Annotated in this window: 166 protein-coding genes, 4 tRNA genes, 3 pseudogenes and 1 riboswitch; of the genes and pseudogenes, 106 read left to right on the forward strand and 67 right to left on the reverse strand. The window is 68.0% G+C overall.

Annotated features, from left to right (window positions below; all coding sequences use genetic code 11):
- Positions 1–124: 124 nt before the first annotated feature.
- Positions 125–394 (reverse strand): annotated as a pseudogene (locus GTW51_RS23910) (transposase zinc-binding domain-containing protein); the annotation flags it as partial.
- A 51-nt stretch (positions 395–445) separates the two neighbouring features.
- Positions 446–802, reverse strand: a pseudogene (locus GTW51_RS23915) (recombinase family protein); the annotation flags it as partial.
- A gap of 154 nt (positions 803–956) precedes the next feature.
- Here GTW51_RS23915 and GTW51_RS11030 point away from each other — a divergent pair.
- Positions 957–2564 (forward strand): ISL3 family transposase, encoded by a 1608-nt coding sequence (locus GTW51_RS11030; RefSeq protein ID WP_203566027.1) that lies wholly within the window; start codon positions 957–959, stop codon positions 2562–2564.
- A gap of 196 nt (positions 2565–2760) precedes the next feature.
- On the opposite strand, the gene GTW51_RS11035 is transcribed toward GTW51_RS11030, so the two are convergent.
- Complete coding sequence (locus GTW51_RS11035) at positions 2761–3978, reverse strand: tyrosine-type recombinase/integrase (protein WP_163043986.1); 1218 nt, start codon at positions 3976–3978, stop codon at positions 2761–2763.
- A gap of 285 nt (positions 3979–4263) precedes the next feature.
- Positions 4264–4339: transfer RNA gene (locus GTW51_RS11040), tRNA-Phe, on the reverse strand.
- Between the two features lie 354 nt (positions 4340–4693).
- Between GTW51_RS11040 and GTW51_RS11045 the strand changes: the two genes are divergently transcribed.
- The 8 genes from GTW51_RS11045 (at position 4694) to GTW51_RS11080 (ending at position 11295) form a co-directional block, all read left to right on the forward strand.
- Positions 4694–4768, forward strand: a tRNA-Thr gene (locus GTW51_RS11045).
- Between the two features lie 315 nt (positions 4769–5083).
- A complete protein-coding gene (locus tag GTW51_RS11050; protein ID WP_163043987.1) occupies positions 5084–5266 on the forward strand; it encodes a hypothetical protein in 183 nt (60 codons plus the stop codon).
- Positions 5267–5374: 108 nt separating this feature from the next.
- Positions 5375–5575: a hypothetical protein gene (locus GTW51_RS11055; RefSeq protein WP_163043988.1), complete on the forward strand. Its 201-nt coding sequence runs from the start codon at positions 5375–5377 to the stop codon at positions 5573–5575.
- A 101-nt stretch (positions 5576–5676) separates the two neighbouring features.
- Positions 5677–6981: a nicotinate phosphoribosyltransferase gene (gene pncB, locus GTW51_RS11060; protein WP_163043989.1), complete on the forward strand. Its 1305-nt coding sequence runs from the start codon at positions 5677–5679 to the stop codon at positions 6979–6981.
- Between the two features lie 100 nt (positions 6982–7081).
- On the forward strand, positions 7082–7561 hold the full coding sequence (locus GTW51_RS11065) for a MarR family winged helix-turn-helix transcriptional regulator (protein ID WP_163043990.1): 480 nt from the start codon (positions 7082–7084) through the stop codon (positions 7559–7561).
- The gene (locus GTW51_RS11070) at positions 7558–8886 is read left to right on the forward strand and encodes an HlyD family secretion protein (RefSeq protein ID WP_163043991.1); all 1329 of its coding nucleotides are present in this window, start codon (positions 7558–7560) and stop codon (positions 8884–8886) included. The genes GTW51_RS11065 and GTW51_RS11070 overlap by 4 nt, the downstream gene beginning before the upstream one ends.
- Complete coding sequence (locus GTW51_RS11075; RefSeq protein WP_163043992.1) at positions 8883–10433, forward strand: DHA2 family efflux MFS transporter permease subunit; 1551 nt, start codon at positions 8883–8885, stop codon at positions 10431–10433. The genes GTW51_RS11070 and GTW51_RS11075 overlap by 4 nt, the downstream gene beginning before the upstream one ends.
- A gap of 187 nt (positions 10434–10620) precedes the next feature.
- Positions 10621–11295 carry a type 1 glutamine amidotransferase domain-containing protein gene (locus GTW51_RS11080; protein WP_163043993.1) on the forward strand — a complete coding sequence of 225 codons (675 nt, stop codon included), beginning with the start codon at positions 10621–10623 and terminating at the stop codon, positions 11293–11295.
- Positions 11296–11377: 82 nt separating this feature from the next.
- Here GTW51_RS11080 and ggt read toward each other — a convergent pair whose 3' ends face one another.
- Positions 11378–13144 (reverse strand): gamma-glutamyltransferase, encoded by a 1767-nt coding sequence (gene ggt / locus GTW51_RS11085; protein ID WP_163043994.1) that lies wholly within the window; start codon positions 13142–13144, stop codon positions 11378–11380.
- 268 nt (positions 13145–13412) lie between these two features.
- On the opposite strand from ggt, the gene GTW51_RS11090 reads away from it, so the two are divergent.
- From GTW51_RS11090 to GTW51_RS11100, 3 genes are all read left to right on the forward strand, one after another.
- Entirely contained in the window at positions 13413–13907 is a 495-nt protein-coding gene (locus GTW51_RS11090) for an SRPBCC family protein (RefSeq protein ID WP_163044137.1), read from the forward strand.
- Complete coding sequence (locus tag GTW51_RS11095; protein ID WP_343033996.1) at positions 13904–14884, forward strand: YVTN family beta-propeller repeat protein; 981 nt, start codon at positions 13904–13906, stop codon at positions 14882–14884. The genes GTW51_RS11090 and GTW51_RS11095 overlap by 4 nt, the downstream gene beginning before the upstream one ends.
- A gap of 149 nt (positions 14885–15033) precedes the next feature.
- On the forward strand, positions 15034–15336 hold the full coding sequence (locus GTW51_RS11100) for a hypothetical protein (protein WP_163044139.1): 303 nt from the start codon (positions 15034–15036) through the stop codon (positions 15334–15336).
- A 40-nt stretch (positions 15337–15376) separates the two neighbouring features.
- Here GTW51_RS11100 and GTW51_RS11105 read toward each other — a convergent pair whose 3' ends face one another.
- Positions 15377–16222, reverse strand: a complete 846-nt coding sequence (locus GTW51_RS11105) for a quinoprotein dehydrogenase-associated SoxYZ-like carrier (RefSeq protein ID WP_163043995.1) — start codon at positions 16220–16222, stop codon at positions 15377–15379.
- Between the two features lie 128 nt (positions 16223–16350).
- A complete protein-coding gene (locus tag GTW51_RS11110) occupies positions 16351–17286 on the reverse strand; it encodes a quinoprotein relay system zinc metallohydrolase 2 (protein WP_163043996.1) in 936 nt (311 codons plus the stop codon).
- A gap of 651 nt (positions 17287–17937) precedes the next feature.
- Here GTW51_RS11110 and GTW51_RS11115 point away from each other — a divergent pair.
- The 4 genes from GTW51_RS11115 to GTW51_RS11130 all read left to right on the forward strand — a co-directional run bounded on the left by GTW51_RS11115 (position 17938) and on the right by GTW51_RS11130 (position 22337).
- Positions 17938–19821 (forward strand): methanol/ethanol family PQQ-dependent dehydrogenase, encoded by a 1884-nt coding sequence (locus GTW51_RS11115; protein WP_163043997.1) that lies wholly within the window; start codon positions 17938–17940, stop codon positions 19819–19821.
- A gap of 188 nt (positions 19822–20009) precedes the next feature.
- On the forward strand, positions 20010–20801 hold the full coding sequence (locus GTW51_RS23920) for a c-type cytochrome (protein ID WP_246232981.1): 792 nt from the start codon (positions 20010–20012) through the stop codon (positions 20799–20801).
- A gap of 4 nt (positions 20802–20805) precedes the next feature.
- Positions 20806–21726, forward strand: coding sequence for a substrate-binding domain-containing protein (locus GTW51_RS11125; protein WP_163043998.1), 921 nt, complete (start codon positions 20806–20808; stop codon positions 21724–21726).
- A gap of 68 nt (positions 21727–21794) precedes the next feature.
- The gene (locus GTW51_RS11130) at positions 21795–22337 is read left to right on the forward strand and encodes a PQQ-dependent catabolism-associated CXXCW motif protein (protein WP_425483245.1); all 543 of its coding nucleotides are present in this window, start codon (positions 21795–21797) and stop codon (positions 22335–22337) included.
- Between the two features lie 24 nt (positions 22338–22361).
- Here GTW51_RS11130 and GTW51_RS11135 read toward each other — a convergent pair whose 3' ends face one another.
- The 9 genes from GTW51_RS11135 to GTW51_RS11175 form a co-directional block, all read right to left on the reverse strand.
- Positions 22362–22616, reverse strand: coding sequence for a DUF2171 domain-containing protein (locus tag GTW51_RS11135; protein WP_163044000.1), 255 nt, complete (start codon positions 22614–22616; stop codon positions 22362–22364).
- A gap of 73 nt (positions 22617–22689) precedes the next feature.
- Positions 22690–23532 carry a hypothetical protein gene (locus tag GTW51_RS11140; protein WP_163044001.1) on the reverse strand — a complete coding sequence of 281 codons (843 nt, stop codon included), beginning with the start codon at positions 23530–23532 and terminating at the stop codon, positions 22690–22692.
- 59 nt (positions 23533–23591) lie between these two features.
- Complete coding sequence (locus GTW51_RS11145; protein ID WP_425483242.1) at positions 23592–24446, reverse strand: ABC transporter permease; 855 nt, start codon at positions 24444–24446, stop codon at positions 23592–23594.
- A complete protein-coding gene (locus tag GTW51_RS11150) occupies positions 24443–25237 on the reverse strand; it encodes an ABC transporter ATP-binding protein (RefSeq protein WP_163044002.1) in 795 nt (264 codons plus the stop codon). The genes GTW51_RS11145 and GTW51_RS11150 overlap by 4 nt, the downstream gene beginning before the upstream one ends.
- 158 nt (positions 25238–25395) lie before the next feature.
- Positions 25396–26022 (reverse strand): hypothetical protein, encoded by a 627-nt coding sequence (locus GTW51_RS11155; RefSeq protein ID WP_246232984.1) that lies wholly within the window; start codon positions 26020–26022, stop codon positions 25396–25398.
- A gap of 68 nt (positions 26023–26090) precedes the next feature.
- Entirely contained in the window at positions 26091–27065 is a 975-nt protein-coding gene (locus tag GTW51_RS11160) for a YVTN family beta-propeller repeat protein (RefSeq protein WP_163044004.1), read from the reverse strand.
- 379 nt (positions 27066–27444) lie between these two features.
- Positions 27445–28083, reverse strand: coding sequence for a response regulator transcription factor (locus GTW51_RS11165; protein ID WP_163044005.1), 639 nt, complete (start codon positions 28081–28083; stop codon positions 27445–27447).
- Positions 28080–29444 (reverse strand): histidine kinase, encoded by a 1365-nt coding sequence (locus GTW51_RS11170; protein WP_163044006.1) that lies wholly within the window; start codon positions 29442–29444, stop codon positions 28080–28082. Before GTW51_RS11170 ends, GTW51_RS11165 begins: the two co-directional genes overlap by 4 nt.
- Positions 29445–29580: 136 nt before the next feature.
- Positions 29581–30783 carry an ABC transporter substrate-binding protein gene (locus tag GTW51_RS11175; protein ID WP_425483246.1) on the reverse strand — a complete coding sequence of 401 codons (1203 nt, stop codon included), beginning with the start codon at positions 30781–30783 and terminating at the stop codon, positions 29581–29583.
- 297 nt (positions 30784–31080) lie between these two features.
- Here GTW51_RS11175 and GTW51_RS11180 point away from each other — a divergent pair, with 297 nt between their 5' ends.
- The 8 genes from GTW51_RS11180 to GTW51_RS11215 all read left to right on the forward strand — a co-directional run bounded on the left by GTW51_RS11180 (position 31081) and on the right by GTW51_RS11215 (position 39394).
- Positions 31081–31509 (forward strand): DUF3280 domain-containing protein, encoded by a 429-nt coding sequence (locus GTW51_RS11180; RefSeq protein ID WP_343033997.1) that lies wholly within the window; start codon positions 31081–31083, stop codon positions 31507–31509.
- Entirely contained in the window at positions 31506–32579 is a 1074-nt protein-coding gene (locus tag GTW51_RS11185; RefSeq protein WP_163044009.1) for a (5-formylfuran-3-yl)methyl phosphate synthase, read from the forward strand. Before GTW51_RS11180 ends, GTW51_RS11185 begins: the two co-directional genes overlap by 4 nt.
- Before the next feature lie 146 nt (positions 32580–32725).
- Positions 32726–33367, forward strand: a complete 642-nt coding sequence (locus tag GTW51_RS11190) for an amino acid kinase family protein (RefSeq protein ID WP_163044010.1) — start codon at positions 32726–32728, stop codon at positions 33365–33367.
- A gap of 82 nt (positions 33368–33449) precedes the next feature.
- Entirely contained in the window at positions 33450–34868 is a 1419-nt protein-coding gene (locus GTW51_RS11195; RefSeq protein ID WP_246232986.1) for a DUF6513 domain-containing protein, read from the forward strand.
- 43 nt (positions 34869–34911) lie between these two features.
- Positions 34912–35487 (forward strand): DUF447 domain-containing protein, encoded by a 576-nt coding sequence (locus GTW51_RS11200; RefSeq protein ID WP_163044011.1) that lies wholly within the window; start codon positions 34912–34914, stop codon positions 35485–35487.
- 171 nt (positions 35488–35658) lie between these two features.
- Positions 35659–36180: a 2Fe-2S iron-sulfur cluster-binding protein gene (locus GTW51_RS11205; RefSeq protein WP_343033998.1), complete on the forward strand. Its 522-nt coding sequence runs from the start codon at positions 35659–35661 to the stop codon at positions 36178–36180.
- Positions 36177–37169: an FAD binding domain-containing protein gene (locus GTW51_RS11210; RefSeq protein WP_163044012.1), complete on the forward strand. Its 993-nt coding sequence runs from the start codon at positions 36177–36179 to the stop codon at positions 37167–37169. The genes GTW51_RS11205 and GTW51_RS11210 overlap by 4 nt, the downstream gene beginning before the upstream one ends.
- Positions 37166–39394 (forward strand): xanthine dehydrogenase family protein molybdopterin-binding subunit, encoded by a 2229-nt coding sequence (locus GTW51_RS11215; protein ID WP_163044013.1) that lies wholly within the window; start codon positions 37166–37168, stop codon positions 39392–39394. The genes GTW51_RS11210 and GTW51_RS11215 overlap by 4 nt, the downstream gene beginning before the upstream one ends.
- A 64-nt stretch (positions 39395–39458) precedes the next feature.
- Here the strand turns inward: GTW51_RS11215 and GTW51_RS11220 are convergent, their stop codons facing one another.
- From GTW51_RS11220 to GTW51_RS11230, 3 genes are all read right to left on the reverse strand, one after another.
- Positions 39459–40382, reverse strand: coding sequence for a diguanylate cyclase domain-containing protein (locus GTW51_RS11220; protein WP_246232988.1), 924 nt, complete (start codon positions 40380–40382; stop codon positions 39459–39461).
- Positions 40383–40721: 339 nt separating this feature from the next.
- A complete protein-coding gene (locus tag GTW51_RS11225) occupies positions 40722–41258 on the reverse strand; it encodes a DUF1993 domain-containing protein (RefSeq protein WP_163044015.1) in 537 nt (178 codons plus the stop codon).
- 56 nt (positions 41259–41314) lie between these two features.
- Complete coding sequence (locus GTW51_RS11230; RefSeq protein WP_203566029.1) at positions 41315–42343, reverse strand: hydantoinase/oxoprolinase family protein; 1029 nt, start codon at positions 42341–42343, stop codon at positions 41315–41317.
- Positions 42344–42414: 71 nt separating this feature from the next.
- On the opposite strand from GTW51_RS11230, the gene GTW51_RS11235 reads away from it, so the two are divergent.
- Positions 42415–43110, forward strand: a complete 696-nt coding sequence (locus tag GTW51_RS11235) for a HisA/HisF-related TIM barrel protein (RefSeq protein ID WP_163044016.1) — start codon at positions 42415–42417, stop codon at positions 43108–43110.
- A gap of 187 nt (positions 43111–43297) precedes the next feature.
- On the opposite strand, the gene fae is transcribed toward GTW51_RS11235, so the two are convergent.
- From fae to GTW51_RS11270, 7 genes are all read right to left on the reverse strand, one after another.
- Entirely contained in the window at positions 43298–43807 is a 510-nt protein-coding gene (fae, locus tag GTW51_RS11240; protein ID WP_163044017.1) for a formaldehyde-activating enzyme, read from the reverse strand.
- A 241-nt stretch (positions 43808–44048) separates the two neighbouring features.
- Positions 44049–44912 carry a triphosphoribosyl-dephospho-CoA synthase gene (locus GTW51_RS11245; protein ID WP_163044018.1) on the reverse strand — a complete coding sequence of 288 codons (864 nt, stop codon included), beginning with the start codon at positions 44910–44912 and terminating at the stop codon, positions 44049–44051.
- Complete coding sequence (locus tag GTW51_RS11250; protein ID WP_163044019.1) at positions 44909–45865, reverse strand: ATP-grasp domain-containing protein; 957 nt, start codon at positions 45863–45865, stop codon at positions 44909–44911. The genes GTW51_RS11245 and GTW51_RS11250 overlap by 4 nt, the downstream gene beginning before the upstream one ends.
- Positions 45866–45872: 7 nt before the next feature.
- Positions 45873–46844: a methenyltetrahydromethanopterin cyclohydrolase gene (gene mch, locus GTW51_RS11255; RefSeq protein ID WP_163044020.1), complete on the reverse strand. Its 972-nt coding sequence runs from the start codon at positions 46842–46844 to the stop codon at positions 45873–45875.
- Positions 46841–47956 carry an ATP-grasp domain-containing protein gene (locus tag GTW51_RS11260; protein ID WP_163044021.1) on the reverse strand — a complete coding sequence of 372 codons (1116 nt, stop codon included), beginning with the start codon at positions 47954–47956 and terminating at the stop codon, positions 46841–46843. The genes mch and GTW51_RS11260 overlap by 4 nt, the downstream gene beginning before the upstream one ends.
- Positions 47953–48849: an NAD(P)-dependent methylenetetrahydromethanopterin dehydrogenase gene (locus tag GTW51_RS11265; RefSeq protein ID WP_163044022.1), complete on the reverse strand. Its 897-nt coding sequence runs from the start codon at positions 48847–48849 to the stop codon at positions 47953–47955. The genes GTW51_RS11260 and GTW51_RS11265 overlap by 4 nt, the downstream gene beginning before the upstream one ends.
- Before the next feature lie 71 nt (positions 48850–48920).
- On the reverse strand, positions 48921–49904 hold the full coding sequence (locus tag GTW51_RS11270; protein ID WP_163044023.1) for a beta-ribofuranosylaminobenzene 5'-phosphate synthase family protein: 984 nt from the start codon (positions 49902–49904) through the stop codon (positions 48921–48923).
- 72 nt (positions 49905–49976) lie between these two features.
- Between GTW51_RS11270 and GTW51_RS11275 the strand changes: the two genes are divergently transcribed.
- The 14 genes from GTW51_RS11275 (at position 49977) to GTW51_RS11340 (ending at position 63460) form a co-directional block, all read left to right on the forward strand.
- A complete protein-coding gene (locus GTW51_RS11275; protein WP_203566030.1) occupies positions 49977–50348 on the forward strand; it encodes a 4a-hydroxytetrahydrobiopterin dehydratase in 372 nt (123 codons plus the stop codon).
- A gap of 74 nt (positions 50349–50422) precedes the next feature.
- Positions 50423–51538, forward strand: coding sequence for a molybdopterin-binding domain-containing protein (locus tag GTW51_RS11280; protein WP_163044025.1), 1116 nt, complete (start codon positions 50423–50425; stop codon positions 51536–51538).
- A gap of 25 nt (positions 51539–51563) precedes the next feature.
- A complete protein-coding gene (locus tag GTW51_RS11285; protein WP_163044026.1) occupies positions 51564–53204 on the forward strand; it encodes a formylmethanofuran dehydrogenase subunit A in 1641 nt (546 codons plus the stop codon).
- Entirely contained in the window at positions 53192–54112 is a 921-nt protein-coding gene (fhcD, locus tag GTW51_RS11290) for a formylmethanofuran--tetrahydromethanopterin N-formyltransferase (RefSeq protein WP_163044027.1), read from the forward strand. Before GTW51_RS11285 ends, fhcD begins: the two co-directional genes overlap by 13 nt.
- Positions 54109–54918, forward strand: coding sequence for a formylmethanofuran dehydrogenase subunit C (locus GTW51_RS11295; protein WP_163044028.1), 810 nt, complete (start codon positions 54109–54111; stop codon positions 54916–54918). Before fhcD ends, GTW51_RS11295 begins: the two co-directional genes overlap by 4 nt.
- Positions 54919–55110: 192 nt before the next feature.
- Positions 55111–55317 carry a hypothetical protein gene (locus GTW51_RS11300; RefSeq protein WP_163044029.1) on the forward strand — a complete coding sequence of 69 codons (207 nt, stop codon included), beginning with the start codon at positions 55111–55113 and terminating at the stop codon, positions 55315–55317.
- Between the two features lie 230 nt (positions 55318–55547).
- Positions 55548–56861 carry an urea ABC transporter substrate-binding protein gene (gene urtA / locus GTW51_RS11305; RefSeq protein ID WP_163044030.1) on the forward strand — a complete coding sequence of 438 codons (1314 nt, stop codon included), beginning with the start codon at positions 55548–55550 and terminating at the stop codon, positions 56859–56861.
- Positions 56862–56965: 104 nt separating this feature from the next.
- Entirely contained in the window at positions 56966–58594 is a 1629-nt protein-coding gene (gene urtB, locus GTW51_RS11310) for an urea ABC transporter permease subunit UrtB (protein WP_163044031.1), read from the forward strand.
- Positions 58591–59751 (forward strand): urea ABC transporter permease subunit UrtC, encoded by a 1161-nt coding sequence (urtC, locus tag GTW51_RS11315; RefSeq protein WP_163044032.1) that lies wholly within the window; start codon positions 58591–58593, stop codon positions 59749–59751. The genes urtB and urtC overlap by 4 nt, the downstream gene beginning before the upstream one ends.
- Positions 59752–59754: 3 nt before the next feature.
- Positions 59755–60603, forward strand: a complete 849-nt coding sequence (gene urtD / locus GTW51_RS11320) for an urea ABC transporter ATP-binding protein UrtD (protein WP_246232990.1) — start codon at positions 59755–59757, stop codon at positions 60601–60603.
- A gap of 375 nt (positions 60604–60978) precedes the next feature.
- Entirely contained in the window at positions 60979–61674 is a 696-nt protein-coding gene (gene urtE / locus GTW51_RS11325; RefSeq protein WP_163044033.1) for an urea ABC transporter ATP-binding subunit UrtE, read from the forward strand.
- Between the two features lie 117 nt (positions 61675–61791).
- Positions 61792–62238 (forward strand): YbjN domain-containing protein, encoded by a 447-nt coding sequence (locus GTW51_RS11330; protein WP_343034001.1) that lies wholly within the window; start codon positions 61792–61794, stop codon positions 62236–62238.
- Between the two features lie 109 nt (positions 62239–62347).
- Positions 62348–63136 (forward strand): urease accessory protein UreD, encoded by a 789-nt coding sequence (locus tag GTW51_RS11335; RefSeq protein ID WP_246232992.1) that lies wholly within the window; start codon positions 62348–62350, stop codon positions 63134–63136.
- Between the two features lie 21 nt (positions 63137–63157).
- Entirely contained in the window at positions 63158–63460 is a 303-nt protein-coding gene (locus GTW51_RS11340) for an urease subunit gamma (protein ID WP_163044036.1), read from the forward strand.
- A gap of 15 nt (positions 63461–63475) precedes the next feature.
- Here the strand turns inward: GTW51_RS11340 and GTW51_RS11345 are convergent, their stop codons facing one another.
- Positions 63476–63730, reverse strand: a complete 255-nt coding sequence (locus GTW51_RS11345) for a hypothetical protein (RefSeq protein WP_163044037.1) — start codon at positions 63728–63730, stop codon at positions 63476–63478.
- A gap of 334 nt (positions 63731–64064) precedes the next feature.
- On the opposite strand from GTW51_RS11345, the gene GTW51_RS11350 reads away from it, so the two are divergent.
- The 4 genes from GTW51_RS11350 to GTW51_RS11365 all read left to right on the forward strand — a co-directional run bounded on the left by GTW51_RS11350 (position 64065) and on the right by GTW51_RS11365 (position 66296).
- The gene (locus GTW51_RS11350) at positions 64065–64640 is read left to right on the forward strand and encodes a HupE/UreJ family protein (RefSeq protein ID WP_163044038.1); all 576 of its coding nucleotides are present in this window, start codon (positions 64065–64067) and stop codon (positions 64638–64640) included.
- A gap of 22 nt (positions 64641–64662) precedes the next feature.
- A complete protein-coding gene (locus tag GTW51_RS11355; protein WP_163044039.1) occupies positions 64663–64968 on the forward strand; it encodes an urease subunit beta in 306 nt (101 codons plus the stop codon).
- Between the two features lie 83 nt (positions 64969–65051).
- Positions 65052–65888: a cyclase family protein gene (locus GTW51_RS11360; protein ID WP_163044040.1), complete on the forward strand. Its 837-nt coding sequence runs from the start codon at positions 65052–65054 to the stop codon at positions 65886–65888.
- A 9-nt stretch (positions 65889–65897) separates the two neighbouring features.
- Positions 65898–66296, forward strand: a complete 399-nt coding sequence (locus GTW51_RS11365; protein ID WP_163044041.1) for a carboxymuconolactone decarboxylase family protein — start codon at positions 65898–65900, stop codon at positions 66294–66296.
- A 15-nt stretch (positions 66297–66311) separates the two neighbouring features.
- Here the strand turns inward: GTW51_RS11365 and GTW51_RS11370 are convergent, their stop codons facing one another.
- Together GTW51_RS11370 and GTW51_RS11375 are read right to left on the reverse strand one after the other, a co-directional pair.
- The gene (locus GTW51_RS11370; RefSeq protein WP_163044042.1) at positions 66312–66845 is read right to left on the reverse strand and encodes a hypothetical protein; all 534 of its coding nucleotides are present in this window, start codon (positions 66843–66845) and stop codon (positions 66312–66314) included.
- 121 nt (positions 66846–66966) lie between these two features.
- The gene (locus GTW51_RS11375) at positions 66967–67377 is read right to left on the reverse strand and encodes a hypothetical protein (protein WP_163044043.1); all 411 of its coding nucleotides are present in this window, start codon (positions 67375–67377) and stop codon (positions 66967–66969) included.
- 165 nt (positions 67378–67542) lie between these two features.
- On the opposite strand from GTW51_RS11375, the gene ureC reads away from it, so the two are divergent.
- From ureC to GTW51_RS11390, 3 genes are all read left to right on the forward strand, one after another.
- The gene (gene ureC, locus GTW51_RS11380; protein WP_163044044.1) at positions 67543–69255 is read left to right on the forward strand and encodes an urease subunit alpha; all 1713 of its coding nucleotides are present in this window, start codon (positions 67543–67545) and stop codon (positions 69253–69255) included.
- Positions 69256–69291: 36 nt separating this feature from the next.
- Positions 69292–69777, forward strand: a complete 486-nt coding sequence (locus tag GTW51_RS11385) for a DUF29 domain-containing protein (protein WP_163044045.1) — start codon at positions 69292–69294, stop codon at positions 69775–69777.
- Between the two features lie 72 nt (positions 69778–69849).
- Positions 69850–70227 (forward strand): MliC family protein, encoded by a 378-nt coding sequence (locus GTW51_RS11390; RefSeq protein WP_163044046.1) that lies wholly within the window; start codon positions 69850–69852, stop codon positions 70225–70227.
- A gap of 37 nt (positions 70228–70264) precedes the next feature.
- On the opposite strand, the gene GTW51_RS11395 is transcribed toward GTW51_RS11390, so the two are convergent.
- Positions 70265–70891 (reverse strand): hypothetical protein, encoded by a 627-nt coding sequence (locus tag GTW51_RS11395; protein ID WP_163044047.1) that lies wholly within the window; start codon positions 70889–70891, stop codon positions 70265–70267.
- A gap of 93 nt (positions 70892–70984) precedes the next feature.
- Between GTW51_RS11395 and GTW51_RS11400 the strand changes: the two genes are divergently transcribed.
- The 4 genes from GTW51_RS11400 to GTW51_RS11415 are packed head-to-tail and all read left to right on the forward strand — an operon-like array spanning position 70985 to position 74176.
- The gene (locus GTW51_RS11400) at positions 70985–71461 is read left to right on the forward strand and encodes an urease accessory protein UreE (protein WP_163044048.1); all 477 of its coding nucleotides are present in this window, start codon (positions 70985–70987) and stop codon (positions 71459–71461) included.
- Positions 71458–72213 (forward strand): urease accessory UreF family protein, encoded by a 756-nt coding sequence (locus GTW51_RS11405; protein ID WP_163044049.1) that lies wholly within the window; start codon positions 71458–71460, stop codon positions 72211–72213. The genes GTW51_RS11400 and GTW51_RS11405 overlap by 4 nt, the downstream gene beginning before the upstream one ends.
- Positions 72210–72842: an urease accessory protein UreG gene (ureG, locus tag GTW51_RS11410; RefSeq protein WP_163044050.1), complete on the forward strand. Its 633-nt coding sequence runs from the start codon at positions 72210–72212 to the stop codon at positions 72840–72842. Before GTW51_RS11405 ends, ureG begins: the two co-directional genes overlap by 4 nt.
- Positions 72839–74176 (forward strand): 8-oxoguanine deaminase, encoded by a 1338-nt coding sequence (locus GTW51_RS11415; RefSeq protein ID WP_163044051.1) that lies wholly within the window; start codon positions 72839–72841, stop codon positions 74174–74176. The genes ureG and GTW51_RS11415 overlap by 4 nt, the downstream gene beginning before the upstream one ends.
- 45 nt (positions 74177–74221) lie before the next feature.
- Here GTW51_RS11415 and GTW51_RS11420 read toward each other — a convergent pair whose 3' ends face one another.
- From GTW51_RS11420 to GTW51_RS11440, 5 genes are all read right to left on the reverse strand, one after another.
- The gene (locus GTW51_RS11420) at positions 74222–76900 is read right to left on the reverse strand and encodes an outer membrane protein assembly factor BamB family protein (protein ID WP_163044052.1); all 2679 of its coding nucleotides are present in this window, start codon (positions 76898–76900) and stop codon (positions 74222–74224) included.
- Between the two features lie 119 nt (positions 76901–77019).
- The gene (locus tag GTW51_RS11425) at positions 77020–77526 is read right to left on the reverse strand and encodes an ureidoglycolate lyase (RefSeq protein WP_163044053.1); all 507 of its coding nucleotides are present in this window, start codon (positions 77524–77526) and stop codon (positions 77020–77022) included.
- A complete protein-coding gene (gene alc, locus GTW51_RS11430) occupies positions 77523–78545 on the reverse strand; it encodes an allantoicase (protein ID WP_163044054.1) in 1023 nt (340 codons plus the stop codon). Before alc ends, GTW51_RS11425 begins: the two co-directional genes overlap by 4 nt.
- Positions 78542–79981 carry an allantoinase PuuE gene (gene puuE, locus GTW51_RS11435; RefSeq protein ID WP_163044055.1) on the reverse strand — a complete coding sequence of 480 codons (1440 nt, stop codon included), beginning with the start codon at positions 79979–79981 and terminating at the stop codon, positions 78542–78544. Before puuE ends, alc begins: the two co-directional genes overlap by 4 nt.
- A 343-nt stretch (positions 79982–80324) precedes the next feature.
- Complete coding sequence (locus GTW51_RS11440) at positions 80325–80999, reverse strand: HAD family hydrolase (RefSeq protein WP_163044056.1); 675 nt, start codon at positions 80997–80999, stop codon at positions 80325–80327.
- Positions 81000–81172: 173 nt separating this feature from the next.
- Here GTW51_RS11440 and uraH point away from each other — a divergent pair, with 173 nt between their 5' ends.
- The 15 genes from uraH to thiD all read left to right on the forward strand — a co-directional run bounded on the left by uraH (position 81173) and on the right by thiD (position 103529).
- On the forward strand, positions 81173–81541 hold the full coding sequence (uraH, locus tag GTW51_RS11445; protein WP_163044057.1) for a hydroxyisourate hydrolase: 369 nt from the start codon (positions 81173–81175) through the stop codon (positions 81539–81541).
- Positions 81541–83037 carry a xanthine dehydrogenase small subunit gene (gene xdhA / locus GTW51_RS11450; RefSeq protein ID WP_163044058.1) on the forward strand — a complete coding sequence of 499 codons (1497 nt, stop codon included), beginning with the start codon at positions 81541–81543 and terminating at the stop codon, positions 83035–83037. The genes uraH and xdhA overlap by 1 nt, the downstream gene beginning before the upstream one ends.
- Positions 83037–85433: a xanthine dehydrogenase molybdopterin binding subunit gene (gene xdhB, locus GTW51_RS11455; protein ID WP_163044146.1), complete on the forward strand. Its 2397-nt coding sequence runs from the start codon at positions 83037–83039 to the stop codon at positions 85431–85433. Before xdhA ends, xdhB begins: the two co-directional genes overlap by 1 nt.
- Positions 85430–86305: a xanthine dehydrogenase accessory protein XdhC gene (xdhC, locus tag GTW51_RS11460; RefSeq protein WP_163044059.1), complete on the forward strand. Its 876-nt coding sequence runs from the start codon at positions 85430–85432 to the stop codon at positions 86303–86305. Before xdhB ends, xdhC begins: the two co-directional genes overlap by 4 nt.
- On the forward strand, positions 86302–87858 hold the full coding sequence (locus tag GTW51_RS11465; protein ID WP_246232995.1) for an ABC transporter ATP-binding protein: 1557 nt from the start codon (positions 86302–86304) through the stop codon (positions 87856–87858). Before xdhC ends, GTW51_RS11465 begins: the two co-directional genes overlap by 4 nt.
- Entirely contained in the window at positions 87858–89000 is a 1143-nt protein-coding gene (locus GTW51_RS11470) for an ABC transporter permease (protein WP_163044060.1), read from the forward strand. The genes GTW51_RS11465 and GTW51_RS11470 overlap by 1 nt, the downstream gene beginning before the upstream one ends.
- Positions 88997–89923, forward strand: coding sequence for an ABC transporter permease (locus tag GTW51_RS11475; protein WP_163044061.1), 927 nt, complete (start codon positions 88997–88999; stop codon positions 89921–89923). Before GTW51_RS11470 ends, GTW51_RS11475 begins: the two co-directional genes overlap by 4 nt.
- A gap of 64 nt (positions 89924–89987) precedes the next feature.
- The gene (locus GTW51_RS11480) at positions 89988–91049 is read left to right on the forward strand and encodes a BMP family ABC transporter substrate-binding protein (RefSeq protein WP_425483247.1); all 1062 of its coding nucleotides are present in this window, start codon (positions 89988–89990) and stop codon (positions 91047–91049) included.
- A gap of 108 nt (positions 91050–91157) precedes the next feature.
- Positions 91158–92414, forward strand: a complete 1257-nt coding sequence (locus GTW51_RS11485; protein WP_163044063.1) for a urate hydroxylase PuuD — start codon at positions 91158–91160, stop codon at positions 92412–92414.
- Positions 92411–93802 carry a guanine deaminase gene (gene guaD / locus GTW51_RS11490; protein ID WP_163044064.1) on the forward strand — a complete coding sequence of 464 codons (1392 nt, stop codon included), beginning with the start codon at positions 92411–92413 and terminating at the stop codon, positions 93800–93802. The genes GTW51_RS11485 and guaD overlap by 4 nt, the downstream gene beginning before the upstream one ends.
- Before the next feature lie 161 nt (positions 93803–93963).
- On the forward strand, positions 93964–94812 hold the full coding sequence (locus tag GTW51_RS11495; RefSeq protein ID WP_163044065.1) for a fumarylacetoacetate hydrolase family protein: 849 nt from the start codon (positions 93964–93966) through the stop codon (positions 94810–94812).
- A gap of 172 nt (positions 94813–94984) precedes the next feature.
- Entirely contained in the window at positions 94985–97051 is a 2067-nt protein-coding gene (locus GTW51_RS11500; protein WP_163044066.1) for an alpha-1,4-glucan--maltose-1-phosphate maltosyltransferase, read from the forward strand.
- A gap of 28 nt (positions 97052–97079) precedes the next feature.
- Positions 97080–100403 carry a maltose alpha-D-glucosyltransferase gene (gene treS / locus GTW51_RS11505; protein WP_163044067.1) on the forward strand — a complete coding sequence of 1108 codons (3324 nt, stop codon included), beginning with the start codon at positions 97080–97082 and terminating at the stop codon, positions 100401–100403.
- Positions 100403–102631: a 1,4-alpha-glucan branching protein GlgB gene (gene glgB, locus GTW51_RS11510; RefSeq protein ID WP_163044068.1), complete on the forward strand. Its 2229-nt coding sequence runs from the start codon at positions 100403–100405 to the stop codon at positions 102629–102631. Before treS ends, glgB begins: the two co-directional genes overlap by 1 nt.
- A gap of 94 nt (positions 102632–102725) precedes the next feature.
- Entirely contained in the window at positions 102726–103529 is an 804-nt protein-coding gene (gene thiD / locus GTW51_RS11515; RefSeq protein ID WP_163044069.1) for a bifunctional hydroxymethylpyrimidine kinase/phosphomethylpyrimidine kinase, read from the forward strand.
- A gap of 38 nt (positions 103530–103567) precedes the next feature.
- Here the strand turns inward: thiD and GTW51_RS11520 are convergent, their stop codons facing one another.
- Both GTW51_RS11520 and GTW51_RS11525 read right to left on the reverse strand, forming a co-directional pair.
- Positions 103568–104449, reverse strand: coding sequence for a transglutaminase family protein (locus GTW51_RS11520; protein WP_163044070.1), 882 nt, complete (start codon positions 104447–104449; stop codon positions 103568–103570).
- A complete protein-coding gene (locus GTW51_RS11525) occupies positions 104446–106818 on the reverse strand; it encodes a circularly permuted type 2 ATP-grasp protein (RefSeq protein WP_343033999.1) in 2373 nt (790 codons plus the stop codon). Before GTW51_RS11525 ends, GTW51_RS11520 begins: the two co-directional genes overlap by 4 nt.
- Positions 106819–106906: 88 nt before the next feature.
- Here GTW51_RS11525 and GTW51_RS11530 point away from each other — a divergent pair, with 88 nt between their 5' ends.
- Positions 106907–107722 carry an ion transporter gene (locus GTW51_RS11530; RefSeq protein WP_163044071.1) on the forward strand — a complete coding sequence of 272 codons (816 nt, stop codon included), beginning with the start codon at positions 106907–106909 and terminating at the stop codon, positions 107720–107722.
- Between the two features lie 24 nt (positions 107723–107746).
- Here the strand turns inward: GTW51_RS11530 and GTW51_RS11535 are convergent, their stop codons facing one another.
- Positions 107747–111136: a transglutaminase family protein gene (locus GTW51_RS11535; protein WP_163044072.1), complete on the reverse strand. Its 3390-nt coding sequence runs from the start codon at positions 111134–111136 to the stop codon at positions 107747–107749.
- Positions 111137–111326: 190 nt separating this feature from the next.
- On the opposite strand from GTW51_RS11535, the gene GTW51_RS11540 reads away from it, so the two are divergent.
- The 7 genes from GTW51_RS11540 to GTW51_RS11570 all read left to right on the forward strand — a co-directional run bounded on the left by GTW51_RS11540 (position 111327) and on the right by GTW51_RS11570 (position 123287).
- A complete protein-coding gene (locus GTW51_RS11540; RefSeq protein ID WP_163044073.1) occupies positions 111327–112418 on the forward strand; it encodes a zinc-binding metallopeptidase family protein in 1092 nt (363 codons plus the stop codon).
- A gap of 233 nt (positions 112419–112651) precedes the next feature.
- A complete protein-coding gene (gene treZ / locus GTW51_RS11545) occupies positions 112652–114529 on the forward strand; it encodes a malto-oligosyltrehalose trehalohydrolase (protein WP_163044074.1) in 1878 nt (625 codons plus the stop codon).
- Positions 114526–116385, forward strand: a complete 1860-nt coding sequence (gene malQ / locus GTW51_RS11550; RefSeq protein WP_163044075.1) for a 4-alpha-glucanotransferase — start codon at positions 114526–114528, stop codon at positions 116383–116385. Before treZ ends, malQ begins: the two co-directional genes overlap by 4 nt.
- Entirely contained in the window at positions 116382–119087 is a 2706-nt protein-coding gene (gene treY / locus GTW51_RS11555) for a malto-oligosyltrehalose synthase (RefSeq protein ID WP_163044076.1), read from the forward strand. Before malQ ends, treY begins: the two co-directional genes overlap by 4 nt.
- A 66-nt stretch (positions 119088–119153) precedes the next feature.
- A complete protein-coding gene (locus GTW51_RS11560; RefSeq protein WP_163044077.1) occupies positions 119154–119936 on the forward strand; it encodes a ThuA domain-containing protein in 783 nt (260 codons plus the stop codon).
- Positions 119933–121006 (forward strand): Gfo/Idh/MocA family protein, encoded by a 1074-nt coding sequence (locus GTW51_RS11565; RefSeq protein ID WP_163044078.1) that lies wholly within the window; start codon positions 119933–119935, stop codon positions 121004–121006. Before GTW51_RS11560 ends, GTW51_RS11565 begins: the two co-directional genes overlap by 4 nt.
- A 136-nt stretch (positions 121007–121142) precedes the next feature.
- Positions 121143–123287 carry a DUF1217 domain-containing protein gene (locus GTW51_RS11570; protein ID WP_163044079.1) on the forward strand — a complete coding sequence of 715 codons (2145 nt, stop codon included), beginning with the start codon at positions 121143–121145 and terminating at the stop codon, positions 123285–123287.
- Between the two features lie 61 nt (positions 123288–123348).
- On the opposite strand, the gene GTW51_RS11575 is transcribed toward GTW51_RS11570, so the two are convergent.
- The 3 genes from GTW51_RS11575 to GTW51_RS11585 all read right to left on the reverse strand — a co-directional run bounded on the left by GTW51_RS11575 (position 123349) and on the right by GTW51_RS11585 (position 125907).
- Positions 123349–123699: a PepSY domain-containing protein gene (locus GTW51_RS11575; protein WP_246232999.1), complete on the reverse strand. Its 351-nt coding sequence runs from the start codon at positions 123697–123699 to the stop codon at positions 123349–123351.
- A 208-nt stretch (positions 123700–123907) separates the two neighbouring features.
- Positions 123908–124633: an acetoacetyl-CoA reductase gene (gene phbB, locus GTW51_RS11580; protein ID WP_163044080.1), complete on the reverse strand. Its 726-nt coding sequence runs from the start codon at positions 124631–124633 to the stop codon at positions 123908–123910.
- Positions 124634–124722: 89 nt separating this feature from the next.
- A complete protein-coding gene (locus GTW51_RS11585) occupies positions 124723–125907 on the reverse strand; it encodes an acetyl-CoA C-acetyltransferase (RefSeq protein WP_163044081.1) in 1185 nt (394 codons plus the stop codon).
- A gap of 358 nt (positions 125908–126265) precedes the next feature.
- Between GTW51_RS11585 and phaR the strand changes: the two genes are divergently transcribed.
- A complete protein-coding gene (phaR, locus tag GTW51_RS11590) occupies positions 126266–126886 on the forward strand; it encodes a polyhydroxyalkanoate synthesis repressor PhaR (protein WP_163044082.1) in 621 nt (206 codons plus the stop codon).
- 180 nt (positions 126887–127066) lie between these two features.
- On the opposite strand, the gene rpmF is transcribed toward phaR, so the two are convergent.
- Both rpmF and GTW51_RS11600 read right to left on the reverse strand, forming a co-directional pair.
- Complete coding sequence (gene rpmF, locus GTW51_RS11595) at positions 127067–127252, reverse strand: 50S ribosomal protein L32 (protein WP_163044083.1); 186 nt, start codon at positions 127250–127252, stop codon at positions 127067–127069.
- 227 nt (positions 127253–127479) lie between these two features.
- Positions 127480–128169 carry a biosynthetic peptidoglycan transglycosylase gene (locus GTW51_RS11600; protein WP_163044084.1) on the reverse strand — a complete coding sequence of 230 codons (690 nt, stop codon included), beginning with the start codon at positions 128167–128169 and terminating at the stop codon, positions 127480–127482.
- A gap of 167 nt (positions 128170–128336) precedes the next feature.
- On the opposite strand from GTW51_RS11600, the gene GTW51_RS11605 reads away from it, so the two are divergent.
- Positions 128337–129236, forward strand: coding sequence for a polyprenyl synthetase family protein (locus GTW51_RS11605; protein WP_163044085.1), 900 nt, complete (start codon positions 128337–128339; stop codon positions 129234–129236).
- 41 nt (positions 129237–129277) lie between these two features.
- Here the strand turns inward: GTW51_RS11605 and GTW51_RS11610 are convergent, their stop codons facing one another.
- Both GTW51_RS11610 and ispG read right to left on the reverse strand, forming a co-directional pair.
- Complete coding sequence (locus GTW51_RS11610) at positions 129278–130252, reverse strand: lytic transglycosylase domain-containing protein (RefSeq protein ID WP_163044086.1); 975 nt, start codon at positions 130250–130252, stop codon at positions 129278–129280.
- 95 nt (positions 130253–130347) lie between these two features.
- Positions 130348–131613 carry a flavodoxin-dependent (E)-4-hydroxy-3-methylbut-2-enyl-diphosphate synthase gene (gene ispG / locus GTW51_RS11615; RefSeq protein WP_163044087.1) on the reverse strand — a complete coding sequence of 422 codons (1266 nt, stop codon included), beginning with the start codon at positions 131611–131613 and terminating at the stop codon, positions 130348–130350.
- Positions 131614–131778: 165 nt separating this feature from the next.
- On the opposite strand from ispG, the gene GTW51_RS11620 reads away from it, so the two are divergent.
- Together GTW51_RS11620 and GTW51_RS11625 are read left to right on the forward strand one after the other, a co-directional pair.
- Positions 131779–131952: a DUF3309 family protein gene (locus GTW51_RS11620; RefSeq protein WP_163044088.1), complete on the forward strand. Its 174-nt coding sequence runs from the start codon at positions 131779–131781 to the stop codon at positions 131950–131952.
- A 118-nt stretch (positions 131953–132070) separates the two neighbouring features.
- Entirely contained in the window at positions 132071–132229 is a 159-nt protein-coding gene (locus GTW51_RS11625; RefSeq protein ID WP_163044089.1) for a DUF3309 family protein, read from the forward strand.
- 6 nt (positions 132230–132235) lie between these two features.
- On the opposite strand, the gene GTW51_RS11630 is transcribed toward GTW51_RS11625, so the two are convergent.
- The 5 genes from GTW51_RS11630 to GTW51_RS11650 all read right to left on the reverse strand — a co-directional run bounded on the left by GTW51_RS11630 (position 132236) and on the right by GTW51_RS11650 (position 139068).
- A complete protein-coding gene (locus GTW51_RS11630) occupies positions 132236–133498 on the reverse strand; it encodes an MFS transporter (protein ID WP_163044090.1) in 1263 nt (420 codons plus the stop codon).
- A gap of 163 nt (positions 133499–133661) precedes the next feature.
- Positions 133662–134198 carry a GNAT family N-acetyltransferase gene (locus tag GTW51_RS11635; RefSeq protein WP_163044091.1) on the reverse strand — a complete coding sequence of 179 codons (537 nt, stop codon included), beginning with the start codon at positions 134196–134198 and terminating at the stop codon, positions 133662–133664.
- Positions 134195–134503 (reverse strand): type II toxin-antitoxin system TacA family antitoxin, encoded by a 309-nt coding sequence (locus tag GTW51_RS11640; protein WP_163044092.1) that lies wholly within the window; start codon positions 134501–134503, stop codon positions 134195–134197. The genes GTW51_RS11635 and GTW51_RS11640 overlap by 4 nt, the downstream gene beginning before the upstream one ends.
- A 108-nt stretch (positions 134504–134611) precedes the next feature.
- Entirely contained in the window at positions 134612–138073 is a 3462-nt protein-coding gene (pyc, locus tag GTW51_RS11645; RefSeq protein WP_163044093.1) for a pyruvate carboxylase, read from the reverse strand.
- Positions 138074–138183: 110 nt separating this feature from the next.
- Positions 138184–139068 (reverse strand): DMT family transporter, encoded by an 885-nt coding sequence (locus tag GTW51_RS11650; RefSeq protein ID WP_163044094.1) that lies wholly within the window; start codon positions 139066–139068, stop codon positions 138184–138186.
- Positions 139069–139521: 453 nt separating this feature from the next.
- Here GTW51_RS11650 and GTW51_RS11655 point away from each other — a divergent pair, with 453 nt between their 5' ends.
- The 3 genes from GTW51_RS11655 to GTW51_RS11665 all read left to right on the forward strand — a co-directional run bounded on the left by GTW51_RS11655 (position 139522) and on the right by GTW51_RS11665 (position 144066).
- The gene (locus tag GTW51_RS11655) at positions 139522–140130 is read left to right on the forward strand and encodes a phosphatase (RefSeq protein ID WP_163044095.1); all 609 of its coding nucleotides are present in this window, start codon (positions 139522–139524) and stop codon (positions 140128–140130) included.
- A 114-nt stretch (positions 140131–140244) separates the two neighbouring features.
- Positions 140245–143670 carry a helicase-related protein gene (locus tag GTW51_RS11660; RefSeq protein ID WP_163044096.1) on the forward strand — a complete coding sequence of 1142 codons (3426 nt, stop codon included), beginning with the start codon at positions 140245–140247 and terminating at the stop codon, positions 143668–143670.
- 15 nt (positions 143671–143685) lie between these two features.
- The gene (locus tag GTW51_RS11665; protein ID WP_163044097.1) at positions 143686–144066 is read left to right on the forward strand and encodes an RNA-binding S4 domain-containing protein; all 381 of its coding nucleotides are present in this window, start codon (positions 143686–143688) and stop codon (positions 144064–144066) included.
- Between the two features lie 57 nt (positions 144067–144123).
- On the opposite strand, the gene fdxA is transcribed toward GTW51_RS11665, so the two are convergent.
- On the reverse strand, positions 144124–144462 hold the full coding sequence (gene fdxA / locus GTW51_RS11670) for a ferredoxin FdxA (protein ID WP_163044098.1): 339 nt from the start codon (positions 144460–144462) through the stop codon (positions 144124–144126).
- Positions 144463–144900: 438 nt separating this feature from the next.
- Here fdxA and GTW51_RS11675 point away from each other — a divergent pair, with 438 nt between their 5' ends.
- On the forward strand, positions 144901–145269 hold the full coding sequence (locus GTW51_RS11675) for a hypothetical protein (protein ID WP_163044099.1): 369 nt from the start codon (positions 144901–144903) through the stop codon (positions 145267–145269).
- A gap of 14 nt (positions 145270–145283) precedes the next feature.
- On the opposite strand, the gene GTW51_RS11680 is transcribed toward GTW51_RS11675, so the two are convergent.
- Positions 145284–145676 (reverse strand): nuclear transport factor 2-like protein, encoded by a 393-nt coding sequence (locus GTW51_RS11680; protein ID WP_246233001.1) that lies wholly within the window; start codon positions 145674–145676, stop codon positions 145284–145286.
- A 288-nt stretch (positions 145677–145964) separates the two neighbouring features.
- Between GTW51_RS11680 and GTW51_RS11685 the strand changes: the two genes are divergently transcribed.
- The 8 genes from GTW51_RS11685 (at position 145965) to cnbZ (ending at position 154045) form a co-directional block, all read left to right on the forward strand.
- The gene (locus GTW51_RS11685; RefSeq protein WP_163044101.1) at positions 145965–147623 is read left to right on the forward strand and encodes an ABC transporter substrate-binding protein; all 1659 of its coding nucleotides are present in this window, start codon (positions 145965–145967) and stop codon (positions 147621–147623) included.
- A 72-nt stretch (positions 147624–147695) separates the two neighbouring features.
- Positions 147696–148640, forward strand: a complete 945-nt coding sequence (locus GTW51_RS11690; protein ID WP_163044102.1) for an ABC transporter permease — start codon at positions 147696–147698, stop codon at positions 148638–148640.
- 4 nt (positions 148641–148644) lie between these two features.
- Positions 148645–149532 (forward strand): ABC transporter permease, encoded by an 888-nt coding sequence (locus tag GTW51_RS11695; RefSeq protein ID WP_163044103.1) that lies wholly within the window; start codon positions 148645–148647, stop codon positions 149530–149532.
- 2 nt (positions 149533–149534) lie between these two features.
- Positions 149535–150590, forward strand: coding sequence for an ABC transporter ATP-binding protein (locus GTW51_RS11700; protein ID WP_163044104.1), 1056 nt, complete (start codon positions 149535–149537; stop codon positions 150588–150590).
- A complete protein-coding gene (locus GTW51_RS11705; protein ID WP_163044105.1) occupies positions 150587–150784 on the forward strand; it encodes a hypothetical protein in 198 nt (65 codons plus the stop codon). Before GTW51_RS11700 ends, GTW51_RS11705 begins: the two co-directional genes overlap by 4 nt.
- Positions 150781–152226, forward strand: coding sequence for an amidase (locus GTW51_RS11710; RefSeq protein WP_425483243.1), 1446 nt, complete (start codon positions 150781–150783; stop codon positions 152224–152226). Before GTW51_RS11705 ends, GTW51_RS11710 begins: the two co-directional genes overlap by 4 nt.
- Positions 152219–153211, forward strand: a complete 993-nt coding sequence (locus tag GTW51_RS11715; protein WP_163044106.1) for an ABC transporter ATP-binding protein — start codon at positions 152219–152221, stop codon at positions 153209–153211. The genes GTW51_RS11710 and GTW51_RS11715 overlap by 8 nt, the downstream gene beginning before the upstream one ends.
- Before the next feature lie 78 nt (positions 153212–153289).
- On the forward strand, positions 153290–154045 hold the full coding sequence (gene cnbZ / locus GTW51_RS11720; RefSeq protein WP_163044107.1) for a 2-amino-5-chloromuconate deaminase CnbZ: 756 nt from the start codon (positions 153290–153292) through the stop codon (positions 154043–154045).
- Positions 154046–154129: 84 nt separating this feature from the next.
- On the opposite strand, the gene GTW51_RS11725 is transcribed toward cnbZ, so the two are convergent.
- Positions 154130–154813, reverse strand: coding sequence for a hypothetical protein (locus GTW51_RS11725; protein ID WP_163044108.1), 684 nt, complete (start codon positions 154811–154813; stop codon positions 154130–154132).
- 251 nt (positions 154814–155064) lie between these two features.
- Here GTW51_RS11725 and GTW51_RS11730 point away from each other — a divergent pair, with 251 nt between their 5' ends.
- Positions 155065–156807 carry a DEAD/DEAH box helicase gene (locus tag GTW51_RS11730; protein ID WP_163044109.1) on the forward strand — a complete coding sequence of 581 codons (1743 nt, stop codon included), beginning with the start codon at positions 155065–155067 and terminating at the stop codon, positions 156805–156807.
- 248 nt (positions 156808–157055) lie between these two features.
- On the opposite strand, the gene GTW51_RS11735 is transcribed toward GTW51_RS11730, so the two are convergent.
- Positions 157056–157132, reverse strand: a tRNA-Arg gene (locus GTW51_RS11735).
- Between the two features lie 183 nt (positions 157133–157315).
- Positions 157316–157957 (reverse strand): thiamine diphosphokinase, encoded by a 642-nt coding sequence (locus GTW51_RS11740; RefSeq protein WP_163044110.1) that lies wholly within the window; start codon positions 157955–157957, stop codon positions 157316–157318.
- 210 nt (positions 157958–158167) lie between these two features.
- On the opposite strand from GTW51_RS11740, the gene GTW51_RS11745 reads away from it, so the two are divergent.
- The 6 genes from GTW51_RS11745 to GTW51_RS11770 all read left to right on the forward strand — a co-directional run bounded on the left by GTW51_RS11745 (position 158168) and on the right by GTW51_RS11770 (position 165324).
- Complete coding sequence (locus tag GTW51_RS11745; RefSeq protein ID WP_163044111.1) at positions 158168–158896, forward strand: acyltransferase family protein; 729 nt, start codon at positions 158168–158170, stop codon at positions 158894–158896.
- A gap of 83 nt (positions 158897–158979) precedes the next feature.
- Complete coding sequence (locus tag GTW51_RS11750) at positions 158980–159897, forward strand: SGNH hydrolase domain-containing protein (RefSeq protein WP_163044112.1); 918 nt, start codon at positions 158980–158982, stop codon at positions 159895–159897.
- 157 nt (positions 159898–160054) lie between these two features.
- Positions 160055–160153, forward strand: a riboswitch (TPP riboswitch).
- A gap of 42 nt (positions 160154–160195) precedes the next feature.
- A complete protein-coding gene (gene thiB, locus GTW51_RS11755; RefSeq protein WP_163044113.1) occupies positions 160196–161230 on the forward strand; it encodes a thiamine ABC transporter substrate binding subunit in 1035 nt (344 codons plus the stop codon).
- Positions 161231–161267: 37 nt separating this feature from the next.
- Positions 161268–162875, forward strand: coding sequence for an ABC transporter permease subunit (locus tag GTW51_RS11760; protein WP_163044114.1), 1608 nt, complete (start codon positions 161268–161270; stop codon positions 162873–162875).
- Complete coding sequence (gene thiQ / locus GTW51_RS11765; protein ID WP_163044115.1) at positions 162872–163609, forward strand: thiamine ABC transporter ATP-binding protein; 738 nt, start codon at positions 162872–162874, stop codon at positions 163607–163609. The genes GTW51_RS11760 and thiQ overlap by 4 nt, the downstream gene beginning before the upstream one ends.
- A 209-nt stretch (positions 163610–163818) precedes the next feature.
- Positions 163819–165324, forward strand: coding sequence for a M48 family metalloprotease (locus GTW51_RS11770; protein ID WP_163044116.1), 1506 nt, complete (start codon positions 163819–163821; stop codon positions 165322–165324).
- A gap of 101 nt (positions 165325–165425) precedes the next feature.
- Here GTW51_RS11770 and GTW51_RS11775 read toward each other — a convergent pair whose 3' ends face one another.
- From GTW51_RS11775 to GTW51_RS11790, 4 genes are all read right to left on the reverse strand, one after another.
- Entirely contained in the window at positions 165426–166292 is an 867-nt protein-coding gene (locus GTW51_RS11775) for an RNA polymerase factor sigma-32 (protein ID WP_163044117.1), read from the reverse strand.
- Positions 166293–166600: 308 nt separating this feature from the next.
- Positions 166601–167242: a CarD family transcriptional regulator gene (locus GTW51_RS11780; protein WP_163044118.1), complete on the reverse strand. Its 642-nt coding sequence runs from the start codon at positions 167240–167242 to the stop codon at positions 166601–166603.
- Between the two features lie 444 nt (positions 167243–167686).
- Entirely contained in the window at positions 167687–168445 is a 759-nt protein-coding gene (locus GTW51_RS11785) for a Crp/Fnr family transcriptional regulator (protein WP_246233004.1), read from the reverse strand.
- Between the two features lie 164 nt (positions 168446–168609).
- Positions 168610–169779 carry a M20 aminoacylase family protein gene (locus GTW51_RS11790; RefSeq protein ID WP_163044120.1) on the reverse strand — a complete coding sequence of 390 codons (1170 nt, stop codon included), beginning with the start codon at positions 169777–169779 and terminating at the stop codon, positions 168610–168612.
- 158 nt (positions 169780–169937) lie between these two features.
- Between GTW51_RS11790 and GTW51_RS11795 the strand changes: the two genes are divergently transcribed.
- The 4 genes from GTW51_RS11795 (at position 169938) to GTW51_RS11810 (ending at position 174535) form a co-directional block, all read left to right on the forward strand.
- Complete coding sequence (locus tag GTW51_RS11795; RefSeq protein ID WP_425483244.1) at positions 169938–171368, forward strand: D-alanyl-D-alanine carboxypeptidase family protein; 1431 nt, start codon at positions 169938–169940, stop codon at positions 171366–171368.
- A 10-nt stretch (positions 171369–171378) separates the two neighbouring features.
- Complete coding sequence (locus tag GTW51_RS11800; RefSeq protein WP_163044122.1) at positions 171379–172491, forward strand: CobW family GTP-binding protein; 1113 nt, start codon at positions 171379–171381, stop codon at positions 172489–172491.
- Positions 172492–172578: 87 nt separating this feature from the next.
- Positions 172579–173130 (forward strand): DUF924 family protein, encoded by a 552-nt coding sequence (locus GTW51_RS11805; RefSeq protein WP_163044123.1) that lies wholly within the window; start codon positions 172579–172581, stop codon positions 173128–173130.
- A gap of 130 nt (positions 173131–173260) precedes the next feature.
- Entirely contained in the window at positions 173261–174535 is a 1275-nt protein-coding gene (locus GTW51_RS11810) for a GNAT family N-acetyltransferase (protein WP_163044124.1), read from the forward strand.
- An 18-nt stretch (positions 174536–174553) separates the two neighbouring features.
- Here GTW51_RS11810 and GTW51_RS11815 read toward each other — a convergent pair whose 3' ends face one another.
- Complete coding sequence (locus tag GTW51_RS11815; RefSeq protein ID WP_246233007.1) at positions 174554–176254, reverse strand: AMP-binding protein; 1701 nt, start codon at positions 176252–176254, stop codon at positions 174554–174556.
- A gap of 211 nt (positions 176255–176465) precedes the next feature.
- Here GTW51_RS11815 and clpS point away from each other — a divergent pair, with 211 nt between their 5' ends.
- The gene (gene clpS, locus GTW51_RS11820) at positions 176466–176771 is read left to right on the forward strand and encodes an ATP-dependent Clp protease adapter ClpS (RefSeq protein WP_163044125.1); all 306 of its coding nucleotides are present in this window, start codon (positions 176466–176468) and stop codon (positions 176769–176771) included.
- A 20-nt stretch (positions 176772–176791) separates the two neighbouring features.
- Here the strand turns inward: clpS and GTW51_RS11825 are convergent.
- Positions 176792–176876, reverse strand: a tRNA-Leu gene (locus tag GTW51_RS11825).
- A gap of 211 nt (positions 176877–177087) precedes the next feature.
- Here GTW51_RS11825 and GTW51_RS11830 point away from each other — a divergent pair.
- Together GTW51_RS11830 and GTW51_RS11835 are read left to right on the forward strand one after the other, a co-directional pair.
- Positions 177088–177669 carry a YqaA family protein gene (locus tag GTW51_RS11830; protein ID WP_163044126.1) on the forward strand — a complete coding sequence of 194 codons (582 nt, stop codon included), beginning with the start codon at positions 177088–177090 and terminating at the stop codon, positions 177667–177669.
- A gap of 10 nt (positions 177670–177679) precedes the next feature.
- Positions 177680–178213, forward strand: coding sequence for a disulfide bond formation protein B (locus tag GTW51_RS11835; protein WP_163044127.1), 534 nt, complete (start codon positions 177680–177682; stop codon positions 178211–178213).
- Between the two features lie 7 nt (positions 178214–178220).
- On the opposite strand, the gene GTW51_RS11840 is transcribed toward GTW51_RS11835, so the two are convergent.
- From GTW51_RS11840 to GTW51_RS11855, 4 genes are all read right to left on the reverse strand, one after another.
- Positions 178221–179408, reverse strand: a complete 1188-nt coding sequence (locus GTW51_RS11840; RefSeq protein WP_163044128.1) for a DUF3095 family protein — start codon at positions 179406–179408, stop codon at positions 178221–178223.
- 88 nt (positions 179409–179496) lie between these two features.
- Positions 179497–180639 (reverse strand): GGDEF domain-containing protein, encoded by a 1143-nt coding sequence (locus GTW51_RS11845; RefSeq protein WP_163044129.1) that lies wholly within the window; start codon positions 180637–180639, stop codon positions 179497–179499.
- A gap of 161 nt (positions 180640–180800) precedes the next feature.
- Entirely contained in the window at positions 180801–181361 is a 561-nt protein-coding gene (locus GTW51_RS11850; protein ID WP_163044130.1) for an HNH endonuclease, read from the reverse strand.
- Positions 181362–181533: 172 nt separating this feature from the next.
- On the reverse strand, positions 181534–182187 hold the full coding sequence (locus tag GTW51_RS11855) for a DNA-3-methyladenine glycosylase family protein (protein WP_163044131.1): 654 nt from the start codon (positions 182185–182187) through the stop codon (positions 181534–181536).
- A 74-nt stretch (positions 182188–182261) separates the two neighbouring features.
- Between GTW51_RS11855 and gluQRS the strand changes: the two genes are divergently transcribed.
- Positions 182262–183194, forward strand: coding sequence for a tRNA glutamyl-Q(34) synthetase GluQRS (gluQRS, locus tag GTW51_RS11860; RefSeq protein WP_163044132.1), 933 nt, complete (start codon positions 182262–182264; stop codon positions 183192–183194).
- On the opposite strand, the gene GTW51_RS11865 is transcribed toward gluQRS, so the two are convergent.
- Positions 183166–184125 (reverse strand): AEC family transporter, encoded by a 960-nt coding sequence (locus tag GTW51_RS11865; RefSeq protein WP_163044133.1) that lies wholly within the window; start codon positions 184123–184125, stop codon positions 183166–183168. The two genes, gluQRS and GTW51_RS11865, sit on opposite strands and share 29 nt — an antisense overlap.
- 216 nt (positions 184126–184341) lie before the next feature.
- Between GTW51_RS11865 and GTW51_RS11870 the strand changes: the two genes are divergently transcribed.
- Positions 184342–185232, forward strand: coding sequence for a DMT family transporter (locus tag GTW51_RS11870; RefSeq protein ID WP_246233010.1), 891 nt, complete (start codon positions 184342–184344; stop codon positions 185230–185232).
- Between the two features lie 95 nt (positions 185233–185327).
- The gene (locus GTW51_RS11875; protein WP_163044135.1) at positions 185328–185516 is read left to right on the forward strand and encodes a twin transmembrane helix small protein; all 189 of its coding nucleotides are present in this window, start codon (positions 185328–185330) and stop codon (positions 185514–185516) included.
- Between the two features lie 578 nt (positions 185517–186094).
- Here the strand turns inward: GTW51_RS11875 and GTW51_RS11880 are convergent.
- Positions 186095–186498 (reverse strand): annotated as a pseudogene (locus tag GTW51_RS11880) (hypothetical protein); the annotation flags it as partial.

Below are 186498 nucleotides of genomic sequence, written 5' to 3' on the forward strand. Positions count from 1 at the left end.
CCATCGGTGGCCAAGCCGACGGAACCGCGGGAGCGCACTGTTATGGAGACAAGAAGAGCCGCAATTCACAGAAAAAATGCCCACACCGCCACGCCATCTCCCCATTACTGGATCTGCCCATAAGGCAGGAATTATAGGCGCAGCGGATAACGCCGCACGAGGCGCAGGCCTCGGTGTGGCCGCCCAGTTCCGCCGTGCGGCAAAGCTCGATCGCGCTCATCACGCGCCGCTCGACGCGGCCCATGTGCCCCTCGTGCGCTTTGCGGTAACCGTCGGTACCGATACAGCGATAATAGCGCAGCGTGTCCGTCGGATCGTACTTGCGGGTGTGAGGCGCGCGCTTGCCATAATAAGCGTAGCCGCAACGACGGCAGACCGTGAGGCCCTGCAGCAGCCAGTCCGAGCTCGGCGTGCGTTGGCGCTTGCGCTTCCGGTTTTCCTCAAGCTGGGCACGGACCGCCTCGAATACGGTCGGATCGACGACCGGGGGAACAGGAATTTCGATCCACTCTTCAGGCGGAACGGGAACGCGCGAAGTGGCGTGCGGCGAGGGTTGTGAGTGGCCGCGGATCGGCCGCAACCGCGGTCGTGGCGGCACGTAGCGGGCTCGCCCGAAAGCGGCCCGTCCGATATAGGCGGGATTGGCGAGCATGCCGCGGATCGTGGAGGCGTACCAATGCGTCGTTCCTGCCCGCGTCCGGCAGTCGATCCGCTCGAGCCGCCGGCATACCTCTCGCAGGCTCATGCGATCCAGGCCAACCCACGCGAAGATCAGACGAACAATATGTGCCTCCGCCTCCACGACCTAGAAGCGGGCCAGGCTGTAGCGCGACAATCTGGATGAGAACTGCGCGACAATCAGGGGCTCTTCCGCACTTTTGGTGCAGCGCGGGGATTCACAGGTGAGGCGAAGGAGTCCATAGGATTCGAATCGCAATCCATCTGGCAGACCGGTTTTGATCTACGAGACGCTTCGCTCGATCGTCCCGCCCTCACTGTTGGTCATCCAGATCCAGCCCGGTTCGGATCGCATCGTCCTTGTGGCAGAACCTGTCGCGGCCGATGCGTGCTGTCCGCGCTGTCATCGACGCTCGGGCCGTGTGCACAGTCGTTACATCCGGCAACTGGCGGATTTGCCGTGGCATGGGCGGGTCGTATGCGTCCACCTTCATGCCCGGCGCTTTCGCTGCGATAACTCGACCTGTTCGCAGCGCATCTTCGTTGAGCGGCTGCCCGAAGTTCGCGTGCACGCCCGGCGAACGTTGCGGCTCGGCCAGAGCCAGCTGGCGATCGGTCTGGCCACGGGCGGTGAACCGGGTTCGCGACTGGCCGGCAAGCTGGCGATGCCGGTGAGCGGCGACACCTTGCTGCGGATGATCCACGCGGTCGAGGCCGAACCTTTCCCGCCTCCGCGGGTCGTTGGCATCGACGATTGGGCCTGGCGCCGCGGGCAGCGCTACGGGACGATCGTCTGCGATCTGGAGCGCAATCGCGTCATTGATCTTCTGCCGGATCGAAACGCCAACACGGTCGCAAAATGGCTGCAAGGCCATCTCGGCATTGAGGTCGTGGCCCGAGACCGCGCCGGTTTCTATGCCGAAGGTGCCCGCCGCGGCGCGCCGCAAGCCGTACAGGTTGCTGACCGATGGCACCTTTTGCATAATCTTGGCGAGGCCTTGCGCACAGCGGCCGGACGGCACCGGAAAGCCGTCAAGGCCGCAAGCCTTAAAGTCGCGTCGGACAAAATCGAACCCGAAGCCGCCGAAATGCCGCCGGCACGCGAGACGAAACCGGAGGCACTCGGAAAGGAGCGGCGATCCGAGCGTCGGCAATGTTATGAGGAAATCCGACGTTGGCACGATCAAGGCCTTGTTCCCCGCCTCATCGCTCCGTTGGTCGGCATGGACAAACGAACGGTCGAAAGGTGGCTCGCTGCGGGCGGCGAGCCCGAGTATCGTCGCCGGCGTCCGAGAAACAACCTCATCGATCCGTTTCGACCTTATCTCGACCAGCGCTGGCGGGAGGGATGTCGAACGACGCCGAAGCTTTTGAAAGAGTTGGGCGAGCAAGGCTTCACGGGGAGTTTGGCGACGGTCGGTCGATGGACGACGGCGCGTCGTCTCAAGGCTTCCGCGCCCCCAGGAGAAACAGAGGCCCGCAAAGCGGCCCGGTGGCAACCTCCATCGACACGACAATGCGCCTGGATGTTGTCGCGCGACCCGGCAACGCTCGACAAGGACGAAAGCGCCTTCCTGACGCATCTCTTCGCCATCGAACCGAAATTGTCCGAAGTTGCGGCTCTGGGGCACAGGTTCGCCGAAATGATCCGCAACGGACAGGACGACAACCTCGATCCGTGGCTTGCCGACGCTGCGTTCAGCGATCTTGGATCCTTCGCAGTCGGCATCGGTCGTGATCTTGACGCCGTGCGAGCCTCGATGACCCATCCCTGGAGCACCAGCCCGGTCGAGGGGCAGATCAACCGGTTAAAGGTCATCAAGCGGCAAATGTACGGACGAGCCCATTATCCGCTCCTGAAGCAGCGCGTCCTCGCTGCCGCATAGGCCAAAAGGAAACCGCCGATTGAGTCCGATGAAAGGTCGGCGGCACCTTCACCAAAAGTGCGGAAGAGCCCAATCAGGATGGCAAGGCGGCACTCGTGCATCCATCAGTCTCTCCCAAGGCGTCTACCGCCGGCGTGTATCAACTTCTGACGGAAGCGGCACCTGCTCAGGCATTTTATGGCCTAAGTTAGTTTCATCAGAGGAATGCGTCGATCTCAGTCTTCCTCCGCGCCCGCAAGCGCAACTCGTCACAGAGGTCCGCCCACGCCTGCGCCATCTCGATCCGCTCGGGGAGATAAAGGGCGCGGTTGTAGGTGCGTCGGACCTTGTTCGGGTCGACGTGCGCAAGCGAGACCTCGATCACGTCGTAGCGCCATCCTCGCTCATTGAGAATCGTTGAGGCTGAGGAGCGGAAACCGTGCGCCGTATGGATCCCCTTGCCGTAGCCAAGACGATCCAAAGCGACGCCGAACGCATTCTCTGAGAGAGGCCGATCCGGCTTGCGGCGTTGGGGGAAGACGAGAGGGCCTGTACCGCTGATCTCATGCTGGCGCTTAAGGATCTCGATTGCTTGATCGGACAAGGGTACGAGATGCTCCTTGCGCATCTTGGCTGTCCCTTTGGGAATCGTCCACAGCCGGTTTGCAAAATCGATCTCTGCCCAGCGTGCAGACCGGGTTTCCACCGGGCGGCCGTAGGTGAGTGCCGAGAATTGCAGGGCATGGCGCAAGCCAGGATCGTCGTAGCTGTCGATCGCCCGCAACAAGACGCCGAACTCGCGCTCGACGGTGATCGCCGCCATACCTTCGGTCTCGACCTTGGGCAGCGTCCCCTTGAGAGCGTCGGCCGGGTTGCGCTCTGCGCGCTCGGTGCGGATCGCATAGTTGAAGACCGTCCCGATGACACCGCGCAGCCGCACTGCGCTTTCGCGTCGCCCGGAGGCAGCTACCTGCTGGAGAATTGGAAGAACGTCCGCCGCCCTCATCTCGGCAACGGCGAGGTCATGAAGCGGCGCCGCCAGCCTTTTGAGAAGCCAGTCATTCTTCGCCACCGTCTTCGCGGCAGGTTCAGTCTTCCGCAGGACCGACAGATACTCTTCGCAGAGTTCGCCGAAGGTCGGGCCATCTGATGCCTCGGCCGAAGTCTCGTCGAGTGTCGCCTTCGGCTCCGGATCGGCGCCACGCCGCACCAGATCCTTGATCCGATCCCGCTCGGCCCGAGCCTCTGAAAGACTCATTTGCGGGAAGCGCCCGAGCGACTTACCACGCCGTTGACCATTGAAGCGGTACTCGAGCCGCCATGTGCGAACATCATTTGGCGTGACGAGCAGGGCCAAACCCTCCCCATCGGTGTGCTTCTGTAGCTTGGACCCCGGCTTGATCGCGCGGAGGCTCATCTTATTCAGGGTGTTCACAATCTCTTCCTGCTGACGTAACGGTGGAGCCACCATGACGTAATGACGTGGAGGAGGCAAACTGTTACGTCGCCATTACGTCCTTGGGCATGAGATAGGGTGAACGGAGTTGGAAGCGACTGAGACAGCCTGACACAGCCTGAGACGCTCGCGGGCGGCGAGGTGACGCGAGTATCAGGCAGCGTTTTCAGCGCACTAGAGTAGAAAAGCAGCTACTTTGAGCCGGCATGACACCGGTTGAAGGGGTGTGAGATGCGAGACTGCTGCTGAGGTAAATAAGGGGATTGGTGCCCAGGGACGGAGTCGAACCGCCGACACTGCGATTTTCAGTCGCATGCTCTACCAACTGAGCTACCTGGGCGCCGCGGCCGCCGGGCGCTGCTTCGTGGCGAAGCCGGCCGGCGAGGGCTGGGGCCTTATAGAAAAGCTGCCGGACCCTGTCCAGCGTCTCATTGGCGGATGACGGGAAAAAGACACGGCGCGCCGGGCCGATTTTTCCCTGCGCCCTCTCAAACTGGCGACAAAGCGCCAGCTGGCCGTCGCCGGCTGTTGACCTTCGCGGGAAAATCAAGGAAAGAGCGCGCATCGCTGTTGCAGCCTCTTCGGCGAGCGTTTCCCGGTTCGGAAGCACTCAGGGCGCCGGCGGTTGAAAGATCAGGGCTTTCCAGGTCCCTCTGCCCCGGTCGCGATCGGGGTCGCTCCCTGGAAGGCGGATGCTGTGGTAGCTCAGTGGTAGAGCACTCCCTTGGTAAGGGAGAGGTCGAGAGTTCAATCCTCTCTCACAGCACCATCTCCCGCGATGTCGCTCCGCGATGGCGGTGAGCCTGCGTGATGTCCCCGCCGGATCCTGCGACCCGGTCGAAATTCATCCTGCCTTTTGTCAGCTCGGTAATTGCGCCGGCCGCCCGGCTTTCGTCGCACGGCGCGTAGCCGGAATAGCGGCAATGTTGCCGCAACGGCTGTCGCCGCCGACGGGCAGACGCCCAACATCCGTGTGCGCTGCACGCAATTGTGGCTGAAACAGGAACCTATTCGCGCTTTACGGATTGTTACCTTCATACGCGCATTGTGTACCGAACAATGCGTGTCCAGAGAGGTGCTATCGATGTCCGAACTTGCCAACATTGTCTCCCATCCGGGGCGACGGTCGGAAGTTGCGCGCCATCTCGAGCGGCTCCGCGTTTTCCAGCCCATCAACGACCTGCCGGCGCAGCTCAGCGAAAAGCTGGAGCGGCTCGATCGGGCTGAAGTGCGGATGCGACAGGAGCGTGGGCGCGGCGCCCGGTAGGCGAAGCCTGACGGGGCGACCATGCCCGCTGGCACGGACGGTGCTTTATTCGCGGTTGCTTCTGGTGTAACGGAGTTTCGCGATAATTTGCGGCTCCGGGGGTGCGCCATGACCAAGAATCTCGACGCCGCGATCGACTCGATCGGCGAACGGGTGACCCATATCTGCGAATTCCTGCATGATCTGGAGCCGGGCCAGCCGGTCGATGCGGCGGCGCTCGCCGATGCGGTGCACGACTGCTCCAATGTCAGCCAGTCGATGAACAGCCTCAAGCGCGTGGTCAAGCGCCGCGACGACGTCGAGGGCTGAGCCGACCCGCCACCGACGACGCACTGCCGAGCGCAGCCCGCGGGGATCGGTTCGCGCATGCGACCGGCCGCGTCCTCAAGCCCGCACAAGAGGAGCCCCGCATGGTTGCGACGGACATCGCCACACGGGTCTGGAACCATACGTTCAAGCTCGACACGATCGTGCGCAGCCTGCTCGACACGGATTTCTACAAGCTCCTGATGCTGCAGATGGTGCACGGGCTGCATCCGGACGTTCAGGCGACGTTCTCGCTGCACAACCGCTCGCGGCAGGTGAAGCTTGCCGAGATCATCGACGAGCAGGAACTGCGCGACCATCTCGATCACGCTCGCTCGCTCTCGTTCACCAAGCGCGAGATGATCTGGCTGGCGGGTAACAGCTTCTACGGCACGCGGCAGATCTTCCGGCCGGACTTCCTCGAATGGCTGCAGCATTTCCGCCTGCCGGAATACGAGCTGCGGCGGGTCGACGGGCAATTCGAGCTGGATTTCCACGGTCCCTGGACCCACACGATGATGTGGGAGATCCCGGCGCTGGCGATCATCAACGAATTGCGCTCGCGCGCCGCGATGAAGGACTTCAAGCGCTTCGAGCTCGACGTGCTCTATGCCCGCGCCAAGGCCAAGATGTGGGAGAAGGTCGAGCGCCTGCAGGCGCTGCCGGACCTGCGCATCTCGGATTTCGGCACGCGGCGGCGGCATTCCTTCCTGTGGCAGCGCTGGTGCGTCGAGGCGCTGAAGGAGGGGCTCGGCGACCGGCTGATCGGCTCGTCCAACGTTCTCCTGGCGATGGAAACCGATCTCGAGGCGATCGGCACCAACGCGCACGAGCTGCCGATGGTGCTGTCGGCGCTGGCCGAGGGCGACGAGGAACTGCGCCAGGCGCCCTACCAGGTGTTCCGGCAGTGGCAGAGCTATTATGGCGGCAATCTGCTGATCGTCCTGCCGGACACTTACGGGACGTCGGCCTTCCTCCGGCAGGCGCCGCCATGGCTGTCCTCCTGGACGGGTTTCCGGCCGGATTCGGCACCCCCCATCGAGGGCGGCGAGGAGATCATCGCCTGGTGGAAGCGCATGGGCGAGGACCCGCGCGAGAAGCTCCTGGTCTTCTCGGACGGCATGGACGCCGACACGATCGAGCGGACCTACCGGCATTTCGAGGGACGGGTGCGGATGAGCTTCGGCTGGGGCACCAACCTCACCAACGATTTCCGCGGCGTCTCGCCGGTGCCGACCAGCGGGCTCGACCCGATCTCGGTGGTCTGCAAGGTGACCGATGTCAACGGCCGGCCGGCGGTGAAGCTCTCGGACAACCCCGCCAAGGCGAGCGGCGACCCGCAGGCCGTGGCGCGCTACCGCCGGGTGTTCGGCGAAGCCGCCTATGCGGAGCGGGCGCTCGCCGTCTGAGCCGACGCGACCGCCATCCGGCATTGCGAACGCCGTAAATCCCATGTGATCGGATACGATAAGCCTTGCTTATGATAAGCGGGGTTACTAGATCGCGTCCATGAGCGAACAACCAAGCCTCGGATTCCTGCTGATCGATGCGGCGCGCCTCATTCGCCGCCGCTTCGAGCAGGAAAGCCGTGATCTTTCCATGACCTCGGCGCAGCTGCAGATCGTCGCCCGCCTCGCCAAGAACGAGGGGATCGGGCAGGCGGCGCTGGCGGCGCTGCTGGAACTCGAGCCGATGACCGTCTCCCGGCATGTCGACCGCATGGTCGCGGCCGGGCTGGTGGATCGCCGGCAGGATCCGAACGACCGGCGGGCCCGCCAGCTGTTCACCACCGAGCGGTGCCGGGCGCTGATCAAGCCGATGCGCGAACGCGCCGCTGCCGTCTTCGAGGACGCGCAGAAGGGGCTGTCGGCGGCCGAGCGTCGCAATCTCGTTTTCGCGCTGGAAACCCTGATCGGCAATCTTTCGACGATTGAGGCCGGCGAGAGCGTTCGCGGCGCGGTTCGCGAACCGTCAGAGGTGACTTCATGAATGGGCAACCACACAACGAAGAGCCGAACGGCGCCGAGCCGGTGGCCGAGCTGGCGATCGAACCGGCGCCGGCTGCCGAGGCCGGCGCGGCGGAGCCCGCGGCGCCGGCGACGCAGGCCGCGCCCCCGCCGGAACCGGCAAAGAAGAAGCGCCGCCCGCTCCGCACGCTGCTGATCGTCGCGCTGCCGCTCGCTCTGGCGCTGGGCGGCGCCTATTACTGGGTCACCGGTGGGCGCTACATCAACACCGAGGACGCTTATGTCCATCAGGACCGTGTCACGGTGATGCCGCAGGTGAGCGGCCAGATCGCCAGGGTCGCGGTCGCGGAGAACCAGACCGTCGAAGCCGGCGCGCTGCTCTTCACCATCGACGACAGCGTGTATCGCAACGCCGTCGAGCAGGATCAGGCCAATCTGGAATCGGCCCGGCTCGACGTCGAGAAGCTGAAGGCTGCCTATGCGCAGGCGGTGTCGGAGGCCGGGACGGCGCGCGATGCGCTGACCAATGCCGAAACCCGGAACCAGCGCCAGCAGACGCTGGTGCAGAAGGGCATCGTCAGCCAGTCCACCCTCGACGACGCCGACCTGGCGCTGCGCCAGGCGCGCGGCGCGCTGTCTTCTGCCGAAAGCCAGGTCCTCGCCGCGCGGGCGGCGCTGGCGGGCGACCCCGACATCGCCACGGACCAGCATCCGCTGGTGCTGGAGGCCTTCGCGCAGCTGCACGCCGCCGAGCTGGACCTCGCCCATACCGAGGTGACGGCGCCGGCGGCCGGGGTGATCAGCCAGACCGACCGGATGCAGGAAGGCCAGTACGTGACCCCGGCCTCGGCGGTGATGAGCCTGATGGAGACGCAGGACAGCTGGGTCGAGGCGAACTACAAGGAAACCGAGCTGACCGACATGCGCGTCGGCCAGCCGGTGGATGTCGAGCTCGACACCTATCCGGACCACGTCCTGCACGCGACGGTCGGCTCGATCGGCGCCGGCACCGGCTCGGAATTCGCGCTGCTGCCGGCGCAAAACGCCACCGGCAACTGGGTGAAGGTGGTGCAGCGCATTCCCGTGCGCATCCGGGTCGAGGCCGACGACGACATGCCCGCCCTGCGCGCCGGCATGAGCGCCAGCGTCACCGTCGATACCGGTCACGCGCGAGGCGTGCCGGCGTTCCTCGAGCCCGTCGTCGCGGCGCTCGGCCTCGACCCGTATCTGCCGGCCGGACGGGCCGTCGCCGCCACCACCGACGCCGAGGCACCGGACGTTGCCGCCATCGACGCCACCGCACGGGAAGGGGCCACCGCCGGTTCGGCGACGACCCCGGCACGATGAGCGCCGCGGCCGCGCCGGCCGCCGCCGGCCCGGACGGCGTCGTCGCCCACAAGGGCCTGATCACCGTCTCGATCATGCTGGCGACGATCATGCAGGTGCTCGACACCACGATCGCCAACGTCGCGCTGCCGAACATGCAGGGCTCGCTCGGGGCGGCGCAGGACCAGATCACCTGGGTGCTGACCTCCTACATCGTCGCCGCGGCGATCATGACGCCGGTGACCGGCTGGCTCTCCGACCGGATCGGCCTGCGCGAGCTGTTCATCGCCTCGGCCGCCGGCTTCGTCGTCGCGTCGATGGCCTGCGGCTTTGCCACCAGCCTCAACGAGATGATCTTCTTCCGGCTGCTGCAGGGCCTGTGCGGGGCGGCGCTCGTGCCGCTGTCGCAGACCGTGCTGCTCAACATCAACACCAGGGAACAGCACGGCTCGGCGATGGCGATCTGGGGCGCCGGCATCATGGTCGGCCCGATCGTCGGCCCGACGCTGGGCGGCTGGCTGACCGAGACGTTCAACTGGCGCTGGGTGTTCTTCGTCAATTTGCCGATCGGCCTCCTGGCGCTGGCCGGGATGATCCTGTTCCTGCCCCGGACGCCGAAGCGCCAGCGCGGCTTCGACTTCTTCGGCTTCGCCATGCTGTCGCTGTTCATCGGCGCCTTGCAGCTGTTCCTCGACCGCGGCGAGCAGGTGGACTGGTTCTCGTCCCCCGAGTGCTGGATCGAGCTCGGCCTCGCCGTCTCCGGCCTGTGGGCCTTCGTGCTGCACATTACCGGGCGGGAGGGCGCCTTCATCGACCCGAAAATCTTCACCGACCGCAACCTCGTGATGGCGCTGGTGATGATCTTCGTCGTCGGCATGATCCTGCTCGCCGGCCTCGCGCTGCTGCCGCCGATGCTGCAGAACATCCTCGGCTATCCGGTGGTGACGACCGGAATGGTGCTGGCGCCGCGCGGCGTCGGCACGATGATCTCGATGATCGTCGTCGGCCGGCTGATCGGCAAGGTCGACACGCGGCTCCTGATCTTCACCGGGCTGATGCTGACGGCGCTGTCGCTCTACCAGATGAGCGGCTTCTCGATCCTGATGGATTCGACGCCGATCATCGTGTCGGGCGTCGTGCAGGGACTGGGGCTGGGACTGGTCTTCGTGCCGCTGTCGACGCTCGCCTTCGCGACGCTGGCGCCGAAGTTCCGGCCGGACGCTGCCTCGCTGTTCAGCCTTTTGCGCAATATCGGCTCGTCGGTCGGCATCTCGATCGTGTCGGTGGAGCTTGCCCACAACATCATCATCAGCCGAGCCGATCTCGTCGCCGGGTTGAATCCGTTCAACCCGAACTTCACCAATGCCGTCGCGACGATGGGGATGGACCAGACAACGACGCTCGGCGTTCTCAACCAGCAGGTGCAGGCGCAGGCGGCGATGATCGCCTATGTCGACGACTTCAAGCTGATGATGATCATCACGCTCTGCGCCGTGCCGCTGCTGGCCTTCATGAAGCCGCCCGGCAGAAACGCCGATGCCGGCGGGCATGCCCCGGCGATGGAGTAGGGACTCTCCGCACAGCCGCCGGGGCAGGGCCGAAGGAACGGGCCGACCGTTGACGGTCCGTCGCGAGGAAATGATCGCCGGTCCGGAACAGGGGCCCTCTGCCGTCATTGGCCTTGCGAGGATGCCGGGTCCGGTACGGGCTGCGCCATTTCCCCAGTTCACGACGACAATTCGAAGGATACCCACCATGAAGATCCTGATGGTTCTGACGTCGCACGACCAGCTCGGCGATACCGGCAACAAGACCGGCTTCTGGCTCGAGGAATTCGCCGCGCCCTATTACGTCTTCAAGGACGCCGGCGCCGACATCACGCTGGCCTCGCCGAAGGGCGGCCAGCCGCCGCTCGATCCCAAGAGCGACGCCGAGGACGCGCAGACCGAAGCGACCAAGCGGTTCAAGGCCGATCCGGCGGCGCAGCAGGATCTGGCGAATACCAAGGTCCTGTCCACCGTCGGCGCCGACGGCTTCGACGCGATCTTCTATCCCGGTGGCCACGGGCCGCTCTGGGACCTCGCCGAGGATGCCGACAGTCGGAAGCTGATCGAGACGTTCGCGCAGAGCGACCGGCCGGTCGGTGCGGTCTGCCACGCACCGGCGATCTTCCGCCACACGACGGCGGCGGACGGAAAGTCGCTGGTCGCGGGCCGGACCGTCACCGGCTTCACCAACACCGAGGAAGAAGGCGTCGGCCTGACCGACATCGTGCCGTTCCTCGTCGAGGACATGCTGGTCGCCAATGGCGGCAACTACCAGAAGGGCGCCGACTGGGCGTCCTTCGTCGTCACCGACGGCAAGCTGGTGACCGGCCAGAACCCGGCCTCGTCCGAGGAAGCCGCTCGCAAGCTGCTGACCTTCCTCTAGCGCCAGACACCGGGCGCCATCGCGGCATTCCGCCCTGCCGTTCGAACCAGCCCGTCGGGACCGCCCGGCGGGCTTTTTCGTCTCAGTCGCCGAGCGCGATGCCTTCGCGGCGGGGGTCGGCGCCGGCTTCGAGGCCGTCCGGGCGGATGACGATGGCGTGGAGACCGGAATCGAGGGGGGCCTCGTTGACCTCGAATCCGAGTGCGCGGAGCGAGCCGGAGAGCGCGGTCGCGGACGTTCCCGCTTCGACGTCGAAGGTGCCGAAGCGGTTGACCAGATGCGGCATGGCGACGGCTTCCTGCGCGTCCATCTCCCAGTCGATCAGCGCGACAAGCGCCTGCGCAACATAGCCGATGATGCGGCTGCCGCCGGGCGAGCCGATGGCGATCACCGGCTTGCCGTCCTGCATGACGATGGTCGGCGCCATCGATGAGCGCGGCCGCTTGCCGGGCGCGACGGCATTGGCGATCAGCCGGCCGTCGTCGTCGCGGGTCTCGAATGAGAAGTCGGTCAGCTCGTTGTTGAGCAGGAAACCGCCGGTCATCAGCCGTGAGCCGAAGCCGCTCTCGATGGTGGTGGTCATCGAGACGACGTTGCCGTCTGCGTCGACGATGGAGAAATGGCTGGTCGAGGGGAGCTCGATGGCAGTGTCGTCGCCGAGCAGCATCGCGTGGTCCCAGGGCGGGGAGCCGGGCACAACGGCGGCTTCGGCGAGCGCCGCGTCGCCGTCGAGGAGACGGGCTCGGGTCGCCAGATAGGCCGGGTCGAGAAGGCCCTTCAGCGGCATCGGCACGAAGTCGATGTCGGCCATGTAGCGGCCGCGATCGGCGAAGGCGAGGCGGGAGGCGTCGCCGATCAGCCGCCAGGCCTCGGGGCTTTCCGGCCCGAGCACGGCGATGTCGTGCGGTTCGATCAGGCCGAGGATCTGGCCGATGGTCAGCGCGCCGGAGGAGGGCGGACCCATGCCGCAGACGTCCATGTCACGATAATCGACGCAGACCGGTTCGCGCTCGACAACCTCGTAGGTTGCGAGGTCGGATAGGGCGAGCGTGCCGGGATTGCCCTCGGCGTTCCGCACCGTGTCGACGATCCCTTCGGCAACCGGGCCCTCGTAGAAGCCGGCCGGGCCCTCTGCGGCGACGGCGCGCAGCGTCTCGGCATAGGCCGGGTTCACCAGGCGGTGGCCGACCGGCAGGGCGGCGCCGTCGGGCCCGAGGAAATAGTCGCGCGTGGCGGCATGGCGGGAAATGTTCGCGGCGTCCTCGGCGATCAGCGCGTTGAGGCGGGGCGAGACGTCGAAGCCCTTTTCGGCAAGGTCGATCGCCGGCTGGACCACGTCGCGCCAGGCAAGTGCGCCATGGCGCTCGTGGGTGTCGAAGAGCAGCCGGACCGTGCCCGGCGTGCCGACCGAGCGCCCGCCGACCACGGCATCCATGAAGGCGAGAGGCTCGCCGGAATCGTCGAGGAAGAGCGTCGGCGTGGCGCCGGCGGGCGCCGTCTCGCGGCCGTCGAAGGTGGTCAGGCGGTCGTCCCCGGCATCGAAATAGACCAGGAAAGCACCGCCACCGAGGCCGGAGGATTGCGGCTCGACGAGGCCGAGCACCAGCTGCGTCGTCACCATCGCATCGATGGCGTTGCCGCCCTGGCGAAGGATTGCAAGGCCTGCCGCCGCCGCCAGCGGGTGCGCCGCCGCCACCATCTGCCGCTCGGCACGGACGAGACCGGCTTCGACGGACGGCGTCGCCGCCTCCGGCTCAAAGGCGTCGCTCGGCTGTTCCTGCGCGAAGGCCGACGGGGCAAGGCCGAGGCCGCATACCAATAGCCATGTGGCGAGTTTCCGGCGGGGCATCGGGCGTCTCCTCAGGCAGCTTCACCGTCAGCCTATGTCAGTCGGACGGGGACCGAAAGCCGGCCAAATCTGCCGATAGGGAAGGTGCGCGATTGCCCATCAAGGTTTCGCGAAACGACGTGGGGCAGGAGCAAATCCCCTTTTCGCCGGGCGAACTTGGCAATAGGGTCCGCCCCGAATCGGGCCGCGGGAGCCGGACCGACAGTGATCAGCAGGAGGCTCGATCGTGGCCATACGCATCATTTCCTTCATCATCGCCTTGTTCGTGATGCCGGGGCTCGCCCTCGCGCATGGCCCGACCCGCCAGAAGGCCAGCGAGACCGTCGAGATCGACGCGGCGCCGGAGCAGGTGTGGGCGGTCGTCGGCGCCTTCGGCGACATGGCCTGGCATCCGCGCGTGGCGATGACCGATTCGCCCAAGGGCGCGGAAGTCGGCGCCATCCGCACGCTCGGCTACACGACCGGCGGGACGATGGAAGAGGAACTTTCCAAGCTCGACCCGGCCAAGATGACGCTCTCGACCTTCATCGGCCACGTGAATGTCGACGTGCTGCCGGCGACCAATTATTCCTCGACCATCACCGTCAAGCCGCTCGACGGCGGCGCGCGCTCCGAGGTCACCTGGCGCGCCGCCTTCTACCGCGGCTATCCGAACAACGACCCGCCGGCCGAGCTCAACGACGAGGCGGCGGTGACCGGCGTCTCGACGTTCCTGCGCGAGGGTCTCGACAATCTGAAGACGGTCGTCGAAGCCGGCTCGTGAGCCGGCGTCGCGGCATCGCGGCGCGTGCCGGCCTGCTCGTCGCCGGCCTGCTGCTGGCGGACGCCAGCACGGCCGCGGCCGGCGATCTCGCCTATGTGACCAGCCAGGAAGCCGAGGAACTGTCGATCGTCGATCTCGACACGATGACCGTTCGCTCGACCATCGCGATCCCCGGCAAGCCGGCCGGCATCGCCCTCTCGGCTGACGGCATGCGCGCCTATGTCTCGCGCCCCGAGGCCAAGGCGATCAGCGTCGTCGACACGGCGTCGGGCACGGTGGTCCGCGAGATCGATACCGGCGGCGGCCCGCTCGGCATCGCGGTGCATCCGTCCGGCGCGCCGGTCTATGTCGCCGACTGGTTCTCGCATTCGCTGCTGGTCGTCGACCCGCAAGCCGGCAAGGTCGTCGGCTCCTTCGAGACCGGCGAATCGCCCTCCGGCGTCGCGGTCTCCGGGGACGGCGCGGTGATCGTCACCGCCGACCGCGATTCCGACCAGGTCTCCTTCATCGACAGCGCGACGGGGGATGCCATCGCCCGCGTTGCGGTGGGCGCGCGGCCGTTCGGCGTGGCGTTCTCGCCGGACGGGACGCGGGTCTATGCGACCAATGTCGGCGGCGACAGCGTCACCATCGTCGATGCCGAGAGCCACGCGGTGCTCGACACCGTCGATGTCGGCTCGCACCCCTATGCCGCCGCCGAGACGCGCGGCAAGGTGTTCGTCACCGACCAGTACGGCAGCACCGTCACGGTGTTCGACGCGGCGACGCGCGAACGCTTGACGGTGCTGGAGACCGGCGAATATCCGGAAGGGATCGACGTCGGCAGCGACGGGCGTTTTGTCTATGTCGCCAACTGGTTCGACGATACGCTCGCCAAGATCGACGCCGAGACGCTGGAGATCGTCGGCCACGTCACGGTTGGGGAAGGCCCGCGCGCCTTCGGCGCGTTCGTCGGGGCCGACCCCGCGACCCCATAGCCAGGGAGGAATTCATCATGCCGAACCCATTGCGACTGGCCGCCATTGCGGCGATCGCGACGCTCGCCGGGATCGCGACCGCGACGGCCCAGATGGTGGTGCCGCCGAGCACCGTCGTCGGCCCGGGCGGCGCCACGCGGGTGCCGGGCATGGGCAGCACGCCCTCGGCAGCCGCCGCCGACTATCCGACGGCCGTGATCGCCGACTACGTGTTCGGCTGCATGTCGAGCAACGGCAATACCCGCACCGCGCTGGAGCAATGTTCCTGCTCGTTCGACGTGGTGGCATCGCTGCTGCCGTACGACCGCTATGTCGAGGCCTCGACCTTCCTGTCGATGCAGCAGGTCAGCGGCGAGAAGGGCGCGCTGTTCCGCGGCGGCGTCGAGCAGAAGGCCACGATCGACGATCTGCGCCGTGCGCAGGCCGAAGCCGAGATCCGCTGCTTCGACTGACGCGGCTGAGCGGCAGCGGGCCTGCCATCAAGCCTTGGCCTCAGGACTGGCCGGGGGTGAAGCTCTTCTCGAAGACGTTGCCGTCGGTATCCACCGCGCGGGCATGGAAGGCCGCCGCTTCGCCGGCGTAATCGAAGCGGAAGCTGGGATCCTCCGAAATCGAGATGCCGCCGGTCATCGAGAACAGGGGCTCGCCGTTCCGGGTGATCGCCAGTTCGCTGATGAAGTGCGCCGGGATGTAGAGCAGCGTCACCTGGTCCTTCTGCAGCCCGGAATTGTTCGGGTGGCGGATCATCAGCTGCGCCTCGTGCCGGTCCGCGTCCGCCGCCGCCTCGAAGAAGCGCAGCTTCATCTGGCCCATCTCGCTGGCGGCGACTTCCGGATCCTTCGCCGCCGGCGCGGCGCAGCCGCCGGCTGCCTTCACGAACCGGCTGGTCACGTAGAGCGTGCCGTCGGCGGCTTCGGCGACGGCGTGGATGTCGGTGTATTCGTTGACCCGGACGCGCGTCGACAGCTGCGTCACGCCAGCATTTTCGGCGATGTCGAAGGTCGCGGCGACGGGCGCCGGGTTCTCGTCGATCACCAGCGTCACCTTGCGGATGTCGTGGCCCGGATCGAGGGTGAGGGTGATCGGCACGATCGCCGGATCGGTGGCGCGAGCCGGCGCGTCGAGGCTGATCGCCTCGCTGCCCTCGACCAGCGGGCGCTCGCCGAACAGGTCGGCCCTGAGGCTGGTCCAAGTGGACGGGCTCGCCGCGGCGGCGGCTTCCGGCGTGAGCGGCGCCTCGGCCCTGGCGGCCGGCGCGGCGAGGACCAGGGCGAGACAGGCGAGCGACAGGCTCGCGCCCCACGCCAGGCCATGGCGCTTTTCGTCAGCATTCGACATCGAAACCTCCCGTTTCCGTGGCGCGTGCCCGTTCGCCGGTCTTCTTGCCCCCTAATGTGAGCCTGCCGGGGGCATCGGGCAAGCGGCATGGCGATCGCCGGTGTCGCCGGGGTACTGCGGGTCGCCCGCTATTCCCACTCGAGCTCGGCGAAGGACGCGGTGGCGTTGCGCGGATTGTAGGCGTCGAAAAGCTGCCATTGGCCCGCCAGGCTTGCGGCGGCCGTGGTCACCGCTTCGGCGATCGGTACGCCCGCGGCGATGGCGGCGCGCAGGTCGGCGGCCAGCGTCTCCAGATATTCGGTCTGGGCTTCGAGCGCCTGCGGCCATGGCGCGCTGGGAGGCCCGTGTCCCGGCACGACGCGTTGCGCGTCGATCGCGGCAAGGGCCGGGGTCTGGGCGAGCCAGCCCTTGATCGAGCCGTCGATCACCGGGACGTGCTCCATGAAGACCAGATCGCCGGCGAACAGTGTGGCGGTCGCCTCGTCGAGCACGGTGAGGTCGTTGTCGGTGTGGGCGGTGTCCCAGGCCGTCAGCAGAAGGGTCCGGCCGCCGAGATCGATTCGCCGCTCGCCCTCGACCGTCTCGTCCGGCAGGGTGACCGTGACGGCGTCCGCGAGTTCGGGACCCAGCTGCTCGCGCATCGACTGACGATAGAACTCGGCCCGGGCCGACAGGGCGGCCGGCAGGCGACGATGCCCGATGATCGTCGCGCCGAGGCCGGCGAAGACCTGGTTGCCGAAGACATGGTCCGGGTGCATGTGCGTGTTGATCAGATAGCGCACGGGCAGGTCGGTGACGCGCCGGATGGCGGCGAGTGCCGATTCGGCCACCGCGACGCTGCCGCCGCTGTCGATCATCGCCACCGCCGCGTCGCCGACCACGAAGCCGATATTGGCGACGTCGCCGCGATTGCCGGGGGTGGTCTCCGCCACCGCCCCTTCATGGACGAAGACGCCGGGGGCGACCTCGGCCATCGAGAGCGGCTCGGCCGCAGCCGCCCCGGCGGTGGCAGCGAGGAGGCCTGCGAAACAGGCGGCGAAAAGGCGCGGACGGATCGGGATCATGCCGTCATGTGATCCGCTTCGACCCGGCTAGGCAAGTCGGGGACGGTGAACGGCCCGGGGGCTCCTGCGTCAAGCTGTCCGCGATGCCGGCGTTCTTTCCATGGTCGAATGGTGCCGTGATGATCGACCCGTGCGCATGGCTGCGAATCGCCACAGAAGGCCGCTGCCAAAGATGTTGAGCATATAATCTTAATAACGATTGCAGATGCGCCCGCGACGAATTGGGGCGAAAATCCATAAAAGCTTCAGCCGGCTACAAAAAGACGCCGAGTGCCGTCCGCCATGTCATGGCTGAGACAGAAGCGGCCGACAGTTCATCATGTCGGGACGTGACGAGGTCGTCCGGCCGCATGAGTTTTATCGCAATGCAGGATAAGATTGCTGCAGTGCACCTACAAGTTTCCGTTTTAGCGCTTGCGCAGGAATATTTCCCGATCTAGCATCCTCCATGGTTTCCGGCTTCAAGGTCGGGGTGTTGGGAGCACCTCGAATCTCGAAGGCCACGGTAGGGCGTTCGATCAACGGTGCCCACCAAGACCCCTATTGGCGGTCGTGACACGCTGCCGGAAACCTTCCCCCAGTTCGCTAAATGTCGTCATCGGCAATCCTGCCTTTGGACGCCATCGGGATATGTCTTTGGGAGGACAGTTGATGTTGAAAACCATTACGAAGGCGGCGCTCGCCTCGAGCCTGCTCGTTTCGTTCGGGGCGGTCGCCTCGGCGAACGATGCGCTGATCGATCTTCAGGGCGACGCCAAGCAGTGGGTCATGCCCACCGGCAACTACGCCAACCAGCGCTATTCGACGCTGGAAGCCATCAACAAGGACAATGTCGGCGACATGGTCCCGGCCTGGACCTTCTCGACCGGCGTGCTGCGCGGTCATGAAGGCAACCCGCTGGTGATCGGCGACACGATGTTCGTCCACACCCCATTCCCCAACATCGTCTACGCGCTCGACCTGAACGACGAGGGTTCGATCAAGTGGCGCTATGAGCCCAAGCAGGATCCGAGCGTCATCCCGGTGATGTGCTGCGACACCGTCAACCGCGGCGTCGCCTATGCCCCGGCAGAGGGAGCGGACAGTCGCGCCCTGGTCATCCTCCACCAGGCCGACACCACCGTCGTGGCGCTCGACGCCGAGACCGGCGAGCAGGTCTGGTCCGTCCAGAACGGCGACGCGTCGAAGGGCGAGACCGGCACGGCGGCCCCGATGGTCGTCAAGGACAAGGTCTATATCGGCATTTCCGGCGGCGAGTTCGGCGTACGCGGTTCGCTGACCGCCTACAACCTCTCGGACGGCAGCCAGGCCTGGCGCGCCTATTCGACCGGCCCGGACGACGAGATGCTGTTCGATCCCGAGCAGACGATGTCGCTCGGCGAGCCGGTCGGCGCCGATTCCTCGCTGAACAGCTGGGAAGGCGACCAGTGGCAGATCGGCGGTGGCACGACCTGGGGCTGGTTCGCCTTCGATCCGGAGCTGAACCTGATCTATTACGGCACCGGCAACCCCTCGACCTGGAACCCGTCCCAGCGGCCGGGCGACAACAAATGGTCGATGACCATCATGGCCCGCGACGCCGACACCGGCATGGCCAAGTGGGTCTACCAGATGACCCCGCATGACGAGTGGGACTTCGACGGCGTCAACGAGATGATCCTCGCGGACATCGACGTCGGCGGCACCGAACGCAAGGCGCTCGTCCACTTCGACCGCAACGGCTTCGCCTACACGATGGATCGCGAGACCGGCGAGCTGCTGGTCGCCAAGAAGTACGATCCGGCTGTCAACTGGGCGACCGAAGTCGTCATGGACAAGGATTCGGACCAGTACGGCCGGCCGCAGGTGGTCGCCGAGTACTCGACCGAGCAGAACGGCGAAGACGTGAACTCCACCGGCATCTGCCCGGCGGCGCTCGGCACCAAGGACCAGCAGCCTGCGGCGTTCTCGCCGGAGACCAACCTGTTCTACGTGCCGACCAACCACGTCTGCATGGACTACGAGCCGTTCCGCGTCGCCTACACGGCGGGCCAGCCCTATGTGGGTGCCACCCTGTCGATGTATCCGGCACCGGACAGCCACGGCGGCATGGGCAACTTCATTGCCTGGGACGCCGGCACGGGCGAGATCAAGTGGTCGCTGCCCGAGCAGTTCTCGGTGTGGTCCGGCGCCCTGGCGACGGCCGGCGGGATCGTGTTCTACGGCACGCTCGAAGGCTTCCTGAAGGCGGTCGATGCCGAGACGGGCGACGAACTCTATAAGTTCAAGACCCCGTCGGGCATCATCGGCAACGTGATGACCTACGAGCATGAAGGCCAGCAGTATGTCGGCATCCTGTCCGGCATCGGCGGCTGGGCCGGCATCGGCCTCGCGGCCGGCCTCACCGATCCCAACGCCGGTCTCGGCGCGGTCGGCGGCTATGCTGCCCTGTCGAAGTATACGGCGCTCGGCGGTCAGCTGACGGTCTTCACCGTCCCTGACCAGACCGCCTCGGCGGCCCCGGCTGACGCAGCCGCGCCTGCGGCCAACAACTAAGCCTGCGATAAAGGGCCTCGCTCCACCGGGAGCGGGGCCCTTTTCACGACTTGAGGGCCCGTCGTCAGGCACCGACCTCGACGCCGGGCCCTCGCCTTTGGGAAAAGGGGTGGTACGCGATCCTGCGGGGCGTATCGACCGAAGCTCGGACCGCTAGAGCGGCCCGTTTGTCAATTCGTGAGGTTTGCATGACGTATAGACTGATCGCCCTTGCCAGTACCGTGTTCCTCTCGACGACCAGTCTGGCCGGCGCCCAGGGCACCGGCACGACCGTCGTTCCGGCGGGACAGGAAGCACCGGCTGCGGGCGCGACGGCGCAGGCCGGGGGCGGGGCTGCCGCAACCAGCACGGCGCCGGCTGCTGCCGAGACGCCGGCCGCTGCTGCGACCGCAGCACCCGCTGCCGCTGAAGCGCCGGCCGCGGAAGAAGCGCCTGCCGCCGCCGAAGCGCCGGCCGCAGCGCCTGCCGCGGATGGCGCCGTGGCCATGGCGAGTGCCGAGGGCATGCAGCCCGACGCACATCCGTCCAAGGACACGGCGACGGAAGGCAACGAGCCCACCGAAGGCGACATGGGCAAGTGGGTCGATCCGGCCGGCAATCCCACCTACAATTTCAACGAGGACGGGACAGTCGACTGGTACGCCTGGCGCGGTTCGAAGAAATACGGCGCCAACTGCCTGCAGTGCCATGGTCCCGACGGCATGGGCTCGTCCTTTGCCCCGAACCTCACCGAGTCGCTGCAGAATCTGAGCTATTTCGACTTCGTCGGGATCGTGGTCAGCGGCCAGCAGAACCAGTGGACGTCGCCCAACTCGATCATGCCGGCCTGGGGCGAGGATCCGAACGTCATGTGCTCGCTCGACGCGATCTACATCTATCTGCGCGGACGCGCCGATGGCGTGATCGGCCGCGGCGAGCCACCGCGCCCGCCGAAGAACGACGAAGGCCAGAAGGCGGAGTACGACTGCCTGGGGTTCTGATGTGATGAAACGACTTATTCCAGTCGTCGCCGGCATTGCGAGCATCTTGCTCGCGATGCCGCATGCGGCACAGGCGCAGGATCGCGAGTTCGGCGGCGAGATCGAGCTCGTCGACCCCGACGTGTTGCGGGTCTGCGCCGACCCGAACAACATGCCCTTCTCCAACCAGGCGGAAGAAGGCTTCGAGCAGGCCGTCGCCCGCTTCCTGGCCGAGAAGCTCGGCCGGCAATCGGTGTCCTACGCCTATTTCCCGCAGGCCACCGGCTTCGTGCGGATGACGCTCGGCGCCAATGCCTGCGACCTCATCATCAGCTATCCGCAGGGTGACGAGCTCGTCCAGAACACCAACGCCTACTACCGGACGGCCTATGCGCTGGTCTATCCGGCGGACGGCGATCTCGATGGCGTCGAATCGCTGTCGGACCCGAAGCTGAAGGACAAGCGCGTCGGCATCATCGCCGGCACGCCGCCGGGCAGCTATCTGGCGCGGGCGGGGCTGATGGGCCGGGCCAAGGCCTACCAGCTGATGATCGACACGCGGATCGACAATTCCGCCAAGGCGATGATCGACGACCTGGCCGCGGGCGAGATCGATGCCGCGGTGCTCTGGGGCCCGATGGCCGGCTACTACGCCAAGCAGGCCGAGCGTGACTATACCGTCGTGCCGCTGCACAAGGAGGAGGGCGGGGCCGCCATGGCCTTCCGGATTACCATGGGCGTGCGCCCGGCGGACCAGGAATGGAAGCGGACGCTGAACCGGGCGATCGCGCAGTACCAGGACGAGATCAACGAGATCCTCCTGTCCTACGGCGTGCCGCTGCTCGACGAAGAGGATCGGCCGATCCTGTCGAAGGCCGGGACGGATCCGCAGGCGACTCCGGGACCCGGGGAGGCGGGCGGAGCTCCTGCCGGCGACGCGCAATGAACCGGCCGCGGCCAGCGCAGATGCGCCGGGCCGCGGCAGGCTTCGCGGTCGTCCTGATCGCGCTCTTCATGTCTGGATACGCATCGACGGCTCGCGCCGCAGAGGCAGCAACGACTGCGACGCCCCCGGTGACCGAGCCGGACGACTACCGGATGGACGATTATCGCGCCCCGGTCCCGTCGACGCTTGCCGGCGGCACGGTCGTCGATACCGCCGCGGCGAAGGCGCTGCACGACCGGGGCGTGCCCTTCATCGACGTGCTGCCCCGCCCGCCGCGTCCGCAGAACCTGCCAGAAGACACGATCTGGCGTCCGAATCCGCGGGAAAACATCCCCGGCTCGCTGTGGCTCGTGGATACGGGCTACGGCGCCTTGGCCCCGGTGATGGAACGCTACTTCTTCGATGGGCTGGCCGCGGCGACCGTGGGCGACAGGGCTGCGCCGGTGGTGATCTATTGCCAGCGCGACTGCTGGATGAGCTGGAACGCCGCCCGACGGGCGATCGCTGCCGGCTATACGGCAGTCCACTGGTACCCCGACGGCACGGAGGGCTGGGCCGAGGCGGGCCTGCCGCTCGTCGCGGCCGAGCCGGAGCCCCGTCCGGACGAGTAACGCCCGGACGGATTGGTCGAACGATCAGCCGGCGGGCGAGGCGTCGCCTTCTTCCTCGAAGCTGACGGCGACGTCGGCATTGGCCGACAGGCGCACCTTGTCGCCCTCGACCTCGGCGACCAGCGCCATCGGGATGAAATGGTGATGGCCGCGATGCGAACCTTCGCCGGCATCCGCCTTGGTCAGCTTGATTCGGTCGGCCTCGACGCGGTCGACAGTGCCGACATGCGTTCCGTCGGCGCCGATGACTTCCATGTGCGGCTTGATATCGTCGTGCATCGTCTTCTCCTTGCGGGCGGTTGCGCCGCCTTCTACAACCCGCGAGGCGGCTAAGGGATGCATGGGCGGCGCCTCAAAGCGCGCGGCTGATCGCCCGGCCGAGCGCGAAGGCCCGCTGCTCGATCATCGTCGGGACCTCGCAGACATAGGTCAGCGAAGCCCGCCGCTCGTTGAAGATCCGCGTGTCCCAGACCATCGACTGGCGTGCGTCCTCGACGGCGGCGGCATCGGCGCCTTGCTCGCGCTGCAGAGCGAAGAAGCTGGCATTCTCCTGCCGAAGCCGCGTCGCCAGCTCCTTCTGCTTGGCGCCGTAGCGCTCGATCCCTTCCATGACCTGGCTGCGCTCGGCATTCAGCGCGGCCAGCAGATCCTCGAACAGCGCCGCCGCGGCGGCATCGCGCTCCTCCTCGGGAAGCGAGGTAACGAAATCGGCGACCATCGCTTCGGCCTCGGCGAGCGGCAGGCGGCGGGCGATGACGGTACCGACCAGCGTGCGCATCGCTGGCGTGCGCTGCACGTCGTCGGCCAAAGCGAGGTCCGGCCCAGCCCAGAGCTGGGCGGGGGTCAGCGTTTCGACCCGGCGCTGGACGCAGGGCCAGTCTGTGGTGCCTTGCTGCGGGGCGATGGCAAAGCTCATCGGGTCGGACGCCGGCGCACCCTGGTCCGCGGTTCCTGCTTCCGGCGCATTGGTCGGCGCAGGACCTGGAACGACGAAGCCTTCGGGGATTTCCTGCGGCTGCGCGCCGGGCGCCAGCGCCGGGCTTTCCGGGGCGTTGGTGGGTGCGGGCCCAGGGACGACGAAGCCCTCCGGAACGTCGCGAGGCTGTGCGCCGTCCTGGGCGCCGGCCGGCATCAGGGCCAGACCGGTCGCGAAAACGGTGGCCCAGAGGGCGATGCGTGTGGATCGAGCGGACATGGGCTCTCCTCCCTTGTGGTCATCGGAGCGACCGTTCCCGGCGTTCGCTCCCGAAAGTCTCAGGCGGCCTGCCGCTTCCGGCTGATCAGCCCGCGCGACGGGTCGTAGGCAAGAATCGCGGCGCCGAGAAACGCGATGGTGCAGCCGAGGACGATCGCGAAGGCCTCGAGATTGAACTGACGATAGAGCGCGAAGCGCACGAGTTCCACCGCGTGGGTGAAGGGATTGAACAGGCAGATCGTGTAGAGCAGCGGGCTCGATTCCTGCACCCGCCACAGCGGGTAGAGGGCCGAAGAGGCGAAATACATTGGGAAGATCACGAAGTTCATGATGCCGGCGAAATTCTCCAGCTGCTGCACCAGCGAGGAGAGCAGCATGCCGAGCGCGCCGAGCATCAGCCCGGCGAGGATCAGTGCCGGCAGGACGTAGAGATAGCCCTCCCAGGGCGGCTTCACGTCCCAGAACCAGGCGATGACGAAGAACACGTAGACCTGGAGGATGCCGACCGCGACGCCGGCGACGAGCTTGGAGACCAGCAGGAACCAGCGCGGCAGCGGCGAGACCAGGAGCGTCTTCATCGTCCCGGTCTCGCGGTCGTAGACCATCGAGAGCGAGGACTGCATGCCGTTGAACAGCAGGATCATGCCGACGAGGCCGGGGGTGATGTACACCTCGTAGAGGATGTAGGTGACGTAGGGCGGCACGATCGAGACGCCGAGCACCTGGCGGAAGCCAGCGGCGAAGATGAACAGCCAGAGCAGCGGGCGCACCAGCGCCGAGACGAAGCGGCCGCGCTGATGCAGGAAGCGCAACGCCTCGCGCCAGACGATGCCACGGCAGCAGACGACGTAGGCCGACAGCGGAAAGCCGCGCGGCGTGGCGTCGTCGGGCCGGGCAGGGGCGATGCTGCTCACGAGGCCAACTCCAGATCGGGCTGGCGGCTGGCAAGACCGGTCAGGCGGGAGAAGGCGTCGCGGATCGAGCCGGCGCTTTCGGCCTCCACCACGTCCGGCACCAGCCCCTCGGCCAATACCTTGCCGTGATGCAGCACCACGACGCGGTCGGTTTCGTCGATCTCGTCGATCAGATGCGTCGCCCAGAGGACGCTGACGTTCTCGTCCTTCACCAGTCGCCGGACCTCGGCGACGATCTCGGCGCGCGAGCGGATGTCGAGGCCGACGGTCGGCTCGTCGAGCAGGATCAGGCGCGGCCGGTGCATGAAGGCGCGGACGATCTCGACCCGCCGAAGCTGGCCGCCGGAGAGATTGCGGGCCTTGTCGCCCAGCCGGTCGAGGAGTTCCGAGCCGGCGAGAATTTCCTCGATGCGCCGGTTGGCGGCAGCGCCGGAGATGCCGTGCAGGGCGGCGTGATATTTCAGGTTCTGGCGGATCGAGAGCTCGAGGTCGAGCGTGCGCGCCTGGAACACCACGCCGAGCCGGCGCAGCGCCTCGCCGGGGCGCTCGCCGAGATCGTGGCCGAGAATGCGGATGGTGCCCTCGCGGACGTTGAACAGCCGGGTGACCAGCGAGAACAGCGTCGACTTGCCGGCGCCATTGGGTCCGAGCAGCGCGGTGAACGAGCCCTGCGGTACCGTGAAGGAGACGTCGTCCAGCGCCTTGCGGGCGCCATAGGCATGGCTGACGCCGGCGACATCAAGGGCGGGCGGGGCGACGGCGGTTTCGAAAGCAGGGGCGATGCTGGCCATCACTGTCCGTTGCGATTGATCGGTCCGGCGTACCCTAGCCTGCCTCGCGGCGCGAAGACAGAACCGGGGTCGTTGCCGGAAAGCGAAGGCCCGCACACCGTGGAGGGATGCGGGCCGGACGCAGGCTCTTGTTGCATGGATCGGCCGTCAGGCGCGGATCACGGGACGACGGTGATCGTCCCCTTCATGTCCTGGTCGCCTTCCAGTCCTTCGACGTACCACTCGTAGCGGCCCGGGCGAATGGTCTGGAACGACACGCTGATCGTGCCATGGGCGTCGTATTCGAGCCAGGCCGGCGCGCCGGCCATGTGGATCTCGAGGTCTTCGATGACGATCTGGTTCATCCAGACGTTGCGGAAGAAGCCGGGCGCGTTGAACTTGTACTCGACGTCGCCTTCGGACGAGATGTCCCAGCGATAGGCCTGATTGGAGCGCAGGTAGATGTCGTTGTGGCTGACCGCGAAAGGCTCGCCGCCCTGGCCGAGGACCAGCGGCGTGACGATCTGCGAGGAGAGCGTCGCGGCCGGCAGGCCGATCTGGTCGCCGTTGAGGGCGCTCGCCGGCATCATCTCCGAACCGGCGGGAATGTTCAGTTGGTCGGCCGTCGGCACCATCGCGGCGCGGTCGCTGCCGGCATCGTCATCATCATCGTCGTCGTCATCATCGTCTTCGTCCGCGGCCGCGGCCGCGGCGGGGGTGCCGCCGGCGGCATCCTGCGCGGACGCGACGGTGATCGGCGCAAAGGCGAGCGTCGCCGCCATCAGCGAGAGCCAGAGTGGTTTCATGGGTGAAGTCCTCCCTTCCATTGGGTAAAATGTCGAGGGCAGCCCCGCCTCCCGGGACTGCCGCAATCTCAGCTGTCCGGCGTGACGGCGACGCCCCAGGGCTCCTGGCCGACCTGCACCGACTTGATCACCTCGCCGGCATCCACGTCGACGATCGAGATGTCGTTGGAGATGCCGTTGGTGGTGAACAGGTGCTTCTGGTCGGGCGAGAAGGCGAGCTGCCAGACGCGCTGGCCGACGAGGAGATAGTCGAGCACCTCGTAGGTGTTCGCGTCCACGACGGCGACGCGGTTGGCAGGTCCGAGCGCCACGTACGCCTTGGTGCCGTCGTCGGTGATGCGCACGCCGACCGGCTGGATCGCCTCGGGCCGGATGCCCTGGATCTCGAACGTGACCTTGTGCTTGATCTCCTTGGTCTCGGCGTCGATGACGCTGACCGTGCCGCCGATCTCGGCGCTGACCCAGATCTCGGAACCGTCCGCCTTGTACTGGGCGAAGCGAGGCCGCGAATCGACCAGCACGTTGGCGGTGATCTGCTGGCTGTCGCGGTCGATGAAGTGGGCCATGTTCGTCGTTTCCGACGTGTTCACGATGGTCTGGCCGTCGGGCGAGATGCCCATGCCCTCGGGCTCGACGCCGACCGGGATCTCGGCGAGGCGGGTGCCGGTCTCCAGATCGATCGCGGTGACGAGATTGTCGTCCTCGTTCGCGGCATAGAGGCGGGTGCCGTCCGGCGAGACCACCAGCAGCTCGGGATCGGGGCCGGAAGGCAGGGTGCGGATGAACTCGTAGGTCTCGGTGTCGTAGACCTGGATCGTGTCGTTGTCGCTGGCGCAGATATAGAGGTGCTTGCCGTCCGGGCTGACCGCGATGCCGCGGGGCCGCTGGCCGACGGCGAAGGTCTCGATGACCTCGAAATTCTCCGAGTCGAGCACGGTGATGTCGTTGCCCTTCTCGTTGGATACGAAGATCTTGTAGGCGAAAGCGGGACTCGCCGATAAGGCAAGGGTCGCGGCAAGGGCCGCAATCGTCAGTCGTCTCAATTCATCCTCCCGGCGGGATCGGTGATCCCGTCTCCTGAAAACCTCCCGGCAGGATGCCGACAAGCCAGACCTTGCAACGAACGAGCCGCCGTCGGCCCCGTTCGATATGCCCGCATCGCCTCGCAGAGTGAAGGCGCGTTGCGAGCCATCGACAAGCCGGCGTCGGCTGATCGGCTCTGCCGCCCTCCCGCCCGACATCCGGTGCCCACCGTGTCGGGCCCGCCGCGATCCTGACGATCCGGCGAAGCGACCCGGCCGCCCCCGACCCCGCTGCCTTTGGGAGGGGCAGGAGGCCGGGAAACGACCGTTGCGCGAAGCTAGCCCGGATAAATCAGCGCGGACAACGGGATAAGTTCCCTTCTTCCTTGCTGGCCGGCGCTTACGGCGTTTCGCGGCCGAGCATCCGCCCGCCTTTTGTCTCCAGCGCAAAGCGGACGAGATCGGAGGTGCGCTCGACGCCGAGCTTCTCCTTCATGCGGGTGGAGGTGTTGGCGATGGTCTTGTAGGCGACGCCGAGCCCGTCGGCGATGTCGGCGAGGCTCTTGCCCTCGCCCAGCATGTGCAGGATCTGCAGCTCGCGCCGCGACAGGTCGCGCGCCCCGCCGCCATGTGCCTCGTGCTCGGCCATCATCGCGGCGGTTTCGGTGTCGACATAGGCGATGCCCTCGTACGCCTTCTCGATCGCCACCAGCAATTCGTCCGACGGCGCGCTCTTCGACACGTAGCCAAGCGCCCCGTCGCGCTGGGCGGACACGGCGTAGACGATGTCGGAATACATCGAGAAGACGACGACGCGGGCCTTCGGATCGTCGGCGCGCAGCCGCCGCAGCGCGTCGAGGCCGCTGCCATTCTTCAAATTGATGTCGAGCACGACGACGTCCGGGCGGAAGCGCCGGAATGCCGCCAGCGCCTCCGAGGGGCTCTCGGCCTCGGCGATCTCGATGGCTGGCAGCACCTCGACGAGCCGGCGCACCCCATCGCGCACCACGGTGTGATCATCGACGATCAGGATCTTCATGCCGCTCTTTCCCCTTCATCTGCCGCGTCGTCCGCGGCGGCGCGATCGCCCAGCGGCACGTTCCCCGTCAGCCGGACCCCCGGCGGCAACGCCACCTGCGAGACGGCGAGTTCGCCGCCGGCCGCCTCGAGGCGCTCGCGCATGCCGATCAGGCCGAAGCCGCCCACCGGGCCGCCCGCGGGCAGGCCGCCGCCGTCGTCGACGATCTCGAAGCACAGACGCCCGTCCTTCGGCGCGACCCGCACCGCGATGCGCGTCGGGTGGCCGTGCCGCAGGGCATTGTTGACCGCCTCGCGGATCACCCGCTGCAGCAGGGTCTCCGTCGCCCCGCCCCAGTCGCCGTCGGCGATGTCGGCGACGAAGGCGACCTCGGGATGCCGGCGGGCGAGCTCCTCCAGCATGGTCTCCACCGCGACCTTCAGGCCGAGACCGGGCAGGAGGCCGGGGCGCAGGTCGCCGAGAATCCGCCGGACCTCGCGCCTCGCACGGTGCGCCGCCTGCTTGATCGCCTCGGCGCGCTCGGCGAGCGGCGCTTGCGTCCCGTCGCGCCTGGCCAGCCGTGCAATCGCCGATGCATCAACGTCGATGGCGAAGAGCAGCGGCCCGACCTCGTCGTGCAGGTCGCGGGCGAGGTCAGCGCGCTCCTCATCCTGCAGCCGCAGCAATTGTTCCGAAAGGCGGCGGTTGCGGGCGGATACCTCGTCGAGCTGGTTCGACATCTTGTTGAAGCCGGCGGCCAAAGCGCGCATTTCCGGCGGCCCGAAGGCCTCCACCGCGGTGCCGTAGTCGCCCTTGCCGATGCGGCCGAACCCGGCCTGGATCGAATCCAGCGGGCGAAGCGACCGATCGGCGACGACCCAGACGGCGACGAAGGCGATCAGCACGAACAGGCTGAGGATGGCAAAGCCGACCGACAATTCGGTCCAGGTATCGGCCAGTTCGTTGCGCGGGTCGATCGAGACGACCGCCCCGGTCATCGGCAGGGCGCTGCCCGACAGGGGCATGACGGTCACGGAGGGATCCGGGGCAAGGAGCTGCACGAACCAGGAAGGCAGGGCGCCGCCGTCCTGCGCCGGCAGCGAGAAACTGCGGACGGCGCCGGTCGCGTCGATCAGCATGATCTGGACGTGGCGATCGCCGTTGAAGGCGCGCACGAAGCTCGCCAGCTTGCCCGGCACGTCGCGCGAGGCCGGCAGCTCGGCGATCAGCTGCGCGACGCGGTTGGAGGCGACGCTGCGCGCCGCGGTCAGTTCGGCGGCGATGTTCTCCGTCGCCAGCCGGAAGGTCAGCACGCTGCCGATCGCCAGGATGACGAGGAAGGCGATGGTCAGCGTGACGGCGAGGCGGGCTTTGAGGGACACGGGAGCGCGGCGGCCAATCCTGTTGCGACGAGTTGCGGGGGCGGGGCTCGGCGCGCCGCGACCCATTCTCGCACGCCGAAAAGCGCCGTGCGACCCGCTCCCGTCAAGTCCCTGGCCGGGCGGCCCGAGGCTTCGGCTAGTCGTCGAAGCTGCACTCGGTCTCGGGCTCGTCGACGCCGAGCGTGTCGAGTTCGGAGACCTGGTGCAGGAAGCCCTCCTGCGGCGAGGCCGAGACCACCGAATCCTCGGTGCCGAGCAGGATGGGCTGGCGCAGCTGCCAGTCCCAGTTGCGGAAGGTCAGGCGCTGGCCCTTGAAGGCGGCGATGGCGAAATCCTCGCCCTTGATGAATTCGGCGAGCGCCGCGGGGTCGGTCGACTGCGTCCGCGACGCGGCCTCGCCGATCACCCGGATCGCCGTCCAGACCTGCATGTCCTTCGACTGCATGCGCCGCTCGGCCATGTCCTCGAAGCGGTTCTGGATCTGCGCGCCGCCCCACTGCTCGCTGGCCGGATGCCACGAGCCGGCGGTGAGGCCCGCGGTGCCGGCGACCGGCCGCGGCACCCAGTTGCGCCAGGGGACGTAGGTGCCGAACACCTCGCTCTCGTCGGCGACGAGCAGCACGTCGTGATCCGGCAGATCCTGCAGGAACACCGGGATCTGGCGCTGCACCAGCGCCTGGCCGGAATCGGTGGCGCGCGCACCGCCCGCGTCCTCGAAGATCTTCTCGCCGACGATCGTCCCGCCGAACTTTGTCGCCGATTTCTTCATCGCTTCGGCGAAGAGCTGGTCGCCCTCGTGCTCGCCTGCGACGAGCGCCCAGTTCCGCCACTGCTTCCACATCAGATACTGGGCGATGCCGTCGGTCAGCATGGCGCGGGACGGTGCGGTGTGCAGCAAGTTGGCCCGGCAGGCCTCGCCGCGCAGCCGGTCGTCGAGCGACCCGGCGTTGAACACCAGCGTGTCGGTCTCGCCCGCCAGCTCGGCGACGGCCAGCGTGTCGTCGGCGGACAGGTCGGTGACGATGTACTGTAGACCGTCCGCCAGCATCTGGCGCGCCGCGGCCGCGGCGTCGTCGCCCGGTGCCAGCGTGACGACCTCGAGCTCGAATTGCTGGCCCATGAACGAGCCGGTGGTGTTGTTGTCGGCGATAGCGAGATTGGCGCCGGCAAGGCCGATGTCCTCCGGCGGGATGTCGAGCACCGACAGGGCCAAGGTGCGCTCGTAGGTGCGCAGGAACCCGATCCGCACCGACTGCATCTGGTTCTGGCCGGGCGTGGTCGCGGTAGCACCTGCCGCCGGCGCGGTATCCTGGGCGAGACCCGGCATCGGCGCCAGCATCGCGGCACCGAGAAGCAGGGATCCGAACGTGTTTCTGAGCATCGCGTGCAAGGCACTTCCTCCCGGGGCGACGCCTCCCAGCGTAAGCCCTTCTTACAAAATCGTCTTTGCTCCCCGTCATCCTTCACGCTAAGTCTGCCCGGTCGAACGGTGGGCCGTGCGTAGAGGAGGACCGGGATGATCGAATTCCTATTGTGTCGCGGAGCCCACCGCGGAAGACAAGCACGACTTTTTCCCGTTGTTGTTCTCGCCGTTCTCTTCGCCGGTCCGGCTTTCGCCGCCGACAGGACGGTGGCGGTGTTCGATTTCGAGCTGATCGATTCCAGTCTCGAAGGCTCGATGATGGGCGAGAATCCGGCGGAGCAGGCGCGGCTCGCGACCATGGCGCCGCGGCTGCGCGACGACATCGGCGGGCTCGACGGCTACACGATCGTCGACATCGCGCCGGTGCGCGACAAGGCGCTGTCGCACCATCTGGAGAGCTGCGGCAACTGCGCGCTGAGCTTCGCCAGGGAAGTCGGCGCCGAGATCGCCGTCACCGGATCGGTGCAGAAGGTCTCGAACCTGATCCTCAACATCAACGCCTATGCCTTCGACGTCGAGACCGGCCGGCCGCTCGCCCGCGGCAGCGCCGACATCCGCTCCAACAGCGACGAGAGCTGGCGGCGCGGGCTCGCCTATCTCTGGGAGAACGTTCTCGCCGGGCAGCTCGAGGACGCGCGTTGATCCGGCTGCTGGCCAGCGTCACCGGGCCGGAGGAAGCGGCTATCGTCATCGAAGGGGGGGCCGATTTCGTCGACCTCAAGGACCCGCGCCTCGGCGCATTGGGTGCGGCGACGCCGGCGGTGCTGGACGCGACGCTGCGCGCCGTCGCCGGGCGGCGTCCGGTCTCGGCGGTGGCGGGCGACCTGCCGATGGAGCCGGACATCGTCGTGCGCGAGGTGACCGCGCGGCTGGCGGCGGACTACGTGAAGATCGGGCTGTTTCCGGCAAGCCGGGAGGCGCGGAGTGCCGTCATCGAGGCGCTGCGGCCGCTGGCCAAGCGCACCCGCCTGATCGCCGTGTTCTTCGCCGATGGTGACCCGGATTTCGCGCTCCTCCCGCTGCTGGCCGAGGCCGGTTTCGCCGGGGCTATGATCGACACGCTGGGCAAGTCGAGCGGCCGGCTGACCGCCTCGCTCTCGCCGGCCAAGCTCGGGGAGTTCGTGCGGCGGACGCGCGAACTGGGGCTGATGAGCGGGCTCGCCGGCTCGCTCGAGCCGCCGGACGTGGCGCGGCTTGCCGTCCTCAAGCCCGATTATCTCGGCTTTCGCGGTGCGCTGACGGAGGGGCCGCGCGACGGGCCGGTGACGCTGGCGGCGGTGCAGGCGATCCGCGCGTTGATCCCGGTGGAGGGGAGCGCCGGTGGCGAACCAACCGCGGTGGGCGCGGGCGACAGCATCTTCGTGCGCGATTTCGACCTGGCGCTGGAGATCGGCGCCTATGGCCACGAGCGCGGGCGGAAGCAGCTTGTGCGGTTCTCGGTCGAGGCGGAGATCGACCCGATCGCGCCCGATGCCCGGTCGATCGGCGGGGTCTATTCCTACGACGTCATCATCGACGCGATCCGCGCTTTGGCGGAAAGCGGCCATACCGATCTCGTCGAGACGCTGGCGCTCGAACTCGCGCGGACGATCCTCGCCGACGCCCGCGTACGCGAGGTGACCGTCCGGGTCGAGAAGCTGGAACTCGGGCCACGGTCCGTCGGCGTCGAGATCACCCGACGGCGCGAGGCGGGCGACGCGCCTCGAGCCTGATTCTCCGGCAGGTTGCGGCGCCCGGGCCTTTACGTTTCCGCAACGGGATCGATTTGTTTCCTGAAGCCAGGAAGCGGCCGGGACAGGTCGCCGTGGATGCATGCCGACCGGCGTGCCAGGGAAACGCGACAGGGAAGGGCGAGGGCATGAAGGATATCGTGGTCGTGAAATTCGGCGGCAGCTGCGTCGCCTCTCCCGATCTCGCGCGCTGGGTCAGGGCGGTGGAGAAGGCGCGCATTCCCGTCGTGATCGTTCCCGGCGGCGGGCCTTTCGCCAACACCGTCCGCCGCTACCAGCAGCGCATCGGCTACGACGACGAAGCGGCGCACGAAATGGCGATCCTTGCCATGGAGCAATTCGGCTGCGCCTTGGCCAGTATCGGCACCCGCATGGTGAGGGCGGGCACGACCGAGGCCATCTTCGCGGCCCTTTCGGACGGCAAGATCCCGGTCTGGATGCCGCGCGACATGGTGCTCGCCGATCCGGCGATCCCGAAGGACTGGTGCGTCACCTCCGACAGCCTTGCGGCCTGGCTGGCCGGCCGGCTGGAAGGCGCGCGCCTCTGCCTCGTCAAGCAGATCGACGTGCCGGACAGCGCCACGGTGGACGCGCTGGTCGGCGCGCATCTCGTCGACGAGTGTTTCGCCAGGCTGCTGGAACCGGTTACGCCGGTGTATTTCGCCGGCCCGGCCGATCTGGCCTCGGCCGGGCTGCGGCTGGAAGAGGGCGAGGTGCCCGGCCAATGCGTGGCAGGCCAGCCTGCGGCGGTTCCGGCTCTGGCCGGATGAGGCGTCACGGAGGGAGGCCGAAAGCCATATTCGCGCGACGCGGCGCGCCGATCCGCGCACCCGGCTTTCCATCGGCGCCCGGATGGTCGACATAGCCGGCATGGCGACGGAACGACTGCTCTTTGTCACCGGGCATCTGGCCCGGCCCCGGCTCGAACGGGTGCTGACCGGCCTCGGCGAAACCGCGTTCGCCTGGGCGATCGCCGATATCGGCGTGAAGGTCGCGGCGCTCGCCACCGGCGAGATCATCGAGCGGCGCCTGAAGCGGCCGGTCGAGGCGGACCGCGTCATCCTGCCCGGCCGCTGCCGCGCCGATCTCGACCAGCTGGCGGCGAGCTTCGGCGTGCCGTTCGTGCGCGGGCCGGACGAGCTCGCCGACCTGCCGGCCTTTCTCGGCCGCAAGGGCACGCCGCCGGACCTGTCGCGCCACGACATGCGGATCTTCGCGGAGATCGTCGACGCGTCCGCGCTGTCGGTCGACGAGATCGTCCGCCGGGCCGAACCCATGCGGGCCGCCGGTGCCGACGTGATCGATCTCGGCTGCCTGCCCGACACGCCGTTCGCGCATCTGGAGGCGTCCGTGCAGGCGCTTAAGGCGGCGGGGCACCGCGTCAGTGTCGATTCCGCCAATCCGGACGAGCTGTCGCGCGGCAACCGCGCCGGGGCGGACTTCCTGCTGAGCCTCACCGAGGAGACGCTGTCGATTGCCCGCGACGGCAACGCCGTGCCGATCCTGGTGCCGGCGAGGCCGCACGACTTTGCCTCGCTGGAACGGGCGATCGGCAAGGCTCGCGACATGGGCATCGACTTCATCGCCGACCCGATCCTCGACCCGATCCATTTCGGCTTTGCCGCCTCGCTGGTGCGCTATCACCGGCTGCGCGAATCCTTCCCGGATGTCGAAATCCTGATGGGGACGGGCAACCTCACCGAGCTCACCGACGCCGACACGTCGGGGATCACCGCGACCCTGCTCGGCATCTGCTCGGAACTGTCGATCCGCAACCTCCTCGTCGTGCATGTCAGCCCGCACACGCGGGCGACGGTGGAGGAGCACGACGCGGCGCGCCGGATGATGTTCGCCGCGCGCGAGGATGGCGCGCTGCCGCGCGGCTATTCGGCGGCGCTGCTGCAGGTCCACGACCTGAAGCCGTTTGCGGTGACTCCGGCCGAACTCGTCGAGCAGGCCGCGACCATCAAGGACCGCAACTACCGGATCGAGACGGCCGAGGACGGGATTCATCTCTACAATCGCGACGGCCACTTCATCGAGACCGACGCCTTCGAGTTCTTCCCGCACCTGGAGGTGGAGAACGATACCGGTCATGCCTTCTATCTCGGGGCGGAGTTGCAGAAGGCCGAGATCGCCTGGCGCCTCGGCAAGCGCTACGCGCAGGACACGGCGCTCGACTTCGGCGCCGCGGCGCCGCCGCGCGAGGACGACCGCACCCGGCTGGAAGCCGCCGGCCATACGCTGAAGGCGAAGAAGCCGCCCGCCTGAGCGGCCGGTCGTCCAGGACAACTCAGACAGCAGAGAGCCCGCGATGCCCCTTATCCGCGAGACCATCCTCACCACGATCTCGGACGACGGCGCGGTCCACATCGCGCCGCTCGGCATCATAGAGGACGGCGACCACTGGATCATCGCGCCGTTCCGCCCGTCGACGACGCTCGCCAATATCGAGGCGACGGGGATCGCCGTGGTCAACTACACCGACGAGGCGAAGATCTTCGCCGGCTGCCTGACCGGGCGCCGCGACTGGCCGCTCGCGGCGGTGCCGGATTGCCGCGTGCCGCGGCTGGAGGCGGCGCTGTCGCACGACGTGCTCGAAGTGGTCTCGGTGAAGGAGGACGCGACGCGGCCGCGCTTTTCCTGCCGGGTGGCGGCCTCCGGCCAGCACCGGCCGTTCCAGGGCATGAACCGCGCCAAGGCGGCGGTGCTGGAGGCGGCGATCCTGGTCAGTCGGCTGCATATGCTGCCGGCCGAGAAGATCGAGGACGAGATCGCGTATCTCAAGATCGCCATCGACAAGACCGCCGGCCCCGACGAGGAACAGGCCTGGTACTGGCTGCTGGAGAAGGTGATCGACCATCTGGCGAGGGTGGAGGGGGAGGGCTGAGCTTCCAGCCCCCGACGCCGCGAGCTTGCCAGATCGCACGCCTCAGCAGTGAACACAGCGTCGCAGCGTCGAACCAATCCCGCTCCTGCTCGTTGATCCCCTGATTTCGAACCGTTCCAGACTGGCGCCGCGCGGGCCGGTCACCGGGACGATGGGACAGGGGACTTCACAGTGATCAATCTCACCATCAACGGCACCGAGCACCAGCTCGACGTGGACGTCAGGACGACGCTGCTCGATGCGCTGCGCGACCATCTGGCGCTGACCGGGACGAAGAAGGGCTGCGACCACGGCCAGTGCGGCGCCTGCACGGTGCTGGTCGACGGGCGGCGGATCAATTCCTGCCTGACGCTGGCGGTGATGCACGAGGGCGACGCGATCACCACGATCGAGGGGCTCGGCACGCCGGGCAACCTCAACCCGATGCAGGAGGCCTTCCTGCATCATGACGGCTTCCAGTGCGGCTACTGCACGCCCGGCCAGATCGTCTCGGCGACCGGCATGCTGGACGAGGTCGGCAAGGGCTGGCCGAGCAATGTCAGCGCCAGCCTCGACGGCGGCGCCGAACTCTCCGACGAAGAGATCTCCGAGCGGATGAGCGGCAATCTCTGCCGCTGCTCGGCCTATCCGAACATCGTCGACGCCATCCGGACGGCCAGCGGCAAGGCCGCCAAGACGGGGGAATCGGCATGAAATCCTTCGAGTACAACCGCGCCGCCGACGTCTCCGACGCCGTCCGCCTCTCCGGCACCACGATGGGACGGTTCATCGCCGGGGGCACCAATCTCCTCGACCTGATGAAGCTGGAAGTCGAGACGCCAGACGGGCTGATCGACATCAGCCGCCTGCCGCTGAAGGACATCACGGTCGAAGACGACGGCCGATTGCGGATCGGGGCGATGGTCGCCAATTCCGATCTCGCCGCCGACGAGCGCGTGCGCCGCGACTATCCGGTGCTGTCGCGGGCGCTTCTCGCCGGCGCCTCCGGGCAACTGCGCAACAAGGCGACGACCGGCGGCAATTTGCTGCAGCGCACTCGCTGCTATTATTTCTATGACACGACGGCGCCCTGCAACAAGCGCGAGCCGGGCTCCGGCTGTGGCGCCATCGGCGGCTTCAATCGCATCCACGCGATCCTCGGCGCCAGCGACAAGTGCATCGCCACGCATCCGTCCGACATGGCGGTGGCGATGCGCGCGCTCGGCGCGACGGTCGAGACGCGCAAGACCGACGGCTCGACCGCGGAAGTCCCGATCGAGGATTTCCACCGGCTGCCGGACGAGACGCCGGAGATCGAGACCAATCTCGAGCCGGGCGAGCTGATCACCGCGGTCCTGCTGCCGAAGCCTGTCGGCGGCGTGCAGCTCTACCGCAAGGTGCGCGACCGGGCGTCCTACGCCTTCGCGCTCGTCTCGGTGGCGGCGGTCATCCGCATGGACGGCGGCAAGATCGCCGAAGCAAGCTTGGCGTTCGGGGGGCTCGCCCACAAGCCATGGCGCGATGCGGCGGTGGAAGCTGCACTGGTCGGCCAGACGCCATCGAAGGCGCTTTTCGCCAAGGCTGCCGACATCCTCCTGAAGGATGCCACGGGCCAGGGCGAGAACGATTTCAAGATTCCGCTGACGCGGCGCACGCTCGCTGCCGTGCTGCGCGAAGCGACCACCGAGGGAGCGACCGCATGAACACCCATGTGATGGACAAGGCGATCGGCGAGACCCGTCTCGACCGCGACACGCAGGGCGTCATCGGCAAGCCCGCCGACCGCTATGAGGGGCCGTTGAAGGTGACGGGCACGGCGCCTTACGCCTACGAGCACCTGAAGGGCGAGGAGGTCGGTTACGGCTTCGTCGTCACGGCCGGCATCGGCAAGGGCAAGATCGTCTCGGTGGATACGCTGGCGGCACTTTCGGCGCCGGGCGTGCTGGCGGTGGTCGACGGCGACAAGATCCTGCGTGCATCGGCGCAGCCGATGAGCCCGGCGGCGCAGACGATCAACGGCGAGGTCTTCCATTACGGCCAGCCGGTGGCACTGGTCGTCGCGAAGAGCTTCGAGGCCGCCCGCCATGCCGCCAAGCTGGTGACCATCGAATACGAGCCGACCGAGGGACGTTACGACCTCGCCAAGGTGCAGCATACCGGCGTGCCGTCACAGCGGGGCGTCATGCCCTCGGACACCGGGCGCGGCGATTTCGAGAAAGCGTTCGAAGCGGCTGAGGTGAAGTTCGACCAGACCTACACGACGCCCAGCCAGCATTCGGCGGCGATGGAGCCGCAGGCCACGGTCGCCAAGTGGGACGGTGACCAGCTGACGGTGTGGTCGTCCTGCCAGCTGCTGGAGACCAACGTCCAGCAGATCGCGAGCGGTGTCGGCGTGCCGGTCAAGAATGTCCGGCTGCTCAGCCCCTATATTGGCGGCGGCTTCGGCAACAAGCTCGGCATCGGACCCGACGGCGTGCTGGCGGCGCTCGGCGCCAAGGCGGCCGGCCGGCCGGTCAAGCTGGCGCTGACGCGGCAGACGGTGTTCCAGGCGACGTCGCGCCGTTCGGAGACCATCCAGCGGATCCGCATCGGTACCACCAAGGCGGGACAGATCACCGCCTTCGCCCACGAGACCTGGGCGGCCAATTCCCCCGGCAACGGCTTCTTCGAGCCGGCCGGCGTTTCCAGCGTGTTCCTTTATGCCGGCAAGGATCGCAAGATCACCCACCGGCTGTGCGAGACGGACGTGCTGATGACGTCGGCGGTTCGCGCGCCGGGCGAGGCTGTCGGCATGCTGGCGCTGGAGAATGCCATGGACGAGATGGCGGAAAAACTGGGTCTCGACCCGGTGGCTTTCCGGCGAATGAACGAGCCGGATGTCATGCCGCAGGACGATCTGCCGTTCTCCTCGCGCATGCTCGTCGAGTGCTACGCCGAGGGCGCCAGGCTGTTCGGCTGGGACAAGCGGCCCGCCAAGCCCGGCACCGTTCGCGATGGCGAATGGCTGATCGGCTACGGCATGGCGTCGGCGTCGCGGGCGAACTCGCTGATGAAATCGTCGGCGGAAGTCGAGCTGTCGCCGGACGGTCGCGCCACGGTGCGCACCGCCATGACCGACATCGGCACCGGCACCTACACGATCCTGCAGCAGATCGCCGGCGAGATGCTCGGCCTGCCGCTCGATCGGGTCGACGTCGTGCTCGGCGACACGTCGCTGCCGGCTTCGTCCGGCTCGGGCGGCTCATGGGGTGCCAACAGCGCCGGCTCCTCGGTCTATGTCGCCTGCGAAGAGCTGATCGGCACGCTGGCCAAGCGGCTCGGCGTCGACGCGGACGGGCTGACGCTGAAGGACGGCTTCGCCATCGCCGGCAACCGGCAGATCCCGTATGCGGAGATTCTCGCCGGCGAAAGCCTGTCGGCAACCGGCACGATCGAGCCGGGCAAGACCTCCAAGTCGCACCACCAGGCGAGCTATGGCGCGCATTTCTGCGAAGTGGCGGTCAATTCCGTCACCGGCGAAACGCGCGTTCGGCGGCTCCTGACGGTCGCGGCGGCGGGTCGGATCCTCAACGAGAAGACCGCCAAGTCGCAGTGCTATGGCGGCCAGATCTGGGGCATCGGCTCGGCGCTGACCGAGGAGCTGGTGACGGACAAGCGCACCGGTCTCCTGGTCAATCACGACCTCGCCGAGTACCACGTGCCGGTCAATCTCGACATTCCCCAGCTCGAGGTGGTGCTGCTGGAAGAGCGCGACCCGCATGCAAGCCCGCTGGCCGGCAAGGGCATCGGCGAACTGGCGCTGGCCGGCGTCGGCGCCGCCGTGACCAACGCGATCTACAATGCGTGCGGCGCACGGGTGCGGAGCTACCCGATGACGCTCGACAAGGTACTCGCCGGCATGCCCGACGAGATTGCCGACGCTGCATGACCGGGCCGGGAACGGGCGACATCACGTCGCCCGTTCCCGCTGACAGGCGGTTTTAGGCAACTCGTCAGGCGGCGCGGTTGCTGCGCCGCTCCAACATCATGGTCGGCTCGAACATCCGGTGGGTGTTGCGGCCGCTTTCCTTGGCCGCATAGAGGGCCATGTCGGCACGGACGAACAGGTCGGCCGCGCTGCAGTCGCCAACTCGTGCGATGCCGATCGAGGCACCGATGGTGGACTGTATGCCGCCGCATCCGATCGGCCGCCCCAGCGCGCTGACGATGGTTTCGGCGAGAGTCGTGACGGCGTCGTCGGACGTCGTCGGACCGACGAGAAGCGCGAACTCGTCGCCGCCGATGCGGGCGACGAGTTCGGCGTCACCCCCTAGCTCCTTCAACCGCGTCGCGATGACCTTCAGGCAGTCGTCGCCGATGGCATGCCCGAAACTGTCGTTGATCGCCTTGAAGCCATCGAGATCGACCAGCAGGAGAGCGCCCGTTGCGCCTTCAGCGAGCGTCGCAAGTCCGGCCTGGAAGCGACTGCGGTTGGCAAGGCCGGTCATGACATCGAATTCGGCCAGATAGCGGGTCTGTTCGAGGAGGAGCTTTTCCTCGGTGATGTCCTGCTTCATTCCGAAGATCCGGACCGGTTTGCCATCCTCGGACTCGACCGTGGCGGTGATCCGGATCCAGCGGCGCTTGCCGGCGGCGCTGACGATCTCGGTTTCGAGCGTGAACCCGCTGCTTTCCTCGATCGCACGGCTGCGGAGCGTCTCGAGCGCCTGGCGGGAGTCCGGCGGATAGCATTCGAGGGTCAGTTCGCGGACCGGCGGCACGCCGCGCGGCAGGTCGAAGATGTCGTAGACCACGTCGGTCCAGGTGAGCGCATGGTCGGCCAGGTTGCATTCCCAGACCCCAATCCGGGCAGCGGCAGAGGCGCGCTCGAAGACTTCCCGGCTGCGGGCGAGAGCCGCCGCCTGTCGACGGATCAACGCCTCCTGCGCCGCGACCCTGCGATGCAGGGCAGCCAGCGCCTCCGGCTCCGCAGTTCGAACGGCAGCGCTCGATCTCACGACAGACCTGGCCATGGCGGACGGCAGAACCGGTTCATCATGGTGCAACGCCTGACTGCAATGCAAATGACAGATGGCAAGAGCGTGCAGCGCGGCCGAATCCGTTGCCGCAGGCTGCAGGTCTCGTCGGATGTTCTGCCATCGATCCTCGCGTCCGTTCTCGTAACCGAGCCCAATCTATCGGCGACAGGGTTAACGCGTCGTTAGCCGGCCACGCAAGTGCTCGGCTGGTCAGGGGGCGGCCACTCGCCGTGTCGCTCAGGACTCGGCGGAGCCTACGACGCCCGGCACATGATAGGCCGCCATGTGCCGGACGTAGTCGGCCTTGCCGAGATCGACGCCAAGATGCCGCAGGATCGCGTAGGCGGTGACCACGTGAAAATAGAACTGCGGCAGCGCCCAGTCGCGGACGAACTCCGCTCCGCTCATCCGGAACGCCATGCCGTTCGGCAGACGGAGGTCGACGACGCGCTCCGCACCGGCATCGATATCCTGCGCCGACGCCGCGCGAAGCGCTGAGCGGGTCTCGGCGATCTGGGACTGCATCGCCGCTATCGTATCCTGGCGTGCCAGGGGCGGGGGCACGTCCTTGTCCTGCAGCCGGGCGAGCGCCTCCACCACCTGGATGCAGCTGAAGCGGACCTGGTCGGCGAGCGGCAACATGTCGGGCGCGAGCCGCGCGTCGAGCATGTCCGGCGCGGCGTCGCCCAGATGGGTCTCCGCCTTCTCGAGGAAGCCGGAGAGCGATCCCAGCATCTGGGTGAAGGTCGGGACAACAAGCGTATAGAGCGACATGGTCTTTCCTCCTCGGTACCGGTTTCTGCGCGGCGCCGCCGCTGGCGATCGTCCGCTCAGCCGCGCCGGGCGGCGAGCAGCGCCAGCGCCGCCGCCGGGGCTGCCCGACAGACGGCTTCCCGGCTTTCAGCCGGGCAGTCCAGAAGGTCGGAGAAGTCGACGACGCCGCGATCGAGCCGCGCCGCCAGCCGGCGCAGCACAGGCCGGCCCGCACCGGCGATGACCACCGGCGCGTCGTCGGTCAGATCCTCCCGCGACAGGACCCGCAGCGCCGCGTCGTGGATGCGGCGGACCTGCGCCTCGGCGAAGGCGTGTCCCAGCCATTCCCAGGCGCCGTCGGTGCCGTCCGAGGCATCCATGCCGATCATGCGGGCGAGGCGCCGGCGCGAGCCCTCCAGCGTCTTCGCCTGGCCGTCGGCGGCGGGATAGAGGTCGTCGGCCTCGTCGAGCGTGCCGACGACGCGCTGCACGTCGGCCATGCTGGCGAAGAACTCGTTCATCACCGGCACGAGGCGGCCGGAAAACGGCACCTCGCTGGCGACGGCCATGAGCGCGGTGCGGGTGAAACCCTGATAGACCAGCTCGCCCGCCGCCAGCCGTTCGGCGTCGGTGGCGGCGGTGGCCCGCACCGTCCCGCCGGCGACCGGGATGATGTCGGTGGTGGTCGAGCCCATGTCGAGGAACAGCGCCTCCTCGATGGCGCCGGCGGCGAGCGTGGCGCTCGCATGCCAGTTCGCCGAGGCGATCCGGGCGACGTGTTCGCCGGCCGCCTCGGGGCTGACGAACCCCGCATCGCCGGCATAGACCGCGACGTCGCCCGACAGCTTATCCGCGAACAGCCGCGTCAGCGCCGCGACGCCCTCGCTGCGCGAGGAAAAGACATCGGAGAGTTCGCCGGTCATGGTGACGGCGTGGCGGTCGACCGCCTCGACCTCGGCGAGGATCGTCGCCAGCGCGTCGTCGAGCCGGTCGAGGCCCTGCCAGATCGGGCTCGGTTCCTGCCAGACCTTCACGATACGGTCCCCGTCGGCGAGCGCCGCCTTCAGATGCGCGCCGCCCACGTCCCACCCCAGCACTCTCGTCATGCCTTGCCCGTCCGTTTCTGCTACGGCCCTTCCTATAGCATCGAACGACGGCGGCGCGAGCCGAAGGCAACATGCAGATCATTCCGGTACTCGACATCAAGGACGGCGTCGTGGTTCGCGGCGCCGGCGGCGACCGGGCCAATTACCGGCCGATCGTCACCCCGCTCGCCGCCGGCGCCGAACCGGTGGCGGTGGCGAAGGGGCTGATGACGCTGGCGGATTTTCCCGCGATCTACATCGCCGATCTCGACGGCATCGAGGGCAGGGCCCCGAACGCGGCGGCGCTGGCGGACCTCCTGCAGGCGTTTCCGCAGACGCAGTTCTGGATCGATGCCGGGGTTCGGACGCGGTCGGATGTGGAAGGGATCCTCCAGGTGCCGCGCCAGGTCGCGGTGATCGGATCGGAATCGATCGACGATGCGTCCGTCGCGGCGGGCTTTGCCGGCGAGGGCCGGGCGGTGCTGTCGCTCGACTTCCGGGGCGATGAATTTCTGGGCCCGGCCGATCTTCTGGAAGACGCCGCATGCTGGCCGCAGCGCGTCGTCGTCATGACGCTGGCGAAGGTCGGCAGCGGCGCCGGGCCGGACCTCGCACGGCTGGCGGATATCGCCGGGCGGGCGGGAGGACGCAGCGTTTTCGCCGCGGGTGGCGTCCGTCATTCCGGTGACGTCGCGGCGCTCTGGGCTGCCGGCATCGCCGGCGCGCTGGTGTCCACGGCGCTGCATGACGGGCGGCTCGACGTCGCCAGCCTCAAGCAGGGCGCCTAGTCCATCCGCTGACACGCCGCCATGTGCCGCAACGCTTCGGCCACGAAAAAGGGGCCACGGGGCCCCTTCCTGTCGTCGTCCTCGGATGGAAGACCGGGTTCTACTGGAACCCGAATTTGGCGGCCAATCGCCGGAGAAGGCCGGCGGGCATCGCCGGCTTGGTGTCTTCCCCGGGATGGTCTCTTGTCTAAGCCCCGGCGAACGGATGGGATGCGGTACCCTTCTTGGCTACGACTTCGGCGGCGGTCGGCGTGCCCTTGATGGCGCGCTCGATGGATTCCATCGTCGCCTGGTAGTTGTAGTCGCGGATCTTGGCGTCGTCCTCGGCTTCCCAGTGGATGAAGACGCCGACGCAGATGAACAGGTCGTCGGCTTCGGCAGCCGGGATGATGCCCTTCTCGACGGAATCGGCGACGGCGCGCGCGACGGCGGTCTGGGCTGGGCCGAACATCTGGACGGCCTGCTTGGCGCCCTTGATGGTGACCTTGTTGAACATCACGGTGTTCGGCTTGCAGGGAAGGTTCGGCGCGACCACGGCGAGGAGGGTGGTGAAGCCGTCCTTGTTGTTGGTCAGCGAGTTACAGAATGCCGATTCCGCGGCCGAACCCCGGGGTCCGATGATCAGGTCGATGTGGGCAACTTCGTTGCCTTCGCCGACGAGCGATTCGCCGACCATCACTTTGTTGATGGTTGCCATGAGCAGTTCCTCCAAAAATACGTTGCGCTAACCTGCCCGGCGTTGTTGCCGGCCGGCTAAGAACTTCCGAATCCAGAAAGGCCAACCATTCGCCACGACCTGTGGGGTCGTAACGGTGCCGTCCTCCCTTTCGCCAGACCCTTCGGTCCGGCAACGGCTACCCTTGTTGGCGGCGTCCCCCAGGGGACCGGTTAGCCAGATAGCGCCGGAGTCAAGATGGACCCCGATGGCCGACAGTCAATCATTCCCACCATGCTTCCGCAAGGAATCTCGCAAAAAGACTGGCAACCGTCAGGTCGGCGGAGGTCCCGGGATTGAGCTTCTCGCGCTTCAGTTGAGCGTCGAAGGCGAGGGCTGCCGACAGCGCGTCGGCGGGCTCGGTGATCAGCCCCAGGCCATGGGTGAAATCGGCCATGCGCAGGCGCAATGCCTCGGCGCACGGCTCGCCATATTTGCGCGCGACGTGGCTGTCGGGAAAGCAGCTGGCGAAGGCGAGATAGGCGTCCAGCGCGGGGCCGAGCCCGGGGGCGGCGGGCGCCCCTTCCGAGGCCCTCAGCGCCGGGAGGCCGATGTCGAAGATGTCCGCGAACCCGTCGGCATATTGGCGCGCGACGAGATCGCGGCCGCTGGCGAGCCGCATCGCCGCGACGAGGCCGATCGACGGCGGTTGGCGGACGTCGTGCTCGGCGGCTTCCCCAAGGCCGCCGGGGGAGGCGAGGGCGATGGCCGCGAAGGCGTCCGCCGCATCCTTCGCCGTGAGTTTCGCGAGCACCTGCGCCAGCGCCGCGCGCAAGGCCTCCACGCCACGTCCGCTCGCGGTCTCGGCGGCGGCGGCGAGCGGCGCGGCGAGCAGCAGGATGCCGAGATTGGCGTTGACGCCGACCGATGTCCAACTGGCTTGCGTCGCCCCGAGAATGCGCGCGCCGACCCCGGCGCCCGGTTGCGCAACGAACGGCGCCGCTGCCGCGGCCGCTGCCTCGAAGGTGGCGGCTTCCATGCCGTGGCCGGGGGCGAAGCGATGGACGTTGCCGGGCTTGACCGCGTCCAGTTCGGCGCGGCAGGCGGCGAGGAAGGCGGCCTCGATGGCGCCTGGCTCGAGGCTCATGACGCCGCGAGGGGCTCGGCCGCCGCCGCCGCACTCCGGCCGGTCGCCGCGATCCGCGCCAGAAGATCGGTTGCGCGGATGCCGGCGATGTCCTTGCCGCTGGCGCGTTTCAGCCCGGTCCAGGCCGGCATCGAATTCACCTCGATGACCTGCGCGCGCCCGGCCTCGTCGCGCAGCAGGTCGACGCCGCAGAAATCGCCGCCGACGGCTTGGGTCGCGGCGATCGCCAGGGCCTCGAATTCGGGGTCCGGCGGCATCGGCAGCGCCTCGGCGCCCTGCTTGATGTTGGTGATCCAGCCGGCGGATTCGCGCCGCATGGCGGCGACGACTCGCCCGTCGGAGACGAGGATGCGGATGTCGGCGAAGCGGCCGTTCGTGGCCACGCCGGCGAAATGCTGCAGATAGTAGACGCCGCCGGCGGTCTCGGACTCCGCCGGCAGGTCGGCCTCGGCGGCGATCAGCTTCAGCCCTTTGCCCTGCGCCCCGAACAGCGGCTTCAGCACCATCGGCCGGGCCTCGCGGGCGATGAGCCGGGCCGCCTCCGCTCTTGTCTCGACAGCGTAGCTGCGGGGGCTGGGAACGCCGGCGCGCGCCAGCAGGAAGCTGGTCGTCGACTTGTCGACACAGTTCTCGACGGCTTTTGCATCGTTGGACACGATGACGCCGACGCGCGACAGCGCATGCAGCACGCCGAGCCGCCGCGTCACCTGCTCGAAGCTGCCGGCGTCCATCGTCCGCAGGCACACCGCGTCCGGCAGGGCGTCCGGGAAGCCCGGTATCGCCAGCCCGTGCGGCGCGCCGGTGTCGAAGCCGATCGCCGCAAGCTCGACGACGCGGATCTCGGCGCCGCGATCGCCGAAGGCGCGGATCAGTTCGCGTGCATGCCGGTCGATCCCCGCGGTGACGAGGAGGATTCGCGGGACTTTTTTGGCCTGCGGCGCCGGGATCTGCATGGTCGGCTCAGCCGAAGGAGGCGTCGACGAGGGCGGCGTGGATTTCCCCGCCCCGGAACGTCTCGCCGGTCTCGAGCGCCACCACGGCGACTTCCGCCGGCGAGAACAGCATCGGGTCGATCTTGTAGAAATCGCCGTCATACTGGCGAAAGATTTCGGCGAAGGGCGTGCCGTGGTCGCTGGCGGTGGAACTCGGCAGATTCTCGGCGAGACGCCGGGCCTCCGACGCCGGGCCGTTGACGTGCAGCAGGATCCGCCCGCCATAGATGACGGCGTCGTTGGTGCGGCCCATGGCGGTGATGAAGTCCGGATGCGGCGGCGGCAGCGGCGCCGTGCCCATGCCCTCGACGATCTGCGTCAGGTCGAATTTCAGCTCGTGCGCCTTGTGCAGCGCCACCTCGACGACGCGCCCGACGATCTGCACCGAGCCGGCAAGGCTCTGGGTCGGGGCGTAGACGATGGTGAGGTTTTCCGGCGCGACGTCGCAATCGGCGGCGATGCGGCGGACCAGCGGCTCCGGCGGCGGGCCGCCGGCCTCCAGCACCAGCACGGCGAATTCGCTGCGGTCGGCATAGGCGATGTCCTTGAACAGCGCCTCGCGGCCGGCCAGCGCCCGGGCGGGGCCGGAGCCCATGGAGAAATAGCTCTCCTCGCCTTCCTCGCTGACGAGCTGCCAGCCGGCATACTGGCTGCCGAGGCAGGCGATGACGGGGCTCGCGGTGCGCGCCGTCAGCGTGAACGGCCAGCGCGCCAGACCGGGCGACGTGCCGATCGCCACCTCGCCGAGGCCGCCGAGGCAGATCTCGGTCATCAGCCGCCCGGCCTCGAGGCTGCCCTGGACGCTGGCGCCGGCATCGATCAGCGTTTCGCCGGCAGCGCCGGTGGCGAACGCGACGCGCAGTTCGGCGGCCCGCGCCCGCATCGTCTCGATCAGCGGGAGCGCCCCCGCATTGACCGACAAGGTTTCCGTCCGGCTCATGCCGCTTTCCTCTCGAATCGTTCTCTCAATTCCGCCACGCGCCGTTCGAACAGCGCCGTTGCGGCCTCTTCCGTTTCCGCCTCGGCGACCACCGTGCACAGCGGCTGGCCGGCGGCAAAGCTTGCCGGCGGCGTCGTGCGGTCGCGGCTGAAATCCGGCCAGGCAAAGCCCGCCGGCAGATTGATGTCGCTGTCCGCCCAGGCAAGGCCCGCGGCGCGGATCGCCCCGGGGCCTGATACACGCTCCGGCAGTTCGCCGCGACAGGCCGCCAGATGCAGCGCCAGCAGCGGTTGGGCCGCGCTCTCGAAGACGTCGAGCGTCGCGCCGGCCCTTGCGTTGATCTCCAGCAGCTCCGGCCCGTCCGCTGAGAGGACGAAATCGGCGCTGGCGAGGCCGACGAGCGGCAACCGCGCGTGGATCGCCGCGACCGCGGCCTGCATTGCGGGCCCTCGCGGTCCCGGATCCGCGAGCGGCCCCACCGCGCCGCCATAGCGGTAGGGCTCGGCGGTGGACGGGGCGGTCCACTGCCGCGTGAAGCCGAGGAAGGCGCAGCGTTCGCCGGCCGCCACGAAGGCGAGCGAGACGTGATCGCCGGCGACGAAGCGCTGGTAATACCGGTCCGGCGCCGGCGGATGATCACCCGCCACGACATGGCTGCCGCCAGCGCCGCCGATCTTCTTCGACAGCCAGTTGGCGGGATCGGCGGGCGGATCACGGCTGATCGGCGGATGCGGAACACCGGCCTCCGCACACAATGCGGCGAAGGCTTCCGGGTATTTCAGCCGTCGCTGCGTGCTGGCATCCGTCCCGAGGATCGGCCAGCGCGCACCGATCGCCGCCAGCAGTTCCGGCCGGTCCTCGAAGCCCGCACCGTAGACGAAGCCCACCGGCGCCATGCCGTCCGCCAGGCGTTCGAGCGCCACGATCAGCGCGTCGGCGTCGAACCCGTCCGGGTAGTGGCCGTGCAGCACCTCGCTGCGAAGGGCGGCGGCCGCCAGGTCGCTGTCGCCGAAGAAGTCGAGCGCCAGCGCGTCGATCCCTGCGAGCCGGGCGCTCTCGGCGATCTGCCGCGCCGAGAAGGCAGCGACGAGGACGGAAGGCCGGTCGCTCACGACACGAGCGTTCGCGCAAGCTGGAAGGCGTCGCGGAAGTCGAGAACCTGCGGTTCCTTCGCCTCGATCATGCGCTTCAGCAGCCCATATTCGGTCTTGGACTTCATCGGCCCGACGGCCAGCGCGCCGATGCCGAGTGCGTCAGTGCCCGGGATCGGCTCCTCGTCGGCCATCACGTCGATGCCATCGAGCCCCAGTGGCGGCACGGCATTGACGTCGGCCGCCACGAGCAGCCGCGTCGCGGCCTTCAACTGGTCGGCGCCGAGCACCTGGACGCCTGCCTTGGCGGCCGAGAGGATCACCTCGACCTCCTTGACGATCGCCGTGTTCTTCTCGTCGCTCGACCCGTCCACCGCCTCGACGTCGGCGCCGAAGCGTTCCTTCATCTCCCGGGCGCGCGCCTCGACCCGCTCCAGTCCGCTATAGCCGACGATCTTGACCTTCGCGCCTTCCAGCGCGGCGATCACGGCGGCGCAGTAGCCGACGACGCCGGTGGCGCCGAAGACGGCGATGGTGACGTCCTTGAGCGCCTTCTGCTTCTTGTTCTTCAGGGTCCGTTCGACGCAGGCGACCATCGCCGCGGCCGTGGTGAACGAACCGGCCGGGTCGGCCATGATGTTGCAGCCGAAGGGCGGCACCAGTGCCTTCCTGGCCGCATCGATCATGTCGAGCGCCAGCACCGCGTCGTCGCCGCCGAAAAACACGGCGCTCCGCACGCCGACATTGGGCGGGCGCGAGAAGATGATGTCCTGGACGAGATCGCCGATGTCGCCCAATTCGACCTTCTCATAGGGCAATACCGCGTCATAGCCGGCGTCGAGCGCCATGTTCACGTCGAACGGGCTGACGTGCTTGTGCGGCGTCAGCATGTGCAGGATGTTCTTGTCGGCCATGGTTTTCCTCCAGTTCGCTATCGGTTACCCGCGATACGGGCGTCGGAATTGTCGATGTGGGGCGGCGGACTTCAGCCGGTGCCGGCGACGCGCCGGAGCGGCGAGCGCTCGATGCGCGCGCCGCCATTGCGGCCGGCGACGACGCGCAGCGTCAGCCCCGCCTCCGCCACCGCGTCAGAGACGGTGCGCGACAGCCGATCGGCTTCTTCCGGCGAGGCCGCGAAGGCAAAGCCGGTCGGGCCCCAGGAACTCTGCCCGATCCCGTGGGCACCTTCGGCGGCGAGCATGGCGCATATCCGCGCCACCGCCGGGCTGGTGAAGACACCGCCCTGGGCCGGAGCAAAATGGCTGCCGACCATCTGCTGGATCGTCGCGATGGCAGCGCCGAAACCGGCGATGTCGGCCTCCGCCAGCGCGGGCAGCGCCTCGAGCAGCACGAGGCGGCAGATCAGGGCCGTGTCGATCTCGGCGAAGGCCGGCAGGCTGGCGAAGGCCTTGAGCTCGTCCTCGCCGTGAAACCCTTCGGTGCGGGGGTCGAGGACCAGCAGCACCCGCCAGGCGTCGGGAAACGGCAGCCGGGCGATGATCGGCGGCGGCGCGTCGGTCGGCCCCTTGCCGCCGTCGACCGCCACGCCGCCGGCGCTGAGGAAAGCGGCGCCGAGGCCGGAGCGATTGCCCCGCCCGAGCCGCGCGGCATCGCCGGCGGGGTCCGGCGCCAGGCCCTCGATCGCCCGCAAGGCGGTCGCGACGGCCAGAGCGAGCTGGGTGCCGGAACCGAGCCCGGCATGCGGCGGGATGGTTTCCAGAAACGTGAGTTCATAGCGCCGGTCGCCGAGGCCGAGATGCCGGCGCATGGCCTGGAGATGGCCGAGGGCGCGCTCGGCCTCCGGCCCGTCGGCCCGATCCTCGGGCGCATGGCGGATCGACAGGCGGGTCGCCGGCTCGGCCAGCGCCAGCCCGATTCCGCCGAATCGCCGGCCCGATCGGCCGCCCGGATCGAGGAAGCCGAGATGCAGGCGCGCGGGCGCCGAGACGCTGACGACGTCCTCTGTCAATTTGTCCCCTGCCTTCCGGGTGCCCGCACCCTATTATCGGGGCAAGCACGGATGCGGCAAGGGGAGATGGCCATGGCAGCGAAGACCTACACCGACCAGGAGGTCACCGAACGGCTGGCGAAGGAGCTGCCGACATGGCGGCTCGAGGACGGCTGGATCCGGCGGACCTACAAGACGCATGGCTGGAAGGGCACGCTGATGGTGATCAACACGGTCGGCCATCTCGCCGAGGCGGCGTTCCACCATCCCGACATCACCGCGTCCTACGCCTGGGTCGAGGTGCGGCTGATGAACCACGCCGCCAAGGGCATCACGGACGCCGATTTCGCGCTGGCCAAAAAGATCGAGGAAGTCGTCAGCTGGCAGCCGGGCAAGGAAGACGGGCCGCTTTCCGGCACGCCGGACGACCCGCGCTTTGCCTATATCAAGTACGACAAGCACTAGGCCGGACGGCGGGGACCTTTGACCTCACCGGTCGGGGCGGTATCTTGGCGCCAGGGCACAGGAAGCGATTCGTTTTGAACCATGCATGGATCGACGGCCGGCCGGGATCGGAGCCGGAAGCCGTCGCTGCTGCGGCAGCGCTCATCGGTGGCAGCCGGTTGCCGGTGGTGACGGGCCTTGCGACCGACATCGCCGGAATCCGGGCCGCCCTCGGCCTTGCCAGGATCGCCGGGGCGGTGATCGACCATCAGGCATCCGCCGCGATCTATCCGGCGGTCACCGCGATCCGCGACAGCGGCATGATGATCGGCGCCCCCGCCGAGATCCGTCGGCGCGCCGACCGCGTGCTGATCGTCGGCGACGCCTTCGCGACGTCGCCCGACCTGCCGGACTTCCTGTTCAGGCATGAGCCCGACCTCGGCAAGGCGACGCGCGGCAAGCGCGAGATCCGCTGGCTCGGCGGACCCGAGAGCAGTGCCGACATTCCGGGCGCCATCGAGCCCGTCGTCTGCCCGGCGGACGGCATCGCCGACGCGCTGGCGATGATCCGCGCCGCCGCCGCCGGTCATCGCTTCGGCGAGGGGCCGATCGCCGGTGAGCAGGCCGAGGCTGTCGCCGCATGGATGAAGGAGGCCGGCTTCGGCTGCGCGATCTTCGCCGTCGCCGGCATGGACGAGCTGGCCATCGAGATGCTGGCCGGCCTCGTCTTCGACCTCAACGCCGAAACCCGCTTCACCAGCCTGCCGCTGTTCGGGCCGGGCCAGGCCTTCGGCGCCGCATTGGCGGCGACCTGGACGACCGGCTTTCCGCTGCGGGTCGGCTTCGGGCGCGGCTTTGCCGACCATGACCCCGACCTCCACGAGGCCGGGCAGCTGATCGCCTCGGGCGAAGCCGATCTCGCCATCCACGTTTCGGGTCTTGCCGGCGCGGCCTCGCCGGAGCCGGAATGGTCGGGCCGGCTGCCGGTTATCGCCATCGGTGGGGGCGCGGCGAGCTGGGCCAATCCGCCAAAGATCCGTTTCGACGCGGCAATGGCGGGGCGCGATCATGACGGCGTCCTCCACAACGAGCGCTTCGGCAGCTTCGTGCCGTTCGCGGCGACACAAACCGGAACGCTGCCGCGTGCCGCCGATCTGCTTGCGGCCATCGCTGCCGCCCTCGGTGACGTGACGACGGGAGCGGCCGCATGAACACGACGACCAACGAGGCCTGCTCATGCTGACGCGTCTGAAGGACGGGCACGTCGTCGATCCCGCCAATGGCGTCGACGCGGTCGTCGACCTCTATGTCGAGGACGGCGTCGTGGTGGATGCGCCGGACGACGGACGGGAAGCGGGCGAGACGATCGACTGCAAGGGCCTGATCGTCATGGCCGGCGCGATCGACATCCATTCCCACATCGCCGGCGGCCACGTGAACACGGCGCGGCTGCTGCTGCCGGAATTTCATCGGGCGTTCCAGGCGCGGCCGGACGCGACGGCGCTGTCGCGCGTCGGGTGGACGACCGAGGAGACGGGCCTGCGCTACGCCGAGATGGGCTTCACCACTGTCGTCGAGCCGGCGATGGCGCCGTCGGCGGCGCTGCACGCGCATCTCGAACTCGCCGATATCCCGATCATCGACAAGGCGACGCTGGTCGTGCTCGGCAACGACGATTTCCTGATGGCGATGATCCGCGACGGCGAGAGCGAGAACGCCATCGAGGACTATGTCGCCTGGACCGTCTCGGCATCGCGGGCGCTGGGAGTCAAATGCATCAATGCCGGCGGCTCGGCGGCGTTCAAGGAAAATGTCCGCAAGTATGATTTCGACGACGAGGTGCCGGATTACGGCGTCACCTCGCGGCGGATCGTCAAGACGCTGCAGGCGGCGGTGACCGGGCTCGGCATCCCGCATCCGCTGCACGTCCACTGCAACAATCTCGGCGTTCCGGGCGATTCCGCGGCCTCGGCCGTGGCCACCATCGAGGCGGCCGAGGGCCAACCGTTGCATCTGGCGCATCTGCAGTTCTACGGCTACGGCACCGGTGGCGAGCGCCGCTTCTCCTCCGAGGGCCAGCGGCTCGCGGAACTGGTGAACCGCACCAAGGAAGTGACGGTCGACATCGGCCAGGTGATGTTCGGCCAGACGGTGACGATCTCCTCCGACGAGCTGCGGCAGTTCGTCGGCCGGGCGCAGGCGAGCCCCGGCAAGGCGGTGATCTACGACCACGAGGCGAATGGCGGCGGCATCGTGCCGATGGACTACAAGCGCTCGAACTATTTCAACGCGCTGCAATGGGCGATCGGGCTGGAGCTGTTCCTGCTGATCGACGACCCGTCGCGGGTGTTCTTCACCACCGACCATCCGAACGGCGCGCCGTTCACCGCCTATCCGGAGATCTTCGCGCTGCTGATGGACCGGAACGTGCGCCAACGCTGGCTGGAGGCGCTGCCGAAATCCGTGCTGGCGATGACGACGCTCGCCGAGATCACCCGCGAATACACGCTGGCCGAGATCGCCACGATGACTCGCGCGGCGCCGGCGCGGCTGCTCGGCACGCCGGATCGCGGCCATCTCGGCACGGGGGCCGTCGGCGACATCGCGGTCTATCGGCCGGGCGCCGACAAGGCGGCGATGTTCGGCAGAGCCGCCTACGTCTTCAAGGACGGGACGCTGGTGGTGAAGGACGGGACGGTGGTGAACCGCACGACGGGGCGGACGCTGACGGTGCGGCCGGAGTCCGACAAGGCAATGGCGCGGCGGCTGGAGACCTATTTCGACGACCGCTATGGCCTGCCGGCCAAGTGGTTCGAGGTGCCGGAGCACGCCATCGGGCGCGATGAACCGTTCAAGGTGGTGGCATGCCGGACATGAAGACCGCCGCGACGATCAACGGCGTCGTCATCGACGACACCTTCGCCGAAGCCTTCCCGATGAGCGGGACGGCGATCCAGGTGACGGCCGACAGCGAGAAATGGGCGCTGGAAGCCGCGCGCTCCTTCACCGGCTTTGCGACTTCGGTCATCGCCTGCGGCTGCGAGGCGGGGATCGACCGGATCGTGCCGCCGGCGGAGACCCGCGACGGCCGGCCGGGCGTGCGCATCCTCTTGTTCGCCATGGACAGAGCCGGGCTTGCCAAGCAGCTCGGCACGCGGCTCGGCCAGTGCATCCTGACCAGCCCGTCTTCGGCCTGCTATGCGGACCACGCGGGCGAGACGAAGATCGATCTCGGCTCGGCGATCCGCTATTTCGCCGATGGCTGGCAGATCTCCAAGAAGTTCGGCGACAAGCATTTCTGGCGCATGCCGGTGATGGAGGGCGAGTTCCTCTGCGAGGCGAAGACCGGAATGACCTCGGATGGCGTCGGCGGCGGCAATCTCCTGTTCCTCGCCCGCACGGCCCGCCAGGCGCTGGCGGCGGCCGAGGTCGCGGTCGCGGCGATGCGCGACGTGCCGGACGTGATCATGCCGTTTCCCGGCGGAATCGTGCGCTCTGGCTCCAAGGTCGGCGGCAAGTACAAGGGCATGATGGCCTCGACCAACGACGCCTACTGCCCGACGCTGAAGGGCGTCACGCCGTCGGCGCTTGGCCCGGAGATCGGCTCGGTGCTGGAGATCGTCATCGATGGGCTCAGCGCCGATGCCGTCGCCGCGGCGATGCGCGCGGGCTTGAAGGCGGCCGTCGATCTCGGGCCGGAGGACGGCGCGCTGCGGATCGGCGCCGGCAATTACGGCGGCAATCTCGGGCCGCATCACTTCCACCTCAAGGATATCGTGCCATGAGCGGCCTGACCTTCCGCAAGAAGGCCGAGCCCGAGCAGCGGCTCGACCTCTCGGTGTTGACGCCGGCCCGGCTCTCGGGCCTGTCGACAGCCGAAATAGCGGCGCTGCCGGTGGGCACGACGCGGCTGCTCGTAACGGTCGGCGACGTGTTCGCCGTCGACGGCAGCGACGCCGCGTCGATCCGCTTCGAGGGCGGATCGGACCGGTTCGACCGGGTCGGCGAGGCACTGGACGGCGGCGAGATCCACGTCGAGGGCGACGCCGGATGGCGCGTCGGCCGGCTGATGCAGAGCGGGCGGCTGACGGTGTCCGGAACGGTCGGCGGCCTTGCCGGCTCCGGCATGGGCGGCGGCTTCCTGTCGATCGGCGGCAATGCCGGCCAGCGTCTGGGCGGACCCATGCCCGGCGAGATGGCCGGCATGCGCGGCGGCGCGATCCGCGTCGGGGGCAGCGCCGGCAGCCGCGCCGCCGACCGGATGCGCCGGGGGACGATCCTCGTCGCCGGCGAGCTCGGCGAAGATGCCGGCAGCCGGATGATCGCCGGGACGCTGATCGCCGGCGGCATCGCCCGCGGCACGCCCGGCCGGCTGATGAAGCGCGGCACGCTGATCCTCTGCGGCGGGGCCGAGCGCCTCGGGCCGACCTTTCTCGATAACGGCCCGGCCGATCTCCTGATCCTGCTTGTGATGGCGCGGGAGCTCGACGCCGGCGCGCTGGCGCCACTGCCCTTCGACGGCGCACCGATGCGCCGGATCGGCGGCGACACGGCGGTGCTCGGCAAGGGCGAGATCTTCCTGCCGGTGTAGCGGGCGAGCGTCCTGGCGTCGCGTCCGGACGCTGATCGCATGGGCCATCTCTCAGTTGGCGCCTGCCACATCCTGTCGCAGCCTGCTGCCGCGCGCTTCTTCCGGCCCTAGAATGGCATCCGGACGACGTCTTCTCCGTAGCTGAGGCACGCGGCATGACGCCGGCAGGGCACCGCATCCGGGAGTGACACGATGATCGACCTGATCCTGACCGTCTGCATGGTCTCAGACCCCTCGTCCTGCCGCGAGGAGCGGCTCGCCTATGAAAGCCGCGGCTCGCTGGCGCAATGCATGATGCTGTCGACGCCATACGTCGCCGCCTGGGTGGGAGACCACCCGCAATGGACGGTCAAGCGGTGGGAGTGCGGCTGGCCGGAAGAGCGCAAGCAGCCGATCTGATCGTGACGCGTCGGGTGCGCTGAAAGATTGCGCAGCTGCCTGTTTCGTGGGCGCAGCTTCGGGCGGGATGACATGCCTGCCGAATTATTGAGCGCGAGGCAGGCCGCGTGACTCCATACTGGGCACCGTGCGGCGGTGCCGGCCCGTGCATCTGCCGAGAATGGCACAGGGTTTGCTCCGTTTCATTCGTAACCCGACCCCGTCGGGGCCGAAACGAGTGGAGATGGCGCATGAACTCACCCTTCAAATGGATCCGGGGCCTTGCTGCCGCGGCGGCAATGACTGGCGTGGCGCTCAGCGGAGCTGCCGCCCAGGACGCCCCCAGCGGCGAGCCGATCAAGGTCGGCGTGCTGCATTCGCTTTCCGGCACGATGGCCATCTCCGAGACGACCCTCAAGGACGTCATGCTGATGCTCATCGACGAGCAGAACAAGAAGGGCGGCCTGCTCGGCCGGCCGCTCGAGGCGGTCGTCGTCGATCCGGCCTCCGACTGGCCGCTGTTCGCCGAGCGGATGCGCGACCTCGTGTCGGCGCAGGACGTCGCGGCGGTGTTCTGCTGCTGGACGTCGGTGTCGCGCAAGTCGATCCTGCCGGTCGCCGAGGAGCTGAACACCGTGGTGTTCTACCCGGTCCAGTACGAGGGCGAGGAATCGTCGCGCAACATCTTCTACACCGGCGCCGCCCCCAACCAGCAGGCGATCCCGGCCGTCGACTATCTGATGGAGGAAGGCGTCGAGCGCTGGGTGCTCGAGGGCACCGACTACGTCTATCCGCGCACCACCAACAAGATCCTCGAGCAGTATCTGATGGACAAGGGCGTCGCCGCCGAGGACATCAAGATCAACTACACGCCGTTCGGCTTCTCCGACTGGCAGACCGAGGTCGCCGCGATCAAGGAATTCGGCTCGGCCGGCAAGAAGACTGCGGTCGTCTCGACGGTCAACGGTGACGCCAACGTGCCATTCTACAAGGAACTCGCCAACCAGGGCATCGCCGCGACCGATATCCCGGTGGTGGCGTTCTCGGTCGGCGAGGAAGAACTGGCCGGCATCGACACCGGCCCGCTGGTCGGGCATCTCGCCGCCTGGAACTACTTCATGTCGGTCGATACGCCGGAAAACGCCGAGTTCATCGAGAAGTGGAAAGCCTTCATCGGCAACGATGAGCGCGTCACCAACGACCCGATGGAAGCGCATTACATCGGCTTCAACATGTGGGTGAAGGCGGTCGAGAAAGCCGGCACGACCGAGGCCGACGCGGTGATCGCCGCCCTGCCGGGCATCGAGCAGGCGAACCTCACCGGCGGCGTCTCGACGATGCTGCCGAACCACCACATCACCAAGCCCGTGCTGATCGGCGAGATCAACGACGAAGGCCAGTTCGACATCGTCAGCGAGACCGAGGAACTGGTTCCCGGCGACGCCTGGTCGGACTTCCTGCCGGAATCCAAGCCCCTCGAGGCTGACTGGACCGACCCGATCAACTGCGGCAACTACAACACTGAGACGAAGACCTGCGGCGGCGCGGCGGCTGCGGCTCAGTAAGCACGCCAAGGTCTGACGAGGCCCGCTTCTCCCAAGAGCGGGCTTCCAGCGGGGGCGGCCATGCGGCCGTCCCCGCCACTGTCTCAACCGGTACAGGACTATTCATGGCCCTTCTTGCGCGCTGGTGCCTCGCTTTCCTCCTGCTGGTGCCGGGCACGATCGTGATGTCGGCGGCCGCGAACGCGCAGGGCGGAGATGCCGCGGCGATCATCCAGAAATTCGGCGGCAAGCAGAGCTTTTCGGACACCGAGGCGGTGATCGCCGAGCTCGCCGCCACCGGCAATGCCGACGTGGCGCGGGCGCTGCGCGCGCTCGGCGACGGCAGCCTCTATTGGCGCGAGAGCGACGAGGCGGTGTTCATCGGCCAGGGCAGCGATCCCGTCACGCTGCTCGATCCGCTGACTGGCGAGGAGGCGGGCACGGCGCCGGCCGGCGATCTCACCAAGGTCCGCATCAAGAATTCCATCCGCAACGACATCACCACGGCGCTCGGATCGCTGACGCTTGGATCTCCCGATCGGGCGCAGCGCATGCGGGCCGCCTCGACGCTGTTTTCCGACGGCGATCCGGCGATGATAGCGCCGCTCGAGGCGGCGATCGCCAAGGAAGAGGACGCGGCCGTCCAGGCGCGCATGGAGGAGGCGCTGGCCGCCGCCGTGCTCGCTTCCGACCGGCCGGCCGCGGAAAAGGCCGAGGCCGCCGCGGTGATGGAAGGGCGCGGCGACCGCGAGGCGCTGACGATGCTCATCCGCTTTGCCGGCGCCACCGACGACCTGGAAGCCAAGGCGGCCGCGGAGCGGGCGATCGCCGCGATCGAGGGCAACATCGCCTTCTGGTACCAGATGCAGAACATCTGGTACGGCCTGTCGCTCGGCTCGGTGCTGCTGCTGGCCGCGATCGGCCTGGCCATCACCTTCGGCGTGATGGGCGTCATCAACATGGCGCATGGCGAAATGGTGATGCTCGGCGCCTACACAACCTTCGTCGTCCAGGAGGCGATCCGCACCAGCGCGCCAGAGCTCTTCGCCTGGTCGCTGGCGATCGCCCTGCCGCTGGCGTTTCTCGTCTCCGGCACGGTCGGTCTGGTGATGGAGCGCTTTCTCATTCGCTTCCTCTACGGCCGGCCGCTGGAGACGCTGCTGGCGACCTTCGGCGTCTCGCTGATCCTGCAGCAGGCGGTCCGCACCATCTTCGGCCCGACCAACCGCGAGGTCGGCAATCCCGAATGGATGTCCGGCGCCTTCGAGGTCGGGATGATGGCGATCACCTGGAACCGGCTGTGGATCATAGTCTTCTCGCTGGTGGTGTTCGCCGGCCTCCTGGTCGTGCTCAACCGCACCTCGCTCGGCCTGCAGATGCGCGCCGTCACCCAGAACCGCAAGATGGCCTCGGCCATGGGCATCCGCACGCCCTGGGTCGACGCGCTGACTTTCGCGCTCGGCTCCGGCATCGCCGGCATCGCCGGGGTGGCGCTCAGCCAGATCGACAATGTCTCGCCGGATCTCGGCCAGGGCTACATCATCGATTCCTTCATGGTCGTGGTGTTCGGCGGCGTCGGCAATCTCTGGGGCACGCTGGTCGGGGCGATGAGCCTCGGCATCCTCAACAAGTTCCTCGAGCCCTATGCGGGCGCGGTGCTCGGCAAGATCGTCGTGCTGGTGCTGATCATCCTGTTCATCCAGAAACGGCCCCGCGGCCTGTTCGCCCAGAAGGGGAGGTTCGTCGACGCATGATCCTCGCGCGATTCCTCGGCCCAAGGGTCTGGTTCCTGGTCGTCGCGCTGGTGGCTGCGGCGGTGCTGGTGCCGGCGGCAAGCCTGTGGCTCCCGGCGGACCATCCGCTGCACGTGCCGCCCTATCTCGTGCCGCTGATCGGCAAATACATCTGCTTTGCGCTGCTGGCGCTCTCGCTCGATCTCGTCTGGGGCTATGTCGGCATCTTGTCGCTCGGCCACGGCGCGTTCTTCGCGCTCGGCGGCTACGCCATGGGCATGTACCTGATGCGCCAGATCGGCCCGCGCGGCGTCTATGGCAACCCGGTGCTGCCCGACTTCATGGTGTTCCTCAACTGGCAGGAACTGCCCTGGTACTGGACCGGCTTCGACCAGTTCTGGTTCGCGGCGATCATGGTGGTGCTGGTGCCGGGCGTCCTCGCCTTCGTCTTCGGCTATTTCGCCTTCCGCAGCCGCGTCACCGGCGTGTATCTCTCGATCATCACCCAGGCGATGACCTATGCGCTGTTGCTGGCGTTCTTTCGCAACGACATGGGGTTCGGCGGCAATAACGGCCTGACCGACTTCAAGGACATTCTCGGCTACCCGATCCAGGCGGCGACGACGCGGGCGGCGCTGTTTTCTGCGAGTTGCATCGCGCTTGCCGTCGCCGTCCTGTTCGTCGGCTGGATCACCCGCTCCAAGCTCGGCAAGCTGATGGTGGCGGTGCGCGACGCCGAAAGCCGCACCCGCTTCATCGGCTGGCGGCCGGAGCACGTGAAGCTGTTCGCCTTCACCGTCTCGGCGGTGATGGCGGGGATCGCCGGCGCGCTCTACGTGCCGCAGGTCGGCATCATCAATCCCGGCGAGTTCGCGCCGGTGAACTCGATCGAGGTCGTGGTCTGGGCGGCGGTCGGCGGCCGCGCGACGCTGATCGGGCCGATCCTCGGTGCGCTCCTCGTCAATTTCGCCAAGAGCACCTTCACCGCCATCGCGCCGGAATACTGGCTGTTCGTCCTCGGCGGCCTGTTCGTCTTCGTCACGCTGTTCATGCCGCGGGGCATCGTCGGCACGTTCGATCATGGCTGGGGCGGCTGGCGCGCCCGCCGTGCGGCGCGCGAGGCGGAAAAGGGCGAGGCCGCGGACGGTCGCATCGCCGCGACGAGCCCGGCGGAGTAGGCGATGAACATGATCGAACCCACGCCACAAGCCACGCCGGCCGTCGTCTCGCCGCACCCTTACGCGAGCGCGCGCCGCGACGAGGCCCTGCGCAATCCGCCGGGCGCGGCGCGGCGGGAAACGCTTCTCTATCTCGACGGCGTCAACAAGAGCTTCGACGGCTTCAAGGCGATCAACAATTTGTCGCTGGTGCTGGTGCGCGGCGAGATGCGCGCGATCATCGGCCCCAACGGCGCCGGCAAGACGACGATGATGGACATCATCACCGGCAAGACGAAGCCGGATTCCGGCGAGGTCTATTTCAACGGCGACGTCGATCTCACCCGCCACGACGAGGCGGCGATCGCCGGCATGGGGATCGGCCGAAAGTTCCAGAAGCCGACCGTGTTCGAGGGCCACACGGTGGAGGACAATCTCCGCCTGTCGCTGGCCGGCTCGCGCTCGATCTTCGCCGCGCTCGTCCATCGCAAGGACGACGGCGAGCGGGCGGCGATCGCGAGGATCCTCGACACGACGCGCCTGTCGGCCAAGCGCCGGACGCTGGCAGCGGACCTCTCGCATGGCCAGAAGCAGTGGCTGGAGATCGGCATGCTGCTTGCCCAGGATCCGGAACTCCTGCTGGTCGACGAGCCGGTCGCCGGCATGACCGACGCCGAGACCGAGGAAACCGCGCGGCTGCTGCGCGAGATTGCCGAGACCCGCTCGGTCGTGGTGGTCGAGCACGACATGCATTTCGTCCGCGAGCTGGCGGTGAAGGTCACCTGCCTGCACGAGGGCTCGGTGCTGTCGGAAGGCACGCTCGACCACGTCTCGAAGGACCCGCGGGTGATCGAGGTGTATCTTGGGCGGTAAGGGCGGTGGCGGCGACTTGGGTGGCGCGGCCGCTGAGGACGGTGCGGGCGGCGTGGTCGGCGTCGGCACCGAGGTCTCCGTCGGGATGCCGCCTCCTCCGCGTCGTCATCCTCGGGCCCCGTCCCGAGGATCCAGGACGGGGGAGGTGGCGAGCCTTGGGCGGACTGTCGTCCGTCCCATGTCGCGGAGCCATTCGGCGGCGCGCGACCGGTGGCGACGTTGCCCTGGATCCTCGGGACGGGGCCCGAGGATGACGAACTGCAGGGGCCCGAGGATGAGGAAAGAGCAAGGCCCGTGGGGCACGAAGGGCCGGCAACGTCCGACATCGACGCCGCCTCAACCCCGCGACAACGCCGTCGCAGCCAGGAACCAGCCATGCTGACCGTCTCCAATGTCGACCTTTACTACGGCGCCGCGCAGGCGCTGCGGGGCGTGTCGCTGGGCGCGAAAAAGGGCGAGATCACCTGCGTCCTCGGGCGCAACGGCGTCGGCAAAACCTCGCTCTTGCGGGCCATCGTCGGCCAGCAGCCGATCAGGGCGGGCGAGATCGCACTGGACGGCCAGAGCCTCGGCCGGCAGGCGCCGTACAACCGGGCGCGCAAGGGCATCGGCTTCGTGCCGCAGGGCCGCGAGATCTTCCCGCTCCTGACGGTGCGCGAGAACCTGCAGACCGGCTTCGCGCCGCTGAAATCCGCCGACCGGACGATCCCCGACCATGTCTTCGAGCTGTTCCCGGTGCTGAAGGACATGCTCGGGCGGCGCGGCGGCGATCTTTCCGGCGGCCAGCAGCAGCAGCTCGCCATCGGCCGGGCGCTGGTGACGCGGCCGCAGCTTCTGGTGCTCGACGAGCCGACCGAAGGCATCCAGCCGTCGATCATCAAGGATATCGGCCGGGCGATCCGCTACCTGAAGGAGCACTCGGGCCTCGCGATCCTCCTGGTCGAGCAGTATCTCGATTTCTGCCGCGAGCTCGCCGACAAGGTCTACATCATGGATCGCGGCGAAATCGTCTTCGAGGGCCCTGCGGAGGGCCTCGACGACCCGGCGGTGCGCCGTCACCTGACGGTCTGACGATCGTCTTGGAAGCGACGCAGCGGCATGCTAGCAATCGCCGACCGCCCGCACCCGGGATGACCCCGGCCGCCACAGGCTGTGCCGCGGTCCCGGGAGGGTCGGCCGTTGCGCTTCGTGTTCCTGTTGCTTGCCCTTGCGGCATTCGGTTCCTCTGCGCGCGCAGAGGAGCTGGTCAAGGCCAGCGATACCGACACGATCGTCGATCTCGCCAGGGGCTTCGGATCCGCCACGATCGAGAAGGGCGACACGACCTACATCAAGGGCCGGATCGACGGCACGGTCTACGCGATCTTCTTCTACGACTGCGACGCGGAAGGCGCCGACTGCAAGAGCATCCAGTTCTATGCGTCGTGGGACGATGCGGTGGTGAAGCCCGACGCGATCAGCGCCTGGAACCGGGACAAGCGCTTCGCCAAGGCCTACATGGACAACGAGGACGATCCGGTGCTGGAGATGGACGTCAACATGCGCCACGGCGTTGCCCGCGCCAATCTCGAGGACACGATCGACTGGTGGCGGATCTCGCTGGAGAAGTTCAAGTCGGACGTGCTGGAACTCTAACCGCGGCAGCGCCGGTCGGGCCGGAGGCCGCGGCGCCGCGGCCGTCGATGGTGCGGCAATGACGTCTGCCGTTGTTGCCGAAAGCACGCCGTCGGATGCGTTTCCTTCGATGCAGCGCGCGGCAGGCGCCGTCGCAGCCGACTTCCGCCTCGTCGCCGGCCGCTCGCGATTGCAACGCCTGCACCAGGCCGGCTGCCTGAAGCTGCGTTTTCCGCGGCTGCCGGCCGCCGAGGCCGAAGCGGTGCTGATCAACACCGCAGGCGGGCTGACCGGCGGCGATCGGCTCGACCAGCAGTTCGGCGTGGCAACAGGCGCGCATTTCACCGTCACCACCCAGGCCTGCGAGCGGGTCTACCGCGCCTCGTCGGGACATGCAGGGGTGACGACGCGCGTCCAGATCGGCGAGGACGCCGGGTTTGCCTGGCTGCCGCAGGAGACGATCCTGTTCGAGGCCGGCGCGGTTCGCCGTTCCCTGACGGTCGAGGCCGAGGCGTCGTCCCGCTTCGTGCTGTGCGAGAGCATCATTCTCGGCCGCGAACGGATGGGCGAGACCGTCGAGAGCGGCCTGCTGCACGAGCGCTGGCGGGTCCGCGTCGACGGCAGGCTGGCCTTCGCCGACGACCTGCATTTGTCCGGCGCCATCGCGGCGGGTACGGCGGGACCCGCCAGCCTTTCCGCAAACCGCGCGCTGGCCACCGTCGTCGCCCATGCTCCGGCCATCGAGACGAAGCTCGCCGCCGTCCGGGCGCTGGTGGGCGCCAGCGGCGGCGCCAGCCTCGTCGGCGGGCTCATGGTAGTCCGCCTGCTGGCACCGACCGGCTTTGCGCTGCGCAAGCGGCTGATTCCGGTGCTCGCGGCACTGGCAAACGCGCCGGTGCCGCGCGTATGGTCGCTGTAACGACACGATGAGGAATCAGGAATGCAGCTGACCCCCCGCGAGAAGGACAAGCTCCTCGTCTCCATGGCCGCGCAGGTCGCCCGCCGCCGCCTCGAACGGGGCGTGAAGCTCAACCATCCGGAAGCGATCGCGCTGATCACCGACTTCGTGGTCGAGGGCGCGCGCGACGGCCGTCCCGTCGCCGAGCTGATGGAAGCCGGCGCCCACGTCATCACCCGCGATCAGGTGATGGAGGGCATCGCCGAGATGATCCACGACGTGCAGATCGAGGCGACGTTTCCCGACGGGACCAAGCTGGTGACGGTGCACGAGCCGATCCGCTGACGCCGACGTGACGGTTCAGCGGGCGCCGCCGGCGTCCGCGTCCATAGCCGTGTCGCCGCCCTCGAGCGCCGACACGGCGATGGGATCGCCCTCTGCAGCGACCTCCAACGGCCTGCCGCCGACGAAGCGGTAGCCCTGCTCGACCCGCGAATAATAGCCGGCGCCGGTGACGCCGCCGAGCGTCACCGTGCGCACCAGCAGCGGCTCGGCATGGCCGGCCGGCAGGCACGCAGCGAAAAGCGTCGCCGCGATCACGGATGATCTCAGCATCTGTCGACTCCAACCTGTTGTCGGCAGCAGGCACCGGTCGTTGATCGCCGGTGCTCCAGCCTGCCTATGCGTCTCGAGCGGCCCTTATCTGTCGAGGCGGGCCGGTTCGAGAGCCTTCTAGCGGGCCGCTGGTTTCCGGAAGTTTGCGGTGCGGTGACGATCTGGCGATATCGTTTCGCAATTGTTTCGACGCTGGCGGGGCTGCCTCGCGTGCGCTGCGAGAAAGGCTTTGACAGCCAGAAGGCGGGCTTACATGATCGCCCCACCCCCGATTCATCAAGGGGGCAAGGACGCGACCCAAACCGGGGCGCCTGTCGATCAAAGAGAGACAAACATGTTCAAGCGCCTTTCGCTCACCATCGCCACGCTCGCTGCCGCGACGGCTCCCGCTTTCGCCCATCTCAATCCGGCTGAGCATGGCTCGTTCATGGCCGGCGTGTCGCACCCGCTGTTCGGCTGGGACCACATCCTGGTGATGGTGGCCGTCGGCCTCTGGGCGGCGATGATCGGCGGGCGGGCGCTTTGGGTCGTGCCGACGGCTTTTGTCGCGATGATGGGCGTCGGTTTCGCCATGGCGGTGGCCGGCTTCCCGCTGCCCTTCGTCGAGCCGGTGATCCTCGCCTCGGTGGTTGCGGTGGGCGTGCTGATCGCCGCTGCCGTGCGGCTGCCGGTCCCGGCCGCTGCCGCCGTCGTCGGCGCCTTCGCGCTGTTCCACGGCTCGGCCCATGGCGGCGAGCTCGGCAGCGCCGGCGCGCTGTCCTTCGGCCTCGGCTTCGTGCTGGCGACGGCCGGCCTGCACCTGGTCGGTATCGGCCTCGGCGTCGGCCTTTCGCGCGTCGGCAGCCCGCTGCTGGTGCGCGGCCTTGGCGCCGCCTCTGCGGTCGCCGGCCTCTATCTGATAGCCGCCTGAGCCACCGGTCCGGAGCGAGCGCATGATCCCCGGCGAAATCATCACCCGCGACGGCGAGATCACCCTCAACGAGGGCGCCGCCGTGGTGACGCTGGAAGTCGGCAATACCGGCGACCGGCCGGTGCAGGTCGGCAGCCACTATCATTTCGCCGAGACCAATCCGGCGCTCGCCTTCGACCGAAACGCGGCCCGCGGCATGCGCCTCGACATCGCGGCAGGCACCGCGGTCCGCTTCGAGCCGGGCCAGACCCGCGAGGTCACGCTCGTGCCCTATCGCGGGTCGCGGACGGTCTTCGGGTTCAATGGCAAGGTGATGGGGCAGCTGTAGACGCGGCTGCCCCATCACTTCGCTCTCAGATCGCCGGACCCTCGTCCGGTGGGCAAGGGTGTTCCTGACGGAGGGGTGAGGCGATGTGTGACCACTGCGTGATCGAAAGCGTCAAGCGGCAGATGCTGAGCCGCCGCAGCGTCCTGGGCGGCAGCCTGGCAGCCGCGGCCGCGAGCGTCGCCGCCCCGGCCTTCGCCCAGGATGCGACACCGCCGGCGGGTGCCGCGCAGGCCGGCCGGGCGCTGACCATCGCCGACATGACCCATGAGCTGTACCCGGAATTTCCGACCTATTTCGGCGAGCAGCAGTTCTTCATGGAACAGAAGTTCTCCTTTGCCGAAGACAAGTTCAATCTCTTCGAGCTGCGGGTGAACGAGCACACCGGCACGCATGTCGACGCGCCGCTGCACTTCTCCGAAGACGGCCAGTCCGTTGCCGAGATCCCGGTCGAGAAGCTGATGGCGCCGCTGGTCGTCGTCGACATCAAGGCGAAGGCCTCGGAGAACCCGGACGCGCAGGTGACGCCCGATGATCTGCAGGCCTGGATCGACGCGAATGGCGACCTGCCGGCAAATTGCTGCGTCGCCATGAATTCCGGCTGGCAGCAGCATCTGGGCACCGACATGTACCGCAATGCCGACCAGGACGGCACGATGCACTTTCCCGGCTTCCATCTGGAAGCCGTGCAGATGTTGCTGGAAGGCTCGGCCGTCGGCATCGCCGTCGATACGCTGTCGCTCGATTTCGGCATGTCGCCGGACTTCGCCGTTCATTACGGCTGGCTGCCGGAAGGGCGCTGGGGCCTCGAATGCATCGCCAATCTGGACGCGATGCCGGCCACCGGCGCGACGCTGATCGTCGGGGCGCCGAAGCATCGTGGCGGGACGGGCGGTCCGGCGCGCGTCTTCGCGCTGACTTGAGACGCCACCATGGCGACCAGCCCGCTGGTGACAGATGAGGACGCCGGCCCCCGCGTCAAAGCGGTGTTCGACGACATCAGGGAAACGCGCGGAACCGACTATGTGAACAATTTCTGGCGGGCGCTGGCCGCCGATCCGGCGACGCTGGAGCGGACCTGGCAGGAGGTGAAGGCGGTGATGGGCGCGGAGGTCGCTCTCGATCCGCTGACGCGCGAGCTGCTCTACGTCGCCGTCTCGGCGACCAGCGGCTGCAGCTATTGCGTCCATTCCCACACGGCTGCGGCACGCGCCAAGGGCATGACCGACGCGCAGTATGGCGAGCTGCTGGCCGTCGTCGGCCTTGCCGCCAAGACCAATCGCCTTGCGGAGGCGCTGCAGGTGCCGGTGGACGAGGCGTTTCTGCGCTAAGCCGTTCGCGTGCCGTCAGTCGCCGTTCGGCTTGGGCGTCGCGCTGGGGCCGGCGGCCATTCCGCGGCGAATGGCGCCGAGATCGACATCGACGGTCGGGGTGGGGATCCGGTAGGCCTGTGGCGAGCCGGCACCCGCCGTCGACTGGAATCCGTCGTCGTCGCCCAGCGTGGTCGTCGCGGCACTGCCGCCGATGCCCGAGCGGGCGAGGCCGTCGACATTCAGCGAGTTGATCGACGAATCGCCTTCGGTCGCGCGGGCCGCATTGGCGTCGGCGCCGCCCCGTGAGCCGAGGCCGGTATCCGGTATGATCGGATCGGTGACGGTTGACCCGACGCCGCTCGCCGACGAGCCGATGCTACTGCCACTGCTGCCGATGCCACTGCTGCCACCGCCGCTGATGCCGCTGCCACCTATGCTGCTGCTGCCAATGCCGCTGCTGGAACCACCGACGCTGCTGGATGAACCGACGCCGCCTGCGGCGCTGCTGCCGGTGCTTCCAACCTGGGCGAGGGCCGGAAAGGCGAAGAGGGCGGCTGCGACGCCCATCGTGATGGCGGGGGATGCACGCATGGGGAGCGCCTTTCGGTTGCTGGCGAGAGCCGAGACTAAATCTGCCTAAGGGCAACTCCAACCATCCGCTGCAGTTCCGTCGCGTCCCGAGCCAGCCCTATCGCCGGATGATCGCCCGGCCGTTGGACCGGCCGCGCGTCACCGCGCTGCCGCCGATGGCGTTCGGCCCGCTGCGGGCGAAGTCGCCGGCATTGATGTCGTTGAGGTCGGAGCGGCCTTCCGTGGCCCGGCGCTGGATCGAGCTGCGGTTCGCTTCGCTGCTGCCCCGCGGCACGACGGGCTGCAGATAGCTGTCGTCGAAATCCTTGCCGTAGACGCGCTCCTCGACCGTGTCGCCGAAGACGTCGGCGCCGGGAACGCGCGGCCCGGCGCCGCGCCGCGGGGCGCCGTCGATGCGCATGCCGGACACCGACGAGCCAGGCACGCTGCCCATCGGCCCGGGATCGAAGGCCTGGGCGAGCGCCGGGGAGGGTGCGAGCAATGCGGCAAGAAGCGCCATGCGGATCATGATGGTTCCCTGGGGGGGCCTGACGTGCGGATGTCCCGCCTCTGGCAGTTTCGCCGCAAATGGCGATAGCGGGAAGACAAGCTTTCGCGACCGATCTAAGGTTGGCGATGCTGCGCCGCAATGGCGCGTTCGTGCCGTCTCCCCAGCTGTCCGGAGTGATTGCCCATGCCCGCCAGGATTGCCCGCTCCTCCTATGCCGCGATGTTCGGCCCGACGACCGGCGACAAGGTCCGGCTCGCCGACACCGAACTGTTCATCGAGGTGGAGAAGGACTTCACCATCTATGGCGAGGAAGTGAAGTTCGGCGGCGGCAAGGTCATCCGCGACGGCATGGGCCAGTCGCAGCACACGCGGGCGGAGGGCGCCGTCGACACGGTCATCACCAACGCGCTGATCCTCGACCATACCGGCGTCTACAAGGCCGATATCGGCCTCAGGGACGGGCGCATCTGCGGCATCGGAAAGGCCGGCAATCCCGACACCCAGCCGGGCGTCACCATCATCGTCGGCCCCGGCACCGAGGCGATCGCCGCCGAGGGCAAGATCGTCACCGCCGGCGGCTTCGACAGCCACATCCACTTCATCTGCCCGCAGCAGATCGAGGAGGCGCTGTTCTCCGGCGTCACCACCATGCTCGGCGGCGGCACCGGCCCGGCGCACGGCACGCTGGCGACCACCTGCACGCCGGGGCCCTGGCACATGGCGCGCATGCTGCAGGCGGTGGACGCGATGCCGATGAACATCGGCTTTTCCGGCAAGGGCAATGCCTCGTTGCCGGCGGCGCTGGAGGAGATGGTGCTGGGCGGCGCCTGCGCGCTGAAGCTGCACGAGGACTGGGGCACGACGCCGGCGGCGATCGACTGTTGCCTGTCAGTTGCAGACGACTACGACGTGCAGGTGATGATCCACACCGACACGCTGAACGAGAGCGGCTTCGTCGAGGACACGGTCGCGGCCTTCAAGGGGCGCACGATCCACGCCTTTCACACCGAGGGCGCCGGCGGCGGCCATGCGCCGGACATCATCAAGGTCTGCGGCCTGCCGAACGTGCTACCGTCCTCGACCAACCCGACCCGGCCCTACACGGTGAACACGCTCGAGGAACATCTCGACATGCTGATGGTCTGCCACCATCTCGACGCGTCGATTCCCGAGGACATCGCCTTCGCCGAAAGCCGCATCCGCAAGGAGACCATCGCGGCCGAGGACATTTTGCACGATCTCGGCGCCTTCTCGATCATCGCCTCGGACAGCCAGGCCATGGGGCGCGTCGGTGAGGTGATCATCCGCACCTGGCAGACCGCCGACAAGATGAAGCGCCAGCGCGGGCGACTGCCCGGCGAGACCGGCGACAACGACAATCTGCGCGCCCGCCGCTACATCGCCAAATACACGATCAACCCGGCGATCGCGCAGGGCATGTCGAAGGAGATCGGCTCGATCGAGGTCGGCAAGCGCGCCGATCTCGTCGTCTGGGACCCGGCCTTCTTCGGGGTCAAGCCGGGCCTGGTGCTGCTCGGCGGCATGATCGTCGCCGCGCCGATGGGCGATCCCAATGCCTCGATCCCGACGCCGCAGCCGGTGCATTACCGGCCGATGTTCGGCGCCTTCGGCAAGGCGGTGGGGGCGATCGGCGTCACCTTCGTCTCGGCAGCCGCGATGGGCACGGGGCTGCGCGAGACGCTCGGCTGCGACAAGCAGTTCCTCGCCGTGGAAAACACCCGCGGCGGCATCTCCAAGGCCTCGATGATCCTCAACGACGCGGTCCCGTCGATCGAGGTGAACCCCGAGACCTACGAGGTGCGCGCCGACGGCGAATTGCTCACCTGCGAACCGGCCACGGAGCTGGCGATGGCGCAGCGCTATTTTCTGTTCTAGCTTCGATCCGCGAAACCGACCGCACGGGAGCAGGCCATGTCGACGCTCCGTACCCAGGCGCCAAAGGACGACGAACGGCAGGCCGAACCGCCGGCCGGCTACGACGTCGATTTCCATCGGTGGACGGTGATGCAGGCAAAGGCGCTGCGAGACGGCCGGTGGCAGGCACTCGACATCGCCAATCTGGTGGAAGAGGTGGAAGGCTTGGGCAAGTCGGTCCGGCGGGAGATACGATCGCGCCTGATCGTTCTGCTGCAGCATCTGCTGAAGTGGCAGTTCCAGCCTGCCCGTCGCTCGCCCAGCTGGCGGGCGACGATCCGCGAGCAGCGCAGGGAGATCGCGCAGGAACTTCGCGAGAGCCCGAGCCTCGCCCGCTATCCGCAGGAATGCCTGGCGGACCAGTACGACATCGCGCGGCTGAAGGCGGCCGGCGAGACGGAACTGCCCGAGGAGACATTCCCGGCTGGCTGCCCGTTCACTATCGAGCAGGTTCTCGACGAAGCGTTCTATCCCGAGGCCTAGCGGGGGCGTCGGGACGATCGACCAGGGCATCCAAGCGTGACGCGCTGCAAGACAAAGCATGGGAGGGAGATCATGATGAGACGGTTCGCCATGGCGATCGCAGCCGCGCTGGCGTTGGTGGCGCCTGCCACGAACGCGCAGACGTTGACGCCGTTGACGCTGGAACTGCCAGGGACGGCCGAGCGGACCACCGTCGCCTATGCCTGCAAGGCGGGTGCCGACGCGGAGGCGACGCCGCTGTCGGTCGAGTACATCAACCTGCCGGGCAACAATTTCGCGCTGCTGCCGATCGACGGCGAGCCGACGCTGTTCGTCGGGGTGCTGGCCGGATCGGGCGCCAAATATGTCGCCAAGGACATGGTGTGGTGGACGAAGGGGCCGCGCGGCGACCTCTACAGCGAGCGGACGCCCGATGCAGCCGACCGGACGGTCTGCCAGGTGCAGCGCTAGGGCGTCTGGCTTGCCGGGATCGACTGCTGCGCGAACGTCAGTGCGCGCCCGCGACGCTGGCGTGGACGGCTGGCAGGTATCCCGCCGCCAGGGACGCGACGGTCGGCGCCGGCGTGATCACCGTGACCACGCCGGGCGGAATGGGCGCGGTCGCGTCATAGCCGCCGAACGTCCAGCGTCGCAGGCGGCCCCGCCAGACGAGCCATGGCTCCGCCTCGACCAGGACGAAGATGCCGTCCGGCAGGTCGGCGGCGGGCCGCTCGTGCCGGATCTGCGCCCGGCTCCGGCGGTCGACCCGGGCCGTGTGCAGGGCGGCGTCCATCGCGACGGCGGTCGGTCGATCGTCGCTCCCGTTCGCCGTCACCCACGCGGCACGAAACGCGTTGAAGTCGGCGCGGCGGCATTCGGCGCAGGGCCGGTGACCCGCCGCCAGCGATGTCGCCTCATCGAGGAAGAACAATTCGGTATAACGGCCAGGCGCCATCAGCTTGCGGCGACGCTCCTTGAACTGCAGCGTGCAGGCGATCCAGGCCTTGTGCTTCCAGCGGCTCGTTCCGAGCCGGCGCTTGTCGTCGTGAAGGATGCCGCGATTGCCCATCAGCGTGCCGCGGGCGGGATCGGCGACGATCTCGCCGAGCGGCGTCACGCGGTTCTGCAGCGTCATCGCGGCACCCCTTTTCGTCCGGTGCTGGTGATCGCACTGGCGGCGGCCGGCCGGCGAAGTATCTTAAGCGCAAATCGCAAAGGGAATCACGGAATGATCGTGGGTGCTTCGGTCAGGCGAGCGGGCGAGTGGACGGCGGAAGCCGACACCATCACGCTGGACGAAAGTGCGCGGCATCGCCGGCGCATGGCGATGGTCACCGATGGCGGCATAGCCTTCCTGCTCGACCTCGCCGAGGCGACGCTGCTGCGGGACGGCGACGCGATCGAGCTCGACGACGGGCGGCTGGTGGCGGTGAAGGCGCGGCCGGAAGAGCTCTACGCGGTCAACGGCCGCGACACCCGGCATCTTCTCGCCATCGCCTGGCAGATCGGCAACCGGCATCTGCCGGCGCAAATCCTCGACGACCGCATCCTGATCCGGCGCGACACGGTGATCCGCGAAATGCTGGAAGGGCTCGGCGCAAACGTGACGGAAACCGAGGCAGGGTTCGATCCGGAAGGCGGCGCCTATGGCGGCGCGCACGAAGCGCATGGGCACGAGCCCGTGCCGGACTTCATCGACCGGTGAGCGCAGCTCCGCCCGGCCTCGCCCCCGACCAACCGAGCAGCGGAATAGCCCGCCCGTCGCTGCCGCAGCTGCTGACGCTGTTCTCGCCGGCCTTCCCGATCGGCGGTTTCGCCTGGTCGCACGGGCTGGAATCGGCCGTCGCCGAGGGCATCGTCACGGATGGGGACGGGGTCGCCGCGTGGGTCGGGCTGCTGCTCGACCGGGGCAGCGGCTGGAACGACCTGGTGCTGATGGCCGAGGCGTTCCATGCGGCGGCGGCAGGGGACCGGGAGCGTTTCGTCTCGGTGGCGGAACTCGGCGTCGCGCTGGCAGGCAGCGCCGAGCGACGGGCCGAGACGCTGGCGCTGGGCGCGGCCTTTACCGAAGCGTCCGCGCATTGGGCCGGTGAGGGCAGCGGACCAGGCATCGAAGCGTCGGCCAGCGGCCTTGCCGCGGTCACGGCACCCTGCGGCGGACTGCCGTACCCGGTCGCCGCCGGTCGGCTCGCGGCCATGGCGGGGCTGCCGCTGGATGACACTTTGGTCGCCTACGCTCATGGCTTTGCCGCCCCGCTGGTCTCGGCCGCGGTCCGGCTGGTACCGCTGCCGCAAAGCATCGCGGTCCGCGTGCTGCACGGGCTGGAGCCGGCGATCGGCGACGCGGCGAACCGTGCGGCAAGCGCGACGCTGGACGATCTCGGCTCCTCGGCGCTAGGGTCCGACATTGCCGCGATGCGGCACGAAACCCTGCACACGAGGCTGTTCCGCTCATGATCTCGAAACACGGCCCGCTGCGGGTCGGCATTGGCGGCCCCGTCGGCTCGGGCAAGACGACGCTGGTCGAAAAGCTCTGCAAGGCGGCGCGCGACACCTGGTCGATCGGCGTCGTCACCAACGACATCTACACGCGCGAGGACGCCGAGGCGCTGGTTCGCCTGCAGGCACTCAGTTCGGACCGGATCATCGGCGTCGAGACCGGCGGCTGCCCGCATACCGCCATCCGCGAGGACGCCTCGATCAACATCGCGGCGATCCGCGACCTCAACGCCCGCCATCCGGATCTCGACCTGGTGCTGGTCGAATCGGGCGGCGACAACCTGGCCGCGACCTTCTCGCCGGATCTCGTGGACCTGTCGATCTACGTCATCTCGGTCTGCCAGGGCGAGGACATCCCCCGCAAGGGCGGGCCGGCGATCACCCGCTCCGACTTGCTGGTGATCAACAAGACCGACCTCGCCCCCTATGTCGGCGCCGACCTGGAGCGCATGCGGTCCGATGCCGCCAAGGGGCGCGGCGACGGCGCGACGATCTTCGCCGATCTGTCGCGGGCGAGGGGGATCGGCGACATCTTGGCGTTCCTCGTCGCTACGGGCGGCTTGCCGGCAGTCGAGCACGCCGCGTGACGCGGCTGTTCCTGAAGGACCCGCTGGCGATCCTCGCCGATGGCGCCGAGGGCGGTATCGTCGTCGAAGACGGGCGCATCGCCGAGCTTGTGCCGGCCGGTGCGGCGCCGGCGCAGCCGGTGGACGCGGTCTTCGACGCTTCCCGGCACGTGGTCCTGCCGGGCCTCGTCAACACCCACCACCATTTCTACCAGACCCTGACGCGGGCGCATCCGGCGGCGATCGACAAGGAACTGTTTCCCTGGCTCACGAGCCTCTACCCGATCTGGGCGCGGCTCGATCCGGACAGTTTCCGCCTGTCGGTGCGGCTCGCCCTGACCGAACTGCTGATGTCCGGCTGCACCACCGCGGCGGACCATCATTACCTCTTCCCGAAGGGGCTCGAGAACGCCATCGACATCGAGGCGGAGGAAGCCGCGGCGCTCGGCATCCGCATGACGCTGACCCGCGGCTCGATGAATCTGAGTCAGAAGGATGGCGGCCTGCCGCCGGACACCGTGGTGCAGGACGAGGACGCGATCCTCGCCGACAGCGAGCGGCTGATCGGGCGCTGGCACGACCGTACCGACGGGGCGATGACGCAGATGGCGCTGGCGCCCTGCTCGCCGTTCTCGGTGACCAAGAGCCTGATGATCGCCAGCGCGGCGCTGGCCGACAGGCACGATTGCCGGCTGCACACGCATCTCGGCGAGACCGAAGACGAGAACCGTTTCTGCGAGGCTACCTTCGGCTGCCGCCCGGTGGATTATCTGGAAGAGGTCGGCTGGCTCGGGCCGCGGACCTGGCTCGCCCACGGCATCCATTTCACGACCGAGGAATGCCGACGGCTCGGCGCCCACAAGGTCGGCGTCTGCCACTGCCCGGCATCCAACGCGGTGCTGGCCTCGGGCTTCTGCCCGGTGAACGAGCTCAAGGCGGCGGGCTCGCCCGTCGGGCTCGGCGTCGACGGATCGGCCTCGAACGATGCGTCCAACCTGATCGAGGCGGCACGGCACGCGCTGATGGTCGGGCGGCTGAACTATCGCTTAGCGGAGGCGATGACCGCGCGCGACGTCCTCGCCATGGCGACGGAGGGATCCGCCGCCTGTCTCGGCCGCGGCGACATCGGCCGCATCGCGGTGGGGCGGCAGGCGGATCTGGCGCTGTTTACCCTCGACGAGCTGCGCTTTTCGGGCGCGCACGACCCGATCGCGGCGCTGGTGCTTTGCGGCGCGACCCGCGCCGACCGGGTGATGGTGAAGGGGTCGTGGCGGGTGGAGGACGGCATGCCGGTCGGCATCGACGTCGCCCGGCTGCGCGCCGAGCATGGCGCCGCTGCACGGCGCTTTGCCTGATATAATCGGGGACCGTTTCCGGCCCCCGATCACGTTTTTGATCGGCTACTCGGCTTCTGCCTCGTCGGTGCCGTCCGGCAGGGCGTATGCGATGACGCTGTCGCCGCGCTTGGTGCCGAGCGAGCCGTGGCCGCCGGCCGCGACCAGGATATACTGCCGGCCGTCTTCGCCCTCGTAGGTCATCGGCGTCGCCTGGCCGCCCGCTGGCAGGCGGGCCTTCCAGAGTTCCTCGCCCGTGGTCACGTCATAGCCGCGCACATAATAGTCGAGCGTGCCCGAGATGAACGCGACGCCGCCGGCGGTCATCACCGGTCCGCCGAGATCCGGCACGCCCATCTTGAAGGGCACCGGGATCGGCGACTGGTCGCGGACCGTGCCGTTCTTGTGCATCCAGACGATCTCGCCGGTGGTGAGGTCGGCGCCGGCGACGTAGCCCCAGGGCGGAGCCTGGCAGGGCAGGCCGAGCCAGGAGGTGAAAGGCGAGAGTTCGACGCCGTAAGGTGCGCCGAAATTCTCGTTCAGCGCCGGCAGCGCGCCTTCCGGCTGGGACTCGTTGATGACGAGATCGGTGTCGTTGTCGCGCGGCACGAGCTTCGAGACGAAGGCGAGATAGGCCGGCGTCGAGAACATCACCTGCCGAACCGGATCGACAGCGACGCTGCCCCAGTTGAACACGCCGAAATTGCCCGGATAGACGAGCGTGCCTTCAAGCGATGGCGGCGTGTACCGCCCCTCGTACTCATACTGCAGGAAGGTGATCCGGCAGGCGAGCTGGTCGAGCATCGTCGCGCCCCACATGTCGGATTCGCGCAGCGCCGGGGGATCGAAGGACAGCGCCGAGACGGGCTGGGTCGGCGCGGTGAAGTCCGGTTCGACGGCGCCGCTCGGCGCCGGCTTCTCGATTACCGGCAGGACCGGCTCGCCGGTGCGCCGGTCGAGAACGTAGACCTCGCCCTGCTTGGTCGGCTGCACCAGCACCGGCACGCTCTCGCCGTCGACGGTGATGTCGAGCAGCGAGGGTTGCGACGGCACATCGAAGTCCCAGAGATCGTGATGAACGGTCTGGTAGACCCAGCGCACCTGTCCTGTGGCAATGTCGAGCGCCACGACGGACGAGGAGAACCGCTCCACGGCCTCGCTGCGGTCGGCGCCCCACTGGTCCGGCGGCTGGTTGCCGAGCGGCACGTAGACCAGCCCAAGTTCCTCGTCCGCGGCGGAGATCGACCAGGAATTGGGCGAGTTCGGCGTATAGGACTGCCCCTCCGGCAGCGGCGCCGTCTGGTCGGGATTGCCCGAATCCCAGGCCCAGACCAGTTCGCCGCTGTCGATGTCGAAGCCGCGGATGACGCCGGACGCCTCGTTGGTCGAGACGTTGTCGAGGACGGTGCCGCCGACGATGATCAGGTCCTCGGTGACGATGACCGGCGAGGTCGAGTAGTACGAGCCGGGATTGACGTTGGGCATGCGCTGCCAGAGGTCGATCTGGCCGGTGCCGCCGCCGAAATTGGCGCAGACGGCGCCGGTTTCGGGATCCAGCGCGATCACGCGGGCATCCGCCGTCGGCATGAACAGCTTGGCGTCGCATGTCGCGGTGTCGCGGGAGGACGTCGTGGCGGCGATCGGCTGGCCGGCGGAAGCCTCCGACGGGTCGGGCTGGTCGTTTGCCGCTGCGCCACCGGTCTGCGGAGCGGTGAGGTTGCCTCCCTGCGACAGCTCGGTTGCCGTGGCTGCCGGCGCTTCGTCGGTGCCGGCCTGCTCGGTGTCGGCGGCTGCGGCTGGCGGCGTCGCGCCGGCCGGGGCCGCTGCATCGGGCACCTCGCTTGCGGTAGCGTCGGGAACGGCAGCCGGCGCGGCAGCAGCCGTGGCATCACCCGGCGGCTGGTAGGAGAGGCCGCGGCAGGTCAGGTGCTGCAGCGCCAGTTCGCCCTGGATCTGCGGGTCGTAGCGCCAGATCTCCTCGCCCGTCGTGGCATTGACGGCAATGACGTTCTGGTGCGGCGTGCAGAGGAAGAGCCGGTCGCCGATCTTGAGCGGCGTGACCTGGAAGGTGGTCTCGGTCGGGTCGCCAGGCTGCGACTCGTCGCCGGTATGATAGTGCCAGGCTTCCTCGAGCTCGCCGACATTGGCCGGGGTGATCTGGGCCAGCGGCGAGTAGCGCTGGCCGGCCTGCGTGCGGCCATAGGCATGCCATTCGCCGTCCGGGATGTCGTAGGTGGGCGCTTCCGCCCTTGGCCCCGGCAGCGAGCCGACGATGTTGTGCTGGTCGGAGAACCACGACGAGACGGCGACGACGAGGGCAACGCCCAGCGCCGCGCTGAGGGCGGCACCGGCGCCATGGGTCGCGGTGGGGCGGCGGTCGCGTCCGTCGAGCGCATCGGCGACGTTGCGCGTGCCGAGGTGCCGCGTGACCCACGGCGTCAGCAGCAGCAGGCCGAGCAGGAAGACCAGGCCGCCACGCGCGGCGAGGGGCCACCAGTCGAAGCCGACTTCATAGAGCGCCCAGACCAGCGTCCCGATGACCACGAGGGCAAAGACGATGAGGGCTTCTGGCCGCCGGAGGAACACCAGCGCGGCCGTCGCGAGGAACGCGATGCCGCAGACCAGATAGTACCAGGAGCCCCCGAGCGTCAGCAGCCAGATGCCGCCGCCGGTCAGCGCCAGTCCGATCAGGGCGAGCAGGCATACTGCGATGAGGGCAACGATGGATCCGATGGATGAGCGCATGTATGGTTCCTTCGCCCGTGCAGCATTCTTTCCGGCATCTGGGGCTCGCTCGACCCATGTCCAGCAGAAAGCTTGCCGATAACTGCATGGGCAGGAAGCGGGTCTTGGACGAACCTGCGTCAGGCGCCGGTAACGGCGTAGGGACGCGGGTAGCCCGCCTCTTCGAGATTGGCCTGCACGCCCCCACGATCGACGACGAGGAAGTCGCTGACCGTGTCCAGCGCGAGGAGCGGATGATGCCAGACGTTGCGGGCGTAGTTCACGCCCCGGCCGTCCTCGACGAGGAAGGCGAGCGGCGCACCGGGGCGTCCGTCCTCGTCCTCCGCGACGACGACGAGAAACGGCGTCTTCTGCAGCGGCACGAAGGCCTGGCTGCCGAGCGGATGCCGCTCCATCATGGCGATTGCCACCGGCAGGGCAAAGGGCTGGCCGCGAAAGATCGAGATCAGCGGCCGGCCGGCCTCGGCGGTGACGTCGACGCGGGCGAGGTCGTGATAGCGCGTCGTCGTTCCGCCATTGATCAGCCGCTCTTCGGCGCCCTCGGTCTCGATGACGTCGCCGAAGGGGGCGAAGGCCGCGCGGGTCAGTGCCTGGACGCGGATCGGCAGAGGCGAGACGTCGCTCACGACGCCTTCCGGCCGTAGAGCCGCAGCCGCGAGATGCCGCCGTCGGGGAAGATGTCGAGCCGGACATGGGTGACGGGGCCGAGCGTTTCGACGGCGTCGATAGTCTTTTCCGCGTCGGCCGAGAGCTTCGTTTCCGCCAGCAGCAGCGGCCAGGCGGCGCTCTCCGCCTCGATCGCCCGTGGATCGGGATCGGCACTCAGGCGCGCGGCGCGCAGGGTGAAGCGATCGGGGAAATTGCCCTTGTAGTGGCGGGTGTCGACCAGCAGGCGCTCGATCGTGCCGGCGGTGCCGAGCTTGAGCACGCACCAGTCGTTGCCGGGCACACGGCGGCGCGCCGTTTCCCAGCCGTCGGACATCACCGGCGCGCGGCCCGGTGCCAGCATGTTGGCCGGGTGGCCGTAATGCGCGTCGTTCCAGGCGAGGGCCGTACCGCCGTTCTCGACCGCGGCGAGGTCGACCACTGCGTCGGCGGGCACCGCTGCCCAGTCCTTCGCCACCGTGCCGTAGACCCGCAGCCGCGCGATGCCGCCATCGGGGTAGATGTGCAGGCGCAGCCAGCGGACCGGGCCGGCGGAGGCGGCTTCGGTGATGTTGTGGCTGTCGCCGGAAAGCGCCCGGCGCGGCACCAGGACCTGCCAGTCGCTCTCGCCCGGCTCGCCCACCGTATCGGCCGCCTCGATCATCGCTTCGGGGGGGAAATTACCGGTGAAGAACGACGTGTCGATATCCACCGCCGCGATGGTGCCGCGCTGGCCAAGCCGCAGCACCGCGTGGTCGTGGCCCGGCGTGCGCTTGCGGCGCGACTCCCAGCCGTCCATCCACTTGCCGTGGTCGTCGAAGCGGTCGGGATAGAACACCGGCGCCTCGGGCGCGATCATCCGACTCTTGTCGGCGAAGAAGTCATCAGTCGCGAAAACCACCTCCGTGCCGAGCCGGGGATGGGCGAGATCGACGTAGCGCGCCAGGTATTCGGCGGTTTCGGGCGAGGCGGGGGCGGTGACGGAACGCTCTGCGGTCATGCTCTGTCCTTGAAGATCTGCGCGATGCGCAGCTGCGCGATCCGCTCCACCTGGCGGCAGGCGGTGGCGAATTCGGTGTCGGGATCGTTGTCGACGCGGGCCTCGAAGGCGGCGAGGATGTCGCCCTTGCCGAGACCCCTGACGGCGATGATGAAGGGGAATCCGAACCGGGCGACATAGCGGTCGTTCAGTTCGGTGAAGCGGGCGAGTTCGTCTTCCGTCAGCCGGTCGAGCCCGGCGCCCGCCTGCTCGCGCGCCGACTGCTCGGTCAGTTCGCCGGCCAGCGCCAGGCGCCCGGCCAGATCGGGATGCGCCTTCAGGATTCCCAGCCGCTCGGTGTCGCTCGCCTCGCGGAATGTCTGGATCATCGCGCCGGCAAGGCCCACCGGCCGGTCATGGGCCGGGCCGAGTTCGCCGGCGACGGTGCGCTCGGCGATGAAGGGCGAGTGCTCGAAGACGGCGCCGAAGGTCTCGACGAACGCGGTTTGAGAAAGCTGTGTCGGCCGGAAGCGCTCGGTGTAGGGGAAATGCTCGCACCAGTGGCGGGCGATGTCGATGCGGCGGGCGACCCAGACGCCCTCCTTCGCGGCGATATAGTCGAGGAAGCGGGCGAGCGCCGCGGCCCGGCCGGGCCGCCCGACGAGGCGGCAATGCAGGCCGATGTTCAGCATCTTCGCCTGGCCGGCTTCCCCCTCGGCGTAGAGCACATCGAAGGAATCCTTCAGATAGGCGAAGAACTGGTCGCCCGAGTTGAAGCCCTGCGGCGAGGCGAAGCGCATGTCGTTGCTGTCGAGCGTGTAGGGCAGGATCAGCAGCGGCCCGGAATCGGTCTCCTGCCAGTAGGGCAGATCGTCGGCATAGGCGTCCGAGGCATAGAGGAAGCCGCCTTCCTCCGCTGCCAGCTCGAGGCTGTGTTCCGAGGACCGGCCGGTGTACCAGCCGAGCGGCCGCTCGCCGGTGACGGCGGTGTGGATGGCGATGGCCTCCTGCATGTGCCGGCGTTCGTCGTCGCGCGTGTAGTCGCGATAGTCGATCCACTTCAGCCCGTGCGAGGCGATCTCCCAGTCCGCCTCCAGCATCGCTTCCACGGCTTCCGGGTTCCGCTGCAGGGCGGTGGCGACGCCGTAGACGGTGACCGGCATCGCGCGCTCGGTGAATAGCCGCCAGAGCCGCCAGAAGCCGGCCCGCGCGCCGTATTCGTAGATCGACTCCATGTTCATGTGCCGCTGCCCGACCCAGGGCTGCGCCCCGACGATCTCCGACAGAAACGCTTCGGAGGCGGCATCGCCGTGGAGGACCGAATTCTCGCTGCCCTCCTCGTAGTTGATCACGAACTGCACGCAGATCCGCGCCGGGCCGTTGCCGCCGGGATTGGGCCATCGCGGATCGGGCGGGGTCCGGCCATGGCCGACGAGGTCGCGGGGATAGCGGGTCATGCGGGGCGGGTCATCGGGGTGAGTCTTTCATGCTGCCGGCGAGGCGCTTCCCATCGCTTCGCCTAAAGCTGGTCGTAGGCCTTGTGGTCGGCCTCGCTATCCCATTCGGTGAACAGCGCAAACGGGTTTCGGGTCAAGTCCGCCGCCGCCTCAATCGGAGAAGGATGGTTATTTCCTTCCATACCGGGGAGACCGTCGCCGTCTGTGCGCTTCGGCGCTTTCCTCCGGGCGGGGGAAGCTTTCCGAGATTTCGAGCGGGGCCTTCCGGGTTTCATCGCGGTCTCCTTGGCTCAAGCTAAGGAGATTTCGTTACCGCTCGCAAGCCGTATCCGGTCGCCCGCCCTCACCGCCGTCCGCCGACCTCGTCGAGGTGGACCAGCATGTCCGCCGGATCCTCGTACACCCGACAGGCCCCCGCCCGCTCCAGCTCGTCGGTGCCGTAGCCGCCGCAGAGGAGGCCGACGCCCAGCGCCCGACAGCGCTGCGCGGCCAGCATGTCCCAGATCGAATCGCCGATGACGATCGATCCCTCGATCGGGACACCCAGCCGCTCGGCGGCGGCGATGAAGAGGTCCGGGTCGGGCTTGGCGTATTTGACGAGGTCTCTCGTGATCACCGGCACCTTGTCCGGGTCGACGCCGAGTCGCTCAAGATTGTACTGCGCCGTCTCCATCCGGCCGCTGGTGGCGATCGCCCATTTGATGCCGGCGTCGCTCAGCGCCGCCAGCAGATCGATGGCGCCCGGCAGCGGGCGCACCGAGGCCGAGAGGCGCCCATAGGCCTCGGCATGGCGAAGGCGGAGCCGCTCGCTGGTCTCCTCGGTGATGGCGGTGCCGGTCTCGCGCAGTAGCTGGTTGGTGAACAGCCCGCCGCTCATGCCGATCTTGCGGTGGATGCGCCAGACCGAGAGCTCGATGCCCTCGGCATTCAGCGCCTCCTGCCAGGCCATGACATGCTGGTAGACGCTGTCGACAAGCGTGCCGTCGAGGTCGAAGAGAAAGGCCGGTTCGCTGCGCATCGTGATCCTCCGTGCCGGAACGCGCATCGCCGGCGGGCGGGCGTCCGGAACTGATCTGTGGCTGCCTTGTCCGATGGCGAGAGGCCGCGGTGCCGCGACAGCGCTTTACGGATTCGCACCGGCTGGTGCAGGATGCTCACCGGATGGTCAAAAACCTCGCGAACGGAGCCTGAATGGGTGAAGCAGAACAGGCCCGGCTGACGACGCACGTGCTCGACACGAGCCTTGGCAGGCCTGCCGCCGGCATCGCCGTGACGCTGTCGCGTATCGGCGCGGCGGGCGAGCGGAGCGTCGTCGCCGAGGCTGTGACCAACGCGGACGGCCGCTGCGACGCGCCGCTGATGGCCGGAGAAGCATTCGAGACCGGGACCTACGAGCTGATGTTCGCCGCCGGCGACTATTTCAACGCTCTTGGGATCGCGCTCGCCGAGCCGAAATTCCTCGACGACGTGGTGCTGCGCTTCGGCATCTCCGAGCGCCGCCACTACCACGTGCCGCTGCTGCTCTCGCCCTTCGGCTATTCCACCTATCGGGGCAGCTGATGGCCGAGCCGCAATCGCCCTCCGATCCGATCCGCTTCGTCCTTAATGGCGAGGACCGCAGCGTTGCCGGGCTCAAGCCGACGACGACGCTGCTCGACTATCTGCGCCAGAGCGAGCGGCTGACCGGCACTAAGGAAGGCTGCGCCGAGGGCGACTGCGGTGCCTGCACGGTGATCGTTTCCGAACCGGACGAGAAAGGCGGCCTGCGGCGCCGCACCGTCAATGCCTGCATCCAGTTCTTGCCGGCGATGAACGGCCGGGCGGTCGAGACGGTGGAACATCTCGGCCAGGGCGGCCCCGCTCCGATCCAGACGGCGATGGTGGAGAAGCATGCCAGCCAGTGCGGGTTCTGCACGCCGGGCTTCGTGATGCAGCTGCATGCCGGCTGGCTGAATGGCGCGATCGCGGATCGCCAGTCGGTCAAGGACCTGATCGCCGGCAATCTCTGCCGCTGCACCGGCTATGGCCCGATCGTCGAGGCAGGGCTCAGCCTGGCGCAGCTGCCGCCGCCGAAGAACGCTGCGGGCGACGCCGCGCTGGCGCGGCGGCTGACGGCGATGGCGGGAACGGACGTGTTCTCCTACCGCGTCGGCGAGGACCGCTGGTTCGCGCCGCGCCATGTCGACGATCTGGCCGATCTCTACGCCGCGCATCCGGAGGCGCTGCTGGTCGCCGGCGCGACCGATGTCGGCCTGTGGGTCACCAAGCAGCACCGCGACCTGCCGCTGATCATCGACATCAGCCATGTCCGCGACCTGCAGGTGATCGAGGAGGCCGCCGGGCGGATCTATTTCGGCGCCGGCGTGACGCATCGCGCCGCGACCGCGACGCTCGCGAGCATCCACCCGGACCTCGGCGAGATGCTGCGCCGCTTCGCCGGCGCCCAGATTCGCAATGCCGGGACGATCGGCGGCAACATCGCCAACGGCTCGCCGATCGGCGACCTCGCGCCCTGCCTGATCGCGCTCGACGCGCATCTTTACCTCCGCCGCGGCGAGGAGATGCGCCGGCTGCCGCTGGCCGATTTCTTTATCGAATACGGCAGGCAGGACCGGGCGCCGGGCGAGTTCGTCGTCGCCATCGAGGTGCTGCGGCTGGCGAGCAACCAGCGTTTCTTCGCCAACAAGATCGCCAAGCGTTCCGATTCCGACATCTCGGCGGTGATGGCGGCGTTCCGCCTGTCGTTCGACGGCGAAACGATCAGCGAGGCGCGCCTTGCCTTCGGCGGCATGGCGGGCATTCCGAAGCGGGCGGCAATGGCTGAGGCGGCGCTGGTCGGGCGGAAATTCGACATGGCTGCTGTAGAGGCGGCGGTGGCCGCATTGGCCGAGGACTTCACCCCGCTGACCGACATGCGCGCCTCGGCGGCCTATCGCCTCAAGACGGCGCAGAACCTTTTGCGGCGCTTCGCCCTGCGGGAGGCGGGCAGTCTCGGGCCACGCCTCGCCGCGATCGACCCGGAAGCCGACGATCTGCCGGCGGGAGCGGCGGCGTGATGGACGAAACCCGGATCCAGGACCGCGGCATGGCCGGCGAACCCGGCCCGGTGGCGCTGGACGAGCGGCCGCCGACCCACGAGGTGGCGATCGAGGGCGGCGTGGCGACCCCGCTCGCCCATGACAGCGCTGCCAAACATGTCGCCGGCACGGCACGCTACATCGACGACGAGCCCGAACTGCCGGGCACGCTGCAAATCCACATCGCCATGTCGGAGCGGGCGCATGCCCGCCTCCTCGGCATCGACCTTGCCGCGGTCCGTGCCGCGCCCGGCGTCGTGGCGGTGCTGACCGCCGCCGACATTCCGGGCGAGAACGACTATTCTCCGGTGTTCGGCGACGATCCGATCTTCGCCGTCGATACCGTTGAGTATGTTGGCCAGCCGCTCTTCGCCGTGGCGGCCCAGACGGCTGATGCCGCGCGGGCGGCGGCGAAGCTCGCGATCGTCACCTACGAGGACCTGCCGGCGGCGATCTCGATCGACGAAGGCCTCGCCCGGGCCGATGCGGCGGGGGAGGACCTGCTACCGGCCCACGAGATGCGCATCGGCGATCCCGCAGCGGCGCTGGATGCCGCCCCGCGACGCCTTTCCGGCCAGATCGAGCTCGGCGGCCAGGACCATTTCTATCTCGAGGGCCAGATCGCCGTCGCGGTTCCGCTCGAGGACGGCGACGTTCTGGTGCGCTCGTCGACGCAGCACCCGTCCGAGGTTCAGCACAATGTTGCGAAGATGCTCGGCGTGGCCGATCATGCCGTCACCGTCGAGGTGCGGCGCATGGGCGGCGGCTTCGGCGGCAAGGAGAGCCAGCCGGCGCTGTTCGCCGCCGTGGCAGCGCTCGCTGCGGTGAAGACCAAGCGGCCGGCCAAGTGCCGTCTCGACCGCGACGACGACATGGTGATGACCGGCAAGCGCCACGAGGTGCGGATCGACTACGATGTCGGCTTCGAGGCCGATGGCGCGGTCGTCGCCGCCGACATGCGGCATCTGGTGCGCTGCGGCTACTCGAAGGATCTCTCCGGCGCCATCGCCGACCGGGCGATGTTCCATGCCGACAACGCCTACCGCCTGCCGGCCGCGCGCATCCACTCGCGCCGGCTGAAGACCCATACCGTCTCGAACACGGCCTTCCGCGGCTTCGGGGGGCCGCAGGGCATGGTCGGCATCGAACGCGCCATGGACCGCATCGCCTTCGCCACCGGGCTCGACCCGCTGGACGTGCGCCAGCGCAATTTCTACCCCGCCGACGGCAGCGGCGTGACGCCCTACCACATGCAGGTGACGGATTCGGTGATCGGCGAGATCGTCGAGGCGCTGGAGGCGACATCCCACTACCGGGCGCGCCGCGAGAAGATCCGGGCGTTCAACGACGCCAACACGGTGGTGAAGAAGGGCCTCGCCTTGACGCCGGTCAAGTTCGGCATCTCCTTCACCACCAGCCATCTCAACCAGGCCGGCGCGCTCGTCCACGTCTACAAGGACGGCTCGGTGCATCTCAACCACGGCGGGACCGAGATGGGGCAGGGCCTGTTCACCAAGGTGGCGCAGGTGGTCGCCGAGGAATTCCAGATCGACGTGGATAGTGTGAGAATCACCGCCACGACGACGGCCAAGGTGCCCAACACCTCGGCGACGGCCGCCTCGTCCGGCTCGGACCTCAACGGCATAGCGGCGCAGGCAGCAGCTCGCACGATCAAGGACCGGCTGATCGATTTCGCGATCGAGCGCTACAAGGTGCCACGCGACCAGGTGGTGTTCGGGCCGAACCGGGTACGCATCGGCACGCACGAAAGGCGCTTCCGCGACCTCGTCGGTGAGGCCTATCTCGCCCGTGTCTCGCTGTCCTCGACCGGCTTCTACGCGACGCCCGGGATCAGCTACGACCGCGACAGGGCCCGCGGCAGGCCGTTCTATTATTTCGCCTATGGCGCGGCCTGTTCGGAAGTGGTCATCGACACGCTCACCGGCGAATACCGGCTGCTGCGGGCCGATATCCTGCACGATGCCGGAAGGTCGCTGAATCCGGCGATCGATCTCGGCCAGATCGAGGGCGGCTTCATCCAGGGCATGGGCTGGCTGACCACGGAGGAACTCTGGTGGGACGCGACCGGCCGACTGAAGACCCACGCGCCCTCGACCTACAAGATCCCGACCGCCAACGACCGGCCCGACGATCTGCGCGTCGCCCTCTGGGACAAGGGCGAGAACCGGGCCGCGACGATCTACCGGTCGAAGGCGGTCGGCGAGCCGCCGTTGATGCTGGCGATCTCGGTCTTCTCGGCGCTGACCGACGCGGTGATCGCCGCCGGCGACGGCCGAGCCTTTCCCGATCTCGACGCACCGGCGACACCCGAACGGGTGCTGGCCGCCGTTGAGCAGGTCCGAGCGGCGCGATGAGCGTCGCCGAAACCCTTCGTGCGGCGCTGGAGGCGGGCACGCCGGCGGCGCTGGTGACGGTAGTCGACGCGCGCGGCTCGACGCCGCGCGAGGCGGGCGTGACGATGGCTGTGACGGCGACGGCGATCGCCGGCACGATCGGCGGCGGCCGGCTGGAATACGACGCGATCGAACGGGCCCGCGCGCTGCTGGCGGCAGGCGAGGACAGCGCGGATATGGACGTACCGCTCGGGCCGGAGATCGGCCAGTGCTGCGGCGGCCGGGTCCTGCTGACGATCCGTCGCGTCGAGGCGGCGCTGATGGCAAAGATGCTGGCCGATGAGGCGGCCAGGCGGTTTGCGCGTCCGACCGTGCTGGTATTCGGCGCCGGCCATACCGGCCGGGCGCTGGCCGCGGCGCTGGCGCTGCTGCCGCTCAACGTGCGGCTGATCGACAGCCGGCCGGAGACGCTGGACGGCCTGCCGGCAGGCGTCACGGCGATCGCCGCCGCCTTGCCGGAGACGGAGATCGTCGATGCGCCGCCGAATGCCGCCTTTGTGGTGATGACCCACGCGCATTCGCTGGACTTCCTGCTTGCGGCCGCGGCGCTGGCCCGAGGCGATGCCGCCTATGTCGGTTTGATCGGCTCGGCGACCAAGCGCGAGCGCTTCCGCCGCCATCTCGAAGCTGCGGGACAAGGCGCGGATATCGCCCGCCTTACCCTGCCGATCGGCGGGGCGGCGCTGCGCGACAAGCGGCCGGAAGTGATCGCGGCGCTGACGGCGGCGGAAATCCTCACGTGCCTGCTTTCCGATCAACAGGAAAAGCTGACCGATCGCTTTGCAGCGACGGCACCGCGGTGCAATAGTCGTCCCACGAGATCAACGGGATGAGCCGCTCCGACATGGCGCCGCGTCTTCAGCTTACCGGCATCACCAAACGCTTTCCGGGCGTCGTGGCCAACGATTGCGTATCGTTCACCGTCCAGCCGGGAGAGATCCACGCGCTGCTCGGCGAGAACGGTGCCGGCAAGTCGACCCTCGTCAAGATCATCTACGGCGTTCAGAAGGCCGACGAGGGCGAGATCGCCTTCGATGGCAAGCCGGTCGCGATCCACTCGCCGCGCGAGGCGCGGGCGCTCGGCATCGGCATGGTGTTCCAGCATTTCTCGCTGTTCGAGGCAATGACGGTGCTGGAAAACATCGCCCTCGGGATGGACGAGCCGCCGCCGCGCCGCGAGTTGGAAGCCAAGGTGCGGAGCGTCCTCGACACCTACGGCCTGGCGCTCGATCCGCACCGACACGTCCACACGCTGTCGGTGGGCGAGCGGCAGCGCATCGAGATCGTGCGGGCGCTGCTGCAGCGCCCGAAACTGCTGATCATGGACGAGCCGACCTCGGTGCTCACCCCGCAGGAGGTGGAGCAGCTGTTTGCGACGCTGCGCCGCCTTGCCGACGAGGGTTGCTCGATCCTCTACATTTCCCACAAGCTGCACGAGATCAAGGCGCTCTGCGACACGGCGACGATCCTGCGCGGCGGCAAGGTCGTCGCGACCTGCGACCCACGGGCGGAATCGGCGCGTTCGATGGCAGAGCTGATGATCGGCGGCAGCCTCAAGGATCTTTCCGGCAAGACGGACGGGAACGTGGGCGTGGAGCGTTTCACCGTTTCCGGCCTCTCGGCGCCGGGCGCGCCGCCCTTCGGCACGAGCCTCAAGGACATCTCTTTCTCGGTGCGCAACGGCGAAATCTTCGGCATCGCCGGGGTCGCCGGCAACGGCCAGAACGAACTCCTGGAAGTGCTCTCGGGCGAGCGGGTGGCGGGCGTCACCGGCACGATCGCCATCGACGACCAGCGGATCGACGCGCTCGGCGTCTCGGCCCGGCGCCGGCTGGGGCTCGCCGCCGTACCGGAGGAGCGCAACGGCCACGCCGCCGTGCCCGGCATGACGCTGGCCGATAATGCGATCCTCTCGGCGCGGGTCCGCAAGGGCCTCGCCAAGGGCGGATTGCTTGACCTCGGCGCTGCGCGCGACTTCGCCGACGGCGTCATCAAGGCCTTCTCGGTCAAGGCGACAGGCGCCAGGGCCCTCGCCGGCAGCCTGTCGGGCGGAAACCTGCAGAAATTCATCATGGGCCGGGAGATCGGCCAGGACCCGTCCGTCCTTGTCGTGTCGCAGCCGACCTGGGGCGTGGACGCGGGCGCCGGCGGCTTCATCCGTCAGGCGATGATCGACCTCGTCGCGAGGGGCGCGGTGGTCGTCGTGGTCAGCCAGGACCTCGACGAGCTGCTCGAGCTCTGCGACCGGATCGCGGTGATCAACGAGGGGCGGCTGTCGGCGCCGATGGCAGTCAAGGGCATATCGGTGGAGCGCGTCGGTCTGCTGATGGGCGGCATCCACGGCGCCCACGAGCCCACCGAGGCACCGGCGGAGAGGGCGGCCTGATGGCACTGGCGCTCGAGCCGCGACGCGAGCCCAGCCGGGCCATGACGGTCGCCGCGCCGATGATCGCGGTGCTGGCGACGCTGCTCGCCGGCGCGATCCTGTTCACGCTGCTCGGCCATGACGGGCCGCGGGCGGTCTACCAGATCTTCGTCGTGCCGCTGTTCAACCCCAATCGCTGGCAGGACCTCTTCGTGAAGGCGGCGCCGCTGGCGATCATCGCGATCGGTCTCTCGATCGGCTTTCGTGCCAATATCTGGAACATCGGCGGCGAGGGTCAGTACATTCTCGGCGGCCTCGCCGGCACCGGCGTCGCGCTGATGACGCTGGATCTCGACGGATTCTGGATCCTGCCGGTGATGATCGCGGCGGGCGTTTTCGGCGGCATGGTCTGGGCGGGCGTTCCTGCGCTCCTCAGGACCAAGTTCAACGTTAACGAGATCCTGTCGAGCCTGATGCTCAACTACGTGGCGATCCAGCTGCTGTATTACCTGATGCGCGGGCCATGGAAGGACCCGATGGGGTTCAACTTCCCGCAGACCGCGATGTTCTCCGCTGCCCAGACGCTGCCGACGATCGTGCCGGGAACGCTGATCCATCTCGGCGTGCCGATCGCCGCGGCACTGGCGCTGACCGCCTGGTTCCTGATGGCCCGCTCGGTCACCGGCTTCCAGATCCGCGTCATGGGGCTCGCCCCCAATGCGGCGCGCTATGGCGGCTTCAGCCAGGCCTCGACGGTGTGGCTGGCGATGCTGGTGGGCGGCGGCATGGCAGGGCTTGCGGGCATACTCGAAGCCGCCGGCCCGTACGGCCAGATGGTGCCGCAGTTTCCGACCGGCTACGGCTACACGGCGATCATCGTGGCGTTTCTCGGCCGGCTGCATCCGCTCGGCATCCTGGCGGCAGCGCTCGTCCTGGCGCTGACCTATGTCGGCGGGGAGAGCGCCCAGACGGTGATCGGCCTGCCGTCGGCGGCCACCGGCGTCTTCCAGGCGATGATGCTGTTCTTCCTGCTCGCAGCCGACATCCTGGTGCGCTATCGGCTGGTCTCGCGAAAGAAGGGTCACGCGCCGGCAGCGGCCAGCGCCGCGCCGGGCGGATCGCGGGAACAGGGCAGGGCCGCGACGGAGGCGGAAACCGCATGAGTACCGCGCTTCTCGTCGCCATCCTGATGACCGTCGCCGCGGCCGCGACGCCGCTGCTGATCGCCGCGCTCGGCGAACTCGTGGCCGAAAAGTCGGGCGTCCTCAATCTCGGCGTCGAGGGCATGATGCTGATCGGCGCGGTCACCGGCTTCGCCGTCGCCGTCACCACCGGCATCCCGGCACTCGGCGCGGTCGCGGCGATGGCCGCAGGGGCGGTGGCGGCGTCTATCTTCGCCGTCCTCACCCTCGGCCTGATGGCCAACCAGGTGGCGACGGGCCTCGCCCTGACGATCTTCGGCACCGGCGTCTCGGCGCTGATCGGTGTGCCCTTCGTCGGCATCACCACGACGACGCTGGGGCCGATCTTTCCCGCCTCGCTCGCGAGCGACCCGGTCTGGCGGGTGGTGTTCGGCCATTCGCCGCTGGTCTATCTCGGCCTGATCCTGACCTTCGCGGTCTGGTGGTTCCTCAAGCAAACGCGCGCCGGCCTGATCCTGCGCGCCGTCGGCGAAAGCGACAGCGCCGCGCATTCCATCGGCTATCCGGTGCTGACGGTCCGCACGCTGGCAGTGCTGTTCGGCGGCGCCATGGCGGGGCTCGGCGGGTCGTATTATTCACTCGTGTTGACGCCAATGTGGGCCGAGCGGCTGACCGCCGGGCGCGGCTGGATCGCCATCGCGCTGGTGGTCTTCGCCTCCTGGCGGCCGGGCCGCCTCTTGGTCGGCGCCTATCTGTTCGGCCTCGTCCTCACGATGGAGCTGCAGGCGAAGGCCGCCGGCTTCAACTTCCTCGCGCCCGAGTTCCTGTCGGCGCTTCCCTACCTCGCCACCATCCTCGTCCTCGCCCTGATATCCGCCGGACGCCGGAGCGCCAGGACCGTCGCGCCGGCCTGTCTCGGCCGGCCGTTCCGGGCGAGCGCCTGATCCAACCCTTCCCGCAACAAGTCAAAGGAGCCGTCTCATGATCCACACCACCCGCCGCCGCCTGATGGCCGGTGCCATCACCGCGATGGCCGCCGTCTCGCTCGGCCTGCCGGCCATCGCCCAGGAGACCAAGGAATCGGTCAAGGCGGCCTTCGTCTATGTCGGCCCGGTCGGCGATTTCGGCTGGACCTTCGCGCATGACCAGGGGCGCAAGTATCTGGAGGAGCAGCTCGGCGACAAGGTCGAGACCACCTTCGTCGAGAACGTCGCCGAAGGGCCGGATGCCGAGCGCGTCATCCGCCAGCTTGCCCAGGACGGCAACGACATCGTCTTCACTACCTCGTTCGGCTTCATGAATCCGACGATCAAGGTGGCCAAGCAGTTCCCGGACGTGAAGTTCGAGCACGCCACCGGTTACCAGACCGGCTCGGACAACATGGGCCTGTATAATTCGCGCTTCTATCAGGGCCGCGCCGTGCTCGGCACGATCGCCGGCATGATGTCTGAGACCGGCAAGGCGGGCTACGTCGCCTCCTTCCCGATCCCGGAGGTGGTGATGGGCATCAACGCCTTCACGCTGGCGGCGCGCAAGGTGAACCCGGAATTCACCACCCAGGTCGTCTGGGTCAATTCCTGGTACGATCCGGCCAAGGAAGCCGATGCGACCAAGGCGCTGCTCAGCCAGGGCGCCGACGTCATCACCCAGCACACCGACTCGCCGGCGCCGCTGCAGGCCGCCGAGCAGGCCGGCGCCATCGCCTTCGGCCAGGCCTGGGACATGGCCAGCTTCGCGCCCAACGCCCACATGACGGCGATCGTCGATCTGTGGGGCCCGTATTACGTCCAGCGCGTCCAGGCGCTGCTCGACGGCACCTGGGAGGCGGACAATGTCTGGCTGGGCATGGCCGAGGGCGAGGTCGTCATGGCGCCGTTCAACGACAAGATGCCCGAGGACGTGAAGGCCGCCGCCCAGAAGATCGTCGACGACACCAAGGCCGGCACCTACGAAGTGTTCACCGGCCCGATCAACGACGATGCGGGCGAGGAGAAGGTCCCGGCCGGCCAGGTTGTGCCGGACGAGGATCTGCTGAAGATGGACTGGTATGTGGAAGGCGTGCAGAGCTGATCAGGCTGCACATCGGGAGCGGGGTCGGGCCCGCTCCCTCGCTTGTGTCGGCGGCGAGGCGGTCCGGGGCCGTTCGCCGCCGTTCGTTCGTAAGGAGCGTCGCCGTCGATGTGGACCTATTTCGCCGAATGGCTGAGCTTTGGTGTGCGCTGGGTGCACGTCATCACCGCCATCGCCTGGGTCGGCTCGTCTTTCTATTTCATCGCGCTGGATCTCGGCCTGCGCCGGCCGCGGCAGCTGCCGGAAGGCGTCGGCGGCGAGGCCTGGCAGGTGCATGGCGGCGGCTTCTACCACGTGCAGAAATACATGCTGGCGCCGCCGCACATGCCGGAAGATCTCACCTGGTTCAAATGGGAGAGCTATTCCACCTGGCTCTCGGGCGCAGCGCTCCTGTTGCTGGTCTACTACCTCGGCGCGGAGCTCTATCTGATCGACCCCGCCAAGGCCGACCTGCCGGTCTGGGGCGCGACCGCCATCGGCATCGGCGGCCTGGCGCTCGGCTGGATCGTCTATGACGGGCTCTGCAAGTCGCCGCTGAAGAACAGCGACACGGCCCTGCTCGCGGCGCTGTTCGTCTACGTGGTCATGGCAAGCTTCCTGTTCTCTCAGGTCTTCTCCGGCCGCGGCGCGATGCTGCATACCGGCGCGATGATCGCGACGATCATGACCGCCAACGTCTTCCTCACCATCATTCCGAACCAGACCATCGTCGTCGCCGACCTCAAGGCCGGTCGCACGCCGGAAGCGCGGCTCGGCAAGGAGGCCAAGCAGCGCTCGCTGCACAACAACTACCTGACGCTGCCGGTCATCTTCCTGATGCTCTCCAACCACTATCCGCTCGCCTTCGCGACCGAGTGGAACTGGGCGATCGCCGGGCTGGTGCTGCTGATCGGGGCGGTGATTCGGCACTTCTTCAACACAATGCACGCCACCGGAAAGCAGCTCTGGTGGTGCTGGGTCGTCGCCGGTGTGCTGTTCGCGTTCGTCATCACGCTCTCGGGCGCGCCGGGCTGGCGCGGCGGGCAGGAGGCCGAAGCGGCGCGCTCGTTGCAGGGGGATCCGGCGGTGGCGCTGATGGCATCGCCGCTGATGGAAGAGGTCGAGTCGATCGTCCTGTCGCGCTGCTCGATGTGCCATGCCACCGAGCCGCTCTGGCCGGGACTCGGCCATGCGCCGAAGGACATCAGGCTCGAAAGCCGCGACGACATCGTCCACTACGCCGCGCTGATCGACCGCCAGGCGGTGCGCAGCGTCGCGATGCCGCCCGGCAACGTCACCGGGCTCGAGCCCGCCGAGCGGGAGCTGTTGGCCCGCTGGATCGCCGCCGGCTCCGGCCGCTTCGTGGCGGAGGCTCGGGCGCCATGACCGTCCAGGGCGGCAGCCTCGCGATCCGTGGCCGGCTTCTCTCGTTCGACGCCGATCCGCGCGACGAGGCGCTCGGCCGCGCCGTCCGCTACATCGAGGACGGGCTGGTCGTCGTCGAGAAGGGGCTGATCCGCGAGGTCGGCGAGGCCTCGGACCTCCTGCAGCGGCTACGCCCCGACATGACCGTCGTCGACCACCGGCCGCATCTGGTGCTGCCCGGCTTCATCGACCCGCATCTGCACATGCCGCAGACCCAGGTCATCGCTTCCTACGGCGCCGAGCTGATGGAATGGCTGGCGAAATACACCTTTCCCGAGGAGAGTCGCTACGGCGATCCGGCCGTCGCCGCGTCCGCCTCGCGCTTCCTGCTGGACGAACTTCTCGCCAGCGGCACGACGACGGCCGGGGTTTTCTGCACCAGCCATCCGGAGAGCGTCGACGCGTTCTTCACGGAGGCCGCCGGGCGCGGGATGCGCATGGTCGCCGGCAAGGTGATGATGGACCGCAACGGACCGCCGGCGCTGCTCGACACGCCCGAGACCGGCTACCAGCAATCGCGCGACCTGATCCGCCGCTGGCACGGCAAGGGCCGGCTTTCCTACGCCATCTCGCCGCGCTTTGCGCCGACATCGAGCGAGATGCAGCTGGAGGCGGCCGAGGCGTTGGCGTCGGAATTTCCCGACATGCACATCCAGACGCATCTGTCGGAGAACGAGGCCGAGATCGCCTTCGTGCGCGAGGCGTTTCCGTGGTCGAAGGACTACACCGAAGTCTACGAGCGCTACGGGCTGGTGCGCGAGAAGGCGATGTTCGGCCACTGCATCCATCTCTCGGTGCGCGAGCGGGCGGCGCTTTCCGCCGGCGGCGCGACGGCGGTGTTCTGTCCGACCTCGAACCTCTTCCTCGGCTCCGGCCTGTTCGACCGCGAGGCAATGCGCGAGGGCGGCATCAGGATCGGCCTTGCCACCGACATCGGCGGCGGGACCAGCTACTCGATGCTGCGGACCGCCGCGGAGGCCTACAAGGTGCTGGCGCTGCGCGGCCAGAAGCTGCCGGCGCTCGAGGCCTTCCACATGATGACCGCCGGCAATGCCGAGGCGATGGGTCTCGACAGCCGGATCGGCCGTCTCGTGCCCGGTCACGAGGCCGATTTCGTTGTGCTCGACAGTTCCGCCACGGCGACGATGCGGCGGCGGATGGAGCGCGTCGAGACGCTGGAGGAGGAGCTGTTCGCACTGATGACGCTCGGCGACGAGCGGGCCACGGTGGCGACTTACGTGTTCGGGGAGCGAGCTTACGAACGCGGCACCACGCGGCGACCGCTGCCGGCGCGGCAGGACCATGCGCCGCCGGACGGTGCGCCGGATGCCGGGGAACCGGCACAGTAGCGTCGGCGGGAAGCCGGCCGGCGCCTCCGGCCTCAAAATCGGGATCATCGGGACGCAGAATTCGCTGCCGGACCGCGACAAATCGCCGGAGGCGGCTATCTCCCTTGCCGAGCCCGGTCGCCAGTGCGGTCGCGGCGCGAAATCTGCGATGGAGGAATGGCATGCGACTGGTGCGATACGGGGAAAGCGGTTCGGAGAAGCCGGGACTGATCGACGACGAGAACATCCTGCGGGATCTGTCGGAGGAGATCGACGATCTCGCCGGCGAGGCGCTGTCGCGGGCAACGCTCGACAAGCTCCGGGCGATCAATCCCAAGGCGCTCGCCAAGGCCGATCCGTCGCATCGCATCGGGCCCTGCGTCGGCCGTGTCGGGAATTTCATCGCGGTCGGCCTCAACTATGCCGACCACGCGAAGGAATCCGGGATGGAGATCCCGAGTGAGCCGATCCTCTTCAACAAGGCGCCGTCCTCGATCGTCGGGCCGCATGACGACGTCATCGTGCCGAAGGGCTCCGACCGGCTCGACTGGGAAGTCGAGATCGCCATCGTCATCGGCGAGGAGGCGCTCTACGTCTCCGAAGACCAGGCGCTGGACCATGTCGCGGGCTTCTGCCTCTGCAACGACGTCTCCGAGCGCACCTTCCAGGCGCAGCGCGGCGGCCAGTGGATGAAGGGCAAGAGCGCCCCGACCTTCGGGCCGCTCGGCCCCTGGCTGGTGACGCCCGACGAGCTTGGCGACCCGCAGGCGGTGGATCTCTGGCTCGACGTCAATGGCGAGCGCATGCAGACCGGCTCGACCGCGACGATGATCTTCGGCGTTAAGACGCTGGTCTCCTACATCTCGCAGTTCATGCGCCTGATGCCCGGCGACGTCATCACCACCGGCACGCCGCCCGGCGTCGGCATGGGCATGAAGCCGGAGCGGTATCTCAAGCCCGGCGACATCATCACCCTTGGCGGCAAGGGCCTGGGCGAGCAGCGCCAGACGGTCAAGGCCTACGAGGCGTAGCCGTCGCAGCAGTCTTTTGCACTGCGAAGGGAACCAGCCCGCGCGGCCGGCCTTAAACCTTGAGCGGGTGAATCCGGCAGCTGTCGTCAGGCGGCCGCCAACTTGCCCGCCACTCTCGTGTCGCCTGCGGGCGATACGAGAATGGCCGTGCGATCAATTCGGGGAAGTTCTCATGGACGACGCTATCCAGACGCCACGCAAGCGGGCCAAGCCCCGTCAGCCAGCCGCCGCCGGGTCCGATCTCCTTCCCCGTTCGGGGAACGGGGAGGAGGCATTGCTGGCACTTGCAACCAATCGGGTCGTGATCGAAGGCGTCACCCCGGAGGTCGATGGCGGCCGGTTCGCCGTCAAGCGCGCCGAGGGCGAGCCGCTGGTCATCTCCGCCGACGTGTTCAGCGATGGGCACGACAAGATCGCTGCGGCCGTCATCTACGGGCCGGCCGATGCCGAGGATAGCTGGGCGGAAGCGCCGCTGGCCTTCATCGCCAACGACCGCTGGTCGACGGAGATCGTTTTCGACAGGGCCGGGCCCTATCGCTACTCGATCATCGCCTGGCGCGATCTCTACGCGACGTGGCGGGACGAGGCGAAGAAGAAGCGCGATGCCGGCCAGAAGATCGAACTCGAGCTGATCGAGGCCCGCGACCTGGTGAAGGCGGCGCAGGGCTCGGGGCGAGGCTCCCCGGCAGACCAGCAGTCATTGCGGCAACTCGAAGAGAAGCTCGAAAAACTCGGCGCAGCCGCGGATTTCGACGGCCAGTACGCCCTGATGCAGGCGACGGAGACCGCGGCGCTGCTGGAAGCGGCCGGCCATCGCACCAATCTCTCGCGCTATCCTGGCAAGGTGCCGGTCTGGGTCGACCGGACGGCGGCGGCCTTCTCGGCCTGGTACGAGCTGATGCCGCGCTCGCAGTCCGGTGACGTCGACCGCCACGGCACGTTCGACGACGTCATCGAGCGGCTGCCGGACATCGAGGAAATGGGCTTCGACGTCCTGTATTTCCCGCCGATCCACCCGATCGGCAAGGTCAACCGCAAGGGCAAGAACAACACGCTGACGCCCGGTCCCGACGATCCGGGCAGCCCCTACGCCATCGGCTCGCCGGAGGGTGGCCACGACGCGATCCATCCCGAGCTCGGCACGTTCGAGGATTTCGCCCGACTGATCGAGGCGGCCAGGGGGCACGGGCTGGAGATCGCGCTCGATTTCGCGATCCAGTGCTCGCCCGACCATCCGTGGATCCGCGAACATCCCGAATGGTTCGACTGGCGGCCGGACGGCACCATCCAGTACGCGGAGAACCCGCCGAAGAAATACGAGGACATCGTCAACGTCCATTTCTACCGCGGTGCGTTGCCGTCGATCTGGTACCAGCTGCGCGACATCGTGCTGTTCTGGCTGGACAAGGGCGTGCGGATCTTCCGCGTCGACAACCCGCACACCAAGCCGTTCCCGTTCTGGGAGTGGATGATCGCCGAAGTGCGCAAGGTCGATCCAGGCGTCGTCTTCCTCGCCGAGGCCTTCACCCGGCCGAAGGTGATGAAGCGCCTCGCCAAGGTCGGCTACAACCAGTCCTATTCCTACTTCACCTGGCGCAACACCAAGTACGAGCTGCAGGAATATCTGACCGAGCTGACGCAGGACGACTGCGCCGAGTACATGCGGCCGAATTTCTTCGTCAACACGCCGGACATCAACCCGCTCTATCTGCAGGTGAGCGGCCGGCCGGGGTTCCGCACGCGCCTGGCGCTGGCGGCGACGATGGCCGGCAATTACGGCGTCTATTCCGGCTTCGAGCTCTGCGAATTCCTGCCCGTGCCGGGCAAGGAGGAGTATCTCAACTCCGAGAAATACGAGATCCGTGCCTTCGACTGGAAGGCGCCCGGCAACATCCGCGACGACATCGCCTTCTTCAACCGGCTGCGCCGCACCGAGCCGGCGATGCGCGACTTCCGCAATCTCGCCTTCTACAGCTTCTGGAACGACAACGTGCTCTATTACGGCAAGCGCACGGCCGATCTTTCATCGTTCCTGCTGTTTGCCGTGACGCTCGACCCGCATGCACCACAAGGTGGCCACTTCGAAGTGCCATTGTGGGAATTCGGCCTGCCGGACGACGGTACGGTGACGGTCGAGGACATGGTCACCGGCCAGAGCTTCGTCTGGCGCGGCAAGATCCAGCATTGGTGGATGAATCCCCACGACCGGCCCTACGCCGTCTTCAAGATCACACGCTGACACTCACAAGCGAAAGCCACCTTCTTCGATGAACGAACAGCTCCCCATCGTCGTGACCGACGCCACATCCGGCCCGAATCCGGATGCCTACGACTGGTACAAGGACGCGATCATCTACCAGCTGCACGTCAAGACGTTCGCCGATTCGAACGGCGACGGCATCGGCGATTTCGCCGGCCTGCTGGAGCGTCTCGACTATATCCAGGAACTCGGCGTCACGGCGATCTGGATCCTGCCGTTCTACCCGTCGCCGCTGCGCGACGACGGCTACGACATCGCCGACTACCGCGCCGTCAATCCGTCCTACGGCACGATCGAGGACGTCGAGCGGCTGATCGAGGAGACCCACAAGCGCGGCATGCGGCTGATCACCGAGCTGGTGATCAACCACACCTCCGACCAGCATCCGTGGTTCCAGGCCGCCCGCAACGCGCCGAAGGACTCGCCCGAACGCGACTTCTACGTCTGGGCCGACGACGACAAGGGCTACGACCTCACCCGCATCATCTTCACCGATACCGAGACGTCCAACTGGACCTGGGACCCGGTGGCCAAGCAGTATTTCTGGCATCGCTTCTTCTCGCACCAGCCGGACCTCAACTTCGACAATCCGAAGGTTCTGGAGGAAGTGCTGTCGGTCATGCACTTCTGGCTCGACAAGGGCGTCGACGGGCTGCGGCTCGACGCGATCCCCTATCTGGTCGAGCGCGAGGGCACCAACAACGAGAACCTCTCCGAGACCCACGATGTCCTGAAGGCGATCCGGGCCGATCTCGACGAGCATTATCCGGACCGCATGCTGCTGGCCGAGGCCAACCAGTGGCCGGAAGACACCCGTCCCTATTTCGGCGAAGGCGACGAATGCCACATGGCGTTCCACTTCCCGCTGATGCCGCGCATGTACATGGCGCTGGCGCAGGAAGACCGGCACCCGATCACCGACATCATGCGGCAGACGCCGTCGATCCCCGAGAACTGCCAGTGGGCGATCTTCCTGCGCAACCATGACGAGCTGACGCTCGAGATGGTGACCGAGGAAGAGCGCGACTATCTCTGGTCGACCTACGCCGCCGATACCCGCGCCCGGATCAATCTCGGCATCCGCCGGCGCCTGGCGCCGCTGATGGGCAACGACCGGCGCAAGATCGAGCTGCTCAACGCCCTGCTGATGTCGATGCCGGGCACGCCGACGCTCTACTACGGCGACGAGATCGGCATGGGCGACAACATCTATCTCGGCGACCGGGACGGCGTTCGCACGCCGATGCAGTGGTCGGCCGATCGCAATGGCGGCTTCTCGCGCGCCGATCCGCAGCGGCTGTATCTGCCCGTCATCCAGGATCCGATCTACGGCTTCCAGGCGGTCAACGTCGAGGCGCAGTCGAGCAATCCGGCCTCGCCGCTCAACTGGGCGCGCCGGATGATCCAGGTCCGCCGCACCAAGGAAGCCTTCGGCCGCGGCACGATCAACTTCCTCTACCCGTCGAACCGCAAGATCCTCGCCTATCTGCGCGAATACGGCGACGAGCAGATCCTCTGCGTCGCCAATCTCTCAGGCTCGGCGCAGGCGGTGGAACTCGACCTCTCGGCCTATGCGGGTTCCGTCCCTGTCGAGATGCTCGGCCTGTCGGTCTTCCCGGCGGTCGGCCTCGGTTCGTATGTCCTGACTTTGCCGGCTTATGGCTTCTTCTGGTTCGACCTTTCCGCCGGCGCGGCGGGGCGCGACCGGAGCGAGCCGACGCCGCTGCCGGCCTTCTCGACCATCGTGGCGGGCAGCGACCTCAAGGCGACGATCAACCCGCGCAACCAGCGCGAGCTGGAGATGGTGCTGCCGGAATTCATCGCCGGCCAGCGCTGGTTCGCCGGCAAGTCGGAGCGCCCGCGCCGTCTGTCGCTCGACGTCCTCGGACCGCCCGTGCCGGAATCGCGCCGCCACCTCTTCACCGAGCTGCGCGTCGAGACCAGCGCCGGCGAGCATCATTACCTGCTGCCGCTGAGCGCCAAATGGGGTGAGGACTATTTGCACCCGCAGTCGCCGACGCTGCCCTACACGATCGCCAAGATCCGCCAGGGTCCGCGCATCGGCGCGGTGGTCGACGGCGCGCGCGATCCGGAACTTGCCAAGCTGGTGATCACCATGATCGCCGCCGGCGTCGAGGTGGATCTCGGCGATGGCCGGCTGGAGATTTCCGCGACTACCTCGCGGCGCGAAGATCTGGCGCGGGCTCTCCTGATCGAGGCGGATGCGATCCAGGCGATCGGCGGGGAGCAGTCCAACACCTCGCTCGCCGTCGGGACGGAAGCCATCCTGAAATACTATCGGCGCCTGCGCGACGGCATCCAGCCCGAGCTGGAGATGACCCGCTTCCTGACGGAAGAGACCGACTTCGAGGCGGCGCCCGCACTGCTCGGCTCGATCGAGCTGGTTCGGCCGGACGGCACGCGCGCGGCCATCGCCGCCCTGTTCGAGCAGGTGCAGAACCAGGGCGACGCGTGGACCGTGGTGACCGACGCGCTCAATCGCTATCTGCGCGACAACGCCTACGGCCATCAGGACACGCCGGAAGAGATCCCCGAGGCAGGCGTCGCCGGCGAGAAGCTGGCGATCCAGATCGATGCCGGCACGGTGCTCGGCACGCGGACGGGCCAGATGCACGCGGCGCTGGCGACGGTGACGGGCAACCCGGACTTCGACCCGGAGCCGATCGACGCGGATGCGCTCGCGCAGATGGTGGCGGAAGCCCGGCACGAGGCCAGCGCGTCGCTGGTGCTGCTGCGCGGCCAGCGCGAGGCGAGCGGGGGCGTCGGCGCCGAGGACATCGACCGGCTGATCGCCGCCGAGCCGGCGATCCTCGCCTGGTTCGACGGCTTCGCGAATCTCGACGTCACGACCCACCGCACCCGCATCCACGGCGACTACCATCTCGGCCAGGTGCTGGTCGCCAAGAACGACGTGGTGATCCTCGACTTCGAGGGCGAACCCGGCCGCGAGCTGGCGGAGCGGCGGCAAAAGTCGTCGCCGCTGCGCGACGTCGCCGGCATGCTGCGCTCCTTCGACTACGCCGCCTTCGCCGCCCGCGACCGCACCGGTCCGGCCGACGAGGCGACGATCGAGCGGCTGCGCGACATGGCCGAGACCTGGCGCGACGAAGTGTCGGCCTCGTTCCTCACCAACTGGAGCGCCGCGTCGGGCATCTCGCTCGACGATGACGCGACGGCCCAGTTGCTCGACCTCTTCCTTCTGCAAAAGGCGTTCTACGAGCTTCGCTACGAGGCAGCCATGCGGCCTGCATGGCTGTCGATCCCGCTGCGCGGGATCATCGCGCTCCTCGAAAAACGACAGGTACTTTGATGACCATGACCAATCTCGGCGCCGGAACGGGCGCCGCCCCGATCGACCATCGCATGGTGGCGGAAGCCGCAACGGCGATCGCCAACGGCCAGCATGGTGATCCCTTCGCCGTGCTCGGATCGCACGCCGTCGACGGCGGCGTGATCGTGCGTGTCTTCCGGCCGGGCGCCGAGAGCGCCGCGGTGATCGACCCATCCGGCAAGGTCCTGGCCGAACTCGAGGCTACCGATCTGGACGGTCTGTTCTCCGGCTTCCTGCCCGGCCGAGCCGGGGGGCAGCCCTACCGGCTGCGCTATACCCACGGCACCGACAGCTGGGAGGAGGAGGACACCTATCGCTTCGGGACGGTGTTGGGCGAGCAGGACGTCTACTTCCTCGCCGAGGGCAATCACTACCGGCTCTACGAGCGGCTGGGCGCGCATCCGACGACCATGGACGGCGTCGAAGGCACCGCCTTCGCGGTCTGGGCGCCGAACGCCCGCCGGGTCTCGGTGGTCGGCAATTTCAACAGCTGGGACGGTCGTCGGCATGTGATGCGCCAGCGCCACGAGACCGGCATGTGGGAGCTGTTCGTTCCCGGTATCGGGCGCGGCGAGGTCTACAAATACGAGCTGATCGGCCGCGACGGCAACGTCCTACCGCTGAAGGCCGATCCGGTCGGCTTCCGCCAGGAGATGGCGCCGTCCACCGCGTCGATCGTTGACGGGCTGGTCGAGCACGAATGGCAGGATGGCGCGTTCCAGAGCCATTCTACCGACTGGCAGGACCGCGAGAAGGCGATCGCGATCTACGAGGTGCATCTGGGCTCCTGGATGCGCGGCGACGGCGACGCCTTCCTTGACTACGACGAACTGGCGGACCAGCTGGTGCCCTACGTGAAGGACATGGGGTTCACCCATGTCGAGTTGCTGCCGGTGTCCGAGCATCCTTTCTATGGGTCCTGGGGCTACCAGCCGATCGGCCTGTTCGCGCCGACCGCGCGTCACGGCACGCCGGAAGGCTTCGCCCGTCTCGTCGATGCGTTCCACCAGGCCGGCATCGGCGTGCTGCTCGACTGGGTGCCGGGCCACTTCCCGACCGACGTGCATGGCCTGGGCCTGTTCGACGGGACGCCGCTCTACGAGCATGCCGACCCGAAGCGCGGCTTCCACAAGGACTGGAACACGCTGATCTACGACTACGGGCGCCGCGAAGTGGAGAACTTCCTGGTCGCCAACGGTCTCTACTGGCTCGACCAGTTCCACATCGATGGCCTGCGCGTCGATGCCGTCGCCTCGATGCTCTATCTCGACTATTCGCGCGAGCACGGCGAGTGGGAGCCCAACATCTACGGTGGCCGCGAAAACCTCGAGGCCATGGCGTTCCTGAAGGACACCAACGAGCGCGTCGGCGAATATTATCCCAAGGCGACGACCCATGCCGAAGAGTCGACGGCGTTCCCCGACGTCTCGCGACCGACGTCGGCGGGCGGCCTCGGCTTCCACTTCAAGTGGAACATGGGCTGGATGCACGATACGCTGCATTACATGCAGGAAGACCCGATCAACCGGCGCTATCACCAGCACCACATGACGTTCGGGATGGTCTACGCCTATTCGGAGAACTTCGTCCTGCCGCTGAGCCATGACGAGGTAGTCTACGGAAAGGGCTCGCTGCTCGGCAAGATGCCGGGCGACCAGTGGCAGAAATTCGCCAATCTGCGCGCCTACTACGGTTTCATGTGGGCCCATCCGGGCAAGAAGCTGATCTTCATGGGCGGCGAGTTCGGCCAGGCCGGCGAGTGGAACCACGACCGTTCGCTCGACTGGCACCTTCTCGACCAGCCGGAGCACAGGGGCGTCCAGCGTCTGATCCGCGATCTCAACACGATGTATCGCGAGATCCCGGCACTGCACGAGCTGGATTGCGATCCGGCGGGTTTCGAGTGGATCGACACCGCCAATGTCGAGCAGAGCGTCATCTCGTTCCTTCGCAAGGACAAGAAAGGCCGCAACGTCCTGATCGTGTCGAACTTCACGCCCGTGCCGCGGCATGACTACGCCGTCGGCGTGCCGCAGGGCGGTCGCTGGATCGAGCGGCTGAACACCGACGCAGAGGTCTATGGCGGCTCGAACGTCGGCAACATGGGCGGCAAGCAGGCGTCCGAGCATTCGGTCAACGGCCGGCCGTACTCGATCGCGCTGACGCTGCCGCCGCTCGCCACCATCGTGATGGTGCAGGAAGACTGATGCTTATCGCCGGTCGGTCGGGCTGACAGGCCAGCCGACCGGCGATAATACCTGTCTTCGTGATGGGCTTGTGCCCCTGAACAGGGAAGCCCGCATGGCCGCTATCCGCAACGTCCTGTCGATCGCCGGCTCGGACCCGTCCGGCGGGGCCGGCATCCAGGCCGACCTCAAGGCCTTCTCGGCCAACGGCGTCTACGGCATGGCGGTGGTCACCGCCCTGACGGCCCAAAACACGCGCGGCGTCAGCGGCGTAGAGCTGGTGGCGCCGGATTTCGTGACGAAGCAGATAGACGCGATCTTTACCGACATCCGCGTCGACGCGGTGAAGATCGGCATGGTCGCGACGGCCGGTATCGCCACCGCGATCGCGGAGGCGCTGCGGCGCCACCGGCCGGCTCATGTGGTGCTCGACCCGGTGATGATCGCCAAGGGCGGCGACCGGCTGCTCGCCGAGGATGCCGTTACGGCCATGCGCTCCGAGCTGCTGCCGCTGGCGACGATGATCACCCCCAACATTCCCGAAGCCGCGGTGCTGCTGGGCGCACCGGAAGCTGGCGACCGGGGGGAGATGGAACACGCCGCGCAGCGCCTGACCGCGCTCGGCTGCGGTGCGACGCTGGTCAAGGGCGGGCATCTGGCGGCGAATGACAGCCCGGACGTGCTGTTTTCCGAGGGCCGAGCCACCTGGTTCGAAGGCGGGCGCGTCGAGACAACCAACACCCACGGCACCGGCTGCACGCTGTCCTCGGCGATCGCGGCGCAACTGGCGCTGACGAGCGATCCGGTCGAAGCGGTGCGGCGGGCAAAGGCCTATGTCGCGGCAGCGATCGCCGCGTCAGGCCGGCTCGACGTCGGCGCCGGCCACGGGCCGACGCATCATTTTCATGCGCATTGGTGAGCTGAGGACGATCCTGACGTCGCCAGGGCGAGGCGCGATCATGCCTCGGTGATCGGCACCATGTCGACGGAGTGTCGGGTGCGCTGGCGACCGGTGGTGACGAACGTCCCGGCGACCGGCGCGACGTCGGCATAGTCGCGTCCCACCGCGACGACGACGTGGTCGTCGCCGGCGACGATGCCGTTGGTCGGATCGAAGCCGACCCAGCCGAGCGCGTCGCCGAGCCACGCCTCGACCCAGGCATGCATGGCGTCGGCGCCTTCCAGCCGTGGCCGCCCGGGCGGCGGGTCGGTGCGCAGGAAGCCGCTGACATAGGCGGCCGGGATGCGATGCGCCCGCAGGGCGGCGATCATGACATGGGCGAAGTCCTGGCAGACGCCGCTGCGCTGCGCGAACGCCGCCGCGACGCTGGTGCGGACGTCGGTCGAGCCGGGCAGGTAGGCGAAGTCCGCCTTGATCTGCCGGGTGAGCGCGAGGATCGCCGGCCCCGCCGAGCCCGGTCCGGCCAGCGTCGGTTCGGCGTAGTCCGTCACGGCGCGCAGCGGCGCGACGATCCGGCTGGTGCCGAGGAAATGCATCGGCGCTTCGCCGCCGCTGTCGCGGTGGAGGAACGCGGTTTCGGCGAGTTCGGCGAGCGGCGGCGCCCGGTCCAGGTCCACCGCGGGGCGATCGACGCGGACCCTTGCCCGCATCTCCACCGACAGGCTGCGGTGCGGGCGGTGAAACACCACCGCGTCGACGGCATTGCCGAAGAAGTCGCGCTCCTCGACGGCCTCGTCGGGCAGTGGCGCCAGCGTCAGCGTCATGTCGGTGACGGTCTGCTGGCGGTCGCTGCGGGGACGCACGCGCAGGCTGTGGCGGGCATCGGTGACCGCGGAACGATAGTCGTAGGCGATCTTCAGGGTCAGGTCATAGATCATTCCGGCGCCGCCCGATCCGGCCGCGCACCGGGGCTCGACAACAGATAGCGCTCTGTCAAAAGGTCGGAGACCAGGCCGAGATCGGCTTCCACCCGGTCGAGAAAGACGGTGTCGACTTCCGTGGCATCGGCGGTCTGCAGCCGGACCTTCAGCCGCGCGATGCGGCGGGATAAGGTGTCCGGCGTCTCGGCAGCATGCATGCCCGGCAGTTCCGCCAGTCGGTCGCCGAGGCTGTTGACCTGGAAGGCCACAGAGCGCGGGTTGAGCGGGTCGAGCACGGCGAGGTCGACGACCGTCTCGCGCGACAGGTCGACGGAGTAGCGGCGGCGATAGGTGACGCGGCTGTCGGTGAATTCCAGCAGACCCTCGAGCGCGCCTTCCGGCGCGTCGCCGGCGAGCAGCACCGTGGCGACATGCGCCGTCATGCGGCCGCGCTCGATGCGGCGCCCGCATTGCATGAAGCGCCAGCCGGCGAACTGGTACATGTTCTCGCGCACCAGGCCGGTGAAGCCGGAGAGCCTTGTCAGGATCTGGTTGGCGAGCGCGACCGTGTCGCTACCCTCCTGGGCGTCCTGGATCAGCTCGACGAGCTCGTCCAGCGTGCGCCAGCCGTCGGGCGAGAAGCGGTCGCGGATGCGCGAGGCGGTGTCGGCGGCGCGCCGCGCCAAAGCGAGCAGCCCCTTGGCCATGGCGTCGGGCGTGACGCCGAACTCGCCGAGCAGCGTTTCCAGCCGGGCGTCGACTTCGCCCGAAGGCAGGGCCTCGCCGACCCTAGCGGCATAGATGCGGACGAGGCGGGTGGCCACCTCGCAGCGCTCGGCGTAGCGGCCGAGCCAGAACAGATTGTCGGCGGCGCGGGCCGGCAGGGCGCCCGGCACCCGGCGGACGAAGCTTCTGTCGCGCGGCAGCAGCGTGACCGGTCGCGGCGTTTCGCAGGAGCGGACCCAGACGTCGGCGGACCGCCCGCCGGCCTGCATCGACACCGCCCGCGCGTCGCGCGAATCGGCGATCCGGGCAAAGCCGCCCGGCATGACGTGCCAGCCGTCGTCGTCGCGCGACAGGAACACCCGCCAGGTCACCGGGCGCGGCTCCAGCTGACCGTCGACGAACACCGGGGCGGTGGACAGGGCGGCGTGCTCCTCGGCGACGAGGCCGATGCCGCCGGAGGCCAGCGTGTCGGCCCAGTCGAGGGCGGCGGCCTCCATCGCCGCCTGCGTCGCGGCGGCCGGGGGGAAGGCCGGCGCCAGCTGCAAGCGATGACGGTTCGCCTCGACGAAGCGGCGCTCGGCCTTCTGTCCGCACCACCAGGTGGCAATCGTCGGCAGCGCCAGCTCCGTGCCGATCAGCGCTCGGGCGAGCGGCTTCTGGAACGCCATCAGCGCGCGGCTTTCGAGGATCCCCGACCCGGGCGCGTTGATAACGGCCAGCGCACCGGAGCGGATGGCGCGCAACAGGCCGGGCGTGCCGATGCGCGAGCCGCCGAACAATTCGAGCGGATCGCAGAACTCGGCGTCGAGGCGCCGCCAGAGCACCTTGATCGGCTGGAAGCCGTCGACGGTCCGCACGTCTGCGCGGTCGCGATGCACGACGAGGTCGCCGCCCTCGAGCAGCAGCAGGCCGAGATAGCGCGCCAGATAGGCATGCTCGAAATAGGTCTCGTTGTGTGGGCCAGGGGTCAGCAGGCCGATGCTCGACATGTCGCCGCCGGCAAGGCCGTGCAGCATCTCGCGGAAGCGCTGGAAGAAGGCGGCCAGCCGCTCGACGTTCATCTGCCGGGCGAGGTCCGGAAACGCCTTCGACGTCGCCACCCGGTTCTCCAGCGCGAAGCCGGCGCCCGACGGCGCCTGGGTGCGATCGCCAAGCACCCACCAGCGCCCGTCCGGGCCTCGTCCGAGATCGACGGCGATGAAGCGGATCAGCGGCTGGCCCGACAGACCCTGGCCGGCGAGCGGGCGCAGGAACTCCGGGTTGCTGCCGAGGATCGCGCCCGGCAACACGCCGTCGCGGACAAGCTTCCGCTCGCCATAGATGTCGGCGAGCAGGCGTTCGAGAAACGCGGCGCGCTGCACGAGCCCTTTTTCGAGGCCCGCCCATTCGGCCGGATCGACGACCAGCGGCGGCTGCGACAGCGGCCACTCGCGCTCCTCCTCGTCGGCATCGCCCGGCCGGTAGATCCGATGATGGACGCCGGCCTCGCTCAGATACTGGCTGGCGCTGCGAAACCGCGACTCGCGCTCGGCCTCCGGCATGGCGATCAGCGCATCCACCAGCGGCCCGTAGTGCGGTCGGACGGTGCCGTCCGCCGCCAGCATCTCGTCGCGGCCGGTGCCGACGAGCGAGGCGTAACGCGAGAGCGGAGACCTAGACACGGTTTCTTGCATGAGGGGGAATCGACCTTTCGATATCGACTGCTATAGCAGCCTTCGCTCCGCCGAACATCGCCAGAGATCGGACACTATGCGCCCCCAGCTTCGGACCCTGCTCAGCTCGCGCCGGTGGGAATTCTTCATCGTCGCCGTCATCCTGATCAACGCCGTCACGCTCGGGCTCGAAACCGACCCGTGGGTGATGAGCGTCATCGGGCCGGTGCTGACCTTCCTGGACTGGCTGACGCTGGCGATCTTCGTCGTCGAGATCACGCTGCGGATCTATGCCTTCGGCTGGCGGTTCTTCCGCGATCCATGGAGCCTGTTCGACTTCACCGTCGTGGCGATCTCGCTGCTGCCGGCGACCGGGCCGCTGACGGTGCTGCGCGCCCTGCGGATCCTCAGGGTGCTGCGGCTGATCTCGATGATCCCGTCGCTGCGGCGGGTCATCGGCGGGCTGATTGCGGCGCTGCCCGGCATGGGCTCGATCATCGTCCTGCTGCTGCTGGTCTTCTACGTCTTCGCGGTGATGGCGACCAAGCTCTATGGTGCGGCCTTCCCCGACTGGTTCGGCAGCGTCGGCGCGTCGGTCTACACGCTGTTCCAGGTCATGACGCTGGAGAGCTGGTCGATGGGTATCGTGCGGCCGGTGATGGAAGCCTATCCGCTCGCCTGGCTGTTCTTCGTGCCGTTCATCCTGTCGACCACCTACGCGGTGCTGAACCTCTTCATCGGTGTCATCGTCTCGGCGATGCAGGAGGAGCACCAGGCGGTGGACGATGCCGGCCGCGAGCAGGCGCACGACGACAACCGCATGATCCTCGCGGAGATGAAGGCGCTGCGGCGCGAGATGGCCGAGCTGAAGGCGCGTCTCGGGGATGGTGGCGCCGAGACGTCGCACCCCTGATTGGGGGCGCGACGTGCGGAGCCGTCAGCCGGCCAGGAAGGCCGGCCGGCGCAAATCCAGCGTCGTCGGAAAGGCCGGGTCCGGCACCTCGCGCACCGGCTCGTAGCTCCCCGGCGTATGGCCGATTTCCTCGAAGCGGGCGAGGCGGCGTGCCTCGGCCTCGTAGGCATTGACCGGGAAGACGTCGTAGTTGCGCCCGCCCGGATGGGCGACATGGTAGATGCAGCCGCCGAGCGAGCGCTTTGACCAGCGATCGTAGATGTCGAAGGTCAGCGGCGCGTGCACCGGGATCGTCGGGTGCAGGCCCGAGGCCGGCTGCCAGGCCTTGAAGCGCACGCCCGCGACCGCCGACTTGCCGTTGCCGGTGGCCGTCAGCGGCACCTGCCGGCCGTTGCAGGTGACGACGTGGCGGGCCGGATCGTAATCGCCGAGCTTGACCTGCAGCCGTTCGACCGAGGAGTCGACGAAGCGCACCGTGCCGCCGATCGCACCGGTCTCGCCCATCACGTGCCAGGGCTCCAGCGCCTGGCGCAGCTCCAGCGTCACGCCTTCGCGCTCGATCCTGCCGCAGAACGGGAAGCGGAACTCGGCCTGCGCCTCGAACCATTCCGGCCGCATCGGATAGCCGGAGCGTTCCAGGTCGCCGAGGATGTCGAGGAAATCCTGCCAGATGAATTCCGGCAGCATGAAGCGGTCGTGCAGCGTCGTGCCCCAGCGGGCGAACTTGCCGTCCTCGGGCTGTTTCCAGAACTTCGCGATCAGCGCCCGTACCATGAGCTGCTGGGCAAGGCTCATCCGCGCATCCGGCGGCATCTCGAAGGCGCGGAACTCGATGAGGCCGAGTCGGCCGGTCGGACCGTCCGGCGAATACAGCTTGTCGATGCAGATCTCGGCCCGGTGAGTGTTGCCGGTGACGTCGATCAGGAGGTTGCGGAACAGCCGGTCGGTCAGCCACGGCGGCACGGTCGAGGAGTCGGCCGGAATCTGCGCCATGGCGATCTCCAGCTCGTAGAGCTGGTCGTGCCGGCCCTCGTCGACGCGCGGTGCCTGGCTGGTCGGTCCGATGAACAGGCCCGAGAAAAGATAGGACAGCGACGGGTGGCGCTGCCAGTAGAGCACCAGCGACTTCAAAAGGTCCGGCCGGCGCAGGAACGGCGAATCCAGCGGCGTCGCGCCGCCGACCACGACATGGTTGCCGCCGCCGGTGCCGGCATGCTTGCCGTCGATCATGAACTTGTCGGTGCCGAGACGCGACTGGCGCGCATCCTCGTAGACGCCGGTGGTGATCGCGACGCTCTCGCGCCAGGACGACGAGGGATGGACGTTGACCTCGATGACGCCCGGATCCGGCGCGACGCGGATGACGTTGAGCCGCGGATCCGGGGGAGGGGCGTAGCCCTCGATCTGCACCGGCAGGCCTTCGGCCTCGGCGACGTCCTCGACCGCGGCCAGCAGCTCCAGATAGGCCTCGGCCGATTCCAGCGGCGGCATGAACACGCAGAGCTTGCCGTCGCGCGGTTCGATGGCGATGGCGGTGCGCACGAAACCGGCGATCTCGGCCGGGCCGGTCGCGCCCGTGCCGGCGGCCGAGGGAGATCCACTTGTCGAAGCCTGCTGGGCCACGCCGTCGCCGAGCGACTGGCTCATGCCGTCCAGTTCCTGCTGCCCACGCGCCGCCGACTGCATCTCGGTGCGGCCATACTGGGTGCGCTGCTCCGGCGGCAGCGGCGGGAAGGGCTGCGTCGGGTCGGCGGGGTGATGATACGGGTAGTCGCCGGGTTCGAGATGCGGCAGCGAGGCCAGCGGCAGCCGGTAGCCAAGGGCCGAATCGCCGGGCATCAGGAAGAGATGGCCGCGGCGCGACTTCCAGCGCTCCGACAGCCAGCGGACCTTGCCGGCGCGCGCCTGCCAGGCCTGCACCGGCAGGACGTAGCCGGCCGGCTGCGACAGGCCGCGGCTGAACACCGTGGCGAGGCGGGCACGTTCCTCGCGGTCCTCGAGCTTGGAATCGGTCGGATCGACGTTCTCCGGCAGCTGCGCCTCGCGGGCGAGCCAGTAGGCGGAATCCTCGAAGGCCGGCTGGGCATTCTCGGGATCGACGCCGAGCGTTTCGGCCACCTTGACGGCCATCTTCTCGGCCTCGGCGATACCGACGGGCTCGGCCGCCGTCTCGCGCGCCACGAGATCGGCATTGCGCCAGATCGGCACGCCGTCCTTTCGCCAGTACAGCGAGAAGGTCCATCGCGGCAGGGTCTCGCCGGGATACCACTTGCCCTGGCCGTGATGCAGGAAGCCGCCGGGCGCGAAGCGCTCGCGCAGCCGGCGGATCAGATCGTCGGCGAGGCCGCGCTTCATCGGCCCGGTGGCATCGGCGTTCCACTCGGGCGACTCGAACTCGTCGATCGACACGAAGGTCGGCTCGCCGCCCATGGTCAGCCGCACATCGCCGGCCCGCAGTTCGGCGTCGACCGTCTCGCCGAGCGCGTCGAGCGCCTCCCAGCTCTCGTCCGAAAAGGGATAGGAGACGCGCGGCCGCTCGGCGATGCGCTGGACCGTCATCTCGAACTCGAACTCGACCCCGGCGGGATCGACGGCGCCGGTGATCGGCGCGGCGGAGCGATAATGCGGCGTCGCGGCCAGCGGCACGTGGCTTTCGCCGGTCAGGAGGCCGGAGGTCGGGTCGAGCCCGATCCAGCCGGCGCCGGGCAGATAGACCTCGGCCCAGGCGTGCAGGTCGGTGAAGTCGACGGTCGTGCCGGCCGGGCCTTCCAGCGACACGCGGTCGGGCTTCAGCTGGATCAGATAGCCGGAGACGAAACGAGCGGCGAAGCCGAGATGCCGCATGACCTGGACCAGCAGCCAGGAGGAGTCGCGGCAGGAGCCGGAGCCGATGGCCAGCGTCTCGTCCGGCGTCTGCACGCCGGGCTCCATGCGCACCAGATAGTTGACCCGCTGCTCGATCACGCGGTTCAGCCCGACGAGGAAGTCCACCGTGTGGGTTTCGCTGCGGTCGAGCTCGTCCAGGAAACGCTGCAGCTCAGGTCCGGCCGGCTCGGCGCCGAGATAGGCCGTCAAATCGGTGCGCAGCGGCTCATCGTAGGTGAAGGGCCAGGCCTCCGCGGCTTCCTCGACGAAGAAGTCGAAGGGATTGTAGACCGTCATGTCGGCGACCATGTCGACCTCGATCCGGAACTCTGTCGCCGGTTCTGGGAAGACGAAGCGGGCGAGGTAGTTGCCGAACGGGTCCTGCTGCCAGTTGACGAAGTGCCCCTCGGGCAGGACCTTCAGCGAGTAGGACGGCACCTTGGTGCGCGAATGCGGCGCAGGCCTCAGCCGGATGACCTGCGGGCCGAGCCGGACGGGCCGGTCGTAGCGGTAATGGGTGACGTGGTGCAGGGCAGCAAGAATCGACATCGGCGCTTTCTGATCGGCAGATCCGGCGGGACAGGCAGGGAACCATAACCGTCAGGATGCGGGCGGCAAGTCGTCGCGACCTGCGTCGCCGCGCTTGTTGCAGTGCACATGGGGCGGAACCGACCCGTCGCCAGCGCATTGTTGCGCGCAACGGCCAGATTCGACGCGGACGACGTCGCCGAGGGGACCCATGAAGCTCTTTACCTGTTCCTTCTGCTCGAACGTGCTGTATTTCGAGAATGTCGTCTGCGAGCGTTGCAACCACGCGCTCGGCTACGAGCCCTTTTCCAACCGCATCCTTGCCCTCGATCCCGACGACGGAATCTGGCGGGCGGCCGGCAGCCATGCCGGCGGTGGGCAGTGGAAATATTGTGGCAACTACGTCCAGGGCGTCTGCAACTGGCTAATCGCCGGAGATAATCCGGACGAGCTCTGCGCCGCCTGCCGCCACAACATCACCGTGCCGGACTATTCCGACGCCACCCGCGTGGAACTCTGGCGCCGCATGGAAGTGGCGAAGCGGCGGATGATCTACACCGCGATGCGCCTGCATCTGCCGCTGGTCACCCGCGCCGAGGATCCGGAAGGCCTCGGCTTCGCCTTTCTCTCCGACGACGCGGAGCCGAGCGGCAAGGTGATGACCGGGCATGACGAAGGGCTGATCACCATCGCGCTGGTCGAGGCGGACGATGCCCAGCGGGAGACCCGCCGAACGTCGATGGGCGAGCCCTACCGCACGCTGCTCGGGCATTTCCGCCACGAGGTCGGGCACTGGTACTGGGACCGGCTGGTCCGCGACGGTGGCGCGCTCGACGAATGCCGCGCGATCTTCGGCGACGACGAGGCCGATTACGGCGAGGCCCTGCAGGCGCATTACGCCAACGGGCCGAAACCCGACTGGCAGATGAGTTACGTCTCCTCCTATGCCGGCTCGCACGCCTGGGAGGATTTCGCCGAGACCTGGGCGCATTATTTCCACATCGTCGACACGCTGGAGGTCGGCAACAGCTGGGGCGTCGGGGTCGCTCCGCGGGTGCCCGCCAGCGATCTCCTGACCACCAGCATCGACTTCGACGTCTTTGCCGATCACGTGCCGATCCGGCAGGTCACCGACACCTGGCTGGCTCTGTCGGCAGCGTTGAACTCGTTCAACCGGGCGATGGGACACCACGATCTCTACCCGTTCGTCCTGTCGGATGTCGTGATCGGCAAGCTCGGCTTCATCCATGACCTCGTCCACGGGCGCATCGGCAACGCCCGCAACAGCAGCTCCGCCGCCTGACGGGCGATCCGGCGCCAACCAAATAATGGCTGGATGGTGAAATCGCGCTCCCGGAGGGTGGAACGATCACCGTCTGCTCCACTTAGCTGCTGAGGGACGGTGATCGACGCGGGCGCTCCGGCTATCGGCTGGTGCGCGAGCGTGACTGCTTGCCGTAAAGATCAAGTCTTCTCTGTCCGACTGCCCCACAGGGCCGCGGCCGGACGGCGCAACCGAGCAGCAAGCACGTGGATATGGCCAGCACCAACAGATATTCGTTTGAGACATCCTGGGGCGCGACGCGGCTCGGCGGTGAAACGCGGTTCCGGCTGTGGGCGCCCAGCGCCAGCCGGATCGAGCTCGCGATCCAGGCCAAGGCCAGTCTCGACTTCATGGCGATGGACAAGGTCGAGGGCGGCTGGTGGGAAGTGATCACCGACCGCGTTCCGCTGGGCGGCGGCTACGGCTTCCGCGTCAATGGCGACCTCGTGGTTCCGGACCCCGCGGCACGGGCGCAGACCGGAGACGTGCATGCGCTGTCGGAACTCGTCGAACCGACCGCCTACCAGTGGTCGTCGACCGATTGGCGCGGCCGGGCCTGGGAAGAAGCAGTTTTCTACGAACTGCACACCGGCACGTTCACGCCGGAAGGCACGTTCGACGGGGTCATCACGAAGCTCGATTACCTGAAGGAACTCGGGATCACCGCCATCGAGCTGATGCCGGTGGCGCAATTCGCCGGGCGAAGAGGCTGGGGCTATGATGGCGTGCTGCTCTATTGCCCGCACGAGGTCTATGGCGGCGCGGAGGGGCTGAAGCGGCTGGTCGACGCGGCGCACCAGCGCGGGCTGATGGTCTTCCTCGACGTCGTCTACAATCATTTCGGGCCGGACGGGAACTACATCGGCGCCTATGCGCCGGAGTTCTTCCACGAGGAGATCCACACGCCCTGGGGCGCGGCGATCGCCTATGACGAGACGCCGGTCCGCCAGTTCATGATCGAGAACGCGCTGTTCTGGCTGGAAGAATACCAGATCGACGGGCTGCGCCTCGACGCGATCGATTCGATCAAGGACACCACCGACACGCCGCTGGTGAAGGAACTGGCCGCGACCGTTCGCGAGCGTTTTCCCGATCGCCACGTCCACCTCACCACCGAGGACGACCGCAACATCACCTGGCATGTCGAGCGCGGCGAGAAGGGCGAGCCACAGCTGATTTCCGGCGAGTGGAACGACGATTTCCACCATTGCGCCCACGTTCTCGCGACCCACGAGGCGGAAGGCTACTACGCCGACTACAGCCGCCACAGCGTCGAGCAGATGGCCAAGTGCCTCGCGACCGGCTTCGTCTACCAGGGCGAGCTGTCCGAACATCGCGAACGCAATGTCGGCGAAAAATCGGGCCATCTTCCGCCGACGGCCTTCGTCAACTTCATCCAGAACCACGACCAGATCGGCAACCGGGCGTTCGGCGACCGCTTGACCGATCTCGGCTCGCGCCGGACGGTCGAATGCCTGCAGGCGATCCTGTTGCTGTCGCCGCAGATCCCGCTGATGTTCATGGGCGAGGAGTTCGGCGATCCGGACCCGTTCTGCTTCTTCACCGACTTCCACGGCGAGCTCGGCGACCTGGTCCGCGACGGACGGCGCGCCGAGTTCGGCAAGTTCAGCGCTTTCCACGACGAGGAAGCCCGCAAGCTGATACCGGATCCCAACGCCGAGACGACCTTCCGGGACTCTCGTCTCGACTGGTCGATCCCTGATCGTCCGACGTATCGCCGTCGGCTGGAGTTGACCCGCCGGCTGCTCGAGATCCGCCAGCGGGTGATCGTGCCGCTGCTGCACGACGTCGCGCCGAATTCCGGCAGCTGGACGGCGTCGGACGGTTCGCGCGCCTTCGTCGTGTCGTGGAAGCTGAAGGCCGGCCAGGTCCTGCATCTCTTCGCCAATCTCGACGACGAGCCCTGGGCGATCCCGGAGGGCGTCGCCAAGGCCGATCTCACCTGCGGTGACCTCGTGCACGCCTATCCCAAGGGGGCCGATGTCGAGCTGCAGGGTGCGATTCTGCCGGGGCCCTCGGTGGTGTTCCGGCTCGATGCGCAACGGATGATCGCGGGGCCATCGGCGTGAGCGCGCGCCTGGCACGGCTGGCCGAAAGCCACGGTATCGAGATCGCCTACATCTCCGAGCTGGGCGAGCGCCAGCGCATTGACGACGATGCGATCCGCGGTCTCCTTGCAGCACTGGGGGTCGATCCGGAAACCGGCGAGGAGGGTTCCTTCGAGTCGGCGCAGCACAAGCCCAGCCTCACCTGCGCCTTGCCCCAGGCCGTTGCCGACGGCCGGCGCTGGGGCGTTGCCTGCCAGCTCTACGGGCTGCGCTCGGAGCGCAATCGGGGCATCGGCGATTTCGAGGATCTGGCGCGGCTTGCCACGATCGCGGCCGGCGCGGGCGCATCCTTCATCGGGGTCAACCCGATCCATGCGCTGTTCCTGTCGGATGCGGGACGCTACAGCCCCTATTCGCCCTCCAGCCGGCGCTTCCTCAACCCGTTCTACATCGCCATCGACCGGCTCGACGGCGGCGCGGCGGCGGTGGATGCCCTGAGTGCGGAGGAACCCGATCTGTTCGCGGGGCTGGACGGCGACCTGGTCGACTACGACGCGGCCGGCCGGCTCAAGCGGCGGCTGCTGAAGGCCGTCTTCACGGCGCGGGCCGATGAGATCCGCGACGAGCAGGCGTTCGAGCGGTTCCGCGAGGCGGGCGGCGAGTCGCTCGCCGGTTTTGCGCTGTTTGAGGCGATTTCGGAACGGCAGGTCGAGACGGGCTCCTATGCCGGCTGGCATTCCTGGCCCGAGGCTCTGAAGGACCGCGCCAGTGCGGACGTCGTGCGCTTCGGCGAGGAGAATGCCGATCTCGTCCTGTTCCATACCTGGCTGCAGTTCGAGGCCGAGGAACAGCTGGCCGAGGCGCAGGCGCGCGCCCGCGGTGCCGGCATGACGATCGGGCTCTATCTCGACCTCGCGGTCGGCGTCGCGCCGGACGGGGCGGAGACCTGGATGGATCCCTCGCTCACCGTCGGCAATGCCAGGGTCGGCTCGCCGCCCGACATGTTCAACAGCCAGGGGCAGGACTGGGGTCTTGCGCCGCTCTCGCCCAAGGCGCTCGCCGATCGCGACTACAAGCCGATGCGCGAGGCCTTCGAGGCGCTCACCCGCCATGCCGGCGCGGTGCGCATCGACCATGCGATGGGCCTTGCCCGCCTGTGGTGGATCCCGGACGGCGTGTCGTCAGCGGGTGGCGGCTATGTGCGCTATCCGCTGGGCGCGATGATCGACAGCGTCGCGGCGGCGTCGCAGGCGAACGACTGCCTCGTCGTCGGCGAGGACCTCGGCACGGTGCCGGCCGGTTTCCGCTCGGTGATGGAGGAGGCGCAGGTCCTCTCCTATCGCGTCCTGTATTTCGAGCGGCACGGCGAGACGCAGTTCCTGCCGCCTGAAGCCTATCCGCATCTCGGGCTCGCCTGCATCTCGACGCACGATCTGGCGACGCTCGCGGGCTGGTGGCGCGGGCTCGACGTCAAGCTGCGCGAGGAAGTCGGCACCCAGGACGCGGCGGCGACGAAGCGCGATCTCGGCCAGCGCGAACGCGACCGGCTGGCGCTGATCCTTGCCCTCGTCGAGGCGCGGCTGCTGCCGGACGGCATGGACGACCTCGCCAGCGGCGAGGCCGCGCTTCCCGACACGCTGCCGGACTCGCTGGCGATCGCCCTGCATCGCTTCATCGCCCGGACGCCGGCGCTGCTCGTCACCGTCCAGCTCGACGACATGCTGGGGTCGGAGCGCCAGTCCAACCTACCCGGCACCACCGATCAATATCCCAACTGGCGCATCCGCTCCCCGACCTCGCTCGACGACCTCGCCGCCGACGAGCGCTTCCGTCGCCTCGCCGCCGCCATGCGTGAAGAAAGACCCAGCGCCACATGAGCCGCTCTCTCGTTGCCACCTACCGCCTGCAGTTCCGCGAAGGCACCACGTTCGAGACCGCGAAGGACCTCGCGCCCTATCTGGGGCGGCTGGGGGTGAGCCACCTCTATGCCGCCCCGATCTTCGCGGCCTCGCCCGGCTCCACCCACGGCTACGACGTCACCGACTACAATGCCTTCGAGGAAGACCTCGGCGGCGTCGCCGGCTTCACCGCGATGAGCGACGCGCTGTCCTCGGCCGATCTCGGGCTGATCCTCGACTTCGTGCCGAACCACATGGGCGTCTCCCCGAAGAACCTCTGGTGGGAGGACGTGCTGCGATGGGGCTCGGAAAGCCGCTACGCGCAGACCTTCGACATCTCCTGGGAAGCCGAGAAGATCCTCGTGCCGGTCCTGTCCAAGCCCTATGGCGACGCGCTGGCCGACGGGGACCTTGCGGTCGAGCTCGATGCCGACAATGCCCGCATGCGCTTCGATGCGGCGGGTTACGGCCTGCCGATCGACCCGCGCACCTATGGCCATGTCTTCGGCCTGATGGACCATCCGGAGAAGGACCGGCTGGTGCGCCGCTTCTCCGTCTCGACGCCGGCCGAAGCGGACGAGCTGGTCGAGCGGCTCGCCGAGCATCTGGCGGAGCCGGACTTCCGCGCGGCGCTCGACAAGGCGGTCGCGGCGCTGAGCGCCGACCAGACGGCACTGCACGATCTGCACGAGGCGCAGGCCTGGCGGCTCGCCTGGTGGCGCACGGCGCGCGAGCGGCTGACCTATCGCCGGTTCTTCGAGATCGCCGACCTGATCGGCGTCCGCCAGGAGCTGCGGCGGGTGTTCCGTGAATCCCACCAGCTGGTGATCCGCCTGGCGCGCGAGCGCCGGCTCGACGGCATCCGCATCGACCATGTCGACGGCCTCGCCGACCCGAAGGGCTATCTCGAGCAGCTGCGCCAGGCCTTCCAGTCGGTGCGGCGCACGCCGATCGTCCACGTCGAGAAGATCCTCACCGGCGACGAGCGGCTGCGGACCTCCTGGGAGATTGAGGGCACCACCGGCTACGAGTTCATCACCGCGCTGGCCGGCCTTTATGTCGACGGCACGAAGGAAGCCGTGATGACCGAAGCCTACAACGGCTTCCTCGGCGAGGAGGAGGATCTGCGGGCGATGATCGTCCGGCAGAAGCGCTCGATCTTCCAGCGCAACCTTGCCGGCGAACTGACGCATCTGACCGGCGTCGCGCTCGCCGTCGCCGGCCGCGGGCTCGCGACGCGCGACCTCGGGCAGGACACGATCGCCCGCGCCATCGTCGAGGTGGCGGCGGCTTTGCCGGTCTATCGCACCTATGTCTCGGTGGACGGCGTGCCGCGCCGCGACATTGCGATCATCGACGATGCGGTCGATCTTGCGATGAGCGGCCGCGAGGTCGAGGCCGACGAGCCGATCCAGTTCATCGGCCGGCTTTTGAAGCTCGACTTCGTCGACGGCGCGGACGTCGCCGGCGCGCTCGATTTCACCCGGCGCTTCCAGCAGACCACAGGCGCGGTGATGGCCAAGGCCGTCGAGGACACCGCCTTCTACCGCTACAACCGGCTGATCGCCCTGAATGAAGTGGGCGGCGAGCCGGACCATTACGGCGCCGAGACGACGGCCTTCCACGATGTCATGCAGATCCGGCTCGAGGATCAGCCGGACGGTTTGCTCGCCACCTCGACGCACGACACCAAGCGGGCCGAGGATGCGCGGGCGCGGCTCTACACGCTGTCGGAGGCGCCGGAGCAGTGGCGCGACATTGTCGCCGGTCTCGCGACCGAGATGGCGCCGTGGCGCAAGACGGTCGAAACCCTGGTGATCTCGCCGGATCCGGCGACGGAATGGGGGCTCTACCAGTCGCTGCTCGGCGTCCTGCCGCCCGACTTCGACCCGGAGGACAGCGAAGCCCGCGCGGTGCTCACCGAGCGCCTGCAACAATATGCCGAGAAGGCGGTCCGCGAGGCCAAGCGCTGGACGAGCTGGACCTCGCCGGCGGAAGCCTACGAGACCGCGCTGCGCGAATTCGTCGCCGCCATTCTCGATCAGGCCGAGACCGGCGACCTGCTCGCCCGGTTCTGGCAGGACGTGCAGCCCTTTGTCGCGGCCGGCGCCCTCACGTCGCTGTCGCAGGCGACGCTGAAATTTGCCGCGCCCGGCGTGCCGGACATCTACCAGGGAACCGAGTTCTACGATTTCTCCCTGGTCGACCCTGACAATCGCCGCGCCATCGATTTCGATGCCCGCGCGGCGACGATCGAATCCGACCAGCCCTGGGCGGACGCGCTGACCGACTGGCGCAGCGGCAGGATCAAGGCGAAGCTCACCCGCGCGGCGCTCGCCATGCGCAGCCGCACGCCAGCGCTGTTTACTCGCGGCGCCTACGTGCCGTTGACGGTGGAAGGGCCGATGGCGGAGCACATCGTCGCCTTTGCCCGCACCAACGAGGACGGGGCCGCCGCGATTGCCATCGCGCCGCGGCTTTGCCTCGGCCTGCTGGACGGTGCGACGGAGCCGGTGGTGGCGGCTTCGCGGTGGGAGGGGACGGTGATCCACCTGCCGGACACCCTCGCCGGGCGTGACTGGCGCAACGTCCTGACGGAGGAGACAGTGGCACCGGCGTCCGCACTTGCGCTTGCCGACGTTCTCGCCACGCTGCCCTTCGCGCTGATCGAGGCGAACTGACGAAAGGTCGATCGGCGGCCGTCCCCGGCGGACGGTCGCGATCGGCTGCGCATGAGGAGACCTGTGATGACCATCAGGACAGTCGTCTGGAACGAGTTCGCGCATGAGCGCGAGAACCCGGTGGTGAGGGACATCTATCCCGACGGGATCCACGCCGTGATCGCCGCGGCGCTTGGCCGCGAGACCGACTTCGAGGTCTCGACGGCAACGCTGGACGAGCCCGAGCACGGCCTGTCGCAGACACGGCTCGACGCGACCGACGTGCTGCTCTGGTGGGGCCACAAGTCCCATGGCGCAGTATCCGATGCGGTGGTCGAGCGGGTCGCTGGCCGGGTGCACCAGGGCATGGGACTGATCGTCCTCCATTCGGGGCATTTCGCCAAGATCTTCAAGCGGCTGATGGGAACGCCCTGTTCGCTGCGCTGGCGCGAAGCCGGCGAGCGCGAGCGGCTGTGGGCGGTCAACCGCACGCATCCGATCGTCCAGGGCGTCGGGCCGTCGATCGAACTGCCGAACGCCGAGATGTACGGCGAGCCGTTCCTGGTGCCGGAGCCGCTGGAGACAGTCTTCATCTCCTGGTTCGAGGGCGGCGAGGTGTTCCGCTCGGGCCTGACCTACCAGCGCGGGGCAGGGCGGATCTTCTACTTCCGCCCCGGCCACGAGACCTATCCGATCTACCACAATCCCGAGATCCAGACGGTGCTGCGCAACGCCGTGCGCTGGGCCTACAACCCGGTCGCCTGGCCGGATGTCGCCGAGGCGCCGAACGTGCCGGTCGCAGAGGCGCCGGAGAAGATCGAGGCGAAGGGCGCGGCGCTGCACCACGCCGGCGAGGAGGGCTACCGATGAGCGCCACAGCACCGGCCGGCGAGAAGCGCATCATGATCCTGGGCACCGGTGCGATGTCGCACCGCCACGCCGAGCATTTCACCTCGATCCCCGGCTGCCAGGTCGTCGCCGCTTGCGACACCAATGCCGAGCGGGCCCGGGCCTTCGCCGAGATGCATCAGATTCCCCACTGCTTCGACAACCTCGATGCAGCGCTCGCGTGGGGCGAGTTCGACGCTGTGGTGAACTCGACGCCAGATCAGGTCCACAAGGCCACGACGCTGGCGATTGTCGCGAAGGGCAAGGCGGTGTTCTGCGAAAAGCCGCTGGCGATCAACGGCGACGACGCCTTCGCGATGGTCGAGGCGGCCGAGCGGGCGGGCGTCGTCAACATGGTGAACCTCACCTATCGCAACGCCCACGCCATCCAGATGGCGCGGCGGATGATCGAGGCAGGCGAGATCGGCGCCATTCGCCATGTCGACGCGAGCTATCTGCAGAGCTGGCTCACCGCGCGGCATTGGGGCGACTGGCGCGTCGACGAGCGCTGGCTGTGGCGGCTGTCGACGGCGCATGGCTCCGGCGGCGTCGTCGGCGACATCGGCATCCACATCCTCGACTTCGTCACCTTCGGCACAGGCCTAGACATCGCCGCCCTGTCGGCGCGGCTCAAGACCTTCGACAAGGCCGACGGCGGGGCCATCGGCGAATACCGGCTGGACGCCAATGATTCCTGCGCGATGACGGTGGAGTTCTCGAATGGCGCGCTCGGCGTCGTGCACATGAGCCGGGCTGCCACCGGCAAGTCGAACGACCTCGACCTCACCATCCACGGCGAGAAGGGGGCGCTGAAGATCTGGGCGACCACCGACGATTCCTCGCTCGACGTCTGTCTCGGCGCGGACATCGAGACCCAGACCTGGAAGCGGCTGGAGTGCCCGCCGACGCCGCGCAATGCCGACCGGTTCGTCCTCGCGCTGCTGTCGGGCGTCAACGGCCAGCCGGATTTCCGCCATGCAGCCAACGTCCAGCGCCTGCTCGATCTCTGTATCGTCTCCGATGCCGAAGGGCGGATGCTGAAGGTCGCCTGACGAAAGCGGGGGCGATCTGCTGGGCAGGACCCCGGCGCTCCAGCCCCGCTTAAGGCTTTGGTCGGAGTTTTGCGGCAAAGTCGCCGCGGTCCGCGGCTGCTGTCCGCCGCCGCGGACGACCGAGGATGCGCCCGGCATGCTGTCGACCTATCTCAGCTACCAGCTCTACACGCGCGACATGCCGAAGACGCTCGACCGGATCGCGTCGGATCCGGTGATCAATCGGGATGCCGAATACTACCGCGCCAACATCCACAGCGTCTCCACCGTCGATGAGTTCATGGATGACTACCGGCTCTACTCCTATGCGATGAAGGCCTATGGGCTGGAGGAGCAGATCCCCTCCCGGGCGCTGATCAAGAAGGTGCTGGAGAGCGATCTCGGCGACAAGACCAGCATCGCCAACAAGCTGTCGGACGAACGCTACCGGGCCTTCGCCGCGGCCTTCAATTTCGCCAAGGCGACCGAGCCGGTGGCGCCGACCGGCCAGACGACGGCGCAGACGGACCTGCTGGTCGACGCCTATTCCGAACATCGGATCCGGGGCGGGCAGGCACATGCGGCGACCACCAAGGCCTATCTCGACGGGATCGGGTCGATCACAGACGTCGACGCCTTCCTCGACAACCGGACGCTGTTCACCGTCGCGCTGGAGGCGGCGGGCATCGATGCCTCGATCGCCTCGCGCGCCTTCATCCGGGACGTCCTGACCGGCAATGCTGCCGATGGCCCGGCTGCGAAGGGCGACCTGCGCTACACCGTGCTCGCCGCCATGCTGCCCTTCGAGCCGGATGGCTCGGCGCCGGCGGAGGGCCTGCAGAGCCCCAGCCACGCCAATACGACGGTCTTCGCCTGGCTCGACCGGAAGGGCCTCGGCACCAGTCCGCAGGCCGCCGCCTACCAGGTGAGCTACTACGAGGCGGAGATCGGCGGCGTGCGCACCGCCGACGATCTGGTCGAGAACATCCGGCTGTTCGGCGTCACGCTGAGTTCCGTCGGCCTGAACGCGGGGATCGAAACGCCGGCCTTCGCCTGGACGATCCTGACCAGCGATCCCGCCGACCCGCAGAGCGCGCTCAACCGGATGGCCGAGGACACGCCGGAACAGCTGCTGCGCAAGCAGCAGTATCAGGCGCTGGTCGAACGCTTCAATTTTGACGCCCAGGGCAACGTGCCGGCCGGCGAAAGCGCTCAGACGGACGCGTCGAAGAAGGCGACGGTCGAGGCCTATTTCACCAATTACCAGAACCAGAACGCCAGCAGCGACCGCGTGGCGACGAGCCTGTTCAAGGCGGCGATCGCTTCCGTCAAGACGGCGGCGCAGTTCGTCTCCGTCGGCGCGCTTTACGATTACGCGCTGACGGCCTTCGATCTCGATCCGTCGGAAGAAAGCCGTTCGACGATCATGCGGGTGCTGCGCAGCGACCTCTCGGACCCGAAGTCCTTCGCCAATTCGATCGGCGACGAGCGCTACGTCCGGTTGGCCGCCGCCTTCAACTTCGACGACAGCGGCAAGGTCGCGGCACCGCGCCTTGCCCAGACCGCGGCCAACCAGACGGACACTGCCGAGCGTTACGCCGAACGCCTCGGTGCGGACCCGACCGATGCCGCGATCGAAAAGGCCAAGGCGGAGACCGAGGCCTATCGTTCGGCGCTGGCGTCGGTCGTCTCCGTCAAGGATTTCGTCGCCAGCAAGACCCTCACCGACTATGCGCTCAAGGCCTACGGGCTCGAGGCCGACAGACTGTCGCAGAAGGACCTCGTCGCCATCCTGACCAGCGACCTTTCCGATCCCGAAAGCTTCGTCAACGCCTCCGGCGACAAGCGGATGATCGAGTTCGCCGCCGCCTATGCCTTCACGCCCGAGGGCGGCATCGACCGCGACCGCGCGAACGTGCAGACGGCGAAGAACTTCCTGTCGACGCAGGACTTCTTCCTCCGGCAGGCGATGGAGGAAGAGGCCGGGGCGGACAACGAGGCGGTTCGGCTGGCGTTGTATTTCCGGCGCATGGGACCGGACCTCACGTCGTTCTATGACGTCCTCGCCGATCCGGCCCTGCTCAACGTCGTCCAGATTGCGGTCGGGCTGCCGGCGGAGTCGGGCCAAAGCAACATCGACGTCCAGAAGCGCACGCTTGAGAAGAAGCTCAACCTCGAATCCTTCAAGGATCCCCAGCAGCTCGAGCGCTTTATCAGTCGCTTCATCGCGCTGTACGATGCGCAGAGTGCATCGAGCGTCAGTTCGCCGGCCCTGACGATCCTCGGCGGCGCCATGCTCTGAACGAAAGAAGGCCGCATCCCCGAAGGAATGCGGCCTGCCTGACACCCGTTTCTGCCGTCGATTAGCGGACGGACAGGACCGCGCCGTTGCGACGGTCGATGTCGACCTGGATGTCGTCGCCGCGGCGATCGATGCCGACGATGCGATAGGCGCCGCGGGTGCGTCGCACGGAATCGACCTCGCGGACGCCTTCCTGCCGCGCGATGCGAACGGCTTCCCTCTCGCTCAGCTCGCGCCGGTCCTCACGCCGCTCTTCGCGCCGCTCCGGACGGCCGTCGCGCTCGCGCACCTGCTCCTGCGGCACCACGCGGATACCGTCGGGTCCGATCTGGATGCCCTGGGACATTGCCGGGGTCGCCAGCGCGAGCGTCGCCGCAGCCAAGGCCCCGTAGGTCCATGCCCTCATCGTCATTGGTCGTTCTCCTTGAAAAGACTGCGCCCCGCCGAAGGCGAACGCACGAGCTTGACCGCAGAACAACCTTGCTTGTCTTTGGTTCCCTTGGCGGACGGCTGGAAAAACGTTTTGCTTGAAGGGCTAACGACTTGGGCGGTGCAGCATTCGACTGCCCGGAGATAGACCAGGGAATGTAAGTCTTTGCGCGCGTTTCGCCCGTTCGGGGTCAGTGCATGTACTGGCCGCCATTGGCCGAGAGGGTCGAGCCGGTGATGAAGCCGGAATCGTCCGATGCCAGGAACACCACGCAGCGGGCGATCTCTTGCGCCTCGCCCAGCCGGCCCACCGGGATCTGCGGCAGGATGTGCTTCTGCATGATGTCGTCGGTGATCGTCGCCATCATGTCGGTGTTGATGTAGCCGGGGCAGACGGCATTGACGGTGATGCCCTTCTTCGCCCCCTCCTGCGCCAGGGCCTTGGTGAAGCCGATGTCGCCCGACTTGGCGGCCGCATAGTTGACCTGTCCGGCCTGGCCCTTCTGGCCGTTGATCGAGGAGATGTTGACGATGCGGCCGAAGCCGCGGTCGCGCATGCCCTCCCAGACCTGCCGCGTCATGTTGAAGAGGCCGCTGAGATTGGTGCCGATGACCGCCTGCCATTGCTCCGGGGTCATCTTGTGGAACATCGCATCCTGGGTGATGCCGGCATTGTTGACCAGGATCTCGACCGGCCCTATCTCCGCCTCGACCCGGGCAATGCCCGCGGCGCAGGCGTCAAAGGACGATACGTCCCACTGGTAGACCGCGATGCCGGTTTCCGCGCTGAAGGCGTTCGCCCGCTCCGCATTGCCGGCATAGGTCGCGGCCACCTCGTGCCCGGCATCCCTCAGCGCCGTCGAGATTGCCGCGCCGATGCCGCGGGTTCCCCCGGTCACGATGGCCACTCTGCCCATGTCGTCCTCCCCCGATTTCCGTTTATTTGCCGCCGCTGCGGGGCCGCCTCCCGAGCCCGCCCCGCTTGGCTCCACCTTCTTTGCCTGTCTCAGCCGCGCTCGAAGCACATGGCGACGCCCATGCCACCGCCGATGCAGAGCGTTGCGAGGCCCTTCTTCGCGTCGCGGCGGATCATCTCGTGGATGAGCGTATTGAGGATGCGGTTGCCCGACGCGCCGATCGGATGACCGATGGCGATGGCGCCGCCATTGACGTTGACGATGTCGGTGTTCCAGCCAAGGTCCTTGTTCACCGCGCAGGCCTGCGCGGCGAAGGCTTCGTTGGCCTCGACGAGGTCGAGATCGTCGACCGACCAGCCGGCCTTTTCCAGCGCCCGGCGCGAGGCGGGGATCGGGCCGGTGCCCATGATCGCCGGATCGACGCCGGCGGTCGCCCAGGAGACGATGCGCACCAGCGGCGTCAGCCCGCGCCGCTCGGCCTCGGCCTCGCTCATCAGCACGGTGACGGCGGCGCCGTCATTGATGCCGGAGGCGTTGGCGGCGGTGACGGAGCCTTCCTTGTCGAAGGCCGGGCGCAGCTTCTGGACTTTTTCCAGCGTCGTGCCGTGCTTGATGTATTCGTCGTCCTCGACCACCGTGTCGCCCTTGCGGCCCTTGACGGTGAACGGCGCGATCTCGTCCTTGAAGCGGCCCGCCTTCTGGGCTTCCTCGGCCTTGTTCTGCGACTTCACCGCGAACTCGTCCTGCATGTCGCGGGTGATCTGCCACTGGCGCGAGACGTTCTCGGCGGTGGTCCCCATGTGATAGCCGTTGAAGGCGTCGATCAGGCCGTCCTTCAGCATCGTGTCGACGAGCTTCAGGTCGCCCATCTTCTGGCCGGAGCGCAGATGCGCGGCGTGCGGGGCCATCGACATCGATTCCTGGCCGCCGGCGACGATGATCTTCGCGTCGCCCATGGCGATCTGCTGCATGCCGATCGCCACCGTGCGCAGGCCGGAGCCGCAGAGCTGGTTGAGCCCCCACGCCGTCGCCTCCTGCGGGATGCCGGCTTCCATCGCCGCCTGGCGGGCGGGGTTCTGGCCCTCGCCGGCGGTGAGGATCTGGCCCATGATCACCTCGTCGACCTCGGCCGCGTCCACGCCGGCGCGCTGCAGCGCCGCGCGGATGGCCGCCGCGCCCAGTTCATGCGCCGGCACGTCGGCGAAGGCGCCGTTGAAGGCGCCGACCGGGGTGCGCGCCGCACCGACGATGACGACGGATTGTCCGTTGCTCATGGGAAATACTTTCTTGTTCGTCTTCGACGTTTCCTTGCCGAAAGATAAGGCATCGCAGGTCGCGTTGGCAAACGCGTCGGTGGGCCTTCCTGCGGAGGGCGGTTGCATCTGTCGTCAGGCGCGACCCAGCGCCGACTGCATCGATATCGCGCCGCACGCGGCGTTGGTCGGGCCCGGCAGACTTGCCGGACACCGTCTTGGAAGAGTCATACGCCCCGGAAAACCGGGCCGCTGCGGCAGCTTGTGGCGAAAGGTTTGGATTGCAGTGAGTTTTGTGCCTATCATTTATGCGGCGCAGCGACGCAACTGCACACAAAGCGGAATCGCGGCGTCCGGGAGCGGCAACAGGGGGTGAGGAATGGCCAAGAATTCGGATGTGACGGTCATCAAGAAATATGCCAACCGCCGTCTCTACAATACCGGCACCAGCACCTACGTCACGCTCGAGAACCTCGCGGGAATGGTCAAGGGCAACGAGGAGTTCGTCGTCCAGGACGCCAAGACCGGTGAAGACATCACCCACGCGGTGCTCACCCAGATCATCTTCGAGCAGGAGAACAAGGGCGGCCAGAACCTGATGCCGATCACCTTCCTGCGGCAGCTGATCCGCTTCTACGGCGACCAGATGCAGATGGTGATTCCGGGTTATCTGGAACAGACGATGAGCGCGTTCTCGCGCGAGCAGGAAGGCTTCCGCGACCAGGTGCCCGGCACGATGGCGCAGACGCCCATGAAGATGATGGAAGCCCAGGTCCGCCGCAACACCGAGATGTTCCGCCAGGCGATGGCGATGTTCAACCCGTTCATGGCCGGCGCCATCGGCGAGGCCGGCGAGGCCAAGAACGGCACCGGCGCCGCGGACGAGGGCGACAAGGCGGGTCCCGAGGACATCAAGGCGATGCGCCAGCAACTGGCGCAGATGCAGAAGCGGCTCGAGGCGCTGGACGCCAAGGCAGCGGAAACGAAGAGCGACAAGTAGCCGGACGAATTCTGCCCTCGAAGGGCAGGCGCAGCCGGACCTCGCGAACCCGGCTGGGCAGCGCCGCCGGCCTTACGTCATGTCGCGGTCACGCCCGCGCGGACGCAAAAAGCCGGTCCGCGGGGACCGGCCTTCCGAATGTCATGCAGCCGAAGCTGCAGCGCCGCTATCGGAAAAGGCTTACGCCTTTTCCTTGACCGTCAGGATCTGCCGGCCGCGATACATGCCGGTCTTCAGGTCGATGTGATGCGGGCGACGCAGTTCGCCGGAGTTCTTGTCTTCGATGTAGGTCGGCGCCTTGAGGGCGTCCGCCGAGCGGCGCATGCCGCGCTTCGACGGGCTGGTCTTGCGTTTAGGTACGGCCATGTCGTGCTCCGTTCGGTCTGTCGCCCGCTGCACGATGGCGCGCCGGCAAAATCATCTCTGGTTCCGGTCCCGCAGCGCCTCGCCGAGCCTCAGGCCCGTCGGTTCGCCCTCTCACGTCGGACGCGCCGACGAGCGATCCATGATCGCCGCAAGGCTTCGCCGTGACGGGAATTCGAGGCAGCCCATAGCAAAGCATGGTGCCCTTGGGAAGGGGTACGGCAAAATCCTCAGCCGGTTTCGGCCGGCCTGACGCATCCGACATAGTCGCCCGAGGCTTCCGCCAGCCGCTCGACGCGGCGCGCCAGGCGGTCGAGGCCCGGCCCGGGGTTGGCCGGATTGCGCGTGCCGGGCGCCGGCAGCGTCACCGCCAGCAACGCCGCCTGGCGGGCCGACAACTCGCTCGCCGGCTTGCCGAAATAATGCTGGCTGGCGGCGCCGATTCCGTAGACGCCGGTGTCCCATTCGACGACGTTGAGATAGATTTCCATGATCCGCCGCTTCGACACGAGCAGGTCGAAATAGATCGCCAGCGGCGCCTCCAGGACTTTCCGCAGATACGAGCGGTCGTTCCAGAGAAACAGGTTCTTCACGGTCTGCATCGGGATGGTCGAGGCGCCGCGGGTCTCCTCGCCGGCGAGCGCCGCGTCGACGACGGCGCGCATCTCGCCCCAGTCGATGCCGTCATGGCGGCAGAACTGACCATCCTCGGACATCAGCACCGAATGCACCATCACCGGCGCGATTGCCTCCAGCGGGACCCACTCGCGCAGCGCCGGACGGAAGGTGAGATGGTCGGCCAGCATCAGCGTCGAGACCGGATGGATCGCCCGGATGGCGTAGAGCGGCGTCAGCACCAGCGGGATCGCGACCAGCAGCACGACGACGATCGCGATGGCCGCGAGCACCCGGCGAATCATGGCGCACCCATGCCGCCAAGGGCGGCTGCTGGAGGGATAGGGAGACGGCGAGGCTTCATGGCTCCAGCCTTAGCCGGGCGCAACGTGGCTCGCAACGGCGCCGAGGCTTGACCCCGGCCCGTGGCTCGCGCAAAGCCGCGGCAGCGGAACGGGCGGGGAATCGAGCGATGGACGGCGACGGCTTCGAGGCACTTCTGGCGTCCACGGCCGCGCGCGTCGAGGTGCGGCTGGCCGCGATTCTCGGCGGCGAGGGGCCGCTTGCCGGCGCCCCGGAGCGGGTCCGCGCGGCGATGGCCCACGGCGCGCTCGGCGGCGGCAAGCGGCTGCGGCCGTTCCTGGTGATCGAGGCAGCCGCCCTGTTCGGCGCGTCGGCGGAGGATGCGCTCGATGCCGCGGTCGCGCTGGAATGCGTTCATTGCTACTCGCTCGTCCACGACGACCTGCCGGCGATGGACGACGACGCCATGCGGCGCGGCAAGCCGACCGTCCACAAGGCCTATGACGAGGCGACGGCGATCCTCGCCGGCGACGCGCTTTTGACGCTCGCCTTCGGCCTCATCGCCGATTCGGCCAGCCTGTCGCTTGCCGCCCGCTCGACCCTCGTCCTGATGCTGGCGCGCGATGCCGGGGCCGGCGGCATGGTCGGGGGCCAGGCGCTGGACCTGGCGGCGGAAAGCCGCGACCTCACCGAAGCCGAGATCGCGACGATGCAGGCAATGAAGACCGGCGCGCTGATCGCCTTCGCCTGCGAGGCCGGGCCGGTGGTCGCGGACGCCGATGCGGCGGACCGGCAGCGGCTGCGCCGATTCGGGGAGTTGGTAGGGCTTGCCTTCCAGCTCGCCGACGATCTCCTCGACGAGACCGCCGATGCCACGACCCTGGGCAAGGCCGCCGGCAAGGACCGCGAACGCGGCAAGAAGACCCTGCCGGCGCTCAAGGGGCACGACTGGACGCGCCAGCGTCTCGGCGACCTGGTTGCCGCGGCTGAGGATGAACTGTCGGTCTATGGCGAGCGCGGCGAGACATTGCTCGCGGCGGCGCGATTCGTGGCCCATCGTCTGCGCTGAGGACAGATCTATCGGCGGGCGAGGCAATTTTATAAGCCGGCTCAGTTCTTCATCACGATGCAGGCGCCGCCGGCGCCACGCAGTTGCTGGCAGAGGGTGTTGGCCTCGCCGCGGCTGTCGGCGCCCAGCCGGACGGCGTAGATCGTCCGGCGTGGCCCGGTGCGCTTGCGCAGGACGATCGGCGCTTCCTTGACGAGGCCAGGATGGCTGGCGCGCACGCGTTCGAACATCCGCATGGCGACGGCTCGCTGCTCGTGGCCGGCAACCTGCACGCCCCAGGGGCGCATCGGCGCGCTCTCCTCGCCGTCGAGTGAGGCGAAGATCGCCCGCGTCTTCATGATCGGCAGGCGGGCGCAGCTCTCCTGGAAATTGCGCTCGGGATCGAGCGGGCGCAACTCGATCTCGCGTCCCGCCTCGCGGAACCAGTCGGCCGGCCGGGCCGTGATGTCGGCCACATAGGCCTCGGTCTCGTAGGGCAGCGGGCCGCCGCCATTGGCGATCCAGCGCTTCACCCGGTTGATGCCGCCATTATAGGCGGCGGCCGCCAGCCCCCAATTGCCGAGCTCGGCGCGAAGGTCAGACAGATAGAGCGCCGAATGGCGGATCGCCGAGCGCATGTCGTAGGGATCGGCGAGGCCGCGCTCCTCGGCCGTGTAGGGCATGAACTGGGCGATGCCCTGCGCCCCGACCGGCGAGACGGCGGCGGCATCGAAGCGGCTTTCCTTCCAAATCAGCCGCGCAAAGAAGGCTTCGGGCATGCCCACGGCCAGCGCGTTGGCGGCGATGACCTGGCAGATCGTCTCGGCCGTCGGCGCGGCGGACGCCTCGACGATGCCTGCGGCGGGATCGACCGCGAAGGAAGGTGGGCTCGGCGGGAAGGGCAAAGCGGGCAGGACGAGCGATCCGGCCGGTGGTGTCTCCGCGACGGCACTGCCTGGCGCCAGTGCCGTAACGCCGAAGGCCAGCGCGCATAGCAGCGCCATCGGCCGAAGAAGGCGCTGATGGCGGGCCGTCATTCGCGGGTCCGGGTTGCGGCTCGGGGCGTATCGATCCTCCGGCGGCACCGGGGCGCCGCCGCGTCGCAGGCTGGAAAAAGGGCGCCCGCCGCTTGTCACATCCCGGCCGAGCCGCTCCCGAAGCGGCGCTCGATATAGTCGGCGACCATCACCTGGAAATCCGCCGCGATGGCCGGGCCGCGCAAGGTCACGGTCTTCTTGCCGTCGACGAAGACCGGCGCGGCAGGGGTCTCGCCGGTGCCGGGGAGCGAGATGCCGATATCGGCGTGCTTGGACTCGCCCGGTCCGTTGACGATGCAGCCCATCACCGCGACGTTCAGCGTCTCGACGCCCGGATAGCGCTCGCGCCACATCGGCATGTTGCGGCGGAGATCGGCCTGGATCGTCTCGGCAAGTTCCTGGAACACCGTCGACGTCGTGCGACCGCAGCCAGGGCAGGCGGCGACGATCGGGACGAACTGGCGAAAGCCCATGGTCTGCAGCAGTTCCTGCGCGACCTGCACCTCCTGGGTGCGGTCGCCGCCGGGCTTGGGCGTCAGCGAGACGCGGATCGTGTCGCCGATGCCTTCCTGCAAGAGGATGCCCATGGCGGCGGAGGAGGCGACGATGCCCTTCGAGCCCATGCCCGCCTCGGTGAGGCCGAGATGCAGTGCGCGGTCGGTGCGCCGCGACAGGTCGCGATAGACCGCGATCAGGTCCTGCACCTGGCTGACCTTTGCGGAAAGGATGATGCGGTCGCGGCCGAGGCCGATCTCCTCGGCGAGCTCCGCCGACAGGAGCGCCGACTGGATGATCGCCTCGCGGGTGACGGCGCGGGCCGTCCGCGGCACGGGCAGCGCGCTGTTGGCGTCCATCAGCCGGGTCAGCAATTCCTGGTCGAGCGAGCCCCAGTTCACCCCGATACGGACCGGCTTGTTCCAGCGGATCGCCATCTCGACGATGTCGGTGAACTGCCGGTCGCGCTTCTCGCGGAAGCCGACATTGCCGGGATTGATGCGGTATTTCGCCAGCGCCTCGGCGCAGGCCGGATGATCGGCAAGCAGCTTGTGGCCGATATAGTGGAAATCGCCGACCAGCGGCACGTGGACGCCCAGCCGGTCGAGCCGCTCGCGGACGCGGGGCACGGCCGCCGCCGCCTCGTCGCGATCGACGGTGATGCGGACGATCTCCGAGCCCGCCTTGGCGAGTGCGGCGACCTGCGCGACCGTCGCGTCGACATCCGCCGTGTCGGTGTTGGTCATCGACTGCACCACCACGGGCGCGCCGCCGCCGACAATGACGCCGCCGACGTCGACGCCCACCGTCTGGCGGCGGGGCGAGGGATCGGCGTCGACGAAGTCGATCGGTGTCTGGATGGTCATGGCGAACCCCGAGGGTTACGATTTCACGATGCGAGTTGGCGCCTGCGCGCCGCCTTGTCAATTCACTGCCGGGCGATGTCAGGACGATGACCCCGCCGTCGGGTGCCCTTGCACGCGCGGTAAATGCTGCCCTATGGCAGCAGGGACACGTTCAAGGAGCTGTTCATGGCCGTCGGATACGGACCGATCATCGTCGTCCTGGTCTTCCTTGCGCTGATCGCGGTCATGCCGGTCTGGCCGTTCTCGCGGCAGTGGGGATACCGGCCGAGCATCGTCCTCGGCATCACGTTCACCCTGATCGCGGTCTTCGTGGCGATCGGCGGGTTTGGACCTCCCTAGCGGCTTCGCGCCTTCTTAACCGAATTTCGGCCGCCGCGGGATAGAGGACGGAACCGCGGGTGCCGTTCAACGGTTTGTGATCGACATTATCGTCAGGTCACGGAACGGACAGCGACCCATGAGTCTCGGTACCATCCTTCTCATCATCATCATCCTGCTCCTCGTCGGCGCGCTTCCGACCTGGGGCTATTCCGGCGGCTGGGGCTACGGCCCGTCGGGCATCCTCGGCGTGATCCTGGTGATCATCCTGGTCCTGCTGCTGCTCGGCCGCATTTAGCCGGCCCTAGAGGGCAAGATGGTCGGCGTGGCCTGCGGGCTGCTCCGGCCGGACCCGGTCGGCGTTGCGCACCAGTGGCGTCATGACCAGGAGGACGCCGAGCAGGGCGGCCAGCGTCAGGAACACCGTCGAAAAGCCGAAGCGCTCGGCAGCGAACCCCACTGCCGACGGTGCGAACAACGCGCCCGAATAGCCCAGCGTCGTCGCGATCGAGATGCCGACGCCGGGCTTCAGCCCCGGCAGGTTGCCGGCCGCCGAGAAGGCGACGGGCACGACGTTCGCCAATCCCATCCCCATGACCGCAAAGCCCGCCAGTACCCAGACCAGCTCTCCGGACAGCGCGATCAGGCAGAGGCCGCTCGAAGCGGTGAACAGCGAGACGACCAGCGTCCGCACCGAGCCGAAGCGGTCGCGCAGCGGATCGCCGACGAAGCGGAAGAGCGCCATCGCCGCCGAGAACGCCGCGAAGGCGAGGCCAGAGGCCGCGACGTCGACGCCGAGATCCTGGCGCAGGAACAGCGCGCTCCAGTCGATCGCGACGCCCTCCGGAAAGAACGCGAACAGCGTGAAGACGCCGATCGCCAAGGCCTTCAGCAGGGCCGTCCGGTCGCGCCGGGCAGCCTCGGCGAAGCCTGCGAACCCGCTGGTCGGCACCCCGGTGCTGGCGATGGGCAAAGCTCGGTCGTCGAGGCCGAAGCGGTCGACCGGCCACAGCAGCGCCAGCGTCACGGCGCCGACGAACAGCCCGTGGCCCTGCGCCCCGAGCGCGGCGATCAGCGGCCCGCCAGCGGCCGCCCCGGCAAAGCCGCCCAGCGACCAGAAGCCGTGGCACGACGACATGATCGCCTTGGCGCGGGTCTTCTCCACCGAGATCGCGTTGGCGTTCATCGCGACATCCATGCCGCCCAGCGTCATGCCGAAGAAGAAGGCCGCCGGCACGGCGAAAGCGGTCGAGGGTGCAAAGGCGAGGAAAGCCAGCGCCGCAGCCAGCAGCAATTGCGTCGCGAGGGTCGGACGCTTCGACCCGCTCTTGCTGATGACGACGCCGATCAGCGGCATCGCGGTCAGCGCACCGAGGCCGAACACGAGGATCAGGAGGCCAAGGGCAGATTCGCTGTAGCCGAGCCGCGCCGCCAGCACCGGCACCTGCGGCGCCCAGCTGCCGAGCACGAAGCCGTTGACGAGAAAGGCGATCGACACGGCGAGACGCGGGCCGGGCGCGGAGATGCCGGCCCTGCGCCGGGTGGCCGGCTGCTCGCCCGCCGTCACTGCAGCGATCCAGGTGTGCGGGTCATGGACGGACTCTTGGGTTAACGCGTCGGGGCAGCGCCCGTGCAATAGCGGAGTTGCCTAGCCGATATCGTGTTGGCAGTACGGCGTCGATGGGGCGGGCGGTCGAATAGGCGAGGGCTGCTCTCTTGTTAAGCTGTCATCACTCGGTGTCGCCGGTCAGCAGCTTCCTGACCGTCCCGATCGGCAGGAACAGTCGCGACGGGTTCGACGGCAACGGCATGAAGCCGAAGCCCCGATAGATGCGGCTGCGTCGAGCGACTTTCTCCGGATCGCCACAGTCCAGCACGTCGAGCAGGGCGACGGCGAGGCCGAGCTGTTCGGACGCCGCGGCTATACGGGACAGGGCGTCGACCAGAAGATCGCCGCCGTAGCCCTTGCCCTGGTAGCGGGCGTCGACCCCGATCATGGCGATGAAGGCAGCGGGGATGCTGCCATGGCCGGGTCGGTTGCGCGCGAAGGCGGTCGGCAGATCGCTGTAGGTCACCGCGTGGGCGTTGATGGCATGAAAGCCGATCAATTCGCCGGCCGGGCCAATCATCACCCAGGTCCGCAGATTGTCCGACCGGGTCAGCTTCTGCGCGGTCCGGCGGAAGAAATTGTCCACTCGCTCGACGCCGCTCGAGAAAGCCGAGCGATCGTGCCGCGCCGGATCGAGCGGCTCGACGGTGAAGCTCACCGCGACAGCACGCTCCGCTGATGGCGCGCGACAGCCAGACGCAGCTTCTCCGTCGGCTCCGGCGGGCTGTCGAGCGCTGCGAAGAAGGCAGCATGGTCGATTGGATCGAGCGTCGTGCGCTCATGCGCGGCGATCGTCTCCATGGCGGCGCGGTAGGCGGCACTCATGGTGAAGGTCGAGTCGTCGACGCCGGACAAGGCCGCCGCGCGCTGGATCGTTTCCTTGATGCGCGGCTTGGCGCGGAAGTTCATCCGCTCGGTGTTGCGCTCGTCCACCGTACGGGTCTCGTCATGAAATGCTTCCATCGACGGTCCCTGCCTTTCCCGCATCTGAGAAATGTACGCCACTAAGGCGTACATTTCAATTCAACCTCGGTTGGCAAGCCGCGGGTCCGTTATGCGCGCCCGGCGCGTCTATCCCGCGAACACCACCAGCAGATCCTTCGCGTCGATCTGGGCACCGGCGGTGACATGCACCGCCTCGATCGTGCCGTCGCGTTCGGCGTGCAGCGCCGTCTCCATCTTCATCGCCTCGATCGAGAGGAGCACGTCGCCGGCCTTGACGGTCTGACCCACTGAGACGGCCAGCGTCGACACGACCCCCGGCATCGGCGCGCCGACATGGTTCGGGTTGGCCGTCTCGGCTTTCGGGCGGACGGAGCCGCCGGCGGCGCCATGGGCACGGTCGGGCACCTTCACCCGGCGCGGCTGGCCGTTGAGCTCGAAGAACACGGTGCGCATGCCCTTCTCGTCGGTCTCGCCGATGCCGAGGCAGCGCACGACCAGCGTCTTGCCGCGCTCGAGATCGACCAGCACCTCGCCCTCCTGCTCGATGCCGTAGAAATAGGACGGCGTCGGCAGGCGCGAGACCGGGCCGTAGAGCTCCTGGACCGCGGCGAAGTCGGTGAACACCTTGGGATACATCAGGTAGGAGGCGAATTCCTGGTCGCTGAGCTTGCGCTCGAGCTTCGCCTCTATCGCGGCGCGCTCGGCGTCGAGATCGGCGTCCTCGAGCAGCGAGCCGGGCCGCACGGTGATCGGCGTCTCGCCCTTCAGCACCTTGGCCTGGATGTCGGCGGGCCAGCCGGAAGGCGGCTGGCCGAGGTCGCCGCGCAGCATCGAGACGACGGAGTCGGGGAAGGCGAGGTCCTTCTTCGGGTCGAGCACGTCCGCGACGGTCAGATCCTGGCTGACCATCATCAGCGCCATGTCGCCGACGACCTTCGAGGACGGCGTCACCTTGACGATGTCGCCGAACATCTTGTTCACGTCGGCATAGGTCTGCGCCACCTGATGCCAGCGCGTCTCGAGGCCGAGCGAGCGGGCCTGTTCCTTGAGGTTGGTGAACTGGCCGCCGGGCATCTCGTGCAGATAGACCTCCGAGGCGGGACCCTTCAGGTCGCTCTCGAAGGCGGCATACTGGTTGCGCGTCGCTTCCCAGTAGAAGGAGATCCGCCGGATCGCCTCGGACGACAGGCCCGGGTCGCGCTCGGTGCCCTTCAGCGCCTCGACGATCGAGCCGAGACAGGGCTGCGAGGTGTTGCCGGACACCGCGTCCATCGCCGCATCCACCGCGTCGACGCCGGAATCGATCGCGGCGAGCACGGTGGCGGCGGCGATGCCGGACGTGTCGTGGGTGTGGAAGTGGATCGGCAGGCCGACTTCCTCGCGCAGGGCCTTGAACAGGACGCGCGCCGCCGCCGGCTTCAAGAGCCCGGCCATGTCCTTGACGCCGAGAATGTGGGCGCCCGCCGCCTCCATCTCCTTGGCGAGGGCGACGTAGTATTTGAGGTCGTATTTCGAGCGTTCCGGGTCGAACAGGTCGCCGGTGTAGCAGATCGCCCCCTCGCAGAGCTTGTCCGCCTCGCGCACCGCATCCATCGAGACGCGCATGTTCTCGACCCAGTTCAGGCAGTCGAACACCCGGAAGAGGTCGACCCCGCCCTTGGCGGCTTCCGCCACGAAATGGCGGACGACATTGTCCGGATAGTTGGTGTAGCCGACGCCGTTGGAGCCGCGCAGCAGCATCTGCAGGAGGATGTTCGGCGCCTTCTCGCGGATCAGCGCCAGCCGCTCCCACGGATCCTCGGTGAGGAAGCGCATGGCGACGTCGAAGGTCGCACCGCCCCAGCATTCGAGGCTGAGCAGCTGCGGCAGCGCCCGCGCATAGGAATCGGCGATGGCGACGATGTCGTGGGTGCGCATGCGCGTCGCCAGCAGCGACTGGTGGCCGTCGCGCATCGTCGTGTCGGTGACCAGCACCTCGGGCCGCGCGCGCATCCAGGCGGCAAAGCCCTCAGGGCCGAGCTCGTCGAGCTTCTGCCGCGTGCCGGGCACGATCGGCGCCTCGAACAGAGGCGCCACCGGCAGCGCCTGGTCCGGCGAGGGGCGGGCGCGGTTCTTGGTCTCGGGATGGCCATTGACGGTGACGTCGGCGAGATAGGTCAAGAGCTTGGTGGCGCGGTCGCGGCGCTTGACCTGCTCGAACAGCGCCGGCGTCTCGTCGATGAACTTCGTCGTGTAGGAATTGTCGCGAAACTTCTCGTGGCCGATGATCGCCTCGAGGAAGGTGAGGTTGGTGGCAACGCCGCGGATGCGGAATTCCCTGAGCGCCCTGTCCATGCGGGCGATCGCCTCCTCGGGCGAGGGCGCCCAAGCGGTGACCTTCTCCAGCAGCGGATCATAGAAACGCGTGATCACCGCGCCGGAATAGGCCGTGCCGCCGTCGAGCCTTATGCCGAAGCCGGTGGCGCCGCGATAGGCGGTGATGCGGCCGTAGTCGGGGATGAAATTATGCTCGGGATCCTCGGTGGTGATCCGGCACTGCAGGGCATGGCCGTTGAGCTTGATGTCCTCCTGGCGCGGAACACCGCTCTCCGGCGTGCCGATCGCGGCGCCGTCGAGGATGTGGATCTGCGCCTTGACGATGTCGATGCCGGTGACCTCCTCGGTCACGGTGTGCTCGACCTGGATGCGCGGATTGACCTCGATGAAGTAGAAGGAGCCGGTGTCGGCATCCATCAGGAACTCGATCGTGCCGGCTCCGACATAGCTGGTGGCATCGGCAAGCTTGCGGCCGTAGCCGGCGATCTCGCGGCGCTGCGCGTCGTTGAGATACGGCGCGGGCGCGCGCTCGACGACCTTCTGGTTGCGGCGCTGGATCGAGCAGTCGCGCTCGAACAGGTCGACCACGTTGCCGTGCGTGTCGCCGAGGATCTGCACCTCGACATGCCGGGCGCGCTCGACCAGCCGCTCCAGATAGACCTCATCCTTGCCGAAGGCGGCCATCGCCTCGCGCTTGCCCTCGGTCACCTCGCGCTCGAGGTCCTTCTCGGCGCGGATCACCCGCATGCCGCGGCCGCCGCCGCCCCATGAAGCCTTGAGCATGACCGGGAAGCCGATCTCGGCGGCCATGCGGCGCACTTCGGCCATGTCGTCCGGCAGCGGTGCGGTGGCGGGCACGACCGGCACGCCCAGCTCGACGGCGAGATTGCGCGCGGCAACCTTGTTGCCGAGCCGGCGCATCGTGTCGGCGGTCGGGCCGATGAAGACGATGCCGGCCTCGGTGCAGGCATCGACGAATTCCGGGCTTTCCGACAGGAGCCCGTAGCCCGGATGGATGGCATCGGCGCCGGAGAGCCTGGCCACCCGGATGATCTCCTCGATCGAGAGATAGCTCTCGATCGGCCCGAGATCCTTGGTCAGATGCGGTCCGCGGCCGACCTGGTAGCTCTCGTCGGCCTTGAAGCGGTGCAGCGCGAGCTTGTCTTCCTCCGCCCAGATCGCAACGGTCTTGAGCCCGAGCTCGTTGGCGGCACGGAACACCCGGATGGCGATTTCGGACCGGTTGGCGACGAGTATCTTACGGATGGTCAAGCAACATTCCCCCTTTGCGCTTGGGCCCGCTTATAGAAGCTTTCCACAGCCGCTCAAGATCGCGCCAGAAGTGGCGTTTCGCAAGTGCGAACAGTAGGGGGCGTGCTGCTTCAGCGGTTGCGGATCAGCGGGACGCGGTCCGGCCAGTCGCCGACTTCCTTTTCACGCACGAAGGTGAACAGGCCCGAGACCGCGACGAGGGTCATGCCGGCCAGCGACAGGGCATCGGGATACTCGCCGAAGAAGCTGGCGCCGATGATCGTCGCCCAGACGATCTGGCTGTACTGGGTCGGCGCCACCCGCGCGGCCGGGGCGAGGCGCGTGGCGAAGACGATGAGCAGGTGGCCCATCCCGGCGCAGACCCCGCCGAGGATCAGGATTGGCCAGAGCCCGTGATGCGGTGTTTCGTAGTCGGGGATCATCAGGACGCCGTTGACGAGGATCGCGGCGACCAGCACCGCGCCGATCAGGGTGATGCGCCGCTCCGACGGGCCGAGGACGCGCAAGACGATGACGGTAACCGCGCCGCAGATGGCGACGCCCAGCGCGGCGAAATGGCCGGGCAGCACTTCCCGAAAGCCAGGGCGCACCACGAGCAGCACCCCGACGAGGCCGCCGAGGACCGCCAGCCAGCGCCGCCAGCCGATCCGCTCCTTGAGCACGAGCCAGGAGAACACCGTGACGAACACCGGCAGCAGGAAGATCAGCGCGTAGGCTTCGGCCAGGGGCAGGGTGGTGAAGGCGACGACGCCAAGGATGCCGCCCAGCGTGCCGCTGGCCATGCGGATGGCCAGGAGGCCCGGCCGGTTCGGCACGAAGACGTTGCGCCAGTTGTCCTCGGGTCGCTTGGTGAACAGCGCCGGCAGAAGCGCAAACAGCGAGACGTAGAAGCCGATCTCGAAGATCGGCAGGCGATCGCCGACGCCCTTCAGGGCGGCATCGCCGCACGCGAAGGCGAAGTAGGAGGCGAAGGCCAGGAGGATGCCGGCTTGCATGGGAGTTCGCTCGTGGCGGCGGGAGTCCGTCGCCTAGGACGGCCGGCGGCGACTGCGCAACCGAAATCGTCGGTCGCCAGCGATCCAGCTGTACGATTCGGGATGGTCGGGTCAGAAAAACGAACCCCAGACGCGAAAAAAGGCAGCGAGGGGGGAGCTGCCTTTTTCCGTCTGCATTGCGATCGAGGGGGGATGATCGCTTGGGGGTGTCTTAAGAACACACGTCGAAAAGAAGGGTTCCCGAAAAAATCGACGGCATCGAAATATTTTTCGCAGGGTCGTTATCTCGTATTCCGAGAGGCATCGGGCGTGTTCCAGACGCCGGTCCATTGTGAAAGGCTTTCCCTGCTTCCTAAGGGTGACAGGGACGCTTCGATCGGTGCATGGTGCAACTGTTCTGTGAGCCGGTCTGCCGGGCCGGCGTCGGTGAATGCGCTGCGGGAGGGGTGGGTGATGGCAGGTTTCATCGAAGCCCGATCAGGGCGGCACTACGCGTCGGGCTGGCCTGCACGGCTGATCGTGCGGGGGCAGTCGGAAGCACGCCGGCTCTTCGCCGCGATCGACCCGACGCATGTGCTCTCCCTCAAGGCACCGGGCCTCAGCTATCTCGGGCCCCGCGACCTCGCGCCGGACCGTCATCTCATCCTTAAACTCGACGACGTCGACGATCCGGCCGCCATCGCTGCGCCGAACCGCGAACACGTGGCGGCGGCGCGCGCCTTCGCCGACGGGTTGCCGGCCGATTCGCGGCTGCTGATTCACGGGCTGCAGGGCGTCGGCCGCGCGCCGGCCATGGCCATCGGCCTTTTGGCCGCGCTGCTGCCGCCGAACGAGGCGGTGGCGGCGGCCCGCGCCGGCTGCAGCCAGCCGCCCAGTCCGAACCGGCTCCTGATCGCTTTGTTCGACGAGGAGCTTGGCCTCGGTGGAGCGTTGGTCGAGGCCTGCAACACGCGCTTCGTGCCAGGCTCCGGCACGCTGCGGCGGCGGGGCGACCAGACCTCGACGAGCTTTGCCTTCGACATGCTCGAAGGCGGCGAAGCGTCGACCGACGAGGCGCCATAGCAAGGCCCGGCTGCGGCATCTCGGTGTCAGTCCGGTCGCAACCACCGGCTCGAACTTGCGAATCGGGCGCCAAGCCTTTTCCAACGGCCCGGCAATCCCACATAGGCGGGACAGATGACCGAGCTTCGCCCCGTCCACGAGACCGTCCGCTTTGATGGGACAAACGTCACCGCGGTGCTGGGTCCCACCAATACGGGCAAGACCTTCCTCGCCATCGAGCGGATGGTCGCCCATTCCTCCGGGACGATCGGCCTGCCGCTTCGCCTGCTCGCCCGCGAGGTCTACCAGAAGGTCTGTGACCGGGTCGGCGTCGGCGCCGTCGCGCTGATCACCGGCGAGGAGAAGATCAAGCCGCCGAACGCGCGCTACTCGGTCTGCACCGTCGAGGCGATGCCGCGCGATCCGGGCACCGCCTTCGTCGCCATCGACGAGGTGCAACTGGCGAGCGATCTCGAGCGCGGCCACGTCTTCACCGACCGCATCCTGCACGCCAGGGGGCGCGAGGAAACGCTGCTGCTTGGCTCGTCGACTATGCAGGGCGTGCTGCAGCGGCTGCTCAAGGGCATGAACACGGTGACCCGGCCGCGCCTGTCCAATCTTGTCTATGCCGGCTCCAAGAAGATCACCCGCCTGCCGCGACGCACCGCCATCGTCGCCTTCTCGGCCGAGGAGGTCTACGCGATCGCCGAGCTGATCCGGCGCCAGCGCGGCGGGGCGGCGGTGGTGATGATGGGCGCGTTGTCGCCGCGCACCCGCAACGCCCAGGTCGAGCTCTACCAGTCGGGCGAGGTCGACTTCCTCGTCGCCACCGACGCGATCGGCATGGGACTCAATCTCGACGTCGACCATGTCGCCTTCGCCCAGGACTGGAAGTTCGACGGGTTCCAGTACCGCCAGCTGACACCGGCCGAATTCGCCCAGATCGCCGGCCGCGCCGGCCGGCATTTGCGCGACGGCACGTTCGGCGTCACCGGCAAGGTCGATCCGCTGCCGCAGGAACTGGTCGAGGCGCTCGAGGCGCACGCCTTCCAGCCGGTCCGGGTGCTGCAGTGGCGCAGCCGCGACATCGACTTCGCCTCGATCGACGCGCTGCGGCGCAGCCTCGAGGTCCTGCCGCCGTCGCCGTCGCTGTCGCGATCGCTGCCGGCCGTCGACCAGCGGGCGCTGGAATTCCTGTCGAAGGATTCGGCGGTCGCCGACCGGGCGACGACCCCGGCGCGGGTCGAGTTGCTGTGGGAAGCCTGCAAGCTGCCTGACTACCGCCGCATCGCGCCGGCCCAGCACGCCGAGATCATCGCCACGATCTATGCCGACCTGACCAGCCGGGGCCACGTCGCGGAAGACTACATGGCGGCGCAGGTTCTGCGCGCCGACCGGGCCGAAGGCGACATCGACACGCTCTCGCAGCGTATCGCGGAGATCCGGACCTGGACCTATATTTCGCACCGGCCGGGATGGCTGGCCGATCCGACACACTGGCAGGAAAAGACGCGGGAGGTCGAAGACCGGCTTTCCGACGCCCTTCACGACAGGTTGACGAAACGCTTCGTAGACCGCAGGACAAGCGTCTTGATGAGACGGCTGAGAGAGAATGCGGTGATGGAAGCTGAAATCGGCAGCGACGGTACGGTGGTGGTCGAGGGCCACCCTGTCGGGGAGCTGCAGGGATTCAGGTTCACCCTGGACGGCCGGACCGAGGGTACGGACGGCAAGGCGGTGCGCGCTGCGTCGCAGAAGGCGCTGGCCGGCGAGTTCGAAAAGCGCGCCGAGCGCTTCGCCAATGCGCCGAATGGCGACCTGGCGCTGGCCTCGGACGGGCTGGTGCGCTGGCTGGGTGCGCCGATCGCGTCGCTGACGTCCAGCGACGACGTGCTCGCGCCGAAGGTCGTCCTGCTCGCCGACGAGCAGCTGACCGGTCCGGCGCGCGACAAGGTCGCCTCGCGGGCAGAACGCTTCGTCACCTACCAGGTCTCGACCGTGCTGAAGCCGCTGGCGGACCTGAAGTCCGCCGAGGCGTTGCAGGGCACGGCAAAGGGCATCGCCTACCGACTCTACGAAAACCTGGGCACGCTGCAGCGACGCGAGGTCGCCGAGGAAGTCCGCGCCCTCGAACAGGACGCGCGGGCCGCGCTGCGGCGCTGCGGCGTGCGCTTCGGGGCCTACCACATCTTCGTGCCGGCACTGATCAAGCCGGCCCCGGCGGCGCTGATCACCCTGCTCTGGGCGATCAAGAACGACGGGCGCGAACGCCCCGGCTATGGCGAAGCCACGCATCTCCTGGCGACGGGCCGCACCTCGGCCGTTGCCGACGCGACCTTCGATCCGGTTTTCTACGGCCTTGCGGGCTATCGTCTGCTCGGACGGCGCGCGGTGCGGGTCGACATCCTGGAGCGCCTCGCCGACCTGATCCGCCCGGCCCTCGCCTGGAAGCCCGGCACCGGCAAGCGGCCGGAAGGCGCCTATAACGGCGCGCAGTTTTTGGTGACGCCAGCCATGATGTCGATTCTCGGCGCCACCGCCGAGGACATGGAAGAGATCCTCAAGGGTCTCGGCTACCGGCCGGAAGGCATGGAGGCGCCGGCTATCGAGGCCGAACTGCAGCGGCTCGATGCCGAGGCCGTCGCGGCGGAAGCTGCAGCGAAGGCGGAAGCGACCCGCAAGGCCGCGGAGGCAGCTGCCACGGCAGACGCCCCGCAGCCCGAGCCGGCCGAAACGACGTCTGCCGACGAGAATCCAACGGAAGCGGCGAGCGACACGGTCGCCGTGGCCGGGGATGCGCCCGAGCCAGCTGCGCCAGCGGTGGAGCCGGAAGCGTCGGTCGGTATTGTCGCCGACGAGGACGCCGGCACTGCGCTGCCAGCCGACGAACCCGCGGCTGCATCGGCTGACGTGGCGGAGAGCCCGGCCGAATCGACGCCGCCTTCGAACGATGAGACCCCGGCCGTCGCGAACGATGCCCCGGCTGCAGCGACCCCCGAAGTGGCCGCCCTGGTCGAGGAAGCCGTCAGCGCGCTCGAGGAAAACGTTGCGCCGGCAGAAGAAACTGCGCCGGCAGAAGAAACCGCTGTGCCAGCAGAAGAAACTGCTGCGCCCGTACACGACGCGTCCGAGACGGTGGAAGCGGCGCCCGAGCCGGCGAAGATCATCCAGGTCTGGCGGCCGCAGCGCGCCGGTGGCCGTCCGGGTCAGCGTCCCGGCCAGAATCGTGGCAGGGGCCGCGGCGCCGGCAACGAGCGTGGCGGCGAACGCACGGCGGCGCCCGAGGGTGAGCGCCCGGCCCGCGAGCGTCGCGACGCGCCGCGCACCGGCGACAATGAAAGCGGCGGGCGTGAGGGCGGCGGCAAGTTCGCCGCCGGCAAGGGCCGCGGCCGGCCGGACAAGCAGCGTCCGGACAAGGAATGGAAGAAGGATCGGGCCGGCGGCGAGGAGCGCCAGTCGCGCCGCTTCGAGCAGCCGCAGCAGGCCAAGCCCCAGCGCGTCGCCGATCCCGATTCGCCCTTCGCCAAGCTGGCGGCGCTGCGGGACAAGCTCGGCAAGTAATGGCACGACGGCGCGATGGCTGAATCCGGGCAGCGCGTCGACAAATGGCTGTTCTTCGCCCGCGTGGCGAAGTCCCGCAGCCTCGCCCAGAAGCTGGTTCAGTCGGGCGCGGTGCGGGTCAATCGCGACAAGATCAATAGTGCGGCGCGGGTCGTGCGGCCGGGCGACACGCTGACGCTCAGCCTGAAGAGCGGCATCCGCATCCTCACCATTCGCGATCCGGGCGTCCGGCGCGGACCTGCGAGCGAGGCGGCCGGCCTGTTCGAGGACATTACCCCACCAGCGCCCAAGCCGGAGGACGTGCCGGCGGAGCCGGAGACCGGCTACCAGCCCTCCGACCGTCCGCCGACCAAGCGAGAGCGCCGACAGCTCGACCGGCTGCGCGGCGACGGCTGAGACGCGGGAAGTCGCACGCGGCTGTTAGGCGTCGCGAGTGGCGACAGGCCCTCGACGTCAGTCGCCCTGGCCGGGATCCGGCGAGAAGTACTTCTCGAACTTGCCCTCTTCGCCGTCATGTTCCTTGCCGTCGGCCGGGCCCTCACGCTTGATCGTGATGTTCGGCCACTTCTCGGCATATTCGGTGTTGATCTTCAGCCATTTGTCGAGGCCCGGCTCGGTGTCCGGCTTGATCGCCTCGGCCGGGCATTCCGGCTCGCAGACGCCGCAGTCGATGCACTCGTCCGGATGGATGACGAGCATATTGTCGCCTTCGTAAAAGCAGTCGACCGGGCACACCTCCACGCAATCCATGTATTTGCAGCGGATGCAGTTGTCGGTCACGACATAGGTCATCGACGGTCCCTCGGCATGGCCCGGGAAAGCACCGGGCCGGTCGTTAGCCGTGCCGGCAGCATCGGCGAAAAAGGCCGGTACCCGCACGTTCGCCCGGAGGTAGACGCTCGCAGATAGGCTGACAAGGGCAAAGCATGTCGCGCAAGGCCGTTGGCGGCGAAAGGAATTCCCCGGCGCAGGACGCTGGTCGCGGCATGCCATCCGCCTCATGGCGGTTGCCGAGCCGGGCTGCCGTCTTGGCGACACACAGGTGCGTCACGACGGCGACGGTGAAATCCGCCTTTGCGCGAGACAAAGTCGCGGTCTTCGTCGTTCTTCCCCGAGGCGGGAATGACGTTCACCGAACCGTGTTAGCAAACGCTCGGTGAATAATTGCGCCGGCCAAGAATCGCCCGCGTCGCCGTGCAGACTGAACAGGATCGTCAGGGGGACGTCCGGTTGCAATTTTCCGATCTCAGCCTGGTCTTGCAGATCGTCACGGCGCTGATTTCGTCGTGGATATCGCTGATCGTCCTATGGGCGCTGGCGATCGAAATCTTTTCGTCGCCCCGGCGAACCGGGCGCCTCGGCCGGGGGCTTCGCGCCTTTGCCACGCTGGCGCCTGCGTGGCTGCTCGCCCAGGGCTATGTTGTCGCCATCGCCAAGTGGTTCGCCATCCAGAACAGCATCTCGCTGGTCGGCCTCGGCGAACTGCTATGGGCGCTGACGCCCGGCCTCAACCTGATCTACGCCTATGACTGGGCACTCGAACTGTTGGCGTTCAAGGCGGCGTTCGTCGCCGCGCTGTTCGGGTTCTGGAACGGCTGACAACGTTCCGCTGGTCAGGCCGTGCGCGCGCAGGACGGATCGAGGATCCATTCCGCGCTGTCGTTCCACACGTCCGTCTCGATGATCAGCCCGTCCTTGACCACGAAGCGGTCGACATAGCGGTTGTGGTCGAAGGGCGTGCCGTCCGGCCATTCGCCGTAGAGATAGCCGAGACTGTAGACGATCGTACCTTCGGGACCGCCGGGGACGACGTCGTAGCGCTCGATGCGCTTCTTCACCCAGCGATAGCGCGCCGCATTGAACGAGGTCGGGCCGCTCGGGCTGTCGAAGACGCGTCCGCCGGTGAAGCGGGCGACGAAGCCGGGCGCGACGAAACTCGCCGCTCGCACCGGATCGGGCGCCATCGACGCCGCGAGATAGGCCTTCACCGCTTCCAGATCACGCATTGCGTCCGCCATCATCCGCCCCTTGTTCGCTCGGCCGCAACGCGGCGGCAGCGCCGAAACAATCATCATTTCGTCACCACGCGCAAACGCGCGCGAGCCGTCCGGATGAACCAAATCTACCACTCTGTCTACGTCCTGCGCATGCGCAGCAAATAGGCAACTTGCTGCCGATACGCTCTGCCGACGCGTTCCAGCCGCCGCGCCGGGACGGTGGGCGCCCTGCGGTGCGGGTATGGCACGGTCATTGCATTGCCTGTCTCGTCGAAGCCTGACGAGAGGAAATCACGCATGCCGAAAACCAGCTCCACCTTCCTGGGCGGTACCGCCCTTGCAGTTCTCCTTCTGTCGGCCCCGCTGCCGGCGCTTGCGCAGTCGGAGACGGTGCTGCGCATCGGCATGACCGCGGCCGACATCCCGCGCACGCTGGGCCAGCCGGACCAGGGCTTCGAAGGCAACCGCTTCACCGGCCTCACGATGTACGACGGTCTGACCATGTGGGACCTGTCGTCGGAAGAGGACGCCTCCGTCATCATTCCGGCCCTCGCCACCGAGTGGGCCGTCGACGAGGCAGACACCACCAAATGGACCTTCACGCTGCGCGACGGCGTCACCTTCCATGACGGTTCCACGTTCGACGCCGCTGCCGTGGTCTGGAACGTCGAGAAGGTGCTGAAGGAAGACGCCCTGCAGTTCGACGCGAGCCAGGTCGGCGTGACCGCTTCACGCATGCCGACGCTGCGCTCGGCGCGCGTTGTCGACGACATGACCGTCGAGTTGACCACGTCGGAGCCGGACTCCTTCCTGCCGATCAATCTGTCGAACCTGTTCATGGCGAGCCCGACCCACTGGCAGGCGATCTATGACGGGCTGACCGACGTGCCCGAGGCAGAGCGGTCGGCTGCCGCATGGGAGCGCTTCGCCGCCGACCCCTCCGGCACCGGGCCGTGGAAGCTGGACAATTTCGTCCCGCGCGAGCGGCTGGAACTCGTGAAGAACGAGGAATACTGGGACGAAGCGCGCGTCCCCGGCGTCGACCGGATGGTGCTCTTCCCCATGCCGGAAGCCAATGCGCGGACCGCGGCGCTCCTGTCCGGCCAGATCGACTGGGCCGAGGCGCCGTCGCCCGATGCCATCCCCGAGATCGAGGGACGCGGCTTCGTCATCGAGGCCAACGAGCAGCCGCATGTCTGGCCGTGGCAGTTCTCGCGCGTCGAGGGCTCGCCCTGGAACGACATCAACGTCCGCAAGGCGGCCAATCTGTGCATCGACCGCGAGGGCCTGCGCGACGGTCTGCTGGGCGGGCTGATGGTCCCGGCGACGGGCACCGTCGAGGAAGGCCATCCCTGGCGCGGCAACCCGACCTTCGAGATCAAGTACGATCCCGAGGAGGCGCGGCGCCTGATGGAGGAGAGCGGCTTTTCCGACAGCAACCGGCTGACGGTGAAGACGCAGACCTCGGCATCGGGCTCCGGCCAGATGCAGCCGCTGCCGATGAACGAGTACATGCAGCAGGCGCTGGCCGAGTGCTATTTCGACGTCCAGCTCGACGTGGTGGAGTGGAACACGCTCTTCACCAACTGGCGGCGCGGCGCGATGGATCCGACGGCCAACGGCGCGCACGCCACCAACGTCACCTACGCGGCGATGGACCCGTTCTTCGCCATGGTGCGCTTCCTCGACTCCAAGATGGCGCCGCCGGTTTCCAACAACTGGGGCCACATCAACGAGCCGAAATTCGACGAGCTGGTCGCCAAGGCGCGCACCACCTTCGACGCCGAGGCGCGGGACGCGGCTCTGGCCGAGCTGCATGAGGCGTCGGTGGACGAGGCGGCCTTCCTCTGGGTGGCCCACGATGTCGGTCCGCGGGCGCTCAGCCCGAAGATCCAGGGCTTCGTCCAGCCGAAGAGCTGGTTCGTCGATTTCTCGCCGATCACCATCGAGGAATAGGATCCCGGGCAGGGCCGGCCATAGCGGCCGGCCCTGCCTTTTCGACCGCATTGCTCCCATGGAGGCCGGCCCTTGCTTGCCTATGTCCTGAAGCGCGTCCTCTACGTCGTGCCGATCGTCTTCTTCGTCGCCCTCGTCTGTTTCCTGCTCGTGCACATCGCGCCGGGCGACCCTCTGGTCTCCATCCTTCCCCCCGATGCCTCGGTCGAGCTCGCCGCACAGCTGCGCACGGCCTACGGCTTCGACCGACCCTTGCCGGTGCAGTTCGGCATCTGGATCATGAAGGCCCTGCAGGGCGATCTCGGCACCTCCATCGCCTCCGGACGGCCGGTGCTGACGGAAGTCATGCGGGCGGTCGGCAACACGCTGCTGCTTGCCGGCGTCGCGGCGTTCGTCGGCTTCGTCGCCGGCGTGGTGCTCGGCCTCCTTGCCGGCTATTTCCGCGACACCTTCGTCGACAAGCTCGCCACCGGCATCGCCATCGCCGGCGTCTCGGTGCCGCATTACTGGCTCGGCATGGTGCTGGTCATCATCTTTTCCGTGCAGCTGCGCTGGCTGCCGGCGGTGGGCGCGTGGAACGGCGATTTCACCTTCACCTGGGACGCGATCAAGTTTCTCGTGCTCCCGGCCCTCACCATGGCGGTGATTCCGATGGGCATCGTCACCCGCACGGTGCGCGCCCTCGTCGGCGACATTCTCAGCCAGGACTTCGTCGAGGCGCTGCGCGCCAAGGGGCTGGGCGAGGGACGGGTGTTCGGCCACGTCATCCGCAACGCGGCCCCGACGGCGATCGCCGTGATGGGCCTGCAGCTCGGCTACCTCCTCGGCGGTTCGATCCTGATCGAGACGGTGTTCTCCTGGCCGGGCACCGGCTTCCTGCTCAACTCGGCGATCTTCCAGCGCGACCTGCCGCTGCTGCAGGGCACCATCCTCGTCCTGGCGCTGTTCTTCGTGTTCCTCAATCTCGTGGTCGATGTGGCGCAGGCCGCCATTGATCCGCGCATCCAGCGGAGCTGAGCCGATGGCGGTCGCCACCGAAGCCTTCACCCCGCTGACCGAGGTCGAGAAGCCGCGCGGCTACTGGCGCACCGTCGGGGCGAGCCTCGTCCGCGACAAGCTTTCGATGACCTGCGCCGCGGTGCTGGCGCTGATCCTGCTGGCCGCGCTGTTCGCGCCGTGGCTCGGCCTCGACGACCCCTATCAGGGCTCGATGATCCGCCGGCTCAAGCCGATCGGCACCGAGGGCCACATTCTCGGCACCGACGAGCTCGGCCGGGACATGCTCTCGCGGCTCATCTATGGCGGCCGGCTGTCGCTGCTGATCGGCCTCCTGCCGGTGTTCAACGCCTTCGTCATCGGCACGGTGCTCGGCGTCATCGCCGGCTATGCCGGCGGCCTGACCAATTCGGCGATCATGCGCACGATCGACGTGTTCTACGCCTTTCCCTCGGTGCTGCTGGCCATCGCCATCTCCGGCGCGCTCGGCGCCGGCATCCTCAACTCGATCGTCTCGCTGACCATCGTCTTCATCCCGCCGATCGCGCGGGTGGCGGAAAGCGTGACGACCAGCGTGCGCAGCCTCGACTTCATCGATGCGGCGCGCGCCTCGGGGGCGAACGCGCTGACGATCATGCGGGTTCACGTCCTCGGCAACGTGCTCGGACCGATCTTCATCTACGCCACCAGCCTCGTCTCGGTGTCGATGATCCTCGCCGCGGGCCTCTCGTTCCTCGGCCTCGGCACGCGGCCGCCGGAAGCCGAATGGGGCCTGATGCTCAACACGCTGCGCACGGCGATCTACGCCCAGCCGCTGAACGCCGCGCTGCCGGGGGTGATGATCTTCGCCGTCTCCATCTGCTTCAACATGCTGAGCGACGGGCTGCGCTCGGCGATGGACATCAGGAGCTGACGATGCGCCGGAAGATCAATACGCTCGCCGCGACGGACGACGTCGGCGGCGCCCGCCAACCGCTGCTCAGCATCCGCAACCTCACGAAGCATTTCTCCGGCGGGCGGGAATCGCTGTTCGGCAAGAAGCGCGTGGTGCGGGCGGTCGACGGGGTGTCCTTCGACATCGCCAAGGGCGAGACCCTCGGCGTGGTCGGCGAATCCGGCTGCGGCAAGTCGACGACGGCGCGGCTGCTGATGCACCTGATGCCGCTCGACGCCGGCGAGATGATCTATGACGGCAACAAGGTCGGCCCCGACCTGTCGCTGCGCGAACTGCGCCGGCGGATGCAGATGGTCTTCCAGGACAGCTACGCCTCGCTCAACCCGCGCCTGACCATCGAGGACTCCATCGCCTTCGGGCCAAAGGTCCACGGCGTCGACGACGGCGCCGCGCGGCTGCTCGCCCGCGATCTCCTCGTCAAGGTCGGGCTCGACGCCAACCGCTTCGCCAATCGCTATCCGCACGAGCTCTCCGGCGGGCAGCGCCAGCGCGTCAACATCGCCAGGGCGCTGGCCCTGTCGCCGCGCCTGGTCATCCTCGACGAGGCGGTCTCGGCGCTCGACAAGTCCGTCGAGGCGCAGGTGCTCAACCTCCTCAACGATCTGAAGCGCGAGTTCGGGCTGACCTATCTGTTCATCAGCCACGATCTCAACGTCGTGCGCTACATCTCCGACCGGGTGCTGGTGATGTATCTGGGCGAGGTGGTCGAGATCGGCCCCGTCGAGGAACTGTGGAACAGCCCGCGCCACCCCTACACGACGGCGCTTTTCGCGGCGATGCCGACGCTCGACCCGGATCGCCGCACCACAGAGGCGCCGATCGCCGGCGATCCGCCCAATCCGATCAACCCGCCGTCCGGCTGCCGCTTCCACACGCGCTGCCCGTTTGCGGAGGCCGTCTGCTCGGCCACCACCCCGGCCCTTTACGCGGTCGGCCCGGCGCACCAGGCCGCCTGTCACATGGCGATACCGGGCTCGGGACATTCCAAGGCACCAAAAGAGGCAATGGCCGCATGAGCGAGAAACTGACAGGCGACACCGTGGCGGCGATGGCCGCCCTGGCCGGGCAGGAACTGCAGCCGAGCAGCGCCGAGCGCATCGCGCTGGCGATTGGACCGGCACTGGCGGGCTTTGCGCCGACCGAGGGGACCCTGCCGTTCGCCGCCGAGCCGTCGGGTTTCGTCGTCGCCCAGCGCGCGGTGCCGTCATGACCGCCATGACCCCGACCGTCGCCGACCCGGCGCTGCTCGACCTCGCCGGCATGATCGAGGCCCTCGCCGCGAAGAAGGTCTCGTCGGTCGAACTGACGCAGGCCTGCCTTGACCGGATCGCGGCATGGCAGCCGGTGATCAACGCCTTCATCGCCATCGAGCCGGACGAGGCGCTGACCGCCGCGCGCGAGGCGGATGCGCGCCTGTCCGACGGCGCGGCGAAAGGGCTCCTCGACGGCGTGCCCTTCGCGCACAAGGACATGTTCTACGCCAAGGGCAAGATCTCGACCTGCGGCTCGAAGATCCGCCGCGACTGGGTGGCCGACGAGGATTCGACTGCGCTCCTGCGGCTGACCGAGACCGGCGCGGTCCGGCTCGGCACGCTGAACATGGCCGAGTTCGCCTACGGGCCGACCGGCCACAACGTGCATTTCGGCGACGCCCGCAATCCGTGGCAGCCGGCCCATGTCACCGGCGGCTCCTCCTCCGGTTCGGGCGCAGCGGTCGCTGCGCGGCTGACGCCGGCGGCGCTCGGCTCCGACACCGGCGGCTCGGTGCGCATGCCGGCGAATTTCTGCGGCGTCACCGGGCTGAAGACCACCGTCGGCCGGGTCAGCCGGTTCGGCGCGATGCCGCTGTCGCAGTCGCTGGACACGGTCGGCCCGCTCGCCAAGTCGGCCCGGGATTGCGGCCTGATCCTCGGGCTGATGGCCGGCGCCGATCCGCGCGACCCGACGGCGTCGGACGTGGCCGTGCCCGACTATGCCGCTGCCTGCGACCAGGATGTCCGCGGCATGCGGCTCGGCGTGCCCTCGCGCTTCTATACCGAGGATCTCGATCCGGAGACGGAAGCGGTCTACCAGGCGGCGCTGGACCTGTTCCGGCAGGAAGGCGTGGAGATCGTCGCGATCGACCTGCCGGACCAGGCGGTGCTGTCGGCCGCGTCGCAGGTCCTGCTCGCCGCCGAGGGCGCGGCATTCCATCGCCAGTGGCTGCGGGAGCGGCCGCAGGACTACGGCGACCAGGTGCGGGCGCGGCTGGAGAACGGCTTCGCCATTCCCGCGGTCACCTATCTGGAATCGCTGCGCTATCGCGGCATCGCGCTGGCCCAGCATCTGGAAGCGGTGGCGAGCATCGACGCGTTCCTCGCGCCGGTCAGCGCCAAGGCCTCGCCGACGCTGGAAGAAAGCGATGTCGGCGGCGCGTCGGGCGCCGAGGCGGTAATCCAGCAGATCACCCGCTTCATGCGCCCGATTAACTATCTCGGCCTGCCGGCGCTGTCGGTCCCGTCCGGCTTCACGCAAGCCGGCCTGCCGGTCGGCCTGCAGATCGTCGGCCGGCCCTTCTCCGAAGACGTGGTCCTGCGCCTCGGCGCCGGGTTCCAGCGGGCCAGCGACTTCCATCGCCAGATACCGTCGCTGCCGGGAGCACCCGATGAGTGACGCGTCGGTCAACGCCATCGAGGTCGAGAACCTCAAGGTCCGCTTCTCCGGCAACCGGACGGTGCATGCCGTCAACGACGTCAGCTTCGCGGTGCGCGAGGGCGAGGTGCTGGGCCTGCTCGGCGAGAGCGGCTCGGGCAAGAGCGTCACGCTGAAGGCGCTGATGCGGCTGTTGCCGAAGCGCCGGACGACGATCTCCGGCAAGATCCGAGTCGCCGGAGAGGACGTCGTCGCGATGAACGACAAGCAGTTGTCGGCGTTTCGCGGCCGGACCGTGTCGATGATCTTCCAGGAGCCGATGCTGGCGCTCGACCCGGTCTACACGATCGGCGCGCAGATCGCCGAGTCGGTAGTGCGCCACGAGGGTGTTTCCAACAGCGAGGCCCGGGCCCGGGCGCTGGGGATGCTGGAGCGGGTGCGCATTCCCTCGGCGAAGAGCCGGCTCGATTCCTATCCGCACGAAATGTCCGGCGGCATGCGCCAGCGCGCGATGATCGCGCTGGCGCTTGCCTGCCGTCCGAAGGTGCTGCTCGCCGACGAGCCGACGACGGCCCTCGATGCGACGGTGCAGATCCAGATCCTCCTGCTGCTACGCGAGCTGCAGCAGGAATTCGGCATGTCGGTGATCTTCGTCACCCACGACATCGGCGTCGCGGTCGAGATCTGCGACCGGATCGCGGTGATGTATGCCGGCGAAGTGGTCGAGAACGGCGCGCTGCGCGAGGTCGTGCGCGACCCGCGCCATCCTTACGCGCAGGGCCTGCTCGCCTCGACGGTACACGGCAATCCGGGCGGCGAGCCGTTGCAGACCATCCAGGGCGCGCCGCCGCCGCTCGACGTCGCGCCGGTCGCCTGCTCCTTCGCGCCGCGCTGCGACTTTGCCATCGATCGCTGCGTCGCCGCGCCGCCGCCAATCGCGGAGCTCGGGCCCCGCCGGATGGCGCGCTGCATCATCCCGGCCGGCGAGCACGCGGTGCCGGCCTGAATCGGCGGGCCGCCGCGACCGATCAATCATGTTCAAAAAAGCCGCCCCACGAGGGCTGGCCAATACGGGAGTGAGCCGATGAGCCTCGTCGAGATGCGGGAGGGCGGCTACGCCTACATCCCGCTGGTCATGCAGTTCTCCGCCGGCGTCGTGGCGCGGCCGGGCTACAAGATGCAGCGCCTGCGGTTTTCGCAGCCGGTGCCGGTCGCTGAGGGCTTCGAGAAGATCGCGGCGCATCTGGCGGCTGTGGACCGGCCGCTGACCGCCTTCTGCGCCTGCGAGCTGCGTTCCCCGGCGCCCTTCACAGAGGAAACCTTCCTCGCCTTCAACCGCGTCTATGCCGGCACGCTGCGCGAATGGGGCGTGATGGAGGGCGACGCCAACCCGGTTGCCCGCTCGCATGTCTGCCCGGCGATCGACCCGCCCGCGACGCCGTCCTTCCATGCCTTCAGCTACACGGTGCCGGATGACGCGGCAGCGCCGTCCTTCGTCGTCGCCGGCTCCTGCGAGGTCGCGGAGCTCGGCGAGAGCGCCTATGCCGACCGGATCGTCCGCCACGGCGATACCAGCACCGAGGGCCTCCGCGACAAGGCGCGCTTCGTGCTGGCCGAGATGGAGCGGCGGCTTTCCCTGTTCGACGCCGGCTGGGCCGACACCACAGCGGTGCAGGTCTACACGGTGCACGACCTCGGCGCCGTCTATGCCGACCTGATCGGCCCGACCGGCGCGGCCCGCAACGGGCTCACCTGGCACTACAACCGGCCGCCCGTCATCGGGCTCGATTTCGAGATGGACTGCCGGCGGGTGGAAGCCGAGTTCGTCATCCCGGGCTAGGTGGAGGGAAGCGGGTGACGGCGATCCTGACGGGAACTGGCGATTATCGCGGCCGCAGACGCGGTCGATCGGCCTCTACGCCCCTCACGGATCGATCGGGCCAGCTTTGCTGACTCGGGACGCTCTCACCTGCGCCGCCCGCTCTCTCATCCGCTGGAAAAGCTCATCGTCGTAGAAGCGGAATTCTTCGATCCTTCGGTGATTGGCGACCCCGGCGCCCTCCACCCAATGCGCGCCAGACTTCGTGACGATATTGCGCCGTTCCGAGGCGGCGAAGCTGCAAAGACGGTCCTCATCGACATCGCCGCCACAGAACGTGATGGCGCTTCGCAAGGCGTTGTCCGGATCGCCGGTGAGGTCTTCATAGGCGATGATAAGCCGCTCCCCGGCGGCGTCGCCGTCCACCCACTTGGCAACGAACTCGCCCCACATGCGCGCCTTGGTCATGGCGAACTGCTCGAAGACCGCCTTCGTGTCCTCTTTGCCGCTGCGAAGGTATAGCTCGAAATCGGAAATCGTCGCGGGCACGACGTCTCGATACTGCACGAGCAAGGGGACGCCGACGTCGAGCCTTGCTTCATCGTCGAAGTCGTGACTTTTCGAGTAGTTCACCTCGGGCCTGGAACAGGGAAACGTCCGGCAGCAGTCGGGGTTGTCGTAGAAACTGCAATACAGAAAATCCGTCCCGAAATACCTGCCGAGCAGGCGCGCGATAAGATGGTGGCCGCTTCTCGGCAAGCTGACCCCGGCAACGTAACGCAATGACATCCGACGCCTTTTGATGCGAGTAGCGCAGCACGCTAAGCGAGCGGCCGGTTTCACTCAACCCGCTGCCAGAACCGCCGGCCGGCGCGAGCGGGGCGCACAAAGCCTGTCGCCGGTGTTTCGCGTGCGTCGCCATGATTGGCTTCCCGGCAAAAGCTTGATATGCAGCGGGCAACAGTCAAGGCGACATGTCGCCCGCATTTCAGGGAACCGTCGCGCGCATTCGCCCGGTCCCGCCCGTCTAGGACATTTCCATGCCGCTTCCCACGACGAGCGCTCCGCTCGCCGCCGCCCTTGCCAGCCGTGGCTACACCGATCTCACCGAGGTCCAGTCCGCCGTCCTGAAGCCGGAGGCCGCCGGACGGGATCTGCTGGTCTCGGCCCAGACCGGCTCCGGCAAGACCGTCGCCTACGGCCTCGCGCTGGCGCCCGACCTGCTCGGCGACGCCGGGACGCTGCCCGAGGCGGGCGAGCCGATGGCGCTGATCGTCGCCCCGACGCGCGAACTCGCCATCCAGGTCACCAACGAACTCACGTGGCTCTACGCCAATACCGGCGCCAAGCTGGTGACCTTGGTCGGCGGCATGGACCCGCGCGCCGAGCGCCGCCAGCTCGGACAGGGCGTCCACATCGTCGTCGGCACGCCGGGCCGGCTGCGCGATCACCTGACCCGCGGCGCGTTGCAGATCGGCAATTTGAAGGCCCTCGTCATCGACGAGGCTGACGAGATGCTCAATCTCGGCTTCCGCGAGGATCTGGAATTCCTGCTCGAGGCGACGCCCGCCTCGCGCCGCACGCTGCTGTTCTCGGCGACGCTGCCGAAGACCATCATTCAGATGACCAAGCGCTACCAGCAGGGCGCCCTGCGCATCGAGGTGGCGCGCGGCCAGGCGGGCCATGCCGACATCGAATACCGCGCCATCCGCATCGCGCCGAACGAGGTCGAGCACGCCGTCACCAACATCCTGCGCCAGGCCGAGGCGCCGAGCGCGATCGTCTTCTGCAACACCCGCGAGACCGTCCGTCATCTTTCGTCGGCGCTGATCGAACGGGGCTTTGCCGCCGTGACGCTGTCGGGCGAGCTTGGCCAGGCCGAGCGCAACCAGGCGATCCAGGCGCTGCGGGACGGTCGGGCGCGCGTATGCGTCGCCACCGACGTCGCGGCGCGCGGCCTCGACCTGCCGAGCCTCGGCCTCGTCATCCATGCCGACCTGCCGAGCGACGCCGAGACGCTGCAGCACCGCTCGGGCCGTACCGGCCGGGCGGGCCGCAAGGGCGTTTCGGTGCTGCTCGTGCCGATCTCGCGCCGCCGCAAGGCCGAAGCCCTGCTCGTCCAGGCCCGCATCAATGCCACCTGGGGCGCCGCTCCCTCGGCCGAGGAAATCCGCGCCGCCGACGAGGCGCGGCTGCTCGCGGACCCGATCTTCACCGAGGAAGCCAGCGAAGAGGATACGGCGACCGCCGCAAGGCTGATCGCCGCCCATTCGCCGGAGGTTCTCGCCGCCGCCCTGGTGCGGAAGTGGCGCGCCAGCCTGCCCTCGCCGGAGGACGTGTTCGAGCCGAGCTTCGGTCCCGACCCGAAGGGCGGCAAGCCCGGCGGTCGCGACCGCGACGAGCGCGGCCCCGCCAAGCACGAGCGCTCGGGCCCCTCGGTCTGGTTCCGCATGGATGTCGGCCGGCGCAACAACGCCGATCCGAAATGGCTGCTGCCGCTGCTGTGCCGGCGCGGCAAGATCACCCGCCAGGAGATTGGCGCGATCAAGATCTTCGATCGCGAGACCAAGTTCGAGATCACTGAGAGCGTCGCCAAGCGCTTCGCCGAGGCCGCCGCGCACAGCGAGGGCGACGACATCACCATTTCCTATGCCGACGGCTCCGCCGGTGCGGCCGGCCAGGACGGCGAGCGCCGGCCCTTCAAGGGCAAGCCGGTTCACGGCACGGGCGGGCCTTCCCGCGACAAGCCGCGCCGCCCGCGGCCGAAGAAGCCCCGCGCCTGAGGGAATTCGGCTCGAAGAGGCGCGGCTGATCCGGCGCACCGGCAGTGCTCGGAGCCGTGAGGCGCTGTAGAGCCCGCGTGGTCGATGCCTCCGATGGTCGTCTGGCCGAGCACGTGGTTCGCTTGGCTGCCTGGTCTGCCGACGAGCGAGCAGGGAGAACCGCGCTGGCCGGCCGGAGCAGCCCTGTCGGTGCCGGGCCGGATGATCGGAACATCGGGGATGCGGCTTTCTCTGCGCCGCATTCAAATTGGTGATCCCGACTGGATTTGAACCAGTGACCCTCAGATTAGGAATCTGATGCTCTATCCTGCTGAGCTACGGGACCACGCGGGCGCACCATAAGCGAAAGCGGCCGCCGCCGCCAAGCCTTGTCGGGATTGGACGTCGGGGAAAGCGTAGCGCGTCGGTCGGCCAGGCCGGCGGGCCGGTTGATCTGGGGCGCGGGACGGCCAACGCCCGCTGCTGGCTCCGGAACTCTACGCCGGTCGCCGGCCTTCCGCGCTGCGGCTCAGCGCACCGCCGGGTCGACCTGGGCGAGGAGAATCGCCGCGCCCTCGCGAACGGTGACTGTGATCGGTCCCGCCGCCTCGTTGGACTGGGTGAGGATCGAGTGGAACGGCACCGCGACGTCCGCCAGCGGCCATTTCGCCCCGGCGATGGTCAGGCCGGCGAGGTCGGAGAATTTGAGGATCGAGAACTGCGTGCCAAGGGCGAGGTCGAAGCGGCGCGGCGTTGGCGACAGCGGCCAGGCGTGCTCGATCCCGTCGAAGCACTCGACCGCGAGGCCGGCGGCGGCCAGCCGGAGCGCCAGCACCAGATGCGCGAAGGCATGGTCGCTGCGCGGGCCGCCAAGGGCGCCGACGAGGATGAGGCTGGTCGCGCCGCGGGCGAGCGCCGCGTCGATGGCAAGTTCGCCGTCGGTGCGGTCCTTGTCGGCGGGAAACGTCTCGCGCGGCAGGTCGGCGAAGCCGGCGGGCGGTGTGGGCGGGCTGGAATCGAAATCGCCGACCCATAGCTCCGGCGTCACGCCGAGCGAGGCGGCATGGCGCAGCCCGTCATCGGCGGCGATGATGCGGGAGCCGGAAAGGGCGGCGCGGAGCGCCGGGGTCGCATCGACCCGCCCGGCGAGGAGGATGGCAAAGCACGACATCCGCAGAGCCCTACAGCATGGCGCCTGGTGCCGGAATCCGTTTTCTGGAGTATCGTCAGGTTCCGCTGATCTCAGGCCGAACCATGGCCGACCTTCATATGCGGCACCAGCGCGGCGCTGTACCCGTAGCGACTCCAGGTTGAATACGGTGGCTAAGACACGGCTGAATTGATACTCAGTCGGGAACCTGGCCTTCTTGAAGTATCCTCAATGAAATATCGCCCCGAAATCGACGGGCTGCGAGCCGTCGCGGTCGTTCCGGTCATCTTGTTCCATGCCGGGATCTCGGGCTTCGACGGAGGCTTTCTCGGCGTCGACGTATTTTTCGTCATCAGCGGGTTTCTGATCACCGCGATCATCATGGCGGAACTCGAGACGGGACGCTTCTCCCTCGCGCGCTTCTATGAGCGACGCGCCCGCCGGATTCTCCCGGCGCTCACGGTCATGATGCTCGTCTGCCTGCCCTTCGCATGGATGTGGATGCTCCCGAGCGAACTCGTTCGGTTCGGTCGGAGTCTGGCCGCCACCGCCGTGTTCCTGTCCAACGTCCTGTACTGGCGACAAACAAACTATTTCTCGCCCGATGCTGAACTCAACCCCTTGCTCCACACCTGGAGTCTGTCGGTCGAAGAGCAGTTCTACATTTTATTCCCGCTGATCCTCATGCTGATGTGGAGCCGATCGAGGCGGTGGGTGGTGCCCCTGCTGGTCTTGGGCGCCGTTGCAAGCGTGGCCGTCGCGGAATGGGGCGGGCGGAATGCGCCGGCCGCAGCTTTCTTCCTGGCGCCCAGCCGCGCGTTCGAGTTGCTCCTGGGGTCCCTGGCCGCCTTTTTTGTCCATCGCTTTGGCGAGATGCGTTCCGGTGCCGCAGGCGCCGTGGGCCTTGCCGTCTTGCTGAATCGCCTGACGGCGCACTTCTGGCGGGACTCTTCGTCCTGATCTTCCTGGCTGGCGTCGCGAGCTGGGCGTTTGTCGAGCGCCCCTTCCGCCATCGTGGTGGGCCGCTCCGCGGGCCGGGGCGGATGCTGGCATTGTCGGCCGCCTCGATCGCCGGCGTGGCTGCGATGGGTGCCCTGCTGACTTCGGGGAACGGCGTCTATTGGCGAACGACCCCGGCAGGCGAGCCTTTTGCCGATCTCGCGCTTCTCGAGCAAACCATGGCGCCGAATTACGGGTTGGACAGGTCGTGCAGGAGTACCGAGCCGGAAATCGCGCCGTCGTGCCGGACAACGCCCAATCCGGCGACAGCGTTATGGGGCGACAGTTTCGCCATGCATCTGGCGCAAGCCATCGTCGAAAGCCCGACACCAATGCCGTTCGCCCAGCGAACTTTGAGCCAGTGCGGCCCGATACCGGGGTTGGCCGTAATGGGGTCCGTCACGTCCTGGCAATCGTGCCTGGCGTTCAACGATGCGGCGTTATCGTGGATCCTGTCGAGCGAGGCCGTGACGACGGTGATCATCAGTTCCCCCTTCGATCAGGCGGCCCGGACGATCTATCGCCGCGACGGGTCGGTCATCCGGGGCGAAGCGGCGGGCCGGGCCGCCATCATGAAAAGTTTGGTGGGACTGTCCGGTCAGCTGGCTGAAGCGGGCAAGAACTTGGTCGTCATCGGCCCGCCTCCGGCGTCTGGCGCCAATCTCGGTGTCTGCTATCTGCGGCGCCGCGCCATGGGACTGGACGATCGTGCCTGCGACTTCACTGTGGCTACGGCTGCTGCCAACAACCTGTCCGCGAAAGCCCTGCTGGCTGAGCTGGCCGGAGTCATTCCGGTCGTGCGCCTGGAGGATGTGATCTGCGACGATGATACCTGCCGGGCGTCCGCAGGGCGCGGCAGCGTCTACCGTGATGCCGGCCATTTGTCGATTGGTGGATCCGCGTGGCTTGGCCGGCAGAACGACCTGGCAGGCATCATTTCGCGAAAGGCGGCTAACCACTAGTCGCTTCTGCGACCATCAGCGTGGCAAGACCGTGAGGCGCTGTTTCCTGACCGACGCCTCCCTTTTTCAGAGCTGCAGCGAAGGTCTCTCTTGACCATGGCCGCCTCTAGCCGGGCGCTCGCCCCTTGCCGGGCAGACGCCGAAAGCGTAAGGCGGATGAGCTCACACGGGGTGCCTTCGGGCTGAGAGGCGTTCAGCCAACCCGTCGAACCTGATCCGGATTATGCCGGCGGAGGGATTGCGGGCGTCGGCGGATCCCGCCGCAGCTGCGCGACCGTCCCGCCTTGGGAGGCACCGCATGCACACTGTCCTTCGCCGCTCGCGTATCCTGGCTGCGCCGCTCCTTGCCGCCGGTCTCGCCAGCCTTGCGCCCGCCGGCACCGCCGTCGCGCAGGCCGACAAGCCGGTGCTGACGATCTACACCTATGAGAGCTTCACGCCGGAATGGGGTCCGGGGCCGAAGATCGAGGCGGCGTTCGAGGCGGTCTGCGGCTGCGACCTGCAATTCGTCGGGCTCGACGACGGCGTGGCGATCCTCAACCGGCTGAAGCTCGAGGGCGGCTCGAGCGATGCCGACATCGCCCTCGGCCTCACCTCGGACCTGATCCCGGAAGCCAAGGCGACCGGGCTGTTCGCCGAAAGCGGCGTCGATCTTGCTGCGCTGTCGGTGCCGACCGGCTTCGCCGATCCGGTCTTCGTGCCCTTCGACTATTCCTATCTCGCGTTCATCTACGACACCGAGACGATTGCCGATCCGCCGACCAGCCTCGAGGAGCTGGTCAATGGCGACCCGGAGCAGAAGATCGTCATCGAAGATGCGCGGACCTCGACGCCCGGGCTCGGCCTGCTCCTGTGGATGAAATCGGTCTATGGCGACCAGGCGCCGGCAAAATGGTCGCGGCTGTCGAAGCGCATCCTGACGGTGACGCCCGGCTGGAGCGAGGCCTATGGCCTGTTCACCAACGGCGAGGTGCCGATCGTCCTCAGCTACACGACCTCGCCCGCCTATCACATGATCGAGGAGGGCTCAGAGCGCTACCAGGCCGCCGCCTTCTCCGACGGGCACTATCTGCAGATCGAGGTCGCGGCAATGTTGGCGAACGCCGATCAGCCGGAGCTGGCGCGGCGCTTCCTCGCCTTCATGCTGACGCCGGAGTTCCAGTCGATCATCCCGACCACCAACTGGTCGCTGCCGGTGATCGACGGGATCGACCTGCCGGCGGAATTCGGCCGCCTCGTCGACGTGACGACGCCGATCTTCGTCGATCCGGAGACGGTGGCTGCCAACCGGCGCGCCTGGACGCAGGAATGGCTGGAAGCGCTCGGCCGCTGAGGCGCCGCGCCGTGGGCCAGGCCAGACGAGACGCCGCGTGACGGGCGCCACCGATCGCCGGTTGCGCGTCGGCCTCGGGCTCGGTGCGGCCGCACTCCTTGCCGTCTATCTCGTCGGGGGATTCGTCGTCTTGTTCGTCGCGACGGACGCCGTGCCGGATGCCGGTGCGCTGATCGGCGATGCCTATCTCGTCGGCGTGGTGCTGTTCACGCTGGAACAGGCGCTGCTGTCGACGCTGCTGGCGGTCGCCGGCGCCGTGCCGCTGGCGGTGGCGCTGCACCGGGCACGGTTTCCGGGCCGGGCCCTGGTGCTGCGGCTGTTCCTTTTGCCGCAGGCGCTGCCGGTACTGGTCGGCGCCCTGGCGATCATCACTATATGGGGCCGCAACGGGGTGCTTTCCGGCACGCTTGTTTCGCTCGGCCTGCCGCGGCTCGATCTCTACGGCCTGCCGGGCATCCTGATCGCCCACGTGTTCTTCAACCTGCCGCTGGCGGCCCGGCTGATGGTCGCCGCGCTCGATCGCGTGCCGGCGGAGAGCTGGAAGCTCGCCGGGCAACTGGCGCTGACGCCCGTCGCGGTCTTCCGGCTGATCGAATGGCCGGCGATCCGCACCGTGCTGCCGGCGGCCGCGAGCCTGATCTTCATGCTCTGCGTGACCAGCTTCACGCTGGTCCTGGTGCTCGGCGGCGGGCCGGGCGCGACGACGCTGGAAGTCGCGATCTACCAGGCGCTGCGCTACGATTTCGATCCCGGCCGCGCCATCGCCCTGTCGCTGCTGCAGATCGGCCTGACCGCGGCGATCCTGATGCTGGCGACGCGGCTCGGCGGCGACGTCGCGGCGGGCTTCGGCCTCGGCGGGCGGGCGCGGCGCTACGATCGGGGCGGCCTGACGGCGAGGCTCGGCATCGGCGCCATCCTCGTCGTCGGAATCGCCTTCGTGCTGTCGCCCTTCGCCGCGATCCTCGTGCGCGGCCTCGCCGCCGATCTCGGCGCGCTGCTTGCCGACCCCGCCGTCCAGAGCGCCGCCGCGACCAGCCTCGTCATCGCCGTTGCTGCGGCAAGCCTGTCGCTGATCCTGTCGGCCCTGGTGGTGCTGGCGATCGAGGCGCTGGGCATGCGGTCGCGCCGGGCGCGGGGGCTGGAACTGGCGGCGAGCCTCGTCCTCGTCGTCTCGCCGGTCGTCGTCGGGGCCGGCTGGTTCCTGGCGCTGCGTCAGGTGACGGACGTGTTTGCCGCCGCGCCCTATGTCGTTGTCGCGACCAATGCGGCGATGGCGGTGCCGTTCGCGGTGCGCATCCTCGGGCCGGCGCTGGCGTCGGCCAACGCCGAAAGCGGGCGGCTCGCCGACAGTCTCGGCCTTGCCGGCCTGGCGCGGCTTCGATACGTCGACGGGCCGGCGATGCGGGCCCCGCTCGGCCTCGCCTTCGCCTTCGCGCTGGCGATCTCGCTCGGCGACCTCGGCGCGGTCGCTCTGTTCGGCAACCAGGATTTCGTCACCCTGCCGTATCTCCTCCTGCAGCGCATGGGCAGCTACCGGACCACCGACGCGGCGGGCCTGGCGCTGATCCTCGGCGTGCTCTGCCTGGGGCTGATGCTGCTGGCCGAGCGCGGGCTGGCCGGTTCGTCGCGGGTCAGCTCCCGATGAGCGCGGCCCCGGCGCTTCGCCTCGACGGTGTCCGCTTCGCCTACGAGGCGATGCGGATGCGGTTCGATCTCGTGGTCGAGCCGGGCGAGTGGCTGGCGCTGATCGGGCCGAGCGGGGCCGGCAAGTCGACCCTGCTCGACCTGGCCGCCGGCTTTGCCGAGCCGGATGCCGGCCGCGTGCTGGTCGCCGGCGTCGACGTCACAAGCCGACCGCCGGCGGAACGCCCGCTCAGCATCCTCTTCCAGGACAACAATCTGTTTCCGCATCTCGACGTCTTTCGCAACGTCGCGCTCGGCATCGCCCCGGGCCTGCGTGTGTCTCCAGCCGACCGGACGAGGGTCGCCGCCGCGCTTGACGCTGTCGGCCTCGCCGGTTTCGAGAAGCGGCGTCCGGCCGAGATGTCCGGCGGCGAACGCCAGCGCGTGGCGCTGGCACGGGCGTTCCTGCGCGACCGGCCGCTGCTCCTGCTCGACGAGCCGTTCGCGGCGCTCGGCCCGGCGCTGCGGCAGGAAATGCTCGAACTGCTTCAGCGCCTGCGCGCCGAGCGGCAGGGCGGGCCGGCGGCCGTGGTGATGGTCACGCATCACCCCGAGGATGCCGCCGAGCATGCCGATCGGGTCGCCTTTCTCGAAGCGGGCGAGATCGTCGCGGTGGGGCCGACGCGAGACGTTCTGACGGGGCAGGGCGAGCCGCGCATCGCGGCCTATCTCGGCACTGCAAAACCCGGGACGTGACGCAATTCGGGCGAAATTCTCTTCTACGCCAATGTGATCCACGAGGGGCTTCGTCGAATCATTTTACGGTGCGTGTTGCGGATCGTCTCTTCCGCACCGCGAAGCGATTCGGATAGAGCTGGTAACCGGGCGACGGAAGATGATCTTCCGCGGCCATTCGGCGGGGGCGGCATATCGCAGCGATGGAAATGACGTCCAAGGCCTGCGCCATGACACGGTGGGCACGTGCGGCGCTCGCCAGCACGGCCCTCGTCGCGCTTCTGACTGCCGGTGCGTGCACCACGCTGGAAGACGGTCTCGACCTCGCGAGCCCGGTCGACGGCAGCGTGCGCTCCGGCTACGTCGCGACGCGCCAGCCGATCACCTTCGAAAACGTCCAGGCCAGTGATCCCCAATCGTCGATCGGCCGTTCGCAGCACCCGAAGATCCTGGCGGCCTATGGCGGCGCCTATTCCGACCCGAAGCTCGAGCGGATGCTGGCGACGATCATCGGCCGGTTGCAGGCCGAGACCGCCGATCCCAACCGGGCCTACCGGATCACCATCCTGAATTCGCCCAACATCAACGCCTTCGCGTTGCCGGGCGGCTACGTCTACATCACCCGCGGCCTGCTCGCGCTGGCCAACGATTCGGCCGAGGTGGCGGCGGTGATCGGCCATGAGATGGGCCATGTGACGGCCAATCACGGCATCGAGCGCCAGCAACGCGAGCAGGCGGCCGAGATCGCCAGCCGCGTGGTCAGCGAAGTCCTCGCCAGCGAGCCGGCCGGCCAGATCGCTTTGGCGCGCGGCAAGCTGAGCCTGGCGCAGTTCTCCCGCCAGCAGGAGCTGCAGGCCGACGTCATCGGGATCAAGCACATCGCAAGGGCCGGCTACGACCCGTTCGCCGCGGCGCGCTTCCTCAAGGCGATGGATTCGTTTTCGCAGTTCCGCAACGCCTTCCAGGCGGGCAGTGCCGATCTCGACTTCCTCGCCTCGCACCCGTCGGCGCCGCAGCGCATCGAGCTTGCCGAGCGCCACGCGCGCGAAGCACAGGTCGCGCAAGGCCAGGGCGCGACGGACCGGGAACGCTATCTGAACGGCATCGACGGCATGCTGTTCGGTGATTCCGCCGCCGAAGGCTACGTGCGCGAAAACCGCTTCTATCATCCGGGACTGAGCATCACCTTCGCCGCGCCGGAAGGCTTCGTCATCGACAACACCGCCGAGGCGGTGCTCGCCACCGGGCCGAACGACATGGCGCTGCGTTTCGACGGCGTCGCCCTGCCGACCTCGACCAGCCTCGTCGACTACGTCAACAGCGGCTGGATCGGCGGTCTCGAGCGCGACAGCATCCGCCAGCGCCGGATCGGCACGCTGGACGCCGTCTCGGCCCGGGCCAAGGGCGGGGAGTATGCATTCGACGTGACGGTGGTGCGGGTCGGCGGGCAGGTCTACCGCTTCCTGACGGCGGTGCCGTCGCGGGAGGCCGGATCGGTCGGCTCGATCGCCGAGCGGGTCGCCAATTCCTTCCGGGTGCTGAGCCCGGCGGAGAAGGCGTCGCTGAAGCCGCTTCGGGTGCGCATCGTCACCGCCGGCGTCGGCGATACCGCCACCTCGATGGCCAGCCGCATGGTCGGCGTCGACCGCAAGACGGACATGTTCCGCCTGCTCAACGACCTCGACCGCAACGACGCGGTCCGGCCTGGTGCGCGCTACAAGATCGTCGCGGAGTAGGCGGTCCGCCATTGGCAGCCCGTTCGGCTGCGCGACATCACCCGGACAAACAAAAGGCCGCTACGCGCGGCCTTTTGTTTGTCGAATAGCGGGTGAAGACGTCAGCTGACGTAGGCGGCCTGGTCGGCATTGGTCTCGAGCAGGGCCGCCTTCAGCTTCTCCAGCGCCCGCGTCTCGATCTGGCGGACGCGTTCCTTGGAGATGCCGAGCTTGGTGCCGAGGGCCTCCAACGTCGCGCCGTCATCCTGCAGCCGGCGCTCGCGGATGATCTTCAGCTCGCGCTCCGACAGCACGTCGAGGGCGCTGGTCAGCCACGTCACGCGGCGCTGCTCGTCGATCGAGGTGGAGACCATCTCGTCGGGCAACGGATCCTTGGCGACCAGGAAATCCTGGCGATCGGCGCTGCCGGACTCGTCGTCGATGAGCGGGGCGTTGAGCGAGGAATCGGGGCCGGAGAGCCGCGAGTCCATCAGCGCGACGTCGCCTTCCGAAACCTTCAGCGCAGTGGCGATTTCCCGGTACATCGCAGTACCGGAGAGGCTATCGGCGCCCTGGCTGAGCCGGGCGCGCAGACGGCGGAGATTGAAGAAGAGGGCCTTCTGCGCCGAGGACGTACCGCCGCGGACGATCGACCAGTTGCGCAGGATGTAGTCCTGGATCGAGGCGCGTATCCACCAGGTCGCGTAGGTGGAGAAGCGGACTTCGCGTTCCGGCTCGAAGCGGGCCGCGGCCTCCAGCAGGCCGACGTGACCTTCCTGGATGAGGTCGTTCATCGCGAGGCCGAAATGGCGGAACTTCGAGGCCATCGAGATGACGAGGCGCATATGCGCCTGGGTGATCTTGTGAAGCGCTTCCTGGTCGCGGTTCTCCTTCCAGCGAACGGCGAGTTCGTATTCCTCCTCGCGCTGGAGATAGGGAGCTGCCATGGCCGCGCGGATCATGGTGCGGCGAGCGGACTGGGACTTCATAGACTACCCTCCGGTCTAACGTCTCAGGCTAACGGCCGATCGTGCGAAGCCGCATGGCCGCGCAGCCGGTACAGGAGTAATGCGCCGCGCACGCTAACGTTCCCGGAGGGGAAAACTTTTTGGCGAAATGTAGGGGAGCACCGCCGGATGGCAAGCGGCATGGTGCCGAGCCGCAACGATACGACGATCGTAGCACCGGCTTGGCCGATCCGGAAGACAGTTGAAACGAAAAGACCGGCCGATCCCTTCGGATGGCCGGTCTTGATGCGTCGGCCGTCAGGCCGCGCGCGGGCGATGAGGGGCTGGCGTCAGGCCGCCTTTTCCTGCTCGGTCTCGGCAGCGGCGGGTTCGCCCGCCTCGGCCTCGACCGGCTCGTCCGCCTCGCCTACGGTTTCGGCCTCGCCCTCGGCTTCGGCGTTCTTGGGCAAGCGCTTCGGGCCCTTGTTGAGGTTGAGCTCGATCAGCTGCACTGCCTCGGTATCGGACACTTCGTTGACTGCGGCGAGCTCGCGCGCCATCCGCCCGAGGGCGGCTTCATAGAGCTGGCGCTCGGAATAGGACTGCTCCGGCTGGCTCTCGGCCCGGTACAGGTCGCGGACCACCTCGGCGATCTGGATCAGGTCGCCGGAATTGATCTTCGCATCGTATTCCTGGGCGCGACGGCTCCACATCGTCTTCTTCACGCGGGCACGGCCCTGCACGACCTTGAGGGCGCGTTCGACGAAATCGGTCTCGGAAAGCTTGCGCATGCCGACCGCCTCGGCCTTCGCGACCGGCACCTTCAGGCGCATCTTGTCCTTCTCGAAGTCGATGACGAAGAGCTCGAGCGTCATGCCCGCCACTTCCTGGTCCTCGATCGCGACGATCTGGCCAACGCCATGGGCGGGGTAGACGATGCTCTCGCCGGTCCGGAAGCCGTGACGGCTGGATGCCTTCTTCTGACTGCTCATACGCTTTTTCTAACTCCCTGTTGTGCCCGGCCGCGACAGCCGCTAGACACGGGTGGACGACGCAAGGTCGCCAATTGAAGGGGCCCGCCGCAGGGCGCGCTGCAGCCGACGGTCGAATTCCGTGCAGGCACCCTCGATTAAGCCGCCGGAAGCGTCCGGTCCTGCTGGACCGTTCTGTCTCCGATGGTGAGGGAGCGTCCTTTCGGAAATTACCACGGGCGCAATTCTGTGTGGCTGACAGACCACAGCGCCCGACTGTCCTTCGGATAGTACACGCTCCTGACGAAAAATTCAAGTTTATTGGGTGTTTCCGGTGCGCCGGTGCAGTGCGGCATTAAACGTGCCCCGGTGCCGGGGGCGTCGCCGCCGTTTCGGCGTCGCGCGCAGCCTCTCGGCTTACGCGTCTCACGGCCGGATCGTGATTTTACCTTTAGCGGTCTGCAGTTAGTCGACCGACATCGACTGGGCACCCATGGTGATCGGCACGCGCATGTGCAGATAATTCGGGTCGAAGTCACCTGCCCGCGCCAGCGCAGGCCAGTTCTTGATCGTCAGCCTGGCACGCTCGCGATCGAGCAGCCCTTCCTGCTTGAACTCCTGCAACACCCGGTTGACGGTCACCACCGTAAGCCCCAGCGCGTCGGCTAGCTCGTGCTGGGTCAGCGGGAGATGGAAGACGTCGCTCGGCGCCAGGCCGACGGCACGCAGCCGCACGGCGAGTTCGCAAAGGAGATGCGCCGTCCGGCTCTTGCCGGTGCGCCGGCCGAGGCCGACCATCCACTCGCGGAATATGGCGCCGTCGATCAGGGTCTCCAGCCACAGCGCGGCCGCGACGTTCGGGCGCGATATGCAAAGCTCCCAGATCGCGTCGTGCGGGATGAAGCCGATGCGCGATCGGGTGGTGGAGGCGAAGTTGTGATCCATCCGATGGATGTGCAGGCTGTGCAGGTCGGGGATATCGCCGGGAACGTGGAACGCGATGATCTGCCGCTTGCCGTCGCGGATGTCGCGATACCGGCAGGTGAAGCCGTCGACCAGCACGCAGCACTGGTTCACGTCGTCGCCCTCGCGGACGATGTCTACGTCCGCCTCGACTTCCTTCGTCGTGATCGGCAGTTTCGTGATCGCAGCGCGATCTGCATCATCAAGATCCGCGACGAGATCGAGACGGCGGACCAGCGCCCTGCGAGCGTCATCCGCCATGAAATTCCCCTCCGTCATGCATCGGTCTTCACCTCTTGTCGCTTCCAGGTAGACCGATGCGAATTTCGTTCTGCCATTCTGTATAGCCGTCGTCGCATCCGCCGCACGCCGGGGCAAGGCCCGGGCATGACGGGGGCAATCTCCCACCTTGCGGCCTCGGCGCGTCAGTTGCGGTTCAGTGCCCGCTCTGCGAGGCGCACCCAGAAGCTGGCACCGAAAGCGATGGCATCGTCGGAGAAGTCGTAGGTCGGACTGTGCAGCGTGGCGCTGTCGCCATTGCCGATGAAGATGTAGGCGCCGGGCTTTTCTTCCAGCATGTAGGAGAAGTCCTCGCCCGCCATCATCGGCGCGGCGTCGGGATCGACATTGGCGGTCCCGACGATCTCGCCGGCCACCGCCGCGCAGAACGCCGCCTCCGCAGCGTCATTGATGGTGATCGGATAGTTCCGGTCGAAATCGATGTCGACGCCGGCCCCGTGCGCGGCACAGATGCCGGCGGCGATGCCGCGCAGCCGCTCCTCGGCGAGGTCGCGCATCGCCGGATCGAGCGACCGCACCGTGCCGGAGACGATCGCGGTGTCGGGGATGATGTTGTGGGCAAAGCCCGCATGCACCTGCGTCACCGAGACGACCAGCGACTTCAGCGGATCGGCATTGCGCCCGGCGATGGCCTGAAGCGCCTGCACCAGCGCGGCGGCCACGGGGATCGGGTCGACGGTGCGGTGGGGCAGGGCCGCATGACCGCCGCGTCCCTGCACGGTGATGATGAACTCGTCGGTGGAGGCCATGATCGGCCCCGCCCGGACGCCGAACTTCCCGACCGCCATGCCGGGAAGGTTGTGCATGCCGAAGACCCGGCCGATCGGCCAGCGGGCAAACAGCCCGTCGTCCATCATCGCCTTGGCGCCGGCACCGCCCTCTTCGGCGGGCTGGAAGATCAGCGCCACGGTGCCGTCGAAGGCGCGGGATTCGGCGAGGCTGCGGGCCGCGCCCAGCAGCATCGCCGTGTGACCGTCGTGGCCACAGGCGTGCATGGCGCCGGGGCGTCCGGAGGCATAGGCAAGTCCGGTCTCCTCGACGACCGGCAGCGCGTCCATGTCGGCGCGAAGGCCGATCGCCGGGCCTCCCGGTCCGCCCCGTCCGTGGATCAGCCCGACGACGCCGGTGCGGCCGATCCCCGTCACAACCTCGTCGCAGCCGAATTCCCGCAGCTTGCCGGCGACGAATTCGGCCGTGTCGACGACGTCGTAGAGGATCTCCGGATTGGTATGCAGATGCTGGCGCCAGGCGGCGATCTCCGGCTGGCTTTCGGCAATTCGGTTATTGACAGGCATCGATGCTTTCCGGTCTTCCTGTTCGTGGCACACAAGGGCGTGACATTCGCGCGCCGCCTGACTTCGCCATGCTCGCGTCACAGCCTTCGGCTAGGCGCCCGCCACATGCAAGCGTGGCAAGGCGCGCAGCCTGACTGCAATCAGTGAAGGAATCCAGCGTGACGACGCTTCCCTCCCGTCGATTTCGTGTCCTAACCGGGTTTTGCGTCGCAGCGTCCATCTTCGTTGCCGCACCGGTTTCCGGACAGCCGGCCCCGGCCAAGCCAACCGAAACGGACGCCCCGCGCGAAGCGGGGATGGCTTCGATCGTCGTCGACGTCGCTTCCGGCAAGGTCCTGTCGCAGGAGCACGCGACCGAGCGGCGCTACCCGGCCTCCACCACCAAGCTGATGACCGCCTACCTGGCGCTGAAGGCTGTCGAGGCCGGCGAGTTCGGCCTCGACAGTCCGGTCATCATGACGCGGGAGGCGGCGGCGGAGGCGCCCAGCAAGATGGGCTTCCAGCCCGGATCGGTGATGCGACTGGACATGGCCCTGCGGATGCTGCTGGTGAAGTCGGCGAACGACGTCGCCCACGCGATCGGCCAGGCGCTTGCCGGCGGCTCGCTGGAGGACTTCGTCGCGATGATGAACGCCGAAGCGTTGCGCCTCGGCATGAAGGATACGCGCTTCATCAACGCCAACGGCCTGCCGGGAGAAGGACAGTATTCCAGCGCCAAGGACCTGGCGATGCTCGGCGTAGCGATCCGGCGGGACTTCCCGGCCTTCAGCGACTATTTCGGCACCGAGGCGATCGCCGCCGGCAACGCCATCATGAAGAACGGCAACAAGCTGCTTGGCCGCTTCGACGGCGCCGAGGGCATGAAGACCGGCTATATATGCGCGTCGGGGTTCAACCTCGTCTCCTCGGCGACGCGTGACGGGCGAACCCTCGTCGCGGTGGTCATCGGCGCCAACGGCACGATCCCGCGCGAGCGCCGGTCGGCCGAGATCCTCGAGGCCGGGTTCAAGGCGGATCTCGCCGCGATCGACACGACGCTCGACGAGTTGCCGGTCTCGGCCGGCGAGCCCGTCGACATCAGCGACTACATCTGCTCGGCTAAGGGCCGCACCGATCGGGCCAACGAGCGGCAGGCCGATGCCGACCGCGACGAGGTCTTCGGCTCTCCCTATCTGCATGAGTTGAACCGGCCCGAGATCGTCGTGCCGGTCAGCCTCGGTGGTGCGGCCGGCAACGACATCGTGGAGGCGGGCGTGTCGGTGATCGATGCCTATGGCATCCCGATTCCGACCTGGCGCCCGGAACAGCCGACCGGTGTGCTCGCCCTGACCCCCGAAGATGTCGGCGTGTCGCAGGGCGCCGGTGTGCTGACGGAAGGAGAGGATCCGGTCGAGACCAGCGCCGCCGTGCGGGCGAATGTCCTGGGATCGCTGCCGGATTCGGCGGACGAAGGCTCCGAGGAATCGCCCGGATCCAGCGACCTCGCCGGGACGGACGGCAAGTCCCCGCGGCTCGGCAGCAGCTTCGACGATGCGCCGCTGCGCCCCGGTGCCGATGTTCCGATCCCCGCTGAGCGGGCGACCAATTGACCGCGTCCCGATGAGCGGCGACCGCCGCGCTGCCGGCGCGCCCATCCGCCTGACGGTCCTCACCGGCTTTCTCGGCGCGGGCAAGACCAGCCTGCTCAACCGCCTGCTGAGCGAGACCCCGGTCGCCAATCTCGCCGTCGTGGTCAACGAGTTCGGCGCCGTCGGCCTCGACCAGCTGCTGATCGAGACGGCGTCCAGCGACGGGGTCATCGAACTGTCGGAAGGCTGCGTCTGCTGCACGGTGCGCGGCGCGCTCGTCGACACGCTGGTGATGCTCGCGACGCGGTCGCGACCGGCCGAGACCCCGCCGCTCGAGCGGGTCATCGTCGAGACCACCGGCCTTGCCGATCCGACGCCGATCCTCGCCTCGCTGATGACGCACGAACTGCTCGCCGACGCCTACGCGCTCGACGGGGTGGTGACGGTGGTCGACCACCTGGCCGGTGCCGCCAATCTCGCCGAGCGCCCCGAGGCGCGGCGCCAGGTGGCGGTCGCCGACCGCATCGTCCTGACCAAGGGCGATCTCGTCGCGGAGCAGGAGCCGTTGCTCGATGCGATCGCGGCGCTCAATCCGGGCGTCGGCCTCGTCGACGCGCGAGACGGAGAGGGGCTGGCGCAGCGGCTCTTCGGATGCGGCGTGGTCGATCCCGTCACCGGCAAGGCCGATCCCGCCCGGTGGCTCGGGGCGCCGGGCCATGCAGGGCATGCCGGTCACGATCATGCCGGTCACGACCACGGCGCGCACGGCGCCATCCGATCCTTCGCCATCGTCCAGGCCGAACCGGTGGCCTGGGAAGCCGTCGTGGCTTTCCTTGATCTCATGGCCGCGACGCAGGGCGAGCGCATCCTGCGGATGAAGGCGATCGTGCATGTGCGCGAGAGCCCGGCTCGGCCAATAGTGCTGCACGGCGTCCGCAGCTACCAGCACCCGCCGGCGCAACTGGCCGCCTGGCCCGCCGGCATGTCGCCCGAAACCCGCATCGTGCTGATCGGCGACCATCTCGACGAGATCTATGTGCGCGATCTCTTCGCGGCCTTCACCGGTGGCCTGCGCAGCGACGCGCCGGATCGGGCGGCGGTCGAAGCCAACCCGCTCGCTGTGCCCGGCCACTCGTTCGGGTGATGGCGGCGGCTCCCTACAAGGCGAGGCGAGGCGACACTATGTAGCTGCCGCGCGCGAAACGCGCCCGACCCAGCCGACGGAAAATCCATGTCTCTCTACGCGATCGATCCCCAGACCATCGTCGACTTCTGGCGCGAGGCCGGCCCGGACCGCTGGTTCAGCAAGGACGACGCCTTCGACGCGGAGATCCGCAACCGTTTCGGCGACATCTACGAGCAGGCCGCGCGCGGCGAACTCGAATCCTGGCGGGACGATGCCACCGGCTCGCTGGCGCTGGTGATCCTGCTCGACCAGTTCCCGCGCAACATGTTCCGCGGCACGCCGCGGGCCTTTGCCACGGACGAGAAGGCACTGGCGATCGCTCGGGAGGCGCTGGCGCGCGGCGATGCCCATACGGTCGGCGACGACATCAACCAGTTCCTCGCCGTGCCGCTGATGCACGCTGAGGATCTGGCCGCCCAGGAAGAGTGCATCGAATGGATGAACGAGATCGGTGACGAGAAGAACGTTGCCTTCGCCAAGGATCACCGCGATATTATCGCCCGCTTCGGCCGTTTCCCTCACCGCAATCCGGTCCTCGACCGGGAGACGACGCCCGAGGAACAGGCCTTCCTGAACGAGGGCGGCTTCGCGGGTTGAGTCCGATAGCGACGATGCAATTCAAGGCGGCGGCACTTTCTTAAGTCTCGGGCGTTAGGCTGCGCCACGCTTCCACCGAACGTTCCCTCTGCGGTGCCGAGATCGCATCTCTCCTGGAAAGAGTTGAGTCATGGCAGCCCGGCCGCTTACCGAGACGGCGCCCCTTCCGCCGAGCGCAGTCCTGGCGACGCTGCATCGACCGGACGAGAAGCGCCCTGAACTGGATCTCGCGGTCCCCCACCAGGGCGCGGCGCGGCGCTTTTCGGTCTATGCGCCAATGGCGGCCTTCGACCTGATCACCGAGTTGCGGCACCTGTCGAACCGGGCGATCGAGGGCAACGTCTTCTTCGACCCGCGCTTTCTCGTCCCGGCGATGCCGCGCCTCGACGAGCGCCGGGTCCGCCTGATGGTGATCCGCGACGAGGACGAGGCCCGCAGCCGGCTGCGTCTGCTGATGCCGTTCTCGGTCGAGCGGGCGGGGATGGTCGGCGGGCCGCAGACCATCCGCGCCTGGACACATCCGTTCGGGCCGCTCGGTACGTTGCCGCTCGACGGCGACGACCCGGCCGGCACGCTGACGAGCCTGCTCGAAACCTTGGCGCGGCGCGAACTGAAGCTGCCGCGCATCCTGGTCCTGCCGGATCTGCGCATCGACGGGCCGATGGCCCGGACGCTGGTCGCGGCGGCCGAGCAACTCGGCCTGCCGGTCACCGAGGTCAACGCCTTCACGCGCGCCTCGCTGACCAAGGTCGGGCCCGCCAGCTACCTCCGCCAGACGTCGCTCTCCAAGCGGCGGCGCCGCGAGCTGGCCCGCCAGCGCCGGCTGCTGGAACGCCAGGGAACCGTGCGCTTCGAGGTGGCCCGGGACCCGGACGGCGTGCGCCTTGCCTTCGAGGACTTCCTGGCGCTCGAGGCCAGCGGCTGGAAGGGCCGCGAGCGCAGCGCCTTGACCATGGACCGCTACCGCTCGGCCTTCGCCCGCGAATCCGTCAACGCGCTCGCCGAGGACGGCAGGGCGCGGGTGTTCACGCTGCGCCTCGACGGTCAGGCGGTCGCCAGCCTCGTCGTCTTCATCGACCGGGGCGAGGCCTATGCCTGGAAGAGCGCCTATGACGAGGCCTTCTCGAACGCATCCCCCGGCCAGCAGCTGGTCGCCGAGGCGACGCGCTCGCTCGTCGCGGACCCGGCCGTCAAGCGCGCCGATTCCTGCGCCATGCCGGACCATTTCGTGATGAACCGGTTCTGGAAGGACCGGGTTTCCATCGCGACGCTGGTGGTTGGTCTCGACCCCGACAGCCACAAGGCGGTGGCGAAGGCGGCGAAGGGCCTGGTCGCGGCGCGCCGTTCCCGCAACGTCGTGCGGCTGATGCGCGAGAGGCTGGCGTCGCTGCTGCCGTCGCGCTGAGGTCGGCTTCGTCCCGGCTCAGTCGAGCGCCGCCGCTTCCGCCTCCGCCACGGCGCGTTCACGAAACTCCCGGCGGATGATCTTGCCGCTGGTGGTCAGCGGCATCTCCGTAACGAAGGCCACCTCGCGCGGATATTCGTGCGCCGACAGGCGCTGGCGCACGAAAGACTGGATCGCGGCGGCGAGAGCCTTATCCGCCACGACGCCGTCGGCCGGCACCACGTAAGCCTTGACGATCTCGGTGCGCAGCCTGTCGGGTTTCCCGACCACCGCCGCCAGCTTCACCGCCGGATGCGCGAGCAGGCAGTCCTCCACCTCGCCGGGGCCGATGCGGTAGCCCGCCGAGGTGATGACGTCGTCGTCGCGCCCGACGAAGCGGACATAGCCCTCTTCGTCCATCACCCCCTGGTCGCCGGTCAGCAGCCAGCCCTCCGGAACCTTGCGCCGCGTCGCTTCCCGATCCTGCCAGTAGCCGAGGAACATCACCGGATCGGGCGCCGCCACGGCGATCGTCCCGGTCTCGCCGGCGGAAAGCTCCCGCCCGTCCTCGCCGAGGATCGCGACCCGGTGTCCGGGAACGGCCTTGCCGATCCTCCCGGCGCGCGAGACGCCGTAGCGGGCGGAGGACCCGAGCACCATGTTGCACTCGGTCTGGCCGTAGAATTCGTTGACGGTGATGCCGAGTTCCGCCGCGGCCCAGTGGAACGTGTCGCGCGGCAGCGTCTCGCCGGCCGAGCCGATGGTGCGCAGGCCAAGCCCGGCGATGGCCTCCAAGGTCGCCGCGGCCTTCAGCATGCGCAGCGCGGTCGCCGGCAGGAAGGCGTTGCGCACCCGCTGGCGCGTCATCAGCGCGAATGCCGCGCCGGCGTCGAACCGCCCGGCGGAGAACACCACCGGCACGCCGAAATACAGCGACGGCAGCAGCGCGTTCAGGAGCCCGCCGGCCCAGGCCCAGTCAGACGGCGTCCAGAGACGGTCGCCGGCCAGCGGAAAGCCCTCGTGATGGAAGCGCATTCCCGGCAGATGGCCGAGCAGCACGCGGTGGCCGTGCAGCGCGCCCTTGGGCGGGCCGGTCGTGCCGGAGGTGAAGATGATCATCGCCGGATCGTCGGGACGTGTCGCCACCGGTTCGGTCCCGCCGCCTTCATTCTCGAGCCGGGCGAAGTCGACGAGCCCGAGTTCGTCCGCCTCGACCGCGACGACATGGTCGAGCGCCGGCAGTGCCGTCGTGACGGCGCGCAGCGTGGCGAGGCTGGCGGCGTCGACGATGGCAACGCGCGCACCCGCGGCCTTCAGGCGAAAGCCCAGCGCATCCGGGCCGAAGCGCTGCGACAGCGGCACGGCGATCGCGCCCATCCGATAGACCGCCAGATGCGCCACGGCCGCTTCGAAACCCTGCGGCAGGACGATTGCCACGCGGTCGCCGCGCCGGACGCCAATGCGGCCAAGGCCGGCGGCAAGACCGCGGCAGCGGCGCGCCAGTTCGCCATAGGTCAGCGTCCGCGCCGCGGCGTCGCCGCGGTCCTCGACCAGGCAGATCCGGGCCGGCGCGCGGACGGCCCAGTCATCGGCGCAGGAAGCGGCGATGTTGAAGCGCGCCGGCAGGCGCCAGGCGAACCCCGTCCGCAGCGCCTCGTCGGACGCGGCGGTCAGCGCCGCGTCGTTCCAGGGCCGGGCGGCGAAGGCCTGGCTCGCGAGATGCTGCGTCATGATTGCCATGGGTCGTTGTCCGGCCGACGATCCGCCAAGGCGATACGGCGACCGCCTGCCTTTTAGCACTTCCACGAGCCGCGTCATGACCGACGAAGGTCTGCAAGGCCGCGACGCAAGAAAGGGGGCAGGTTCCGTCAAACGTGAACGATGGCGCACTGACGCTTTGCGGTATCGCGCATATCCTCGCCGGCGTCAGACACCAGCGGATGGCCCGGCGATGAGCGACACCGGCACACGTCTCCGACCCCGGGTCGTCCCCAAGCTGGCGCGGCCGCGCCTCCACAAGGTGATCCTGCTCAACGACGACTTCACGCCCCGCGATTTCGTCGTGATGGTGCTGAAGGCCGAATTCAGGCTCGGCGCCGATCAGGCGCGCCGGGTGATGATCACCGCGCACCAGAAGGGCGCCTGCGTCGTCTCGGTCTATCCGCGCGACATCGCCGAGACCAAGGCCGCCCGTGCCACCGACGCCGGCCGCGCCAAGGGCCACCCGCTGACCTTCACGACCGAGCCGGAGGAGTAGCGTATCGAAGGAAAATGAGATGGTGCGGGTGGTCGGAATCGAACCGACACTCCTTGCGGAACCGGATTTTGAGTCCGGCGCGTCTACCAGTTCCACCACACCCGCACGCTGCAGGGCCGAGCGGATTGCGCCGCCCGTCTGCTGCAATCCCCGTACAATATCCGCCGGGGGATTTCCAGCGAAAGCCGAAGGCCAGGCGTGGCCGGTGCGCGACGGGTCCCGGCACGTCGACCTGCGCCATCCGAAGTCATTTGCGTTCGGGCCGGGTTCGGCTTAAGCGCTTCGCCCTGTCGCCGATCCCTCCAGGAACCGCCTCATGCTCCGCCGCCTCTACGACTGGGTCATGTCGCTCGCCGCGACACGCCATGCCGAACGCGCGCTCGCCGGCGTGTCGTTCATCGAGAGTTCGGTGTTCCCGATTCCGCCGGATGTGCTGCTGATCCCGATGGTCATCGCCGACCGGAGGAAGTGGTTCCGCATCGCCATGATCTGCACCGTCGCGTCGGTGCTGGGTGCGTTTCTCGGCTATGCGATCGGGGCGCTCGCCTTCGACCTGATCGGGCGGCCGGTGCTGGAATTCTACGGCAAGGCCGGAAAATTCGACGAAATGGCGGCGCGCTACAATGAATGGGGCGGCTGGGCCGTGCTGTTCGGGGCGCTGACGCCGTTTCCGTTCAAGGTGCTGACGATCTTCTCCGGCGCCACGCACCTCAATCTCGTGACCTTCACCATCGTCTCGATCATCGGGCGCGGCGCCCGCTTCTTCCTGGTGGCCTGGCTGCTTAAGCGCTACGGTGCGCCGATCCAGGGCTTCATCGAGAAGAATCTCGGCCTGCTCTTCACCCTGTTCATGTTGCTGCTGATCGGCGGCTTCCTGGCCGTGCGCTATCTTTTCTGACGGTTCCCCGATGTCCCTGTTCGCCCAGTTCCAGCGCCCCACCGGCTTCCGCCAGACGCTGTCGTCGGGCTTCCTGCTCGTCGGCCTCGCCGCGACCGTCGGCACGGCGCTGATCTTCGAGCATGTCGGCGGCTATATTCCCTGCGCCCTCTGCCTGCAGCAGCGCATCCCCTACTACGTGGCGATCCCGGTGGCGCTAATCGCCTTCGTCGCTGCCGCCGGCCGGGCGCCGGCGCGCTTCACCCGCCTTTTGTTGCTCGCCATCGGCGCGATCATGCTCGTCTCGCTCTATCTCGCCGTCAAACACGCGGGGGTCGAATGGGGCTTCTGGGCGGGACCGGCCGACTGTGCCCAGGTTGGCGGCGGCGAGCTGCTGGGCGGCGACCTGCTCGCCACGATCGACGCGATCCGGCCGCCTTCCTGCGACGAGGCGGCGGGTCGCTTCCTCGGCCTGTCCTTCGCCGGCTGGAACGTGCTGGCATCGGCCCTGTTTGCGGCCGTGGCGCTGCGGGCGGCGTTCGCGCGGGCCGATCGCTTCGCCTGACAAGCGCTCAGGCCTGCCGCGCCTCGCGGCGGAATGCCATCGCGGCGGCAGCCGCATAGCCGCCCATCGCGCCATCGACGAAATGCAGGTGGTCGCTGCGGCTCGCCACCGGGACGAAGCAGGTCATCAGCGCGGCTTCCTGGCGATGCGTGCCGGCGAAGGCGACGCCCTCCGCTTCGGCCGTGGCGAGCCGTACCGATATGCGGTCGGCCAGGTCCAGCGTGCAATCCAGCGTCATGCGCAGCCCGTCGTCGAACTTTCGGAAATCGCTGTTGCCGGCGAGTTCGGTGCGATAGCGGTCCGGCTCGAAGACGCCGATCCGCACGCCACTGCGAAACGTCAGATGCGCGAGCAGGCTGCGCAGGCCGACGGAAAGCCGTGACAGCCAGAGCGGGCGTCCTGTCGCGGCCGCGGCCGTACGCGCCTCGATCGCCATGCCGGCGGTCGGCCAGTGCAAGGGCGGCCCGCCGGCAGGAACCGGATTGGCGCCGTCGCCCCCCTCGGCGGCCAGCGCCAGAAGATCATGTACCAACGCCGCGAAGGCAGCGCCCGGTTCGGCAGCGGGAACGGCGATGACCGAGAGCACCAGCCCGCGCTTCGCCGGCATGGCCGAGAACCGGCAGGACAGCCCGTCGAGATTGGGCCGGGCCGCGTCGCCTTCGGCGGGCGAAATGCGGTATCGCCCCTGCTTCATGCAACGCTCGGCGAAGGCGAGGCCGCCGCCGTCGAACATGGCGTAGGCAACGCCGCCGGAGGGGGCAAACCGGGCAACCCGCACATCGCGTCCGGACGAGCGGATCTCGGCGACGCTGACCATGGCGGTGCGTAGCTCGAAGCCAAAGGCCTCGCTGGCCCAGCCGGCGACCGCAGCAAGGGTCCGGCGTCCGATCTCGGCCTGCGCGGAGGGCAAGGCGAAGCCCGCACCATCACCGCCGAAGACGAACGGAAAGTCGCCGCCGTCGAGCGCATTGGCGAGCGCCGCGATCACTGCGGCGGCGACGGTATTGACCGCCTTGTAGCCGCCTTTCCCGACAGCTTCCGTCGAGCGAACGATATCGGCGACGCCGACCACCCAGTCAGCTGGCAAAGGGGCATAGACCGCGGGATCGGCCAGACGGCTGAAATCCTGCAGCCGCGGCAGTGCGTCGTAGAACGCGAGATCCGTTGCTTTGTCGCTGGTCTTTGAGGCCGTCACGCTGGCAGGGGCTCCGGTAGAGGCCGATCTGGTTCAGCCCTACCACGCGGAACCGGTATCGGCGACGACCATCCCGTGGCCGGCGCCGCTAGGCCGCCAGTTCCTGCCTGTCGCGCGTGGCGGGAATGTCGGCCTCGCGCCGCGCGCGCTTGGCCGCGTACATCGCGTCGTCGGCCTCGCCGATCAGGCCGTCGATATCCACCCGGCCGGCCGGAATACGGGCGATGCCGATGCTGGCGCCGATCATCACGCTGGCATTGGCGAGATGAAAAGGTTCCGCGAGGCTTTCGCGAATGCTGTTGGCCAGAGCCTCGGCCCCAGTGAGCGCTTCGGCAGTCCGGCTCTCACAGATGATGACGAACTCGTCGCCGCCGAACCGGGCGAGCAGGTCACGCTCTCCGATGCAGCGGCGCAACCGGACGGCCAGCTGGGCAAGGAGCTCGTCGCCGGCCTGGTGGCCGTGCTCGTCGTTGACCGGCTTGAACCGGTCGAGATCGATGAACAGCAACGCCCGGGAGCCGGCCACGCGACGATCGGGATCGTCGATCTGGCGCAGCAGCGAGTTGCGGTTCATGAGGCCCGTCAGCGGATCGGTGGTGGCGAACCGCTCCAGCGATCGCCGGCTCTCCAGCATCTCGCGAATGGTCAGATATTGCCGCCGCAGATTGATCATCAGCGCGATGATGGCGAGCACCATGTTGAGGCCCAGTACCGTCAGATCGAAACGTCCCGAGGCCAGGCAGACCAGCGTCACGGGCAACAGCGTCAGGCTGACCTGCGTCATCGCGACGGCGGGCCGGACCGCGACGTACATCACCAGCCCGTAGGCGTTGGCAATCATGAAGCCGCCGCACCAGGCGAAGACGTAGGGGTCGCCCGAATACATGGCGACGATGATCAGGAGACCATTGTTGATGCAGTAAGGCACGCCGCCCAGCGCGTAGAGGTTCTGCCACCGCCGCGCGGCCAGCCGGTCGAGCCAGCGGCGCTTGCGATGCTGGTACGCAAGGCCAAGCCCGATGCGGGCGTAGCCGATGCAGCAGCCGATGACGGCGAGGAAGATCAGCAACGGGTCGCCGGTCCGGAACCCGGCAAAGACGGCGATGAGGTGCAGGCCGAAGACCGAGGCAATGAGCGGGACGAGCGAGCCATACATCAGCTCGATCATCTCGCCGAATACCGGAAGGGCAACATCGTCGCCGCGTATCCACCGTTTCAGCCGTTTGCGCATGGTGTCCCCCAGTTCTCGAGGAGACATTACCACTTCACGACTGAAGGTTGTGCACCGGATGAGATGTCCACTGTACTTCAGCGTTACAGGATTAACCGTTCCTTCCCGGTGTTGCGCGGATTGCAGCTATCGGCATGTAATGCAGATATCGTCAGAACCCGTCACTCCGGATCCAGTTCGGAATCCCAGTAGAGATAGTCAACCCAGCTTTCATGGAGATGGTTGGGCGGGAACAACCGACCATTGTTGTGCAGGTCGTGCACCGTCGGCTGGAACGGCTTCTGCTGCGGAATCATCCCGGCGGCCTTGGGCATCAGCCCGCCCTTGCGCAGATTGCAGGGGGAACAGGCGGCGACGACGTTGTCCCAGGTGGTCAGGCCGCCGCGGGAGCGCGGCACGACGTGATCGAAGGTCAGTTCGTGCGGCGAGCCGCAATACTGGCACTGGAAACGGTCACGCAGGAAGACGTTGAAGCGGGTGAAAGCCGGATGCCGCGCCGGCTTCACGTAGGTCTTGAGGCAGACCACCGAGGGCAGCCGCATCGAGTAGGTGGGGCTGCGCACGGCCCGATCGTATTCCGCCAGGATGGTCACGCGGTCGAGAAACACCGCCTTGATCGAATCCTGCCAGGACCATAGCGAAAGCGGATAGTAGCTGAGCGGCCGGAAGTCGGCGTTCAGGACGAGCGCTGGGGATAACTCTTGAGTGACAGCAATCGTCACCAGCCATTCTCCTTGCCTCTGAATGTCCCGATAGCCGGAACACGGGGACTATCGTGCTCTATCGTGTCGCCTTTGTGAAGCCTCGAGCCGAAGCGGGGCAGGGGGTTGCGTCCCGTGTTGGCAGGGCCGGCAAATCCCCGGCAGAACGAGCCTGTGGATAACTTTCCAGGAGCTATGCCGCGGCGTCAGCGATCGGGACGGCATCGCGCCGTGTCACGGCCGCATAATACGACCAGAAAAGCCGCGCGGCGACGGAGCGGTGCGGCGACCACGCCGCCGCGAGGGCCGCAACGTCGCGCGCCGAAGGACGGCTCGCGAGGCCGTATGCCTGGCCGATCGCGACCTGAAGGGCAAGATCGCCGGCGGGGAACACGTCGGGATGGCCGCTGCAGAACAGCAGGTAGCATTCCGCCGTCCATGGCCCGATGCCGCGCACCGCCACCAGCTCGGCGATCGCCGCCTCTGCGGGCGCGGCCTCAAGGCGGGCGAAGTCGAGGCTTCCGTCCTCGATCGCCCGCGCCACGGCCAGCAGCGTCTGCTGTTTCGGCCGGGACATGCCGGCGCGGCGGAACGCCTCGTCGGATGCCGCAAGAATCGCCGGCGCGCTATGGACGGCTATTTCGACGGCGAGCCGCGCGAGGATCGCGTCGGCACTGGCCCGCGACACCTGCTGGCCGACGATGATGGCGACGAGACCAGAAAGCCCGCCTTCCCTGCGCCGCAGCGGGACATTGCCGGCGCGCTCGATCACCGCGTCCAGCCGCGGGTCGGCGCCACGAAGCGCCGCAAGGCCGGCCGCGACGTCGGCGTCGGTCGAAATGGTCATGTCGCGCCCCTTCCGTCACTTTCATCTCGCAATCGGACTCTAGATGCCGGGCCGGAACGAGGGAACCGACCCGAATGAACGACATGCCGGACGTCTTCCGATTTGCCCCCAGCCCGAACGGCGAGCTGCATCTCGGCCATGCCTTTTCGGCGCTGGTCAATCACCGGCTGGCCCGCGAGGCGGGGGCGACGTTCCTGCTGCGAATCGAGGATATCGACCGGGCCCGCTGCACGCCGGCCTTCGAGCGGCAGATCGAGCAGGATCTGTTCTTCCTCGGCGTCGACTGGGACGACGCGCCGCGCCGGCAGTCGGAGCATTTCGCCGACTATGCCGCGGCGCTGGAGGCGCTGGCGGACGAGGAGCTGATCTATCCCGGGTTCATGTCGCGCGGCGACATCCGGGGCTTCGCCGATCGGCATGAGTCGGAGGAGGGCACGCCTTGGCCCGTCGATCCGGACGGCGCGCCGGTCTATCCCGGCCTCGACCGGCAGCTGTCGACCAAAGAGCGAGAGCGCAAGATGAGCAACGGGGAGCGCTTCGCCTGGCGGCTCGACATGGAAAAGGCGATCGAACGGGTTCCGGCACTTGCCTGGCAGGAAAGCGGGCAGTCGCCGGCCGGCGACAGCGGCGAGATCGTCGCCCGGCCGCTGGAATGGGGCGACGTCGTGCTCGCCCGTCTCGACACGCCGACGAGCTATCATCTCGCCGTCGTCGTCGACGACGCGCTGCAGGGCGTGACGGACGTGGTGCGCGGGCGGGACCTGTTCCATGCGACCAGCGTCCACCGGCTGCTGCAGGCGCTGCTCGGGCTGCCGGCGCCGCGGTATCATCACCATGGGCTGATCCTCGGGCCGGACGGGCGCAAGCTGTCGAAGAGCCTGCGCGACACCTCGATCCGCTCGCTGCGCGAGGCGGGGTTGGCCGCCGAGGACATCAGGCGGATGGTCGGGCTCGCCGGCCGTTCGGCGCCGGAGAGCTTCAGCCGAGCACGATCAGCCAGAGGCTGAGGGTCAGGACCGACAGCACCGTCGAGACGAGGATGGTCGTCGCGGCGAGGCGCTCGCCGGAGCGGAAATGCACCGCCAGGAGATAGGCGTTGACGCCGACCGGCGAGGCGGCGGTGATGACCGCGCCCTTCAGCCAGAGCGGGGGCAGGGCGAGGGCGGTGCCGGCGGCGAAGACGAGGGCCGGCATGACCAGAAGGGACAAGGTCGAGACGATGGCGGACGAGAGGATGTCGCCGCGCAGGCCGTAGCGGGTCAGCGACATGCCGAGCGAGAACAGAGCGAGCGGGCCGGCGGTGCCGGCGAGCAGGCGGGTGACCTCGTCGAGATGGGATTGGAGTTCGAGGCCGGTCAGCCGCCAGAGCATGCCGGCAACGATGCCGATGACGAGGGCGTTGGTGGCGAGGTTCTTCCCGACGCGGGCGAGGGTGCGGACGAGCGAGGCCGCCGGCGGCGCGGTGCCGGTCTCGCGTGCGTCGAGATGGGCGGCGCGCTCGATCAGAAGCGTCGAGGCGATCATCATCACCGGCAGATGGATCGACATGATCAGGAGAAGCGGTTCGAGGCCGGCGTCGCCATAGGCGCGCTGGAGGGCGGGAATCGCGACGAAGACGGTGTTGGCGAAGCTCGCCGAGATGCCGGCGATGACGCCGCGGCGGTGGTCGGAGGCGGTGACGGCCCGCACCAGCAGCGTCGACGCCGTCCAGGTGAGGGTGACGGCGCCGAAATAGGCGAGCCAGAGGAGGAGCGGATTGGCGGCGCCGAATTCGGCGGTGGCGAGCGTCCGGAACAACAGGAGCGGCACCGCGACGACGAAGACGAAGCGGGCGAGGGCGTCGCCGGTGGCGGCGGGGAGGAGCTTCGCACGCGCCACCAGGAAGCCGATGGCGATCAGGCTGAAGATCGGGACGATGACGTTGAGGATGGTCTGCATGCGGGGCCCGCCGGCGAGGGGTTCCGGGGTCGATAGACCCCCGGCGGGGCGAAAAGCAAATGCCGGGGCCGTCGACCCGTCGGCCGTGACGTCGGCATGGCGGGCGACGGGGGAGGGTTCCAGCGGAGCGCCCGGCCTGCTATCGGGGCGTCGTCGTCTGCCCCTGGCCGACCCAAGTCACGGCGCCCTCAGGCGCTGCCCGCGAAAGCCCCTCGATTGAAACGGCTTCTGGTCTTCTTCCCCGCTTTGTTCGTGCTGCTCTGGTCGACCGGCTTCATCGGCGCGCGCTATGCGATGCCGCATGCCGAGCCGTTCACCTTCCTCGTCATGCGCTACGCGCTGGCGCTGGCGCTGCTCGGGGCGCTGGCGGTGATGACCTCGGCGCCGTGGCCCAGATGGCGGCCGGCGAGCCATGCGATGATCGCCGGCAGCCTGATCCACGGCGTCTATCTCGGCGGGGTGTTCTATGCGGTGCGGCACGGGCTCAATGCCGGGATCGCGGCGCTGATCGTCGGGCTGCAGCCGATCCTGACGACGATCCTCGCCGCCAGCTTCCTCGGCGAGAAGGTCCGGCCGCGCCATTATGTGGGCCTGGCGCTCGGGCTCGTGGGCGTCGCGCTGGTGATCCTGCCGAAGCTCGGCGGCGCCGGGGCGTACGGATTCCAGACGCTGGCGCCGGTGTTCCTGTCGGCGATCGGCATCTCGGTCGGCTCGGTCTGGCAGAAACGCTTCGTCGGCGGGGTGGATCTGCGAACCGGCACGGCCCTGCAATATCTCGGCGCGCTGATCCCGACGCTGATCCTCGCGCTCGCCACCGAGACGATGGTGGTCGACTGGACGGGCGAGCTGGTCTTCGCACTGGTCTGGCTGGTGCTGGTGCTGTCGATCGGTGCGATCTTCCTGATGCTGTACCTGATCCGCGAGGGAGCGGTGTCGCGGGTGGCGTCGCTGATGTACCTGGTGCCGGGCGTCACGGCGGTGATGGCGTATCTGCTGTTCGGCGAGACGCTGCAGCCGGTGCAACTCGCCGGGCTCGCTCTGGCCGGGATCGGCGTCGCGGCGGCGACGCACCAGCGGGGGCCGAAGGTGCTGCCGCCGCCCTCCTGAGCGCGGCCGATCGCCTCCTGTCCGTCCTGCCGCTCGCGCTGCGGCGCGGGCTGCCTATATGAAGTCCTCAGCATCGAAACCGCCGAAAGGCCGGCATGTCCGAATTCCTCACCTATCTCGCGCTCCTCGTGATGATCGCCACGGCCGGCGTGCTCATTGCCGGGCTATTCAACATGATGCGGGCCGGCGACGGCAACCGCTCGCAGAAGCTGATGCGCGCCCGCGTCATGCTGCAGGGCGTCGCGGTGATCCTCATCGTCGGCGTGCTCCTCCTGGCTCGCTAGAATCCGCGCATGCCTCGGGGTCCCCGCCAGCGACGAGCGCAGCGAGGCGCTTAAGGGCGGGGCAGCACCGGGGTCCCCGCCAGCGACGAGCGCAGCGAGGAGCTTAAGGGCGGGGCAGAAGACCGTTTCGTTCACGAAACGAACGGCGGGATGCCGCAGGCCAACCCTGCGACGTATTTTACGTCATGCGGTTCGCCTCCGGCATCCCGCGCGGCGTTTGACCCTCCCCTCGCCACGTGCCCCGCCCGGAGGCGGTTCGCGTGTGGCCGGCTCTTCGCGCCCAGGGGCGCTCAAGCGGACCGATCCGCAGCCCTCTCATAGTGGAGGACGGTCCGGCGGCTCGAAGGGCGGTCCGGGCCGGGACTTCTCCGGAAGAAGCCCCGTCGCGGACGCCGCCCGTCGGCCCCCGAACGATCCCGGTGATCATTCGCGCCCGTTTCGCGGGCCGGCGGTGAGGGGAGTATGCGGGGGGTGCAGGGGGTGGGGATAAGTTTACGTTAAGGGGACGAGAGCGGCGTTGAAGACTTAGGATGACCTGAACTAGGACAGCCAATTTTTACCCCGCGAGTGTGACTGAATCAGTTATTTCGTGACTGGCTGCGCAAACTCTCGACCGCAGCTTCAAGCAACTTCTCGTCGGGCATCAGCGAACCCCATTCTTTCCAAAAGTCTCGCGTAGCACTGTTGGGTTTCACTTGGGGCTGATCTAGTTTAATCCGCGTCGGCAGCAACACCGCGTCGCCCAATAGGAGTGCCTCACCCGTATCGAGCAGAGGGAGCATTGCTGTCAGGCCCACGAGGGAGTCCGGCATCAACCTTTTGATAACGTTCTGATCGCTGTCGTTTGTCAGCCTTAGAGCCCGATTTGAAAGAGGTTGAGCGATATCAGTGAGTTGTGATTCCTCGTCGTTGTCGAGACGATGGAGGATGATCATGACCTGGACTGATACCGCCCGGCGCGAGCATAATCGGGATCGGGCGC

It is taken from the genome of Aurantimonas aggregata (assembly GCF_010500835.1).
Lineage (GTDB): Bacteria > Pseudomonadota > Alphaproteobacteria > Rhizobiales > Rhizobiaceae > Aurantimonas > Aurantimonas aggregata.

Excerpts from the sequence above, each read along its gene's own strand:
- GTW51_RS11050 (WP_163043987.1), top strand. The coding sequence starts at position 5,084 with ATGTCCGAACTTGCCAACATTGTCTCCCATCCGGGGCGACGGTCGGAA.
- GTW51_RS11055 (WP_163043988.1), top strand. The coding sequence starts at position 5,375 with ATGACCAAGAATCTCGACGCCGCGATCGACTCGATCGGCGAACGGGTG.
- pncB (WP_163043989.1), top strand. The coding sequence starts at position 5,677 with ATGGTTGCGACGGACATCGCCACACGGGTCTGGAACCATACGTTCAAG.
- GTW51_RS11065 (WP_163043990.1), top strand. The coding sequence starts at position 7,082 with ATGAGCGAACAACCAAGCCTCGGATTCCTGCTGATCGATGCGGCGCGC.
- GTW51_RS11070 (WP_163043991.1), top strand. The coding sequence starts at position 7,558 with ATGAATGGGCAACCACACAACGAAGAGCCGAACGGCGCCGAGCCGGTG.
- GTW51_RS11075 (WP_163043992.1), top strand. The coding sequence starts at position 8,883 with ATGAGCGCCGCGGCCGCGCCGGCCGCCGCCGGCCCGGACGGCGTCGTC.
- GTW51_RS11080 (WP_163043993.1), top strand. The coding sequence starts at position 10,621 with ATGAAGATCCTGATGGTTCTGACGTCGCACGACCAGCTCGGCGATACC.
- ggt (WP_163043994.1), bottom strand. The coding sequence starts at position 13,144 with ATGCCCCGCCGGAAACTCGCCACATGGCTATTGGTATGCGGCCTCGGC.
- GTW51_RS11090 (WP_163044137.1), top strand. The coding sequence starts at position 13,413 with ATGCCGGGGCTCGCCCTCGCGCATGGCCCGACCCGCCAGAAGGCCAGC.
- GTW51_RS11100 (WP_163044139.1), top strand. The coding sequence starts at position 15,034 with ATGGGCAGCACGCCCTCGGCAGCCGCCGCCGACTATCCGACGGCCGTG.
- GTW51_RS11105 (WP_163043995.1), bottom strand. The coding sequence starts at position 16,222 with ATGTCGAATGCTGACGAAAAGCGCCATGGCCTGGCGTGGGGCGCGAGC.
- GTW51_RS11110 (WP_163043996.1), bottom strand. The coding sequence starts at position 17,286 with ATGATCCCGATCCGTCCGCGCCTTTTCGCCGCCTGTTTCGCAGGCCTC.
- GTW51_RS11115 (WP_163043997.1), top strand. The coding sequence starts at position 17,938 with ATGTTGAAAACCATTACGAAGGCGGCGCTCGCCTCGAGCCTGCTCGTT.
- GTW51_RS23920 (WP_246232981.1), top strand. The coding sequence starts at position 20,010 with ATGACGTATAGACTGATCGCCCTTGCCAGTACCGTGTTCCTCTCGACG.
- GTW51_RS11125 (WP_163043998.1), top strand. The coding sequence starts at position 20,806 with ATGAAACGACTTATTCCAGTCGTCGCCGGCATTGCGAGCATCTTGCTC.
- GTW51_RS11130 (WP_425483245.1), top strand. The coding sequence starts at position 21,795 with ATGTCTGGATACGCATCGACGGCTCGCGCCGCAGAGGCAGCAACGACT.
- GTW51_RS11135 (WP_163044000.1), bottom strand. The coding sequence starts at position 22,616 with ATGCACGACGATATCAAGCCGCACATGGAAGTCATCGGCGCCGACGGA.
- GTW51_RS11140 (WP_163044001.1), bottom strand. The coding sequence starts at position 23,532 with ATGTCCGCTCGATCCACACGCATCGCCCTCTGGGCCACCGTTTTCGCG.
- GTW51_RS11150 (WP_163044002.1), bottom strand. The coding sequence starts at position 25,237 with ATGGCCAGCATCGCCCCTGCTTTCGAAACCGCCGTCGCCCCGCCCGCC.
- GTW51_RS11155 (WP_246232984.1), bottom strand. The coding sequence starts at position 26,022 with ATGAAACCACTCTGGCTCTCGCTGATGGCGGCGACGCTCGCCTTTGCG.
- GTW51_RS11165 (WP_163044005.1), bottom strand. The coding sequence starts at position 28,083 with ATGAAGATCCTGATCGTCGATGATCACACCGTGGTGCGCGATGGGGTG.
- GTW51_RS11175 (WP_425483246.1), bottom strand. The coding sequence starts at position 30,783 with ATGCTGGCGCCGATGCCGGGTCTCGCCCAGGATACCGCGCCGGCGGCA.
- GTW51_RS11190 (WP_163044010.1), top strand. The coding sequence starts at position 32,726 with ATGAAGGATATCGTGGTCGTGAAATTCGGCGGCAGCTGCGTCGCCTCT.
- GTW51_RS11195 (WP_246232986.1), top strand. The coding sequence starts at position 33,450 with ATGGTCGACATAGCCGGCATGGCGACGGAACGACTGCTCTTTGTCACC.
- GTW51_RS11200 (WP_163044011.1), top strand. The coding sequence starts at position 34,912 with ATGCCCCTTATCCGCGAGACCATCCTCACCACGATCTCGGACGACGGC.
- GTW51_RS11210 (WP_163044012.1), top strand. The coding sequence starts at position 36,177 with ATGAAATCCTTCGAGTACAACCGCGCCGCCGACGTCTCCGACGCCGTC.
- GTW51_RS11215 (WP_163044013.1), top strand. The coding sequence starts at position 37,166 with ATGAACACCCATGTGATGGACAAGGCGATCGGCGAGACCCGTCTCGAC.
- GTW51_RS11225 (WP_163044015.1), bottom strand. The coding sequence starts at position 41,258 with ATGTCGCTCTATACGCTTGTTGTCCCGACCTTCACCCAGATGCTGGGA.
- GTW51_RS11230 (WP_203566029.1), bottom strand. The coding sequence starts at position 42,343 with ATGACGAGAGTGCTGGGGTGGGACGTGGGCGGCGCGCATCTGAAGGCG.
- GTW51_RS11235 (WP_163044016.1), top strand. The coding sequence starts at position 42,415 with ATGCAGATCATTCCGGTACTCGACATCAAGGACGGCGTCGTGGTTCGC.
- fae (WP_163044017.1), bottom strand. The coding sequence starts at position 43,807 with ATGGCAACCATCAACAAAGTGATGGTCGGCGAATCGCTCGTCGGCGAA.
- GTW51_RS11245 (WP_163044018.1), bottom strand. The coding sequence starts at position 44,912 with ATGAGCCTCGAGCCAGGCGCCATCGAGGCCGCCTTCCTCGCCGCCTGC.
- GTW51_RS11250 (WP_163044019.1), bottom strand. The coding sequence starts at position 45,865 with ATGCAGATCCCGGCGCCGCAGGCCAAAAAAGTCCCGCGAATCCTCCTC.
- mch (WP_163044020.1), bottom strand. The coding sequence starts at position 46,844 with ATGAGCCGGACGGAAACCTTGTCGGTCAATGCGGGGGCGCTCCCGCTG.
- GTW51_RS11265 (WP_163044022.1), bottom strand. The coding sequence starts at position 48,849 with ATGGCCGACAAGAACATCCTGCACATGCTGACGCCGCACAAGCACGTC.
- GTW51_RS11275 (WP_203566030.1), top strand. The coding sequence starts at position 49,977 with ATGGCAGCGAAGACCTACACCGACCAGGAGGTCACCGAACGGCTGGCG.
- GTW51_RS11285 (WP_163044026.1), top strand. The coding sequence starts at position 51,564 with ATGCTGACGCGTCTGAAGGACGGGCACGTCGTCGATCCCGCCAATGGC.
- fhcD (WP_163044027.1), top strand. The coding sequence starts at position 53,192 with ATGCCGGACATGAAGACCGCCGCGACGATCAACGGCGTCGTCATCGAC.
- GTW51_RS11295 (WP_163044028.1), top strand. The coding sequence starts at position 54,109 with ATGAGCGGCCTGACCTTCCGCAAGAAGGCCGAGCCCGAGCAGCGGCTC.
- GTW51_RS11300 (WP_163044029.1), top strand. The coding sequence starts at position 55,111 with ATGATCGACCTGATCCTGACCGTCTGCATGGTCTCAGACCCCTCGTCC.
- urtA (WP_163044030.1), top strand. The coding sequence starts at position 55,548 with ATGAACTCACCCTTCAAATGGATCCGGGGCCTTGCTGCCGCGGCGGCA.
- urtB (WP_163044031.1), top strand. The coding sequence starts at position 56,966 with ATGGCCCTTCTTGCGCGCTGGTGCCTCGCTTTCCTCCTGCTGGTGCCG.
- urtC (WP_163044032.1), top strand. The coding sequence starts at position 58,591 with ATGATCCTCGCGCGATTCCTCGGCCCAAGGGTCTGGTTCCTGGTCGTC.
- urtD (WP_246232990.1), top strand. The coding sequence starts at position 59,755 with ATGAACATGATCGAACCCACGCCACAAGCCACGCCGGCCGTCGTCTCG.
- urtE (WP_163044033.1), top strand. The coding sequence starts at position 60,979 with ATGCTGACCGTCTCCAATGTCGACCTTTACTACGGCGCCGCGCAGGCG.
- GTW51_RS11335 (WP_246232992.1), top strand. The coding sequence starts at position 62,348 with ATGCAGCGCGCGGCAGGCGCCGTCGCAGCCGACTTCCGCCTCGTCGCC.
- GTW51_RS11340 (WP_163044036.1), top strand. The coding sequence starts at position 63,158 with ATGCAGCTGACCCCCCGCGAGAAGGACAAGCTCCTCGTCTCCATGGCC.
- GTW51_RS11345 (WP_163044037.1), bottom strand. The coding sequence starts at position 63,730 with ATGCTGAGATCATCCGTGATCGCGGCGACGCTTTTCGCTGCGTGCCTG.
- GTW51_RS11350 (WP_163044038.1), top strand. The coding sequence starts at position 64,065 with ATGTTCAAGCGCCTTTCGCTCACCATCGCCACGCTCGCTGCCGCGACG.
- GTW51_RS11355 (WP_163044039.1), top strand. The coding sequence starts at position 64,663 with ATGATCCCCGGCGAAATCATCACCCGCGACGGCGAGATCACCCTCAAC.
- GTW51_RS11360 (WP_163044040.1), top strand. The coding sequence starts at position 65,052 with ATGTGTGACCACTGCGTGATCGAAAGCGTCAAGCGGCAGATGCTGAGC.
- GTW51_RS11365 (WP_163044041.1), top strand. The coding sequence starts at position 65,898 with ATGGCGACCAGCCCGCTGGTGACAGATGAGGACGCCGGCCCCCGCGTC.
- GTW51_RS11370 (WP_163044042.1), bottom strand. The coding sequence starts at position 66,845 with ATGGGCGTCGCAGCCGCCCTCTTCGCCTTTCCGGCCCTCGCCCAGGTT.
- GTW51_RS11375 (WP_163044043.1), bottom strand. The coding sequence starts at position 67,377 with ATGATCCGCATGGCGCTTCTTGCCGCATTGCTCGCACCCTCCCCGGCG.
- ureC (WP_163044044.1), top strand. The coding sequence starts at position 67,543 with ATGCCCGCCAGGATTGCCCGCTCCTCCTATGCCGCGATGTTCGGCCCG.
- GTW51_RS11385 (WP_163044045.1), top strand. The coding sequence starts at position 69,292 with ATGTCGACGCTCCGTACCCAGGCGCCAAAGGACGACGAACGGCAGGCC.
- GTW51_RS11390 (WP_163044046.1), top strand. The coding sequence starts at position 69,850 with ATGATGAGACGGTTCGCCATGGCGATCGCAGCCGCGCTGGCGTTGGTG.
- GTW51_RS11395 (WP_163044047.1), bottom strand. The coding sequence starts at position 70,891 with ATGACGCTGCAGAACCGCGTGACGCCGCTCGGCGAGATCGTCGCCGAT.
- GTW51_RS11400 (WP_163044048.1), top strand. The coding sequence starts at position 70,985 with ATGATCGTGGGTGCTTCGGTCAGGCGAGCGGGCGAGTGGACGGCGGAA.
- ureG (WP_163044050.1), top strand. The coding sequence starts at position 72,210 with ATGATCTCGAAACACGGCCCGCTGCGGGTCGGCATTGGCGGCCCCGTC.
- GTW51_RS11420 (WP_163044052.1), bottom strand. The coding sequence starts at position 76,900 with ATGCGCTCATCCATCGGATCCATCGTTGCCCTCATCGCAGTATGCCTG.
- alc (WP_163044054.1), bottom strand. The coding sequence starts at position 78,545 with ATGACCGCAGAGCGTTCCGTCACCGCCCCCGCCTCGCCCGAAACCGCC.
- puuE (WP_163044055.1), bottom strand. The coding sequence starts at position 79,981 with ATGACCCGCTATCCCCGCGACCTCGTCGGCCATGGCCGGACCCCGCCC.
- GTW51_RS11440 (WP_163044056.1), bottom strand. The coding sequence starts at position 80,999 with ATGCGCAGCGAACCGGCCTTTCTCTTCGACCTCGACGGCACGCTTGTC.
- uraH (WP_163044057.1), top strand. The coding sequence starts at position 81,173 with ATGGGTGAAGCAGAACAGGCCCGGCTGACGACGCACGTGCTCGACACG.
- xdhA (WP_163044058.1), top strand. The coding sequence starts at position 81,541 with ATGGCCGAGCCGCAATCGCCCTCCGATCCGATCCGCTTCGTCCTTAAT.
- xdhB (WP_163044146.1), top strand. The coding sequence starts at position 83,037 with ATGGACGAAACCCGGATCCAGGACCGCGGCATGGCCGGCGAACCCGGC.
- xdhC (WP_163044059.1), top strand. The coding sequence starts at position 85,430 with ATGAGCGTCGCCGAAACCCTTCGTGCGGCGCTGGAGGCGGGCACGCCG.
- GTW51_RS11465 (WP_246232995.1), top strand. The coding sequence starts at position 86,302 with ATGAGCCGCTCCGACATGGCGCCGCGTCTTCAGCTTACCGGCATCACC.
- GTW51_RS11470 (WP_163044060.1), top strand. The coding sequence starts at position 87,858 with ATGGCACTGGCGCTCGAGCCGCGACGCGAGCCCAGCCGGGCCATGACG.
- GTW51_RS11475 (WP_163044061.1), top strand. The coding sequence starts at position 88,997 with ATGAGTACCGCGCTTCTCGTCGCCATCCTGATGACCGTCGCCGCGGCC.
- GTW51_RS11480 (WP_425483247.1), top strand. The coding sequence starts at position 89,988 with ATGGCCGGTGCCATCACCGCGATGGCCGCCGTCTCGCTCGGCCTGCCG.
- GTW51_RS11485 (WP_163044063.1), top strand. The coding sequence starts at position 91,158 with ATGTGGACCTATTTCGCCGAATGGCTGAGCTTTGGTGTGCGCTGGGTG.
- guaD (WP_163044064.1), top strand. The coding sequence starts at position 92,411 with ATGACCGTCCAGGGCGGCAGCCTCGCGATCCGTGGCCGGCTTCTCTCG.
- GTW51_RS11495 (WP_163044065.1), top strand. The coding sequence starts at position 93,964 with ATGCGACTGGTGCGATACGGGGAAAGCGGTTCGGAGAAGCCGGGACTG.
- GTW51_RS11500 (WP_163044066.1), top strand. The coding sequence starts at position 94,985 with ATGGACGACGCTATCCAGACGCCACGCAAGCGGGCCAAGCCCCGTCAG.
- treS (WP_163044067.1), top strand. The coding sequence starts at position 97,080 with ATGAACGAACAGCTCCCCATCGTCGTGACCGACGCCACATCCGGCCCG.
- glgB (WP_163044068.1), top strand. The coding sequence starts at position 100,403 with ATGACCATGACCAATCTCGGCGCCGGAACGGGCGCCGCCCCGATCGAC.
- thiD (WP_163044069.1), top strand. The coding sequence starts at position 102,726 with ATGGCCGCTATCCGCAACGTCCTGTCGATCGCCGGCTCGGACCCGTCC.
- GTW51_RS11520 (WP_163044070.1), bottom strand. The coding sequence starts at position 104,449 with ATGATCTATGACCTGACCCTGAAGATCGCCTACGACTATCGTTCCGCG.
- GTW51_RS11530 (WP_163044071.1), top strand. The coding sequence starts at position 106,907 with ATGCGCCCCCAGCTTCGGACCCTGCTCAGCTCGCGCCGGTGGGAATTC.
- GTW51_RS11535 (WP_163044072.1), bottom strand. The coding sequence starts at position 111,136 with ATGTCGATTCTTGCTGCCCTGCACCACGTCACCCATTACCGCTACGAC.
- GTW51_RS11540 (WP_163044073.1), top strand. The coding sequence starts at position 111,327 with ATGAAGCTCTTTACCTGTTCCTTCTGCTCGAACGTGCTGTATTTCGAG.
- treZ (WP_163044074.1), top strand. The coding sequence starts at position 112,652 with ATGGCCAGCACCAACAGATATTCGTTTGAGACATCCTGGGGCGCGACG.
- treY (WP_163044076.1), top strand. The coding sequence starts at position 116,382 with ATGAGCCGCTCTCTCGTTGCCACCTACCGCCTGCAGTTCCGCGAAGGC.
- GTW51_RS11560 (WP_163044077.1), top strand. The coding sequence starts at position 119,154 with ATGACCATCAGGACAGTCGTCTGGAACGAGTTCGCGCATGAGCGCGAG.
- GTW51_RS11565 (WP_163044078.1), top strand. The coding sequence starts at position 119,933 with ATGAGCGCCACAGCACCGGCCGGCGAGAAGCGCATCATGATCCTGGGC.
- GTW51_RS11570 (WP_163044079.1), top strand. The coding sequence starts at position 121,143 with ATGCTGTCGACCTATCTCAGCTACCAGCTCTACACGCGCGACATGCCG.
- GTW51_RS11575 (WP_246232999.1), bottom strand. The coding sequence starts at position 123,699 with ATGACGATGAGGGCATGGACCTACGGGGCCTTGGCTGCGGCGACGCTC.
- phbB (WP_163044080.1), bottom strand. The coding sequence starts at position 124,633 with ATGGGCAGAGTGGCCATCGTGACCGGGGGAACCCGCGGCATCGGCGCG.
- GTW51_RS11585 (WP_163044081.1), bottom strand. The coding sequence starts at position 125,907 with ATGAGCAACGGACAATCCGTCGTCATCGTCGGTGCGGCGCGCACCCCG.
- phaR (WP_163044082.1), top strand. The coding sequence starts at position 126,266 with ATGGCCAAGAATTCGGATGTGACGGTCATCAAGAAATATGCCAACCGC.
- rpmF (WP_163044083.1), bottom strand. The coding sequence starts at position 127,252 with ATGGCCGTACCTAAACGCAAGACCAGCCCGTCGAAGCGCGGCATGCGC.
- GTW51_RS11600 (WP_163044084.1), bottom strand. The coding sequence starts at position 128,169 with ATGATTCGCCGGGTGCTCGCGGCCATCGCGATCGTCGTCGTGCTGCTG.
- GTW51_RS11605 (WP_163044085.1), top strand. The coding sequence starts at position 128,337 with ATGGACGGCGACGGCTTCGAGGCACTTCTGGCGTCCACGGCCGCGCGC.
- GTW51_RS11610 (WP_163044086.1), bottom strand. The coding sequence starts at position 130,252 with ATGACGGCCCGCCATCAGCGCCTTCTTCGGCCGATGGCGCTGCTATGC.
- ispG (WP_163044087.1), bottom strand. The coding sequence starts at position 131,613 with ATGACCATCCAGACACCGATCGACTTCGTCGACGCCGATCCCTCGCCC.
- GTW51_RS11620 (WP_163044088.1), top strand. The coding sequence starts at position 131,779 with ATGGCCGTCGGATACGGACCGATCATCGTCGTCCTGGTCTTCCTTGCG.
- GTW51_RS11625 (WP_163044089.1), top strand. The coding sequence starts at position 132,071 with ATGAGTCTCGGTACCATCCTTCTCATCATCATCATCCTGCTCCTCGTC.
- GTW51_RS11640 (WP_163044092.1), bottom strand. The coding sequence starts at position 134,503 with ATGGAAGCATTTCATGACGAGACCCGTACGGTGGACGAGCGCAACACC.
- GTW51_RS11650 (WP_163044094.1), bottom strand. The coding sequence starts at position 139,068 with ATGCAAGCCGGCATCCTCCTGGCCTTCGCCTCCTACTTCGCCTTCGCG.
- GTW51_RS11655 (WP_163044095.1), top strand. The coding sequence starts at position 139,522 with ATGGCAGGTTTCATCGAAGCCCGATCAGGGCGGCACTACGCGTCGGGC.
- GTW51_RS11660 (WP_163044096.1), top strand. The coding sequence starts at position 140,245 with ATGACCGAGCTTCGCCCCGTCCACGAGACCGTCCGCTTTGATGGGACA.
- GTW51_RS11665 (WP_163044097.1), top strand. The coding sequence starts at position 143,686 with ATGGCTGAATCCGGGCAGCGCGTCGACAAATGGCTGTTCTTCGCCCGC.
- fdxA (WP_163044098.1), bottom strand. The coding sequence starts at position 144,462 with ATGACCTATGTCGTGACCGACAACTGCATCCGCTGCAAATACATGGAT.
- GTW51_RS11680 (WP_246233001.1), bottom strand. The coding sequence starts at position 145,676 with ATGCGTGATCTGGAAGCGGTGAAGGCCTATCTCGCGGCGTCGATGGCG.
- GTW51_RS11685 (WP_163044101.1), top strand. The coding sequence starts at position 145,965 with ATGCCGAAAACCAGCTCCACCTTCCTGGGCGGTACCGCCCTTGCAGTT.
- GTW51_RS11695 (WP_163044103.1), top strand. The coding sequence starts at position 148,645 with ATGGCGGTCGCCACCGAAGCCTTCACCCCGCTGACCGAGGTCGAGAAG.
- GTW51_RS11700 (WP_163044104.1), top strand. The coding sequence starts at position 149,535 with ATGCGCCGGAAGATCAATACGCTCGCCGCGACGGACGACGTCGGCGGC.
- GTW51_RS11705 (WP_163044105.1), top strand. The coding sequence starts at position 150,587 with ATGAGCGAGAAACTGACAGGCGACACCGTGGCGGCGATGGCCGCCCTG.
- GTW51_RS11710 (WP_425483243.1), top strand. The coding sequence starts at position 150,781 with ATGACCGCCATGACCCCGACCGTCGCCGACCCGGCGCTGCTCGACCTC.
- GTW51_RS11715 (WP_163044106.1), top strand. The coding sequence starts at position 152,219 with ATGAGTGACGCGTCGGTCAACGCCATCGAGGTCGAGAACCTCAAGGTC.
- cnbZ (WP_163044107.1), top strand. The coding sequence starts at position 153,290 with ATGAGCCTCGTCGAGATGCGGGAGGGCGGCTACGCCTACATCCCGCTG.
- GTW51_RS11725 (WP_163044108.1), bottom strand. The coding sequence starts at position 154,813 with ATGTCATTGCGTTACGTTGCCGGGGTCAGCTTGCCGAGAAGCGGCCAC.
- GTW51_RS11730 (WP_163044109.1), top strand. The coding sequence starts at position 155,065 with ATGCCGCTTCCCACGACGAGCGCTCCGCTCGCCGCCGCCCTTGCCAGC.
- GTW51_RS11740 (WP_163044110.1), bottom strand. The coding sequence starts at position 157,957 with ATGTCGTGCTTTGCCATCCTCCTCGCCGGGCGGGTCGATGCGACCCCG.
- GTW51_RS11745 (WP_163044111.1), top strand. The coding sequence starts at position 158,168 with ATGAAATATCGCCCCGAAATCGACGGGCTGCGAGCCGTCGCGGTCGTT.
- GTW51_RS11750 (WP_163044112.1), top strand. The coding sequence starts at position 158,980 with ATGCTGGCATTGTCGGCCGCCTCGATCGCCGGCGTGGCTGCGATGGGT.
- thiB (WP_163044113.1), top strand. The coding sequence starts at position 160,196 with ATGCACACTGTCCTTCGCCGCTCGCGTATCCTGGCTGCGCCGCTCCTT.
- thiQ (WP_163044115.1), top strand. The coding sequence starts at position 162,872 with ATGAGCGCGGCCCCGGCGCTTCGCCTCGACGGTGTCCGCTTCGCCTAC.
- GTW51_RS11770 (WP_163044116.1), top strand. The coding sequence starts at position 163,819 with ATGACACGGTGGGCACGTGCGGCGCTCGCCAGCACGGCCCTCGTCGCG.
- GTW51_RS11775 (WP_163044117.1), bottom strand. The coding sequence starts at position 166,292 with ATGAAGTCCCAGTCCGCTCGCCGCACCATGATCCGCGCGGCCATGGCA.
- GTW51_RS11780 (WP_163044118.1), bottom strand. The coding sequence starts at position 167,242 with ATGAGCAGTCAGAAGAAGGCATCCAGCCGTCACGGCTTCCGGACCGGC.
- GTW51_RS11785 (WP_246233004.1), bottom strand. The coding sequence starts at position 168,445 with ATGGCGGATGACGCTCGCAGGGCGCTGGTCCGCCGTCTCGATCTCGTC.
- GTW51_RS11790 (WP_163044120.1), bottom strand. The coding sequence starts at position 169,779 with ATGCCTGTCAATAACCGAATTGCCGAAAGCCAGCCGGAGATCGCCGCC.
- GTW51_RS11800 (WP_163044122.1), top strand. The coding sequence starts at position 171,379 with ATGAGCGGCGACCGCCGCGCTGCCGGCGCGCCCATCCGCCTGACGGTC.
- GTW51_RS11805 (WP_163044123.1), top strand. The coding sequence starts at position 172,579 with ATGTCTCTCTACGCGATCGATCCCCAGACCATCGTCGACTTCTGGCGC.
- GTW51_RS11810 (WP_163044124.1), top strand. The coding sequence starts at position 173,261 with ATGGCAGCCCGGCCGCTTACCGAGACGGCGCCCCTTCCGCCGAGCGCA.
- GTW51_RS11815 (WP_246233007.1), bottom strand. The coding sequence starts at position 176,254 with ATGGCAATCATGACGCAGCATCTCGCGAGCCAGGCCTTCGCCGCCCGG.
- clpS (WP_163044125.1), top strand. The coding sequence starts at position 176,466 with ATGAGCGACACCGGCACACGTCTCCGACCCCGGGTCGTCCCCAAGCTG.
- GTW51_RS11830 (WP_163044126.1), top strand. The coding sequence starts at position 177,088 with ATGCTCCGCCGCCTCTACGACTGGGTCATGTCGCTCGCCGCGACACGC.
- GTW51_RS11835 (WP_163044127.1), top strand. The coding sequence starts at position 177,680 with ATGTCCCTGTTCGCCCAGTTCCAGCGCCCCACCGGCTTCCGCCAGACG.
- GTW51_RS11845 (WP_163044129.1), bottom strand. The coding sequence starts at position 180,639 with ATGCGCAAACGGCTGAAACGGTGGATACGCGGCGACGATGTTGCCCTT.
- GTW51_RS11855 (WP_163044131.1), bottom strand. The coding sequence starts at position 182,187 with ATGACCATTTCGACCGACGCCGACGTCGCGGCCGGCCTTGCGGCGCTT.
- gluQRS (WP_163044132.1), top strand. The coding sequence starts at position 182,262 with ATGAACGACATGCCGGACGTCTTCCGATTTGCCCCCAGCCCGAACGGC.
- GTW51_RS11865 (WP_163044133.1), bottom strand. The coding sequence starts at position 184,125 with ATGCAGACCATCCTCAACGTCATCGTCCCGATCTTCAGCCTGATCGCC.
- GTW51_RS11875 (WP_163044135.1), top strand. The coding sequence starts at position 185,328 with ATGTCCGAATTCCTCACCTATCTCGCGCTCCTCGTGATGATCGCCACG.